The sequence below is a fragment of the Arthrobacter sp. NA-172 genome, assembly GCF_043952055.1.
Lineage (GTDB): Bacteria > Actinomycetota > Actinomycetes > Actinomycetales > Micrococcaceae > Arthrobacter.
Genome location: NZ_JBINOT010000001.1, coordinates 171,635 through 399,901 on the forward strand (window position 1 = coordinate 171,635; position 228,267 = coordinate 399,901).

Sequence of the window (228,267 nt, forward strand, 5' to 3'; positions counted from 1 at the left end):
CCACGGCTACGGCCGAGATTGCGGGTGCCACCGGCAGTCGTAGCAGCAATGTCAGGACCCTTGCTGAACCGGGCCCGCTTGCCTAGAACTCGGCAGTGCCGCGCAGCTGGCGGGGGCGGCCGTCCGGGTCCACGACAATGCGGCTGATCAGATCCGCCCAGAGACGTTGGAGAGGCGGCACGGGTTCTGGAGTGTGGTGTCGAACGTGTCCAGTGGGGCGGATCGAGCTTCGGCCTGTTTCGTGCCAGCGGTCGAGAGTGTCCGCGGCAGCGTTCCAAAGCTCGAGGCCAGCCGCCGGATCATGGAGCCGGGGGTCGTTCTGGTCCAGGCCCAGGTGTTCAGCCCAGAGTTGGAGCCGGAGTTCGCGGGCCAACGGCCCGAAAGTGTGACGGCCGGTATCTGTGCCGGCAGGTTCTTGGTTGGGGGCAGTCATGTCCAAAACGGCGCAGGTGAGCTCGCTGTCGGTGGTCCAGGACCGGCGGTTGAAGTTGTCTGAACCGCAGGTGAACCACGCGTCGTCGATGATGCAGATTTTGGCGTGGACGTAGATAGGCGTGCCGGAGCTGTTCTCCAAGTCGAACACGCCGACCCTGCCGGGCGCGGCCCGATGCAGCATTCTGATGGCACGCAGTTGCCCGATCCGGCTAGGCGGCCCCGCGAGAGGGCCATCGTCATCGGGGAAGCGCGGCACGACGACTATCACGTTCAAGTCGGGGTTTCGCTCGAGGGCCTCCGCGATTCCGGTTGCGACCTCCGTCGACCACAGGTACTGGTCCTCAATGTAGATCAGCGAGCGGGCGCGGGCGAAGGCCTTCGCATAGGCTCGGGCAACGCTGCGCTCTCCGTTGGGTGCGAACGGGAAGGGGCGACGTTTAATACCGTAGGTGCGGAGCAATTGCACTGCATGAGGGCCCGCCGGTGGTGGCGGTGGGGCAGCCGCTGGGAGCGGCTTGGGATGGCGGGGCATTCGGGCGAGGCGTTGCAGCAGCATCCGGTAGGGCGTGCGCAGGTCCAGAGGATGGGGGTCGTTCCACCGCTCAGCGAACACTGCTAGTAAATCGCCCACCACGGGCCCGCGCAGTTCGAGGGCGGCATCGTGCCACGGTGGCCGTTTCCCGTACCGGGAATCCATGGTAACTGCCTGCGGGTCTCCTGCGTGATCGGCCTCGTCCCGACGGCTGTGGGCAAGGTCGAGGCCGCCAACGAACGCAACGTCCCGGGACGGGTCGTCACGATGGCGGATGACGAAGAATTTCTGGTGATGGGAGCCGAACAACCGAACTCGCTGATCCAACAGCACCTCTCCGCCGGCGTCGTTGATCTGACGGCTGAGGAGTTCGTTCGATCGGCCGCTGATCGGGGCAGACACACGTTCGCCGTGGGATCTCCAGACCAGGCCCCGTACCTCCACTCCAGCGCGGGCCAACCCCGCGAGCAACTCGCCGATCGACGGTCCGTCCGCCAGCAACCGCTCGTCGGCGTCGCCCCGCCAGTCGGTGAACCACACACGGTCTCCCGGATGAAGGGCCGATAGCTCCTCATACAGCCGGGCGAAGTAGTTCGCTCCATGGATCAGGGGCAGAACGAGGTTGCCTTCTGACCACGACGGCGAGCCCGCACCGCCCGCTTGCACGTCCGTGGCCGGGTTCCCCCGTTCGGCGCCGCTCAGGAACCACGAACCAGCATTACCGTCCACTTGCCGCTCCTTTCGGGGCCCGAGGCCAGACCTCTAGTGGCCGGTCTCCAAAATAGCCTAAAACTGTGCTGACTATCTCACCGATCCGGCCAAAAGCGCCCGGCATGCGCGGATCGGCCGCCGCGGAGGTCAGGTCTGTTCGAGGAGTTGCTGGTAGACCGCGCGGGTCGTGGGGCTGGGGGAGACGCCGAGCTGTTCGCGAAGAAGCTCGGACAGCCGGCCGTAAACGGTCAGCGCCTCGGCCAGGTTGCCGTGGGCGGCGAGAGCCTGCATCAGATAGCGATGGCCGCTTTCGCGCAGAGGGTCGAGGGCGATGAGCCGGCGGCCGGCACGGATGGCTCCGGCGAGTTCGCCGCCGCCGATGCCGAGCTCCGCGGCGGCGTAGCACTCCAAGGCTCGCAGCCGGATCTCGGCGAGCTGGTTGCGGGTCTGGTCGATCCAATCAGCATCCTGGCCAGGGCAGGAATCCGCGTTCGGCGACGAACAAAGCGACCAGAACCGGCCCCCAGGCGCGGGACCAGTCCTGCTGAGCCACGGCGGACTCGGCGCGGTGAATTGCCTCCACGGAGGCTTCAAGGTCGATCCACGCGTCGGGGAGGTGAAGCTGGACGGTGACGCGCCCATCCACGGTGTCCGGGCCGAAGACGTGGCGAAGCTTAGAAATCAACGGGTTGAGGCGGGCGTTGATCCCGGCGGAATCGGGGGAGCGCCAGAGCGCCTCGGCAAGCTCGTCGCGAGGCACCTGGCGGTGGCGGTTGAGCACGAGGTAGGTGAACATCAGGCGCCCCTGACGTCCAGGCAGGGCCTGATCGAGCCTCAGTCCATTACGCTCTACGACTAGCGGCCCGCAAATTTGGAGACGCAGCGCTGACTGCGCAGTCATGACACCATGATCGCATGTGCCCTCATCATTTCCGGAGGGCCCCACCAGATTTGGGAGGTCGTTATGGCGAAGCTCATCCGATGCGAATGTGGGTTTGTGGTCCGCGGCGACACAGACGAGGAAGTGATCGGAGCGATCCGCGGCCACATCGCCAGCGACCACCCGGCACTCCTCCGGGCAGTCAGCCGCGAGGACCTGCTGGGGTGGATCCAAGTGGAATAGGGGGACGCACACACGTCCCGGACGCCAATGTTGCGCCAAGCTAAAGCCAACCCTGGCCCAACCTCCAGCGGGCAGACTGTGGACATGCTCATCGAACCCACCTGGCTGGCAGATCACCTTAACGATCCTGCGGTCCGCGTCGTCGAAGTGGACGTTTCCGCGGCCGCCTACAATCAATGGCACATCGACGGCGCCGCGCTATGGAACGTCTACGCCGACCTTAAAGACGAGCAGTATCGTCCGGTCGGCAGACAATCTATCGAGCGGCTGCTGGCGGCATCCGGCATCGGGCCGGCCACGACCGTCGTGTGCTACGGCTACGCTCCCGCGCTCGGATATTGGCTCCTCAAGCTGTACGGGCACGCCGACGTCGGCATCCTTAACTGCTCACGCGATGCCTGGCGCGCCGAAGGACATCCATACGGCACTGCGCCGGTCCGTCTGGAAGCGGCACCATACCAGCTTGCCGAACGGGACCAGCGGCTGTTCGCCGGCATGCCGGTGGTGCAGCAGGCCATCGGGCGCGCTGGAACAAAGATTCTGGATGTCCGCTCCGGGGCCGAGTACGCCGGGGAGCGCTTCTGGCCGTCGGGCGGAATGGTACCGGGAGGCCGCGCGGGCCACATCCCGACCGCCGTCCACCGGCCGTTCGGAGATCTCTACGACCAAAGAGGCGCATTCCGCCCGGTCGACGAGCTGCGCCGGGAGATGCCAGTGCGGGAGCTCGAGAATGAAGACGAGCTGATCACTTACTGCACCGTCGGGGGTCGCGCGGCCACCGCATGGTACGTGCTCACCGAAATTCTCGGACGCGAGCGTGTCCGGGTCTATGACGGATCCTGGGCCGAATGGGGCCTTCACCCCGACATGCCTGTCGAAACACTGCACATCACCGAACACATATGAGCGCTCAGCCGCGATTCCGGGCTAACGGATCTGACGCCGGTTGTTCCTCCCAGGAGTAGGGTTTGCCTTGGCCGACGAAGGGGTCAAGATGAGCTACAAATATCGAACTGTAAGAGTTCGCGGCACTGACTTGATTGGAACCATTGCGCGAAAACATGGGAGTGCGCCCGAGATCTACGAAACCTCGAAGGACGCGAACACTTCGGTGGTTCCGGTGTTTTTCCAGGCAACGGGCGAGATCCGATTCTTCGACAGGTCCATGCTGGAGGACGTCGTGACGCCAGCAAGTTAGTAACGGTGGCGAACCCCGGGCCGCTGACGGCCGTAGTACTCCGCCAGCCTCACCAGACCCTCGTCAAGCGAGACGGCAGGCGTCCAGTCGAGGAGTTCGCGGGTTTCGCGCTGGTCGAACCAGTGGGCGGTCGAAAGCTGCTCAGCCAGGACCTGGTCATCGGCGGTTCCCCTTCCCGGGCAGCCCAGGTCCAGACTTTCTCGACCACCGATCCTGCCGCCCGCGCAAATCTGCCCGGTACCGTCCACGACGGCGCGGGGACGCCGCCCGCGGCGCAGATGCCCGCCAGGAGCTCGCCGACCGGGCGAGGCTCGCCGTTTGTGATGACCAGCGCCCGGCCGTGAATGTATTCCATGCGATGTAGAGCGGCGACAATGGCCGAGGCTGCGTTGTCCACGTAAGTGGAGTCGATCAAGGCCGCCCCGGCGTCGAGCAGTGGCAGGCGGCCGCGGCCGGCACGTTCGAGCACCCGTTCCACCAGTTGCGTGTCGCCCGGACCCCACACAATGTGCGGGCGCACCGCCGCGACCCGGAATTCCGGCACGTCCGCGGCCAACGCCAGGAGCTCGGCCTCGGCCTTGGTGCGTGAGTAGTCGCCGTGCGCGCGGGCCGGGTCCGCCGGCTCGGCGCCCAGGCCGGCGGTGGCAGCCCCGGAGTTAGCCACGGATGGGGAGGAAACGAACGCCAGGTCCCGCACGCCGGCCTCGCGGGCCGCACGGAGCAGGCGGCGCGTGCCTTCAACATTCACCTGGTCGAAATCGGCGGCGCGGCCTGTGAACGAGACCTTCGCAGCCAGGTGGATGACCCCCTCGGCCCCGGCGACGGCGCGACGGATGGAGTCGTCATCGGTGACGGACCCGGAGAGGTCCACGGCGCCGGAGACGCCCGCGGGACGGCGCTGGAATGTGGTGACGGCGTGGCCCTGACGCACGAGCACCCGCGCCACTTCACGACCGAGCAGACCGCTCGCTCCGGTGACGAGAACCTTCACGGCTTACCCGGCCGGCCGCCCGCCAGCACCGCCGAAGCCCACCGGGACAAACGGGTCCTGTCAATTTTGGCGTTGTGGCGGATGTCGGTCGGCTGGGAAGGGACAACGAGCACGGCGGAGACGCTGACGCCGGCCAGACGGGCAGCGTCCCGGACGCGCCCTGCGAGCTGCGGTGAGGCGGGGCCGGCACGGCGGACGTGAGGTACAGTCTCGACCACGGCGACGACAGCCTGCGTCCCCGACGGACCGACCCCGACGACGGCCGCCAGTCCGACGTCGTCCAGGCGTTCGATGGCTTGCTCGGCGCCCACGGGCGTGACCACAGCACCCGGCGCCGTCACGACGTGTGCGAGGCGTCCCTCCACCCACAGCCGGCCGGCGGCGTCGAAATGCCCGACGTCGCCGGTGCGGTGCCATCCCGGTGTGCGGACGCTCTCCCGCAGGGTCAGCCAGAGCCTGTCGTAGGCCTCCTTCACATGCGGGGCGCACACGAGGATCTCGCCGGTCACTCCAGCCTCCGTGACGGGGTGGTTCCCAGGCGCGGTGCCGTCCGCAGCGAGCGGGATGACGGCCACGCGGGCGCCGTGGACCGGCCGGCCTACACACACGCCGTTGCCGGCCCCCGCCATGGTTGCGGTATCGGAAGCGGCGGCGCGGATCTGTTCAAGGCTGATGTCGGTCACGGGCAGCGCCTCGGTCATCCCGTACGGGGTGTGCAGCGAGGCCCGGGGCAGCAGCCGCTGCACCTCTTCGAGCAGGGATTCGGGGACGGGCGCGCCGGCGGAGAGCAGCAGGTCCACGCGCCCCAGGGCGTCGTGCCCGGCCCGGACCAAGTTGCCCTTAGTCGCAAGGACGTTGCGCAGCGCGGCAGGCGAGGCGAAGACCACCGTGGCGTCAATGGCCGCAGCGGCGTCAGCCAGCGCGCGGGCCGTCAGAGTGCGGGGCGCGGTGACGTCCATGGCTGGCGTCACCGAAACCGCTCCGAGCGCCGGCCCCAACAGGGCGAACGGCGCGAAGCCCGCCACAAGGCGGCTGCCCGGGTGGACTCCCAGCGTCGCTGCCACGGTATCTCGCATCGCGGCCAGCTGCCGGTGCGTGTAGAGCACGCCCTTGGCGGGGCCGGTGGACCCGGAAGTGAAGAGCACGGCGGCGGGGGCGTCCGGGGCTGGACCATCGATAGGACCTGGATCCTGAGACTGCGACGGCGGTTCGGAGCTGAGGCCGGCTCCGCAGCGGGCGAGGGCGGCGAGGGAGGTCTCGACGCCGAGGAGGCGACGGCGGCTGGATGGCAGCTCCCGCACGCTGATCCGCCGCCCCGGCCAGCCGAGCACCGAAGCAGCCGCAAGCGCCTTGTCGATTCCGATGAGGACATCCGGGGTGGCCCCCTTCACGGCGCGGCTCAGGCCGCGGGTGCCCAGGCCGGCATCGGCCACGACCACCACCGCGCCGAGCCGCAGGCAGGCGTAGAGGACCACGGTCAAATCCACACCCGGCGGAATCATCAGGCTCACCCGGCTGTGGTGCCCTACTCCGACCTCCTGCAGGCCGGCCGCTAGGTCTGCGATGTTCTGTTCGAGCTCCCGCCAGCTGAGCGAGCGGGCGACGCTGCCGTCCGCAGCCATTTCCGCGACGGCGGTGTCCCCGCCGTCGGGTCCTTCCGCGAGTTCGATGAGCGGCGCCCAAAGCGGCGGGATCCCGGTGCCGCGCTGCGGGCGCTCGGCGTCCTCCTTGGGCCCCGGATCGCCGGTCCGGGCGTCCATCCGCTGAAGGTCCGGTGCGCTCTCCCGGCCGAGATCGGCAAGCCACTCGAAGAGGGGGGCGGCGATGTCCCGGTCTTCGGCGAGCAGATGGCCGGCACCCTCGAAGCGGTGAACTTGCGCGTGCGGCAGCCGGCCGATGAGGTCCTTGAGGTAGCGGTCGGAAAAGATCGGGTCGCGCGGGCCCCAGAGCATCAGGGCTGGAACCCTCAGCCCGTGTAGCCCCTCGGCAACGTGGCTGAGCGCGGGGAAGCTCGGATGGGACGGGTCCGCAGGAATGTCCGCGACAAAGTTCCCCACGCCGGCCCGGCGGTCGGCGCCCCGGTAGGGGGCCATGAAGGCGGCGCGGACATCCGGTCCCAGCGGCGGGTGGGCCAGGGAATGCGTCACCCGCAGGAAGGCGTCCGACATCGTCGTTCCCCAGCGGTGCACAGCAGGGTGCAGGGCCAGCCGCAGCGACGCCGGGATGCGGGAGCCTGCGGGCTGGTGGACGGCGGTATTGGTCAGCACCACCCCGGCGAGCTGCTGCGGATGTTCCAAGGCCCAGCCGAGGCTGATCACGCCGCCCCAGTCGTGGCCGACGGTGACGACTTGCTCGCCGAGCGCGAGCGCAGCCGTGAGGTCGCCCAAATCGTTTATTCGATCCGCCAGGCGCCGGAACGTGCCGGAGCGCTCGGAGAAGCCCATATCCAACTGGTCCACCGCCACCACGCGCCACGGATGTGCTGGGTCGGATCCGGCGGCCAGCAGGGTGCGCCACAGGTAGGACCACGTCGGGTTGCCGTGCACGCACAGCAGGGTGCCGGCAGGAGTCAGGCCCTGGTGGGAGAGCTGGGCGCCGTTGTCGAGCAGGTGCCAGCGGCGCATCGTCCCGGGCTCATCCGCGGCGGACGTGGACGCCACGTCGATTTCCCGCGACCATTCGGGGTCGACGTCGGGCCAGTCGGCATTTACCATACGATTTCCACCATGGCGGTGTTCAGGCCGGACCCGACGCCCATGCACAATACGCGGTTGCCGGTTTCGAGGGTGTGCCCTTCGGCGGCGAGAGTCATCGGGAGGGAAGCCGGGCCCACGTTCCCCCAGCGCGGGAACGTGATCGGCACCTTGTCCGGATCCAGGTCTATGGCGTCAATGATGGCCTGCGTGTAGGCATTGCTCACCTGGTGCGTGACGTACCGGTCCATCGAGGCCCAGTCCCACTCTGGCTGGGCCTCTCGCCAGGCATCGACCACGAGCTGCAGGCCACCGTCGAGCAGGCCCTTGGTGTCAGTGGCCATGCCGTCGAGGCCGCCCACGCAGAGTTCATGGTGCTCGGTGCCCGCGCGCATCACGCCACCTATGATCCGATGGCCTCCAGGGTGCTGGTCCGCCGGACCCAGAACGGCCGCGGCGGCTCCGGAGCCCAAGGTGAGCGTGGCGAACTCGCGGTTGAAGTCCGCACGGGTCGTCTCGGGCCGCTGCAGCCGGGCCAGGGTAGCCTCCTGCGTGGCCTGGGCATCCTCACCGTTGACAATCACCGCGTATTTGATCTGGCCGGAGTCGATCATGTTCGCTGCCAGGGTTACGCCGTTGACGAATCCGAGGCACGCGTTGGCCACGTCGAAATTCATGGCCGACGACGGCATGCCAAGTCCGTGGTGGATCTTCACCGCGACCGACGGTTCGAGGCTGCGCCGCGTGACGGAGGTGTTGATCAGTAGGCCCACCTCGGACGCTTCGACGCCGGACTCGGCCAGGGCCTTCGCGCCAGCCTCGATGGCGGCGTCATCGAACGATGTTCCCGGGGCCCACCAGCCCCGGTGCGTGATGCCGGCGACCCGTTCGAGCAGCTTCGAGGGGAACTTCAGCCGCCGCAGTGTGCTAGCCAGCCTGCGGTCGAAATCCGCCGAACTGACAATCCTCGGAGCTTCGACGCTGCTCACCGAAAGCAAAGCGGTGTTGCGGTGTCGGAAGGTTGCATTCCCTATCAAATCAAGCCCCTGTTCGTTTCTGTCCTGTGCCCGGGCGGTTTCTCGCACCTTCGGCACAAGCCCAAGAGCTTAACTATGCCCGGTGCAGATCAGTTCCTGCATATTCCGCCAGCAGCGTCGGCGGAATAGTTCGCGCGTTTTGCCCGGAATTGACGCAGCGCCGCAGTCGATTGTAAGTAACCGGGGCTGTCACCAGGAACGTTGGCCGCATGTGTTCCGGCACGCGGCGGGAATTTTCGGTCGGGGCCGGCGTTAGGTCTGGGTATGAAAGCAATCGTGTACCGTGCCACCGGCGATCCGTCTGTTCTCGAGCTCGTCGACCGCGAGAGCCGCAGTCCGGGGCGCGGGGAGGTGCGCGTAAGGATCATGGTCTCCGCGGTGAATCCCACCGACTGGAAGTCGCGCCGCGGCGCCAAACCGGGCGAGCCCTTGCCCTTCGCGGAAGTCGTGCCGAACCAAGACGGGGCCGGAGTGGTCGACGCTGTCGGACCGGGCGTCGAGGGTCTCTACGTTGGTGACAGGGTTTGGCTGGCCCTGGCTGCCCACCAGCGAGCCGACGGCGGGACAGCCCAGGAGTTCGCCGTGCTGCCGGCCGAACGGGTCCTTCCGCTGCCCGAGAACGCCGGATTCGACCTCGGCGCAAGCCTGGGCGTTCCCGCGATCACCGCCCACCGGGCCCTGACTATCGCCGAGGACGGGCCCCGGAGGCTGCACCCGGGAGCCTTGGACGGCAAAGTGGTCCTCGTCGCTGGAGGGGCCGGCGCCGTGGGCCATGCGGCGATCCAGCTCGCCAAGTGGGCCGGTGCCGTTGTGATCACGACCGTGAGCGGACCGGCGAAGGCTGCACTAGTCACGGCCGCCGGCGCCGATCACGTCATCGATTACCGGCAAACCCACGCGGCCGCAGAGATCCGCCGGATCGCTCCCAACGGCGTCGACCAGATCGTGGAGGTGGCACCCGCGCAGAACGCGGAACTCGACCTAGCAGTGATTCGCAACCGCGGCTCGATCGCGGTCTACGCCAACAACGGCGGCGATCAGATGAACCTGGACGTGCGCAGACATTTCAGCCTCAACGTCCGGTACCAGTTCGTCCTGCTCTATACCGTTGGCATGGCGGCAGTGCAAGCCGCCGCCGAGGACATCAATGCGGCCATCGCCGACGACGCCCTTCCGGTGGGAAAGGCCGCAGGCCTGCCGCTGCATCGCTTTGAACTGGCCGATACGGCTGCGGCCCACGCAGCGGTAGAAGAGAGCATCGTCGGCAAGGTGCTGATCGATGTGTCAGCGGGATAGCCGATAACGCATCGAGTTCGGGTATCGCGGCCGGAAACTCGGTCCTGAAATCCTTGCTTCGTCTTGGCCGAGTCCTATCTGGGTCGGTATGCATCGGCACGGTGGTCGATGCGGTGGATGTAGACGGTGCGCGTTTCTGCGTCGAGGGTGAAAAACACCCGGTAATCACCGCGGCGCGCAGAACGCATTCCCCGTAGTTCGTTCACGAGAGGCTTGCTGAGCCGATGGGGGTTCTCGGCCAGGGCCCCGGTGATGAACTCGACAATGGCGGCGCCGATCTTGCCCGGCAACCGGTTGAAGCCGCCGAATAGCCGGACATTTAGCCGATAATTTATCCTTGCAGTCTTCCGGGCGCAGATTCTCACCGACCGGGCAATCTGAGAAATCCAAGGAGCTCTATGATGACCTCGGTTCCGTCGCCACAGAGAAAAGTCTCGCTCACCGCTGGCGTTCTGTATTTACTTACCTTTGTTTCGATTCCCACGCTCGCTCTGTACGGCCCCGTAAGAGGTGCGGACTACGTCCTCGGCTCAGGGCCGGACACCGCCGCCATCATCGGGGGCATCCTTGAGATCGTCGTCGCCCTAGCCGGGATCGCCACGGCCGTTGTCCTGTTCCCGCTGCTCAAGAAGCAGAATGAATCGTTCGCTCTGGGACTAGTCGCCGCCAGAATTCTGGAATCCGGCACGATCTTCGTCGGGGTGGCGTTCATCTTGTCGATCGTGAGCTTGCGGGAAAGCGGAATTGGAGCCGGGGCCCTGGTCGCCAGTCGTGAGCTCGCCGTACTTTACGACCGGATATTCCTCCTAGGACAAAGCTTCATCCCCGCTGTATGTGACGTTTTGCTGGGAGTCATGTTGTACAAGTCGCGCTTGATACCTCGGCCTCTTTCGCTGATCGGCATCGTCGGGGGACCGGTCCTGGTTGTCGGCTATCTGGCAATACTTTTCGGGGTGATCGATCAACACGGTGCGGCGGCAGGACTGGCCGCACTGCCGGTGGCTTTTTTTGAGTTTTCGCTTGGAGTGTGGCTCATCGTCAAAGGATTCGCCCCTGAGGCTCTTCTCGCACTTGAGTCGAAAAACTAGCTGCTCAGAACCCGGGCGGCAGCAGCCCTGTTGAAATCCGTGCCGCCGCGTCGAGGATTTCCTCCTCATCGGCGTCGAGGTCGCGCGCTGCGATGCCGAGCATGTTGATGGTCAGGAGAGCGAACCGGACGCGAAGCTGATCCTCGACGCTGGCCCCCGGTGGCGTAAGGATCGAGAAGAGCTCGACGACGGCGGCCGCCATCCCCTCGCTCTGCCCGGATTCTGACTTGAGTTCCCGGACAAGCCGGTAGTTGGAACCGAGGAATCGGAACATCCGGAGGCCTTGGGCGTGCACGATCTCGGTCCATCGGGTGATGACGGTCCTGCGCAGCTCCGGGCCGGACTCCTGCGTCCGCGCCCAGTCGACCAGATCCGTGATCTGCCCGCGCATTGTTTCCATCAGGGCCCGGAGGATGTCTTCCTTGCTCTTGAAGTGGTAGTAGAGGGCGGCCTTGGTAAAGCCGAGCTCCTCGGCTATCTGTCGCATCGACGTCGACTCATAGCCCTGCTCGGAAAACAGGCGCAAGGCAACCGCCTGGATGTTTTCCCGGGTCCCGCTCAGGGGCGGGACGGGAGTGCCATTTGCAAGTGTCATCGTTGAGTACTTCCTTCTTCGTGCGGCCATCTTGCCAACTAACCGGCCGGTAAGTACCATACTAACCGTGCGGTAAGTGAACCGCAAAAGAACTTCCTAAGGATGTCCCCTATGAAAGCTGACCAGGATCCGCTTCCCACGCGGCTTACGCCCCGGCAGATCGTCACCGCCATGAGCGGGCTGATTATTGCCATGCTGCTTGCCCAGTTGGACAACATGATTGTTGCCCCCGCTCTTCCGACGATCGTGGGGGAGCTGGGCGGCATGGACCATCTGGCTTGGGTCACCACCGGGTCTCCGGAGATCATCGGGCTGGGCGTGACGGCCGCCGTCGGGCTTGTCCTCTTCCTGGTCATCGAGAACAAGGCCGCCGAGCCGGTCATTCCGCTTCGCCTGTTCAGCAGCAGCAACTTCTCCCTGGCCAACGCGCTTGGCTTCATCGTGGGGTTCGCCATGTTCGGCGGCATCACTTTCCTTCCCCAGTTCCAGCAGTACGTCCAAGACCAGTCGGCCACCAGTAGCGGGCTCTTGCTGATGCCCATGATGATCGCGGCCATGATCGTCTCGCTGGGCGGCGGGCTTCTGGTCACCCGGACCGGGCACTACAAGTCACTCCCGATCGCAGGGTCCGCGCTCATGGCGGTAGGCCTGTTCCTGTTCTCGACCATGGGCTGGACACCCCGGCCTGGCAGTCGGGCGTATACATGGCGGTTCTCGGTGCGGGCATGGGCTGCATGATGCAGACCACCAACCTGATCGCCCAGAACAGCGTGGACATCAGGGATATCGGCGCGGCCACGGGCACCAGCACTTTCGCCCGGAACATGGGCGGATCGCTCGGGATCTCGGTTCTCGGGTCGATCTACGCCAGCCGCCTGGCCGACACCATGGGCAAGGCCGGCGGCGCCGGCAGCCTCCACCAGAGCGGTCAGATCACGCCTGCGGCCCTGCACTCATTGCCCGCGGCAATCCAGGCCCTGTTCAAAACGGCCGTCACCAGCGGCATCCAGAGCGTTTTCCTCTGGGCGTCGATTGTTGCCGCAGCGGGCTTCGTCCTTGCCCTGTTCATCAGACACGTCCCGCTGCGTGGCCACACAACCACCCCTACCGAGACTGTAGAAGCGACCGCGGAGGAACTCGCCTTCTGAGACCTCAGCATCCGAGGACGGCGTCTGGGGTCACGCTGAACATTCGGCTCTTGGATGTGACCGACCCAGCCGCCATCGAGCGGGAAATCGCCTACTGCATCGGCTCTAGCTGGTGACGGCGTTGGCCCTTGGTCAGGGCTGGATGTTTTCCAAGTCCGCGAGGAGGCTCGGGTGCGTCGGCTCCCAGCCAAGCATCTGACGTGTGTGGGCGCTTGAAGAAGGCTGATCGGCAGCGAAGATCGGGCCGAGCGTGCCAAAGGTTTCCTGTGCCACCGTCCGGACCGGTAGTTCGAGCCGCCGGCCGATGACTGTTGCGATGTCGCGTACAGCGTCGCCTTCGTCGGCTACGGCGTGCCATGAAGTTCCGGCGGGTGCCTGTTCCAGGGCCAGCCGGAAGAGGACCGCAGCGTCGAGCGCGTGTACGGCCGGCCATCGCTGGGCGCCGTCTCCTGGATAGCCGGACACTCCGGTACGGCGAGCGATAGCTGTCAGGATGCCGGCGAAACCGCCCCTGCCGTTGTTGTGGACCGTGCGTGGCATGCGAACGGCACTGCTGCGGACTCCGCGGGAGGCAAGATCCAGGACCGCCATGACGGTGCGTCCGCGACCGCCTACCATCCCATCGGTCGGTGGTGGGTCGCTCTCGGTGGAGGCGCGGGCTGCTACGTAAGGCGTACCCGAGGCCGTGACTAGCGGGCGGTCGCTGCCGAGAAGTTCCTCGCCCATAGTCGCGAGCGCGGCACTTTCTTCGCCAACCGCCCGGGCGAAAGCATCGGGGCTGCTGAAGTCGTTGGCGAAGGCCAAATGGATCACCCCGTCGGCCTGGGCGGCTCCGATGCGAAGCGCGTCCAGGTCCGCGAGGTCTCCCCGATGGGGTTCTGCGCCGGCCGACTCAACCGCGTGGGCGGATATATCTGATCGGGCGAGCGCGAGGACGGTGTGGCCGTTGCCAAGCAGCTCGGCGACGACGGCCGAGCCGATTAGGCCGGTGCCGCCGGTGACGAAGACGTGCATGGAACTCTCCTTAAGAGTGATGGGAGACTTGTCCCATCATGATACTCGATGACGGGACAAAAGTGCCATCATGTAGGATTGATTTATGGCTCGATGGGAACCAGGGGCACGCGAACGGCTCGTAGTTGCTGCCGTCGACCTGTTCACGGAGCAGGGGTACGACGACACCACGGTGGCGCAGATCGCAGAGCGCGCAGGTGTCACGAAGAGCACCTTTTTCCGGTACTTCCCCGATAAACGTGAACTCCTGGTGGCCGGGCAAGAAACGTTGAGCCGGCTGCTTGCCGAGGGGATTGCCGATGCGCCTGTCGACGCCAGCCCGCTCGAGGCGGTCGCTGCGGGCCTGGAGCGTGTGTCGGGCGCTATGGGCCCAATGAACCGCGACCTTGGCCCTCGCATGAAGGCCGCCGTAGCTGCCAGCGCCGAGCTCCAGGAGCGGGACGCCCTCAAGAGTGTTGGCCTCGCGGCCGCCATGACAGCCGCCCTGATCGCCCGCGGTGTGCCCGACCCGACGGCCCATCTCGCGGGCGAATTTGGTGTACTGGCATTCAAGCGGGGCTATGCCGAGTGGTCCGAAAGCGACCGGGGGGCCAAAGACAAGCTCGCGCAATACACTTTGGCGGCCTTGGACGAGCTGCGTGCAGCGAGCGCGTCGCTGGCATGACGATCTACCGGATGGATCACGCCGGCGTCGTAAGCGGTTGACGTCGGCACAGCAGGGCCGTCACGTTATCGTTGGTCCAACACAACTGATCTGGAGGGCGCATGCCGTACGTCGTTGACTTTAAGAATGTTTCTACTGTCGGTCTGGAATCATCTGCGGTCCCCGAAGCCCTCGCTGGGTTACGCGCCAACGAGGGCCGTTACTACAGCAACAAGTACGGCAACGTCTTCGCGGTGAGCCCTGCCAGTGAGGCTCCCGAGGTGGTCGACCGGGTGAGCCGCATCCTCAAGGAGGAGCGCGATATCGTCATAGGCTCCCGCCCGCTTGAAGCAACTGCCTTCGAAGTCGACGGTTTGCGGATGGATTACGTGTTCTACGAGTCGGAGCTGTCGATCAACGTCATGTACAGCATCGAGGACGGCGGGAAGCGAGCTGTCGGATTCAAATTGGCCGATGGCATGGAGATCCCGGAGGAACTGGCATCAAAATTCAAGTTCGCTCGCCAGAAATCAAAGCTGGCGGGGGTAATCCGCGGCTCCTACTTCGTCATTAAAGGCGAGTACTGAACAGCTGCAGTCCTACGCCCGGTGGCTCGTCGACCACCGAGAACGTGAACCTCAGAGGAGTCCGTCTACACGATCACCCGGAGACGCGTAGCGCGCGCCGGCCGAGAGCCCAGACGACCAGAGCGAGGACGATGGCGGCCGAGCCGATGATGATGACACCGGTCCAGCCGCCCGCGTGCCAGATGAGCGCTGTGGTCGCCGATGCGATGGCCCCGGCGATGAAGTTCGTAGTGATCAGGGCGGTGTTCATCCGGCCGCGGGCGGTCGCGGAAATGCTCAACAGCCGGGTTTGGCTGAGCACGTTGGTGGCCTGCACACCGATGTCGAACACTACGATCGCGATCAGCAACACGATGATGGAAGCTTGCCCGAGCCCGGCCAGGATGAGTCCGACCAGGACAAGCGCGAAGGCCGCCCCGCTGGCCGGTACGGACAGGCCGCGGTCGTGGAGCCGCCCGGCACGGCGCGCCAACAGCGCCCCGGCCAGCCCCGCGAGGCCGACGAGTCCGATCGCGCCGACCGAGTAGGAGAACGGCGGGGCGCTGAGCAGCAGGGTGAGCGCCGTCCAGAACATCGTGAACACGCCGAAGTTGAGGGCGCTCAGGATCAGGGTGATCGGGACTGCGCGGTGGACGCGGACCGAGCGGAACACCGAGAGGAGCAACCGTCCGTACGGCACCGCGACGCGGTCGTCCTGGCTGGGCAAGGCGCGCCACAGCAGCACCGCGAAAACCCACGCCGCGACCCCAGCGACGACGTAGATCGCACGCCATCCGAAGTATTGGGCAACGCCGCCACTGATGGTGCGGGAGAGCAGGATCCCGATCATGGCGCCGGAGGCGATGGTCCCCATCACATGACCGCGCTGGGCGGGTGCGGCGAGGTCGCCGGCGAGCGGGGTGAGCAGCTGCGCGCTGACCGAGGTGACGCCCGCCAGCGCCAAGGCCACCAGCAGCAGCGCGTGCCCGGGAGCCAGAGCAGAGCCGAGCAGGGCGACCCCCGCCAGGACGAGCATGGTCGGGATCAGCCGGCGGCGCTTCAGGACGTCGCCCAACGGCACCACCGCGAAGATGCCGACGGCGTACCCGACCTGGGTCACGGTGACGAACAGGCCGGCCTGCTCGTTCGGCACCCGCAGGTCGTGTGCGATGTCCTCTAGCAGCGGCTGTGCCAGGTACAGGTTCGCGACCGCGAACGCTGCTGCCACCGCGAAAAGGAACGTCGTGGCCGGACTGATGCCCGCATGGCGGACTATCGCGCCGTTGCCCAGGGCTGCAGGCTGCGGTTTGGCTTTCGGGGCAGACGATTCCATGAGGACTCCTTCGCAAATGGCAAGTCGACGAGTATCGACGACAGGAACCAGTCAACCGGCGCAGCCCGACTGTAACCAGTCATGCTCTTTACGTGTACTGCCAGTGCACCCCAGGCGCAGGAGGCGTCGGTGGATCAGGCTCGAGGCTGGGGACCAGACTCCGGCTGGGGTGTGAGGGCCAGGCCTGCCCAGTAGGCGCAGGCGCTCGTCGGTGGGGCTGCCAGGCGCGGCCGTGTAAGCGAACATGAACCACTCCGGGTCTGCGGGCAGATCCATCGCCTCGTACTGCAGTTCGAGATCGCCGACGACAGGGTGGTGGAGCCGCTTCACACCGGTGCGGTGGTGGCGCACGTTGTGCGCGGACCAGCGTCTCCGGAACGCGTCGCTGCGGGTCACCAGCTCACCGATCAGATCCGTCAGCTGCTTGTCGTGCGGGTTCTGGCCCGCGTACGTGCGGATCGTCGCCACGGTGTCATCGGCCCCCTGCTCCCAGTCCACGAAGAAGTTGTGCGAGGCAGGGTTGAGGAACCAGAACCGGGCGATGTTGCCCTGGTTCACCGGATCGTCTAGGACCGGTGCGTAGACGGCTCGCGCCAGCTGGTTCGAGGCGATAAAGTTCATCCGGCGGTCGCGCACCCAGACCGGCACCGTCACGGAGTCCAGAAACAGTTGCAGACTCGGCCGCACCGACGGCTCAGCAGTCCGGCGTCGGTTCCGAGGCCGCTCCGGTCCCGCTGCGCGCGCCAGGGCCTCCAGATGGTCTGTCTCCGCTTCGTCGAACCGTAGAGCACGCGCGACCGCGTCCAGGATCTCCGGGGACACCCCGGCCAGATCGCCGCGCTCTATCCGAGCGTAGTACTCGGCGCTCACTCCGGCCAGCATCGCGACCTCCTCGCGGCGCAGACCCGGTACCCTGCGGCGACCCCCGCCGATGATGCCGGCCTGATCGGGCATGATCCGGTCCCTGCGCGTGCGCAGGAATTCGTTGACCTCTGTGCGTTGATCCATGATTACCACGATACGGCCGGTCCTCTCGGCCAGGGAGGTACTGCCAATACGCGTAAGAGACGTGCTCGCTGGGGGAGGATCACCTGCTGTCCGTGTTTAACCGCCCTGCGGTTCCCGGTCACGGCTCCAGGCGTGCGCCAAAGCCGCCTTTACTTTCCGTCAGTTGTTGACGGCCGCGTAGAGGTTCAGGCTGCCGGAGAACACGATCCAAGACAGGTACGGCAGCATCAGCAGCCCGGCCGTCATGCTGATCGGGCCGAATCGCACCACAGTGGCTGCCACTGCCACGGCCAGAGCGGCGATAACGACTAGGCCCAGCCACAGTGCTGCCGAGCCCCAGATGGGGTACATGCCGAAAAACGTCGGTGCCCACGCGAGGTTCAGCAACATCTGAACGGCATAGGCGCTCATGGCGCCGCGGGTGGGGGCCGATCGCTGCCTCCACACAAGCCACGCTGCCACCGCCATCGCCGCATACAACGCGGTCCAGACTGACCCGAAGACCCAGCCCGGCGGTGTCCACGGCGCTTTGTAGGCCGCTGCGTACCACCCCGAGGCGTTACCGACAATTGCCAAGGACCCCAGCGCCGAGGCTGCGAAAGACACTGCAAGGAAACCGACGAGAGCGGCGGCCTCACCACCAAGTCCACGTTTGCCCGACACCAGGCCTCCACGGGAGTGTGTTACTTCGACGACGTGACCAACCCGGGGGCGGCCGAGCCGGTCTTCTGCTGCAATAACGGTCGATCCACCTCTACGAGAGTCCAATCCGCCAACCGCTCCTCAGAAAACCCGGCGTCCATGCACCCACACTACCGACTGGCACCTCATGAATCGTTGCATCGGGCTTTACTTCGCGGCTCCGGGCTGGACCGGCACGAAGTCGATGCCCGTCTGCACCTTCTTTTTCGGACCCCTGGAGAATCCTCTGGCATCGAGATGATTACCAGCCCGGTACGCGGCCAATGCGTCGTCGTAGATTTCATTGAGTCTCTGCCCGGTGAAGACTTCCTGGGTCCCGTCGGTGAAGGTAATGGTCACGGCGGCGCTCACGGGAAAATGCCTTTTCATCCGGATGAAGCCTTCGGAATCCTGTTGGAGAGATATCAAAGAGTGTCCACGCTTTCGGGTTTGGTTGTCTCCAGTCTGGCCTATGGTCGGGCATTTAGTTGCAGAGGCGAGGGACCGCGGCGCTCTTGGCAATGGAACTGAAAGCACCACTTCTTCACCGCACCGCGTGTCGGCGGGCAGAGGGAACGGCGGCGCCGTAGAGATAGAGCGATATGAAAATTACATTCCGCCGCCACCTCGCCGCCGCGTCCGTTGCCGTCTCCCTGCTCGCGGTGGTGACCGCCTGTTCGACGACGGCCCCACACTCCGCGTCGGGTGTGGTCCCTGCCAACATCGCACCCGCCCCAACGGCGGGAACTCAGGCCGGGGCCGTCAAAAAGGTCCACTCGCCCGGGATCGTCGCCATCGACGAACAACTGACCGCCAGCCAGTGCTCCGCCCGGGTGGTGGACGCTGCGCTTGGCCAGTATCTGCCGGACCCGGCCTGCACCCCTGGCGCCACGGACCCCTCTATCACCCAGGACAACATCGGCTCGACCATTTGCAAGAGCGGCTACACGGCCACGGTTCGCCCTCCAGCCTCGGCCACGGACAAGATCAAGCAGGAAAGCCTGCGCGAATACGGCCAGAACACAGTCCACACGACAGAATATGACCACCTGATCTCCCTCGAGCTCGGCGGCACCAACTCAGTGTCCAACCTGTGGCCGGAACCGAACCAGAACGGCGCCACAGGAACCACTAACCCGAAAGACGCCGTGGAAAACACCCTGCACAAAGCCGTCTGCGACCAGAAGGTGAAGCTGACCGACGCGCAGAACGCGATCGCCCACGATTGGGTCACCGCTTTGAAGGACCTCGGCCTGTAATCACGCCGGCGTCGGGAGTGACGCGGTAGAACGGGCGTCAAGCGTCCATCACCGGGTACGGGGGTGTCTGGCTGTCCTAGGACTGGCAGGGCCACGCGCCAAGGTTGGTCTCTGTTCTAGTGTCGAATCGACACCGCGAGTCCTAAACAGGCTTTCCCGGCGACGCCGGAGGGCCTCGATCAGGGCGTCAGGTGCGAAGCGCCAAGCTATTCGAGGGAGTATCGATGAGAATTGCAGTTACCGGTGGAAGCGGAAAGCTGGGCCGGCATGTAGTGCGCCGGCTCGCGGAGGATGGGCACCGGGTGCTGAACCTGGACCGTGCGGGCGAGAGGAGCCCGGGTCTGGCGATCGTGGATCTGCGTGATTACGGCCAGGTCGCGGACGTGTTCATGGGACTCGATGACAGGCATGACGGCTTCGATGCGGTGGTGCATCTGGGTGCCATCCCGGCGCCGGGCATCATTCCGGACGCCGCGACGTTTGAAAACAACATGCTCTCCACATACAACGTGTTCCAGGCGGCCCGCCGGGCCGGCATCAAGAAGGTTGTCTACGCCTCGAGTGAGACGGTGCTGGGCCTCCCGTTCGACGTCGACCCTCCCTATATCCCCGTGGATGAGGAATACCCGGCCCGGCCGGAAAGCACCTATTCGCTGGTGAAGCACCTGGAAGAGCAGATGGCGATCGAGTTGACGCGCTGGGACCCGGAATTGAGCATTGTGGGCCTCCGGTTCTCCAATGTCATGGACGTAGAGGATTACGATCGGTTTCCGTCCTTCGACTCCGATGCCATGCTGCGCAAGTGGAACCTGTGGGGGTATATCGATGGCCGCGACGGCGCGCAGGCCGTGGCGCGGGCCCTTGAAAACGGCAAGCCGGGGTTTGAGGCGTTCATCATCGCCAATGCTGACACTGTGATGAGCCGGTCCAGTGCCAGCCTGGCGGCGGAGGTGTTTCCCGACGTGAAGGTGATCAAGGAACTGGGGGAGCACGAGACCATGCTCTCCATCGACAAGGCGAGGCGGCTGTTGGGCTTCGAGCCGGAACACACCTGGCGAAGCTATGACTCGAAACGCGCTACACCCACCGAGGATTGAGGAACATCATGGAATATCGCACTTTGGGCAACAGCGGCGCCGTGGTATCGAACTACGCACTGGGAACCATGACGTTCGGGGCCGAGGCAACCGAGGAAACATCCCGCGCCATTCTGGACAGCTATATTGCAGCCGGAGGCAACTTCATCGACACTGCCGACGTCTATAGTGCCGGCGCGTCGGAGGAGATCATCGGGCGGTGGCTGGCCGAACGGCCAGATGCCCGGGACCGCGTGGTGCTGGCCACCAAGGGCCGATTCCCAATGGGAACGGCCCCGAACGACGTCGGCACATCCCGCCGCCACCTCAGCCGGGCGTTGGATGACTCGCTGCGCCGCCTCGGCGTCGAGCAGATCGACCTTTATCAAATGCACGCCTGGGACCCGATTACACCGCTGGAGGAGACTTTGCGTTTCCTGCACGACTCCGTCAGCAGTGGCAAGATCGCCTACTACGGCTTTTCCAACTTCCTGGGATGGCAGTTGACCAAGGCCGTCCACGTGGCCAAGGCCTTTGGCTGGAGTGCACCGGTGACCCTGCAACCCCAGTACAGCCTGCTGGTCCGCGAGATCGAATCGGAAATTGTTCCGGCTTCACTGGACGCGGGCATCGGGCTGCTGCCGTGGTCACCGTTGGGTGGCGGCTGGCTCTCGGGCAAGTACAAGCGGGATGAGCCGCCCACAGGTGCCACCCGCCTCGGGGAAAACCCGGAACGCGGCATGGAGGCGTGGCAGGCCCGCAACGATGACCCACGCACGTGGGACGTTATCGGGACTGTGGAGAAGATCGCCGCAGACCATGGCGTCAGTGCCTCCCAAGTGGCGTTGGCGTGGCTGGCGGACCGGCCTTCCGTGACCTCCGTGATCCTCGGCGCCCGTACCACTGAACAGCTGGCGGACAACTTGGCTGCGGCAGGCCTGGAGCTCAGCCCCGAGGAAACCGACCGGCTCACCCAGGCCAGCCAACCGCGCGTCGGCGTCTATCCGTACGGCCCCATGGCCCAGAACCAGCGCAGCCGGAAAATCGAGGGCGGCCGGTAGCACGTGCAGGACGTGTAGGACGCTCGACGGATAGTCGGGAACATCAAGCAAGTAGGGAGAGTGCTGGACAATCATGGAATTCAGATACTTGGGTAACAGTGGCTTCAAAGTCTCGGAAATTACGTTCGGCAACTGGCTGACCCACGGCTCGCAGGTGGAGAACGACGTCGCCGCCCAGTGCGTCCGCGCGGCGCTCGACGTCGGCATCAGTACTTTTGATACGGCAGACGTTTACGCAAACACCGCGGCCGAGACGGTCCTGGGCGAGGCGCTGAAAGGGGAGCGCCGCGAGTCTTTGGAGATCTTCACCAAGGTATTCGGCCCCACCGGCCCCAAAGGCAAGAACGATCTGGGGCTGTCCCGCAAGCACATCATGGAATCGATCAACGGCTCCCTGTCCAGGTTGCAGACCGACTACGTGGACCTTTACCAGGCCCACCGCTTCGACTTCGAAACGCCATTGGAAGAGACCATGCAGGCGTTCGCGGACATCGTCCGCCATGGCAAAGCGCTGTACATCGGTGTGAGCGAATGGACGGCCGAACAGCTCCGCGAAGGACATGCGCTATCCAAAGAATTGGGCTTCCAGCTGATTTCCAACCAGCCGCAGTACAACATGCTGTGGCGGGTCATCGAAGCGGAGGTGGTTCCGGCGTCGGAAGAGCTGGGCGTTTCCCAGATCGTCTGGTCTCCGATGGCGCAGGGTGTCCTTAGCGGAAAGTACTTGCCCGGTGAGCCGGCCCCTGATGGCAGCCGCGCCACGGATGCGAAAGGCGGGGCGAAAATGATTGAGCGGTGGATGCGCGATGACGTGCTCACCGGTGTCCAGAAACTCAAGCCAATCGCGGAGGAAGCCGGGCTGTCCATGCCGCAGCTCGCGGTCGCCTGGGTGCTGCAGAATCCAAACGTAGCTTCGGCCATTGTGGGTGCATCCCGTCCCGAACAGATCGCGGACAGTGCGGCGTCTGCCGGGGTGAAGCTTGAGGCGGACGTCATGGAGCAGATCGACGCCGCGATAGGTGCGTTAGCCGAGCGCGATCCTGCGAAGACGAAGGCTTCTTCCCCGGCAACTCGGGAAGCTTAAAGTCCTTAAAGGCGCGGCCAGTTCCGGGTGCAGCCCGGGACTCCGCCTCCCGCGCATCGAACGGGGAGGCGGAGGCCGGCCTTCAGGATGGCCCGGGTTGTCTTCATCCGGCGTTCCTTCGCGCTGCTGGGATGCGACTCCGTGATTGCCCATGTCAATGCGACGGCGAGAGCCTAGAGTTTGCCAAATATTGCTCTGAATTGTAAGCCGTGCCGGCTGGCAACTTACGGCAAGAGCCAGCAAGCTAGATACAGGGGGTAATGAGGGGCGTGAGCGAAACGCGCTCACGCCGCACGGAAAGGTCCCCAAAATTCCAACACCAAAACGGCGACTCGATCCCTTGATCCGCAGGTACTTCAAACCCGGCGAGCCCACCCTCGCCGATGCCAAAGGGCTGGGCGAGCTAAAGCCGGTCGAGCCGGCCGCTCGGCGGGCGGGTGTCCCGCTGCTTGGTGATGGCCAGGTCTACGTGATGAAGCGCGGAAGGGACTACCACACCAGGTGGTGCCAGGCTGTGGCCGACAAATGGGGCCAAGCCCCCAGGGGACTTCTCGTGACGATGCTGGCCGACATCGGGGGGCGAACCCAGTGCAAAGAATGCGCTCGGCCGTTGAAAGCAGCGACGACGTCGTCTGCGAGGGATGACCAAATGCAATCCGGACCCGGCCCGGAACCGCCGTTGCCTAATGCTGTCATCGCGCTGAAAGTCATGGGGGTCGCCCATGGAGTGCTCGTTCTGGCAGCGGGGCCGGAATATCGGGAACAGCTCAGGGCGACCGCAGTGGAGCCGGCGACACCCCTCTATGTAGACGGGCGACGCGACGGCATAGTCGCGCGGTTGGACGTTGGCCGCCCTGAACCGCTCCCTGGTCTGTCAGGCTGGACCCCCGTGCCACTTTCCGGAGTGGACCGTACCAAGTGCACTTGCGGCGCCCGCTGCAGCGGTCAGCGACTAAACCCTATGCGGTGGCGTACGTTGAACCGGCGCCGCCGGCTTAGTGCACGGCAGTGAGGTGGACAGGCCTTCCTGCCTCAGGTCTCCGCCGGTTTCTTCTTCTAAACATGCATGTACCTGTTACCTCATGTCAATACCTCCGGGAAGGGGCATTCGTCGCCTCAGTTGAATATCTCCGGTTGGGTCGGCGGTTCCAGTCCTCGTTGACGGGGGGTTTCACGGGTGCGGGCTGCTTGGCCGTGGCGAGGGTTTCGAGCCGGCCCGTGAGGGACAGGATCTGCCGGGACAGGGCGGCAGGTCTGATCTTCTTGTATTCGGTGTTCATGCGGAGCACGGCCATAGGTGAGACCCTGGGGTCGGCTTTCGTGCGTCTGTGCGGGGTTGCCGGAGCGTCGTGCTTCTTGGTGACCTTGGATCCGACGCGGATTTTGGCGATGAGCTTCTGCTGGGGCAGCAGGTAGTTGGTGAAGATCCGGTCCAGTTCCCAGACCTGGTTCAGCAGCTCCGGTTCCGCGGCGGTGTCGTAGCGGAGGTAGCCGACGAGTTCACGGACCCTGGCCCAGTTCTTCTGCTCCACGTGGGCCCCGTCGTTCTTGTTGCCGGACCGGGAGCGGGTGAAGGTGATGTGGTGTTCCAGGCAGAAATCGAACAGATGGTTGTTGATGAACTCGCTGCCGTTGTCCGAATCGATGCCGATCACGGGAAAGGGAAACACCGACAGGACGTGCTGCAGGGCAGCGAAGACGTGCTTCTGCGCCCGGTTGGGCACGGACCGGTTCACCGTCCAGCCCGTGGCGATGTCGGTGACGGTCAGCGTGAAGCAGAACTGCCCGGAGTTGTTGGACCCTTCATGGCCGACCAGGTCGATCTCCACGAACCCGGGCACGGCATCATCCCACTGCGCCCAGGTCCGGATCGGGATCTGGGATTTCAGCAAGGACCCGGGCTTGGTGTGGGAGCGCCCCCTGGGCAGCAGCTTGGCCCGTTCCCCGGCCAGCCGCCTGTCGATCGTTGCCGCGCTCATCCGCGCCAGCAGGGCCGCCTGCGGATCCGTGACCTGCAGCGCTCCCTCGTCCCGCAGCATCGGAACAAGTTCAGGCATCTCCGCCGCCAGCAGCCGTCCGGCCGGCGCCCGCAGCACCGCCCAGCACTGCACCAGACCTGGCTGCAGATCCGCCCCGTACACCGGAGCCCGGCCCGCCCGCACCGGACGCGGCCTGGGCGGATCAAGGGCATGCCGCAGCACCGCCCGCGCATAGTCCCGGTGCCAGCCCGTCAGCTCGACCAGCTCGTCCAGGATCCTGCCCTTCCGGAGCCGATCACCGGCCCGGCTGCTTCGTCACGGCCTTGCGTTCGGCCATCGTCAGTCCCATCCACCCTGCGTAACCCGCGACCGCCCGCCCGGCAACCCCGAACCGCCCGGCAACCCCGAACCAGCCGGAGAAATACTTATGAGGCAACGTATGCCCCTTCGCGGAGGTTTTTTACGAGTCAACTCGGGGCATTGCAAGTTGTCTATATGTTGCCTAGCGTGTGGTTTGTGGGCGGTCCGGCGCGGCCGTGAGGTGGTCTACCGCGTGGCCGACCAGCACGTCGCACATGTGGTCGCGGATGCTTTCGCCCATGTCCAGGAGGCGCCGGGAGCCGGTGCCGCAAGCGATACCAAAGGAGCCCATCACCATGTCTGATACTGACCTGCATGCAGAGCATTCCGTCGCCGAGCACACGGGCGCCCAACACACCCACGGCGCCGACTGCGGCCACGAGGCCATCCAGCACGGCGACCACACAGACTACGTCCACGACGGACACAACCACGCCGCGCACGGGGACCACTACGACGAACACTGACACTACAACGAATGCCGAATCCGTCCAGGGCGGGAGTCCGGACAACGCTGGAGGACCTTGCCGAGGGCCAGGACGCGAGGTGTCCTGGCCCTCGGCATGCTCCGCGCGCTAGTCGCTGTCCAGCTGGCATCACTCACGTGTTTCCCTTATTTGACGCAGGGGATGGAGCCGCCTTGAAGGGCACCGGTCGAGTCCGCGTAGGTGTTCGTCGTGGGGGTTGGGGCCGGGGCAGGGTTTCCGGCCGCAGGGGTTGATGCCGGGGCTGCCGGTGTTGCTGCGGGCGCCTGGGCTTCGGGAGCCGTGGCCTGGCTGCCCGGGTCCCCTGCTGCGGTGTTTGCTGCCGATGTGGGGGCGGCCTGTGTTGTTGGTGGCGCGGGCGTGAGGAGTTCCTTGACGGTGGCCTGGACCCTGGTCGATGTCGACGGTGTTGATGGAGGCGCCTTCCGGGGACCAACCGAATCCCGTGATGGGCAGGGTGGTGAACGCGATGTTCCCGCCGGTCAGGGAGGTGGCCTGCTGGGCAAGCTCGATGAGGTTCAATTCGGAGTCGACCACGATGTTTTTGCTGACCGCGTCCAGGACTCCCTGCATTTTTCCGATGTCGGTGAAGGTTCCGGCTTGTTTGAGCTGGTGGGAGACGGAGGCGATGAAGGCTTGTTGGCGGCGTTCGCGGTCCAGGTCAGAGAATTGGTAGTTCGGGTCGGTGGTGTCGCGGCGTTGCCGGACGAACGCCATGGCTTGTTTTCCATCGATCTGCTGCATCCCGGCTTTGAAGTCAGCTCCGGAGAAAGTGTCCTGAGTGGCCTTGTTGATACACACGGTGATGGGTGCGATGGCCTGTGCAGTCTGGTAGAACGCGGCCATGGTGACTTCGAGGAAGTGATCGATGTGGACGTTGTTGCCGAGGAACTGGGTGACGGTGGCGATTTCGGCCTTGCGGCCGGCGTCGCGGGCTGCCTGGTAGGTGGTGTCGTCGTCGGCCTTGCCGGCGTTGATCAGTGACGTCTTTGCGGCGTCGAATCCGTAGCCGTAGGCTTCTTTGATTTTGGCTTTGAACGGCCCGCTTCCGGGGACCCCGGTCACGTCGACGTAGTCGTCGCGAGGGATGGAGATGCCGGTGGCCTTGGATCCGTCCGCGGGGATGTGGATGAGCATCAGGACGTTGGAGTTATAGCCGCCGATGCTCGCATCCCCAGCGTGGAGCGCGTCGTACATTTCCGGCGGAAGCGGATGACCCTGCTCATCAACACGGGTGTCCAACCCCATGACCAGGATGTTCGTGTCACTGGGTCAACTTCGGGACATTCTGTCCGGCCAAGGCATCGGAACGGTGGAGATTGCCGTTGAAGTTCAGCGCCGTGATGCCCACAAAAGCAAGAGTTCCAACCACTAATGCGGCAACGGACAAGACCGCGATGAGGGTGATCCGCCGACGCCGGACCTTGCGTCGACGGTCCCGCTGCAGGAGCTGCTCGTACAGCGAGGAAGGTTGCCCGTTGTTGGTTTGGGTCATCAGTTTCTTCACATTCGGGAGGGACCGGGTGACGGCTGTCTTAGGTAGTGAAACACCGCCACCACCGGCGCCTGTTCTCTAACCATGATTGCATTCCCCGGCCCGCTAGGCGGAAGCCAGGGACTTCGTCAGGATTGTCGCGCCGACGCCGGCCAGCACGGTACCGGATCCGCCGGTGATGATCCGGTTCACCCTGGGGCGGGCCAGTGCCGTTGAAATCTTCTTGAGCGCATGTACCAGCACGACATACCAGATCAACGCGGTGAGGAGGAAGATCCCCGCCATCAACGCGTGCTGTCCCAAAGGGGGAAGCGGGGCGAGATTGAATTGAGGGAAAAGGGACAGATAGAAGACGGCCACCTTGGGGTTGAGCAGGTTGCTCACCATGCCCTGCACGAAGGGTGAGTCCGCGCGGAACCAGAACTTTGGTTCCGACGTCGTGGCTTGACTGCGGGGGCGGCCGAAGGCCTCCAGGAGGGCGCGGGTCCCCAGATAGAGCAGGTACGCAGCACCTGCGATCCTGATGGCGTTGCCGAGAATTTCCGACGCTCCCAAGAGCGCCGTGACTCCGAGCACGGCGAGTAGGGCCAGAATCGTGTTGCCGACCATGATTCCGATTGCTGTGGTTGCCGCTGATCCGGGTCCGCGCGGAGCGTTTTTTAGCACAAGGGCAAAATCAGGGCCGGGAACCAGGACCACGACGACGCAGGTCAGCGCAAAGGCCATCAGCTGTTCGACCATTAATGACTGCTTTCGGAGGATTGGATCTTCGGCCCGAACCAGCCAGCGGCCGGACACATGCCCGGACGCGAAGATACGTCCCTGGCCGTAGCTTAGGTTGACTGCCACCTGTTGCCTTGAAAAGTGTAGCCGCGTCCGGCGGGGGAGCGCGATCGACGACGGAGCCACCCGCGCCGGTGACACCGCGGAGGGTACCATGGGCGGCAGCCACAGCAGCGGCTACTGCCAGGTTGCAGGCGTCCGGCCGCTTTGCTTGGGTGCTGACTTAGCTCATCCGGCGGGTGTGTTCAGGGTCGGGAGCCATCCCAGGGCTTGCTCTTCGTCGGAGAAATAGCGGCTCGGGCACTTTGGCATCGGCAGCCCGCGCCGGCCGTGGGCTATCACCCGGTCCACCGGAGTGCTGCCAAGGACTGCGAAGGCTGTGATGGTGACCGCTTGGCTGAAGAACCGGAACGCGTCTCGTGTGATGTGTTCGACCCCGGTGATTCGCAGCAATACCGCAGTGCCCTTACCGCCCGTCAGGGTCAGCATTGCTCTCGGGCCAAGGTTCCGTCCTCTGCGCTGATCTGGCCGCCAGGACGCAAACTGATCAGGACGAACCCTTCGCTGGTGCGTTCCACTGAGACATTCGGCAGGTGATTGCCGGGGGACTCCGGGCTGCCATCCGGGTCGGCCGCACCGGGACCAGTGTTCACCATTGCAGGCGAGAGTAATTCGCCCTCGCCTTGTACCAGCGTTGTCATCAAATCCCCCAAGAATTGATTCGACTGCGACTCCATCGTCGCAACTTGGCCTCGCTTCCGCCAGAGTCCTCAAGGTCAGCGCATTCCCGAATAATCGGGGCGTCCGCGAACCTCTATAACCCATTTCTGTTGCTCAGCTATCCAAGTAGAAAACACTCTATTTAGGAAGCCTTTCGATTGTATACCGTGATCACCATCACATTCATCGCTGCCCGGGATCGGTACGTCGGAGGACTGGCCTTGGCAGTTGTGGCATGGCTGGGCTGGTTACCCCCACGAACGCCGTGCCGCCAGGACAATTGGGGTTCATAAATGAAAAACACGCTCGCACCGTTCGGAATCTTGTTTGCTCTCGTCATGGGATTGACTGGCTGCGGAGGTTCGGCAAATCCGGGAAACACCGCTGCTTCGTCGTCGACATCGACCCCTACACCTACGCCGAAGACGTACACGAATGAGGAACTCGCATCGCTTGTTGCGGGGTTGAAGGATGATCAAGGCAAGCCGTTGACTGTAGTTCCCGCTGCGCAGATCGATCAGGGCCTTATTGCGGCGAAGCAGATGCTCCAGTCCGCCGTCATCGCACCTCCAGCGTGCGCGGCTTTGGCCAACACCAACGCGCAGGTCCCTGACGGGGCGACCTATGCCGCGGGGCAGAGCGTCTCTGCCGTGGATAAGACCGTTACGGTGATTACCGCACTTGCGGTGAAGGACCCCGCGGTGCTTGCCACCCAGACCAAGAAATCGACCGATGCGTTGGCTCAGTGTTCGACGTTCACGATCGAGGCGGGAGGGCAGAAGATCAGTACCCAGACTCAGCCGTTGCCGGAAAAGACCAGCGGCGATCAGTCGATGGGGGCGTTGATCACCCAGGTCCTGCCGACGGGCCAGAAGGTGACCACACTGACTGTGACCGGGGTGAAAGGCAATCTCGGAGCGACCGCGATCAAGACCGGCACAGCAGTTACCACAGACTCGGCGGCTGAGCTGGTCAAACTCGTCAACGCCGTCCTTGGCTAGTATCTCTGTCCAGGCCCGGTGTGCTGTTCACGCGGACGACGGCGGATCTCATGATCGGCGACCACATCTGACCTCGGGCCGAGGTTCTTAGCCGGCCTCGCTCTGGATGCGGTCCTTCACGCTTTGGGGCATGGTCGAGCAGGCGTCATTGTCGGCGCGCTGGGCGGCATGGCTGTCGGCGGTATCCGTGATGCCCACGGTAGCCACCGCCGCCTGCCACCCGCCCAGGCCCGCGAGCTGCCGGGGGACCCAGACGTTCGCTGCGCCGTTCACCAGGTTCCACACAGCGGGGTGGACGCCTGCGCCCAGATAGATACCGCCGTTGGGGTCCCGCTTGACCAGGTCAGGAAGCGGAAGGACGCCCATCAGCTGCGCGGACTGGTAGTCCGACATGCTCCAGGGCGGTATACCGAAGTAGTACCAACTGGCGGCGCAGACGCCGTATAGATGGGGGCCGAATTGAGCGTAGTTGAGGTAAAGCTCCAACGTCCGCGAGGGGCTCAAGGTGTAGCTGAACTGGGTTGCCAGGACGGCCTCAATCCCTTTGCGGACAGCGCTTTGGTCGTCCCACAGGAAGATGTTCTTGACCAGTTGCTGAGGGATCGTGGAACCGCTCGGGTCCGGTTTTCCTTGGAAATAAGCTTGCGCCCTGGCCTGGAAATCTCCGAGATCGAAGGCGCCGCTGCGTGTGCCGAGCTGTTCGTCTTCATGGGCGATAGTCGCGGCAAGCAAGTGACGGCTCATGTGGTTGATGGAGACGAACTGGTAGACCACCGGCTCACCGCCTTCGAGCATGTATGCGGTGCGCGGCGGCGTTACGCCCATGCTGAACATGAACGCGATGATTTGGATCAGAACCAGCGGGGCGACTAAGGCCAGAAGGAGCTTGCGACGCCACTTGCGCTTGGGCCGCTTGGCGGGCTGGCTGTCTGCGGGGACCGGCGCTTGGGCCTGATCCGGCTCCGGGACCGGCAGCGGGGAGCTCGTGACTTTGGGCGGCGCTGACGTCGGCCGGCCCGTTGGGGGAATCGGTGGTGTTGGAGTACGCATCGGTTGCCTTCGCTTCTCGTCGCGCCCGGTCACCCCTTGAGGGGATGGAGGAATGGGACGAGATTCTACCGGGCCTCCCTGATTGCACCTTTCAGGGAGCCGAGCGGAGACTCCCGGCAAACCCCCGGACGCTCGCTTTCGAAGCGGCGGATTGCCGGCGGGTGGGCCACTACCATCCTGGCGTGAGATCGGGCAGAGTGGGATTCGGGGATCCCTGCCCACTTTTAAGGAGGACTTGTGAGCGCGCCACCCTCAGTTATTGTTTTTGACGTCAATGAAACCCTTTCGGACATGTCGCCGATGGGGGTTCGGTTTACCGAGGTCGGCGCTTCGGCTGGCTTGGCGAAACTCTGGTTCGCCACCCTTCTCAGGGACGGGTTCGCCCTCGCGGCGGCCGGAGGCAACGGAGTGTTTTCCGAAATTGGCGCCGAGGCGCTGCGCGGCCTGCTTTCCGGAACTGACCTCAACTTCGACCTCGGCCAGGCCGTGGAGCACATTATGGCCGGGATGGCCGCGCTGGAACTGCACTCCGACGTGCCCGACGGCGTCCGGGCACTTGGAGAAGCCGGGTACCGGCTGGTGACCCTGACGAATGGATCCACCGCGGTGGCCGAGAAGCTCTTCGGACCTGCCGGTATCCGTGGCAGCTTCGATGCCCTGCTTTCGGTCGAAGACGCCCCGGCTTGGAAGCCGGCACCGGCGGCCTACGCCTATGCGGCACAGGCTGTGGGTACCGACCCTTCGGAGATGTTGTTGGTTGCCGTGCACCCGTGGGACATCCACGGAGCGGCCAAAGCAGACCTCCAAACAGCCTGGATCAACCGCGCCGGCGCCCCTTATCCCGCCTACTTCAACCCGCCGGATTACACCGTCACAGCCCTGACTGAACTACCGGCCGCTCTGGGGGCCGAGAGCGGCGGGGGCCCGTCGAGGTAGCGCGCTACTGTAGCCACTCAATGGCGGCAGCGGCGGTCCATGCCTGGGCCAGGCTTCCCAGGGGTTCACCAGTGAAAGGTTCGTAGTATTCAGCGAACTGCAGGTCCGCTAGTTGGCACAGAGACGCCTCCCTCAGGTCGCTGTAGAGCTCCAGATGGCCGTCGCGTCGGCTTGCCCATCCGAACAGGAGGTTCAAGAAGGGCCAGACAGGTCCGCGCCAGTACGTGCGTGGCTTGAATGCCGGGCTATTCGGCGACGTCGAAGGAGGCAGTGCAAACGCCAGACCAGGATGACCCATCCAGTCCTTGCCCCGCAGCATTTTTCGCTGAACCTCCAGTAAGGCCCGGTCCCCGCCCGCAACCAGGGGAGCGAAGCCCGAAATCGTCTGGGTGGAAATCCATTCTGCTGCCCCGACGTCGTAGTCGCGGGCCAGACCGGTAGCAGGGTCTACCGTGGCTGCCACGCCGTTCCGGAACCGTGTGGCCATCTGGTGCAGTTCCGCTGCCTCGGGGTGCCGTCCGAGTTCCTCGCCGAGATCGGCCAGGACGTCGCTCGAGGCGGCCATGATGGCGGAAAAGAACACGTCCCGGACTCTGAAGTCCACCACTTGGGGTATCAGCCGGTCGTTGTAACCAACGGAATCCATCTGTTGGACCAGCCATAAGTACTTGGTGTACTCGGCGTTATCCGGTCTTTGGACGGCATCGGCAACATGGAGAGTGTCGCGACGGGTAAACGGTTCGACATGTCCAGGATGGATACTGCCGTATGGGCCGTCCCAGCGAGGGGAATTGTCGAAACCGGATTCCCACCCGTGGTGGATCTCGATCAGTCCGGTCCCCTCCGGGTCCCGGGCTTCAGCCAGCCACCGGTGCCATGCCAGCCAGCTGTCGAAGGATTCTTCCAAGAACGCCTCCGCAGCTTCCTGGTCGTTTCCTCCGTTTTCCCGGCCCCGGTCCACGATATGACGCAGCGCGATGGCATGGACGGGAGGCTGGCAAATGCCGCTGGTCCGCACCCCGGCCGGACGTGCGGTGACGGCGTCGGTGCCCCACCGGTCCGGTCCTGGAAAGTAGCCGGTTTCATCCTCGCTGAAGACGATGTGGGGAATCATTCCGGTTGACCACTGAGCGCCAAGCAGGGTGCGCAACTCTTGGATCGCACGGGATACGTTCACTCGCGCCAAGCCGATGGTGACAAATGCGGCATCCCAGCTCCACATATGCGGATACAGGTTTGGCGCCGCAGTTGTCATGGTCCCCAGGTCGTTCGTCCGCAGAACCTCTACGGCGGCACTGCGGATCAGTTCATCGGATGTCTCGCGCGTGCAGGTCATGGGGCCTCCGAAGCCGGCGATTCATTGTGCGAGTTGTGCAAGTTGTTTCTTATCAGTGTCCGGGTGCCTTCGCAGCTTTGGCGGCCGCCTTGGCAGCCTGCTTGCTGGCGCGCACTTTTCTCAGAGACTCCGGATCCACAATGTCGGCAACGGAAAGAAACGCGCCTTCCTGGCCGTAGGAGCCGGCAGCCTCTTGCCACCCTTGTGCCTTGAGGCCGCACTGCTTGCCGAGCAAGGCGAGGAAGATCTTTGCCTTTTGTTCCCCGAACCCCGGCAATTCTTTCAACCGGCGGAGCACTTCCTCGCCGTTCGGGCCATCCTGTGTCCAGATGGCAGTGGCGTCCCCGTTCCAATCGCGCTGGACGGTTTCGGCGAGGGCCTGAACGCGACCGGCCATGGAGCCGGGGAATCGATGCACAGCCGGGCGTTCTTTGAAGACCTCAACGAACCCTGCGGGATCGTATTCGGCGATCGCCGCAGGGTCCATGGAGCCGATGCGCGTCATGATCTTTTCGGGTCCGGCAAAAGCCGATTCCATGGTCACCTGTTGGTCAAGAAGCATGCCGGTTAGCAGAGCGAATGCATCATCGCCGAGCAGCTTATCTGCGGCGGGGTCGCCAGTAATATGGAGTTCCATGCGCCCATCCTCCCATCTGTTCTGATCCGCGTCATGAAGTCAGTCGACCGTTGTCACAACAAAGGATCACGGCGAGATCGACGGCGAGATCGACGGCGACATGGCGGTCCGCGTGGGGGACCCGCATCATCCAGCCTGCGGTGACGTCAATCGATGAGGATGCGGCCGTCCGCCCAGACGTGCGCCAAGGTCAGATCCAACTCGGTGGCTACCGGCCCGGGGCGGAAAAATGAGTTGTATGCTGCGTCAGGGTCAGCGGACTCCCGGGCCCAGCCGCTGATCAGCTCGTCGTAGGCATCGAGGATACGGGGATCATCGGCGCTGCAGCCCAAGTCGCTGGCTAGGGCGCCCAACAAGTCCTCCATCGTGTACTTCAGGTGATTTTCGATGTACTTCATGACGCCTCCCTTGCAACCAGGGCGCCGACTCATCCGCGGACGCCGATGATTCATGATGGCGCTGCGGACCCGCTGTGGGAAGGGGAACTGCCTGTGGTTTTACTGAGAGGTTTCCGCTCGCCCGTGAGGGGTTGAGGACAAGATTCATCCCTTATGCTCAGTTTGGTTTATTTGGACAGATACTCCGCGGGATCGGAGCGCTTTGGGGGTAAGCAAATGATTGAAAACCGTGATTCTTCACGCATAAGAAAGTACGTGCCAAACGGCTGGAAAGCCGCTGCACTCGCCGTTTTGCTATCGGCAGGCCTAACGGCGTGCACGTACGGAGCGCCGTCAGCGGAAACGGCCACGGCGAAGCCCACCGTGAAGCCGACGGCGGGGCCGACTGTTGCGGATTCGTTTGGCAATGTGGACTTCTACACCACCGTCTCCGGCGATTCTTTGGCGGGGGTGGCCGGCTCGTTCCATCTTTCCGAGAGAAAACTCGACGAATTCAACCTGCTCCAGCCAGGGGATCCGCTCCCGCCAGGCACGAAACTTCGCCTGATCCCCGCTCCGGGTCCGATGCTTGGTGCAAAAGGGACTGCCACCACCGATCCGAACGGCATTGCCACCAGCTATGTGATTGAGCCCAACGACACCCTTGGCGGTATCACCTACCGATTCGGCATCACCGAGGAGCAGTTGGCGGAAGCGAACAAGGTCCCCTACACGTACGAGAAAGGCAACACCTACTTTGTCCGCGCCGGGAACAATATCCGGCTGCAAAAGAATCCGGTGGATAGCAGGTCGGGTGCGGGAAAGACTGTCTACAATCCGTTCGGCCAGGGTGTCTTTTACACCACGGTGGACGGAGACTCGTTTGACAGCATCGGTTACAAATTTCGCTCCACTACTGCCCAACTGATGCTTTACAACCCGTCCCTTGTGGCAGACAAGCCGATCCCTGCAGGCTCCAAGCTGAGATTGATACCGGGCGATCTGAAGATCGAAGGCGCCCAGGGCACCTTCACCGCCGACGCCGACGGGATCCCTCTTACCTACACGACGGCGGCGGGGGACACCGAGCGCCAAGTCTCGTTCCGTTTCGGCGTGTCGGAGCAGGCGAATCTGGAATCGGCGAACCGACCCCTCACAGGCACCAACCGCGTTTGGTACGACTTCACCGACCTACCCTCCGGGGAGTTGACTCCGGGCCAGACCATCAGCCTCGCCTTGGACAAACCCATCCACAAATAGGTCCTTATAACGCCTGGAGGCGTTCATCGTAGAGGGTTGCGCTTCTACTACTTAGCGATACTATGTACTAGTAGTTAGTATCACTGAGTAGCTGGAGGGGGGTGTCTGATGGGCAAGCAAATGACGGAGATGCTCAAAGGAACGCTGGAGGGCATCGTTCTTGCCCTCTTGACCGGTAGACCCGCATACGGCTACGAGATCACCACCTTGCTTCGAGCGGAGGGCTTCTCCGATATTGCCGAGGGCACCGTGTACGCGCTGCTTGTCAGGATCGAACAGAAGGGCCTGGTCGACGTCGAGAAGCGTCCGTCCGAGAAGGGGCCGCCGCGCAAGGTGTACTCACTCAACGCCCAGGGCGAGCAATACCTGGAGGATTTCTGGACAACGTGGAGCTTTCTGGCCGAGCGGCTGGAACAACTCCGTCAAGGAGGGAATTAGACATGGCCGCAGGATGGATCGAACAGGTTACAGGGTCGCTCGAACAAAAGAAGCGGTACCGGCAGTACAAAGCACGCACGAAACAGCTACCCGCGAACTATCGCACAGCTATCGAAGCGCTGGACCGCTACCTGATGTACTTCGGGTCGATCACGAAAGGGGAGACCCTGGTGTCGATGCTGGACGATTTGGCGGATCTCTTCGAGCAGAGCGCTGCAAGCGGAACTCCGATCCGGGAAATCGTCGGGGAAGACCCCGTGGAGTTCGCTGAGACGTTCCTCCAGAACTACTCGGAGGGGCAGTGGATCAACAAGGAGCGGGAACGGCTGAACCACGCCATCGAGAACATCACGAAAGATGAGAAAACACCATGATCACGGTGCGCGGTTTGGAAAAGTCCTACAAGGACGTGCACGTACTTCGCGGCGTGGACTTTGAGGTGGAACCGGGCAGTATCTTCGCTCTTCTTGGCTCGAACGGAGCAGGAAAAACGACGATTGTCCGAATCCTCTCCACGCTTCTGAGACCCGACGCCGGCACCGCCACGGTCAATGGATTCGATGTGGCGGCTCAACCGCTCCGCGTTCGGGAATCCATTAGCCTGACAGGACAGTTCGCCGCCGTCGATGAGATTCTCACCGGCAGGGAGAACCTGGTGCTGGTTGCCAAGCTTCGGCACCTGAAGAGCACCGGCCAGGTGGCGGACGATCTCCTCGCCCGCTTCAACCTTGCCGATGCGGGTTCGCGAAAAGTGTCGACGTATTCAGGAGGGATGCGCCGCCGTCTTGACATCGCTATGAGCCTGATCGGGCAGCCGAAGGTGGTCTTCCTCGATGAGCCCACCACAGGCCTCGATCCCGAGGGGCGCATCGAAGTGTGGCAGGTGGTTCAGGAACTCGCCCAGCAGGGAACCACCGTCCTGCTCACCACGCAATATCTCGAAGAGGCCGAGCAACTCGCGGACCGGATCGCCATTCTTCATCAGGGACGCATTATCGCGAACGGCTCCCTCGCTGAGCTCAAGCAACTACTCCCGCCAGCCGAGGTCGAGTACGTCGAGAAGCAGCCGACCCTGGAGGAAATCTTCCTCGCACTGGTGGGGAACGACGGCAAGGTCGAGTCAAGTAAGGAACGGTCATGAGCACACACTTCTTCGCGGACACCGCCGTCTTGCTGGGCCGGTCCATGCGCCACATCATCCGCAGCGTGGACACGATCATCACTACCGCCATCACGCCGATCGCCCTCATGCTGCTGTTCGTCTATGTGTTCGGCGGTGCCATCAAGACGGGCACAGATAACTATGTCAATTACCTGCTGCCGGGAATCATGCTGATCGCGATCGCGTCAGGAATTGCCTACACCGCCGTTCGCTTGTTCTACGACATGCAGAGCGGTATCTTCGAGCGGTTCCAATCCATGCCGATCGCGCGATCATCCGTGCTGTGGGCACACGTCCTGACATCGCTGGTTGCCAATGGGATCTCGGTCCTGATTATTGTGCTGGTGGCCCTCCTCATGGGATTCCGGACCTCGGCAAGCCCGCTGGCGTGGCTAGCCGTTGCAGGAATCCTGACGCTGTTCACCTTGGCGCTCACCTGGATCGCAGTCATCGCTGGACTGTCGGCGAAATCCGTGGACGGAGCCGGCGGATTCTCCTACCCGCTGATCTTCCTGCCTTTCATCAGTTCGGCTTTCGTCCCCACAGCCACCATGCCGGGTCCCGTGCGCGCCTTCGCCGAAAGCCAGCCTGTCACGTCAATCGTCAACACCATCCAGAACCTGTTTGCGCAACGGCCGGTGGGCAGCGACATATGGACTGCCCTCGCATGGTGCCTCGGCATCCTCGTTCTCGCCTACGTCTTCGCCATGGCTGCATACCGGCGCAAGATCAGCTAGGCGGAAGTCTTGTCCCTGGGCCCGGTCCTCGGATTCGAGCACCGCCGCGAGGGCCGCCAAGGCAGGGATCGCGTGTTCGATTGCAACCTTGTAAGCCTCGGGCAGCTGTTCCAAGGCTTCCCGAAGCCGTCGATCGTTCGCGGCCTGCCAAGCCGCCAGTATGCCCGCCCCTGTCTCGGTCAGGCTGAGGTTCACAGCCCTGCGGTCACCCGGGCGGGCGGTTCTTTCCGCGAGTCCCGCGGTCACCATTTGCTGGACAAGGCTGCTGACTGTGTTGGTTGCAAGGCGTTGACGGGCCGCAAGCTCGCTGACCCCCAAGCCGGGTTCATCGGCCAGCCGCTGAAGGACCTCTACTTGGGCCATGGGAAGTGATTCCCAGGGGAAATCCTGCCGCACACTAGAACGCAGGACACGCCGCAGGCGACTGATCACGCCGGTGAGGGACCAGGCATCGGCACCGTCCACCACTCGGGGTTTTTCCGGGACTGATGGATGCGCCGGTGTCATGAAGTCAGATTACAACGGTATTCCCACTATAGAATAGTTCTGTGACAGAACTTAATGCGATGACTGCCGGTGATTCATTCATTCCGTCCCCGACGGTGAGCGCCTTTCATGTAGGCCCTCTGGCTGTCCATTTCTACGCGCTGTGTATCCTGGCCGGGATTGTGGTAGCCATTTGGCTTTCTTCCCGCCGCTGGATGGCCCGCGGCGGCCAAGCAGGACAGGTGCTGGACATCTGCCTGTGGGCGGTGCCGGCCGGGATCATCGGGGGCCGGATCTACCACGTCATCACCGATCCCGAGCTCTATTTCCTCCCCGGGAAGAATCCGTGGAATGCCTTTGCCATCTGGGACGGCGGGCGCTGGGAATCTGGGGTGCAGTTGGGCTGGGGATCGTAGGGGCTTGGATCGGCTGCCGCAGGGCGAAGACGTCCCTGGTTGCGTTCCTCGACACAGTGGCACCGGGTGTCCTTTCGGCCAGGCCTGGGCCGGTGGGGGAACTGGTTCAACAACGAGCTGTACGGAGACCCAACGACGTTGCCGTGGAAACTCCAGATCCATCAGATGGACCAGGCCGCGGGGGCCGCAGCCACGGACTCCTCAGGCGCCCCGGTTGTCCTGGGATATTTCCAGCCCACTTTCCTCTACGAATCCCTGTGGTGCGTGGCAGTTGCACTGCTGCTGTTGTATCTGGACCGGCGCTTCGCACTGGGGGCGGGGAGTGTGTTCGCCCTGTATGTGGCCGGCTACACCGCGGGGCGCTTCGCTTTTGAACTCATGCGCTCCGACTACGCCAACCTCATTCTGGGTCTCCGGGTGAACACGTGGGTTGCCGCGCTGATTTTCCTCGCGGGTGCCGTCGCGTTTGTCCTGCTGTTCCGCCGTGAACGCTCGACGGCGGTGAGCGGAGGCTCTGTCCATGCCTCTGGAGGAACGTCCTAATGCGCATGAAAGAAACCAAATTAACGTCGCGTGAAGGTTCGGGCAACAAGCACTCCCAAAGCGGATAATCGGCTCGAGCCGCCCTCGTGTCTTTGTACCGTGGACGCATGAAAACCTCCCTGAAGCATCGCGGCGCCCTGACTGGTGGCCTGGTTCTCGCTGTCTGTTCAGCGTTTCTCAGCCCTGTAGGTCCAAGCCAGGCAGCTGATGGCCAGAATCCAGACCAGAGCAGCGCCCAGGGCACGCATCTCAACCTTGGCGCTCCTGACCTTCCCGAGAAACGGACGGTGACTGTCTTGGCCCCCGGCGTCACCCTGACGCAGATCAGCCGCGGGGGAGCGGACAGCTCGCTGTTCTGGACCGCCGAGGTGGCCATCCCCTCAGACTCCCCGGATCCTGATGCGCCGGCTTCGGCGCTCTCAAGCCAGGCCACAGCGCAGCGCACTGCCGACAAACTCAAGGCGGCAGGAGTAGATGCCCGCGTCGAACACGTCCAGTCCCCGCAGTTGGCTGATGCCGGAGGCGACCTGGGATACCGGGTCCGTGCCGGCCACGTCGCCGTGAAGACCGACGGAGACGCCATCGTCGCGAAGATCAAGGCTGCAGGATTTGCCTCCTCGGTGATCTACACGGGCTGGGACGCCGATGCGGAAACCAGCACGACAACCCGCGGACCATGGAATCTCGAAGTCATCACCATCGACCCCAAGAACTACAAGGGCCAGCTCGCCTCCTCGTTCGGCCCGGACTTGGAGAAACGGGAGACCACCAGCCAACTCGCCTCGGCCGCCAACGCCATCGCTGCAGTCAACGCAGGCTTCTTCGTCTTCGACCCGGCGGCCGGGGCCGAAGGCGACCCTGCCGGCGTCGGGGTCTACGGCGGCAAAACCCTCAGTGAGCCTGTAGCCGACCGCCCGGCCCTCGTTATTGACGGCAAGAAGAACGCCACGAGCATCGAGCGCCTGACCTGGGGTGGAACACTTTCTTCAGCATCCGGTGAGGTGGCTCTGGACGGCATCGACCGGGTTCCGGGCCTGATCCGCAACTGTGGGGGAGCCAACGACCTGCCTACTTCGCTGCCGCTCCAGGATGTCACCTGCACGAACGCCAACGAGCTGGTCACGTTCACCCCGGAATTCGGGCCGTCCACACCTGCCGGCCCGGGTATCGAGGTGACCGTGGACAACCACGACACCGTCACATCGGTCGCCGAGTCCAGGGGCGTTGCTGTTCCTGCCGGTGGCCACACCATCCAGGGCCACCGGAACCGACGTTGCGCGGCTCCGCGCGCTCGCTCCGGTTGGCGCCAAACTGAAGATCGGCACCGGACTGCTGGGCGAGGACGGGAAAACCCTTCGCACGGACAAGGCCACCAGCGTGGTCAACGGGGGCCCGCTGCTCGTCAAGAACGGCAGCGAAGATGTCACCGTCAAGCACGACGGCATGGTCCACCCCAACGATGGAAACAGCTTCTACTACGGCTGGGTCCACAAGCGGAACCCACGGACCTTCGCCGGGACCGACGCCCAGGGCAGGACCCTTTTGGTCACCGCCGACGGACGCTCAACCGCATCGCTGGGGCTCAGCTTGAAGGAGGAGGCCGACGTCGCCATGTCACTCGGCATGGTCCAGGCCATGAACTTGGACGGCGGCGGCTCCACAACGGCCGTTGCCGGCGGGAAAGTCCTGAACAGCCCGTCGGGCGGCACCGAACGTGCCGTAGGCGACGCCCTCGTCCTGCTGCCGGCGCGCAAGGAAGGACAGTAACTAATTGGCGACAAGCCGCCGTCGCAGGGAGATGATTCCCAAGCCGAGCCCGGCGGCGGCTGTCAGCAGCAGCACTGTCAGGTCACGGCCCAGGTTGTCGGTCGACTGGTAGAAGATCGCCGCTTCCAGTGCGTTCACACCGTAGAAGGTCGGTGTGAAGTGCGCGATGTTCTGGATCCAATCCGGTAGGAACGCCGCAACGCTGATTCCTCCGCTGAGGAAGAACAGATAGATCGAAAGGTTGATTCCGGCCCCGGACACAGCTGAGAAACGCCGCAGCGCACCTCCCAGTGCCGTTCCGAGGCCGGCGGCGGCCAGTGCAATCAACCCGATCGCCGCGAGTGCCGGCAGCCAATACCAGCCAACCGGCCGAAGGACCCCAAAGGCAAACGACACCACAAGCACCACCGCCGCCACAAGCATGGTGGTGGCCCAGCACGCAGGATCTTGCCGGCGATCAGCGTCCCCCGGCCGATCGGGGAGAGCAGGAGGGCCTTGATGGTCAGGTCTTCGAACTCACGGGCCGCGGCCAGGCCGCCGTTGACGACACCCATGATGGTGAGCAGCAGCACCAGGATGGGCACTAGCTCAAACTGGACCAGGTCGACGTCGTGCGGCCTCAGATCCGATTCGGCGACGCCCACCGTGATGGGGGTGTCCGGCTGGCCCGCGTAAAAGTTCGTAATGGCGGCCGGCACCGATCGGCGGAGGTCGTTGGTGAAGTCCAGGTTCAGGTTGTTGATCTGGACGTTCACAGGATCGGGCCGCTGTGCCCGGTAGTCGTCGTCGAACGAAGCGGGAATGGTGATCACGGCCGCAACCTGGAGCGTGTCCAACAGGTGAGTGGCCTCAACCGGGGTTGTCCGTTGGACGCGGAATGCGCCCGAGTCTTCGAGGATCGAAACGAGCCGCTGCGCCTGTGGCCCCGTGTCCTCGACCACCAGCGCCACCGGGTTGCGGCCCACCGCGCCGGCCACCACGAAGATGATCAGCAGAAACGCCACCGGCGGCAATAGGCTGGCCACGATCGCCGACGGCGTCCGGAACCACGTCAGGATGTCTTTAGCCGCAATTGCGAGTACAGCGCGTCGCGCTCCCATCAGTGCCTCGCCCCCCGCCGGCCGAACACGAACGCGGCAAGCACTACCGCCACCACAGTGAAGGCGCCCAAAACGATCGCGTCGGCTGTGAGGCCCTGCGGCGCCGTCTGGTAACCGTGGAAGGCGTGCTGGAAAGCGGCGATGGCGTAGGTGAGTGGCGACACGGCGGCGATCGCGCCCGGAATGGCGCCCAGCCAGTTCGCCGGCCCGAACGGCCCGCTCAAAAAGAACAGGGGAAGAACTGCCGCGATGGCCAGCGGGATTGCCTGCTGCCGCCGCCGGACCAGCGTCCCGACGAGAACGCCGAGCGCGAGGAAGGCCGCCAATATCAGGAGTCCGAAGCCCAGGACTTCGAAGGGATGAAGGGGATGCACGCCGATAAATATGATCACGACGGCGAGTAGCAGGAGCGCGGACGCGGCCGCGAGGGCGGCGGCCCCCAGTACCTTGCCGACTCCGATGGTCAAGCGGCCCACCGGCGCCAATGCCAGTTCCTTGATGGTTCCGAGTTCGTAGTCCCGGGCAGTGTTGACGCTGCCCTGCAGGAGGGACGCGAGCATCAGCCCGGCCACCATGATGCTCACGGCAAGGTAGGGAATGTAGCCGGTGTCGGTGGCCTGGACGTCGGCCTCATGGGCGGTCACCACCACCTGTTCCGGGAAGGCGTTCGCGTAGAAGGACGTTATCGACAGCGGAATGGCCCGTCGAATGTCGTTGGTGAAGTCGACGTTCAGGTTGTTGACTTCCACGGGAACGTTGATCCGCGCTTTGGCGCCCAGGGCGGCGTCGAACTCTTGCGGCACGGTGACCACGGCAACAATGCTGCCGGACCGGATCTCACGCTCGGCATCGGCGGCGGTGGCCGTGTGAATAATAAACGACGACGAGTTGCCCATGGCCTGGACGAACTGTTGGGCGAGCGGTCCCCGGTCATTCATCACGACGGCGATCGGTGCCTGGCCGCCGCTGAGGGCGAAGAGAAGGAAGAGGAGCAGGAAGTTGATCGGGACGAGGACCCCGATGATTGCGAAGATCGGCTCGCGGAGGGTGAGCCGGATGTCCGCAGCGGCCACCGCCCGTACTACTCGCAGGTTGTGGCGAACGCTCATTCCCGGAGCTCCTTGCCTGTCAGGCCCAGGAAAACTTCGTCCAGGCTCGGTTCACGGCTCTGGATCTCTTCGAGGCTCGTGGATCCGACCACCTCAGTCACTACCTTGCCGGTGACGTCGGCCCCGCCTTCCACGGTGACCTTCAACGAACCGTCGGACGCGATGGCCGAGACCACGCCGGGGAGGGCACGGACTTTTCGGACGACCTCCTCGCCGGGTGCCGGACGCGTGCGCATTTCAAGCACCGTGTCACCGAAACTCCGGCGGAGGTTCGACGGCGAATCCAGGGCTACCAGCCGTCCCCGGTCGATGATGGCCAGCCGGTCGCAGAGGGCGTTCGCCTCCTCGAGGTAGTTGCTGGTGATCAGCACTGTGGTGCCGCGATCCTTGAGCTCGAGGATCCTGTCCCAGAGTGCGTGCCGGCTTTGCACATCTACCCCCAGGGTCGGCTCGTCGAAGTAAAGCAGCTCCGGTTCGTGGAGCATCGCCCGGACCAGGGCCAACCGTCGTTTCATGCCGCCGGAGAAGGTGGAGACGCGGCTCTTCCGGCGCTCCTCCAGCTGTGCCAGATCAAGCAGAGAAGTGATCTTCTGCTCGAGGCCGTGCCGTGGCACATCGAAGAGGTCTGCGTGAAAACGGAGGTTGGCCTCGGCCGTGAGCTCTTCGTACAGTGCGTTCTCCTGCGGCACTGTTCCGAGGGAGCGCCTGATCCTGCGCGGATCTGCCAGAACGTCGATGCCGAGGACCGTGATGGCGCCGGAGGTCGGGCGGCTCAGGCCGCTGATCATGTCGATGGTGGTTGTCTTGCCCGAGCCGTTGGGACCGAGAAGCCCAAAGATCTCCCCGCGCTCAACCTGCAGGCTGAGGCCGTCGACGGCGGTGAAGGAACCGAATTGCTTCGTGACGCCTGCGAGTTCAATGGCTGTTTCGGTCATGCCATGTCTTCCTTGGATATCCGGCGTTGACTCATGACAACTCGTATCGCTAAGCCCGGGCGCGCAGCTCGCGACGAAGGATCTTCCCGGAAGTCGACTTCGGGATCACGTCGACGAACTCGACGTACCGTATGCGCTTGAATGGCGCGACGTGCCCGGCGACGAACGCCATGACATCCTCGCCTCCGACCTCAACCCCGGCTTGCCGGACGATGAAGGCCTTCGGTACCTCTTCGCCGTCCTCCCTGTGGACACCGATCACCGCAGCGTCCGCGATTTGGGGGTTGGTGAGCAGGAGCGCTTCGAGTTCGGCGGGCGCGATCTGGTAACCCTTGTACTTGATGAGCTCCTTGAGCCGATCGACAATCGTCACGACGCCGTCGGCCGTGACCGTCGCAATGTCGCCCGTGCGGAGGAAACCGGCCGGGTCGAGGGTTGCGGCGGTCGCGTCGGGCCGGTTGAGGTAGCCCAGCATGACCTGTGGCCCGCGGATCAGGAGCTGGCCGGGCGCGCTCGGACCCTCGGCGGGAACTTCGATCTCCTCGTCCGTGGCGGGGTCAAGGAGCTTGCACTCGGTATTCGGCACCGTGTAACCGACCGAGGCGAGCGGGACGCGCTCGGCACCGTCGCGCGGGATCGCATGGGACACGGGGCTTAGCTCCGTCATGCCGTACCCCTGCAGCATCACGCATCCCAGCCTGCGTGCGACCGCGTGGCCAAGATCGCCGTCGAGCGGTGCCGCCCCGGAGAGCGTCGCGGTGACGGACGAGACGTCGTATTGGTCCACCAACGGATGCTTCGCGAGCGCGACGGCGATAGGTGGCGCGATGAAGAGGTACGTGCAGCGGTGGTCCTGGGTGATGCGGAGGAATTCGGCGAGGTCGAACTTGGGCATGGTGACGAGGCGGGCCCGTCGGCCAAGGGCGAGATTCAGCAGCACCGTCAGGCCGTAGATGTGGAAGAAGGGCAGGACGGCGAGCAGGACGTCGTCGGCCGTCACGCCGAAAAAGGCGCTGGACTGCGCGACGTTGGCAACCAGGTTGTACTGGCTCAGCATGACGCCTTTCGGAGTGCCGCTCGTCCCGGAGGAATAGGGGATGACGGCCGCGGCGTGCGGATCGATGCGGACGTCCGGAGCGCCGAGGCCCGCGCCGAGCGCCTCGGCGAGCGAGGGATGCCCGGCTGCCGTGGCCGCGTCGCCGCCGTCGAGCACCACAAGCCGCCCGGCCGGGATACCGGCCGCCAGCGGCTGCGGCCTGGGCCCGCTCGAGGAACGGCGAGATCGTGAAGAGCCAAGAGGCACCCGCATCGGTGAGCTGATTTCCGACTTCCTCGGCGGTATACAGCGCGTTGATTGTGGTGACGGCGGCGCCCGCGCGCAGGATCCCGTGGAAGACGACGGCGAACGCCGGGATGTTGGGGCAGAACAGGCCCGCGGTGGTCCCGGGTCCCGTCTCGTGGCCCGCGAGCCAGCCTGCGAGCGCGTCGATGCCCCTGACAAGCTCCCGGTACGTCGTCTGTTTGCCGGTGGTGCCGTCAACCAGGGCGACGCGATCCAGGTCCTCGGCGCTCAGCCCGCTGAACAGGTATTCGTAGAGAGTGACCTCGGGGATATCGACATCCGGGTAGGGGCTGGCAAACATGGCGGCTCCTTCGACGCACCGCGGCGGAACTCGCCGTCGTGCGTCCATTACACCCGGTGGACGGGGCCGGGACAAGGGCCGCCGCGATGGGGTTTTCCCGTTATTGTCCTGGCGTCACGGCCGGGCGCATTCATTGAGCCTGATTCTCAACATACTGGCACTGACGCGGGCAAGAGGCCCTAGGTCTGGCGCGCGCTCGCAGGCTAGCGTTCACTCAGCCGTGAACGGCAGACATGACCCGTTCGCCGTTGAAGTATTCGAGCTGCCAGCCGTCGACCGTATGGTGGTGGGCGAGGTTGAGCACCGCGTTGTCAATGCTCTCCAGGGTGCGGCCGATCGCGAGGCTGAGGCTCACGCGGATGAGCGTGCCGTGGGCTACCACCAGCGACTCGGCGGCCACGGAACTCCTCGGCCAGCGCTTCCAATGAGGCGAGCCCGCGGCGGGCTGCCTCGTCCTCGCCTTCAGCGCCGCGGAAACCACCGGGGATGCGCAGCGCGTCGAGTTCGGCGCCGGCTTGGAGCCCTTCCGCGGGGCCGAACCGTCGCTCGGTGAGCTCAGGCACGCGCCGGTCCACACGGAGACCCAGCCCGGCGGCAATCAGGTCCGCGGTTTCCGCCGCCCGGCTCAGCGGCGAGGACACCGATCGCGTCCCACTCGTGACCGGACAGGACGGCGACGGCGTCGCGCGCCTGGCCGCGGCCGACGTCGTTCAGTGGAATATCGGTGGATCCTTGCAACCGGCGCTGCGCGTTCCAGTCGGTCTGGCCATGGCGGACGAGGGCGAACGTCGTAAGGGTCATGCTTTCCATTCTGCCCGACAGGGTACTGGCGTCCGGAACTGCGGCCGCCGGCACCTCGCCACGCCGCAGCTTGTTACGGTGTGCCTGGTTACGGTGTGCCGCGCAAGGGCGCGGCGGCGAACTCGGCCATGCCGTGGTCGAATCCCATCGTAGGGGTCCAACCCAGTTCTTTCTTGATGCGTTCTGAGGAGGCGGTGATGTGCCGGACGTCGCCGAGCCTGGACTCACCGGTGATCACGGGTGGTGGACCGCCGCTGTGCTTGCTCAGGGCATACGCGATGTCGCCGATGGTGCGGATTTCGGCGGAACCGACGTTGTATGCACGGAAGAGCGGAGTGGGCTGGTTGAGCACGAACCTGATGGCGGCAAGGTTGGCCGCCGCGACGTCGCGGACGTGGATGAAGCTGCGACGCTGTGCGCCGTCCTCGAAAACCCGTGGCGCGTCGCCCCTCGCGATGGCTGAGCGAAAGATCGAAGCCACTCCGGCATAGGGCGTGTCCTTGGGCATTTCCGGGCCGTAGACGTTGTGGTACCGCAAGGCGACGGCGGCGCTGCCGGTCATCCGGGTCCAGATGGAGGCGAGGTGCTCCTGGTTGAGTTTCGACGCAGCGTAGATGTTGGGCGGGTCAGGAACGGCGTCTTCGGTGAGCAACGACGGGATCAGCACATTTCCGGTGACCGGGTGCCGCGGGTCGAACATGCCTAGCCGGAGATCTTCCGTGGTGCGGGGCCTGGGCCTGACCGCTTGGCCCGTGTCGGGGTCTGTGTAGGCACCTTCACCGTAAATGACCATGGAGGAAGCCAGTACCAGCCGGTGGATGCCCGCGCGTTCCATGGCAGCCAAGAGCACTGCGGTGCCGTAGGAATTGGTGTGGACGTAGTGCGGCGCGTCGGCGAAACTGACGCCAAGGCCCACTTTGGCACCTTGGTGGCTGACGACGTCGACTCCGTCCAGCGCGGCACTGATGGCAGTTTGGTCGCCCAGGTCGCCGGCGACGAAATCCACCCGCGGATCGATGCGTGGCTTGCCAGGGTGCAACCCTGGATTCCAGGGAGTCGATGACGCGCACCTCCCAGCCTTCCTGAAGGGCCGCATGGACGATGTGGGAGCCGATGAATCCGGCGCCTCCGGTCACCAGGAGTCTCATGCGCCCGAGTCCTTCCCATGGTTGACCGGTTGTCCCATGACGGCATCCACAGCGCTTTGGGGCATCGGCTGGTCCGGCCTGTAGCTTTCGCCGATGCTGGCAATGGTTTCTTCGAGGACGGAAAGAATCCCGGTTTGGGCCCTTTTGAGTCGTTCGAAGACCGCGACGGCGGTAACCGGTGCGGTGCCGTCGTGGCCGGTGTCCGAGTCGGTGATGTAGGCAAGGTTAGCGAAGCCCATGTTCAGTTCGGCGGCCAGCACGGGCTCCGGGTATTGGGTCATGCTGATGATGTCGGCACCCACGGCGGAGTACCACGCCGATTCGGCCCTGGTGGAGAAGCGTGGACCGTTGATGACAACCACCGTACCCGCGGGCGCGTAGACCAGCCCCTTGGCGGCGAGGGCCCGCTGCAGGATGGCACGCAGCCGTGGGCAGAACGGCTCCGCGGCGGGTAAGTGCTGGACGGCCGCTCCAGGACTGCTGTCCCCGTCGTAGAAAGTGTCAGCCCTGCCCCACGTGCGGTCGATGAACTGGTCGGTGACCACGAAGGTGCCCGGGGGGAAGCCCTCCCGGAGTCCGCCGACGGCCGAAGAAGAGAGGACGGCCTCGACGCCGAGGCTTTTCAAGGCCCAGAGGTTTGCCCGGTAGTTGATTCTGTGGGGCGGCACGGAGTGGGTGGTTCCGTGACGGGGAAGGAAGACCACCGGCCGGCCGGAGATCCTTGCCAAAGTGAGCGGACCGGACGGAGATCCGTAGGGGGTGTCGACCACAGTTTGCCCCAGTATCTCCGCGCCCGGCAAGCGGTAGGTGCCGGAGCCTCCGATGACTCCGATCCGCGCGTGCAAACCGCCCGCGGCCATCGAATGCCCGCTCACAACGCGCTCCTCGCTTCCATCTTTGCTTCGCTGCCCAGGACACTGAAGGCATGGGATTCGATGTTTCTTCGCCGCTGCAGCCGTTGGGCCGCGGCAATGGCCAGAAGCGCTACAAGCAGCGCGGCTTTGCCGGTTGTTGCGTTGTTTGGTCCGATTGGAGGGCCAAGGTAGATGACGTCCAACGCGATGATGACCATGATGTATTCCCACTTCCTGCTGAGGACGATGAACGGCAGCAGCATGAGCGCGTACCAAGGGTAGTTGGGGCTGACGAGCAGCAGTGTCAGCCCGATCATGAGCGTCTGGTTCTGCCACACCGTGGAGGGACTGCTGCGCCGATAAACGACGACGGCGATGGCTGCTAGCGCGGCCAGGCTGAGAAGCATCGGCCAGGGACCCGTGGAAACTATCTGCGCCAGCCCGAACCGGATGCCTCCGGCCTGGCTGTACCCCTCCTCCTTCAGGTACCCGGGGAGGAAGCCCAGGATGCCGGTTCCGGCCACCAGCACATAGGGCACGTACAAAGCAACGAAGGCCGCCACGGCGGTGAGGATGAACTTCGTCGGACGCCGGAAAAGGAGCGCAGGGGCGGCGATCGCTGGGATCAGCTTGGTGGCGACGGCGGCTCCAAAGAATATTCCTGAACTGATCGGCCTGCCCGAAACCGACGGCTTGCCCGAAACCAGCAGCATGCCCGCAGCCAGCAACAGGACGGTTCCGAGGATATCCACGTGGGCGTTGTTCACCGCCTCGAGCTGCACAAACGGACTCCACGCCCACACTGCGGCCAGATGCTGGGGCAGCCGGCGCCGCCGCAGCAGGACCATGAGGATCACGGTCACGGCCCCGCTCAGGAGGAAACCGGCAAGTTGGAAGGGCAGGTAGCCCACCGTGTCGGGGAGAAAGGACCGGACCAGGAAGAAGTAGTACTCCGCAGCCGGCGGGTAGATAGTAGGAGCTTGTGGCCGGTTGATGGCGGTACAGAGCGGCAAGCCGGACGGATAACCGGAGGCGGGAACGGCCTCCGTGGCAAACGCTGCCGGGGGACATACAGGATCTCCATGGGCCCCCGAGGTGCCGGCCGCGAACAACCAGGAGGGGCGGTGCCCGGAGAGTGCCTCGTTGACGGGCGCGAATGCGTACGGCGAGATACCGTTTTTCTGCACTATGCCGTCCCAGGCGTAGCGGGCGGAATCATTGCTGGTCCTCGGCGGCGCACTCATGGCCGCCGCTCCGAGAAGCAACGCCCCAGCCGCTATCAACGCTGTCGCCACACGCCTCGGCACACGGGACATGGCCGCGACTGCCGGAACCAGGACAAACCAGGACAGGCAGGTTCCGATCATCGGAGCGTTCGGCACCGGGTTCCCCGGCATGACCGTCCACAGTTGCACCAGTACAAGGAACAACAGGAGACCCGGCAGGATCACGAACGTCACCACGCGTGCACCGGGACTCCGGTGGCGGCGTGCTTCGTGGCTGTCCATGATTTCATCCTTCACCATCGAAGGCGGCCGGACCCGGGTTATGCCCGAACCGTCCCTATTTCGTAAGGACTGAGGCGCCTCTCCGGGAGCGGATTGGTGGTGTCATCGAAGTATGCAAAGGCTCACCATGTTGCTGGCCTCAAAGTTTGCTTCCCCCACACGGAGTACCCGCCTGACGGTCGTTCTGGGCCGATGGCTTGCCGTGAGTTTTACGGTGTGCTTCCTGACCGGTTTGTTCAGCCACGGACTGCAAGACCCGCCGTCGTGGATGCTGTTCCTGACCCGTCCCGTGTGGATCTACCAGTTCACCCAGGGCGTGCACGTCACGTCAGGCATCGCGTCCATACCGCTGCTGCTCGCCAAGCTGTGGTCCGTTTACCCGGAGTTGCTCAAGTGGCCCCCGGTCAAGTCCGTTCTGCACGGGGTGGAACGGGCGTCGATTGCCTTGTTTATCGCGTCGTCCCTCCTGGAGATCTTCACCGGTCTGATCAACACCTACAAGTGGTACCCGTGGCCCTTTCCTTTCAGGGAAACCCACTACTGGCTCGCTTGGGTCATTTGGGGATCCCTGCTGCTGCACATCGCCGTCAAACTCCCGGCGATCCGGACCCACTGGCGCTCGCGGCCCGCAGGCGGCGAAAAGCCGGCAACAACGGTACCCGGGCGCTGGTCACGGCGGGCTTTCCTTGGCGGCGTCGGAGCTGCAACGGGCGCGGTGGTGCTGACCACCGCCGGCCAATCGTCCCCTTGGTTGGATTGGTTCAACCTGTTCGCACCGCGAAAGATGGGCGCCGGACCGCAAAGCGTCCCTGTCAACCGGTCAGCGGCGGAAGCCAAGGTCACGGAACTGGCGCAGGCTGCGGACTGGTCACTGCTCGTCAGCCATGCCGGAGGGCAGCGCACCTTTACCCGGGCCGATCTTCAGGCCATGCCCCAATACGAGCACGAATTGCCCATCGCCTGCGTGGAAGGGTGGAGCCAGTCAGCCCAATGGCGGGGAGTCCGGATCAAGGACCTTGTGGCAGCCGCCGGTGGGCGTGCCGACGCAGACCTCCGCGTGACAAGCATGGAACCGGAGGGCCACTACCGGGTGATGACCATGCAGTCAGCCTATGTCCAAGATGAGATGACGTTGGTGGCGCTCGAACTCAACGGGCAGGTCCTCGATATTGACCACGGCTATCCGGCGAGGATCATCGCGCCCGGGCGGCCGGGTGTCTTGCAAACCAAATGGCTCAAAACCGTGGAGATCCTGTGAAAGCCCCCAGTTCGCTCAAAGCTACCCGCTTCCTTCTGGGCCTGGCCGGCGTTGCGGCTGCAGGCTACGGCCTGGCCGGACTGCCCACACAATTGGGTCCGGCACAGTTGATCGGTTTGCTGGTGTGGATGGCGTGTGCAGTCCTGTTGCACGACGGCATCGTGGTGCCGCTGTCTACTCTTGCCGGCTCGGGACTCCGGCGGTTCAGCTTCGGATTGCGGCCAGCTTCGGCGGCCGTGCTGCGGGGAGCACTCATGGTCGGGGCCGTGACATCCCTGGTGGTGGGCATCCTCCTGAAGGCACAAATGGTGGTGCATTCCGTCAGCGCCGTGGAGGGTGACTACGCTGCCCGGCTGATCTGGTTCTGGGCAGCTCTGGCCTCGGCGACGGCGGTCCTCATCTACCTGCTCGAAAGGGCCGGCAAGGTCAGCGGTTCAAGAAAGCAGAATACCCGGCCTTGAACCCTGAGCGTCGACCGCAAAGCCCAGCCTGTGCGCAGGGCCCGGCTCAGCAGTGCGGCGCGTCCGGCCCTGGCCCAGGGGAACGCTTCGCTTGCGTTCCCGTCCCGGTCTTCGAGAACAGCCTTGTAGCTCGAGTCAACGTCGCTGTCTTCAACTTCCACCAGCAGGGTTCCTGACGGCGCAACGAGTTCACGGCACCGGCGCAGCAACATGGTGACGCTACCTCCGATCCCGATATTGCCGTCAAGCAGGAGCAAAGTCTGCCATTGCCCGGGATAAGGGACAGCCCCGAAGACTGACTGCCTGAGCGCACTGACGCCGCGTCCTCGCGCCTGCCTGACCGCTTCTGCATTGATATCGATTCCCATGCACACCAGGCCCAAAACTCCGGCGGCAGCCAGCAAGCGTCCGGGTCCGCAGCCGATGTCCAAGACCGGACCGGCAAGCCCTTCGAGCAGCGCGCCTTCCTCCGCCGTGGCTTCTTCGCACCAACCGCCTACCTCGAAATCCACGGCACCAACGCGGTCTCCCGCGCTCGCTGGCCGAAGGGTGAGAAGTCCGCCACCGGCGCAGAGTGCCCGGGCGTACGGTTCGTGGCGGCCCACGCCGAATGAAGGTCCACCAAGGGACTCGATCCAGGAGGGGCGGCTCAGGTCCGGCAAGATCATGAGGGTCTCCCCACAGCGAATTCGACGGCGGATGCCTGCACCGCCGCCGCGAACTCCGTGCCAGGGAGGTCCGCGGCTATGTCCATGGCATCACCAAAGGAGTCCATGTCCCGTAGCCGGGGGAGAACACCGGTCCGTTGTCCCGCTGCGTGCAGGCGCCCGAGTTGCTTGGCTCCCGTGCTTCCGGTGGACATCTCGACGCCCCTTATCAACTCGCCGCGGGGCCGGAGCATCGCGAGTGCCCAGAATCCGCCGTCGTACGCCGGGCCAAACCACGCGCCGTGCCGGGGCGAATCCGTTGCCCAATCCAGGAAGAGGGGCTCGAGATGCTCCGTGGACAGTTGCGGCGTATCCATGCCGACCAGGAGCAGCGGCCCCCTGACAGAATCGAAGATTGCCGCGAGCCGTGTGTCCAAAGACCCGGGAACCTGTTCTTGGACCGTGAATCCAGCGGCATCACAGTCGCGGGGTTTACCGTCCATCACCAGCAGCCGTCGGCGAGCCGGAAAGCTCCTGACCGATTCCAACGTCATGCTCAAACTCAATTGCGCGAGAAGAGCCGCCCCGCCGGGAGTGAGCGGCGGGGTCAGCCGGGTCTTCACGCGCCCCGGCAAGCATTCTTTGGCCACGACGGCGATGGTCAGGTTCATCATTTCCTCCCAGAAGCAGCCCGGAGCTGCGCGGACATGTCGCGGACGGCCGTGACAGTGCCGCTCAGAGTGCCGGTCACCTTCGACTTCCCGGCTCTGGGGGAATACGGCACCGGAGATTCCGAGATCTTCCACCCGGCCTGGCTGGCTTTGAGAACCATCTCCAGGGGGTATCCGCTGCGCCGATCCTCGAGCCCGAGAGACAGTAGCGCCTCGCGGCGTGCCACGCGCATCGGACCAAGATCGGTCAGCGGTACGCCCGTCGTGCGTCGGAGGCGCCATGCCAGCACTTTGTTGGCCAACCGTGCATGGAGCGGCCACGCTCGGCGGCGCGGTCTGCGGCTGCCAAGAACCAGGTCAACAGAGCCAGCAGCCACCTGATCAACAAGGACCGGCAGCAGCGCGGGATCAAGGGACCCGTCGCAATCGCAGAAGGCCACGAACTCGGCCGTAGCGGCTATCAGGCCCGCATTCGCGGCAGAGCCGAACCCGCGGCGGGGCTCAACAACTACCAAGGCACCAAGCTCTGCGGCCAGCTGTGCCGATCCATCTGTGGACCCGTTGTCTACAACAATGGCGCGGTAGCCGGCGGGGATCCGGGACATCACCCACGGCAGCGCCTGGCGCTCGTCAAGGCACGGGAGGACCACATCCACACTGTTGCCGCGTACTTCGTTCATCCTCTAACGCTAGGGATCAGCGGCTGAAAGATCCGCCCGAATTCCTTACGGTATCGGGACACTGGGCCGCCAAGGGATGGCCGCCGGTGTCTCGCGGTTGCCGGTGGCATCGGCTGCCATTGTGAGGGCCAAACACGGGGCATACTCTGGGAGAAGTACCAGCGGATGGCACCACTTACGGTTTGAGAGGGCGTTGTATGGACGCCAATTCCATCACCGACACGTTCCACCGGCCCCTTCGGGATCTGCGGATCTCGGTCACGGATCGGTGCAACTTCCGCTGCGTCTACTGCATGCCCAAGGAGATTTTCGGCAGGGATTTCGTCTTCATGCCACGGGACCAGCTGCTGACATTCGAGGAGATCACCCGGCTGGCATCGATCGCCATGGCACATGGGGTCAGGAAGATCCGATTGACCGGCGGCGAACCGCTGTTGCGCAAGGACATTGAGGTATTGGTCCGCATGCTGGCGCAACTGCGTACTCCTGACGGCCTTGCGCCGGATCTTGCCATGACCACGAACGGCACGGTCCTGGCGCAGAAGGCGCAAGTCCTCAAGGATGCGGGGCTGACGAGGGTAACGGTGTCCCTCGACTCACTCCGCGAGGAGACCTTCCAGGCCATGAACGACGTCGGCTATCCAGTAGCGAAGGTCCTGCATGCCGCGGACGTGGCCCAGGCAGCCGGTCTGGGGCCCGTGAAGATCAACATGGTGGTCAAACGCGGCATCAATGAGCAGGACATCGTTCCCATGGCGGCCCATTTCAAGGGGTCCGGGTTGATCGTGCGGTTCATTGAGTACATGGACGTGGGGGCGTCAAATGGCTGGAAAATGGATGAGGTGGTGCCCTCCGCCGAGGTCGTGGCCCGCATCGGCGCTGTCTTTCCGCTGGAGCCGGTTGCGCCCAACTACGCCGGCGAGACGTCGGACCGCTGGCGCTACGCGGACGGCACCGGTGAAATCGGTGTGATTTCCAGCGTGACCCAGGCATTTTGCCGAGGGTGCACGCGGGCCCGCCTCTCTGCGGACGGCAAGCTGTTCACGTGCCTCTTTGCCACAGCCGGAACGGACCTGCGGGAACTCCTGAGGGGCGGCGCGTCCGACGTCGAGCTTTCCACCGCGCTGTCCGCCCTCTGGGGTGGACGCACGGACCGCTACTCGGAACTGCGCAGTTCCCAAACGAGCAACGACGCCCCCCACAAGATCGAGATGTCCTACATCGGCGGCTAGGGGACCGGACCGCTGCGCCGACGGTAGATGTGTTCTGCACGAATGACGGGGGCCACGTCTGCCAAAGCGGTCTGTTGTGCCCGCTGACGAAGAGGGTTACCGCTGCTCGAGGATCCTGTGGGCGGCGTCCTGGGCGGCCAAGGCGCGGTCATCGACGATCTGGCCGGGCAAGTGTCCGGCAGCGGCAATCGCTACGCGCAGCTCCGCGACGGTACGTGGCGTGCCGGCGTGCTGGTGTGCCATTGCATGGCAGTTGGCGCACAGCGGCACGAGGTCAGACACGGGATCAAGGCGGTAGCCGCTACCAAGCTGTGAAACCGGAACCACATGATGGACGTGGATGAAGTCTTTGCCGATGTCCCCGTACGTGACTTCGAAGGAAAAGCCGCATACGGCACAGGACGTCCCATGGAAGGCGAGGCAGATCCGGCGGGCTTCAGGATTTCGTTCGTAGCGGTTCACTTCAACTCGGCTGACGGCTTCATCGGGGTAGGTTCCGGGAACCGTCTGGAATGGATCGGAGGCCACGGGTCCGTGCTCGAACCACAAGCGGCGAAGCCCGGATTCTGCCCCTTGAGGGATGGACCGTCCAGAACCACGAATGCTCTTCCATGCCACGCCCGGCACTTCGTTGGCGAGAATCTTCGCCGGTATTTGGTCACCGAGGGGGAGTAGCGCATCGAAGGCGACGCTGACGTACCGCGTGCTGGCAGGAGTCGAAGAGCTGGGGTGGGCTTGCTTTTGCGGTTCAGGGCTTTCGGACATGACCACCCCGTGACCGAGAAGCCCGCCGCGGTGGTGGCTATGTCCTTGCAGGAGAAGCCATGAGTGGGTTCCCGGCTGGATGTTCCCGTGGGCGCCGACGCTCCACCGGGCCGGGAATTGCCCGGTTTCGGCGACCTGCTCAATCACGGCGTCGTAGTTCCAGCCGTTCCAAAGCCCTGGATTCCACACCAGAATGATGGCTGCCATGGCTCCTCCTCCCTGCGTGATCCCAGCCTAGGCCCTCCCGGAAACGCAAAGGAGTCCCAAGAGCGACGCTTCAGGCGAGCCGGGTGCGGACAACCTCACTGACGGCCTTCCCGTCGAAGCGGCCCGCAACCTTGGCCGTGACAGGCTTCATCACGGCGCCCATCTGCCTCATCGAGAGCTCCTGGCCCTCGGCCTTGAGGGAAGCAACGGCTTCGTCCACAATGGCTTCGACTTCTGCTTGGGTCAACATTGAGGGTAGGTATGCCTCGATGACTTCGGCTTCGGCGATTTCCGCGGCGGCGCGATCGGCCTCGCCTGCTTCCGTGTAGATGCGGGCTGTGTCCCTGCGTTTGGCAGCTTCCTTCTGCAGGAGGGCCGTCACCTGGGTGTCGTCCAGCTCAATGGGGGTCTTACCGGATTTCTCCCGCGTCTCGATCTCGCCCAGGACGTTGCGTACGGTAGTGAGCGCGGTCTTGTTGCGGTCCTTCATGTGGACCACGACGTCGGCATGCAGGCGTTCCTTCAGGGTGCTCATGGTGTTTCCCTCTCGTTGGTGTTTGGTCTCATTCTTCACGGTCTTGCCGGAGGGCGCAGAACAACCGCGAAACCGGCCCAATATTCGGTCTCCCGCAATCCCCCACGGGGGCCTGCAGCGACGTAGCATCGATGTAGGCAGCAGCCAGGAGAGTGGCGAAATGTTTGAGAGATTTACAGACCGTGCCCGTCGCGTTGTTGTGCTTGCCCAAGAAGAGGCACGCATGCTCAACCACAACTACATCGGTACCGAGCACATCCTCCTGGGCCTGATTCAGGAGGGTGAGGGCGTTGCGGCCAAGGCGCTTGAATCGTTGAGCATTTCGCTCGATGGCGTCCGCGAGCAGGTGCAGGAGATCATCGGCCAGGGCAGGCAGGCGCCGTCCGGTCACATCCCCTTCACGCCGCGCGCCAAGAAAGTGCTCGAACTCGCGCTCCGGGAGGCCCTGCAGCTCGGCCATAACTACATCGGCACAGAGCACATCTTGCTCGGGCTGATCCGTGAGGGTGAAGGCGTTGCCGCGCAGGTCCTGGTCAAGCTTGGCGCCGACCTCAGCCGCGTCCGCCAGCAGGTCATCCAATTGCTTTCCGGTAGCGAAGTCAAGGAGACCACCGGCTTGGGTCCTGGACAAGGGTCCGGACCGGGGCAGCCGGAGGTTGCGCCGGCAGGTTCGGTGGTGCTGGACCAGTTCGGGCGGAATCTGACTCAGGCTGCGCGTGAGAACAAGCTCGATCCGGTGATTGGCCGGGGACCGGAGATGGAACGGGTCATGCAGGTCCTCTCCCGCCGGACCAAGAACAACCCTGTGCTGGTGGGCGAGCCCGGCGTCGGCAAGACGGCCGTCGTCGAAGGCCTTGCCCAGGCGATTGTGCGGGGTTCGGTCCCGGAAACCTTGAAGGGCAAGCAGCTTTACACGCTCGATCTGGGCTCCGTGGTGGCCGGTTCCCGCTACCGTGGTGATTTCGAGGAGCGCCTGAAGAAGGTCCTCAAGGAAATCCGGACCCGCGGGGACATCATCCTCTTCATTGACGAGATCCACACCTTGGTGGGTGCCGGTGCTGCTGAGGGTGCCATCGATGCGGCGTCCATCCTCAAGCCATTGCTGGCAAGGGGAGAGCTGCAGACCATTGGGGCCACCACTTTGGATGAGTACCGGAAGCACATTGAGAAGGATGCCGCGTTGGAGCGCCGCTTCCAGCCGATCCAGGTCCAGGAACCCTCGGTGGCCCACACGATTGAGATCCTCAAGGGCCTGCGTGACCGTTATGAGGCACATCACCGCGTGACCATCACGGACGGTGCACTGGCCGCCGCTGCGAACCTCTCGGAGCGTTACGTTTCGGACCGCTTCCTGCCGGATAAGGCGATCGACCTGATCGACGAAGCCGGTGCCCGCCTGCGTATCCGCCGCATGACACCGCCGCCCGAGCTGAAGGCGATTGACGCGCGCATCGCCGAAGTGAAGATGGAGAAGGAATCCGCAATCGACGCCCAGGACTTCGAAGGTGCTGCGTCCCTGCGCGCCAAGGAGCAGAAGCTCGTTGCCGAGCGCAAGGAGAAAGAGCTCCGCTGGAAGTCGGGCGGATTCGGCGGCAGTTCCGAAGTCAACGAGGAACTGATCGCCGAGGTGTTGGCGAACTCCACGGGCATCCCGGTCTTCAAATTGACCGAGGAAGAATCCGGCCGTCTGCTGAAGATGGAGGAGGAACTGCACAAGCGGGTGATCGGACAGGACGAGGCCATCAGTTCCGTGTCCAGGGCGATCCGCCGTACCCGCGCAGGCCTGAAGGACCCCAAGCGTCCCGGCGGCTCGTTCATCTTCGCCGGCCCCACAGGCGTCGGAAAGTCCGAACTCGCCAAAGCCCTCGCAGAGTTCCTCTTCGCCGATGAAGAGGCCCTCATCACCCTGGACATGTCCGAATACTCGGAGAAACATTCGGTCTCGAGGTTGTTCGGTGCGCCTCCGGGCTACGTGGGCTATGACGAAGGCGGGCAGCTGACCGAAAAGGTCCGCCGTCGTCCGTTCTCCGTGGTGCTGTTCGACGAAGTGGAGAAGGCTCACGCAGACCTCTTCAACTCGCTGCTGCAGATTCTCGAGGACGGCCGTTTGACGGACAGCCATGGCCGGGTGGTCGACTTCAAGAACACCGTGATCATCATGACCACCAACCTGGGTACCCGCGATATCTCCAAGAGCGTCGCAACCGGTTTCCAGTCAGGCACGGACACCACCACCGGCTACAACCGGATGAAGGCACGCGTGACTGAGGAGCTCAAGCAGCAATTCCGGCCGGAATTCCTCAACCGGGTTGACGACGTCATCGTCTTCCCCCAGCTCAGCCAGGACGAGATCATCGAGATCGTTGATCTGATGATCGGCCGCCTGGAGCAGCACTTGGCGGACAGGGATATGGGCATCGAGCTCACCACGGACGCCAAGGTTCTCCTTGCCACGCGGGGCTACAACCCGGCCATGGGTGCCAGGCCGCTGCGCCGGACCATCCAGCGCGAGATCGAGGACCAGCTCTCTGAGAAGATCCTCTTCGGCGAACTCCACCCGGGGGACATCGTGGTGGTTGACGTGGATGGCGAAGGGGACGAAGCCAAGTTCACCTTTGCGGGCAATGCGAAACCACGCATCCCGGACGCCCTGCCTGCCGTGGGCTGACGCGGGTTGTTAGCAGGCCGTCTCGCTTGAGGATTTCGCGGCAAAAATCCCAAAACCACATTCATTGTCCTCGGGGTTGAATTAATCGACGATGGCCCCGAGGACGGCGCACGTTGGGACGTTATGCAGGCTTCGCGTTCGGTGAATTAAGACGACGGCGATGCCGGTGCTCTCAGCATGCAAGAGCCCGGCATCGCCGTCGTCGAGGGAAAGGAAGGTGGTCCGGCTACGGGGTGAGCATGACCTTGATGGCGCGCCGTTCATCCATGGCGCGGTAGGCCTCGGGTGCTTCCTCGAGAGGCATCACTGAGTCGAAGACCCGGCCCGGATTGATCGTGCCATCGAGCACGTCCGCGAGCAGTTCCGGGATGTAGGTGCGGGCCGGAGCCATTCCGCCACCAATGGAAATGTTCGTGTCGAACAGGTAGCGAAGCGGAGCTTCGGCGCCGCCGGTCGGTACACCAACAAAGCCCAGGGCGCCGCCGGGACGGACGCTGTGGAGTGCCTGTTCCATGGATTCTTTGGTTCCGACGCATTCCAGGACGGAATCCGCCAAGACTCCTCCCAGCAACTCGCGGACCTTGGCGACGCCGTCTTCGCCGCGTTCGGCAACGATGTCCGTGGCCCCGAACTCGCGGGCGATGGCCTGGCGGTCAGCGTGCCGGGACATGGCGATGATTCGATCGGCTCCGAGTCGCTTGGCCGCGAGCACCCCGCAGAGTCCGACTGCGCCGTCGCCGACTACGACGACGGTCCGGCCGGGGCCCACTTTGGCTGCCAGTGCGGCGTGGTGGCCAGTGGCCATGACATCAGACAGCGTAAGCAGACTGGCGCGGAGGGCGTCGTCGGGCTCTGTTACACCGGGAACCTTGACGAGGGTGGAGTCCGCGAGCGGCACCCGGACGGCCTGGCCCTGGCCGCCGTCTATCGCGTGTCCGCTGTCGTCCTTGCCGCCCCAGCCGGCCAGTCGGTCGCACGCCACCGTGACGCCGTCAAGGCACTTCGGGCACTCGCCGCAGCTGACCAGGAATGGCGCGATCACGAAGTCGCCGGCTGCCAGGGTGGTGACGTCGTCGCCGATGCTCTCAACGGTGCCGATGAATTCGTGGCCGATAGCGGAGGGCTGATGGGTGGGCTTGACGCCGCGGTAAGGCCACAGGTCCGAGCCGCAGACGCAAGCTGCGGTGACTTTGACGATGACGTCGGTGGGAAGTTGGACCGTGGGGTAGTTACGGTCTTCAACACGGATGTCGCCGGGGCCGTGGATGATGGTGGCGCGCATGGGGGCTCCTCAAATGGTGATTGTTGGGCTTCGATCGAGTCTATCCCCGAGGTGCGGGTGGGCGCGGCCAGCTGCCGGGAGCCGTTCCGAGGCGAGTAGCGGGGGTGGTCCTGCGACTTAATGCTAAGTACACTTAGCATATTAAGGGTCAGGGGTGGTCGCGAAAGGAGGCAACAATCATGGCAGGCTATCTGGAATTGATGGATGCCCCGGAGGGCGGCTATCGGGTAGGCACTGGTGGATTCCGAGGGTTCCCTTGTGGCGATGTCCGTGGCGTTTGCGGACGGAGTTGCCGCTGCAAGGTGTATTGCCAGCATCAGGGAGATCGCCGGTACGGCCATTGTCAGGGACCGCAGGCACGGGCACGACGAACTGGCCTCAGCCCGGAACCGCCGCGCGATGTCCCCGCCCAGGGACGTCGATGGAAGAGTCGACGGAAGATACGGTAGTTCGGCCGGCCGGTAGCTTCACATCAGCCACTGAACCGTGACATTCACCGACAACAAGGCTTTCGTCAGTGGCGCGATGACCGAATCGTCAGCCTGCATCCGGTGCAAGGTTTCGAGGAATTCGTCCATCTGAGCTGTGGTGAACCCGCCAGCCTGAAGTTGTTTGATCACGAGATCCGTATTCTGTTTCACGGTGTTGCTGAACCGCGGATTAACCTCCAGCGGCAGTGATTCTGGATCCATGCCTCCAACTCGCTTCCCCCATGCGCGAAGATGCTTGCCCGCATCAGAAGCATTGTTGCATTAAATATGCTATTTAATCGGCAGGGCGCACATGAGGATACTGACGGCCGGGCCAGCTCCTAGGGTGCACTGGCAGTACGTGTATCAACGGCACCTCCCCTTCCCGGAGAGAGTGCGGCAGGATTTTGAGCATCACCTGACGCCGTACGAAAGGAAAACCAGTGTCTACCTGGCTCATCACAGGCTGCTCCACGGGACTTGGCCACGCTCTCGCCCGAACCGTGCTCGCTCACGGACATAACGCCGTCGTGACTGCACGCAATGAAAGCACTATGCAGGACTTGGTTGCCGATTTCCCGGACACGGCGCTGGCCGTCGCCTTGGATGTCACGGACAGGAACTTATCCGGGAAGTGGTGCGGCAGGCCCAGGCGCGGTTCGGTGGCATCGATGTTCTCGTGAACAACGCCGGCTTCGGTTACCGCGCAGCGGTTGAGGAAGCCGACGACGCCGATATCCGCCTTTTGTTCGACACGAACTTTTCGGCGCCGTCGACATGATCAAGGCGATCCTTCCCGACATGCGGGCGAGGCGATCGGGGGCGATCCTGAACATATCCTCGATCGGCGCCCGCATTTCTCCGGCCGGATCCGGATATTACGCCGCGACGAAAGCGGCGCTGGAAGGCCTTTCAGGCTCGCTCCACAAGGAACTTCAGCCGCTCGGCATCAGCGTGACAGCCATCGAACCGGGTGCGTTTCGGACCGGCTTCGCCGGCCGCTCGCTCACCCAGTCCGCGACGGCGATCGAGGACTACGCGGAAACGGCAGGGAAACGCCGCAAAGAGAACGACACTGTGCACGGTACCCAGCCAGGGGACCCGGCTAAAGCAGCCGAAGCAATGCTGGCGATAGTCGAAAGCCCCAACCCGCCGTCGCTCCTTGTCCTCGGCAAGGATGCATTCAACGCATTTGCCGCCGTCGCAGAAGCGCAGCGAACCGAACTTGAGCAATGGCAGGCGCTTAGCGTCAGCACAGGCATCGAGGCCTGAGCAGGTTGAGCAGCTCCAAAAGCCCTATGCCTTGCGCATGCCGACTGGGTTCTGAGCGGTAATTAGAGCGAGGATTTTCCCTCTGCAGCCGGGCGCTTTGTGAAAGACTCTCACCATGGGGGATCAGAGGGACGACGACGCAGATAGTCCGGGACCGTTGGAAGGCGATTCGCCGAAACTTTCGAGAGTGCCTGAACGTATCCCGGTATGGAAACTTGAAGAAATGTTAGGCGGCCAGGCCCCGGCACCCGGGGCCTGGCGTGCCGCACCTACACCGCCGTCCCACAAGCCCAAGCGAGCGAAAGTCAGGTCCGTGCTGGCGGTGCTCGGGGCAGCTGTCTTTTTCGTCGGCTTCTATTTTCTGTCGCCATTCGTGCCCGGACTGAACGGGCATTCTTCGCTGCTGGGCGGGATTCCGGGTGCACCGGGGCCGGCTTTGGCCGCCGGGGGAGACCTCCTGCCCGGCGTCAATGCGCCTCAGGCAATGGATCATCCGGCCCCTGGAGTTGGCGAAGGCACAGGCCCTCTCGGTCAACCGGCCCCGTTGACGGCCACCAGCAGTTCCTATGCGTTCATGCAGACACGCGATGATGGCAAGCCTGTCACTTACGATCCGTGCCGGGCCATTCACTATGTCACTCGCCCGGACAATGCGCCTGCCGCCGGACCCCAGCTGATTGAGGCGGGTATCGCCGCGGTCTCCCGCGCTACCGGCCTGGTTTTCATCAATGACGGTTCCACCGATGAAGCGCCGTCAGCAAACCGGCAGCCCTTCCAAAAAGCCCGCTATGGTGATCGCTGGGCTCCGGTGCTTATCGCATGGGAGAGCAACGCGGAGCAGCCACGGTTTACCAACCCTGAGCTGGGGTCTTTTGTTGCCGGGTTGGGCGGAAGCGAAGCGGTCAGCGTGGGCAGTACGGGATTCACGTACGTCAGTGGCCAAGTTGAACTTAACGCCCCGGCCATGACAACACTTGTTGCCAAATCCGAGACAAGTCAGGCCCTGGCTATAGTCGAGCATGAACTCGGGCATGTTGTTGGCCTAGGGCATGTTGATGACCCCAGCCAGCTGATGAATCCCTCCGAGACTCAGGCGTGTTGCAGTACGGTGCCGGGGATCTCACCGGGCTCGCAGCCCTCGGCCGGGGCAGTTGCGAGCCTGAACTTTAGAGGAACCGGTGGAATGCTGGCCGCGCCCGGATCGCCGATAGCCGGACGCGCCGCAACACCATGGGCGGTGATGGAAAAGGCGGTCAACTGCCGCGGTCCCAGCTCAACTGGCTGACAGTTGTTGTCGTTTTGGGGGGGCTCACAACGACAACAACCGCGAGCCAGTTGAGCGGGCCGGCGGGTTAGCCGTTGATGATTTGCGGCACGCCCAGGGCCTTGAGGCCCTCGACGCCGAATTCCAGGCCGTAGCCCGATTGCTTCGCTCCACCGAAGGGGACCCGTGGGTCAACAGCGCCGTGCTTATTGATCCAGACGGTTCCGGCCTGGATGCGGGCGGCGACGTCGCGTGCGGCTGCCGGGTCGGAGGACCAGACCGAGGCGCCGAGTCCTACGTCGAGCGCGTTTGCCTTGGCGACGGCCTCGTCCACGGTGCTGTAGCGGATGATCGGCAGGGCCGGGCCGAATTGTTCTTCGGTGACCAGCGGGTTGCTGTTGTCGATGTCGGCCACGAGGGTGGTGGGGTAGAAGTTGCCGGGCTGGTCCGGGTCGGGGTTGCCGCCGAGCAGGATGCGGGCCCCGGAGTCGCGGGCGGCGTCGACGAGGCGGGCAACAATGCCGTACTGCTGCCGGTTCTGCAGCGGGCCCAGCACGTTGTTCTCGTCGAGCCCGTTGCCCATCGGCATCGCCGCAGCTACAGCGGCAAGCTCAGAACAGACGGCGTCGTAGATATCCTCGTGGACGTAGAGGCGTTTCAATGCAGCGCAGGTCTGGCCCGTGTTGATGAAGGCGCCCCAGAAGAGGCCTTCGGCGATCGCTTTGGGGTCGGCGTCGGGCAGGACAATGCCGGCGTCGTTGCCGCCGAGCTCCAGGGTGAGGCGCTTGACGGTATCAGCCGAAGAGCGAATGATCGCCTTGCCAGTGGCGGTGGATCCGGTGAACATGACCTTGCCGATCGCGGGGTGTTCGGCGAGGCGTGCGCCCACCTCGCGGCCGCCGGAGACGACCGTAACCAGCCCTTCCGGTAGTTCGTGGTTGATGACCTGAATCAGGGCGAGGACGGACAGGGGCGTGTATTCGGAAGGCTTGACCACCACTGCGTTGCCCATGCGCAGCGCGGGAGCGATCTGCCAGATGGTGATCATCATGGGCCAGTTCCACGGGCCGATCGCGCCAACGACGCCGATGGGCCGGTAGTGCAGTTCGGCGCGGGTTTCGCCGTCGTCCACCACCGTTTCGGTCTCGAGCGGGGTGCCGGCGGTAGCGCGAAGCCACGCGGCGCAGGCGCCCACTTCGAAGCGGGCGTTGGGGCCGTTCAGCGGCTTGCCCTGCTCGCGGGAGAGCAGGCGGGCGAGTTCTTCGGCGGAGCGTTCGACGGCGTCGGCGGCCTTGAGCAGCGCGGCGGACCGGGCGTCGTGGCCCAAGGCTGCCCACGCGGGCTGGGCGGCGACCGCCAATGCAACCGCGCGCTCGAGGTCTTCGACGGTGTGCACGGGCGCCTCGCCGACGGCTGCGCCAGTGGCGGGGTCGAAAATGGTCCGGGTTTCAACGGAGGCCGTGGTGATTGATGCCAGAAGGGCGTCGTAGGTTTCCAAGGGTTTACTCCACTCTGAGTTGGTAATGGTTTCGAAGGGCGGTGTTCTAAAGGACGGGCTATCAGACGGCCATCAGGATCATTGCGCTCAGGGCGCCCGCCGAAGAGATGGCCTCAAGCGATGCGGAAGCGCGACGACGGTGTCCGCGGTCTGTTCGTCGAAGCGTCTGGGCAGCCAGGGCGAGTGAGTAGGCGATGACCGCTGCCGCCAAGGCAATGGCCAGAACCGGGTTCGCTCCGCCAAGTCCCGAATGCGCGTGTGTTTGGTGTATTGAAGTGGATGGGGCGGAGGGAAGGGTGGTGACAAGGATGGCGAACATTGCCACCATGGACAGCGACCGGTGGATTTCCATGCCCCCGCGGCGATCCTTGGGCAGGAGCACCAACGGAACGGGTGAGGTCAGGAGCAAGAGCAGCCCCCAAACGACGCCTGGAACGAGGCCTGGTCCAACAGTGGAGTCCGCCATCGCCACCAGCATGAGTGCCATGGGACCCCACTGGCTGACGTTCCTGAACATGCCTCCGCGCATTGGCCCCAAGACCCCGAGACCGCAGCAGGCCAGCATGACTATCGAAAGGACGGTGTGCATGGTGTTCGCCGATCATCGTTCCGGGTGCTGGTCAGTCTTCTTCGTCGCCGAGGTGAACGGCGGTTCCTTCTTCGCCGTGCCCGATCCGCCGGTACACGGCCGGGTTGCTCCGGCGCAGACGGAATGCCCAGGCGATGCCCGCCAATCCGGGCACCACGATGGTGGCGGGCAGGATGAACGTCAGCGCGTTGGTGTCGTTCTGGCCGAGCAGGACGTTGAAGTTGATCACGATCAGAATGAAGATCACCGCGAGGAGCAGGAACCCTAGGCTAGGAGCGATGATGCGGGTCCAGATTCCGGTGTCGTGCTTGTTCCTGCGGAAGAAGCCGATGACAGCGAGGGAAACAACGGTCATCAGGAGCACCAGTCCCATGGCGCCGTCATTGGTCAGCCAAGTGAACATGGTGAGGACGGGGTAAAGATCGCCCAGCGCCGATCCGGTGCCCGCGATAGCGAAGGCCACAGTGACAATGACGGCGATGACCGTCTGGGCGAGCGATCCCGCGTAAGGAGCGCCGCTATGCCGCCGTACTGCCCCAAGCCTTCGGGGAAGCACCTGCTCGCGGCCGAGGGAGAAGAAGTACCGGGCAGCTGCGTTGTGGAAGCTGACCAGGGCTGCAAAGAGGCTGGTGACGAACAGCAGCCGCGCCATGTCGGCGAGAAGGACACCGGCATGGTCGCCCAGAAACCCGAACATCAGGTCCGGTCCTTGTTTTGCGGAGGCGTCAACCACCGCGGACGTTCCGGTCCCGACAGCCATGGCCCAGGAAGAAACAGCGTAGAACACGGCGATGATGGCCACCGCGGTATACGTTGCCCGGGCCACAGTGTTCTTGGGGTCCTTGCTTTCCTCACCGTAAATCGCGGCCGATTCGAATCCCATGAAGGCTGCAATGCCGAAGGAAAGGACGGCCCCCACGCCAGGCACGAAGAGACTCTCCGGGCTAAGCGGTGTCACACTGACCCCCTCGGGCGCAACGGCAAACGAGACGATGTCGTAAACAATCACTACCAGGAACTCGAGGCCAACGAGCACCCCGAGGACTTTCGCTGAAAGATCCACGCGGTTCACACCCAACAGCGCCACGATGGCGATGCAGGCCAGCACCGGAATCCACCAAGGGATAGTCAGTCCGAAGCGTTCATTGATCAGGCTTGAGACCGTGAAACCGAAGAGGCCGTAGATGCCGACTTGCATCAGGTTGTACGCCATCAGCGCCACCATGGAAACCCCGACGCCGACTGGCCGGGAGATGCCTTGCGCCACGTAGGAATAGAAAGCGCCCGCGTTGACCACGTACCTGCTCATTGCCGCGTAGCCCACCGCGAACACGGCGAGCGTGCCGCCGAGGAGCAGGAAGGACAGGGGTACGCCGGTAACTCCGGTGACGGCGAACGTCGTTGTCACACCCCCGGCAAGAACGGTAAGCGGTGCCGATGCGGCGATGATCATGAAGGCCACCGCCGGGACACCGAGTCGGCGCCGGTGATGATGCGGCTGGGCCGCCTCGGTGGTCTCTTTTCCAGTTGTTAAGCTCATTTCTTTGCCTCCATATGGCAGTGGCCGCCTTCAGCGGGCTTGGACGCCGGGACGTCGAGGACGGGGCTCCGGTCGAAGAAGCCCTCGGGGCGGAGCTTGAAGCCGACCGTGTCCACGGGCATGATCGGCCAGTCTTCAGGGCGGGGGAAGTGGGTCAGCCCGAAGGTGTGCCACACCACGATGTCCTGTCCGTCGATGTCGCGGTCATGAGCAACATAGGCCGGCAATCCGGCACCGCCGGAGTTCTGATTGACGAAATCACCGCTGGGGTAGCGCTCGTCCGCATTGTGGCGCGTGACCCATAGGTCCTTGGTCGCAAATGCGGCGCGTTGGGCGATGGATGATTCGGGGTCGGCCAGGAGCATCGGGTGCCCTTGGCCGTGGAGTTTGTAGGCCACGGGGTCACCGAGGCGGTTGAGTGATTCGGGATTCGAGATAACCCAGGCCCGCCCGGCTGCCATGTCGGACTCCCGCACGGCCTCCGATTCGCGTTTGAGGACGGTCCGACGGCGGGCGAAGGCGTTGCCGCGTTCGTTGCTTTCTCCCATGGGTACCCGGACGGCGTCTTCTTCCTCGACCCTGTTGGTCAAGCCGTCTATTGCGAAGTCCAGGCGGGCGCTGAAGAGATGCTGGTGGAAGGGAGCACCGAGGCCGGGGGCAATTTCCGAGGCGTAGGGGTAGTCCTTTCCTGGATGCGCGCTGGTGAAGACAACCCCGGTGGCTTTGGCTTCGAACTCGATGGTGCCGTCGAGGTAGAGGTACCAGTAGAAGCCGTAGTCGTAGTTGCCGATGGTGGTGAAGAAACTGATGACGAGCCGGCGGTTGCGGCGGGTGTAGTTGACCCCGCTCCACAAATCGCTGTGCTTGGCCAGGATGCTCCAGTCCTCTTCGTGCATGCAGATACCGTTGCGGATTTCGCGCGGTTGGCCGAACGCGTCGCTGACCACAGGACTGAGGTAGGTGATTTCGCCGAGGCAATCGCAGCCGAGCTCCAGCGAGTTGGCATATTGGCCTACCAGGTATTCGCCGGTGTCAAAGTAGTTCTGCCAGGAAGCGCACCGGCGAGGGATCGCCGTAAGGCACCACCATCTCGGCAATGGAAGCGCGCTTGAGAATGCTACGACGGCGATCGCCGTCGTCGAACGCCACATTGTTCAGGACCACGCCTTCCCGGACGTCGAATCCGATGTCGAGGCTCCATTTCTCCCACTCGACGTGGTTGCCGTCCTGGACCATAAAGCTGGGACCTTCGGGCTGGGTGATGTAAATCGGCTTCTGCGTGGTGCGCATCGGGCCCGTCAGCTCCGGGTCCGTGAAGTTTCCGTGCTCTTCGGGAACCGGAACCGGTCCGAAATCCAGGACCTGTTCTACCGTCTTGCTGACGACGTCGATGTAGGCAACCAACCCATCCACCGGGTGGGCCCAGGCGCTGTCCTCCGGGAAGTTCTGGACGAAAGCCAATCCGCGCAGGATCCGGCGGCCTTTCTCTTCCGGGTACTCGAAGACCCCGGCGGACAGGGGAGCGACCCTGACTTTGCTCACATCGAGGTTCCGATCTGCCAGGGCCTCGAGCCAGCGCTCGTCCAGGGAGAGGATTTCCTCGACAATCTCGAACTCCTCCTCGATGACCGGAAGTTCGCCGGTCACGGAGGTGTCCAGCTCTATTGCCGACACGACTCCTTGATGCGTCACGGAGACCACCACATCGTGGGCGGCCCCGGAGGACACATTGTGCAGGAACGCCCTGAACCTTCGGTCCACAGCCGCCGAATCGCGCGGGGGATCCAGCAGTCCGAGGTAGGCGACGCGGATGGATTCATCGAAGAGCCCGGCATCGGCGAGGATCGCCCTGACCGCCGTGATGTCTTCTGCACTGATCAAGCTGTACTGAGACGCTGTGTTTCGAGACGTTCCGGTATGTGCGGTCATTTCGGCGATTTCTGGGGAGGAAGTTGTGCTCATGAAAGGCCTTTGTGAGTGGCGATTTATTTTCTATGTGTGTAGAGAATAGCATCGTGTAATCTGAGTCACAACGGTTGTAGAAAAAAAGATTTGGGGAACACGTGCCGAAGATCGTAGACCACGAGAAGCGCCGGCTGGAGCTCGTCGAGGCGACGTGGCGGATCATCGCAACGAGGGGGATTGAGGGCGCTACGATGCGGGAGATTGCCCTGGAAGCGGGGTTCGCCAATGGGGCGCTGAAGCCCTATTTTCCGACGAAAGACGATCTCCTGACCTTCGCTTTCTCGCACGTCTTCAACCAGACGAATACCCGCATGAGCAGCTCTACTGCCAGCCGGCACGGCTTGTCGGCATTGCGGAGCTTTTGCCACGAAATCCTGCCGCTCGACGCCGACAGGCTCAACGAGGCGCGGATCGCCATCGCCTTCTGGCAGCGCGCGCTGACCGATCCCACGAAGGCCGCTCTCCATGATTCTTCGATGGAACAGTGGCGCGAGGTGTTGTTCGCCACGCTCCGTGAAGCCAGGGACCTCGGCGAACTGAAGGAAGGCCTCGACGACGACGACATTGTCGGCGGGATCATGACGTTCGCGCTTGGCGCCCAAATAACCGCCACGCTGACACCCGAACACCACTCGCCGGATCAGTTGCGGTCCCAGTTGGAGACCTATATTTCGCTCATTTCAAGCGAAAAGAACCCGTTCGAGTCCCGGGGTACCGCCTCGCGGGGTAGGGCGTCGCAAAATTCTCTTTCGTGAGCGCCGCAGTGCGGAAGCCGTAGTTTCCGCACGGCCACGGCTTAGTCCGTGGAGTCCCGGGTAAACGGCCAAGCCGGGTCCGCCTGGTGGCAACGCCGATAGACTGAAGAAGCGTCGAAAAGACGCAAAATTCGTTGTGGGAAAGGCAAGATCATGACCGACAGCAGCGGCGTCGAAGAACCCACTGAAGAGACAGGCGGCGGAGCTACCGAGGAAAAGGAACTCCGGGGCCGGTATGTCGAAGGCAACTATGGCACGACAGGAGCGGAGCCCGGGCGGCACTCGGAAGACGAAGAAGGACAATACACCGAAGGTGACTATGGCGCAGCCGGCGTTCAAGGCGGCCTACCCGAGCCCCTGGGCCAAAATGCCAACGAATCCGGGCGCTATGCGAGCGCCGACCTAGGCGAGGGAGGAACGGTCCCAGGCCGTACCGCGGAGTCCGAAATCGGCCAGTATGCCGAGGGTGACTACGGCGCAGACGGCGAAGTAGGCCCACTGCGGAAATCAGCGGACAGGACCGCGCCAAAGGACGGGCAAGACCACGCCTGACGGGAATTCGCCAAGCGAAGGTGTCGGCTTCCGTTCCCGACGCGGCCCGGTGCTCATTGCACTGATGCTATCGAGCGGCCTTGTCGCGATCGACGCCACCATCGTGGCAACAGCGGTGCCCTCGATCGTGCGTGAAATCGGAGGTTTCTCCTCGTTTCCTTGGCTCTTCTCGGCGTACTTGCTTGCGCAGGCCGTCTCTGTTCCGGTGTACGCGAAACTTTCCGACATGGCCGGCCGGAAGCCGATCATTCTCACCGGCATCAGTCTGTTCATGCTGGGGTCGATCCTCTGCGGGCTGGCGTGGAGCATGCCCGCGCTTATCGCATTCCGCGTCGTGCAGGGCTTGGGCGCCGGTGCCGTCCTGCCTGTTGCCATCACCATCGCGGGCGATATCTACTCGTTGGCTGAACGCGCGAAGGTGCAGGGCTACCTCGCCAGCGTGTGGGCGGTCTCATCAGTCGTGGGTCCTACGCTCGGCGGGGTGTTCTCTTCCCTTGGAATTTGGCGCGGAATCTTCCTCGTCAATATTCCGCTGTGCATCGTCGCCGCTTGGATGCTGGTTCAAAAGTTCCGTGAGAATATCGAGCGCGTCAAGCACCGGGTCGACTACCTTGGGGCCGCTCTTCTGACAGTATCTTTAACTCTGACCATCCTCGGAGCCCTGGAGGGCGGACAGGCATGGGCCTGGGACTCTCCGGTCAGCATCGCGGTGTTCACCGTCGGTTTAGCGTTGTTCGTTGTCTTCGTCGGGGTTGAACGGCGGGCAGCCGAACCTGTCCTTCCGCCATGGGTGGTCTCGAGGCGTCTCCTTGTCACGACCACGTTGATTTCATTCGGCTGCGGAGCGATCGTGCTCGGCCTGACCTCCTACGTGCCCACCTTCCTTCAGGGGGCGCTTTCGGTCCAGCCGGTTCTGGCGGGACTGGCCTTGGCGGCCCTGACAATTGGCTGGCCGATCAGCGCCTCGCAATCGGGCCGCTTGTACCTCCGGATCGGATTCAGGACAACAGCCTTGATCGGGGTCACCATCACCCTCGTCGGGTCAGTGATCCTCGCCGTCACGGCACACACACCTAACCTCGCGCTTGTCGCGGCCAGCTGCTTTGTTTCCGGGCTCGGACTCGGGCTTCTTGCGACCCCGAGCCTGATCGCGGCCCAGTCCAGCGTCGAATGGCACGAGCGCGGAGTAGTGACTGGCACCAACCTGTTTGCGCGGTCCATTGGAAGCTCCCTCGGAGTGGCAGTCTTCGGAGCCGTGGCAAACGCGATTTACGCGGGCAGCGCCTCCGGGGAGAAGAATTCGCAGACTATCGTGCCCGCCTCCTCGGCAGTATTTCTCGCCGTAGCCATCAGCGCTGCACTCACCGTCGCCGCCGTCCTCGCAATGCCGTCCAAAGGAGTGGAGCCAGATGCTCCACGGAGAAGAGACTCAGGCATGCGACTCCGACGAGTCCGGCAACGGGACGGGCAAAGACGGGGTTCTTAGACGGTGTCCAAGAGCGCTTCCACGGGACAGCAGATTGTCAGCTTTGGTGGAAATCCGGAGCCTTGGGCGCGTCGAGTGCTCCGGCCACTTTCTCTTCCAACGCTGCAATGGTGGCTTCGGGCAAGACAATCAACCCATCCAGTTCGCGACGGGCGCGCTTGTACGCCGTCTGCCGCTCCGCCGATGTCGCGGCGCTGTCCGAAGCGATCCGGAGCAGCTTCCTGGCTGTCTCCAGCCGTTGGCGCTCGGGCTCCGAGAAATTGCTGTCTTTAATGCGTTTGGCTTCCCGTTCTGCCACATCAAACGCCAGCTCGAAACTGCGCACGGCAGCGCGGTATTCGGCGAGCCGGGCCGCCGTCGTGATGTCACTCGGAGCGGCCGGACGTAAGCCGTCAGCTTCCTTCTTAGCCCGCAGGAACGCAACGGTGAGCGGCTCACGCACATCTGACATGACCGGGAAGTCGATAAGTTTTCCGACGTCAAGCTCGTAGCCCAACCATCGCCGATTCACGGCGTCGTGCGCCTCTTGGAGCCGGAGGACCTGGCTCTGGCTGGCTTGCTCTGCTTGCGCCGATTGGTTCCGGAGCCGGTAGATCTCTACCCGACGGCGGTGCCGCCGCTCGCTGGCCCGTGACCAGGACCGCATCCAACCCCCAGCCAAACCGCTCAAGGGAAAGACCAGCCACCAGTTGTGGCTGAGAAAATCGAAGAAGGGGTTCACCGCTTCATCGTCCCACCGGCCCGGACGCTCCTCAAGAGCCTGGACTGATAGTTGGGCCGCCGTCGTGGGCAGGGTCTCGATGGGCTCACCATCCGGCCGTGCCCTGGCCACCCTTGAACGGGCCAATGATTTGTTTGGTGATCCAACCGCCGTAAAAGTCACCAGTCCTGGGAGGTCACCTGCTCGCCGTCGACCTCGCAGGAGTCCATATGAAGCGGGTAGATGGCCACTCGGTTGATAAGCGCCTCGAAACCCCGGGTGGGTTCCGGGTAGGTCCACCCGGCACGGGGAACGACGAGCCCGCCGGCGAGGACGTCAAAGTAGTGCGCTTCTCCCTTGAACTCGCAGAAGCTGGTGCCGTGCACTGGGACGAGCGCACCGGCAGGGAATGCGTCCATTGGCAAGTAGTAGACAGGTGGATGACTCGTCTCCAAGACGCGCACTGCATCGGTGGTGTCGGCAATCACCTGCCCGCCAAGCCGCACGATGACCCGTTCCGATCGTTGCTCGACCCTTGGCGGCCGCGGGTAGTCCCACACCGATTCTTGACCGGGCAACGGTTTGATGGGCCGGGGCCGGCGGACGGAGCGGGAACGACTTTGAGCAGGAGTCATATCCCCATGCTGCCATCCTCCGCTGGGATGCCGCCGTGAACTCCAGGAGGTCCAGTCCGGGCTACCGCCTACCCATCGACAGGCTGAGGGGCCAGGAATAGCCTTAAGCCGTCCGATTTGACCAACAAGGATAACGGAGAGGTGTCCGCCATGGGAGCTACGGAAAACGCTGATTTGGTCCGGCGGGGGTACGAGGCCTTCAACGCAGGAGATCTGGCCACACTCGGCGAGCTATTCGCTGAGGACGCAGTCTGGTACGCGGCCGGTAGCGGCGTACTGTCAGGGACTAAACAAGGACGCGACGCGATCTTTGCCTACTTTGGCGAACTGGGTGGGCGCTCACAAGGTTCCTTCCAGGCAATCGTCGAAGACGTAGTCGGCGGAGAAGACCACACAGTGGGGATCCATCGAAGCCACGCCGAAAGCAATGGAAAGTCCTTGGACGTGGCCAGCACTATCGCCTTCGTGCTCCGCGACGGAAAGGTTGTCGAGGGCCGGGAGTACGCGGAAGATTCTGCCAAAGGAGACGAGTTCTGGGCTTAGGCTCCGGCACAGGTAAAGACTCCTTGACTTCCCGGGTGACGGGGTCTATTGCTAAGCATGTCCGGCACCCTTCCAGACCATCCAAGGAGTAGACATGGAAGCCACGCCATACGGAGTCGTGCATTTCTTCGCAGGAGGTACAAAAGACCAGTACGAGGCCTCGATTGCGGCGGTTCACCCCGGAGAGGGACTCTTGCCCGAAGGCCAAAAGTTCCACGCCGCCGGCGCTTCAGACGGAGGTTGGACCATCATGGCCGTCCATGAGTCGAAAGAGAGCTGGGAAAAATTCCGCGACGGCATTCTTGTGCCACGAATGCAAGCGGGAATCGAGGGAGGATTTACCTCGCCGCCGGAGGAGACCGTCGTCGATCTTTACAAGATCATGCCTTAGCAATTCGGGAGGCCGCCGCTAGGTCCGGCGGCCGGCCTCTTTAGTGATTTCGGCGAAGCGGAAGGAACAACAATGGCCGCCATAGTGAACTACTTCGAGGTTGGCTCGCCTGACCCGGATGCGGCGCGGAGGTTCTACGGCCCTCTCTTCGACTGGACCTTTGGTGAGTCCTCTCCTCCCGGCTACCAGATGGTGGAGGGAGACAAAGGTGGCGTATGGGATACCACCTCAATCGGCGGAGCATCCTGGGCAATCTTCTATGTGCAGGTAGACGATGTGAAGGCAGCGATCGCCAAGGCCGAGTCGCTGGGTGCGAGCGTAGCTCTTCCATTCGTTGACAATGGCTCGATCGAATTCGCGCATCTTCTGGACCCGGACGGAAACCGTTTCGGCGTGTGGCGTCCCAAACAGCAGGCCTGAAACACGGGGAGCACGCGCTTCTCCCAGACTCGATGAAAGGACAAAACTGCATTGGCACTAGATAGCTTGCCCGTACTCGACTTCTCACGCCTGGAAGCAGGACCCGGGGAGGCGTCCAGGTTCCGCGATGACCTGCGCGACGCCATGCATGAGGTCGGTTTCCTCTACTTGGCCGGGCATGGCATCCCGCAGGCGTTGACGGACTCCATGCTCGAGGTCTCGCGCCGTTTCTTCGATTTGCCCGAAGAGGAGAAGCTCGCTGTGGAGAACATCCATAGTCCGCAGTTTCGTGGCTACACGAGGGTCGGTGGCGAGCTCACGGACGGCGCGGTGGACTGGCGCGAGCAAATAGACATCGGCGTCGAGCGCGAATCCGTGAAACCGGGCCCGGGCGTCGCGGATTATTGGCGTTTGGAAGGTCCAAACCTGTGGCCGGCCGCGCTCCCGGAGATGCGTGAGATCGTCTCCGAGTGGACCGAGCGGCTGAGCAACATCTCCCTGACGCTGCTGCGCGCCCTCGCAGTTTCCCTCGGAGCGCCCGAGGACACTTTTGATGCGGCCTTCGCCGCACGCGCATTCCCCGTGCTCAAGATTGTGCGCTATCCGGGGGAGTCCAACCCGGAACCCAAGCAGGGGGTTGGTTCCCATCGCGACGGCGGAGTGCTCACGTTGCTGCTGGTGGAACCCGGCAAGGGTGGCCTTCAGGTCGAATACCAAGGTAAGTGGATCGACGCACCCCAGGTGCCGGGCACTTTCGTGGTCAACATCGGTGAGATGCTGGAACTGGCCACGAACGGCTATCTCAAGGCAACCCTGCACCGCGTGATTTCACCTCTTCGGGGCACAGACCGGATTTCCCTTCCCTTTTTCTACAATCCTGCCCTCGACGCGACCATGCCTCAGCTCGCCGTGAGCCCGGAGTTCCAAGCCAAGGCTCGCGGCTTGTCTGTTGATCCGACGAACAGCCCGATTCTGGAAACTTACGGAGACAACGCCCTCCGCTACAGGCTTCGGGCCCACCCGAACGTCGTCGAGGAGCACCACGCGGACCTCTTGCAGCGTTGAGGCACGGCGAAGTTGAGCGCGCCCAGCCAGAAAACCAGCCAGAAAACAGGGACGGATAATAGGAGCATGGACTTCGAATTGCTCACCATCCAGGACTGCCCAAACGGAACCGCAGCCCGGGAACTGTTTTCCCGGGCTGCGGCATTGGAAGGAACCGATCCGGCTTTGATTTCGATACGGGAGATCACCACCGACGAGGAAGCCTCGGCGTCCGGCTTCCACGGATCGCCGACCTTCACCATGGACGGTGCCGATCTCTTCCCCTCGACGGCCGAACCAGCGGTGACCTGCCGTGTCTACCGCACGGACGGGCGGCTCTCCGGGTTGCCCAGTTTGGAATCACTTCGGCAGGCGATCCAGTCCAGGCTGGCCGCCTAGCAGCCGCTCATGCGTGGACCGGCGCCCCCGCAATAACCGGATGGTCCCGCCCAAGATTCCCCAGCGCCGAGGCGCCTTGGGGAGAACCGATGTCTTTGAAGAATTCCACGTTGGCCCGGACGTAGTCGGCCCACTCATCCGGGACATCGTCGGAGTAGTAGATCGCCTCGACAGGGCAAACGGGATCGCAGGCGCCGCAGTCCACGCACTCGGAAGGGTGGATGTAGAGCGAGCGTTCGCCTTCGTAGATGCAGTCCACTGGGCATTCGTCGATGCACGCTTTGTCCTTGACGTCTACGCAGGGTTGCGCGATCACATAGGTCATGGCCCGCTACACACCGGTGTAGACGGTCTTGCCCCACGTGAAGAAGTCCAGCGCGGACTTTCCTTGTTCCCGGAAGGTGTTGGTGGAGGAGTCCTTGACGCCACCGAACGGGACATTCAAGTCCAGGCCCGCCGTGGGGCGGTTGACCTTGATCACGCCCGCCTGCGCGCGTGCGGCGAAGTCGGTGGCCCGGACCAGCGAATCGGTGCAGATACCTGCTGTGAGGCCGTAGCGGGAATCGTTGATGGCGGCCAGTCCAGCCTCGTAATCGGGAACCTGCAGGACAGCCACCACCGGACCGAAGATTTCCTCCGTCACGGCGGCGTCGTCAAACGGAAGATCCGTGAGTACAGCGGGAGGGAAAAGGAGCGCGCCGGAGGAATCACCGTCGTACTCTCCGTGCAAGAGGGTGGCGCCGCGTTCGACGGCGGTGCGCACCGCGGCCTGGTTCTGTTCGAACTGCTGGCTGCTCACCACTGCGCCCATCTTGGCGGCGTCGATTCCGTCACCGGCAGTGCACTGCGCGGCTTCCGCGAGGAGGGCCTCGAGGAAGGCGTCCCGGATACCGGGAGTGACATAGACTCGCGAGGTTGCCGTACAGGCCTGGCCCGTCAGCCCGAAAGCACCGGCTGCGACGACGGCCGCTGCTTTGCGCGGGTCGGCGTCGTCCAGGACCAGAACGCCGTTCTTGCCGCCCATTTCCAGCTGGACGCGGGCGCGCCGGGCATTCAGGATTTCCTGCAGTCCGAGCCCCACTTTGGTGGAACCGGTGAAGGACAGTCCGGCGATGCGGGGATCTCGGGCCAGGGCATCGCCAACCACGCGGCCCTTTCCGTGGACCACGTTGAACACTCCGGCGGGGAGTCCAGCGTCGTGCAGCGCCCGTGCAAGATGGGTGGCAGAGAGGGGAGTGAGTTCGGCCGGCTTGATGACAACTGCGTTGCCGCTGATGAGGGCGGGGGCGGCCTTCCACGCCGGAATAGCGATGGGGAAGTTCCAAGGAGTGATCAGCCCGACCACGCCCAGGGCCTCGCGGCGGGTGGTGATGGTGGTGTTCGGCAGGCCGCTGGGGAGCACCTCGCCGGTGGCGGCCCAGCCGAGTGAGCCGAAGAAACGCAGCACGTCCAAAGCGCGCTTGACCTCGCCCATGGCTTCAGCGAGGGTCTTGCCCTCCTCGCGGACCAGGTCTTCGGCGATGGCGCCTTGGCGCTCCGCGAGCAAGTTGCCCGCCGTGATCAGGATGGCGCCGCGGGCCGGTGCAGGCAGGGCAGCCCAAGCCGGCTGGGCGGCGACGGCGGCAGTAATGGCCGCGTCGACGTCGTCGGCGGTTCCGCTGGGGGAGAGTGCTGCGAGTTCGTCCGGGCGGGCCGGATTGATTCGCTGCGTTTCGGGCTCGCCGGACCATTCACCGTTGATGAAGTGCTGCACGATTGCTACGTCCGGGTGGGTGGAGAGGGCTGATTCGGTGGCGGTGGAAGTCATGGTATTCCTTTGGCTTGGGCAAATAAGGTTCATGAGGATGGCTGGAGGCCGGGGCTTAGAGGCTCCGGATCAGGCCGCCGTCGCACCGCAGCGCGACGCCGGTGATGTAGGAGGCCGGGGCGCTGCAGAGGAACGCTCCGGCGGCCCCGAATTCCTCGGGTTCGCCGTAGCGCCGGGCCGGGATGGTCTTGCGGGATTCGAGCTGGATTTCCTCGGGTGTAGTGCCGCGCCTTTTGGCTGCCGCCCTGTCCAGTTCGGCGACGCGGTCGGTGGCGATGCGTCCGGGCAGGATCATGTTGACAGTCACGGAGTCCAGCGCCACCTCGGCCGCAAGGGTCTTGAGGTACCCGGCCAGTGCCGCGCGGCCGGTGTTGGACACGGCGAGGTTGGGCAACGGCGCCACGACGCCGCTGGATCCGATGGCCAGGATCCGTCCCCATCGGCGCTCCCGCATCCCGGGCAGGACCTTCGAGACCAGTGCATGCTGCGGCTTCACCAACAGGTCGAACGCCGCAGCGATGTCCTCGGCGCCAAGGCTGGCCGCGGCACCCGGCTTGGGGCCGGGGCCGTTGAGCACCAGGATGTCAATGGGACCGAGCGCCTCGACTGCGCGATCGACGGCGGCAGCTACTCCGTCCGGAGAGCTCAGATCTGCTTCTATGGCTACCGCGCTGTGACCGTCAGCCTGTAGCTCGGCTGCGATCTTCTCGGCCCGTTCGCGGCGCCGGCCGGTAATGGCCACCCGGACGCCCTCGGCCGCGAGGCCGCGCGCGATCGCGAGTCCCAGTCCTCCGGTGGAGGCGGCGACGAAGGCGGTCTTCCCACTGATTCCGAGGTCCATCAGGGCCTCCCTGCTGTGTGAGTGGTTCGGGTGGGGGAAGCGTCCAGGGCACGGGCCGCTTCAGCCAGGTGGGTGAGCATGCCTTGCCGAAGGACCTCCGGGAACGGCGCAGCGGGCGGGCGGACACCGGATTCCTTGATGAGCCCCCGCTGGAGGAAACATTCTTTCCGTACAGCCAAGGCGATCCGCACCTGCTGTTCGAAATTGATGAGAGGAAGGTAGGGGAGCAGTTCGTCGCGCGCGGGGCCGTAACCTCCCGACTGCCATGCGCGAACGCAGGCAACCAGGGCCTCCGGGTAGGAGAAGCCCGTCATCGCACCGGCGGCACCGGCCACGAGTTCGTCCAGCAGGCCTTGCCCGCCAAGGCCGCCGAAAACCGAAACGTCGACGGCGGAAGCCAGTTGGGCGATGGACACGCTGGTCGGCGGGGCCTCGGCCTTCACCGCGACGACGAACTTGCACGCCTGAACAATGTAAATGAGCGCTTCCGTGCTGATGCTGACCCCGCTGGCCACGGGGTAATCCTGCAGGACTACCTTGGCGCCAGTGGATTGGTGGATGGCGTTCAGGTGCGCGATCACCACCTCCGCCCGGGCCGAATTGACCTGCACCATGGCTGCCGCGAGCCGGTCTCCTGCGATCGCCTGGGCTGCGCGGATTTCTTCGACTGCCGTGCCCGTGAAGAGCGAGGTCACACCCACCACGAGAGGTAGCTGCGTTTCCTCGACCACAACTTCCAGCACGAGGCTGCGTTCGGCAGCTGTCAGGGCAGCGGCCTCGCCGAAGACACCCAAGACCGTCAGCCCGGTGGCGCCAATGGATTCATAGTGCTCCGCCAACTGCGCCAGGCTGTCGGTGTCCAAGTCCAAAGTGCTTCCCTGGAATGGTGTCGCGACGACGCCCCACACTCCGGGGGCAAGGGATTCCCGCATCGGATTGTCCTTCCGTTGGTTCTGAAAATCGCTGTCTTGCATCTGCCACATCTAGCGGCCCGGCCAGACTGGCTGGCGCTTCTCTTGGAACGCGCGTACTCCCTCGGCTGAGTCTTCGCTGTCGAGCGCGTCCATGAGGGCCGGGAGCCTGAGGCCGCGGGCTTCCGCAGCAGTCAGATGGCTGGTCCGGGTGACCATTTGCTTGACGGCCCGGACTGAGCTGGGCGCGCAAGCGAGGATCTGATCCACCCAACGCTGAACGGCGGCGTCAAGCTCGTCAGCGGGAACCACCTCGTTGACCAGTCCCATGGACTGCATCTCCGCAGCCTCGGCCTTGCGGCCGGTGAGGAGCATGCCCATCGCTTGGGTATAGGGGACACGGCGAACCAGCTGGTGGATCCCGCCGTCGAGCGCCAGACGCCCAACCCGCGGTTCCGTCAAACCGAAGCGGGCCGTGTCTGCGGCCACCACGATGTCGGCGCCGAGCACGATCTCCATGCCGCCGCCGAGCGCGTAACCGTTGACCTTGGCGATCACCGGCACGTCAAGGCTGGTGCGCAGGCTCAGCCCGCCGAAACCGTTGGGGTCCAGCTCGGCCCAATATTGCAGGCCGGTCTTGTCCACGGCAGAGGCGGACATGTCCGCTCCGACGCAGAACGCGCGGGTGCCGGCACCTGTGATGACGACGGCGCGCACCCCCGGATCCGCTTCGATCTGGGCCCAGATCTCGTTGAGCCTGGCCTGGGCGGTTCCGTCGACGGCGTTGAGCACGTGCTGGCGGTCGATCACCACGGTGGCGAGGTGGTTCTCGATGGTCAGCGTGACCTCGTCCACGATTGTTTGTACTCTCGTTTCTTCTATCGAAGCTGTCACCGGAGGACCCCCAGCTGCTGCAGGCGCTCAATGGTCTCGGCATCGAAACCGTTCTCCAGCAGGACCTCGACGTTGTGTTCGCCCAGCCGCGGCGCCACGCGCCTAACGGTAGGCGGAGTGGCGGAGAGCCGGATGGGCGCGTTGAGCATTCTCACAGTGCCGACGCCGGGATGCTCGGCTTCCACGATCATGCCGTTGGCCTCCGTCTGCGCGTCGGCCAGTGCCTGTTCCAAAGTGTGTACGGGCGCGTTGAGCAGTCCCTGGCCTTCCAGCTGGTTGGTCCAATACTCAGTGGTGTTCGTGGAGATGCGCTCCCGGAAAATCGCCTGCAGAGCCGGCTTGTGCTTGAACTGCTGCTCCAGGGTGGCGAATTCGGGGCGTTGCGTGAGGTCCTCGTCCAGGCCCAGCGCTTCGGAGATCCGGGCGAGTGGGTCCGGAGTGAAGCCGCCCACCATGCAGACGGCGCCGTCGGTGGTTTCAAAGACGCCGCTCAGCGGCATGGCTCCCCAGTTGACCTCGTAGCCGCGGTTGAGCTGCATGCATGCCTCCTGCATCTGCAAGTGCAGCATGGAGTCGTACATGGTCACCTCAACTTTTTGCCCGACGCCGGATGCTTCCCTCGTGCGCAGCGCCAGCAGGATGCCCTGCATGAGGTGCATGCCGGTGATGTAGTCGCACAGCGTAGTGGGGTAGATGCCGGGCTTCACGTCGTCGGACTCGCGGCGCCACATCACGCCTGAGTAGGCCTGCGCGATCGCGTCCTGCCCGCCCTTGTGGGAGTACGGACCTACGGGGCCGAAGCCAGTGCCGGAAGCCCAGATGATGCCCGGATTCCCGGCCTTGAGTTCCTCGTAACCGAAACCCATCCGCTCCATGACGCCGGAGCGGAAATTGCTGACCACCACGTCCGCATCGGCCATGACGCGGCGGAGCACGTCGCGGCCTTCCTCGGTGCGGGTGTCCACGGAAACGCTGCGCTTATTCCGGTTGATGGACAGGAAGATCGGATTGTCTTGGCCGTCCTTGTCCGGGAACGAGTTGCGCGAGATATCCCCGGCGCCCGGGCGCTCCACCTTGATGATGTCAGCGCCGTAGTCGCCCAGCAGCTGCGTGCACGACGGTCCCATGAATACCTGGGTGAAGTCCACGATCTTGATGCCTTCGAGGGGGAGCGGCACCGATCCGGCGGTTGCCGTAGCAGTTTCGCTCAGGACGCTCTCATCGAGAATGGTGTCGGTGCTCATGCTCCCACCACGGCTTCACTGTCGACGGTAGCGTTCGACGACGGGACGTCGCCCGGGTCCGCACCATGCCGGCGCATGCCCTGCTGGATGTCCAGCGCCGAGACTTCGCGGACCAGCGTGCCGCTTTGGACGGCCAGTGCGGCGGCGACGCCGACTGCCTGGCCCATGGCCATGCAGGGCGGGATCTCGCGGGACATCTTCTGAGCTTCCGGAGTCGCGGAGTAGTGGCGACCGGCGACGAGCAGCTGGTCGACCTCCTTGGGAAGCAGCGAGCGGAAGGGATAGTAATAGTCCCGGCCGCGGGCCACGGAGTCTGCGAAGTGGCGGCGGGACGTGACGTCGTCCTTTGTCATGACGTATTCGCCTTCGAGCAGGCGGGTCTGCCGGACGCCCATCTGGGACGCGACGTCGAGCATGTAGCAGTTCTCAAAGCCCGGCAAGTGCGCGCGGACGTACTCCACGGCCTCGGTGATCCGGTCCCGTGCTGCGAATTCAGCGGCAGTCATGTCCGCCGGGTCCACGCCGTCGTATCCGGTCATGTGGGGAGCGTTGCACCAGACCACGCCGTCGATGGGCGTCTTGAGCCACCACAGTTCCCAGGGCGCCCCCGAGAAGACGCTTGATGGTGCGGTTGATGGCGCGGGCTTCCTTGGGATTGGCCTGTTCGAAGGCCTCCGCTGCTGCTGTGTCCACGTTGCCGAGGCGGAACACGAGGGTGGTGAGGTAGCTGTCCTTGACGTAGCTGGCGCCGGCACGGGAGGCGACGTCGATGTCACCGGTGGTGTCGATCACGACGTCGGCCATGAAGGCCTGGGTCCGGACTTGGTCTCGCAGATGACGCCCTTCATGACGCCGTTGTCCACGATCGGGCGGGAGAACCACGAGTGCAGGCGGAGGTTCACGCCGGCCTCACGGACGAGGTCGTTGGAGACTCGCTTCCAGCCGTCGGGGTCGAAGGCCGCGGCGTAGCAAACGGGCTTCGGGGTGGTGTGCGAGTGGAAGTCGAAGGTGCCGTAGCGGCCCCACTTGTTCCACAGTTCTTCGGAGGTCTTGCGGTCATCGGCCGGCGGGACAATCGCCAAGCCGAGCTTCTGCAGGCGCTCCACGTACTCGGAAACAATGCCGGTCACAGTGATTTCCTGGCCGTTGATCATGTCGTCGAGGACCAGCACCATGCCACCGGAGGCGAGGCCACCGAGGGACGAGTAGCGTTCCAGAAGGGTGACGGACGCGCCGGAGCGTGCCGCGGTGACGGCTGCGGCCACTCCAGCGGGTCCACCGCCGACCACGAGGACGTCGGAGCGGGAGATGACCGGTGCGGTGAGATCCGCCGTCGTAGTGCTGAGTTCCAGTGACGACGTGGTGGCAAAGGCATTCATGGTGGGGGATCCTTACTTCCCGGCGGGCACGCCAATGGAACGAGTGCCGGGGGTATAGATGAGGTGCTCAGGAGGAGTTCGCAGCGATGCAAGCGGCGAATTGACCCTGGCGGAGGGCATGACGCGGAGAGGCCTACTGGCCTTGTTGCGAATATTGGAGAAAGTTGCGTACAGACACGGAAGCATCAGTACGCGTACGGGCGACGGCAGCTAGGGCCGACTGATCACCACACGTGTGGTGCGTTCACCCAGATCGCTACGCATACCTCTTCGTAGCTGTTTTTGTACCAGTGAGGCGTATCCGATGAGAAAGTGATCGAATCGCCCGCCTCAAGCGTGTAGCACTCTCCGTCAAGAAAGATGTCTTTCCTCCCGGACAGGATGATGCCGAATTCCTCGCCACTGTGGCGGAAAGGAGTGGCGCTGGTGTCGTGGCCCGGCGGGCTAACGATCCATTGGGCCTCCAGCGCACCATTGAGATCCGGAGTGAGAAGCTCATAGACTGCTTCTCCTACGGACTTCTTGGTGACGCCTTTGAGGTTCCGTCGCTCGGACTTCCGGACAACAGGCGACCTGGTTCTTCCCTGGCCGATGAAGAACTTCCCCACTGGAATGTCCAGGCCGTGCGCCAGTTGAGCCAGGGTCGTGAACGACGGATTGGCCAGTCCACGCTCGATCTGGCTAACGATCGCCGGGCTAAGCCCGGTGATCTCCGAGAGTTTGGACAGGGTCATGCCCTTGTCCTTTCGCATAGTGCGGACCTTGTTGCCGACAGTCGCAAGAAGTGCGCTCGTGCCAGCGGGGGAAGATACCGCAATGCTCTCGTTGGTCATGATCCAGCTTTCTCTCGGTGAGCTGACTCACATAACTATAGTGAAAAATTTTAGCGAATCAATGGTTTGGTGAAAATAATCTGATCGCCGATGCCTTTGACCCCCCGGCCCGCAGTTTGGTGGGGCATGTGTGGGAGCGAGTCGGGGCGAACACGCCCCGCCCGACCCTTGGAAGTGGAGGTGAATATTTTTAAAAGCATTGACCTGGTGAATATCTTCAATATAGTTATGTGAGTCGCATCACTCGGGGGATTGCTGCACGATTCATAGACGTGGGCGCATCAACCTTCCCCCGGAAGAACCAGCCGGCCTCACGTCCATCTTCGTGTTCTCCGTAGTGATGCGTCGACATCCAAACAAGCCACGTGCCCCCAAGTCCATCGCAGCCTGTCCACGGAGAAAGCCTCGCTGCCACGCGGACAAGGGGGCCGGTCAACAGGGTCAGCTCCGTTGCCCGGCTGGATGTCACCGTTTGCATTCAAGCGCTACGAAGAGGCATGCGTAGCTATCTGGGCTGACTCCCCTCCCATGAGGTGAGCTGGTAAGGCCCTGCCGAACCAAGCCAAAATGATAGTTTCGATCACCTTCCACACCCCCGGGTGCCAAGGGTGATCCGTACCCTCACGCACCGCGAAGGTGCGGAGGAAGGAAAGAATCATGACTGACACTGTCGTCAAGAATGGCCCGGCGAGTGCCCGGAAATCCCGGCTCTCTCCTGAGATCCGCCGTGGGCTGCTGGGCCTCGGACTAGGGAACACCCTTGAGTGGTACGACTGGATGGTCTTCGGGCTGCTGTCGGCCTTCATCGGGCCGAAGTTCTTCCCCTCGCAGGATCCCACCGCGGCGACGCTTAACGCGCTGGCGGTCTTCGCCGTCGGCTTCGCGTTCCGCCCGCTTGGCGGCGTCCTGCTCGGTACTTTCGCCGACAGGATCGGCCGCCGGAAGGTGATGCTGTGGTCCATCATGATGATGGCAGTCACCACGCTGATTATTGCGCTGTGTCCGACGTACCAGCAGATCGGCGGCGCTGCCGGCACAATCCTCCTGGTTTGCCGCATCGTACAGGGCATCTCGACCGGTGTTGAAGCTCCGCTTTCCACCGCACACGCCGTCGAACTGGTTCCCGTGGGACGCGAAGGGTTCGTTGCAGGCATCATCTCCTTCTTCGTCAACTCGGGCATCCTCCTCGCCTCGCTGGTCAGCTACCTGTGCAGCCTGATGCTGAGCGGGGCCGTCATGGCCGACTGGGGTTGGCGCATTCCCTTTATCGTCGGTGCAGTCTTCGGATTCATCGTGGTCTACCTTCGCCGTACCCTTCCGGAAACCATGAAGCCGGAGGAGCTTGCGGAAACCTCCTCCAAATCAGTCTGGAGTGGAGTTGGCAAGCATTGGCTGAGCGTCCTCGCCATCACGTTCGTCGTTGGCGCAGCCCAGGCTTATAACTACGCCTGGAACACCGGACTTCCCACCGCTGCCCGCAGCAGTTTCAAGGAAGACGCAACCGCCGTCTTCGCCCTCACCACCATCCTGGGCGTGGTGCTGGTTGTCGGCAGCCTGGTGGTCGGCAGGCTCGCCGATGGCAAGTCGATTTCCAAGTGGTTCCTGATCACCCGCGCGCTTTCCATCCCTTCGGTGTTTCTGATGTTGATGTACGTCCGTCCCGGCATCGGCGGATTCGCCGCGGTCCTCCTCGGCGGCTCGGTGGTCCTGGTCCTGAACATGACCCTTTACAACGTCGTCACAAGCTCGCTGATGCCCAAATCCTGCCGCGGCGCCGGAACTTCTCTTGGTTACGGAATTGGCGTCGCCCTCTTCGGTGGCACGGCCTCTTACCTCCTGGTGTGGCTCCAGTCCATGAATGCATCGTGGATCTTCCCGGTTTACGTCGCCGTCCTGTCCTTGCTGAGCATTGTTTTCTACGTGTTGGCACGGCGGAAAAACGGCATCTTCATTGGGAACTAGGAGGGTTCATGGGCTTGGCTCACCAGAACCGCAGCCTTGGGGGTGCTTGTGATCTCCTATGAACTCAGTGAGTCCGATGTCGAGCTCTACAACGCAGCCCGGGAGATGCTCCTCGCGGCGCATCATGGTGAAAACCACCGTGTGGCCGCCGCCATGAGGGGCGCATCCGGGGTCATCTACCTGGGCCTCCACATCGGTTCAAAGCGGATCAACGTCTGCGCCGAGTCCAGTGCACTTGCCAACGCCCGGATGGCGCAGGAAGTGTCCATCCAAGCGGTGGTCGCCGTCAGCATGGACGAACACGGCGAACCCCAGGTCACCAACCCTTGTGGCCTTTGCCGGGAACTGCTCCGCAACTACGGGGCAGAGACTTCCGTTCTGGTAGATGCTGCTGGAGAGGTTGGAAGGGTGGCTCTCGAGGGGCTCTTGCCTTATCCATGGATGCGGGCAAGCGAAACTGAATGGACCACCCTGCCGCCGGACCTCGGCGCACGCGACCTGAGCGATCGACTACGGTGAGGACGCGTTAAGACAGCCGGCACAAAAGTGCGCCAAGCAACAAACTAGGGCAGCAGGCAAAAGGCCGGGACGTGAGTCCCGGCCTTTTGCTGTCGTTCGCCGCGTCACGGTTTCCGGCTGCGGTTCCAGAGGGTGGCGGTGGTGTAGAAGGCGGTCAGGCCGACGGCAAAGTACACGATCCAAAAGGGAAATGGGGTCCTCGTTTGGGGCGCTGCGAGGGTTTGCTGTTCCGGCGCGTCTTTGGGGAGCTCCGCGATCCGGGTGGCGTGGACGAGGAGCCGGTGGGAGTTCACTCCGATGGGTGTGCATGTGATCAGGGTGATGGTGTCCTGGCCGGGGGTGATTTTCAGGGAGGAGATGTCGTCCGGTTTGACGACTTCGATCTTGTCGACCTGGTAGAGGAAGGTCTGGTCCAGAACGTCGGTGGTGAAGATATCGCCGGTTTTGGCGTGGTGGAGTGGGTTGAAGAGTTCGGCGTTGGGGATTCCTGAGTGGGAGGTCAGTACGCTGTGTGTGCCCGGGCCTCCGACGGGCAGGGAGGAGCCGTAGAGGTGGCCGACTCCTTTGGCCAGGACGTCGTCGCTGGTTCCGTGGTAGGTCGGCAGGTCGATCTTGAGTGAGGGGTAGCGGAGTCTGCCGATCACGTCGTCGTTGGCGAGGTTCAGCTGGTTTTGGTAATCCTTCAGCTGCCCCTCCAAGGCTGTGGTGGGGGTTTGGGCAGAGTAGGGGTCGCGCAGTTGCCCAGGGGGGATACGGGAGTTGTAGTCCCTTGCCCGATCCAGGATTTTGGTCCGGGCCGAGGGTTCGAGTTGTTGGACGTCCTGGGCGTAGCCGGAGAGTTGGTTGTTGTGGTTGATGGAGCTGAACCAGTCCGCGGCCTGGGGGTAGAGGACCGGGCTCAGTCCCACGGCGGCGATGGCCATCATCGCGACCAGCCGGCCGCCTGCTAGGCCGGGCCGGATCTGGTTTCGTCCGGTCGCCGGTTTGCGGGGACTGCGGGTTTTGCGGGGCCGATGCCGGGGGCCGTCGGGGCCGGAACCCTCCAGAAATTCTTCGAGGGTTTCAGTCATGCGCTTACTCTCGTCCTTGAAGGTGGAACGGTGTGCCCTCTTGCTTGAACGCGGAACGGGTATGGGGCACCCCGCGAGGGATGCCCCATACCGTTCATCAACGGGTGCTAATCACTGGATGCTGATCAGGGGGCGGTGATGTTTTCCGCTTCGTGGCGCTTGCGTCGGCTGGTGACCATCAGGAGTCCTGCACCGGCGAGGACGAGGATGCCGCCTGCCGTGAGCGCGAGGGTTCCGGGGCCGCCGGTGAGCGGCAGCTGGAATCCGGCGTTGTGCGGGACGTTGGTGACGGTGACAGTAACGACGGCGGGGTCGGAACTGGTGACCGTGGTCTGGACCGGCTGGGCAAGCAGTTCATACCCGGCCGGGGCTTTGGTTTCCACGAGCCAGTACGCCTGGTAACCGGGCTGGCCCGGGCTCACGGCTGCGCCGTTGGCCCAGTTGGAGTAACGCAGCCCGGAGATCACCAGGTTGCCGGTGGCATCGGTGGTCCAGGAACTGGTACCCGCGATCGTGATCGCGTTGGTGCCGGCCAGGGCGTCAGCCTGGGTCGGGTAGACGGAGAACACGGCCCCTGCCAGGGCAGCGGAGGTCTTCGAGTCCTGCTTGTGCAGGACAATGTCGCCCCACTTGGTGATCACCGGGGGAGTCACGATCGGACCGCCGGGCTGCCCCGGGGTGATGGTGAAGCTGGCGGCGTTCGGGTAGACGGCAGCCGTGTTCGAGATCTGGCCCACCGCGTTGACGATGGCATTCACGGTCACCACAACCTTGGCTGTGGGGTTGGCGGCAAGGATGGCCCGGCCGCTGGCGGTGAAGTCGACCGTGAGCTTGTTCGTGGCCGCATCGAAGACGACGGTGTAGTCCGTGTTCAGCGTCAGGGCTGCACCGTTGGAAAGCGCCACGGTCGAGCTGGCGTAGCTCAGCTTGGTGTCGAGCTGATCAACGATCCGGTACCCGTCGATGGGGTTGACGTTGGGGATGTCACCGGTGATGGTCCACTGGACGTTGTCCCCGAGCTTGATCGCGGGGGCGTCCGTGACGGTCTTCGTCGCGCCGGTCACGGCGTTCTTCGGGTAGACGTTAACGCTGTACATCCAGTTGTTCTCGTTGACCGGGTCCGTCATGGGGAGCGTGACGAGGAACGGGGCTGCGGGGGTGACACCGGCCGGGTAGCCGGTCTCGGTGACGAGGTACAAGCCCAGGGGCAGGTTCGCCAGAGCGGCCGTTCCTGTCGCGTCCGTGGTCACGGCGGTACCGGCGGCAGCCTGCGCGGCGGCTTGTGCCGGGGTCAGGGCCGCCGCGGCAGTCCAGCCCGCATTGGTGGTGAGGTCAATGTTGTTGACCTTCTGAACCGAGAACGTGACTCCGGCCAGGGGTGTCAGCCCGGTGAGTTGGGCGGGGGTCAGGGCCGTTCCGTTGTTGGGCAGGCCCGTCGGCGTGGCCGGGGTCTGGTATTTGTGGATGGTCAGCGAAGCCGTCTTGGTCGCGTCGATGTTCGCGATGTTCGCCGCATGGGCACCTCCTGCCCCGAGGGCGAGCATGCTTGCCGAGGCGAGTACGGCCAGGGAGGCGAGTATGCCCCGTTTGAACTTCGATGATTTCATCGTTTTCCTTTCTTGTTGTCCCCAGAGAGATGCACGGAAGCGCTCAGCTATGTGGGTTGGTCGGTTTTTTCGCTCGCCGGTAGGCGAGCAGGGCCAGCGAAGCCATGAGGAGAAGAACCCCAAGAACAGGGATTCTCCAGAGACCGGTGGCGCCCGGTCCGCCGGCGGTGGGAAGCTTGAGGGCCGCGACGTCGGTGACAGTGATCGTCAATGCGTTCACGGTCACGGACGTTCCTGCGGTGGAAGGGTCCAGGGTGATGGTCCCGCCGGGGGCGAGGGCGAATTTCACCGGTGTTGCCAGGAGCGAGTAGCCGTTCGGTGCCTTGGTCTCCAGCAGCCAGTAGGTTCCCGGGGCCAGGTTCTGGACCTCGATGAGCCCGGGGGATCCGGTCACCGGGCTGCTCACACCGGTCACCGTGGTCCCCATTTGCCCGGCTGCGTCGTTGTGGATCTCGAAGGTCGAGCCGGTCAGCGGGGCGGTGGAACCCTGGGTTTGGCCCGGACCTGCTTTTTGCACGAACAAGTGCCCGGTGGTGGGGTTCGTGGTGATACAAGCAGGGTCCAGTGGTGCTGCGCTGCCGGTGACGCACCGTACCGGGGGAATGAGCCCGTTGCCGGTGGCCCCGTTCTTCAAGGTGACCAGCCACGCCGTGGGGTTGACCGTCACGGAGTAGCTCAGGACGGCGGTGCCGTTACCCGGAAGGGTGAACGAGGACGTGACCAGCGCGTTCCCCGCGCCCGGATCCGCCACGGCAACCGGGGACCAGCCGTTGATCGTGAGTTTCGCAGACCCGGCCGTGAATACGGCGTTGTTCAACACCTGGCTGAGGTCATCGGTGAGGATGACACCAGTGATGGCGTTGGGGGTGGAGTTGGTGGCGGTCACCGTGTAGGTGATGGTTCTGGCCGGGCCGGGATCGCCCGGGTTGATCGCGGTCCCGGACGCCGGGGACGCGGTCTTGGCCAGGGACCATGACCCGACGGGATTGACGGTGCAGGTGGTACTCCCGGCAGGGCAGGTGGTCGGCGGCGTCAGAACGGTCGAAGGCGTCAGGTAATTCTCGAGCGAAGCATCACCGAGGTTCCCGGCGCTGTTGACCGTCACCTGATAGGTCACGGTGCTTGTCGCCCCCGCGGCGACCGTGCCCGTGATCCCGAGGGTCGGCGGTGCCGCACTCGCATTGTTGGCCACCACCAGGGCAGTCCCGCTCGTGGTGGTTGACGAGGTGGAGCCGCCCACGAGGGTCGAGTCATCCAACACGTCCCCGAGCCAGTCGGTATAAGCCACGGGGGCCGGGGCGGTACCGGAAGTGTTGTCGAAGGTCAACGTGTACGTGAGCACCTGGCCCGGCTGGACCATGGTCCCGGCCACTGGATCCACACTCTTGGACACCACCAGGTTCGGTGATTTAGGTGTGTTGGTAAAGATGCAGGTGACGGCGGCGCCGACACCGTTGACCGGTGGGGGTTCAGTGAGGTTGAAGGAGGTACCTGATCCGGATGCCAGAACGGTACCGGTTTGATCCGTGCATTGGTAAGACGACTGATAGTTGTTCAGGTTTGTTCCTGAAACGCCAGCCTCGGACAGGGCGAGGGTGGCGCCGGAGCGTGCGATGACCGGGCCGGCCACTGCACCAGGAGCGGTTTGAAGACCGGTTGTCGAGCCGGACGTCGTCCCGGTGTTGCCGGTGGTGTTTGACCCTGTGATTGCCAGGTTGAACTGGTCCGTGCTGACCGAGCGGCCAACAATGTCCTTCTTCAGGGTGACTGATCCTGAAGAGCTGCAGGACGCATTATCAGACGTAGTGGTTGAGGGGGTCGGTCCGGTTTCAAGCAGGGCTCCTGTGACCGGATTGACCTGATAGAACGTCGTTTGAGTGTTGATATAGAGGTTTCCGTTGGAGCCGAAGGCGATACCGGTGGAGCCGGGAAGCGGCGCAGTTGGGAGAGTGGCTAGCGGCGAGTAGGTCAATGACGGAGACCCTGCGGTTGCCGGGATGGGCTCGTTGACCCGCACTAGGGTCTGGACAGTTCCGGCTGGATTGTCGTAGCTGGTGAACAGATTTCCGAGACCGTCGAAGACAAAGTCGGATACATTCAGAGTGCCCGCCGGGAACTGAACCGTTCCGACTTCCCCGACGACTGTGTTGGTTGTCGTGTTAAACGCGTAGATGTGCAGTATTCCCGTTGACTGGTCGATGGATCCGAAGTAATACCAGCCGTTGAGTGGATTGATGGCACCAGCAACCAGAAATCCGGCCGGATGAGGGCCCGCCGGGAATGTTGCGATGGTGCCGGTAACGGGATTGAACTTGGACAAAACCGTCGGCCCGGCGGTTTCATTGACCCAGTAGATGGCGCTGCCCCCGGCTGCGACAGCAAGGCCGTTCTGGAGTGGCTGGGCTTTGGTGAGAAGTTTGGGCGCTGAGCCGGCGAGCGAACCTCCCGGGCCAAGTTTCACTTGCCAGAGCCTGGCCGGAGAAGTCGAGGGTAAACACCGTATTCGTGCACATACCGCCGGGAGTCTGGACGTTCAGCGTCCCCTTCGTCGCCTGAAAGGGCACACCTGAGACGAAGGAATAGCTGCTCGTTCCGGGCGTCAAAATAGCCCCGGAAGGCGCGCTCGGGTCAACCGCAACAACGGGGTTGAACCTGAAGAAGCCCCCCGTGAGCCAACTCGAGACGCCCCCATTTGCCGAGCCAACCTGGCAGGACAGCGTCTTGTTTCCATTGCTCCGTACACAGTTGGTGGCGGTGACATTGTTGCCAAAGAACGTCACGCCGTCATTGGAGTACTGGACACCCACCGACGCTTGAACGGTGAAGGTGGCGTTCGAAGGGGCAGTGAATACCACGTCAAGATTCGTTGTGCTCGTCGGAACCATGCCGCCAACAGGGCCTCCTGTGTTCTGGATGGTGACCGGAACGGCGCCATTTGCTCCCGGAGCGAGAGTCACCATGGTGGGCGCGTCGGCTGAAATCAACTCAGTCCCGGCTGCTGTGGCCGGTGGGGCGGCACTAAGCCCGGTGACGATCAGGCCCGCCGTCGAGATAGCCAGGACAAGTAAGAACGAAAAGAGCTTCATCCCCTGCGATTTCATGGGCGGTTCCTTCGTGTTCCTTTGTCAGCCATGACGGCCTCCTGCATCCTCTGTTCGGTGTTGAGCCTTGACTCATCAAGGCGGCTACTCGCTTAGGAAGTAGATCGAAGCGCGCTTTCGTGTCGCGGAAACGAAAACTTTCACGAGAGCATGCTCGGCCGGGTCGCGTCAGGGCGTGCCAGAGGCGTGGATGATCCGGAAACGGGATGCGTTCGGTTCGAGAACTGCAGCGGGATGCCACGGCCTATACAAGGCCGTCATGGCGCCAAAGGTTACGAGGGCGCCCGTTCTATTTGGGGCTAGTCCGTTGCAGGAAGTAGGGCTTTGATGCGTTCGCTGGCACGCTGAACGGCGCCCGACAGCTCCTGGGGCGGTACAGGGCGCGAAAAGAGGTAGCCCTGGAGGGCGTCGCAACCGAGGTGCAGCAAGTGCCGTGCCTGTTCGGGGCTTTCCACGCCCTCCGCTGTGATGCGGTGTCCGAGGTGGTGGGCCATGGCGCTCATGGAGGTCAGGATCGGAAGGTCTTCCTCGCCGGTATGTATGACGGAGACGAAGGTCCGGTCGATTTTGAGGATGTCTACAGGTAGATCCTGGAGCCGTCCAAGAGATGAGTAACCTGTGCCGAAGTCGTCCAGGGCCACCCGGATTCCCTGCCTACGAAGCATTGCGAGCTGGCCGGTGATAGGGGAAGCCGGGTCGAGGAAGACGCTTTCGGTGACTTTCAGGATCAGCTGGGCACCATCGATTCCCGCGGCGGCCAGCGTTCCCAGGACGGCGTCGGCGTAGCCCTTTTCGCGTAGCTGCACGGCTGAGACATTCACGGCGACGGCGCGTTTGCTGTCCCCGGCAAGCCAGGACCTGAGCTGGGCGCAAGCCTGGGAGAGGACTTCCTGCCCTATTGCGTTGATCAGTCCTGAACGCTCTGCCGCTGGAATGAATTCCGACGGCGGGACGAGTCCGTCCGGTCGCTCCCAGCGAGCCAAGGCCTCCACCTGGGTCACCGTGGCCGACTTAGCGTCAACGACCGGCTGGTAGTGGACGGTAATTTCTCCGTATTCGACGGCAGTCCTCAAGCCGGTTTCCAGATCATTGCGGACCAGAAGGGCCGTCATCATGTCCGGATGGAAGCGCAGGAACCTGTTCTTCCCTGCAGCCTTGGCCGCATACATGGCGATGTCAGCTCGCCGCATCAGGTCCGGAGCGTGCAGTTCGGTATCAGCGCTAATCAAGCCGAGGCTGAGCCCGGGGCGAAGCTCATGGCCGTGCAGAGTAAAAGGGCCGTTCAGCTCGGACATGACTAAGCGGGCCACGCCGTCGGGATCGAATGTGCCGGTGAGCAGGATCACGAATTCGTCCCCGCCGAGCCTGGCAACGGTATCCTCCTCGCCTACGCAGCGCCGCAGGCGGCGGCCGATCTCGATGAGCATTTCGTCCCCGGCCTGATGCCCCAGGACGTCGTTGACTTCCTTGAAGTCATCCAGGTCGAGGAGCAGCACATGAATGCCGGAGAGGTCTCTCGAAGCCAATGCTTGCTCAAGGTGTTCACGGAACAATGCCCGGTTCGCCAAACCAGTGAGGGGATCCCGGAAGGCGAGGAGCTTTAGCTCTTCGGCCTTTCCTGGCAAGTTCCGCCAACGCCGTCCGGGCCTGGTCCTGTGCCTGTGTACGGGCTGTAGTGTCGCGGAAGCTCCAGACCCGCCCCACGATGGTTTCGGCGACCCTCTGGGGCCTTGAATACCGCTCAAAGGTCCGGCCGTCATGGAAATGCAGCAAGTCCAGGCTTTCGGCTCCCGGATCGGAATAGAGGTCCTGGACCTTCGCCACGAACGCGTCCGGGTCCGTGAGCTGGTCCAGGACGAATCCCATGATTTTCGCGTCGTCGTCGGAGTTCAGAATCTCCCTCGGGATTCCCCACATGGTCGCGAACCGCTCATTCGACCCGGCTATCCTCCCGTCGACGGTGACCACGAGAATACCGTCGGCCGTGGACTCGAGCGTGGCGTTGACCAGAGACAGGGCATCGCGTAGTGCGGCGTCGCTGCGTTTGCGCTCGCTCACGTCCCGGATCGATGCGACGATGCCGGTCGCGTCCGCAATCACTGGCGCGAGGTTGACCTCCATAGGGAATTCCGTGCCGTCGCGCCGCAGGCCGAAGAGATCAAGACCGGCCCCTACTTGCCCGGCCCACGCGTCGATGGCGAAAGGCTCCTGCGCGCCTTCACTGTGGCCTTGGAGCCGGCCTGGAAGCAATGTACGGTAATGCCGTCCTAGCAGCCACTCCCGCCGATAGCCAAAGAGCCGTTCGGCCGCAGCATTGAAAAAGCGGATGGCGCCGGATGAATCGATCATCAGTAGGGCATCCGGCGCACCTTCGATGAGATCACGGTAGGAGAGCACCTCGGTGCCGATCCTAGCTTCGTTCATCACTGTGGCCCGGAGATTTTCGGCCCAAATCCGCGATCAGGCCCATCCCGGCGTAAGCACGCACGTCGCGGATCCCCGGCGCAGCCGCGGGTTTGATATCAAACCCCTTGGAGACCGCCATCACCGTCCCGTCCGGTGTCCTAAGCCGGAACCTGTACCGTGCTTCGGCCTCGACAAAGAGTTCAAATATGCCTGCCATCGCTGACCTCCCCCAAGTCGAGGACGCTAGTCCTTTACGGACGCTACCGGGCGCTGCCGGGAAAAGTAAAGCACCCTTGGGTTTTCCGGGCCCGGCGCGGCCGCTGGTATCAAAGGCGGTGGTTGCCCGAAGGGTTACCAACGTGTAATTATGGCGATACAAAGCAAGCTTAGTAGTACCCGTCACCGCCGGGTCCGCGGTTCAGCAGGAGGTACAACAGTGAGAATCGGATCGTCCATCTTCCTTATCGCTCTAGGCGCCATTTTCGCCTTTGCAATCGCTGGCGACGTTGTGCCCTATTTCGACATCCACATGGTTGGCTACATCCTCATGGTGGTCGGCATTATCGGCCTGATCGTTTCGATCGTTATGTTCGGACCGCGCCGAACCCGTCGCGTCACCGAGAGCCGCACCATGGTGGACCCGGCCACGGGAGAACGCATCGTCACCAACGACAGCCGCGACACTGGCATCTAGCCACGCTGCAAAAACGGGGAGGGTCGGCGCTGCCGGCCCTCCCCGTTTTTAGTCGTCTTTACCCTTGCTGTTGCCCTTTTGGCGCCCCGGTGCCAGCGGCACCGGGGCCGGGGGAGCTGCTGGTGAAACGGCCGGTGCTTGCGTGGGTGGGGCCGGTGCCTGCGTGGTTGCGGCAGCGGTGGGCGTGGGCGCGGGAGTCGCGGCAGGCAGGTCGGCCCGGACCAGATCTATTGCATTCTGGATGTCCTGACGCCGGGCGGGTGAAACTTCGCCGCGCGCGGCGGCGTCGGCAAGGTCAGTGGAGAGGCGCTCCAGGGTCTTGGTGGCAGCGAGGAAGTCTTTGTCCGCTGCGGAACGGGCCAGCGCGTTGACCTGCAACTGAAGTTTCCCGGCAGCCCCGGGGTTCAAATCGCCTGTACTGCTCGCGCATCCGGAGAGGATTCCGGCCAGAATGGCGAGGGCCGCTGTGGTGTTTAGGAGCTTGGCTCGCGTCTGGTTCACGGTGTCACGCTCTTCCGTAGTTGTTCGAGATGTTGGCCCAACAGGCCTGGGACGCTCGGATCCGGTGACGGCGCCGCGGGTGCGGACTGCCCAAGGGCGCTCACACCAATGATGACCAGTACGGTGGTCAGCAGTACGGCACCGGCAGCCAACACCGCGCTTAGCCAGATTGGCCGCCGGCGTTTGGGGATCCGCGCGGGCGGTACGACGGCGGTGCCGCCTGGCTCGATCGCACCGGCCTTCGTCGCTGTCGAATCGAGTATGTCGACGGCCGGTTTGGCCGTACGCGGCGGGCGGTCGGGAACTCGGGGAAGCGCCTGGGTTGGGCCGTGGGCCGCCCCCGGGATCGCCGAAGGGGTGCCGGACTCGCTGGCAGCCCGGAGAGCTGCCTCAACGTCCCGGGAAGTTGGGCGTCCGGAAGGTTGAATCGATGTCATGGCGCTCAGGAGCTCAATCCACCGAGGGCCGAAGGCGGCTGGGACGCGGGGCGGGCGGTGTAGCCTGGCGACCGCTGATTCCACGCTTGTTCCCGGGTACTCAAGGGTTCCGGTCAGGCATTCGAGGAGGAGCAAGCCGAGTGAGTAGATATCGCTTTCCGGTCCCAGCGCAGAGCCGGTGGCCTGTTCCGGGCTGAGGTAAGCCGCGGTCCCGACCGTCATGCCAGTTGCGGTCAGGCGGGTGCTTTCGATGATGCGCGCAATTCCGAAATCCGTGAGCTTGGGCCGGACGCGGGGCCCCGTTGCGGTACCGGCCAAGAGAACGTTTGCTGGTTTGATATCCCGGTGGATGATGCCGCGCCCGTGGACATACTCCAAGGCCGAAGCCAGATCCGCTCCGATATGTGCCACCTGCTTGGGGTCGAGTGGTCCTTCCTGCAATCTGGCATGCAGGTCCGGTCCGTGGATCAACTCCATGGTGAGGAACGTCCGGGGGTGATCCGGGTCCCTGAGGTCCGTGCCGGCGTCCAAAAGGGTCACGAGTGACGGATGGTTGAAGGTGGCCAAGAGCCGCATTTCGGTTTCGTGCCGGGCGATCCCGTCCGGGCCTCCCAAGAGCGGAGTGAAGAGTTTCAGCGCGACATCGCGGCCTAGCCTCTCATCCCGGGCCCGGTACACGGACGCCGTCGCACCGCGGCCGATCAGCGTGCCCAGCCTGTAGCGCTCGGCCAAGAGGGTCCCTGGCTGTCCCGCGATAGAACCGTTCAACCCCGTGACAGGACCATCCAACACAGCCACCCCTCGCTTTCTTTGAACCAACCGATACCGGCAGGCCCGTACCGCCCGAACATCTTCGACAGGGATCCCGGACTGGCCGTGGACACATCTCCCCAGTGGGGTAATCGTACGGTGCATCATAAAAGTTACGTTTCCTCCGAAATCGCTTGCGCAAGGTGAATGGGAGATGAACAAACGCTCACGAAGCTGCTCCAGGGGCTGAAATCATCCGGGTTCTGTGCCTACGTTGGTTGTGGGCGCTCTGACATACGGAGCACGCGGTGAGGCAACCGCAACCCAGTCCGTGAAATATCCAATGAGCAATCAAGAAGAGAATTCCGGAGGTCTCCAATGCCTATTCTGACCAGTCTTGCCACAAGCAAAGCAGTGATCACCATGATCACCGCCGGCGCCATCGCCACAGGAGGCGGCGCCGCCGCCTTCACCAGCATCACCACCACTACCACCGAAGTGCCGGCACCAGCATCCACGGCCAGCCCATCGCCGTCGGCCCCTTCAGTTCTTCCGACCACGGCGGTCCCCGCTACCACGGCGGCCCCCACTGCCGCGGCTCCGGAGACGGAACCGTCGTCCCCGTCGCCGTCAGCTCCTGCAAAGGACGAACCGGCTGAGCAGATGCCGATCACTCCGGCTCCGAGCCCTTCGGCACCCACGCCAGCTCCGGCTTCACCTGCGCCAGCGCCCAAACCGTCATCTCCGGCGACTGACACGCCCGCAGTGAAGGCGCAAGATCATGACGATCAGGGAGCTAAGGAAGCCAGAGGCGAAGACGCCGGAGCCAAGAAGGCGGACCACGATTCGAAGGGCAACGGCCAGCAGCACAAGTCGGGCCATGGCAACTCGGACGGCAAGGGCTAAGACTCTTGCTTAGTACGCATTAAGCTTCAGGAACTAAATGCCTAAGGCGGGAGGGGTCCATTGACCCTCCCGCCTTAGGCATTTAAAAGACCGTCACTGGAAACCGTGTACGGGCCACTCCTGGCTGTGCAGGGCGGGCAAACGGTGGAAGAATTGTGCTTGGACCAAAACGACCGGCGGCGCATCTCGCCTGCTGAGACCCAGGTGAGTCCCCCAGTGCGCCGTCGGTCCCGAGCACTGTCGAATTCTTTACGCTGCACCAGTCCATCTAGGTGCGGCCGCAGCCCGTCGGAGTTCCCTCGCGCGGGTGCGGAATCCATCGCTCGCCCTGTGTCTGTCATCGCAAACCGGGGGCAAGACGTTTGGACGGGCCACGGGAGCCGGGTTCCGTACGCTCGCCGCAGGGCACAGGTCGGTGACCAACCCCATGCCTGCGCATTCACGCGCAGCGGCAATCCCGGCGACGGCGGCTGACTTGTCCTCGAACGCCGTCGAAATGGCAATGACGCTTCCGTCCGGCGATTTGAGCCTGAACCTGTAACGAGACTCTTCGTCAACAAATACTTCAAACGTGCCGGCCACAACTACCTCCCGGTCCGCGCGTCGGTTTTCGTGGCGACCGCACCACGGAACCGGACGGAATGCACCGCTGCATCCCTCACCCGCTGCTCTGGTTGAACGATCACCTGGATCGCATATCAAGTGATATTCAGTCTGTGGCAGCTCGGTTGGGACTCACAAGACCGGTCAGGTAAACCTTGTGTAAAACCTGGCCGATCCAGCAATTGCCACTGCAGCGTGCGGGTGTGTGGTGTTGCGACGTCAGTCCATGACCAGACCGCGGTCCGCGGCGACGATGTGGAGTGTGGGAGGAGGACCTGGTTCGGGAAGGGGAACTGGATCGGGGAACTCTGGGCCGGGCCCTGGTTGGGGCTCTGGACCGGGTGTCGGGACGGGTGTCGGGCCTGGCTCCGGCAGCGGCACCGGCTCCGGTGTGGGTGTCGGGCCCGGCTCACGGGTTGGATCGGGTGGGAATTCACTCATTGTCTGCACCTCGAATCGTGAATGCACTATGACCGTCTGACGTCAGGGCCGGCCGGTTCGCTGGCCGGCCCTGACGGCATCTCGGCCTATAAACCCGGCCGGGTCCCCGTATTGCGCCGCTCAGCGTCCCGCTCGTCTCCAGGAAGTGTGGCCGGCTCCTCGGCCGCGTAGTCGCCTTGGAGTTTTCTAACGGGGAGATCCGGGACCTCTTCCGTGCCGTAGTCGCCCTCGGTGTATTGGCCTACGCGCAGGTCATCCGCCGTCGTAGCCGAGGGTGCGGTCAGATCAGGATCGACGGGCGGTAGTTCCTCGGTGGCTTCGACGGCGGACGCCTCCCCGCTGGCATCGACGTCGCCGCTGTTCACGGAGCCGCGCCAAGCACCGGTTTCTTCACCCCGCGCCTCGATGAACTTCTTGAACTTTTCCAGGCCGGCAGACACCCGCAGATGGTCGATGCCGACGATCGAGCCAGCCTTTTCGGCGAAGCTTTCCGGCTCCCACTCGATCTCAACGTCAACGCGGGTGAGAACCGGGCCGAGGGGTTCGAAGCGCACCGAGCCTGCGTTCCGTGGACCGTCGATACTTGCCCAGCTGACCAGCGAATCCGGAACCTGCTCCAGAATTTGAGCGTTAAATTCGCGCTTGACGCCGCCGACGTTGGTGGAAAAGTGCAGCGCGGTTTCGTCGATCTGCTGGACCGCCTCTACGCCTTTCATGAACTCCGGGAACGTTTCGAACTGGGTCCATTGGTTGTAAGCCACGGATACGGGCACTTCCACGTCGATTGTCTGGTTAACGGTAGCCATGTTCATGCTCCTTTGGTTTGGTTCTTGCGTGGGTTCGAGGTTCTGCCGAAGTGTTCAGCCAGCGTCGTATCGTTCTTCGTCGTCATCCTTGGGGGACAAGTCCTCAGGCAATCCTGTGGCGTCGCCCTTCCGTTCGGAGGAAAACGGTTGGCCAGGCTCAGTAGTTTCGGTGTTTGAATCGTCCAGTTCGGCATCGGCTGAGGGGACTGCGACTGAACCGTCCCGGCCGGCTTGTGATTCCTCTGCCCCGGACATCGATCGGTGGTCTTCCTCGTGCGGCGTCGGATGCTGGTCGCCGGACCCCGCCGTCTCTTGTTCCGGTGTTGGAGTTCCGTAGCCCCCTGCTACCTCTCCGTCGGGTGAGTGCTGCTCGTCCATGTTGACCTTTCCGTTCTGGTTGAACCGTTGATGGATATCAGGGGATCCTCTCCTAGAGGCCCTTTCCCCCCGTGACCGGTAGAACAGCACCGGAAATGTAGGATGCCTCATCCGAGGCAAGAAGGACGTAAGCCGGAGCCAGTTCCGCTGGCTGCCCAGCCCGGCCGAGTGGTGTATCTTGCCCGAACTGTGGCAGTTTGTCCGGCCATTCCGTCGCGGGAATCAATGGTGTCCAAATGGGCCCTGGGGCCACGGCATTTACCCTGATCCCTTTGGGTCCCAGCTCCTGGGCGAGGGCTTTGGTGAAGGCCACCTGCGCCGCTTTGGTCATGGCGTAGTCGAGAAGTTGCGGTGAGGGGTTGAAGGCCTGGATGGAGGCCGTGACGATGATCGAGGCTCCGGCTTTCAGGTGGGGGACCGCCGCGCGGGCTGTCCACATCAGGGAGTACAAGTTGGTCTTGAAGACCCTGTCCATTTCCTCGGAAGGGAGAGTGTCAAGTCCTTCCCGGTTCTTTTGGTAGCCGGCATTCAGGACAAGGGTGTCCAGACGGCCGAATTCGTCCAACGCGCGTTCGACGATGGAATGGCTGAACTCTTCAGACCGGGCATCGCCCGGAAGGGGCAGGGCCCTGCTTCCCGCTTCCTGGATCCAGTCCGTGGTGCTCTTGGCATCTTCGGATTCTTCCGGCAAGTAGGAAAACGCGACGTCGGCGCCCTCCCTTGCGAAGGCAATGGCCACTGCGGCGCCGATCCCGGAGTCTCCTCCGGTGATCAGGGCGGCCTTGTTCTTCAGGCGCGAATGGCCCTTGTAGGAATACTCCCCGTGGTCCGGAGCCGGGTCCATGGGTCCGGTCAGTCCCGGCTGCTTCTGCTCCTGCTGGGAGAAAGGGCCGGAGTGATAGCCGGAGCGGGGATCCTGTGGCGCCGACGGCAGGGCACTTCGAAGTTTTTCCTCATCTGGTTGCTGTGATTCTGACTGGTACATGATCACCTTCTTCGTCGGATCTCGACTCTTACGTGAGCTTGCTGCCACATCGAAGTTAGTAGCCAAGACCGACTCTTGTCCATGGGTTTGGCCAACTTGATCAGTAAACTTACTAAATTCATCGATTAGGCCTAGACTAAGTCGATTTTCATCCAGGGATCAGGGTTCGCGGCTCCCGGAATTCTGGCCTGAATCCGGTGTCACTTCAGTGCGGTTGTGCCTTGGAGACCAGGACAGAAGCGGGTACAAAAACACCAGTACCGCGAGCGCCACAAGGATGCTGCCGCCGGCCACGGCACCTGCTACTTGCCCGAGAGTAACGCTGAAGATCAACCCGGCGCATCCGGCGATCAGCAGGGCAACACAGGCAAGCACGGTCTTGACGATCACGTCGCCCGCGGCCACAAGCCGGTTCTTGACGTGGCGCCGGAAGAGCCGCCGGTGGAGGCTGACCGGAACCAGCATTAGGCCGGTAGTCATGGTCGCTAGAACAACGAGCGCCAGGAACCACCACGTTTGGGGTTCGGTCAAGGTGCCAAATCGCTGCTGGAACGGAAGGGTCAGGAGAAAGCCTCCGATGATCTGGACACCTGTCTGGAGGACGCGCAATTCTTGGAGCAGTTCATTCCAATTGCGGTCCATCCGCTGATCCTCGGACTCATGCCTGGTGTCTGCCACAAAACCGGATGGTGAAGGATCGTCCTGGCTCATGACGGTCGCGGCAGTTCACAACCCGCCACGGGGTTCAGTCCCATGTAGTTCAGTGGACCGGCAACGATATTCAGGGAAATCGTTGCGAACTGGGAGCACTGCGCGGGAACTGCATTGAAGTAACCGCGCTGGCCAGCGGCTACCGCGCCTACCACGAGCCAGATCACCACGATCAGCCCGAGAAAAGACCCCAATCGCATCTGTCCTTCGACCAACCTCTCATCAATCCAGGATGTCCTAAGCTTACTTACAAAGTGGCTTCGACCATAGAGCCAAGGCGCCCGCCCCGGCGACTTTCGCCGTCGTCGTCGCCTCGCGTGCGTTCGCTGTCTGGTCCGGAAAGATCTCAGGTTTTTGGAGGCGTAGTGGGAACTCATGTTGGGACGTCGGGCTGGAGTTATGACCACTGGGACCACGTCCTTTACCCCGCTGGAACTGCCTCACGCAACAGGCTCGGCTACTACGTACAGAAGTTCAACACTGTTGAGCTCAACGCGAGTTTCTATCGTTGGCCACGTGACGCGTCGTTTGCCAGCTGGCGGCGCCGTCTACCGGAGGGATTCGTGTTCTCCGTTAAGGCTCCCCGTGGCCTGACCCACGGAAAGCGTCTTTACGCCCCTGAGGACTGGGTCGCCCGGATCAAATCAGCTTGGCACGAACTCGGAGGCAGTCGCGGAGTCCTGCTAGTCCAACTTCCTCCCAATATGGGGCGCGACGACGGCCGGTTGGCCTATTTCCTTGACCTGATCCCCGAGTGGATAAAAGTAGCGGTCGAATTCCGCGATGATAGTTGGCACGACGACGCCATCTACACCATGCTCGAGCAGCGCCTAACGGCATACTGCATCATGAGCGGAGCGCAGCTCCCTTGTGTACTTCGTGCCACAGCACCATTCGTCTACGTCAGGATGCACGGGCCGGACCACTACAACCTTTACGGTGGCTCTTATTCCGAGGGGGATTTGCGCTGGTGGGCCGAACGGATTATGGAATGGGAGCACATGGGCAAAGATGTCTTCGTCTACTTCAATAACGACGGCGGAGGGAACGCGGTCCGTAACGCGCAGACGCTCCGCACATTCCTCGGCCAAACTTAAACCCGGGTTCTGCGGATCTGGCTGCAGCACTTTGTTCGGGGTTATCGCAGTGGTGTTGTGAAAACAAGTACACGCCACTCGTGTCATCCGGGACGCAAGGATGTTGACTCAAGAAACCAACCTCCGCGGCCTGACCGAGGACGGCTTCTTGGTGGCCAACCGCAGTGTCGCCACCGGGGAGTGGAACTGGCACCGCCGCGCGGAGAAGCTAGTCAACGTTGAGGAAGGCTGGAAATGGACGGGCAACAATGGATCTGGATCGTCGTGGCGATTGTGGTTGTTGTGGTGGTGGTCGCCATCGTGCTGATGTTTGGACGCCGGGCCAAGGAAGAACGTAACCGCAAACATGCCGCGGAGCTCCGGGAACGCGCCCGAGCCGACGCACTGGGGGCACACGAGCGTAATGCCGAGGCGGCCCGTGCTCAGGCCGATGCCCACCGCGCCGAAAGCGAAGCGGAACGGCTGCACAACGAGGCCGCGGAAAAGCAAAAGGCTTCCGAGCGGGCAAACGAAGCTTCGCAGGAGAGGCTCCGCCGAGCCGAAGAGTTGGACCCGGATGCCGGAAATCGCTCCGACAGGCGAGAGGCCGACAGGCACGACGGCGATGGCGATGAGGAGGGGCGCCGGGGTACGAGGCCGTGAGTCAACAGCCGCTCCCGTTGCTTTAGGGTGCCGTCACACGCCACCCGAAGCGGGTGCGGTTTGAGGTTGCTCCGCCTGTTCTTGGGTTGCGGCCCAGCTCGCGAGCAATCGCAAGGCATCGGCGGAAGGGGAACCAGGTTCGGCAGGGTAGATGAACAAGGAGAGGCCTGGATCGGCGGACAGCTCCATTGCCTCGAAAAGCAGGCGGAGTTCGCCCACCACGGGGTGGTGGAAATGCTTGAAGCCGCTGTAGTGGCGGCGCACGTTATGGGCGGCCCAACGGGTGCGGAATTCATCGCTGCGGGTGGAGAGTTCTCCCACGAGGTCGCTCAGCCCGCGGTCGAACGGGTCACGGCCGGCCTCAGTTCGGAGGATGGCCACCATGTTGTTGGCCGCAAGCTCCCAGTCCGGGAAGAACCGCCGTGCCCGCTCCTCCTCAAGAAAAATAAACCTCGCATAGTTTGCTGGCCGCACATGGCTGACGTACATCTCGGAATGCAAAGCGCGGCCGAGCCTGTTCGCCGCGAGAATGTCCATGCGGGAATTGCGAACGAATGCTGGCGCATCTGTCATCGCATCTAGGGCAAACTGGACGCTCGGCCGAAGATCCTGCGGTGACGATCGACGTTGCCGCTTGCTGGTTCCGGCGGCGCGGGCCAGGTCGAACAAGTGGGCGCGTTCGGCGTCGTCAAGCTGCAGGGCCCTCGCCAATGCTTCCAGGATGCTTTCTGACACCCCCGCAAGGTTGCCGCGTTCCAGCCGCGTGTAGTACTCAACGCTCACACCAGCCAACGTTGCGACTTCGCCTCGGCGGAGCCCTGGCACCCGCCGATTCCCGCCCGACGTCGGCAATCCCGCCTTTTCAGGGGTGATCTTCGCGCGCCGGGAGGCAAGGAAATCGCGGGCATCGTGACGGTTATCCATGTGATCAACGATAGTTACGTTTCAGGCCCCTGAGGGAGTCCCTGCCAATACCTCTATCAGGTGGCCTCGCACCGGCACTACAGCCGGCCGGCCCGGCGTCGGGCTAGAAAATGAGGAAATCGCCCGCGTCGGCGTTCGCGGAGGGGTACACCACGGGTTCCCGACCCAACTCAAGCAGGACGTCATTGATGCTCATTTGTCCGTCCAATTGCACGGCCGGGACGAAGACGGTTTCGGATTCGACTTCAACGGTCATGGATCGATCTTATGTGCGACGAGGTGCGCAGCCGGGCGGAACACGCGGCCAATGGCGACCCAAGGCTCAGGGTTTCTGGGATGCAGCCGCGGAGGGGGAGAGGTCAGCCAGTGTGAGCGGATGCGACGGCGCCTCCGGGAAGGGATAGCTGGTTGCAACCTCCAAGCCGGGTCCGACGTGGACCAGCGCACCGGCGGCGAGCGGGTTCCATGCAGGGTTGTCATCCATTGGTTCAGTGGCGATCAGGACGTGGCCGGATCGGGATAGATCCTTGCTATGAGCCCGGATGCGGGAGCTCCGCGCGTCCAGGGGGGCTGCCTCCCCGGAGCGCGCGGGCGAGCGCTCCAGGAGGTGCAGTTCGTGGGTATCCGGATACCTGACTGCCCAGAGATCTGCCCCCGTGGTGAGAATGAGGTTCAAGCTGAACACCGGAAGCTCCTTAGCGATCCACCTGATGGCCTGGGTGATTCCTTTCCCGACGTCGCCGCCGGCACGTCGGGTCTCGGCGGTGATCAGGGCGAAGAGGCGCTCGCTATCGGTCTGGCCTTTCACCAGCTCCGCAATTCCGAACTCCGCTAGGCGCTGGTCCAGCCGTTCAAGGTCGCCGAAGGCACCATTGTGCGCGAACAGCCGTCCGTCCTGCTCGAACGGGTGGGTGTTGACCATGGTGTGTGCACCGGTGCTGGCATACCGTACGTGGGCAAGGAACGTGGTGCTCTTCAAATCCCGTGCCTCGCGCGCAAAAGCATGATCCTCCCACGCGGCAAGCGGCTGCTTGGCCACGTGGGGCTTGCCATCGGCGTCAAAAGTGCCGATCCCGGCGCCGTCAGGCTCCCGCCGGCTCTGGTCGGCGAGACTGTCCGGCGCATCCAAAAGCCAGAAGGTGGCCCGGACAGATTGCGAACCGGCATGTAAACCGAAGAGACGGCACATGGGCATTACTCCCTGCTATTGCTGCTGGCTAGTGGTGGAACGCCTGGGTTTGCCCGCCGGGCGGCATGGGTGCGGTGAGCCCGTCCAAGTAAGCAACTTCCTTCTTGAGGTCGATCAGGAAGCTGGAGGCGAGGTCCCGTGTGAAGCCGTTGCGGACAACGATTCTTTGGACGGTCACGTCGCTCAGTCCATCGGGCATCGGGTAGGCGGGGACAAGCCATCCGTTCATTCGGAGCCGCTCAGACAGATGGTGAAGATTCCACTTGTCGGTGTAGCCGTCGGTGAGCTGCCATGCAAAGACCGGGATGTCCGATCCGTCGCTCCACAAAGTGAACGACTCCATCTCGCCTATTTCACGTGACAGATACAGTGCGACATCCCGGGACGTGGCCTGAACCGACTTGTACCCCTCGAAACCCAGCCGGAGGAAGAGGTAGTACTGCAGGAGCACCTGAGCCCCGGGGCGCGAGAAGTTCAAAGCGAAACTCGGCATGTTCCCGCCGAGGTAGCTGACGTGGAAGATCAAGTCCTTGGGGAGCGCCTCCTCGTCACGCCAAATGACCCAACCCAGGCCCGGATAGACCAGCCCGTATTTGTGGCCCGACGTGTTGATCGAGGCAACCCGGGGCAAACGGAAGTCCCACACCGTGTCCGGCTGCAGGAACGGGGCAATCATCGCTCCGGAGGCGCCGTCGACGTGGATCGGAGTATCGAGGCCGCGCTGCGATTGGATGTCATCGAGCGCCGCTGAGATCTTCGCTACGGGTTCATAGGCGCCTGTGTAAGTCACGCCCATGATGGCGACGACGCCGATAGTGTTCTCGTCCACGTACTTGTCCAATTCGTACCCGTCGAGCACCTGGTGTTCCCTCGACACCGGAATGTAACGGGCTTCCACATCCCAGTAGTTGCAGAACTTCTCCCAGCACACCTGCACGGCCGAACTCAGGACCAGATTGGGCTTGTCGGTGGGCAAGCCCGCGGCTCGCCTCGAATGTTGCCAGCGACGCTTCAACGCCAGGCCGCCCAGCATGGACGCCTCGGAGGAACCTATGGTTGAGGTCCCCACGGATTTGGCGGGATCGGGCGCATTCCACAGATCAGCGAGCATGCGCCAGCAGCGGGTCTCGATCAGGGCGGTCTGCGGATATTCGTCCTTGTCGATCATGTTCTTGTCGAACGTCTCGGCGTAGAGTTTCGACGCTTCTGGTTCCATCCACGTGCCAACGAACGTGGCGAGATTCAGGCGGGAATTCCCGTCAAGCATGGCTTCGTCGTGGACCACCTGATATGCAGTCGAGGGGAGCGATTCGCCCTCCGGAAGGGTGAATCGCGGAAAAATACTCGATTCACCCGGCCGGCTGAAGACGGGGTTCAGCTCGACGGCCGTGTCGGGTTCGTGGGCAGATGTCCGGTATGACCTACTGATGGCTTGCTCCTTAGAATCGCCGCGGTGCCAGCCGTGGCAGTGCCACAGCCAGCCAGGCCCCACGCTACCGTGGGTGGCCGCGGAGCCCAAGCCCCGTGCTTCCGGATCCGTACAGTACTCCGTACAGTAGCGGTCGTCGCTGCGTGAGTCCTCGCGGCATGGTGCGCAAGTGGCTCCGGGTGCATAATCGCAGGGGACGGAGCTCTGTCACCGCGACCCTAGGAGACACCAATGTCGAATCAGGACATGCCCGAAGAAGCCCAGCCGGTGGAAATGCGAAGGGTCCCGCTTCCGGGATCAGAAAGGGCCCCCGCTCCGGGCGTCCGGGACGTTCTCGGTCCGGTTGATCCCTCCCGCCCTATTGAAGTGACGGTCATCCTTCGGCGCCAGGAAGAAATGGCCGAAGTTCCGTCTGCCGCCCTGTCCCGGGATGAATTGGCCTCGCGGTATGGCGCATCAGCCGCAGACCTCGAACTGGCAGTGCGCACTTTCGCCGGCTTGGGACTGGATGTTGTCGAGTCCGATGCGGCCAGCCGAAGGATCCGGCTGGCCGGGAGTGTCGGACAGTTGAGCAGCGTTTTCGGAACGTCCCTCGATGAGCTGACTAGCCATAGCCCTGACGGTGCCGCGGTGACGCACAGGCACCGCACCGGAGGCCTCCAGATACCTGCCGTCCTCGACGGCGTTGTTGTCGCGGTTCTTGGCCTTGACGACAGGCCCCAGGCCCGTGCCCAGTTCCGCGCCATTCCTCTCGCCTCGGCTGGCACTAGCTACACCCCGCCCCAGTTGGGAAAGATCTACAACTTTCCGGACGGAACCGACGGGGCGGGCCAATCGATTGCCATCCTCGAACTTGGCGGCGGATTCGGGCAGCAGGACCTCGACGCCTACTTCCAGGGCCTCGGCCTTCCCACTCCGGCCATCACCGCTGTAGGAGTCGACGGCGCGGCCAACCAGCCGGGGCAGGATCCGGCGGGTGCCGACGGCGAAGTCCTCCTCGACATTGAAGTAGTGGGCGCCTTGGCGCCAAAAGCAAACATCGTGGTCTATTTTGCGCCCAATACCGACGCCGGATTCCTTGACGCGATTGTCGCAGCCTCCCATGCGAGTCCGCCGCCAGCCGCGATCAGCATCAGCTGGGGCCAGAGCGAGGATGCGTGGACCGCCCAAGCCCGCACAGCCTTCGACCAGGCGATGGCAGACGCCGCGGCCCTTGGAGTGACGGTCACCGCGGCAGCCGGGGACAACGGCAGCGCCGACGGCGTGACGGACAGCAAGGACCATGCCGATTTCCCGGCGTCGAGCCCGCACGTGCTGGCCTGCGGCGGAACCCGACTTCAAGCGGACCCCGCGACCGGAATGATCAGTGCGGAAACCGTGTGGAACGACGGCCCGAACTCGGCAACCGGTGGTGGGTACAGCGACGTCTTTCCAGTACCTTCCTGGCAAACCGGAGTCACCGGACACGCCAGCCACAAACCCGCTCCCAGGACTGGCGGGACGCGGTGTGCCCGATGTTAGCGGGGTTGCGGACCCGCAGACCGGATACAAAGTCCGCGTCGACGGCAAGGACATGGTGATCGGCGGAACAAGCGCGGTGGCACCGCTCTGGGCGGCGCTGATCGCCCGCCTCGCCCAGGCCACCAATAAGCGCTTCGGGCTGATTCAGCCACTGCTCTACCAAAACGGCACCCAACCGGCGTCGGGCTTCCACGACATCACCACAGGCTCCAACGGAAGCTACCACGCCGGGACCGGTTGGGATCCGTGCACCGGCTTGGGCAGCCCCGACGGCAAGGCGCTCCTTGCGTTGTTGCAGGCCAAGCCCTAGCAGGCCAGGTACTGGCCAGGCCAGGTACTAGCAGGCCAGGTACCAACGACGGAATCCGCTCGACGGGTGTCCCTTTACTCCGCCGCGCCTGCTTTGGCGGCCCCCGCCGGAGCAGATACGATTGACGATGGCTGGCTGTGGTCCCCGTACGCCACAAGCTATGAAGCCATATCAATGAATAGGAGACACCCGTGTCAGATGCCCAGCAGATCACCCTCATCGTCGATGGCGAAGAGACCAAGGTGACGGAAGGGACCACCGGCGCGGAACTCTTTTTTGAGCGCCGCGATGTTGTAGTGGCCCGTGTCGACGGCGAACTCAAGGACCTCGACCAGTTGCTGCAAGAAGGCGCACAGGTTGAAGGAGTCACCATCGACTCGCCGGACGGCCTGAACGTCCTGCGCCACTCCACCGCACACGTCATGGCCCAGGCCGTGCAGCAGTTGCGTCCCGACGCCAAACTTGGCATCGGCCCGTACATCACCGACGGTTTCTACTTCGATTTCGACGTTGCCGAGCCTTTCACCCCAGAAGACTTGCGCCAGCTCGAAAAGATGATGCAAAAGATCATCAACCAGAACCAGAAGTTCGTGCGCCGCGTCGTCACCGAAGACGAAGCCCGCGAAGCCATGAAGAGCGAGCCCTACAAGCTCGAACTGCTGGGCAAGAAGAACGACGCCGCCGACGCGGGCGAGGGTGTCAACGTTGAAGTCGGTGCCGGGGACATCACCATCTACGACAATGTGGACCGCAAGAGCGGCGAGAGCGTCTGGTGCGATCTTTGCCGCGGCCCGCACCTGCCCAACACCAAATTGATCTCCAACGCCTTCGCACTGACCCGCTCCTCGGCTGCGTACTGGCTGGGCAACCAGAACAACCAGCAGCTCCAGCGCATTTACGGCACAGCCTGGCCTACCAAGGATGCCCTGAAGGCTTACCAGGAGCGCATTGCGGAGGCTGAGCGCCGCGATCACCGTAAGCTCGGCGCCGAGCTGGACCTTTTCTCCTTCCCGGACGAGCTTGGATCCGGCCTGCCGGTGTTTCACCCCAAGGGCGGGATCATCCGCAAGGCCATGGAGGACTACTCCCGCCAGCGGCACGTGGACGCCGGATACGAGTTCGTCTACACCCCGCACATCACCAAGGGCCACCTGTATGAGGTCTCGGGTCACCTGGACTGGTACAAAGAGGGCATGTTCCCGGCGATGCACATCGACGCGGAACTGAACGAGGACGGCACCGTGCGCAAGCCCGGCCAGGACTACTACCTGAAGCCGATGAACTGCCCCATGCACAACCTCATCTTCCGTTCGCGCGGACGCTCTTACCGAGAGCTTCCGCTGCGGCTCTTCGAATTCGGCTCGGTATACCGCTATGAGAAGTCCGGCGTTGTCCACGGCCTGACCCGCGTGCGCGGCATGACACAGGACGACGCCCACATCTACTGCACCCGCGAGCAGATGAAGGACGAGCTGACCACCACGTTGAACTTCGTCCTTGGCCTACTCAAGGACTACGGCCTGGACGATTTCTACCTGGAACTGTCCACGAAGAACGAAGAAAAGTTCGTGGGGGAGGACGCCGCCTGGGAGGAAGCCACCCGCACCTTGGCAGAAGTAGCCGAGGCCTCCGGGCTTGAGCTCGTCCCGGACCCGGGTGGAGCTGCGTTCTACGGCCCGAAGATCTCCGTGCAGGCAAAGGACGCGCTGGGACGCACCTGGCAGATGTCCACCATCCAGCTGGACTTCAACCTGCCTGAGCGTTTCGAGCTTGAGTTCCAGCGCCTGCCGACGGCACCCGACAGCGTCCGGTCATGATCCACCGTGCCCTGTTCGGTTCGGTGGAGCGTTTCATGGGCGTTCTCACGGAGCACTATGCAGGAGCCTTCCCGGCATGGCTGTCGCCCGTGCAGGTGGTGGGCATCCCGGTGGCGGAGGCGTTCAACGACTACATGTTCGACGTCGTTGGCCAGCTCAAAGCGGCCGGCATTCGTGCCGAGGTGGACATTTCCTCGGACCGCTTCCCGAAGAAGATCCGCACCGCGAGCAAGGACAAGATTCCGTTTGTCTTGATCGCCGGCGGAGACGACGCAGAGGCCGGAGCGGTGTCGTTCCGCTTCCGTGACGGCAGCCAGGACAACGGCGTGCCCGTTGCCGAGGCCGTCCGTAGGATAGTGGACGCCGTCAAGAACCGCGAGAGCTGACCCGGCCGGACGGCGCCGAGGGCGAAAAACAGTGCAGGAGAACACAGGCGTGACAGCTGACTACCCGGGTGATGCCGAAGTAACCGATGACTTCGGCCTGGCAGGTGTTCCTGACGCCTTCCAGCGCCTGTGGACCCCACACCGTCTGGCCTACATCAAGGGTGGGCAGAACCAGTTCAAAAACGAGGACGACTGCCCTTTTTGCGTAGCTCCAAGCCGTACGGATGAGGAATCCCTCATCGTGCGCCGCGGCAAGACCTGCTACGTGGTGCTCAATTTGTTCCCCTACAACCCCGGTCATTTGCTGGTGTGCCCGTACCGGCATGTTCCGGACTACACGGACATCACCGTGCAGGAAACAGCGGAGATGGCGGAGCTCACGCAGACCGCGATGCGGGTGTTGCGAAAGGTGGCCAACCCGAGCGGCTTCAACCTGGGCATGAACCAAGGCGTGGCCGGCGGGGCGGGAATCGCCGCACACCTGCATCAGCACGTGGTTCCGCGCTGGGGTGGGGACGGAAACTTCTTCCCGATCATCGCCCAGACGAAGGCCGTCACCCAGACGCTTGACGAGGTCCGCCAGCAAGTGGCCGACGCCTGGCCGGAGGAGTCGGATCTGTCCGGGGAGACGGATGCTTAGTCGACACGCCCGCGGGTTTTTCACCGGGTTGTTCTCGCCCGTGGCCCGGTTCCTGCTCAAAATGGGAGTCTCGCCCGACGCCGTTACCGCCGTCGGGACCGCCGGCGTAGTGCTTGGCGCCCTTATTCTCTACCCCTTGGGCCAGCTGTGGTGGGGTTCGTTCCTGATCGCGATCTTCGCTTTGTCTGACGTCGTGGATGGCATCATGGCGAGGGAACAGGGCCGCAGCGGCCCTTGGGGAAACTTCGCTGGACTCCACGCTCGACCGGCTGGCGGACGGCGCCATTTTCGCCGGCGTCGCCATCTGGTTTTTCACGGGCGGCGCGAACAGCGCGATTGCCATCGCGTCCCTGGCATGTCTGGTGCTCGGGATGGTGGTTTCGTATGCCCGCGCCAAGGCTGAATCACTGGGCTTCTACGCCAATGTGGGCATCGCAGAGCGCGCGGAGCGGCTGATCTCAGTTCTCCTCGTCACCGGGCTGACCGGACTCGGGTTGCCTCCCGTCGTCTTGCTTGTGACCCTTGTCGTGCTCGCCGCCGCCACTGGCGTCACGGTCGTCCAGAGGATGGCGGCCGTCCGCGAACAGGCGATGGCGGACGTCGACGGCGGGACCCCCGCCTAGCGGTGATTCGCCCGCGGGATTCGCCCGCAGCCGGCCCTGCTATTGCCCACGGCCTGCTATTGCATGACGGCCTGCTATTGCATGACGGCCTGCTATTGCACGACGGCGGTCGACCCCCTGTATCGGCGGCGGCCTGGGGGAGTGCGCGCGTGCAGGCGCGTTTCGTGTCTAGGCAGGTTCCGCGCCGGGGTAGGTTCTTTCCGGGCGGGTTTATGTCCGGGTGGGTCTGAAGTGGTGGTTGCGTCGGGGTATTTGGCCGGGGTCGAGGTGGGGCGGGGGATTGAACCATGCGGTGCCGGAGTCCATGGTGATGGTCCATTGTTCTTTGTGGATGACGTGGTGGTGGTGGCTGCATAGCAGTGTGCCGTTGTCGGTTCCGGTGGTGCCGCCGTCGGACCAGTAGGTGATGTGGTGGGCTTCGCACCACGGTGCGGGGATAGTGCAGTCGGGGAAGGTGCAGCCTTGGTCGCGGGCGATGATGGCTTTGCGGATGTGGGGCGGGAACACCCTCGTGGTGCGGCCGATGTCCAGGACGCGGCTGTCGCTGCCGAGCAGGACAGGGATGATGTCCGCGTCGCAGGCGATCTTGCGGATGACCGAGGGGTGGATCGGGCCTTGGAAGGTGGACGCGCCGGTGCTCAGGCGGGGGTTCGCGGCGGTGGCGCCGTGGTGTTGGACGCGGTCCAGCAGGTCTTGGTAGTCGATGGTGACCATGACCTGGGGCCGGAGGCCGCCGTTCGCCGGCAGCCCGCCGGCGGACAGTGCCGCACTGCAGGCCCCGATGAGTCCGTCAAGCAACTTCTGCGCCCGTGAGCGGCGATCCAGAGCCGGGTGGGCGACGGCGTCGTGCTCCGGAATCCCTGCGGGACCGCCGGTGGTTCGGGCTGGGTCCGCATCCTGTGTTCCGCCGGCGTTGGGTGTTCCGTCGGTGCCGGGGCGCAGGCGCGGGTTGGTGGCAGTGTTCATGACGGTGGCGAGGGTTTCGAATTGTTCTGCGGTGGCGAAGATTTCCAGGTGGTGCAGGCCGCGGCGGGGTTTGCGGATGAACGCTCCTTGGCGGTGGCGGAGTTCTTCCTCGCTGGGTTCGGAGCCGTCCTGGTCGATGGCGTCGACCCAGCGCTTGGCCATGCGGGAGAGGAAATCGGGATCGCTTTGTACGGCGGTTCGGGTGAGTGATTGCTCCATCTGGTGGGCGGTTTCCGCATCGGCGAGGTGTCGTATCTGGTCCAGGGCCATGCTGATCACCGTGGCCGAACGGGACGGTATGTTTGCCGTGGGAAGGGCCGCCGCGAGCAAGCTGTGCCGTGCGGGTACATCTTGCCCAGCGATCCCTGTCTGTGGGAGCACGCCGGCGGCCAGCCTGAGCCGGCGCTTGGCCTCGCCGATGCCGATCCGCAGCCTGGCCCGCAGGAATTCGGCGGCGTTCCGGTAACCGTCGTCGACCGCGTCCACTGCTGCTGCCGGAATTTCCGTGCTGGATGCGCTTGCCGCGTCTGTTGCGGCTGCCTGGGCTCGGTCCAGCCGGTCCTCCACCCCGGCGCCGAGGATGGCTGCCGTGCTGTTTGGGCTTCGCGGCGTGTCCGTTCCACGGCCTGGGCCGCGACGATCTGCAAAAACTCCACCGTCCGCGAGATCTCCTCGACCTTGCCGGCGAAATTCGCGGCATCAGGGAAAGCGAACAAGCGGGCGTCGGAGAGGGCAGTCGAGCGCAGCGCATCCATCGTCGCGATTGCCTGATCGAGGCCACCATGCGACGGCACAGAGTCGGCCGGGTTTTCGAGCCGGGAAGGGATTTGGAACTGGGCATGCCGGGCCGGGACAGGCTTCAGCCGGCGGGACAAGCGCCCCGGCGCCGCCGTTCCGCCGTCGGGCGGGGCTGTCCGACGTGCCACGAGTTGACCGATGCCTTCCATGACTCAACCCTGTCACGAGGCTCGGACATTATTAGCTCCCGCACTGCCCCTCGGCGCCGCGAAAAGCGAAACAAGGAAAACCTGTCTCAATTACTAGGTGTTGAGTTCTCAGTGAATCCGGATCGCCTCGGCGATCAATCTGATCCCGTCAATAGGCAACTGAACAATCGCGCCCGCGGGACTTGTGTCAGGCGGTGCGCGGCGCCCGCCGGTGCCGGCGGAACTGCGTGGCCGAGGCTGGTAATCAAGTACGACGGGCACAGTGCTGGGGACTAGTATTGAAGTTACTTGGTCAATGTGACCTGGAAATCCGGTGCGCGCTGTGTGTGGCCCTGTCCGCCTGCGCCCCGGCCAAGGTCTTCTATCTACCCATAGGGGTTTTTGTGTCTACACCTGATGTAAGCAACGAAGCCGGTTCGTCCGCAGCCAGCGTTACGGGCAGCAACCGCGTCAAGCGCGGCATGGCAGAGATGCTCAAGGGCGGCGTAATCATGGACGTCGTCAACGTCGAGCAGGCCCGCATCGCCGAAGATGCCGGCGCCGTGGCCGTCATGGCGCTCGAGCGTGTTCCCGCCGACATCCGCGCCCAGGGTGGCGTGTCCCGCATGTCGGACCCGGACATGATCGATGCGATCATCGCCGCCGTGTCCATCCCCGTCATGGCCAAGGCCCGCATCGGCCACTTCGTCGAAGCCCAGGTCCTGCAGTCCCTTGGTGTCGACTACATCGACGAGTCCGAGGTCCTGACCCCGGCCGACTACACCCACCACATCGACAAGTGGAACTTCACCGTTCCCTTCGTCTGCGGTGCCACCAACCTCGGCGAGGCGCTGCGCCGCATCAACGAGGGCGCGGCAATGATCCGCTCCAAGGGCGAGGCCGGCACCGGCGACGTCTCCAACGCAACCACCCACATGCGCCAGATCCGCGCCGAGATCCTGCGCCTGTCGACCCTTCCCGAGGACGAGCTCTACGTTGCCGCCAAGGAACTGCAGGCCCCGTACGAACTCGTCAAGGAAATCGCTGCCACCGGCAAGCTCCCCGTGGTCCTGTTCACCGCCGGCGGCATCGCCACCCCCGCCGACGCTGCCATGATGATGCAGCTCGGCGCGGACGGCGTGTTCGTTGGTTCCGGTATCTTCAAGTCCGGCAACCCGGCCCAGCGTGCCGCCGCCGTCGTGAAGGCCACCACGTTCTTCGATGACCCCGACGTCATCGCCAAGGTCTCCCGCGGCCTCGGCGAAGCCATGGTCGGCATCAACGTCGAAGAAATCCCCGAACCCCACCGCCTCGCAGAGCGCGGCTGGTAGTCCGAGCAGCTACCAGCAATACAAGGCCCCGCTGAATACTGAACTGCTCCCCGGAAGTTGGACTGAGAAATTCAGTTCCGACTCCCGGGGAGCAGTTTCATGCATGCACGTAGTTCGTTATCGGAGGATCAGCGCGAGGCCGCTGTAGCGTGGTTTGAGAAAGGCATCGCGGATAGTGCGGCGGCGAGGTTTCTGGGCGTGTCTCGCGGACCGGTCAAGCTTCTCTATCGGCGGTGGAAGATCCATGGTCGAGGAGCGCTGGTGGCCAAGCCGACGAGACAGGCGTACTCGTTCGAATTCAAGCTCGCATTGGTCGAACGGTTCGTCGCGGGCGAGACCGCCCCGGACCTCGCGGCGGAGGTGGGCTTGTCCTCTCCGGTGTTGCTGAAAACCTGGGCACGGGCGTATCGCCGCGAGGGCGCTGACGCATTGCGCCCGAAGCCCGCAGGCAGGCCCAAAGCACCGGATGCCCGGCCCTCCGCGGAACTGCCCGAACTGGAGCGGTTGCGCCGGGAGAACGAACGGTTGCGGGCGGAAGTGGCTTACCTGGGAAAATTGCGGGCCTTGAGGGCGCAGGAACGACGGTGAGAGTCCATGCCATCACCGCCCTCAAGGCCGACTTTCCCCTGCCTGTCTTGTTGCAGGTGGCCGGCCTTGCCCGGTCGACGTTCTTCTATCATCAGGCCCGCCTCCAGGCCCCTGACCCGCAGGAAGCACTGAAAGCCGCGGTGACGGAGATCTTCGAGAAGAACCATGGCCGGTACGGGCACCGCCGCATCCACACCGAGCTGACCAGGCAAGGGCGGACGGTCGCGAAGAAGACCGTGCTGAAGCTGATGCGTTCCCTGAAGCTGGTCTGCAAGGTCAGGGGAAAGAAGCGCTACAACTCCTATCAGGGCGGGCATGGCACGATTGCCCCGAACGTGCTGAACCGCGAGTTCGACGCAACAGCCCCGAACGAGAAGTGGGTCACGGATGTGACAGAGTTCCGCGTCGGTGACCGGAAGGTCTATCTTTCACCGGTCATGGACCTCTTCAACCGGCAGATCATCTCTTACGCGGCAGGCCCTTCCCCGAACCTGGACCTCACCAACACATCACTCCGCAAGGCGCTGGCAACCCTCGAGCGCGGGCAAAAACCACTCGTTCATTCGGACCAGGGTTTCCAGTACCAGCACGTCTCATGGCGGAATCTCCTACAGGGCGCCGACGCAACCCAGTCCATGTCACGCAAGGGCAACTGCTACGACAACGCCGTGATGGAGAACTTCTTCGGCCACCTCAAGGAAGAGCTTTTCCACCGAGTCCGGTTCATCAGCACCGACGCATTGGAAACAGCGCTAGACGAGTACATTCGCTGGTACAACACCGAAAGAATCTCGACAAAGCTAAAGGGCCTGAGCCCGGTGCAATACCGTGCTCAGGCCCTCGAAGCCTAGGCTCTTACTTATCCAGTCCAACTTTCAGGGACCAGTTCATACCCAGCGGGGCCTTGTATTTAATGGAGCTGAGCTCGAGGCGCTGTTAAGCTGCTGCTCCATAGCCAGCTGCTCGTCAGGAAGCAAAGGCCCAGACGTCAGGGGAGATGCTTCTTCCAGAACTCGTCTTCAGCCCAGTCTTTCGGCACACCCATTCCAATAAGATTCATCTTCGGGCGCGCGTTGAGTAAAGCGTGCAATCGTCTGGCCCAACTACTCCGCGGTGAGATCGTATCCAGCACCGACTGTAGGGAGAGCCAGGACTGGATATAGCCGCATCCTCGAACGATCGGGCAGCGCGTTTACCCTGGCCAGCAGGAGATGCCTCGTGAGGTCGGGATCATCGGATAGACGCCGAGCCCGACGTTCCTGGACGAGCGCATCCGCCCCATTGTCAGGGGCACCACGCAGTTGATCGTCACAAGTCTTGCGAACGATCTGCAACAGGCGCTGGTGCTTGCCCTGATTCTGGGTCAACGAGCCATCGGTGTACCAGTGTGCGTCCTGTGTCGATGTCGACATGTAGTCGGTGAGTGAAGCCCGAACAGCAACTTCCACGCGCTCCAAGGCGTCCATGACGAGCAGGCGCAGCGTTCGGTCGAAGGCGTAGAGATCGAGTAAATCATCGAACTGAGCGCCCGGACGAAAGGCATGGTCAGGGGTTCCCTGCTGGAACGGAATCGCGTAGGGCGAAAGGCGGTAATATCCGATGTTCCTCAGGTACCTGGTCGCCCTGTTTGCATCCGGAATGTCGAGTCCTCGGGTCGAGAGCTGTGCCACAAGGTCCGCGTGGCCCATCGGCGGCTTGCTGTAATGAAGAGTGCCGCGCGGCCTCGGTTGTTGGGGCATCAACACTCCTTCTGAAGTACATAAAAAAATCCCCCAAGTGCGCTTCCATGGAGAGGCGTGGGGGATGTAGTGAGTTCAGGCTAGCACAGATCTGACCGAGGCCGCCGCAAACAACCGTTCGCTTCGGACAATGACTCCATCGTCACAGATGTTCCGCTGCCTCGGCTTTGCGGCGACTTGGGTCGGGGCCCTTTTACGCACTCGGCCGGATCTGTGCCTGCCTCCCTTTGTGCTTAGTGCCCGACGGCGGCCGGTCACCTTCCCGCGACGGTGGCCGCCCGCCGTCCTGCGTGCCTACTCCAGCCCGCGGCGCTTGAGTAGCGGTTCGAGTTCAGCGTCGCGGCCCCGGAACGCACGGAAGGACTCCAGTGGATCCCGGCTGTTGCCCCGGGAGAGCAGCTCCGAGCGGAATCGTTCTCCGTTCCGGCGCAGCAGTCCGCCGTTTTCCGTGAACCAATCCACCGTTTCGGCGTCGAGCACTTCACTCCAGATGTAGGAGTAGTACCCGGCTGCGTAGTAATCCCCGGCGAAGATGTGCTGGAAGTAGCCGGTGCGGTACCGGGGCGGTATGAGGGAGTGCGCCACACCGGCCGCAGCCAGTGCCTTGGCTTCGAAGTCCTGGGCGTCCTGTGGAACGCCCTCTACGTCCAGCACGTGCCAGGCCAGGTCCAAAAGAGCGGCACCGAGGTATTCAGTGGTGGCGAAACCTTCGCCCCAGAGCTTGGACGCGTTGAGGCGGTCAATGATGTCCTGGGGGAGCGGTTCACCGGTGGCGTAGTGGCGCGCGTAGTTGCCGATAATATCGGGCCACAGGATCCACATCTCGTTGACCTGTGACGGATACTCCACAAAGTCCCGGGGGACCGAGGTTCCAGAGAACCGTGGATACGTGACGTTGGAGAAGAGACCGTGCAAGGCATGGCCGAACTCGTGGAAAGTGGTCCGGACCTCGTCCAGCGTCAGAAGCGTAGGCTCGCCGGCCGGCGGCTTCGAGATGTTCAGGGTATTGATCACCACGGACCTATCACCGAGAAGTGTCGATTGCTCGACGAGCGAGTTCATCCACGCGCCGCCGCGCTTCGAGTCCCGGGCGTAGTAGTCGCCCAGGAAAAGGCCAAGCTCTGAGCCGTCCTCGTTTCTCACTTCCCAGACGCGGACGTCGGGGTGGTACCCCTCAAGGTCATTCCTCTCGTGGAAGGTAATGCCGAAGAGGCCCGTGGCTGCGAAGAACACGCCGTCCACGAGTACCCGGTCCAATTCGAAATAGGGCCGTAGAAGCTGTTCGTCCACCTCGTACCGCTCCCGTCGGACCTTCGAGGAGTAGTACGCCCAGTCCCAGGCTTCCAACGGGTGCCCCGCGCTCTCCGCCAAGGCGCCCGCTTCAGCCTCGGCGTTGCGGATGGCGGCAGGCGCGAGCCGGTTGAGCATCGCCTCCACAGCGGCGAAATCGGGGGCGGTCTGGCGGTCCATGACGACTTCGGCGTAGTTGCCGAACCCGAGAAGTGTCGCCTTCTCGGCCCTCAATCGCGCCATCGCCTTCGCCAGTTCCAGGACGTCAAGTCTGCCCCCGTCGCTGCCCCTCGCTATGGACGCTTCATACAGGCGGCGGCGGAGTTCGCGGTTCTGCAACGAAGCCAATGCGGGCTGGTTGCTCGGCTGTATGAGGGTCAGGAGGTACTTTCCCTCGTGTCCGGCAGTGCGTGCTGCCTCGGCGGCGCTGGCGATGTCGTCCGCGGGGAGGCCCGCGAGTTCCGTGGCATCATCAACCAGGAGGGCGGCGTCTTTCATGGCCTCCTTGACGCGTTGCCCGTACTCGGTTCCCAAACTGGACAGCTCCGCATTGAGGCTCTTGAGCTTTTCCTGGTCAGCAGGGTCAAGCTGGATCCCCGACTGGCGGAATTCCAGGAGATACTCCTGCACCAAACGGATGGATTCGTCATCAAGTCCTGAAGTGTCTATGGCCGCGAATCGCTCATACAGTCCGCGGTCGAGGTAGACCGCGTCCTGATGGCTCGCGAAACGGGGAGACAACTCGGTTTCGAGTTCGCGGATGGTCTCCGAGGCATCGGCGGCAACCAGAGTGAAGAAGGAGGCCGCTGCCCGCTCCAGCAGTCGGCCCGAGCGTTCCATCGCAACCGCCGTGTTTTCGACGGTAGCAGGCTCCGGGTTATCCACGATGGATTGGATCTCGGCCAGATGCTCAGTGAGGCCCGCGTCCACGGCTTCGGCGTAGTGGTTGTCCTGGATCGTCGCGAAGGGCGGCAAACCGAAGGGAAGGGTACTCGGCTCGAAGAGAGGGTTCGTCATCAAGCAACCCTTTCATGCACGGCCCCTGCCCACAACGCTTTTCCTCGCGTTAGCGCGGACGCCTCGCCGCGTGTTCGCGCGCGAGGCGGGCGAAGCCGTCGTCGGGCATTCCCGGAACAAAGGTGCCGTACTTGCGTTCGACGGCGGTGCGGATCAGGAAGTCAGCAATGGCAGGATTCTTGGGAAGCAACGAACCATGGAGGTAACTGGCAACCACATTCCGGTGCCGGGCACCCTCGTGGCTGTCTTTGCTGTTGTTGCCGGCACCCTTGGAGACTGTGCCGAGGGGTTCGACGCCGGCGCCCAGGGTGGTCTGTCCGCTGTGGTTTTCGTAGCCCAGAACTTCGCCGAACTCGGGGGAGGTGAGCGTGACGTTGCCGATGAGCCGCTCATCGGTGCCGACTGTCTCCACGTCCAGGACGCCGATCCCGGGGATGACCGGGCCGGCCTTTGTCTTGAAGAACTTGCCGAAGAGTTGGTAGAGCCCGCAAATAACCAACATGGGCGTTCCGTCCTCGGCCATGCCGCGGAGCTGGTCGGCGCGTGCCCTGGAGATCGTCCTGGATGACTATCTGGCCGCTGTCCTGGCCGCCGCCGCCCACAATGAGGTCGACATCTTCGGGGAAGTCGTCGCCCACGTTGTATTCAAGGAGCTCAGGCGTGTAGCCGTGCCAGAGCAGGCGCTGCCGAAGGACAAGTGCGTTGCCCCAGTCCCCGTAGATGTTCATGTCACGGGGATACAGCTGGAGGACCCGGATGGTGCCCTTGCTGGCGTGAAGGGCGGTGGCTTCGGCCGGGGTCATGAGACCACCTCTACTGTGGTGATTTTGGAGAGTTCGCGCCGGATTGCCAGCATCGCGGTGTACGTGCAAAACACACGTTTCGGCTTGCCAGCCGAGCCACGGATGAATTCAGCCAGGGCCGCGGGGATGTCTGTATCCACCGATCCGACGCGGACCTCGTCGTACTGTAGGCGAAGGGCCATGTCGTAGGCGCGGACGCCTGTGAGGACTTCGACGCCGTCCTCCCTCAGGGATTCGAATTCGACGTCCCACAGCCAGGACATGTCGCGGCCGTCGGCGTAGTTGTCGTTGATGGCGATCATGGAGGCGTAACCCTTTGCCGGGAAGGACTTCAGGCCCAGCCGGAAACCGCTGGGATTCTTCACCAGCACCAACTCAAGCGGCTGGCCGTCCACGGTCAGGCTCTCGCCGCGGCCAAACGCCGGGGCCACCTCGGAGAGCGCCTTGACCAGCCTGACGGCGTCGCCGGGCTTCCCGCTTGCACCGGTGATGGTCCGCGCCAGCACCAACGCGGCAGCCGCGTTGAAGATGTTGTAGACGCCACGCAGCTTCATGTGCGTGGTGACGCGTTCGCCGTCGAACTCGAAATCGGCATCCTCGGCGCCGACCCGGCGGAGTACGACGTCGGCTGTTTCGACGGCGGAATCCTGACCTTGGGTGGCGGTTCCCGGAGCCGCGGTCCGCATGTCGTCGTCGTTCGGGAAGGTGCTCCGGAGCGATTCGTCCAATCCGAAGTAGAGCACCTCCGGGCCGCTGACGGCTGCCGCGATACGGGCGACCCGGGGATCCTCACGGTTCAGCACCACGGTGCCGGTGGTTCTTTCGGCGATGCGTTGAAGGAGCAGCGCCGTTGTGTCGATTTCGCCGAAACGGTCAAGCTGGTCGCGAAGGACGTTGAGGAGGAGGCAGTAGCGGGGCGGCACTTTATTCACGAAGTGGACGGCGTGCGCCTCGTCGAGTTCCAAGACCGCGACGTCGGCATCCAGCCGGCCGCGCCAGTCCACCTCGCCCAAGAGGGCCGCTGCCACGCCGCGCGTGAAGTTACTGCCCGTTCGGTTGGTGAACACCTTCAAGCCTTGGCTTTCCAGCAGTTCCACCACCATTTTGGTGGTGGTGGTCTTGCCGTTGGTTCCGCTCACCACAGCCACGCCATGGGGGAGCGAGGACAGCGTTCGCTGCATGAAGCCAGGGTCGATCTTCTCGACCACGAGGCCAGGCAGCGCCGAACCTCCGCCACGAAGCCGGGATGCAGCACGGACCAGCTTGCCGAGCGGAACGCTGAACGAAAACATGCTCTGTAATATATCCCAGTTGGTGCATGGACCACGTGCCGCGCGCCCCCAGTCGAATCGCTGAGGCAGGCCGGACATCGCCAGCGCATTATGATGGTCGAATGACCAATCCCCTTTCCGAGGCCTCATCGAGCGTGGGTTCCGGCCTGCGCATCGGCGTCCTCGCACTACAAGGCGACTTCCGGGAGCACATCCGCGCCGTCGAAGCGGCCGGTGCCACCGGCGTCGGCATCCGGCGCCCCGCAGAGCTCGACGATATTGACGGCCTCATCATCCCAGGCGGCGAGTCCACCACCATCGACAAGCTGGCACGCATCTTTGAACTTGCCGATCCCATCCGCAAACAGATCGCGTCCGGGCTGCCGGTTTATGGTTCCTGTGCAGGCATGATCCTGCTGGCAGACCACATCGCGGACCCTGCGACCGACCTCGCCGGGAATCCGCAGCAGACCTTCGGTGGACTCGACATCACGGTTCGTCGTAACGCCTTCGGGCGGCAGCGTGAGTCCTTTGAAACCGACCTTGACTTCAAGGGCCTTGACTTCAGCTCGGGCGAGTCCGGCGTTGATCCCGTCCACGCGGTGTTCATCCGCGGACCATGGGTGGAACGCGTCGGTCCCGGCGTCGAAATCCTTGCGCAGGTGGAGCCGGGCAAGGCCGCCCACACGGACACATTGCACGGGTTGGCTAGAATTGTTGCAGTGCGCTCGGGCCGGTTGCTGGCCACCTCCTTCCACCCGGAAGTGACTGGCGAGAAGCGCGTGCATGAATTGTTTATTCGAATGATCAGAGGGGAAGTTTAAGCATGTCAGGCCACTCCAAATGGGCGACGACCAAGCACAAGAAGGCCATCCTCGATAGCCGCCGTGCCAAGTCGTTCGCCAAACTGATCAAGAACATCGAAGTCGCCGCCCGGATGGGTGGACCGGACCTCGCCGGCAACCCCAGCCTTGAACTGGCCGTCACTAAAGCCAAGAAGACGTCTGTTCCCGCTGACAACATCGACCGCGCCATCAAGCGCGGCGCCGGCCTGACCGGTGAAGTGGTTGACTACACGGAAATCATGTACGAAGCCCGCGGCCCGCAGGGTTCTGCCCTTTTGATCGAGTGCCTCACGGACAACAAAAACCGGGCGGCCTCGGAAGTCCGGCTCGCGATCTCGCGCAACGGCGGCACCATTGCCGACCCCGGTTCCGTGAGCTACCTCTTCACCCGCAAGGGCGTCGTCAACCTGCCCAAGAACGGGCTCGGCGAGGACGACATCCTGATGGCCGTGCTTGACGCCGGCGCAGAAGAAGTCAAAGACAGCGGCGAAAACTGGGAAATCCACTCGGAGCCCACCGATCTGCAGGCAATCCGCGACGCCCTCAAGGAAGCCGGCATCGAATACGAGACGGACGAAGCGGAGTTCATCCCGTCCATGCAGGTGCCGCTGGACCTCGACGGCGCAAAGAAGTTCATGAAGCTTGTGGACGCCCTTGAGGAGCTTGACGACGTCCAGAACGTTTACACCAATGCGGACATGAGCGAGGAAGTCCAGGCCGCGCTCGAAGCCGAGTAGCCCTTTCTTCTTCAACAGACTTTGCATAGCCAAACAGCAACAGGGAGGCCCGGACTTGACTCTTCGCGTATTGGGAGTCGATCCGGGCCTCACCCGTTGCGGTATCGGCGTGGTCGACGTCGAACGGAACCGGCGCGCCACCATGGTGGCCGTTTGCGTCGTGGGAACCTCGCCGGAACAGTCACTGGACCAGCGGTTGCTGGTCATTGCCGACGCCATCGATGAATGGCTTGATCTCTATAAGCCCGACGTTCTCGCGGTAGAACGGGTCTTTTCGCAATTGAACGTCAGTACGGTCATGGGCGTGGCCCAGGCGTCCGGCGTTGTCATCGCAGCTGCCGCACGACGCGGCATCCCGGTGGCCCTCCATACGCCGTCGGAGGTTAAAGCTGCCGTCACAGGCAGTGGCACCTCCAACAAGGAAGCCGTGACCAAACTCATCACCAAAATCCTGCGTCTGGACTCCCCGCCCCGCCCTGCCGACGCCGCAGATGCGCTGGCCCTCGCGGTCACGCATGCGTGGCGGGCGGGCAGTGGCGCCGCCGTTGCCACCAGTGGACCTGGGAGCAGCTCATTGACCCCTGCGCAGCGGGCTTGGGCCGAAGCCGAAGCGAAAGCGCGCCGCGCCCGGTAATTGTGGGTGCCCCTTGCTAGGGTATTCGTAGATATGTTCGGATAGCCTGCGTCAAAGTTTGCGTGGGCAGTACTTCAGGAGCCGGGTCTTGATCAGTTTTCTCCGCGGAACCGTGGCACACGTCAGCCTGTCCACGGCCGTCATCGATCTTAACGGTGCCGGAATGAGCGTCTACGCCACGCCCCAGACACTCAGCCACCTGCACGTCGGCCAGGAAGCAAAACTGTTCACCTCGTTGATTGTCCGGGAAGACTCCCTCACGCTCTTTGGTTTCGCGGACGACGACGAACGCGAAGTTTTCGATATCCTGCTCAGCGTGAGCGGGGTGGGGCCACGGCTGGCCCTTGCAGTGTTGGCCGTCCACGAGCCCGAAGCGATCCGCATAGCCGCCCATTCCGGTGATGCAAAGGCGTTCACCAAGGTTCCTGGCATTGGGCCCAAGGTGGGCGGCAGGATCGTCACTGAAGCTTGCCGGCAAACTCGTACCGCATGGCACCGCGCCGGGGGCTGCCCCCGCCGTCGCAGCCGAAACTGTCTGGAAGCCGCAAGTAGTTGCGGCTATGACAAGCCTTGGCTGGTCCGAGAAGGACGCCACCGGCAGCATCGACAAGGCAATGGCGGATTCCCCGAACTTGCAGATGCCGGTAATGTCGCCCAGATCCTGCGCGCCACCCTGCGCTGGCTCGGTCAAGACGGGGCCCGCGCTGGAAACCGGGTAGGCAGCCGTGGCTGAGCAGTCCCTGGTGACGGGTGGAGAGGAACCCGAGGAACGGATCATCGAGGCCGCCCTGCGTCCGAAAAACCTCCACGACTTCGTTGGCCAGCACCGCGTCCGCAAACAACTCTCTTTGGTGCTCGAAGCGTCGCGAATGCGCGGCCGCAGCGCAGACCACGTCCTGCTCTCCGGGCCTCCGGGCTTGGGAAAAACCACCCTCTCCATGATCATTGCCGCGGAGATGAACGCTCCCTTGCGCATCAGCAGCGGTCCGGCCATCCAGCATGCAGGCGACCTGGCGGCCATCCTCTCGTCCCTCTCGGAAGGCGAAGTACTCTTCCTCGACGAAATCCACCGGATGTCCCGGCCCGCCGAGGAAATGCTCTACATGGCAATGGAAGATTTCCGCGTGGACATCGTGGTGGGCAAGGGGGCCGGGGCAACCGCGATTCCCCTGGAGCTGCCGCCTTTCACCTTGGTGGGCGCCACTACTCGTGCGGGGCTCCTGCCAGGACCGTTGCGTGACCGGTTCGGCTTTACCGGCCATCTGGAGTTCTATTCGGTAGAAGAGCTGGAGCTGGTTTTGCGTCGCTCGGCGGGACTTCTTGACCTCAAGGTCAACTCGGCCGGGTTCAGCGAGATCGCCGGCCGTTCCCGTGGAACACCGCGTATTGCCAACCGGCTGCTGCGCCGGGTCCGGGACTGGGCATTGGTCCACGGGATCGAGCAGATCGACTCCCGTGCGGCCTCTGCCGCTTTGGACATGTACGAGGTGGACCAGCGCGGACTGGACCGTCTGGACCGCTCGGTACTGGAAGCCCTCATCACCAAGTTCAATGGTGGGCCGGTGGGGCTTTCCACACTCGCGATCGCCGTCGGGGAAGAACCCGAGACGGTGGAGACCGTAGCCGAGCCGTACCTCGTGCGTGAAGGGCTTCTGGGGAGGACGCCGCGGGGGCGGATTGCCATGGCCTCTGCGTGGACGCATCTCGGTTATGCCGTGCCCGCAGGAGTGTTCGGGCAGGACCCTTTGGCGCTGTTCGAGGACGGCGAAATCGAAACTGAAACCATTGAAACCGGCCTTTAGCACGATCTATTCAGCTTAAGCCTTAGACTGGTATGACACTCGGCACGTTCGAGTCCTTGGTTCTGTGCCCGCCCGTCGGAGCATTGTGCGGCCAGGTGGGGGTTCGCTCCATCGCCGTCGGATCCACCGGGCAGACCTAGCCGTGAAACCAAAAACGTATGCAAAGAACGGAACTTCCCTGTGGATCCAATGACAATCCTGCTGTTTGCCATGCTTGCCGTCTTCATCTTCATGATGTTCCGACGCAACAAGAAGACGCAGCAACAGCAGGCAAAGCTCCAGTCCCAGTTCGCTCCTGGCGTTGACGTTATGACCAGCTTCGGGTTGTACGGCCGAATCGTCTCGATGGACGACGAGGAGAACAAGGTTGTTCCTGGAGCTGTCTCCCGGCAACCTCGCTACCGTGCACCGCCAGGCTGTCACCAAGATCGTCGAGCCCGCCGAGGAAGCTGCTGTTGACGTTCCGGACGACGCGTCTTCGCTGACCGTTGCCGACGCCGATGCGACGGTTTCGCCGGAGACCCCGGAGGAAACCCTCAAGCGCCTCAATGGCGAGGGCAAGAAGGACAGCTAGCCCGTACCCGCAACACCAGCGGGGATAGCTCTACGGCAATGAATCGCCGCCGGCCTGCGCTCACAAGTGCACGTCGGCGGCCGTTCCGTCATCAACAGGAAGATCGAACATGGCACGTACCGGCCACAAAAATGCAGCCCGCAGGGTGCTGATCTGGCTTGTCGCAATATTCGTAGTATTGACTGCAGTCCTTGGTGGCGGCGTCCTCTCCCATCAAGCAAGCTGGGCACCGAAGCTCGCGCTTGACCTCGAGGGCGGCACGCAGATGATCCTCGCGCCCAAGGTCGAAGGATCCTCTGGCATCAATGAGGAGCAGCTGAACCAAGCCGTGGCGATTATTCGCCAACGCGTGGACAGCTCCGGCGTTGCGGAGGCGGAAATCACCACCCAGTCCGGCCGTAACGTGGTGGTCAGCCTTCCCGGTACGCCAAGCTCGACAACCCGCGCCTTGATTCAGGCGTCGGCGGACATGAACTTCCGACCGGTTATTACCACCGGAGACCCCGCAGCCGTTCCCGTGGCCTCGCGGACCCCGGATGCCAGCCTGCCCAAGCCCACCGCCGCGCCAGCCAACGCCAGCGACAGCAACTGGGTCACGGCAGATGTCTACAAGGCCTTCGAGGCCTTGGACTGTGTCAATCCTTCCCAGGACAAGCAGCCTCGTTCGGATCCCGCCAAACCGCTGGTGACATGCGAGCCGGCCACGGCCACCACGCCCGCCGTCAAGTACATCCTCGGGCCGGTAGAAGTGAAGGGTCAGGACATCGTCTCGTCCTCCTTCGATCCCGTCCAGGGTGCCCAAGGCTCCGTGACGAATGCCTGGGGCGTGACCATCACGTTCGATGCCAACGCCACCAAGACCTTCAAGGACGTGACGCAGAGGCTCAACCAGTTCTACGTCGCATCCCAGGCGCAGGGGGGCAACGATCCCAAGGCACAGTTCGCCATCGTCCTTGACGACCAGGTGATCTCCGCGCCCCGATCCCTGGCGGTCATCACCGATGGCAAGCCGCAGATCACGGGCAACTTCACCCAGGCATCCGCACAGGCCCTGTCTGACCAGCTTCGATACGGCGCCCTGCCCATCAGCTTCGACATTCAGTCGGAAGAACAGATTTCCGCAACCCTTGGCGGTGAGCAACTTCAACTGGGCCTCCTGGCAGGTGTGATTGGCCTCCTGCTCGTGGTTGTCTATTCGCTCTTCCAGTACCGTGCCTTGGGCTTCGTCACCATCCTTTCGCTCGTGGTGGCTGGTGGACTCACCTACCTTGCCATCGCGATTTTGGGCTGGACCGAAAACTACCGCTTGTCCTGGCCGGTGTGGCCGGTCTCATCGTGGCCATCGGGCAGACAGCAGACTCCTTCATCGTGTACTTCGAGCGAATCCGTGACGAGTTGCGTGAGGGCAAAGGCCTGGCGTCCGCCGTCGAGAACGGCTGGAAGCGCGCCAAGCGGACGGTCCTTGCGTCCAAGGCCGTCAACCTTCTCGCTGCCTTGGTTCTGTACTTCGTTGCGGTTGGAAACGTCCGTGGGTTTGCCTTCACTCTTGGCCTCACCGCACTTGCGGACCTCCTGGTGGTGTTCATGTTCACCCATCCGACGCTTCAGCTGTTGGCCCGGACCAAGTTCTTCGGTGAAGGCCACCGGTTCTCCGGGTTGGATCCCGAGCGCCTGGGCGCAGTGCCGTTGTACCGCGGCGCCGGCAGGCTCCGCACACCAACGGAAAAGCCCGCCGTCGTACGCGCCCGCAACACTGGTGCTGCAGCGGAAGCCGAACGTCGCATGACTATTGCTGAACGCCGGCTTGCCGAAAGGCAAGCGCAGCTGACTGGTTCTTCCAACGGCACCAAGGAGGAGAAGTAATGTCCACGAGCTTCGCAAAGTTCGGCAACGAGCTCTACACCGGCAAGCGCTCCTACAACTTCGTCGCCAGCAAGAAGATCTGGTTCATCATTGCCGCAGTAGCGGTGGCAATCTCCATCCTCCTGCCGGTGGTCAAGGGCGGCTACAACCTCGGGATTGATTTCCGGGGCGGTTCCGAGTTCACGGTCTCCAACGTCAAGACCACTGATTCTTCCGTTGGTGAAAAGGCGGTCCACGACGTCGTTTCCGGTGCTGTCCCGCGCGTAGCGAACGTCGCCGGAAACACGATGAGGATCCAGACGGACAAACTGAGCGATGACCAGACCATCAAGATCAAAGCAGATCTCGCGAAGGCCTACGGCGTCACCGAGAACCAGGCTGCCCTCGACGTTCATCGGCCCCGACCTGGGCGAGGACGTGACCAAGCAGGCCCTGATCGGCCTCGCAGTGTTCGTGGGCTTGGCCGCTCTTTGATGGCTCTGTACTTCCGGACCCTGGAAGATGTCGGTTTCTGCCCTCGCCGGCATGTTGGTCACCATGTTCACGACGGCCGGCGTTTACTCGTTGAGCGATTTCGAAGTCACGCCGTCTGCCATCATCGGCTTCCTGACGGTTCTCAGCTATTCGCTCTACGACACCGTGGTGGTTTTCGACAAGATCCGTGAAAACACCGCTGACATCACCACCTCAAGTCGGCGCACTTTCGCCGAAGAGGTCAATCTTGCCGTCAATCAGACCCTGGTCCGCTCCATCAACACCATGATGGTAGCGGTGCTGCCGGTCGCCGCGATCCTCTTCATCGGTGCAGGACTGCTGGGTGCGGGAACGCTGCGCGACCTGTCCCTGGCACTGTTCGTGGGCATCCTGATCGGTACCGCGGCCACGATCTTCATCGCGGCTCCGCTCTACGCTTGGCTGCGCCAAGGTGAGCCGGAACTGCAGAAGCAGGCCAAGAAGGTGGCGAATCGGCGCGCTGCAGCCGCCAGTTCGGATCCGGAAACTGCCACCGTCTAGGCTGGTTTTCTCTTGAGGAGCCGGTCACCGCTTCAGGGCGGTGACCGGCTCTTTTGGTTTTCTGCTCCGTCATGTGGGTAGCGGTTCTCGGACGGGTCGCCCGCGGGAATAGACTGAGAGAATTAAAGTCAGTCGTGAGAGGTGCTTTTGTGGAGGAACGTACGACGTCGGCGCCGCCGACGGGCGGAGAGGACGGCCTGAGCCGCGTGTCGGGCACCACAACCGCAGCTACAGGCAGCACCTCGGGTGGTGTTCCCGTGGACAGCCCCGGTGTGCGCCCGACGTTCCCCGGAAGGCGCGAGCGGACGCGCTCCAGGCTTGCAAAACTGACAGGACGGGGCGCCAGCACCTATTCGCCCATTCTTGAACCGCTTTTGAGGACAGTCCGGGCAAACAACCCCAAAGAAGACCTTGATCTGATCCAGCGGGCTTTCAGCGTTGCCGAGCGCAGCCATCAAGGTCAGAAGCGCAAGAGCGGCGATCCGTACATCACCCACCCCGTGGCGGTGGCGACGATCCTCGCGGAACTCGGGCTGACCGGGACCACCCTCGCCGCCGCACTCCTTCACGACACTGTCGAAGACACCCCCTACACCCTCGCTGACCTCACCCGTGATTTCGGGCCTGAGGTCGCGATGCTCGTAGACGGTGTCACCAAGCTGGACAAGGTTCAGTTCGGCGAGGCTGCGCAGTCCGAGACAGTCCGCAAAATGGTTGTGGCCATGGCCAAAGACATCCGCGTCCTGATGATCAAGCTTGCGGACCGCCTTCATAATGCCCGCACCTGGCGATTTGTTTCCGCCGAATCATCCGCCCGGAAAGCGCGCGAAACGCTCGAGATCTTCGCGCCGCTGGCCCACCGCCTCGGTATGAACACCATCAAGTGGGAACTCGAGGATCTCTCCTTCGCGGCCCTGTACCCGAAAGTGTATGAAGAGATCGTCCGGATGGTGGGGGATCGCACTCCGGAGCGCGAGAAGAGCCTCAGCGTTATTCGCAACCAGATTGCCGAAGACCTCCGGGTAGCGAAGATCAAGGCCACCATCTCGGGCCGTCCCAAGCACTACTACTCGATCTACCAAAAGATGATTGTCCGGGACAAGGACTTCGACGACATCAATGACCTCATGGGCGTGCGTGTCCTGGTGGACTCCGTCCGTGATTGTTACGCGGCTCTTGGCACCTTTCATTCCCGCTGGAACCCCCTTCCGGGACGGTTCAAGGACTACATTGCGATGCCGAAGTTCAACATGTACCAGTCCTTGCACACCACGGTCATCGGCCCCGGCGGCAAGCCGGTGGAGATCCAGATCCGTACGCACGAGATGCATCGCCGTGCCGAGTACGGTGTCGCCGCGCACTGGAAGTACAAGGACCAGCCCAACCGCACCGCCGTTGGCCCTGGAAGCCCCAAAGACGGCGACATGGGCTGGTTGCGTTCACTGGTCGACTGGCAGCAGGAAACATCGGATCCGGGCGAGTTCCTGGACTCACTGCGCTTTGAGATCAACGCGCGTGAAGTGTTCGTGTTCACGCCCAAGGGCGAGGTCATGGCCCTCCCCGCAGGATCGACCCCGGTGGACTTCGCCTATGCGGTCCACACCGAGGTGGGCCACCGCACCATCGGCGCGCGGGTCAACGGCAAACTCGTGCCGCTCAACAGCGAACTCAATCACGGCGACTGGGTGGAGATCTTCACCTCCAAGGCCGAGGGCGCAGGGCCAAGCAGGACTGGCAGCACTTCGTCAAGAGCGCCCGGGCGCGTAACAAGATCCGGCAATGGTTCAGCAAGGAGCGCCGCGAAGAGGCCATCGAGCGCGGCAAGGACCAACTGACCCGGGCCATGCGCAAGCAGAACCTGCCCCTGCAGCGCCTCATGACGCATGACGCCCTCTCCACCGTGGCAGAGGAATTCCACTACGTCGACATCTCGGGCCTCTACGCCGGGGTGGGTGACGGGCACACTTCGTCCCAATCCGTCATGGAAAAGCTCATGGAGCACCTTGGTGGCCATGAAACGCCTGACGAGGACCTGGACGAGGTCAGCATCCCCTCGCAACTCCAGAAGACCCGGTACTCGGACTCCGGCGTCATTGTGCGCGGTGTCGGGGATGTCTGGGTGAAGTTGGCCCGTTGTTGTACACCGGTACCGCCTGATCCGATCCTTGGATTCGTGACCAGGGGCTCGGGTGTGTCGGTGCACCGCACCGACTGCACCAATGTCTCGGATCTCCGTGACCAGCCGGACCGCATCGTCGAGGTTGAATGGGCTCCGACGCAATCCAGCGTCTTCCTTGTAGAAATCCAAGTGGAAGCGCTGGATCGGAAGTCTCTGCTCTCGGATGTGACCCGGGTATTGTCCGAGAACCACGTCAACATCCTGGCCGCTTCCGTCCACACTTCGAGCGACCGTGTTGCTATTTCCCGCTTCGCTTTCGAAATGGGAGATCCGAAATACCTGCACCACGTACTCAGTGCCGTGCGCAGAATCGATGGCGTCTTCGACGTCTACAGGACCACGGGCAACCACCGGCGGAGCTGAGACGAAGGAACTCAAGCGGCCGCCTCAGGTGGATGTTCCCGTAACGATTGCGCCAACACAGCGAGTTTGTGCAGGGCGGCCTTCTTGTGGGGGACCCTCGGTGATGCTTCCACCGCCAAGGTCACAAGCCTCAGCCGCACGCCCAGCTCGTCTCGGGACAGCAGCTGTCTCAGGGCCGGCAGGGCCCTGTCCTCCTCGACATGCAAGGCCACATCCACGGCTGTCCTGAGCGGACTCGTTACGAGCAGGCCGCCGATGCTGACGACGTCCAATTGGCCCAAGCGGACTTCGTGCAAGATGCAGTCGCGGGCCGAGCGCAGGCTCGATATGCGGTGTTTGGCATCCACGAGGAGTGAAAGCCTTTCCGGGGCGTCCGCGCAACCATAGATCCAGGCTGCCGTCATCCGCCCGGCAATGATTTTCCGGCGGATATGGTCGGGAACCGCGAGGGCAGTTGCGCAAGCGCGGAGCCGGGGCGTGACAACCAGGGTCCGGAGGGGTGAAGCTCTCCCCGTAGAGCGGCCGCAATACGCCGTCGGCCGCCATTGATTGAAGCTCAGCCCAAGTGAACAGTTGGCTGGGCACATACAGTTCCTGGGCAGGGAAGTCCTGTTGTGCAGGGGGAGCTAATGCGGAGGCCATTGAGTAATCATTACGTGGCTCCTCCGACAAAAACAGGCCCTGTCCCGGCTATGTGGATAACCGGACAGGGCCTGTCAGTTCAGCTTGTCCTATGCGAGATCGCTGGCCGAGCGTTGGATCTGGTCGAGCCAGGCCTCGCGGGCCTCAAGGGCTTCGCGGGCGTTCTTGATGCGGCGCTGATCTCCGGCTTTCTCGGCCTTTTCAAGATCGGCCTTCAGCCCGGCAATTGCAGATTCCAGCTGTGACAAAGCACTGTTGGTACGCGCCTTGGTCTCCGGGTTGCTGCGGCGCCATTTGTCCTCTTCGGCTTCGTGGACGGCGTCCTCAACCTTGCGCAGGCCTGCTTCAATCCTGCCCATGTCGGCGCGGGGGACCTTGCCGGCTTCTTCCCAACGGTCGCGGATGGACTGCAAGGCCTTCTTGGCACCATTGAGGTCCGTGATGGGCAGAATTGCCTGAGCCTCGGTGATGAGATCTTCCTTGACCGCAAGGTTGGCTGTGTATTGCTGGTCGATCTCATCGTTGGCAGCCTGGCGGTGGCTGAAGAAGACGTCCTGGGCGGCGCGGAAACGCAGCCAGAGGGCGTCGTCGTCCTTGCGGCTGGCGCGAGGCGTAGCTTTCCACTGGTCCATGAGGCGGCGGTATTCGCCAGCCGCGAAGCCCCAGTCCGTGGAGCTGGAGAGGGCTTCGGCCTCGGTGATCAACTGCTCCTTGGCGACCTTTGCAGCCGAGTTGGTGCTGTCCAACTGCGAGAAGTACGCACGACGGTGGCGGTCAAAGACCGTACGGGCTGAGCGGAACCGCTTCCAGAGCGCGTCTTCGTTGCTGCGTCCAAGGCGGATGCCGTTCTTCTGGGCCGTCTTCCAGCTTTCGAACAAGTCGTTCATCCGCGCGCTGGATGTTTTCCACTGGACCTGGGACGGAGTCCTGGGACGCTATGGATTCGGCTTCGGCAACAATCGCCTCACGAGCGGCGAGCTCGGTGGCACGTGCGGCGTCGTGCGCGGCCTTCTCGGACTTCTCCAGTTCGGAAATCTGTCCGGCAAGTGCGTCCAAGCGGGCTTCCGCGGTGCGGATATCGCCCACCATGTTGCGCTCAGCCAACTGCTCGCGGAGGTGCTCCACGGTCTTTTGCATGTCGGTGGCGGGGGCCTTGGACTCCACACGGTGTTCCATCAGGACGATCTGGGCGACTACGTCCTCGTACTTCCGGGCGAAGTATGCCAGGGCCTCGTCAGTACTGACTCCCGGGTACTGACCCACGGGCTGCTCTTCGTCGTCGATCGTCAGGAAGACGTGGCCGTCGCCCTCGGCACGGCCCCACTTCGCCGCTTCAGCGAGCGAAACGGCCGTTGGCTGGGCCGCCGGTGCGGCCGGAATTACGCTTGCAGCGGCCTTGGGCCGGGCAGCGAAAGCCGCTGGAGAAGGTGCGGGCGAGGGGGCTGGCCGCGGGGCCGGAGAAGCAGGCTTGGGGGCGGACTCAGCCGCATCGTCTGCCGGGGCAGTGGGCTCGACGCCGGTCCCGGCCTCAGCCGATGCCTGAATCTCTTCTTCGTTGGCCACTACTGCAGTTTCGTCGGATTTCTGACTGTCTGTCACCGCTAAAAGTCTTTCGCTTGGAGGGATTACTGAGGTAATGCGCCGCGGACTACTGTCCGGGGCAGATTACTTCAGAGAGAACGAGTCTATCGTGACAGGTGCCACAGGGGCGCCGTCAGTGGCACTACTGCCGGGATTTATGCCGGCCTGGGCAATCTTCGTCACCACGTCCAGGCCGCTCGTCACCTTGCCGACGATCGTGTAGCCGCCAGCTGCGTCCGGCGGGATGACAGTGTCCTTGTACACAATGAAGAACTGGTGCCCGTTGCCGTAGGCGTTGTTGCCGGTCCGGGCAACGGCGATGGTTCCGGCCGGGTATTTGTTGTCGGCCGGCGTGTTCTCCAGTGGTCCCCAGTGGAAGTTCGGGTCGTCGGTGGTGTCAGTACCTTTGGCGCCGCACTGCAGCACCGAAAAGTTGTCAGCGGTGGTCAGCCGAGGGCATTTGAGCCCGCTGTAATAACTCGCGTCGGTGAGGGACTTGAAGACAGCTGTGGCCTGCGGAGCCTTGGTTCCATCCAGCTCGACGCCGACAGCCCCGCCGTTGAGGCTCAGCTGTCCGGTGAAGGTCTTGCCGGCGGCGGTGTCCGCTTTGGGGATGTTCGCACTGTTTGTGGCCGGGGCCGACGACGTGGCGGAAGGGGAGGCCGACGGTGAACTCAGCCCGGCCTGCGCCGCGGCGTAGTCCGACTCGCTCGGATTCGAGTTAAACACCGTGAGTTGAAGCACGACGGCGGCAATCAGTGCGGCGCCCCCCACGCTGACGGCGACCACATTGTCCCGGCGGCGCCGCTTACCCTGTGCATGCCGAAGCTCACGCTTGGCATCCATTTGCCTAATGCGCCGTTTGGCTTCACGGCTCTCCCGCGGCCTTGTAGACAAGAGTCCTCCTGGTTGTCTGGACAAGCTTCCATCGCAGCAAGCCCAACCGGCCTGCATTAGATGTGCAAGCGCCGAAAGCATAAACTGGCTGCCGCACATAGTTTATGCATGACTGACTGGACGCCCGCCCATCCTGAGCCGAATTGGCCCTGGTTCGTGGCGGCAGGTCCGTCCGCAATCTTGAGGAGAAATTTCCATCATGGCTCGTACCGCCTCCCTGTCCGGATTCCCCGAGTGGCTTCCCCAGGAGCGGTTGGTGGAACTGCATGTACTGGACACCTTGCGTAAAACCTTCGAGCTTCACGGTTTCTCCTCCATCGAGACGCGGGCTGTTGAGACGGTTGGCCAGCTCCTGCGGAAGGGCGAGATAGATAAAGAGGTGTACGGCCTCAGCCGCCTCCAAGAAGACGAGGACGCACCTGGTGGCGATAACGGACGGTCGGACAAAAGCGATCCCAACGCATTGGCACTCCACTTCGACCTCACCGTGCCGTTTGCCCGGTATGTCGTGGAAAACGCCGGCTACCTTGCCTTTCCGTTCCGCCGCTACCAGATCCAAAAGGTGTGGCGGGGGGAGCGACCCAGGAAGGTCGCGCAAGGGAGTTCACGCAGGCCGACATCGACGTGGTGGGCGACGGCGAGCTGCCGTTCCGCTACGACGTCGAGATCGCGCTGGTCATCGCCGAAGCGCTGAGCGCACTCCCGATTCCGGATTTCCGCCTGCGCATCAACAACCGCAAGCTGGCTGAGGGCTTCTACCGAGGTATCGGCCTCGAGGACACCGCCGGAGTACTTCGTAGCATCGACAAGCTCGAGAAGATCGGTGCCGCGAAGGTGGCCGAATTGCTCAAGAGCGAGCTAGGTGCCACGGATGAGCAGGCATCGCTGGCCTTGCAGCTCGCCAGCATTCGCACCGAAGACACTTCCTTTGTGGCGCAGGTCCGCGCCCTCGGCGTGACGGACGAGCTACTCGAAGAAGGCCTCAGTGAACTCGAACAAGTCATAGAGGCTGCCGTGCAGCGCGCGCCCGGCAAGGTGGTGGCCGATCTCAGCATCGCCCGCGGCTTGGACTACTACACCGGTACCGTCGTCGAAACCGTCTTGGTGGGACACGAGCAGCTCGGTTCCATCTGTTCCGGCGGCCGCTACGACGCCCTCGCCAGAAAGGGCAACCGCAAGTTCCCCGGCGTGGGCCTGTCGATTGGCGTGACGCGCCTCGTCTCCCGGATCCTGAGCCAGGAATTCGCGACCGCGACACGCTCGGTCCCCACCGCGGTGCTTGTGGCCCTGAACAACGACGGCAGCTGGTCTTCCGCCCAGGACATCGCAGCCCAGCTGCGGGCGCGGGGTATTGCCACCGAGGTCGCGGCCAAAGCCGAGAAGTTCGGCAAGCAGATCAAGTTCGCCGATCGTCGCGGCATTCCTTTTGTCTGGTTCACGGACGACGACGGCAAGCACCAAGTAAAGGACATCCGTACTGGAGAGCAGGTGGACGCGGATCCCGCCAATTGGGAACCGTCCGCCGACGATCTTCATGTGCGGATCACCACGCGCTAGGCGCCCGCTGCCGGCAATTCGCTCCGCGAAGGCCGGCAACCACAGGAGGGCTAAGCCTGGTGGCGGCGGCCCTCACCCATACGGGTAAACTCGAACGGGATCGTTCTGCAATGATCCGCTGAAAATCATGTTGAAAGGAATGCTGTGCTGCGCACACATGACCTCGGATCCTTGCGTTCCGAGCACATTGGACAGACCGTCACCTTGGCAGGCTGGGTAGGCCGCCGCCGCGATCACGGTGGCGTGGCCTTCGTCGATCTGCGTGACGCGTCCGGTGTCGCCCAAGTGGTTGTCCGCGAGGAAGAGGTCTTCCACGGCCTGCGCAACGAGTACGTGCTGCAGATTGTCGGCACCGTCAGCAAGCGTCCCGAAGGCAACGAGAATCCCGCCCTCGCCACCGGTGAGATCGAGGTCATCGCTGAGAAAGTGGTGATCCTCAACACCTCGGACCCGCTGCCGTTCCAGATCGACGAGCACGTGGAGGTCGGCGAGGAGGCGCGCCTCAAGCACCGTTACCTCGACTTGCGCCGTCCGGGCCCCGCCCGGAACCTGCGCCTGCGTTCCGAGGCGAACCGGGTTGCCCGTGACTTGCTTCACGAACAGGGTTACGTCGAGATCGAGACTCCCACACTGACCCGCTCGACGCCGGAAGGCGCCCGTGACTTCGTGGTTCCGGCCCGTTTGGCCCCCGGTTCCTGGTATGCGCTTCCGCAGTCGCCGCAGCTTTTCAAGCAACTGCTCCAGGTGGGCGGTTTCGAAAAGTACTACCAGATTGCCCGTTGTTACCGTGACGAAGACTTCCGTGCGGACCGCCAGCCTGAATTCACCCAGCTGGACATCGAAGCCAGCTTCGTCGACCAGGACGATGTCATTGAGCTCGGCGAGGGCATCGTCAAGGCACTGTGGCAGCTGATCGACGTCGAGATCCCGACGCCGATCCGACGCATGACTTACCACGAGGCAATGGCCAAGTATGGCTCCGACAAGCCGGACCTGCGCTTCGGCCTTGAGCTCACCGAATTGACGGAGTTCTTCAAGGACACGAACTTCGGTGTGTTCAAGGCGCCCTATGTTGGTGCCGTCGTCATGCCCGGCGGAGCCTCGCAGGCCCGCCGCGCGCTGGACGCCTGGCAGGAATGGGCCAAGCAGCGCGGCGCCAAGGGTCTCGCCTACGTGCTGTTCAAGGAAGACGGCGAGCTGACCGGCCCCGTTGCCAAGAACCTCACAGACACCGAGCGGGCCGGCCTGGCCGACGCCGTCGGCGCAAAGCCCGGCGACTGCATCTTCTTTGCCGCCGGCGAGAAGTCCCCGTCCCGCGCCCTGTTGGGTGCTGCCCGCGTCGAGATCGGCCACCGCACCGGCCTGATCGACCCCAAGGACTGGGCCTTCGTCTGGATCGTAGACGCGCCCATGTTCGAACCCGCAGCCGCAGCCGTTGCCTCCGGTGACGTCGCAGTGGGCGGCGGGCAGTGGACGGCCCTGCACCACGCCTTCACGTCGCCGAAGCCCGAGTTCATGGACTCGTTCGACAAGGACCCCGAAGCGGCACTGTCCTACGCCTACGACATTGTCTGCAACGGCAACGAAATCGGCGGTGGATCCATCCGTATCCACGAGAGCGATGTCCAGGAGCGCGTCTTCGAGCTCATGGGCCTTGACAAAGAAGACGCGCAGACCAAGTTCGGCTTCCTCCTCGAGGGATTCAAGTACGGTGCCCCTCCGCATGGCGGAATGGCCTTCGGCTGGGACCGCGTGGTTGCCCTCTTGGCCGGCGTCGATTCCATCCGCGACGTCATCGCCTTCCCGAAGTCCGGCGGCGGCTACGACCCCCTGACCGCTGCCCCTGCGCCCATCACGGCCCAGCAGCGCAAGGAAGCCGGAGTCGATTTCAAGCCGCAGTCCAAGCCTGAGGTCAAAGCCGAGTAAACAGCTGTCAATGCAGCCGAAGGCCCCTGCGTTGACGGGGGCCTTCGGCGTATCCGGACGGCGATTGAAAGTAAGGAGGACATATGGCTCAGGAAGTGGACCTCGCCTTGATGGAGGAGCTAATGGACCGTGATTGGCCGGCCCCGGACCGCGAAGACACCGGGGGATGGGTCATGCGGGCCGCCGGAGGCGTCACCCAGCGCGCGAACTCGGTCTGGCCCCGCGAACAGGCCGGGGACCATGAGTCGGCAGTTCGCGCAGCCGGTCTCTGGTACCGCTCACGGCGCCTGCCGCTGATCTTCCAGGTTTTCGACGACGAACGCAGCGCTAGCCTCAATGCTGTGCTCGATGAGCAGCGATTCACCCGGCAGTCCGAAACCCTGATCATGGTCCGCGCGGGTGGCGTTCTTCCCGGCACGCAATTCGACGCCGATGCCAGCGGCGTCGAAATTTCCGACGAACCGTCCGCTGAGTGGCTCCGGTTGTGGTGGTCCGTGGACGGGCGTGGCGGCGATGCCGAGCTGGCCATCGCGAGGAACATCCTGGCAGGCTGTCCCGCGCTCTACGCCCTCGCGAGGAACGACGACGGCGCCCCGGCCGCCGTCGGACGCCTCGCCCTACCTTCAGGGGAGCAAGTCCGGGGTGGTATCTACTGCATGGCTACCGCAGCCGAATCCCGCCGGAATGGCCACGGGCAGCGGGTGCTCGACGCACTGTTGTGTGCCGGCACACACCGCGAGGTAGTGCAGTTCTGGCTGCTGGTGTTGGCCTCGAATACCGGTGCGCAGGCGCTTTACGAAAGGGCCGGCTTCGCAGTGGAGGGTGGGTACCTTTACCGGCAGGCGCGGCCCCGGCGGGCGTTGTCAGGCTGTTAGTGGACTACAGCGGATCGGTGACCTGTATCCAGACGGAGCACGCGTCAGCCGCTGCACTGCGGAGGACGGTTGCGTTGGGGTCGGGGACTGTCAGGAACGGCAGCCGCGTCCGCGATGCGTACTCCTTCAACGCTGCTTCTTCCAGGACCGCCGCAGACAGTGCGGCGTCCCCGCCCAGGACAACGTATTCAATTCCGTGCCCGGTAAAGACCGTCGCGGCGTAACCGGCCACTGCCTCCGTCAGTGCATTCGCCTGGTTCTCGCGGCGCCGGGCAAACCGTTGCTGCGAAGATCCACCGGCCGCCGATCGCGACTGTACGTAACGCGACCCCGATTTGGAAGCAAATACTTTGCCCCCTCTGACGATCCCTACGGCGTAGCCGCCCCGGCGTACCAGGATGACCCCGAGCTGCCTCTCCTGTGCCGCGAGAGAGGCTAGTCGTTCAACCGACGTCGTCCCTCTGCCGGGCCTGCCATCCACGGGCCAGGGCGCCTTCAGCAGCGCGGTGGCGCCGTCAGCCGCCCGCAAAAGAGTGCCGCCGTCGTCGGGCTCCTCGAAAAGGTTGCCGTGGCTCGCGGCGAAGCGCCCAACCCAGCCAAGCAACCGCGGGCCGGGCATGAAGGCGCTCCTGCCTGCCGGGGGGTGTCGCTTTTCACCAGGGCAGGATTGCCGGGTCTCCACGTCAATGTCTCCTTCGTTGGAATCATGAGTAGCCTATCCATGTGGAAGATCTCTTTGGTGCCGGCACGGACAGCGACGACGACGGCGACGGCCAGACGGCCGATTTGTCCCGTTCCGTCCCCGGGCGTCCGGCGTCGCCGCGGGGTCCACTGGCAGTGCGTATGCGGCCCCGGACACTCGACGACGTGGTAGGTCAACAGCATTTGCTGGGGCAGGGATCGCCTTTGCGGCAGCTAGCCGCCGGGGCCGACGCCGCGGGACCTGCCGGTCCGAGTTCGGTCATCTTGTGGGGACCCCCAGGCACTGGCAAGACGACTCTCGCGCACGTCATCGCCCGGGGAACAGGCCGAAAGTTCGTTGAGTTGTCCGCCATTACTGCGGGCGTCAAGGATGTCCGCCTGGTCATGGAAAACGCTTTGACCGCCCGGGATCTCTACCGGACCACAACGGTTCTTTTCCTGGATGAGATCCACCGCTTCAACAAAGCCCAGCAGGATGCCCTGCTTCCCGGCGTCGAGAAGGGCTGGGTGGTCCTGGTCGCCGCCACCACGGAGAACCCTTCGTTCTCCGTGGTGTCGCCGCTGCTGTCACGGTCATTGTTGCTCACCCTGAAGCCGCTGACCGACGCCGATATCGAGGGGCTCCTGCAGCGGGCCGTTGCCGATGCGCGCGGCTTGGCAGGGGGTGTGGAGCTCACTCCGGAAGCCCTCGAGCATTTGGTCCGTTTGTCCGGGGGAGATGCCCGCCGCGCGCTCACCGCCCTTGAGGCTGCTGCCGGCGTCGCCTACGGAGACCGGAACAACGACGGCGGCGACGCTTCCGAAGAGCCCGGTCTCGCCGGTGACGGCGCCCCCGAGGCTCCGGTCGTCGTCGAGCTCCGCCACACGGAGCGTGCGTTGGACGTCGCTGCTGTCCGCTATGACCGGGCGGGCGACCAGCACTACGACGTCGCCAGTGCTTTCATCAAGTCGATCCGCGGCTCGGATGTCGATGCGGCCCTCCACTACCTGGCGCGCATGCTCGAAGCCGGCGAGGACCCTCGCTTCGTGGCGCGCCGGATCGTGATTTCCGCTGCAGAAGACATCGGGATGGCAGATCCCACGGCGCTGCAGACCGCCGTCGCCGCCGCCCAGGCAGTGCAGCTAATCGGCATGCCGGAGGGCCGGATTGTCCTGGCCGAAGCCGTAGTGCACCTGGCAACGGCGCCGAAGTCCAATGCAGCGTACATGGGCCTCAACAAAGCGGTTGCCGATGTCCGCGCGGGCCTCGGTAACGGGATCCCAGCCCACCTGAGGGACGCGCATTACCAAGGAGCGAAAGGGCTTGGTCACGGCCAAGGCTACAAGTACGCCCACGATGCCCCGCATGGTGTTGCCGCCCAGCAATATGCTCCGGATGACCTGGTGGGCAAGGACTATTACGAACCAACCGCAAACGGTGCCGAACGGGAGATTGCTCCCAGGCTTGAGCGGCTACGCAGGATCATCAGAGGCAAGTAGGCGTCATGGTAGGATTGACGTTTGTCTGGCAAGGCACGGACGCACAATCCTTCAGAATTCACGTTTTGAAGCTGTGCCCTGCGCCCAGTAGCAAAAGGCAGCGGTTGGCCGATGCTCTCCCTCATGGAGGCCAGTAACACTGACACACCGCAGATATTGGAAGGACACAAGTGGCTAACAACACTCGTGCTCGCCGTACCGCACGCCTTTCGCGTGCACTCGGCATCGCTCTGACTCCCAAGGCCGCCAAGTACATGGAGCGCCGTCCGTACGGCCCCGGTGAGCATGGCCGTGCCCGCAAGAAGCAGGACTCCGACTACGCCGTACGTTTGCGCGAAAAGCAGCGTCTGCGCGCCCAGTACGGCATCCGCGAAGCCCAGATGACCCGTGCATTCGAAGAAGCACGCCGCACCAAGGGCCTGACCGGTGAAAACCTGATCGAACTGCTCGAAATGCGTCTCGACGCCCTCGTGCTGCGTGCTGGCTTTGCCCGCACCATCGCCCAGGCCCGCCAGCTGGTTGTGCACCGGCACATTCTGGTTGACGGCATCCGCGTGGACCGCCCGTCGTTCCGCGTCGCAGAAGGTCAGCTCATCCACGTTCACAGCCGCAGCGAAGTCATGGCTCCGTTCCAGGTTGCAGCAGCCGGCGCACACGTCCTGACGGTCGTTCCGGCCTACCTGGACGTCAAGATTGACGCCCTGCAGGCTCGCCTGGTTCGCCGCCCGAAGCGCACTGAGATCCCCGTGACCTGCGAAGAGCAGCTCGTCGTCGAATTCTACGCTCGCTAAATTCCAGCGCGCATACAAAGAAGCCCGTGGCACGCGCCGCGGGCTTCTTTGTATGTAAGGTACTTGGGGAAGCCATGCCGGGCGCCGTTTGTGCGGAACCGCGCGCGGCGTCCGCCGCAACGCAACAATGCTAGGAGATGAGTGTCCATGACTGGTGGCGATATTGCAGGCCTGATCGCGGCCGGAGTCTTTGCGCTCCTGGTGCTGCTCCTGGCCGTGCCGATCCTCAAACTCGGGCGGGTCTTCGATGAAGTCCGCACCTCCATCCGCTCCTTGAGCGACGGAGCGACGCCTCTGATGGACGAGGTCACGGCGACCGTGTCCACAACAAACCAGCAGCTGAGGAAGGTGGATGGCATCACCTCCAATGTTTCCGACGCCTCCGCCAACATCTCAGCGTTGTCCTCGCTGGTGGCTGCAACGGTCGGTTCGCCGCTTATCAAGGTGGCAGCGTTCAGCTATGGCGTGCGCTCGGCTTTTGCCGCCCGCCGCAAACCGGGCAGTGGCCGCCGCAGCCGCTGAATCCGTTCGTAAGTCAGGAACACTGCAGTCAGGAATACTGTGAAAAGAATTGTCTGGATGGGGATCGGCGTCGCAATCGGAATCATCGCCCTCCGCAAGCTCACCGAAGCGAAGGCCAATATCGGCCCCGATGGCCTGAACCGTGCCGTAGGACGCTTGGCGGATGGAGTGTACGACTTCGCAGACGCAGTACGCGCCGGAATGAATGAACGCGAAGTGGATCTCCGGGCGGCGCTCGGCATCAACGAGCCCGACGCCGGCAACCGTTAGCTAGCGCGGTTCGCCCAAGCGGGCGTCAGCAGGGCAGAATTAGAAGCTGCGGCGATGGCAACTGCCAGAACCGCGCACAAACTCATGTGCAGTGAACTGAGAAGGGTAAGTAATCAGCTAATGAAGTCGCAGGAGATCACCAAACGCTGGGTGGACTTTTTTGTCAGCAAGGGCCATACCGCCGTGCCTTCGGCGTCGCTCGTGTCCAGCGACCCTTCCCTGCTCTTCACTGTGGCGGGCATGGTTCCCTTCATCCCTTACCTGACTGCCCGTGAGGAACCGCCGTTCGACCGTGCCACGAGCGTCCAGAAGTGCATCCGCACCGGCGACATCGAGGAAGTGGGCAAGACTGCCCGGCACGGCACGTTCTTCCAGATGTGCGGCAACTTCTCGTTTGGCGATTATTTCAAGGAAGACGCCATCAAGTTCGCCTTCGAACTGCTCTCGAAGAGCGTGGACGACGGCGGCTACGGACTGGACATTGAGCGTCTCTGGGTGACCGTCTACGAAGAAGACGACGAAGCCCAGGAGCTGTGGCTGAAGAACACCGGCATCCCGGCAGAGCGCATCCAGCGGATGGGCAAGTCGGACAACTACTGGTCCACCGGTCAGCCTGGTCCGGCCGGCCCTTGCTCGGAAATCTATTACGACCGTGGACCTGCCTACGGTGCCGAGGGTGGTCCCATCGCGGACGAAAACCGCTACGTCGAAATCTGGAACCTGGTATTCATGCAGTACCAGATCGAAAACGTGCGATCGAAGGTCGACTTCGACATCGTCGGCGAGCTGCCGAAGAAAAACATTGACACCGGCCTCGGCATGGAACGCCTTGCGATGATCCTGCAGGGCGTCGAGAACATGTACGAGACGGATCAGGTCCGCCCCGTCATCGACCGGGCCGCAGCACTGTCCGGCAAGGAGTACACGTCCGCCGAGTCCGCCGAGGACCCTCACCACACGGACGATGTCCGCATGCGCGTGGTCGCCGACCACATTCGTTCAGCCCTCATGCTGATCTCCGACGGCGTGTCCCCGTCCAACGAGGGCCGCGGCTACGTCCTGCGCCGGCTCATCCGCCGTGCCGTTCGCGCCATGCGCCTTCTCGGCGTCGAGGAAGCCTGCCTCCCGCAGCTTCTTCCTGCCTCCCGCGACGCCATGAAGGGCGTCTACCCTGTGGTGGAGACGGACTTCGACCGCATCAGCCGGATCGCCTACGCCGAAGAAAAGGCCTTCCTGCGCACCATCGCTTCCGGTACCGCGCGCCTCGAGGAAGCCGTGGTGCTCTCCAAGGCTGCCGGCAAGCCGCTCTCCGGCGAGGATGCCTTCGCCCTGCACGACACCTACGGGTTCCCGATCGATCTCACCCTCGAAATGGCCGAGGAAGCCGGTCTGAAGGTTGACGAGGCAGAGTTCCGTAGCCTCATGCTTGAACAGCGCCAGCGTGCCCAGGCGGATGCCAAGGCCAAGAAGGGTGGACACGCCGATGTCTCGGCGTTCCAGGAGCTCCTGGCCGAGGGCGAAACCGTCTTCACCGGCTACACCGAGCTGGAAGGCGAGGCCCGCGTGCGCGGCATCGTCAGCTCCGGCCGGCGGGTTGCCCACGCTTCCACGGGTGACGAGATAGAGCTTGTGCTCAATGAAACGCCGTTCTACGCAGAAGCCGGTGGCCAGTCGGCGGACAAGGGCCTCATCACTGGTGACGGCTTCGTCGTCGAGGTCCTCGACGTCCAGCGCCCCGTGAAGGGCCTGAGCGTCCACAAGGCGATCGTCCGCGAAGGCGAGATTGCCTCGGACGCCTTGGTGCGCGCCGCCGTCGACCGCGAACGCCGCCATGCCGCAGAACAGGCACACACGGGCACGCACATCGTGCACGCTGCCTTGCACCAGATCCTCGGCCCGGAAGCCACGCAGCGTGGGTCTTTCAACAAGGCCGGTTACTTGCGCTTTGACTTCGCGTGGGGCGAAGGACTGAGCACCGCCACGAGATCGGAGATCGAAGAGGTCTCCAACATCGCTATCCGCAACAACTTCCAGGTGGACACCAAGGTCATGGGGCTCGCGGAAGCGAAAGCCCTCGGCGCGATGGCCCTCTTCGGCGAAAACTACGGCAGCGAAGTCCGCGTTGTGGAGATCGACGGCGCGTGGTCCCGCGAACTTTGTGGTGGCACCCATGTGGCCAACACGTCCCTCATCGGGAGCCTGTCGTTGCTCGGCGAGCAGTCTGTCGGCTCGGGAAACCGCCGCGTGGAGGCCTTCGTGGGCCTTGACGCCTTCCGGCATCTCGCCGCTGAGCGTGCCTTGGTTACGGAGCTCACGGAGATGTTGAAGGTCCCGTCGGGCCAACTGGCAGACCGGATCTCCAGCACTTTGGCGAAGCTCAAGGCCACTGAGAAGGAGCTTGACCGCCTTCGCAAGGACCAGCTGACCGCAGCCGCAGCGAATCTCGTTGCCACGGCTCAGGACGCCGCAGGCGTCCGCGTGGTGGCGCACGACGCCGGCCAGGCCGGGGGAGCGGACGATCTCCGCAGCCTCGCTATGGACTTGCGCAACCGTCTTGGCTCCGATGCTTCCACGGTTGCCGTGGCCGGAGTCAGCAACGACCGCCCCGTCATCATTGTGGCTACCAACGAGGCCGCCCGTGAAGCAGGCGTCAAGGCCGGCGCCCTGGTCCGGGTGGCCGCGGGAATCCTCGGCGGCGGCGGCGGCGGCAAGGACGATGTCGCCCAGGGCGGCGGAACCGACGGCGCGAAGATCGCACCGGCCCTTGCGGCCGTTGTGGACGCGATCGCCAAGCGCTGATCTTGGAGGCCATTGCGAGCAACGACGACTACCCCCGGGGCATCAAACTGGGGGTAGACGTCGGGACCGTCCGTGTGGGAGTTGCCATCTGCGATCCGGACGGGATTCTGGCTACACCGTTCAAGACGGTGAGCCGGGATGCCAAGAGGAATTCCGACGTCGGGGTTATTGTCCGGCACGTAGCAGAGTTGGGCGCGGTCCAGATTTTCGTCGGGCTGCCGCGCACCATGAAGGGCGAGGAACGCGCGTCCGCGGTCATGGCGAGCGACTATGCTGTGTTGCTGGCGGACTACCTGCAGCGCGGCGGAATCGATGTGCCCGTCAGCCTGGTCGACGAGCGGCTGAGCACGGTGACGGCTCACCGCAATCTCCACGAAGCTGGCATGAGCAGCAAGGACCATCGTAAAGTGGTGGATCAGGTTGCCGCTGCCGGAATACTTCAGCACGCGATCGACATGCAAAAAGCCAGAGGAACAGATGTGGGCAGGCGCGTGCAGGCGTCAATGCCAACTCAAGATCTTGGCGGCGCCAGTGCGCAACAGCCAACCTCCGACATTGATCCACACTCTCCAACGAGGGGAAGACAATAGTGAGCCCGGTCAACAACGACCCCTCCAACGACGCGTCAGAGGACCACACCCGGGGTCTGACGCGCCGTGAAATCCGTGCCAGGGAACGTTACCTGGAGACGCAGAACCAAGAAATTCTGCCGCCACCCGTGCCGGTTCACGTCGAACCGGTGGCCGCGCCAAAGCCGCAGCCGGCATATGTTCCGTACGACGCTCCAGCAGCGCCGGCGCCTGAAGTGCGCGGCTCGGCAGCGGCCCCCGAAGCCCCGGCTCCTGCCGCGGAGCTCCCGGATAACAGCATTCACGCGGACGATCTGCACGAAGAAGAAGTGCAGCATCCCGGGCCGGCCCACCCTGAGACCGTTCATTTCGATGCGCTCCACCCTGATGCGGAGCACGTTGACGCGGTTCACGTTGACGCGGTCCACGATGACGCAGTCCTTCCGTACGACGCGGAGCACGGCGACGAGTTCCATGTATTGCATCCAGACGAGGCCTACGAGCACCACGATCTCCACTTTGGTGACGAGGTCCACGACGATCACGCCGCCCACGCCGTCTTGGCGGCAGAGATTCCTGTGCGAAAAGGTCCGTCGAAGAAGGTTCGCCGCCGCCGTAGGCTTGTGGCGCTCCTGCTTACTCTCGCGGTGTTTGTTGTAGCTGTGGCCGTTGGGGCTCAGTTCCTGAAGCCCTTGCTCGGCATGGACAAGGTCAGCGACTACCCGGGTCCGGGCACCGGCTCAGTCACGGTCACGGTTGCCCCCGGTTCCGGCCCCAAGTTGGTCGCGACCAATCTTCAGAACCAGCACGTCATCGCCAATGCCGATTCGTTCCTCGCCGCGTTCACGGCGGCCGGAGGCGAGCTTTCACCGGGTGATTTCACCTTCCGCACGGAAATGAACAACTCGGATGCCGTGAATGTGCTTCTTGGCAAGGATTCCTCCAAGGTCATGTATTTCGCGCTGAGTGCCGGATTGCGCATTGGGGACTCCCTCGATGCCATTTCCAAGGGTTCCGGTATTCCGCTGGCGGACCTGAAGGCCCTGAGTGACTCGCCCGCCCAGTTTGGCGTGCCGGCCCCTGCGAAGAACCTGGAAGGCTTCCTTGCCCCAGGGGAGTACCGTTTCCCCCTCGGTACGTCGGCCAAGGACATCCTCCAAAAGCTGGTCACGTCCACCACGGATGAGCTCAAGGCGCAGGGTGTCACGGATCCGGCCAAGCAGTACCAGACCATCACGATTGCCAGCATTGTGCAGGCTGAGGGTGGTCAGGCTGACTATGGCAATGTGGCCGGGGCCATTTTCAACAGGCTCAAGCCGGGCAACACGGAGACGAACGGCTTGATCCAGTCGGATGCCACGGTCACTTATGGCCTGGGCACCAAGACCTTCCACCTCACCGACGCCCAGAAGGCGGACAAGAGCAACCCGTACAACACGTACGCCAACGTGGGTCTGCCGGTCGGTCCCATCGGCTCGCCTGGCAAGACCGCGATTGACGCCGCCGCGAAGCCAACGGCCAACAACTACCTGTACTGGGTGACCATCAACCTCGATACCAAGGAGACCAAGTTCTCCAGCACGCTGGCGGAACACCTTAAGTACGTTGACCAATACAACGCATGGTGTGCAGCAAACGCCGGACGGTGCGTGTGAGTAGACGTGCTGCCGTTCTGGGGCATCCGATCAGTCATTCGAAGTCACCAGCACTGCACCGCGCCGCCTATGCCAAGCTTGGACTCGATATCGATTACTCCGTTATCGATGTGACGGTTGATCGTCTGCCCGCCTTCATGGCAAGCCTCGACGCCGGGGACAACTGGTGCGGCTTGTCCGTCACCATGCCCCTCAAGGCCGCCATGGTTGCGGAAGTGGACGAGGTCCGTGGGGCAGGCGCGCACCTTGGTGTCATCAACACGGTCGCGTTTGAAGCCACCGAACGCGGTGTGCGACGGGTTGGCCACAACACCGACGTGGCCGGCATCGTTCAAGCAGTTAGGAACGCGGGGGTGCGGGAGCAGCCGGTTTCCGCGATTCTTGGCGGCGGCGGAACCTCTGCCGCGGCCATCGCGGCGCTCCACGATCTGGGCGCGCGGCGCGTCGACGTCTACGTGCGCGACGTCGGGCGGGCGGCTGAGGCGAAAGCCGCTGCTGCCGCCGTCGGGCTTGCCATACAACTCCGCCCCATGGCCGAGGCGGCTGCGGGGATGGCCGGAGCTGATCTGGTGATCTCGACTCTGCCTCCCAGAGCCGCGGACGGCCTGGCCGGTGAGTTGGAATCTCTTCCCGCCGGCAGTACCGGTGTCCTCCTCGACGTCGCCTACGATCCTTGGCCCAGCCGCATTGCCGAGGCGTGGGTTTCGCGCGGCGGCGTGGTGGTTCACGGACTCGAAATGCTGCTTTACCAAGCTGTGGAGCAAATCCGTTTGTTTTCCGGCGCTGATGTCACGGCCGATGTCATAGATGTGATGTGTGACTCAGTCGGGCTTTCCCGGCGGGGCTACTAGGGGCCTTACATGGCAGGATTGGATATATGTTGCGTTGGTTGACTGCCGGTGAATCCCATGGCCCGGCCCTGCTTGGAATTGTTGAAGGCGTTCCCGCCGGTGTGGAACTCACCAGTGAGGAAATCCGTGACGCCTTGGCCCGCCGCCGTCTTGGCTACGGTCGCGGCGCCCGCATGAAGTTTGAGCAGGACGAGGTAAGCATCCTCGGTGGCGTCAGGCACGGCGTCACGCAAGGCGGCCCCGTCGCCATCCAGATCGGCAATACCGAGTGGCCCAAATGGGAGCAGATCATGTCTGCCGATCCCGTAGACCCCGCCGTCCTTGCCGACCAGGCCCGCAACGCTCCTTTGACCCGTCCGCGTCCTGGCCACGCGGATTTCACCGGCATGCAGAAGTACGGGTTCCCCGAAGCGCGCCCTGTTCTTGAGCGCGCCAGCGCCCGCGAAACTGCCACACGGGTTGCCCTGGGTACGGTTGCTTCGCAGTTCCTGAAGCAGCTTGGAATCGAACTCGTCAGCCACACAGTTTCCATCGCGAGCGTTACCGTTCCCGAGGGACGGCCGCTGCCCGTACCGTCGGACGTTCTGGCCCTGGACGCGGACCCCTTGCGCTGCTTCGACCGCGAAACTTCGGACGCCATGGTGGCCGAGGTTGACGCCGCGCATAAGGAAGGCGAAACCCTCGGAGGTGTTGTCGAGGTGTTGGCCTATGGTCTTCCCCCGGGACTCGGCAGCTACGTCCACTGGGACCGTCGCCTTGACTCCCGATTGGCTGCGGCATTGATGGGCATACAGGCCATCAAGGGCGTCGAAGTCGGCGATGGCTTCCTGACTGCTGCGCGCCGGGGCTCGGCAGCGCACGATGAAATCGTCAAGGATGAAACCGGCCGAATCGTGCGCACCACCAACCGGGCGGGCGGCATTGAGGGCGGCATGAGCATCGGCGAAGTCCTGCGCGTCCGCGCAGCAATGAAGCCCATCGCCACCGTACCGCGCGCGCTGAAGACCATCGACGTCAGCACCGGTGAACCTGCCAAAGCCCACCACCAGCGTTCGGACGTCTGCGCGGTCCCGGCGGCAGGCGTTGTGGCCGAGGCCATGGTGGCCCTTGTGCTGGCCGAAGCTGTCGCCGAGAAGTTTGGGGGCGACTCCGTCGCGGAAACCGCCCGGAACCTTCGGGGTTACCTGGACAGCATCCCGGCGACCCTGGACTCGGTCGGCCACTAGTGGTCCGCGGTACCTCGGGCGCCGGTCACGGGCCTGCAATCGCGCTGGTGGGTCCGATGGCGGTGGGTAAATCCGTCATCGGCCACCAGCTTGCCCATCAACTTGGCGTGCCTTTTGTGGACACGGACGCCGTCATTGTTGAGCATCACGGCACTATTGCCGATATTTTCGTCGGTCGTGGAGAGCATGCCTTCCGCGAGATCGAGGCCAGAACGGTGGCACGCGCCGTCGAGGCCGCGAACGCCAATGGTTCCGTTGTTTCACTCGGTGGTGGCGCGGTATTAGACTCCGGCACGCAACAGCTCTTGGCTGATTGCACCGTGGTCTACCTCGAATGCGATGCGGAGACGGTCGCTGAGCGGATTGCCCGCAACACCGGACGGCCGCTTTTGGCGGGGGATGCCATGGCCCGCTGGCAGGCCCTGTTTGCAGCCCGACGTCCTGTTTATGAACGCCTGGCAGACATTATCGTGGACGTCCGGTCTGGAACCGTGGCGGAAATCGCCCTCCATGTGGAGGAAAGACTGCGTGAATACGCGGCCTTGAAAGAGGAAGTGCAAAAGTGAGCAACGAAGCAACTGTCATCAAGGTCACTGGCCAGTCAGCCAACGAGAACTACGACGTCGTCGTCGGGCACGGTCTGCTGGAGACCCTCCCGGCGAAGCTGGGGGAGCGTGTCAGACGGGTCCTCGTGATCCACCCGCGCGCACTGCGGCTTACGGGCGACGCTGTCCGTGCGGAGCTTGAATCTGCCGGATTCACTGCACTTACGGCCGAAATTCCCGACGCGGAGGAAGGCAAGCACATCCAGGTTGCGGCCTTCTGTTGGCAGGTGCTCGGCCAGAACGACTTCACCCGCTCTGACGCCATCGTGGCGGTTGGCGGCGGAGCTGTCACGGACCTCGCCGGTTTCGTCGCCGCTACCTGGCTCCGTGGCGTCAAGGTCATCCACATGCCCACGAGCCTCCTCGGCATGGTGGATGCCTCGGTCGGTGGCAAGACGGGAATCAACACCGCAGAAGGAAAAAACCTCGTAGGTTCCTTCCACCCGCCCGCGGCTGTCCTGGCAGATCTGGACACGCTCCAGACCCTGCCCAAGAACGAATTGATCTCCGGCATGGCCGAGGTCATCAAGTGCGGTTTCATCGCCGATCCCGCCATCCTGGACCTCGTGGAAAACAAGCCGGAAGAAGTCACGGACCCCGGCTCGGCCGTGCTGCGCGAGCTGATCGAACGCGCCATTGCCGTCAAAGCCAAGGTGGTTTCGGAGGATCTCAAAGAATCCGGCTTGCGCGAAATCCTCAACTACGGGCACACTCTCGGCCACGCAATCGAACTCGTGGAACGCTACTCTTGGCGCCACGGGGCGGCCGTTTCGGTGGGCATGATGTTTGCTGCCGAGCTCGCTCGCAGCGTAGGCCGGCTTTCCGACGTCGACGCCGACAGGCACCGCACCATCCTTGAGGGACTCGGGCTGCCGATCACGTACCGTCGGGACCGCTGGCAGGGCCTCCTCGACGGTATGCGCCGCGACAAGAAATCCCGCGGTGACCTCTTGCGTTTTGTGGTGCTCGACGGCGTGGCCAAGCCTGGGATCCTCGACGTTCCGGACACTTCGTTGCTTTTCGCCGCTTACCAGGAGATCGCATCATGACCACTGAGACTTTCAGCAGCATCAGCGATTGGCCCACAGGCGGCTTTCCAGGAGTGCGCACCAATCCGGACACGCTCTTGCCCGCCATCGTCAACGAGGAAGCTATGCAGTCGGCATTGGCCCATTCCACGGATCCGGCCGACCGCATCATGGCACTCATGCTCGAGGGCCATCCCGGGGAGGCCGCGGAGTTGCTCGCAGAAGCCCGCTACAGCGATCCCGAGTCCTTCAAACTGCGGATCATCGAAGCCGAACTGCACCGCGCCACCAACCGCTTCGACCGCGCAATTGAGCTCTTCCGCCGGCTGCTCGGCGAAGTCCACGGAACCGTCAAGGAGCCGATTGTCCACCAGTATCTGGGTCGCGCCCATTTCGTGGCCGGGAACCCCGTGGCCGCCGCAGAGTCGTTCACCAAGGCACTGGACCTGCGCGTCGCCCTGGCTGCCGATGCTTCCCTGATCTACGCCTCCGCCGTCGCTTTGCAACGGGCCCGCAACGCCCTCGAACTCGCCTCCTGAAAAAGGGTCCGGCAGCCCCGGTTCATTTTGCCGGTAGAATGGACTTTGGATTTTTGATAAATACGCGCTGGCGGCCGTTGAGGCATGTCAGATTGGCATACCCGGCTGGAAGCTAGAAACCGTAGCTAGAACCAGTGAGAGAAACCAGAGGATACTAGTGGCAACCACAAATGACATCAAGAACGGAACCGTGCTGAAGCTCGAGGGCCAGCTCTGGAACATCATTGAGTTCCAGCACGTCAAGCCGGGCAAGGGCGGCGCGTTCGTGCGCACCAAGATGCGCAACGTCATGTCCGGCAAGGTGGTCGACAAGACTTTCAACGCCGGCCTCAAGATCGAAACTGCCACCGTTGACCGCCGTGACTACCAGTACCTGTACCAGTGATGGCGCGGACTTCGTGTTCATGGACACCCACGATTTCGACCAGATCACCGTTTCCGGTGCCACGGTGGGCGACGCCACCAACTTCATGCTGGAAAACCAGATGGTCAACATTGCGATCCACGAGGGCAACCCGCTCTACATCGAGCTGCCGCCGAGCGTTGTGCTTGAAATCACCTACACCGAGCCGGGCCTGCAGGGCGACCGCTCTTCTGCCGGAACCAAGCCCGCCACCCTCGAGACCGGCTACGAGATCCAGGGTACCGCTGTTCGTTGAGAACAACACCAAGGTCAAGGTAGACACCCGCGACGGCAGCTACCTGGGCCGGGTCAACGACTAATGAGCGCCCGTGGCAAGGCCCGTAACAGGGCCCTCGAAGTACTGTTCGAGGCGGAGCAGCGTTCCGCCTCCGCTTTCGAGGTCTTGAAGGCCCGGCGGGAAATGACCGATTTGGTGGTCAACCCGTACACCGTGGACATTGTCGAAGGCGTAGTGGCCATGCAGCCCACCATCGACGAATTCCTGCAGACCTATGCCCAAGGCTGGACCCTGGAGCGGATGCCGGCCGTTGACCGCATCATCCTGCGTATCGGGGCCTGGGAGCTCCTCTACAACGACGACGTGCCGGACGGTGTGGCGGTCAGCGAAGCAGTGGCGCTGGCCAAGGTCATGTCCACCGACGAATCGCCGGCGTTCATCAACGGCCTCCTCGGCCGTTTGCAGACGCTGAAGCCTTCCCTGCTCGCCTAGGCGACGCAGAAACCTATGAAGGGCCGGCGGACACAGGAAACTGTGGACGCCGGCCCTTCGTTTTTAGCCTCGTCGTGGTTCTTTTCCTGCGTCGTGGGGCTCATCTGCGGACCCTTTACGACGCGGTAATTCCCTGACGCACCCCCTCCCCTAGCGGCGCCCGAATCCGGAGCACCGTGGACTGTGAGCTAAAACGCACTGCCCGGGGCGATAGCTCGCCAGCCGGGTGTCGGCTCTGTGGTAATTTTGGAGAGCAAATGTTCCTTTTTTAATTCCGTCCCGTGAGGCGGGGAAAGGGGAGACGAGCGATGACTGAAGTCACTGCGCCGGTGCCATCCCGGGTTGTTCTCAACCAAGCGGACATCGACCGTGCGCTCACTCGTATCGCCCACGAGATCCTCGAGGCCAATAAGGGTTCCCAGCGACCTGGTTCTTCTCGGCATCCCACGACGCGGCTATCCGCTCGCCGTGCGGCTGGCAGAGAAGATCGCCGCAGCGGATCCTTCCGTGAATGCCTCGGCTATCGTCGGTCAGCTGGACGTCACCATGTTCCGTGATGATCTTTCCCACCAGCCGGCCATGGCCGCCTTATCCCACGAGGCTCCCGTTGTCCGGCATCGACAACAAGGTTGTTGTCCTGATCGATGATGTCCTGTACTCCGGCCGCACCATCCGGGCCGCTCTCGACGCGATCATCGACCTTGGCAGGCCCCGCATCGTTCGCCTCGCGGTCCTCGTGGACCGCGGCCACCGCGAATTGCCCATCCGCGCGGACCACGTAGGCAAGAACCTGCCCACGTCATCCTCGGAAAAAGTTCGGGTCCACCTTGAGGAACTTGATTCCGTGGACGGTCAGCCCATCAACGAAGTAGTGATCGAGGCCGGCGCATGAAGCACTTGCTTTCCACCGAGAATCTCAGCGCAGCGAACGCAATCCGTATCCTGAACACCGCCGAAGAGATGGCGGCAGTGGGGGACCGGGAGGTCAAGAAGCTGCCCGCCCTCCGCGGCCGCACTGTGGTTAACCTTTTCTTCGAGGACTCGACCCGCACTCGTATTTCCTTTGAGGCAGCGGCAAAGCGCCTCTCCGCCGACGTGATCAACTTTGCGGCGAAGGGCTCCTCGGTTTCCAAGGGCGAGTCCCTCAAAGACACCGCGCAGACACTCGCCGCCATGGGCGCCGATGCCGTGGTTATCCGCCACTGGGCTTCCGGCGCGCCGCACCGCCTGGCCGCGACCGACTGGATCGACGCGGCCGTCATCAATGCCGGAGACGGCACCCATGAACACCCGACGCAGGCTCTGTTGGACGCCTTTACGATGCGCCGTCATTGGGCCAAGCTGAGGGGCTCAGCGTCTGCTGGCGCGGACCTCACGGGCATGCGGGTGGCCATCGCCGGCGACGTCCTGCACTCCCGCGTCGCGCGTTCGAACGTCTGGCTGCTGCGCACGCTTGGTGCGGAAGTTACCCTGGTGGCGCCGCCCACCTTGCTGCCGATCGGCGTCGAACACTGGCCTTGCAAGGTCAGTTACAACCTCGACGAGACGCTTGAGGCCGGCGTCGATGCCATGATGATGCTGCGGGTTCAGGGTGAGCGCATGAATGCATCGTTCTTCCCTTCCACCCGCGAGTATTCGCGCCGCTGGGGCTTCGACGATGCCCGCCTGCGTGCCCTTGACGATCTGGGGCTCAAGGACACCATCATCATGCACCCCGGTCCCATGAACCGCGGCTTGGAGATTTCCTCCGCCGCCGCCGATTCCCCCCGCTCCACCGTGCTGGCCCAGGCCCGCAACGGTGTTTCGGTCCGGATGGCCGCGCTGTACCTGCTGCTCTCCGGGGACACCCGTGAAGCCGCCCCCACGCCGGGCGCTGCCCGTTCCGACAAGGAGAGCAACTAATGACCGAGACCGCAACAGGCACATATCTCATCCGCGGCGCGGCAATCCTCGGCGGTGCAGCAGAGGACCTGCTGATCCGCGACGGCGTGATCGCCGGACGTGGCACGGATCTGTCCGCAGACGGCGCCGTAGTGATCGAGGCCGCCGGCCTCGTGGCGCTCCCCGGAATGGTAGACATCCACACGCACTTGCGTGAACCGGGGCGCGAGGATGCCGAAACAGTTGAAACCGGGACCCGCGCCGCTGCCCTGGGTGGTTACACAGCGGTGCACGCCATGGCGAACAGCAACCCTGTGGCGGACACGGCCGGCGTCGTCGAACAGGTCCACAGCCTGGGCCGCGCTGCCGGCTGGGTGGACGTCCGTCCCGTCGGTGCGGTCACAGTTGGACTCGCCGGTGAGCAGCTCGCCGAACTTGGCGCCATGGCCGACTCCCGTGCCCAGGTCCGTGTCTTCTCCGACGACGGCATCTGCGTGCACGATCCGGTGCTGATGCGCCGGGCCCTGGAGTACGTCAAGGCGTTCGACGGCGTCGTTGCCCAGCACGCGCAGGAACCGCGCCTCACCGCCGGCGCCCAGATGAACGAGGGCACCGTCTCCGCCGTGCTCGGCCTTGCCGGCTGGCCTGCAGTGGCCGAGGAAAGCATCATTGCCCGTGATGTCCTGCTGGCCCAGCACGTCGGCTCCCGCCTGCACGTCTGCCACGTCTCCACCGCCGGATCAGTGGAGATCGTCCGCTGGGCCAAGGAACGTGGCATCAACGTCACCGCGGAGGTCACGCCCCACCACCTGTTGCTGACCGACGAGCTGGTCCGCAGCTACGATCCCGTCTACAAAGTCAACCCGCCCTTGCGCACCGACGCGGATGTCCAGGCGCTCCGGGCCGGACTCGCTGACGGCACCATCGACGTCGTGGGAACGGACCACGCCCCGCATCCAAGCGAGCACAAGGAATGCGAGTGGGCCCAGGCCGCCATGGGCATGACGGGACTGGAAACTGCGCTGTCAGTGGTCCAGAAAACCATGATCGAGACCGGACTCATGACGTGGGCGGACTTTGCCCGCGTTACCTCTACGGTCCCCGCGGCCATTGGCCGGGTGGCGGACCAAGGCCGTCCGCTCGAGGCAGGCGAGCCTGCCAACGTCATCCTTGTGGACCCGACCGCCCGGTGGACGGTGGATCCGCATAAGATGGCGACCATGGGCCGGAACTCACCCTTCGCGGGCAGGGAGTTGCCGGGCGCCGTCGTCGCCACCTTCTTCAAAGGGCACCCGACCGTGCTGGACGGCAAGCTCAACACGCCGTACCGCTACTCGGCGGACGCCGCCGGAGCAGGCAGCAACTGATGGACAAATTTGCTTCCTTCCTCCTCGTGGTGGTGCTTGCCGCCGTGGTCGCCGGACTCATAGCGCTGGGCTGGCGCAACAGGCTCAAGCGCCAGGCCGGCTTCGGGCAGCTTCCCGAAGTCCCCGGGCAGCTCAGCCCTGCACGCCTTGTGGCCGAAGGCCAGTATGTGGCCACGACGACGGCGGGCGACTGGCTCGACCGGGTCGCCGTCCATGGACTCGGTTTCCGCGGCAATGCGGAAATGAGCGTACATGCCGAAGGAGTTCTCTTCGACCGTCAGGGCGGTGCGCCCCTGTTCGTTCCCGCCGGAACCGTAACCGATTGCCACAGTGCCAGCGGAATGGCCGGCAAGTTCGTGGAAAAGGACGGGCTCGTGGTGGTGAGCTGGATGCTCGGCGAACATGAGCTCGACACCGGATTCAGGACGAGGCGCGCAGCCGACAAGCAACCCCTCCTCGAAGCACTTCAAGAATTGATCTCTGCAGCCCCCCAGGCAGATGCCGATAGTGGAAAGTAAAACAGTGACGGACGACAACACAGTGACCACAACCAATCCAGCGGAGTCCACCCCGGCCGTGCTGGTCCTCGAAGACGGCCGCACCTTCCGCGGCCGCAGCTACGGCGCCACCGGCGTTGCATTGGGCGAGGCGGTTTTCGCCACCGGCATGACCGGTTACCAGGAGACCATTACGGACCCCTCCTATGCCCGCCAATTGGTGGTCCAGACGGCGCCGCACATCGGCAACACCGGCGTGAACAAAGAAGACGCCGAGTCACGCCGCATCTGGGTAGCCGGTTACGTGGTCCGCGACGCGGCCCGTCGCCCCTCCAACTGGCGCGCAGAGCGCAGCCTGGACGAAGAGCTCGTCGAGCAGGGCATCGTCGGCATCCAGGCCGTGGATACCCGCGCCATCACCCGGCACCTGCGCGAACACAAGACCATGCGCGCAGGAATCTTCTCCGGCGAGGCCGCCAACGCCTCGGACAAAGAACTTCCTGGACACCGTCCTGGCCAGCGCCCCGATGGAGGGCGCCCGCTTGGCCGAAGAAGTGAGCATCGACGAAGCCTACGTGGTGGAACCCGCGGACCACGGTTGGGACGGCGAGGCGAAATTCAGCATTGCCGCGATCGACCTCGGCATCAAGGCCATGACCCCGGCCCGCTTCGCAGAGCGCGGCGTCCGCGTCCACGTGCTTCCTGCCACCGCAACGCTGGAAGACGTCAAGGCAGTCAACCCTGACGGCTTCTTCATGTCGAACGGTCCCGGCGACCCCGCCACCGCTGATATCCAGGTGAAACTGCTCCGCGCCGTGCTTGACGAGAAGCTGCCCTACTTCGGCATTTGCTTCGGCAACCAGATCCTCGGCCGGGCACTCGGCTTCGGCACCTACAAGCTCAAGTACGGCCACCGCGGCATCAACCAGCCCGTCATGGACCGCCGCACCGGCAAGGTCGAGATCACCTCGCAGAACCACGGCTTCGCCGTCGACGCTCCCATGGACGGCGCCACCATGGCGCCGGAAGAGCGCTTCGGCCGCGTGGAGGTCAGCCACGTGAGCCTCAACGACGACGTCGTCGAAGGGCTTGCCTGCCTCGACATTCCTGCCTTCTCGGTCCAGTACCACCCCGAAGCAGCAGCAGGACCGCACGACGCCGCCTACCTCTTCGACCGTTTCATCGACCTGATGGAAAGTACGAAGAATGGCCAGGACGCCGCCACTCAGACATCGAACTCCGCGAAGAACGAGGACACCAAGTAATGCCAAAGCGTACAGATCTCAAGAGCGTCCTTGTCATCGGTTCCGGCCCGATTGTGATCGGCCAGGCGGCCGAATTCGACTACTCCGGAACCCAGGCCCTGCGGGTACTCAAAGAGGAGGGCCTGCGCGTCATCCTCGTGAACTCCAACCCGGCCACCATCATGACGGACCCCGAGTTCGCCGATGCCACCTACGTCGAGCCCATCACGCCCGAGGTGGTCGAAAAGATCATCGCCAAGGAGCGCCCGGACGCCATTCTGCCTACCCTTGGCGGACAGACGGCCCTCAACACAGCCATCGCCTTGGACAAGAACGGTGTGCTCGAGAAGTACAACGTCGAACTCATCGGCGCCAACATCGCCGCGATCGAACTCGGCGAAGACCGCGAGAAGTTCAAGGGCGTCGTGGAACGCTGTGGCGCCGAGTCGGCCCGCAGCCACATCATCCACACCATGGATGAGGCACTGACCGCCGCTGTAGACCTCGGTTACCCCATGGTTGTCCGCCCGTCCTTCACCATGGGCGGCCTGGGCTCCGGTTTGGCCTATAACGAAGAAGACCTGCGGCGCATCGTGGGCCAGGGCCTGCAGTACAGCCCCACGTCCGAGGTCCTTCTCGAAGAGAGCATCCTCGGCTGGAAGGAGTACGAGCTCGAGATGATGCGCGATAAGAACGACAATGTCGTTGTTGTCTGTTCCATTGAGAACTTCGATCCCGTAGGTGTCCACACCGGCGACTCCATTACCGTGGCACCGGCTTTGACGCTGACGGACCGCGAATACCAGCGGCTGCGCGACATCTCCATCGCCGTCATCCGCGAAGTCGGCGTCGATACCGGTGGCTGCAACATCCAGTTCGCCATCGAACCTGACACGGGACGCGTCGTCGTCATCGAAATGAACCCGCGCGTCTCGCGGTCATCGGCGCTGGCCTCCAAAGCCACCGGTTTCGCGATCGCGAAGATCGCCACCAAGCTCTCCCTCGGCTACACCCTGGATGAGATCCCCAACGACATCACGCAGAAAACTCCGGCGAGTTTCGAGCCGACCCTCGACTACGTCGTCGTCAAGGTTCCGCGCTTCGCGTTCGAGAAGTTCCCGGCCGCTGACAACACGCTGACCACCACCATGAAGTCGGTCGGCGAAGCGATGGCTATGGGCCGCAACTTCACGGAAGCCCTGCAGAAGGCCCTCCGTTCCCTCGAGCAGAAGGGTTCGCAGCTGGACTTCAGCCACGTGCCCGAGTGGGAAATTCCGGACCTCATCGAAAAGGCCAAGCGCCCGACGACGGACCGCCTCTACCAGGTGCAGCGCGCCTTGCTCGGAGGTGCTTCGGTTGAGGACCTCTACGCTGCCACCAAGATCGACCCGTGGTTCCTCGACCAGCTGCAACTGCTCAACGAGACCTCCCAAGAGATCCGCAAGGCCGGCGCGCTCACCGAGGACATGTTTCGCCACGCGAAGCGCCACGGTTTCTCGGACGAGCAGATCGGTGCCCTGACCCACAACTCGGAGGCCGTTGTGCGCGGCGTTCGCCAAGCACTGGGCATCCGCCCCGTGTACAAGACCGTGGATACCTGCGCCGCGGAGTTCGCCGCCTACACCCCGTACCACTACTCCTCGTACGACGAAGAAGACGAGGTCGGCCTGCACTCCAAGCCGTCCGTCATCATCCTGGGTTCCGGTCCCAACCGCATCGGACAGGGCATCGAGTTCGACTACTCCTGCGTCCACGCCTCCATGGCGCTGCGCAAGGCCGGCTACGAGACCGTCATGGTCAACTGCAACCCGGAAACCGTGTCCACGGACTACGACGTGTCGACGCGCCTCTACTTCGAACCGCTGACCCTTGAGGACGTCCTCGAGGTCATCGCAGCCGAAGAGCGCACAGGCGGCGTCATGGGTGTGTTCGTGCAGCTCGGCGGCCAGACCCCGCTCAAGCTCGCACAGCAGCTCGCCGACGCCGGTGTTCCGATCCTTGGCACATCACCGGAAGCCATCGACCTCGCCGAGCACCGCGGCATGTTCTCCCGTGTGCTTGACCGGGCCGGGCTGATCGCCCCGAAGAACGGCACCGCGGTCTCCTTTGAGGACGCCAAGAAGATTGCCGACGAAATCGGCTACCCGGTCCTCGTCCGCCCGTCGTATGTACTGGGCGGCCGCGGTATGGAAATCGTCTACGACGAGGCCAACCTTTCGCGCTACATCGCGAACGCCACTGAGATCACTCCGGACCATCCGGTGCTGATCGACCGCTTCCTGGAGGACGCCGTCGAAATCGACGTCGACGCACTCTTCGACGGGACGGACATGTACCTCGGCGGAATCATGGAGCACATCGAGGAAGCCGGTATCCACTCCGGTGACTCTGCATGCGTCCTGCCTCCGATCACCCTTGGCAACAACGTGATCGAACGCGTCCGCACGGCTACACGGGCCATCGCGGAGGGCGTCGGCGTCCGGGGCCTCATCAACATCCAGTTCGCTCTGGCCTCCGATGTGCTTTACGTGCTCGAAGCCAACCCGCGTGCTTCCCGCACCGTACCGTTCGTCTCTAAGGCAACGGGCGTACAAATGGCCAAGGCGGCGGCCCTGATCGGCATGGGCGTCACTATCAACCAGCTGCGCAGCGCCTACAAGATGCTGCCGGAAACTGGCGACGGTTCAACCCTGCCGCTCGACGCGCCTGTCGCGGTGAAGGAAGCCGTGCTGCCGTTCAGCCGTTTCCGGACTCCGGAAGGCAAGGTAGTGGACTCGCTGCTCGGCCCGGAAATGCGTTCCACCGGTGAGGTCATGGGCATCGACAAGCACTTCGACACCGCTTTCGCCAAGAGCCAGGCCGCGGCCAACAACGCGCTGCCCACCGAAGGCAAGATCTTCGTTTCTGTCGCCAACCGCGACAAGCGTTCGGTGATCATGGGCGTCAAGCGCCTGTCCGATCTCGGTTTCGAGATTGTCTCCACGGGTGGCACGGCGGATGTCCTGCGCCGCAACGGCATCCAGGCCTCCCCGGTGCGCAAGGTCGCCGAAGGCAGCAGCGCCGAAGGCGAAGGCACCATCGCAGACCTCATCATTGCCGGCGAGATCGACATGGTCTTCAACACCCCCTCGGGTGGCGAAGCCCGCAGCGATGGCTACGAACTGCGCGCCGCCGCGACGTCCATCGGCATCCCGTGTATCACCACTGTGGCCGAGTTCAACGCCGCTGTGCAGGCCATCGAGGCACTGCGTACTTACGAGTGGTCGGTGACGAGCTTGCAGGAGCACGCCGCGGCGCTGCTCGCTTCCCAGGCCGCTGCAGCCGAGGCCGTCAATGCCTGAGTCCACCGCAGCCGGGCGGGCTGTTCTTAGCTCGGGGCCCCGACAGCCGTTCGGCTCCCGCCTGGCCGCCGCGATGACTGCCCGCGGCCCCTTGTGCGTCGGCATTGACCCGCACCCGGGGCTGCTGGCGGACTGGGGAGTGAACGACGACGTCGCAGGGCTGGAGCGCTTTTCACTCACCGTCGTGGAAGCCGTGGCAACCCTCGCTGCCGCGGTGAAGCCTCAGGTGGCGCTGTACGAGCGGCACGGCTCAGCAGGCATTGCGGTGCTGGAACGGACCCTTGCAGCGGCATCCGCGGCCGGCGTGCTGAGCATCGCCGACGCCAAGCGCGGAGACATCGGCTCCACGATGGCCGCGTACGCCGATGCCTGGCTGCGGGATGGGTCCGCCCTGGCTGCGGATTCGGTCACGCTGAGCCCGTACCTCGGCTTCGAGTCGCTGCGGCCCGCGCTGGACCTTGCGGCCGAGTATGGCCGCGGTGTTTTCGTGCTCGCCCTGACGTCCAACCCGGAGGGGAAGTCCGTGCAGCACGTTGGCGGTTCTGAGTCCGTGGCCCGTCGGATCATCGAGGCCGCGGCTGATGAAAACCGCCGCTATACCAACGCCATGGGTTCCGCAGGCATGGGTTCTGTGGGTCTGGTGGTGGGTGCCACCATCGGGGAGGCCTTGGTTGAACTCGGCGTGGACCTGGCTGCAGTTCGTGGACCGATCCTCGCTCCCGGTCTGGGGGCCCAGGGAGCTACTCCGGCTGATCTGCGTGCTACCTTCGGCGATGCATATCCGGCGGTCCTGGCGACGTCCAGCCGCGGAATCCTTGCCGGTGGTCCAACGATTGCCGGACTGCGTTCGGCTACCGAGGCCGCCCGGGATGGCTTGCTGGAAGGCTGAGCAAAATGTTCGTTGGTCCAGCGCATTGCGCTCGGTACTGACCACGCGGTAGCTTCAGGATCAGCTCAAACCGCTTCGCGCTTGATGCCGGCCAAAGGGGGATGTATCAGTGACGTTGAAGGCTTTGTCTCCAGAGGAACGTTCCAATGCCTTGGAAAAGGCCGCCAAAGCCCGGGCAAGGCGGGCTCTGGCGAAGGAACAGCTCAGGACCGGTGAACTCAGCATCGCCCAGTTGATCAAGTCGGCACAGACTGACGAGGCCATCGCCCGCATGCGGGTACTGGAACTCCTCGAGGCCGTCCCGGGTATTGGTCCGGTCCGGGCCACGGGCATCATGGCGGAGATCGGAATCGCCCCTTCCCGCAGGCTCCGAGGCCTGGGAATCCACCAGTCCCGGTCGCTGATAGATTTTATGGAAGACAAATACAGCGTCTAAGCATGTATTTAAAGCGCTTGAAGCCCCTCCACGAAGGACGATGTGAGCAAGAATCCGGGACTAACCGTCCTCGCAGGCCCCACTGCCGTTGGCAAGGGAACCGTATCCACGTATATCCGAGACAATTACCCCGAGGTCTGGCTTTCAGTGTCAGCCACCACCCGGGCGCCGCGCCCCGGTGAGACTGACGGAGTTCACTACTTCTTCAAATCCGCCGAGGAGTTCGACGCGCTTGTCGACGATGGCCAATTGCTGGAGTGGGCCGTTGTGCATGGCAAGAACCGCTACGGAACCCTGCGCAGCACGGTGGACGCGGCTATCGCCGAAGGCAAGTCGGTGCTCTTGGAGATCGATTTGCAGGGCGCCCGCCAGGTCAAAGCGGCAGTCCCGGATGCCAACTTCGTGTTCCTGGCTCCGCCCAGCTGGGACGAAATGGTCCGCCGCTTGGTCGGACGCGGCACCGAAACCCCGGAGGAACAGCAGCGGCGGCTGGAAACCGCTAAACTGGAACTTGCCGCTGAACCGGAGTTTGACCACACTGTCATCAATGACGACGTACGCCGGGCAGCGGACGAGCTTGTTTCACTCATGGGGCTTACCCCGCATCAGCGCTAAGCGCTAGCACTTGTCAGCCCGTTAGAATTTGGAGAATTCGTGTCCACGAACCTTGAAGGCATCATCAACCCGCCGATCGACGAGCTGCTTGCTGCTGCCGATTCGAAGTACGGCCTGGTGATCTTCGGCGCCAAGCGTGCGCGCCAGATCAACGCCTACTACGCACAGCTGCACGAGGGCCTCTTCGAGTACGTTGGCCCGCTGGTCGACACGAAGCTGAACGAAAAGTCGCTTTCCATCGCCCTGCGCGAGATCAACGAAGGCCTGCTGGTTTCCACCCCGATCGAGCCCGCAGAGTAAACAGACTGCCTGTTGACGGAGGTCACGTGCGCATAGTCCTCGGAGTCGGGGGAGGGATCGCAGCCTACAAGGTTGCATCCCTCCTCCGGCTTTTTACTGAAGCCGGACACAACGTCACGGTCATTCCCACGGAGGCTGCCAGCCGATTCGTCGGTGTGGCTACGTGGGAGGCGCTGTCCGGCAACCCGGTGAGCAACAACGTCTTTGACGACGTAGAGAAGGTCAACCACGTACGGCTCGGTCACGAGGCCGATCTCATGGTGGTTGCCCCGGCCACTGCCGACCTGCTGGCCAAGGCCGCGGCAGGCCTGGCGGGGGATCTCCTCACCAACACGCTTCTGATGGCTCATGGCCCGGTGCTGTTTGCTCCCGCCATGCACACCGAAATGTGGCAGAACCAAGCAACCCAGGCCAATGTGGAGACCCTGCGCAGCCGCGGCATGACGGTCCTCGAACCCGCCGTCGGGCGGCTCACGGGTGCTGATTCCGGGCCGGGCAGGCTCCCCGAGCCCGAAGCCATCTTCACCGCCGCCATGGCGCTTGTTGACGCCTCGATGCCTTCCACCCGGATTGTTGGCCCCAAACCATTGGCCGGGCGGACGGTCACCATTTCCGCGGGCGGCACCCGTGAAGCGTTGGATCCTGTCCGTTTCCTGGGAAACAGGTCCTCGGGCAAGCAGGGCGTTGCACTGGCTGCAGCCGCCCTTGAGGCAGGCGCGCGCGTCAAGTTCCTTGCTGCCCACATGGACGTCCAACCCCCCGCGGGCGTTGAACTGATCCAAGTGGAATCCGCCCTGGAACTCCGGGCAGCAGCGCTGGAAGCCGCCGTCGGCTCCGACGTCGTGATCATGGCCGCGGCGGTGGCGGATTTCCGTCCCGCCGAAGTTTCAGACACGAAGATCAAGAAGGTCAACGGCAACGACGCTCCTGTGGTGCATCTGGTGCAGAACCCCGACATCCTTCATGAGTTGGTAGAGCGCCGCAACGCCGAGGCCACCACACAGTTGATCATTGGATTCGCAGCCGAAACCGGCGACGCTGACGGCAATGTCCTGGAGCACGCCACCGCCAAGCTCAAACGCAAAGGCTGTGACCTTTTGGTAGTCAATCAGGTTGGCGTCGGGCAGGTCTTCGGCCAAGACCAGAATTCTGTGATCATTCTCTCCGGCCACGGTGCGGCGCCACAGTCCGCGGCAGGCTCTAAATCGGACGTTGCGGCTGCCGTTATTGACCGGATCAGTACCGAACTGAGCCGAGTACACCCGGCCACCTAGGCCTGGAGGAGGCTCATTCCCTAGCTGGTCCAATCCTTAGCATTGGGACACACGGCGGAAGCCGTCTGCCCTCAACCGAGTAAGGTAGTCGAGTGACTTTACCGCTGCACCATGAATCCCACGGAACTCCGTCCAAGCTCCGGCTCTTCACCTCAGAGTCGGTGACCGAAGGGCACCCGGACAAGATCTGCGACCAGATCAGTGACGCTATCCTTGACGCGCTCCTGGCGGCGGACCCGGAGTCGCGCGTGGCTGTCGAAACCATGGCTACTACCGGTCTTGTGCATGTGGCCGGTGAAGTCACCACGGATGCTTACGTAGAAATCCCGCAGATCGTCCGCGAGACCATCCTTGGAATCGGCTATGACTCGTCCGCCAACGGCTTCGACGGCGCGCGTTGTGGCGTGTCTGTATCGATTGGCCAGCAGTCCAACGACATCGCCGGTGGCGTCTTCAATTCCCTCGAAGCCCGCGAAGGCCGGCAGGAGGACGACTACGACCTCCAGGGTGCCGGGACCAGGGCATCATGTTCGGCTATGCGAGCGACGAAACGCCGTCCTATATGCCCACCCCCATCTGGCTCGCCCACCGCCTTTCCGAGCGGCTCACCGAAGTCCGTAAGAGCGGCGAACTGGCCTACCTTCGCCCTGACGGCAAGACCCAGGTGACAGTTGGATACGACGGCGACCGTCCCGTTTCGGTCGAAACCGTGGTTATTTCCAGCCAGCACGCCGAAGGAACCAGCCTCGATCGCCTGCGTGCCGATCTCGCCTCGCATGTGATCGATCCCGTCCTGGCCGTGGCCAACCTGGATATCTCCCACGTGGCGAACATCCTGAACCCGGCCGGCGCCTTCGTCATCGGCGGACCGGTCGGCGATGCCGGACTGACCGGCCGCAAGATCATTGTTGACACCTACGGGGGCTTTGCCCGCCACGGCGGTGGTGCGTTCTCGGGCAAGGATCCATCGAAGGTGGACCGTTCAGCGGCGTACGCCATGCGCTGGGTGGCCAAGAACGTTGTGGCCGCGGGCCTGGCCAAGCGCGCCGAGATCCAGATCGCCTACGCGATCGGCCAGGCGCGGCCTGTCGGTACGTACGTCGAGACCTTCGGCACCGAGACGGTGGACCCGGCCAAGATCAGCGAAGCGATTGCGGAGATCTTCGACCTGCGCCCCCGTGCCATCATTGACGCCCTTGACCTCAAGCGCCCCATCTATGCCAAGACGGCGGCCCACGGCCACTTCGGCCGCGACGAACCCGACTTCACGTGGGAGCGTCTGGACCGGGTTGACGAACTGAAGGAATTCTTCAACGCCTGAGCCGGCCTTTGTCCGCCCATGACTGATCCTCTTCAAGCAAGCGGTCGGGCAGAGACTTATATTGTCGGCGGTGTGTGCTTGGCTTGATCTACCAGCAAGGCATCCAGCACTTCAGGGAGGGGATAGGCATGGGCGACGATTCACTGCTTCCCTTTGCCGTCCCGTTGCCTTCTGCGGTACATCAGCCTTCCCTCGCGCATCAGCCTTCCTTGTTGCAGGGTTTCCCCGCGCGCGGGAGCGACGCCGGCGGGCCAGCCTTGGCCGCAAACAGTCCCGTTGCGCGGATCCTTGTTGAGTCCCCGCTACCGCATTTGGACAGGTCTTTTGATTACAGTGTCCCGGCCGAATTGGCGGACACCGCGTTGGCGGGTGTGCGGGTCAAGGTGCGCTTCAACGGCCAAGAGCTCAGCGGCTTCGTGCTGGAGCGCGTGGAATCCTCGGATGCCGGGCACGCGCTGACGCCTCTCCTCAAAGTGGTTTCGCCCGTTCCAGTGCTGACGCCCGCTTTGGTGGAGCTTGCCTCCAGCGTCGCGGCCCGCTACTCCGGAACGATGAGCGATGTTCTCCGCACTGCCATCCCGCCGCGGGTCGCGCGCCTCGAAAAGCGGCTGCTCGCCGGTGAGTCCCTTCTGGAGGAGCCCGCCGAACCAGGTGATGCGGCTGCTCCCCAGGCGGCCCGCGCGGACTCTGTGCCAGTTGCGTGGGCTTCCTACGCCAATGGTGCGCCGTACCTGCAGCACTTGGCCGCGGGTGGTTCACCGCGGGCGGTTCTCACGGCCGTGCAGGGTTTTGGAACCGCTGGTTGGCCGGAGCTGGTGGCATCGGCAGTGGCGGCGGTCCGTTCCTCGGGACGGGGCGCCGTGGTGGTGGTGCCTGACTACCGCGACCTCGACCGAATGGAGGCTGCCCTCCTTGCTCTCCTGCCGGCCGGGGACGTCGCGCGGCTCACCGCCGACGACGGCCAGACGCCGCGATACCGGAGCTACCTCCGGCTGCTCACCGGCGAGGCAAAAGTGGCAGTCGGCACGCGGTCCGCTGCCTATGCCCCCGTGCAAGATCTCGGCCTCGCGGTGTGTTGGGACGACGGCGACGATCTCCACATCGACCAGCGGGCCCCCTACGCACACACCCGGGAAATCCTGCTCCTGCGCTCTGAACGGGAGTCTGCCGCGTGCCTCATGGCCGCGCACAGCAGGAGCACCGAACTGCAGCGGCTCGTCGAAAGTGGTTGGGCCGTGCCCGTGGAGGCGGCCCGGACGACTGTCCGATCCAGCACACCGCGGGTGCTCAACACTGCGGACAGCTTCGAACAGGAACGTGACCCCCTCGCGAGGATCGCGCGCCTCCCCGGCGCCGCCTGCGGGCAGCAAAAGACGGCCTCGAACGCGGGCCTGTCCTTGTACAGGTGGCCCGGTCCGGTTACGCACCTTCCCTCGTCTGCGAAGATTGCCGCGAGCCTGCCAGATGTAACACCTGCCAAGGTCCTCTGGCAATCGCCGGGCAGGCTGCCTTGCCGCAGTGCCGCTGGTGTTCTACTCCGGCCCCGGAGTGGCGTTGCCGCCACTGTAGCGGCGGCCGGCTTCGCCGGGGAGCTGCCGGCGTGCTCCGGACCGCGGAAGAATTGGGCCGGGCCTTCCCGGGCAAGGCCGTCGTGACCTCCTCGGGGGACCAAGTGAAGGCTACTGTGTCAGGTGCACACGCACTGGTGGTAGCTACCGTGGGGGCTGAACCCGTGGCAGCTGGCGGCTACGCCGCGGCCCTGCTCCTGGATGGTAATTCGCTCCTGCGCAGGGAGAACCTGCGCGCCGGTGAGGACACGGTGCGTCGGTGGTTCAACGCCGCGGCGCTCGTGCGCCCCGCAGGCGAGGGCGGACTCGTGGTTGTCACCGCGGACGACACCGCAGCCACCGGCGCCCTCTTGCGTTGGGATCCGGCAGGGTATGCCTCCCGCGAGCTGGCCCTGCGGCAGGAGCTCCAACTACCGCCGGCGGTACGGATTGCCTCTGTGACAGGCAAGCGTGCCGACGTCGTGCACTTCACCGAAAGCCTGGCAGCAAACATCCAGCTAAGGACCGCGGGTCCTGCACCCGTTTCCCTCGCTACGTCTGTGGTGCGCTCCGCGGCGCAGGACAGCGACGCGGATGTCCGCACCCTGTTCTTCATCCCGTATGCACGGGCAGCCGAAGCGACGCGGGCCATGCGTGCAGTCAAAGCGGCCAGCGCGGCGAAGCGCACCTCGGGGCCCGTGCAATTAAGGCTCGACGGCGTCGATGTCCTCTAGCGCTGCTTACGGTGACGTATCGCGACGGCCTCTTCGGCCGCGGCCAGCAGTTGACGGGCCGACTCGTCCCAATTGAAGTCGGCTGCGCGCTCAACCGAACGGCGTGAGCGCGCCTGCCACAACTCCTCGTCTTCAAGCGCCTTGACGGCCGCAGCCAATTCTGCGGGAGACTCCGGGTGCACATAGCTGACGGCGTCTGCTCCCACCTCCCGGAAGATGGGAATATCGCTCGCGATCACGGGCGTGCCAAGTGCCATCGCTTCAACGAGTGGCAACCCATAGCCCTCTGCCTTGGACAAGCTGATCAGGGCAGTGGCACGCATCAACAGCGACTCGTATTCGGCATCCGTGACGCCATTGTGGAACTCTACCCGCGCACCGGGCGGCACTAGGGGCTGCAGCTCGGCACGGCGCTGGGGCGTGATCCTGCTGAGCAGGTGCAGCGTGAATCCAGGCAACTCGGCCATGCCCGAGATCATGGTCTCCACGTTTTTGTACGGCATGAACGAGCCCATGTAGAGGAGGGATTTCTCCGCACCAGCCTCCGGATCCCTCGGCACTTGACCAGGCTGCGGTGCGTTTCCCACGATCCGCACCGGGCGCCGGGTCAGATTGAACTTTGCCATGAGCGACTCGGTGGTGTGGCTGATGGTCGCAACGACGTCGGCCCGGTTCAGAAGCAGCCGTTGCGGCCAGTACGCCTTGTGATAGAGCCGCCACAGCAGCCGTACGGGTGCTGGCAGGAAGCCCGGAGGAGCCGGGTGCTGGTAGTAGATCAGGTCGTGAAGGGTCAGGACCAGCCCGTAGTTGCGTCCCCACGTGCCCATGGTCTGCATGGGACAAACCACCACATCCGCCCCCAGCTTGTTGACTTCCCGCGCCACGAACAGTTCGCGCGGGGACAGCGGGCTGCTGATATGCACGTAAGGGACGTCCGGGAGAAGCGCCAGCTGGCGTTTGTCGCTGATCAGCATGGTGACATCCGCGATCTTGGACGTCGCCGCTATGAGGCTCGAACCATAGCGGCTGATGCCGTCGTGGTGGTCCGTGCGGGTAAAGCGGGCGTCGATGACGATTTTCACGCGGGGTGTTCCTCCAGGAAGCTGCGGATGGCGGCGGCGGCCGGCGCCGGGGTTTCGTAATGGATCAAGTGCCCGACGTCGGGAATCACTACCAGCGCGCCGTCAGGAAGCAAGTCCATCAGTTTGTGCTGGTCACGAAGCAGGGCGATCTCGTCCCTTTCGCCGGCTATCAGCAACACGGGCAGATCCAGTTGGCCGGCTACCTCGGCCACATGGCTGGAGACCGAAGCGCGGAACGATTCCAGAAGGCTGGCCCGGTCGGCGAACGCGGAGAAGTACGCATCGTGTTGCCCGTGGACAAATGCCCGGAGTTCCCTGTCCCGTGTCTTGGCCATCGTGGCACTCATGATGCGAACGATCAGCCGGCTGCGCAAGACGGCGAGGCCGAGCCTTCGCGGGAGCTTGGCGGAGATCTGGTAGTACAGGACGGCCAGCTTGGTCATGAGGCCCTTGGGTCCCTCGAGCGCTGGTGCAGCGATGGGGTTGACCAGGATCAGCGGACGAATGGCACCCGGGTTCGCGGCGGCGAAGTGGCTCGCGACAATGGATCCGAAGGAATGTCCCAGGAGCACCGTGTCTGGACCGAGGTCCAAGGCAGCCATGAAACCCGTGATGAACTTTCCGTAGCGTTCCACGGTGTGCGGGTCTCCGGCGAACGGCTCCGAACTGCCGAAGCCGGGAAGGTCCGGCATGATGATCCGCATCTCCGGCAGGTGGTCTACTACCCGTAGCAAGCCGTGGTGGTCCCCGCGGAAGCCGTGGATGACCAGTATGGTCCGCGTGGCCGCCGTCGTGGTGACTGGTTCGTAGCACCAATAGGCTACGTTGCCGCCGTCGAGGTCTATGTCGGAGGCACTGGTCCGGGAGGCCAATGCCTTGCTGAAGAATTCCCGTGGGGAGGCGGGTTGGGGTTCGGGGGAGTGGTTGGTGTCCACTTGTTCCATTCGGCAGGTCCTAGTTGACGTTGTCCGGGTGTGATCCGGTGCGGTGGTGGCGTTCGAGGGCGGTCAAGCCATCCATGTCGTCGGCGTCAAGCTCGAACCCGAAGACATCGAAATTTTCCTGGATGCGAGCAGAGGTACTGGCTTTGGGAATCACGATATTCCCCAGCTGGAGATGCCAGCGGATGATGACTTGTGCGGGCGTCTTGCCGTATTTGTCCGCGAGCGCCCGGATTGCCGGATCCTCAAGTACTTGCCCGCGCCCCAACGGGCTCCACGCCACGGTGCGGATGCGCAGCTGCTCGTGCAGGGTCCGGAGCCGGTCCTGCTGCAGCCAGGGGTGCAGTTCAATCTGGTTCACGGCCGGGACCACTTCGGCCTTTTCCATGAGTATTTCGAGGTGCGCGGGCTGGAAGTTGGAAACGCCGATTGCCCGTACACGTCCTTCGCGGTAAAGGGTTTCCATGGCCCGGTAGCTTTTCCTGGAACAACCCGCGGCCCGCGCAGGGCCAGTGGATCAGGTACAGATCGACGTAGTCCAGGCCCAGATTGGCCATGGAGCTATCGAATGCCCGGAGCGTGGAGTCGTAGCCTTGGTCCTCGTTCCAGAGCTTCGTGGTGACAAAGACGTCCTCGCGGGAGAGGGTGTGCGTGCCTTCTCCGGATCCTCCGGTGGTGGCGTCCAGGCCGGAGGGGGGTATCACTGCGCTTCCGATGCCCCGGCCCACGCCGGTTTCATTGCCGTACATCGCCGCGGTATCGAAGTGCCTGTAGCCCGCGCCGAGCGCTGTGGCTACCAAAGATGTCGCATCCGCCGGGGGCACCTTGTAGAGCCCGAACCCCAACTGGTCAATCAAGACGCCGTTGTTGAGATTGAGCCGAGGCGAGGGTTTCATAGCCACGACTCTACCTACCTCGATGCCGGGAATGATTCACGATCCATCAATTATTCAGGATGCACTGCCGAAACTGACCAAACGCTTCGCGGTGGCCTCGTCCACGATGAGATCTGTTGCCAAACCCGCCCTGAGCGCTCCGCGGAGGCCGTTGATCTTGGATGCGCCCGACACCACGCAGATACGACGCCGCACCTGCCTCAGCTGGGCGTGGCTCGGGCCGGTGGAGCGCTCGTTGAGGGTGATCCCGTCTGATGAGCCGTCGCCGCGGAAGAAGACAGTGGCGACGTCGCCCACGACGTCCGAGCTTGCCAGCAGATTGAGGTCGGCCTCATCGAGGTATCCGCCTGCGTAAACGTGGCTCGGATAGTCGGAGTGCACTGAGCCTACGCCGAAGATTGCGATGCTCATCCTGGCTTGGAGACCAAGGACGCGTTGGACGCTGCGCTCATTCCACATGGCCGTTTTGGTGGAAGCGTGGTCGAAGAAAGCCGGTACCGGGAACTGCTCCACCCGTGCGCCATAGGCGATGCCGAAGCGACGCATGATGTCGCTGGCGTAGGTGATACCTGTGGTTTGCATGTTGCCCGCGCCGTTCAGTTGAACGATGGTGCTGTCGTGGGTGATCTTGCGCGTCAGATGCCTGCTGACCGCACTGATGGTTGCACCCCAAGCGACGCCGATGATGGCATTTGAGTCGACCAGGGGGCCTATGGTCCGGGCGGCCTGCATCGCCACCCGGTCAAGTGTTTCCGCCTCATTCAGGGTGTCCAGGACTGGTACCACATGGACATCCACGCCATAGCGGCCGCGGATCATTCGCTCCAATTCCGGGGCTGAATCCAGGGGACTGCGGATCTGTATTTGGACCAGTCCCGAGTCGCGTGCCGAGGACAGCAACCGGGAGACCGTTGAACGCGACGTCCGCAACTCGCGGGCGATGGCGTCCATTGTGAGGTCTTGGAGGTAGTACATCTGCGCTGCCCGGAGCGCCTCCGAATGTCGTGATCGTGGCATCTCAGTTCCCTTCTGCACGTTTGTGCAAATAGCTTGATTTCATTTTCCACTCTTTCAAAGAATAGTTGTGCAAGGTGCGTCAGCAAGTGACGCAGCGCACTTATCGAAACCCCAAGGGAGCAGTTTTGGGAGACAAGAGCATTTCCGGTTCTACCGGGGTATCACCACGTCAAGCCTCGGTTTCTGCCCTTCGTGAACGGCCGAAGGCGCAGGTGCTGATCATTGGTGGCGGCATCAACGGCGTCGGAACGTTCCGCGATCTTGCGCTGCAGGGCGTGGACGTCGCACTGGTGGAGCGCGGAGACTACTGCCAGGGCGCCAGCGGAGCCTCGTCGCACATGATCCACGGCGGCATCCGCTACCTCGAGAACGGTGAATTCCGTCTCGTGCGCGAATCTGTAGTGGAACGCAACCGGCTCTTGAAGATCGCTCCCCACTATGTGAAACCGCTGCAGACCACCATCCCCATCTTCAGCACATTCTCCGGAATACTTTCAGCTCCGCTCCGCTTCCTCACGCACAAGCAGGGCAAGCCGAAGGAGCGCGGCGCGTTCCTCATCAAGCTCGGGCTGAGCTTGTACGACTTCTTCTCCCGCGACGGCGGCAGCGTGCCCCGTCACCAGTTCCGTGGCCGTGAAACTGCGCTGGAAGAGCTCCCGCGCCTGGATCCCGCCATCAAATACACAGCCACCTACTTCGACGCCTCCGTGCACAATCCGGAGCGCCTGACGCTCGACGTACTCCAGGACGGTGAAAAGGCGGGCGTCGGAAGCAGCCTGCCGGGCGGCAGCGCACGCGCCAGCAACTACGTCTCCTTGGTTTCCACGGATTCCGCAGCTGGCGTCGACGCAGGCGCACCTGGTTGCGTCCTCTTGCGGGATGAACTCACCGGCGAAGAGTTCAGTTTCCAGGCCGATGTCATCGTCAACACCACGGGCGCCTGGGTAGACCTCACCAACGAGGCCCTGGGAGCCGCAAGCCGCTTCATGGGAGGGACCAAAGGCTCCCACATTGTGCTCGACCACCCGGAACTGCTTGAAGCTTGTAGCGGCCGGGAGATTTTCTTCGAGCATACGGACGGCCGGATCGTCCTGATCTATCCCATGGGTGACCGTGTCCTGGTGGGTACCACCGACGTCGACGCCGACATGGCGAAGGACGCCGTGTGCACCGAAGCGGAAATCGACTACTTCTTTGACCTCGTGGGGCATGTCTTCCCGTCAATCACGGTGGACCGCAAGCACATCGTCTACAGCTTCGCCGGCGTCCGCCCCCTGCCGCGGCATGACGACACCCAGCCGGGATTCGTGTCTCGCGACTACCGCATCGAACGGCGTGAGCCCGCAGCTGCCGGCGACTCGGCCACGCACGGCGGGAAGGCCGGCGTCGTACTCTCATTGATCGGCGGAAAGTGGACCACCTTCCGCGCCCTGGCCGAACACCTGAGTAACGACGTCCTGCGTGAGCTGGGCATGGAACGGAAGGTCTCGACGGCGAAGCTCGCCATCGGCGGCGGCTCCGGCTTCCCGAAGAGCGAAGACGCAATCCAGGACTGGGTCAAAAGGCACCTGGCTCCCGGTCTCGACGCCGATCGGGTCAGTGGACTGCTGACCCGCTATGGCACCCGCGCCGAGGATGTCATCGCCTACCTCAACGCAGGCGAGGATCAAAAACTGCGCTCGACGAACGAGCTCAGCGTCCGGGAACTGGAGTTTATGGCGGCCAACGAGCAAATCGGCCACCTCGTGGATGTCCTCATCCGACGTACCTCGCTCGCCTTCCGCGGGCTGGTCACAGGGGAATTGCTCAATGAGATCGCTGAAGTCCTCGGCGGGCAGCTTGGGTGGGATTCCGCAAAGCGCGAGTCGGAAATCCACCACGCACAGGAGGTGCTTCTGCGTTTTCACGGCGTGACTGTTCACAGTCTCGTCGCATGAAAGTAATGTACGTCACATCAGCTTGACAGTCCCGGCCGAGAGGCCGGAACACAAGGGTTGCGGAGTTCCGGTGGATAGCGGAGCGCCGCAACCGGGACGGCGCCCATGGACGCCGTCCCAACGGCCCCATCAAATCTGCGGGGCTGACAACAGAAGAATATGAGGAGTCAAAGATGTCTCTAGGAATTGTTTTCCTTTCCGAAGTGTTCGGAACCGGCATGCTTACCCTGCTTGGTTGTGGCGTTGTGGCCAACGTCGCACTCAAGGGCACAAAGGGTAACAACGGCGGGTTCCTGATGGTGAATTTTGGCTGGGGCATTGCCGTGTTTGCCGGCGTCTACGTGGCCGCTATGTCCGGCGCCCACCTGAACCCGGCAGTAACGCTTGGCTTGCTGGTTGACGGCAAAGCCGAATTCGCCCCAGGGGTAGCCGTGAGCGCGGCATCCACATTTACCTACTTCGGTGGAGAACTGCTTGGCGCTTTCCTTGGCGCCGTCTTTGCTTGGCTCGCCCACAAGCAGCATTTCGATGCCGAGCCTCTCGCGGCCAGCAAGCTCGCCGTGTTTTCGACGGGGCCGGCTATCCGCTCGTACCCCTGGAACGTCGTCACGGAAGTCATCGCCACCTTTGTACTGGTCTTCGTGATCCTGACTTTCGGCGGCACGCCTTCGGGCCTCGGACCGCTGGCGGTGGCTTTGCTCGTCGTCGGTATCGGCGCTTCCCTTGGCGGCCCCACCGGCTATGCCATCAACCCTGCCCGTGACCTTGGTCCGCGCATCGCCCACGCCATTCTGCCCATCAAGGGCAAAGGCTCCAGTGATTGGGCCTACGCCTGGGTTCCCGTGGTCGGCCCGCTCCTGGGCGGAACCATCGCGGGCCTCGTGGCCCACTCAGTTCCGATCATGGCAACCATCGCCAAGTAGTTCAACGCTCCGACACATAGCTCGCATCCGCACATAAGCAATCAGACAAGGACGTCACACAATGTCGCAATACGTCATCGCCATTGACCAGGGAACCACCAGCTCGCGTGCCATCGTGTTCGACCACTCGGGCAACATCGTCTCCACGGGCCAGATGGAGCACGAGCAAATCTTCCCCCAGGCCGGCTGGGTGGAGCACAACCCGGTGGAGATCTGGAACAACGTCAGGGAGGTCGTCGGTTCTGCGTTGTCCAAGGCCAACCTGACCCGGCACGACATCGCTGCCGTCGGCATCACCAACCAGCGCGAAACCGCCGTCGTGTGGGACAAGAACACGGGCGAGCCCATCTACAACGCGATCGTCTGGCAGGACACGCGCACACAGTCCATCGTCGATGAACTGGGCCAGGACGGCGGACCCGAGCGCTTCAAGCAGAAGGTCGGCCTGCCCTTGGCCACCTATTTCTCCGGCACCAAGATCAAGTGGATCCTGGACAACGTCGAAGGTGCGCGGGCCAAGGCTGAAGCCGGGGACCTCATCTTCGGCAACACTGACGCATGGGTCCTGTGGAACCTGACCGGCGGCGTCGACGGCGGCGTGCACGTCACGGATGTCACCAACGCCTCCCGCACCATGTTCATGGACCTGGAGACGCTGCAGTGGGACCAAGAGATCCTGGACGTCTTCGGCGTGCCGGCCTCGATGATGCCCGCCATCAAGTCCTCCTCCGAGGTCTACGGCACGGTGCACACCTCGCAGCTGCTGCGCGAAGTGCCCGTTGCAGGCATCTTGGGCGACCAGCAGGCAGCGACTTTCGGCCAGGCGGCGTTCCAGCCGGGAGAAGCCAAGAACACCTACGGCACAGGCTGCTTCCTGATCTTCAACACGGGCGAGGAGATCGTCCACTCGAAGAACGGCCTGCTGACCACGCTTGGTTACAAGCTGGGCGACGCCAAACCGCACTACGCGCTGGAAGGTTCCATCGCTGTCACCGGTTCTCTGATCCAGTGGCTCCGTGACAACATCGGAATGATCAGCTCCGCGCCCGAGGTGGAGACGCTGGCTGCCGGCGTCGAGGACAACGGCGGCGTCTACATCGTGCCCGCGTTCTCCGGCCTGTTCGCCCCGTACTGGCGCGCAGACGCCCGCGGAGCCATCGTGGGCCTGACCCGTTTCGCCAACAAGGGCCACATCGCCCGCGCAGCGCTGGAGGCCACGGCGTTCCAGACCCGCGAAGTGCTCGACGCCGTCAACGCGGACTCGGGCGTTCCGCTGACCGAGTTGAAGGTCGACGGCGGCATGGTCGCAAATGAGGCGCTCATGCAGTTCCAAGCGGACATCCTGGGCGTCCCCGTGGTCCGTCCTAAGGTCGTGGAAACCACCGCGCTGGGCGCTGCCTACGCGGCTGGCCTCGCCGTCGGCTTCTGGAAGGACCTTGGCGAACTCAGCGCCAACTGGAACGAGGACAAGCGCTGGGAGCCACAGCTTCCGGCCGAAGAGCAGGAGCGGCAGATGCGCCTGTGGAAGAAGGCCGTCACGAAGTCCATGGACTGGGTTGATGCGGACGTGAAGTAAGCCCAAGTTTGCCCTGAAAAGGGCCGGCTGGGTTAGGGGCCGCCACACCTGTTTCGAGGGAGGCGGCCTCTGCCCCGCCCGTCCCCAGCAGCTCCCAACGCTCGCAAGCTCGCGTCGGGGCCCTCGCTGCTGTGGGCCCATCGCGGTGCCCACCACACCCGGGCGAGGGGCCGCCTCCCTCGAACCGCGCGCAACTCACCGCGGGGAGTCCCCGGCTCCTTTTCTTTGCGTCCAACTGCTTTCGGCCGGCTGTCCAGTGTTACTTGGTGCGCTAGAGTAGGTTTTATGCGTGCGATCCTTCTGCTTAGCTAGCCGCCCGGTTTATGTCGATATTTGAACGTGGTTCGATATCGCGAACCGAGCGGCCGCCCCTCCTTGCCGAGGGGCTTTTGTGTGTCCGGGACCTTCCGGGGCCTGGAGCAGGAGGCAAAACCGTCATGGAGAACAGAAGAGGGCAGCAGTGAGCGTTCAGCCGGAGACCGAAACCGGAGCACAGTCAGCAGTGGCAGGCGAGACGCCCGAGGAGGGTGTCTACAGCTTCGCCTCGATGGAGGCCAAGTGGCCGGAAATCTGGGATGACCTCAAGGTCTTCACGCCTGTCGACGACGGATCCCGCGAGCGGCGCTACGTGCTGGATATGTTCCCCTACCCGTCCGGCGACCTCCACATGGGCCACGCCGAGGCTTTCGCCATGGGCGACGTCGTGGCGCGGTACCTGCGCCAGAAGGGGTTCGATGTCCTGCACCCCATCGGCTGGGACTCGTTCGGCTTGCCTGCCGAGAACGCCGCCATCAAGCGCAACGCCCACCCCAGCGAGTGGACTTATGCGAACATCGACACTCAGGCCGCGTCGTTCAAGCGCTATGCGATCTCTGCCGACTGGTCCCGCCGCCTGCACACTTCGGACCCCGAGTACTACCGATGGACGCAGTGGCTGTTCAAGCGCTTCTACGAGCGTGGACTGGCCTACCGCAAGGATTCCCCGGTCAACTGGTGCCCAAAGGACCTGACCGTCCTGGCGAACGAGCAAGTGGTCAACGGCGCTTGCGAACGCTGTGGCACCCTCGTCACCAAGAAGTCCCTGAACCAGTGGTACTTCAAGATCACCAATTACGCTGACCGACTGCTGGATGACATGTCCGAGCTGCAGGGCCACTGGCCGGAGCGCGTGCTGGCGATGCAGCGCAACTGGATCGGCCGCTCCGAGGGCGCGCACGTACGGTTCCGTATCGAGGCCACGGACGGCCGGGCAGAGCGCGAAGTCACTGTCTTCACCACCCGCCCGGACACCCTGTATGGGGCAACATTCTTCGTGGTTGCCGCGGACGCGCACCTGGCCTTGGACCTGGTCACGCCAGAACACCACGATTCGCTCATGGCCTACCGCGAAAGGGTCAAGGCCCTGTCCGACATCGAGCGCCAGTCCACCGAACGCGAGAAGACCGGTGTGTTCACCGGCCGCTACGCAGTCAATCCGCTCAACGGCGAAAAGCTGCCTGTGTGGGCCGCTGACTACGTACTTGCCGATTACGGCACGGGCGCCATCATGGCCGTTCCTGCACATGACCAGCGCGACCTCGACTTCGCCCGCGCGTTTGATCTGCCGGTGCGTCCCGTTCTGAACACCGGCGGGGAAGACCCTGTGGAAACAGGCGTTGCGACCGCTGGCGAGGGCACCTTGATGAACTCGGGGGAGCTGGATGGACTGTCCAAGGCCGAGGCGATCCCAACAGCCATCGAGATCCTGGAGAAACTGGGTACAGGGGAGAAGTTCGTCAACTTCCGCCTGCGCGACTGGCTCCTGAGCCGCCAGCGTTTCTGGGGTACGCCGATTCCCATCATTCACTGCGGCGAATGCGGCGAGGTGCCGGTACCTGATGACCAGTTGCCGGTTACGTTGCCTGAGGGTCTGCGCGGCGAGGCGCTGTCGCCGAGGGGCACCTCTCCGCTCGCTGCAGCGGCAGAGTGGGTCAACGTCGAGTGCCCGAACTGCGGACGCGCTGCCCAGCGCGACACAGACACGATGGACACGTTCGTGGACTCGTCCTGGTACTTCCTGCGCTTCGTCTCGCCCCACTACACCGAGGGCCCGTTTGATCCGGCCAAGATCAACGACTGGATGCCTGTAGGCCAGTATGTGGGCGGCGTTGAACACGCGATTCTTCACCTGCTCTACGCTCGCTTCTTCACCAAGGTCATCCACGATATGGGCCTGCTCGAGGCGGACGAGCCGTTCAGTGCCTTGCTCAACCAGGGACAAGTCCTCAATGGTGGCAAGGCCATGAGCAAGTCCCTCGGCAACGGTGTGGACCTTGGCGAGCAGCTGGACAAGTACGGCGTGGACGCCGTCCGGTTGACCATGGTCTTTGCGTCTCCGCCCGAGGACGACGTCGACTGGGCGGATGTTTCGCCGTCGGGATCCGCGAAGTTCCTCGCCAGGGCCTGGCGCCTTGGCCAGGACGTCACCAGCGAGCCCGGCGTCGACGTCTCTACCGGTGACCGTGCCCTGCGCACCGTCACACACAAGACCATCGCCGACGCCGCAGAGCTGTTGGACAACAACAAGTTCAACGTTGTGGTGGCCAAACTGATGGAACTGGTCAACGCGACCCGCAAGACCATTGATTCCGGTGCCGGCGGCGCAGATCCAGCCGTCCGTGAGGCAGTTGAGGCCGTAGCGGTCATCCTGAGCCTCTTCGCTCCGTACACGGCCGAGGATCTGTGGAACGTCCTCGGCCATCCGGCTTCCGTCGCAAACGCTGGTTGGCCTGCCCACGATCCTGCGCTTCTTGTCCAGGACACTGTGACGGCAGTCGTACAGGTCCAGGGCAAGGTCCGCGACCGCTTGGAGGTCTCACCGGACATCACGGAGGACGCGTTGCGCGAGCTCGCCCTGACCAGCGACAACGTGCAACGGGCACTCGATGGCCGCGGCATCCGCACGGTGATTGTGCGCGCACCTAAACTGGTCAACATCGTCCCGGCATAGCCGGGATCCTGGCCGCCGGTGTTTGCCGGCGGCCGGCCACCAGCCAGGAGGCACCGTTGACTGACCGCGAACCACCAGCATGGTTGTGGCTCAAGGAACGGTTGTCCCGCCTGCGCCAGTCCACGACGCCGGGCCGCGCCGGGGCTGAACTGCCGCCCGCGGTGGTGCGCACCGCCGTCGTCACTGACTCGGCGGCCGCACTTCCGGTCGAGTGGGTCAAGGCGTTCATTGCGGACGGGCGACTTGCTGTCGTACCGATGCCCGTCATGGTGGGTGAGGAAATCTATGGCGAGGGTGAAGACGACATTACCCAGACGCTCGCCTTGGCCTTGGCCGCCGGATCGTCGGTGAAGACTTCCCGACCGTCACCCGGCCAGTTTGAACAGGCCTATCTAGCTGCCCAGGAACGCGGCTTCGAAGCCGTCGTCTCCATCCATATTTCCGCCGGACTATCCGGCACCGCCGATGCCGCACGGCTGGCGGCGCACCGCGTTTCAATCCCCGTCGAGGTCCTTGACTCCCGCACTGTTGGAATGGCGCAGGGCATGGGTGTCCAAAGTGCGCTCGTCGCAGCAGCAGATGGTCAAACGGCTGCTGAAGTCCGCCGTTTTGCTGAGGAACGGTTGAGCCGCACCAAGGTCTACTTCTATGTGCCAAGCCTCGAACAGCTCCGGCGCGGCGGCCGAATCGGCACCGCCGCGTCCTGGCTCGGGGCCATGCTGTCCATCAAGCCGATCCTCGCGGTCGACGACGGCAAGATCGTACCGCTCGAGAGGGTGCGCTCGGCTGCCAAGGCCGTCGCCCGGCTTGAAGAAATCGTTGCGGCCGATGTTGCGGCCAGAGCGGTAGGACAGGCGCGGCTAGCCGTGCATCACTTCGGGAACCTCGCGGAAGCCGAACTACTCGCGTCGCGGCTGGGCGCGAACTGCCCGGAGTGCCCGCCGGCGCAAATCAGCGCGCTCCCTGCCGTGCTTGCCGCCCACGCAGGTCTCGGCGTTTTGGCCGTGGTTGTCGGGGAGAGCAGTACGCCTGGGTCCGGGGTCAACCCGGCTTCCCGAGCTGGTGCTGCTAGCGCAGGTGATTCACGCGGACGTAGCCCTGTCCGTGCCGACGACAGCCCCCTTTAAACCTCCTGCGGGCAGACTAATCCTCCACAAGGCCGCCTGTTGAAGGCGTTTTCCACATACTGTCGATGCCGTCTGCTGCGGCGGGTTGGGCGGTCCTAGGCTCGAAAGTATGCCACGCAGGAACGGTGCCGCCTCAGTCAACGACGCCGCGAATGCAGCACGCCAGCGTTTTGTAGATCGCCTTGCGCCGCCTTTAGACGACTCTGGCACGGGCGCGGAGATGGATGAGGCCGATTCGGATGAGGCCGGTTCGGATGAGGCCGTGTCGCACGGAGCTGCTCAGCGTGGAACTGTCTTGGGACCTACCGCGCAGGGCGGGGTAGATCGGGGTCAGAACAACAACCCCGAGCCCTTGCTGCCTTTGCTTAAGGGCGCGGCTGGCGCGCCCGGCTCCGCCGACTCCGACGTGGAGTCAGGCCTTTTCAGCGAGTCAGGGGTTCACACCCGGCTTCGCTGGCGCACGCCTTGGCGGGTGGCGGTCTTGCTGACGGTTCCGTGCCTGCTGTTGTTGTTGTGGTTCGGTTGGCAGTCGTGGACGGCTCAGCCCACTGTCGAGCCCTTGGTGCGCAGTTCCTCGGCCAGAGGAACGGTGAGCGACAGTCCTAGCAACGACGGCGCGGGCCAGGGGAGCGGCATCGACGGCTCCGGGAGTAACGGAGGCGGAGTGGGCCAGCTGACGGTCCATGTCGCCGGTGCCGTGAAGAATCCCGGGATCGTCCGATTACCCGCGGGAGCGCGGGTGGTTGACGCGATCGCCGCCGCTGGCGGTGCAGAGCCCGGCGCCCAGCTGGACAGCCTCAACCTTGCCGCCGTGGTGGAAGACGCCGCGAAGATCCACGTTCCGCGGATAGGGGAGGCGGTTCCCGGACCCGACGGCGGAGTTTCCGGCGGCGGGGCAGCTGCCCGCGGCGGCAAGCCCGCCGGTGGCAAGGTCAATCTCAATACTGCGACCGCGGAGGAACTTGATGCCCTGCCCAAAGTTGGTCCAGTCCTGGCCAAACGCATCGTGGAGTGGCGGCAGCAGCACGGTCCGTTTGCGGCAGTGGAGGACCTCGACGCCGTGGACGGCGTCGGTCCGAAGATGATGGAAGCGTTGCTGTCCCTGGTGACGGTCTGACATGGCCGGGCTTGGCGCGTGGAAGGACGTCGTGCACAAAAGACCTGTTCGGATGATCCGTGATCGCGCATGAACGGAGGTCGAACGGTAACCGCCCCAGGAGCGGTGACTTCGGAGCGCAGGAACGCCCAGCAGGGGAGCAGCCGCATAGATCTCCGGCTGGTCCCGTCTGCCATCGTCACATGGGCCGTTTCGGTTTCCGCGGCTTATCTGCCGTGGTCCTGGACCGTGGGCATCTGCACGGGTCTGTGTCTTGCTTCAGGCCTCATGCTCACTGTCTGGCGTCGGCTCGCCCCGGACCGTCGACTTTCCCGACAGAGACGGCTAACCCTGCAGCGTCAACCAGCACCTCGGGGTCAACGAGCAACTCGGGGGCAACCAGCACGTCGGGAGCAATCAAACCATCAGCCGCACCCAGGACATAGATACGTGAACGCACGGGAGAGCGCCGTCGTGCGTTCGCGTCTGAGAACCCTTCCCGCCACTTTGGCTGTTGCCTGCTTGTTTGGGGCAGCTGCCGCGGCCCATGCCGCAACGGATGCCGGGCCGCGCCAGGACGGCCCGGTAGCTGAGGCAGCAGAGTCGCGCGATCCGGTTGTCATCCATGTGCTGGTTGTCGGAGATCCGCGCGAACTGGGCGCCGATTCACTCGGATCCGGGAGGTGGGCTGTTCCCGCCGAAGTGATCGATTTTGCCTCCGACGGCCTCCTGATCCGTTCCCGCTCAAGAATTCTGCTGACCGGAGGAGAAGGCTGGGAGCACGTTGTACCGGGGCAGGAAGTCAGAACTGCGGGAAAGCTGAAGCCACCCAAAGCAGGGCAGGCCGAGGCCGCCGTTCTCGCAGCCGCGACTCCTCCGATGCCGCCTGACGCGCGGCGCACATCGGAAGTCGGGAACAGCCCGAGGACGGGAATCGACGTCCCCGCAGGTCCGGCCGGGCTGAAGAGGGAATTCAGCAACGCAGCCAAATGGTTGCAGGGCGACGCAGCCGGCCTCCTGCCTGGAATGGTCACGGGAGACACCACGGGCCTGGACGAAAGCCTGGAAGCAGTCATGAAGACCACCGGGACCACTCACCTCACGGCCGTCAGCGGCGCAAATTGCAGCCTCATTCTTGGCGGACTGGTGCTTCTTGCCAGGACTTTGAGGCTAGCCAGGGGAGTCGCCGCAATCGCAGCCCTCCTTGGCTTGGCAGCTTTCGTCATGATGGTGGGACCGGATGCGAGTGTCTTGAGGGCGGCAGTCATGGGTGCAATCGGCCTCGTGGCCCTCAGCGCGGGACGGCGCGGCCGGAGCCCTGGGCTTTCTGTGCCTCGCCGTGATTGTCTTGCTGATCATCGATCCGTCACTCGGTGTGAGCATCGGCTTTCTCTTGTCCGTCCTCGCCACCCTCGGAATAGTCCTCTTGGCAAGGCCCATGGCATCGTGGGCGCCAGCATGGGTGCCTTCGTGGCTTGCTACGGCGATTGCCGTTCCATTGTCAGCCCAGCTCTTGTGCAGCCCCGTCATCGTTGCCCTGCAACCCCAATTCTCCAGTTACTCATTGCTGACGAACGTTGCTGTAGCCCCGTTCGTCGCGCCGGTGACGATCCTCGGGACCCTTGCGGTTCCCTTCGTTTCACCGTTTCCTTGGTTGGCAGCGTTCCCCATAGCGGTTGCCGGGGCAAGCGCAGGAATGGTGGCCGCAATCGCGAGATTTTTCGCGGGGCTTCCAGGATCGGCCTTGCCTTGGCCTGAAGGCCCTATGGGAGTTGCCACCATGCTTCTCTGGTCGGTCGTGACCATTCTCTTGGTGTGGCTTGTCTTCCATCCAACGTGGGCGGGTTGCGCCGGGCTGGCTTTGCACCGTCGCTTGGTGCTCTTCATCGGAACTGCCGAGTCAGCGGTCCATCGGCGATGGACCAACTGTCATACCCCGGGCTTGGGGATAGAGAACAGGCGACCTTCGGGTTTGACGGTCACCACCCGGGACGCCGGACGTGGGAGACTGGGACTCTGCAAAAACCCTTCTGGAAGGAAGCAACGTTGGCTGCTGCCCAGGTGACCAAGGCCAAAAGCTCCGCGGTAAACACCGTCAGCTGGCGGGACGTCGTCCCATCCGCCGTAGTGCTTATTACGGGCCCGGAGGAGTACCTCGGAATCCGCGCCATGGATAGGATCCGTTCCCAGGTCCGGGCCGTTGCGCCAGACGTCGAGATCAGCAAGCTCAGCGCCGCCAGCTACGAGTCCGGTTCCCTCGCGATGACTGTCACGCCGTCGTTGTTCGACGAGTCCAAGCTCATCGAGATCGAGGGCCTGGAGTCCATGAACGATGCGTTCCTTGCCGATACTTTGGCCTACCTCGCAAAGCCGGAGAACGACGTCGTTCTGGTCCTTCGTCACGGCGGCGGGGTGCGGGGCAAGAAGCTCCTGGATGCCATCAAGTCTTCCGGATGGCCCGTGGTGGACTGCCAGCCCTTGAAAAAGGATGCCGAGAAGACTGCGTTCGTGGTCACGGAATTCAAGGCAGGCGGCCGCCGTATAGAAGGCGAGGCTGTTCAAGCGCTCGTCAACGCGGTGGGTGCCAGCCTGTCGGAACTCGCGGCAGCGTGCAATCAACTCATCGCTGATGCAACGACCGCAGTAGACGCAGCCACGGTGGAGCGCTATTACGGTGGTCGGGTGGAAGCCACTGCATTCAAGGTTGCGGACGCCGCCATGGCCGGCAACGGACCGCTGGCCCTGTCCAGTCTCCGGCATGCCCTCGCCACCGGGGTCGACCCTGTTCCGTTGGTCGCCGCGCTGGCCTCGAAGCTCCGCACCCTTGCCAAGGTCGCAGGTGCACAGGGCTCGTCAGCCCAGATCGCCAAACAGCTCGGAATGCAGCCTTGGCTGGTGGAACAAGCGCAACGCGACGTGCGGCGTTGGACTCCTGAAGGCCTGATCCGCTCCATCCAGGTCACGGCTGAGGCAGATGCCCAGGTCAAAGGCCTGTCGCGGGACCCGGTATACGCCGTGGAGCACGCCGTCACGGTCATCGCCACCTCGGCCCGCGGCCGCTGAACCGGACAATCCAAACGTCCGAGTTGCAGGAAAGACTCTAAGCCCGACCCGGCCCCGGCCCTCTCACGACCCCCAATTTTCTTGGCGATGCGCATAATTACTGACGCGCCCGGAATTCCCCGTGCGCCAGTCGTTTCCCCGTGCGCCAGTCGTTTTCCCGTGCGCCAGTCGTTTTCCGTGGCGCAGGATCGGACCCGCGTCGCCAGTCCACCCCCGGTGCGCCAGTCCGCCCCCGGTGCGCCAGTCCACCCCCGCGTCGCCAGCCCACCCCCGTGGCGCAGGATCGGACCCGCGTCGCCAGTCCACCCCCGCATTAAAACCCTGAGGCCGGCACCCATCGGGTGCCGGCCTCACGTTCAGCTCAGTCGAACTGGATAAACCTTAGAGTGCGTTGACCTTTTTGGAGATCGCCGACTTGCGGTTTGCGGCGTTGTTCTTGTGAATAACGCCCTTGCTGACAGCCTTGTCCAGCTTGCGGCCGGCAGCAACAAGAGCCTTTGCAGCAGCTTCCTTGTCCGTGGACTCAACGGCGGTGGCAACGGCGCGGATGGCCGTCTTCAGCTCAGACTTGACAGCGTTGTTACGCAGGCGAGCCTTCTCGTTGGTGAGGATGCGCTTCTTCTGGGACTTGATATTAGCCACGTGTGTGAACTCTCTTTTTAATGCGGAAATGGTCTAGAGGGTTTCAGGTTGGCCATCGACTGAGCGGCGTGGGGATGCCTATGGCAGCCAACCATGAGTGGCCGTCGACCTGCACGGACACACAGCCATAAATATTATCAGACTTGGCCCTTTTTCGGGGATTCGCCGTTTATGCCGAATTGTGTCGGCCATTCACCCGCTGCACCACGAGCTGGAAAGTACGTCGATCCAGCACTGCACCCTCGCGTCGCACGTCGGCCGGATTGATGCGCACCACGCGGTCCACCTTGACCTCGCTGGGCCGGCCCTGCGCGTCCCAAGCTCCGGTTCCGATGTCGATGTAGTCGTCCGAGTGGAGGCCGTTATCGTGGTCTTTGCTCGTCAGCATGAGCCCCAGCAGCCACCCGCCGTCGCGCCCTATCAGAAGAACCGGCCGGTCCTTGCCTTGCGAATGGTCCTCTTCATAGGGCACCCAGGACCAAACAATCTCCCCGGGATCCGCTTTGCCGTCCGGATTGGGGGAGTACCGCGGAGACACAGGACCGCGGAAGTCGCCCGGATACGGCCGGGAAAGCTGCCCGACGCCGGCGCTTGGGTTCCGGGTCCGGCCAGACCGGGTATCTGCGGGAGATCCGATGATTCGGCGAAGGTATTCCCAGGAGCCTTTGATGAGCCTGCCGAGCAAGTGTCTGTCTGATGCCATGCCACCACCGTACTTTCCATCTGCGGGGAGTGCCGTCATTCGGTGTGTCCGGAGCACTACACACTGCGCCCGATCACCATGCAGGCCGCCCACGAGAGGAATGCACAAGCGGTGTCTGGTTCATGGGAGACTATAGGTTCAGATATGCGGCATCGGCCGGAACGGTTCAGACCAGTCCGGGACGGGGCCGTGTGAGTATCGACAGTAAGGATCCTGCGTGTCTCCCATGGCCCGCACCGCACCGGTGCCCGCCGCGACAGATCCGGCCATCATCCGGAACTTCTGCATCATCGCGCACATTGACCACGGTAAATCCACCTTGGCTGACCGCATGTTGCAGTACACCGGCGTCGTTAAGTCCCGCGACATGAAAGCCCAGTATCTGGACCGCATGGATATTGAACGCGAGCGTGGCATCACCATCAAGTCCCAGGCTGTACGCATGCCCTGGGAACTTGACGGCACCAGCTACGCCCTGAACATGATCGATACCCCAGGCCACGTTGACTTCACGTATGAGGTCTCCCGATCCCTCGCAGCTTGTGAAGGCGCAATTCTCCTGGTGGATGCGGCACAGGGCATCGAAGCGCAGACTCTCGCCAACCTCTACCTGGCGATGGAGAACAACCTCACCATCATCCCGGTCCTCAACAAGATCGATCTTCCGGCTGCGCAGCCCGAAAAGTACGCGGCGGAACTCGCCAACCTGATCGGCGGCGACCCGGAGGAGGTTTTGCGCGTGTCCGGCAAGACCGGGATGGGCGTGGAGGCCCTGCTGGACAAGATCGTCCGCGACCTTCCGGCTCCTGTCGGCGACCCCAACGCTCCCGCCCGCGCCATGATCTTCGACTCTGTGTATGACACATACCGCGGCGTGGTCACCTATGTCCGCGTGGTGGATGGCATGTTGCACCCGCGCGAGCGAATCCAGATGATGTCCACCCGCGCAACCCACGAGCTCCTGGAGATCGGCGTCAGCGCCCCGGAGCCCACTCCTTCCAAGGGACTGGGCGTGGGCGAGGTCGGCTATTTGATCACTGGTGTGAAAGACGTCCGCCAGTCGAAGGTCGGCGACACTGTCACCAACCTGGCCAAGCCTGCTTCGGAATCACTTGCCGGCTACGCCGATGCCAAGCCGATGGTCTTCTCCGGCCTGTATCCCTTGGACGGCACGGACTACCCGGTGCTCCGCGATGCGCTGGAGAAGCTGATGCTCAACGACGCGGCGCTGGTCTATGAACCGGAAACGTCTGCCGCCCTTGGCTTCGGCTTCCGTGTGGGCTTCCTGGGCCTCCTGCACTTGGAAATCACCCGTGAGCGCCTTGAGCGCGAATACAACCTAGACCTCATCTCCACCGCTCCCAACGTGGAGTACGAGGTCACGCTGGAAGATAAGCGAGTCATCCACGTGACCAACCCCAGCGAATACCCCACGGGCAAGATCGGCGAGGTGCGTGAACCCATGGTTTCCGCCACCATCCGTGGCTCCCAATGAGTTTGTTGGCGCCATCATGGAGCTGTGCCAGAGCCGGCGCGGCGTGATGGGTGGCATGGACTACCTCTCCGAGGACCGGGTGGAAATCCGGTATCGCCTGCCATTGGCCGAGATCGTCTTCGATTTCTTCGACATCCTGAAGTCCAAGACCCGTGGCTACGGATCACTGGACTGGAAGGCCGACGGCGAGCAGGTTGCTGACTTGGTCAAGGTTGACATCATGCTCCAGGGTGAGCAGGTTGACGCTTTCAGTGCCATCACACACCGTGACAAGGCATACGCCTACGGCGTCATGATGACCGGCAAGCTGCGCGAACTTATTCCGCGCCAGCAGTTCGAGGTGCCCATCCAGGCTGCCATCGGCTCGCGCATCATTGCCCGTGAGAGCATCCGCGCGATCCGCAAGGACGTTCTTGCCAAGTGCTACGGCGGTGACATCACCCGTAAGCGCAAACTTCTGGAAAAGCAGAAGGAAGGCAAGAAGCGCATGAAGATGGTGGGGCGCGTCGAAGTTCCGCAGGAAGCGTTCATCGCAGCCCTGACCACGGACGAATCCAAGGACAAGGCCAAGAAGTAATGGGCCTGCTCGCCCAAACCCTAAGTGCCCACGGCGCGTCGGCGCGGGTGCCTGGGGGATCTCGTGCCTAGCGTGCTTCCGCTCGGCGACCCGGCACCTGCGGACGGCCTGTTGCCGCCGCAGGTGCTCGACGGCGTCGAGTCGCGCAAATTTGGACTGTATGTGCACATACCCTTCTGCGCCGTGCGCTGCGGGTACTGCGATTTCAATACGTACACGGCCACCGAACTCGGCGGCGGTGCTTCCCAGGACGCCTACGCGTCTACTGCTATTTCGGAAGTGGAGTTCGCCGTCGGGGCCATGGAAGCCTCCGGGCTGCCGAAGCGTCCGCTCAGTACGGTGTTTTTCGGAGGCGGCACACCGACGTTGCTGCCCGCGGAGGACCTTGCGCGCATCCTGACTGCCGCCGTCGGGCACTGGGGCCTTGAGGCCGGCGCGGAAGTCACTACCGAAGCGAACCCGGATTCCGTGACGCCGGAGTCCCTCCAGCTGCTCGCCGACGCCGGCTTTACGCGGATTTCCTTCGGCATGCAGTCGGCTGTCCCTCACGTGCTCAAGGTCCTGGACCGCACCCACACGCCAAGCCGTGTCCCGCAAGTGGTCCAATGGGCGCGCGACGCCGGCCTCGCCGTGAGCCTCGACCTCATCTACGGCACTCCCGGAGAGTCCATGGCTGATTGGCAGACCTCCCTTGAGACTGCGCTTTCCTACGATCCGGACCACATCAGTGCCTATGCGCTGATCGTGGAAGAAGGCACCAAGCTGGCGGCCCAGATTCGGCGCGGAGAAGTTCCCGGAATCGACGACGACGATCACGCTGCCAAGTACGAGCTCGCCGATCAGCTCATTAGCGCAGCGGGGCTGGAGTGGTACGAGGTCAGCAACTGGTCACGAACCCCCGATCAAGCCTGCAAACACAACCTTGCCTACTGGCGGGGAGACGATTGGTGGGGGATCGGACCAGGCGCGCACTCCCACATGGGCGGAGTCCGCTGGTGGAACGTAAAGCACCCCACCGCCTATGCCAAGCGGCTCGGCGACGGTGTTTCTCCCGCCGCCGGACGGGAAACCCTCGACGCCGGAACCCGGGAAGTTGAACGCATCATGCTGGAGGCGCGCCTCGGCACCGGACTTGAGGTCGGCGCGCTCGACAAGGTGGGCCGCCACGCAGTGGCAGGTCTCATTGCGGACGGTCTGGTGGAGCCTGCAGCGGCCTTCCAAGGACGGCTGGTTCTGACCCTCAAGGGCCGTTTGCTGGCTGACGCCGTGGTCCGCCGCATTCTGCCCGACTAGGGTCCAAGCCTCTCGAAGGGCAACGTCAGGCGACGGGGCCTGAGGCCCCGCGCCCTCGCTATTTGATCCAGCGCAAGTTGAAGCGGTAGCGGTGCGGTTGCCCGTGGTTGACGCGGATACCCGCAGAGACGGAGAAGCACGTGACCGCCACCCAGATTGCCGTTGCCAGCGACCGGCGAACAGATTCCCCACCGCAGGCAGCAATACCAGCACATTCGCGAGTACCGCAGCAATCGTCGGGGGCAGGGTGAAGTTCAGGGCTTCCCTGGATTCCTGCGCCGTGAACGGGCCACGTTCGCGGAAGATCAGGTAGATCAGAAGCGAAGGCACGCAGCCAAGAATTCCGCCGAAATGCGCCAAAGTCGCCCATTGCCGGTCTTCCGTTGCCGTCAAGGGCATCGCATTGGCAGGAACGCCGTGGTACTGGGACTGGCCCGAGGAGCCATCCCGTTCGTCAGGAGCGTTGTCTGCCACTGTATCTTCCTTCGAGTGTCTATCGGTTCGGTGTTGCTGTCTCAGAATACTTGCTCGGCAGAAGATCGGCAGACCAAGCACCCTGCCTGCGGTAGGGATTCGTCACGGCACGGTCAGGAAATCAATGACTTCTTCCACTCGTCCGAGCAAGGATGGATCCAAATCCGCATAGCTGCGAACGGCGCCAAGAAGCTTCTGCCAGCCCAGCCCAATGTCCTCTGCAGTCTCGTGCGGCCAACCGAACGACTTCAGGATGCCGGTTTTCCAATCGGTGCCACGGGCGATGGTGGGCCACTGCTCGATCCCCAGGACCTTCGGGCGGATCGCCTGCCAGACGTCCACGTAGGGATGGCCCACGATCAGGACGTTCCCGGCCGCGCCGGGAAGCGTCATGGCGTCAGCGGCAATCCGTGATTCTTTTGAGTCCGGTACCAAGTGGTCAACGAGAATTCCGAGCCTGCGGCCCGGCCCGGGGGAGAACTCGGCAATTGCCGCTTTGAGATCGTCCACGCCATGCAGGGGTTCGACGACGATGCCCTCCACCCGGAGGTCGTCTCCCCAGACCTTCTCCACGAGTTCGGCGTCGTGCTTTCCTTCCACCCAGATCCGGCTTGCCTTCGCGACCTGGGCACGCTGCCCGGTGACCCGGACGGATCCCGACGCCGTCCGGCCGGCTTGCGCAGCGCCCGCGCCACCCGTCGTGCCCGCCGCACGAGGTGCAGGCGGAAGGAGCTTCACAGGTTGGCCATCCAGCAGGAATCCAAAGCCAAGCCGGAAGGACTTACTCTTTCCTCGCCGGTCCTCGAGCACCACAATGTGCATGCCTCCGGACTTTTCGACCCTGGTCACGGCGCCGACCCAACCGGACTGGACATCTTCCAGGACCATTCCGCGCTCCACGGGCACCTCGGGTAGCTGCCGTTTGGCGGGCGAGGAAAGGTCTTGGGGGCCCCAATTGTCGTAAGACACAGTCTTCACTCCACTTTGCGCTAGGGGGATGGATGACGGTCCTGGGCATTCCGCCGGACCGCGCGGGAATCATGTTCGCCGCGAGCGGTACCAATGCTAACAACGAGGTGGCTCATACTAGACTTGTTGGCACTTGGGCATGTTGAGTGCTAACTATTGAAAACTATGTAGTTAGGCCTAGGTCGTTGAACATCGGGCTGTTGAAGGGAGGTGGGCAGTGAGCGAGCCACGCAAGCTTGAAGTGTTGCGGGCCATCGTGGAGGACTATGTTCACTCCCGCGAACCCGTCGGCTCCAAAGCCCTTGTCGAGCGGCACCACTTGGGGGTGTCCAGCGCCACTATCCGCAACGACATGGCGCTTCTGGAAGAAGAAGGCCTCATCGTCGCCCCGCACACCAGTGCCGGCCGCATCCCCACGGACAAGGGATATCGCCTGTTCGTTGACCGTATTTCCGAGGTGAAGCCGCTTTCTGCTGCTGAGCGCCGGGCCATTCACTCCCTCCTTGAAGGACCGGACGACGTCGAGGACATCCTCGAGCGCACAGTGCGGCTCTTGTCCCAGCTCACCAACCAAGTCGCTGTGGTCCAGTACCCGCACGTGAGCCGCGCCCGCGTGCGGCACATTGAGTTTGTCCTTTTGGCACCGCGTCAGGTCTTGGTGGTATTGATCGCCGATACCGGCAAGGTGGAGCAAGGTGTGGTGCATGCGGGGGCGGATGCCACCGACGAGGAGCTCATGGCCTTGCGCGCCCGTTTCCTCACAAGCATTGCCGCCTCGCAGCTTGACCTCATGCCGCAAGTCCTCCCTTCAGTCGTTGCCCTGTGCCCGCCGGCGCTTCGGAACCTCGCAGGCGTCCTTGCGCACGGCTTGGAGCGGCTAGCCGACAGGACCAGGGACGAGCGCATGGTCATGGCAGGCACAGCCAACCTCGCCCGCTCCAATGTGGATTTCCCGCTCAGCATCGGCCCGGTTCTCGAAGCGCTTGAAGAGCAAGTGGTCATGTTGCGCCTGCTCTCGGACATGGCGGAGGACCCCCGGGGAGTCACCGTGAGCATCGGCCGCGAGAATCCCTACGACGGGCTCTCGGAAGCATCCGTGGTCGCCACCGGTTATGGTCCCGGCAGCAACGCCAAGATCGGCATTCTTGGTCCCACGCGGATGGACTATCCGAACACCATGGCGGCCGTCCGGGCCGTCGCACGCTACCTTTCCCGCATTCTGGGCGGATGACAGCCACGGCTGGAAACCCGTCTCGCAAGAAACGCAGTTTAACCGTAAAACAAGGAAGAGATACCGACTTTGAGCAGTCACTATGACGTTCTGGGCGTCTCGTCGGAAGCAACCGGCGAGGAGATCAAGAAGGCCTACCGCAAGCTCGCCCGCAAGCTGCACCCCGATGTGAACCCCGGAGAAGGCGCCGCGGAAGAGTTCAAAGCCGTGACCCACGCCTACGAGGTCCTCTCTGATCCCCAGAAGCGACGTATTTACGACGCCACGGGCAATGAGAACGGTACCGACAACGGCTTCGGCGGAGGCTACGCAGGCCAGGGGTTTGCCTTCCAGGACATTTTCGACACCTTCTTCGGCGGAGGCAGCGGCGGCATGCATGGCCCCGCATCACGCATGCGCCGCGGCCAGGACGCCCTGATCAGCGTCCGCATCGATTTGCGCGATGCCGTTTTCGGCGTCAACAAGAAGCTGGAAGTGGACACCGCGGTCACCTGCCCGACGTGCGAAGGAACGTGCTGCCGCGCGGGCACCCACCCGGAGCGCTGCGACATCTGCGGCGGCTCGGGCCAGGTCCAGCGCGCAGTCCGCTCCATTCTTGGCCAGGTCATGACGGCAGCTCCATGTGGATCCTGCGAGGGTTTCGGTTCGGTCATCAAAGATCCTTGCAATGAATGCAACGGCCAGGGGCGTATCCGCAGCCGCCGCTCGCTGACCGTCAAGGTGCCCGGGGGCGTGGCCACTGGCACACGGATACAGTTGTCGTCCCAGGGCGAGGCAGGTCCCGCCGGCGGCCCTCCCGGCGACCTCTACGTGGAGATCCGGGTCAACAACGATTCGACCTACCTTCGTGAAGGCGACGACCTTCATGCAACACTGAGCGTTCCCATGACAGCCGCGGCACTTGGTACCGAACTGCAGCTCGAGACCTTTGACGGATCCCAGGAGATCGACGTCAAGGCCGGTACCCAGTCCGGCGAAGTCATCACCTTGCGTGGGTTGGGCGTCACCCATCTCCGCGGATATGGGCGTGGAGACCTCAAGGTGCACTTGCATGTTGAGACCCCCGGCAAGATCGACGCCGCACAGGAGGAATTGCTCCGCCAGCTGGCCAAATTGCGCGGCGAGCAGTTCACCGAGGGCAAACTCGTAGCCAGCGGTGGCATGTTCGCGAAGCTGCGGGACAAGCTCGGTAACCTGTAGCGGTGAGTAACCCCGTATTCTTCACGGCCCCAGGCACGCTCGACGGACTGGGGCCGGGTGACACGTTCGTGCTCGACGGCGCGGAGGCCAGGCACGCTGTCACAGTCAAGCGCCTCGAGCCGGGCGAAGCAGTGGACATTGCCGACGGCGCCGGAAAGCGGCTCACGGGAACTGTGACCGGATCCGGACAGGGAACCCTGACAGTTCTTACCGCCCAGATCATGGAGGAGCACCAGCCCGCTGTGCGGCTCGTCCTGGTCCAGGCCCTCGCCAAGGGGGACCGGGACGAGCTTGCCGTCGAGACGGCAACGGAACTCGGCATCGACGCCGTCGTGCCCTGGCAAGCGGAACGATCCATCGTCCGCTGGAAAGGCGAGCGGGCAGCCAAAGCCCATGCGAAGTGGCGATCGGTGGCCACAGCTGCCGCCAAACAGGCCAGGCGCGCGTGGATTCCCGAAGTTCGTGCCGCCGTCGACGGTTCCGGCCTCGCGGCGGCAATTGCCGCGGCCGATCTTGCGATCATCCTGCACGAGGACGCAAAGCGCCCGCTGCGGGATGTGCTTGAGAATTGGCAGCATCAACTCTCCGCCGAGGACTCCAGAGCGGAAGGCGAAGTCCTGCTCATTGTGGGTCCGGAAGGCGGCATTTCGCCGCGCGAAGTCACCAAACTCAGCGATGCCGGAGCCGTCACCGCCCTCTTGGGGCACCACGTGCTTCGCTCATCGACGGCGGGACCGGCCGCTGTGGTGCTGGCCAGCGACATTTTGGGCCGCTGGTAGGAAAATCGCCGGACGGACCCGGCTAGCGGACGTTGAAAGAGCGCGTGTCCGTGGCGATGTCGTTGCCGTTGGGTCCCACTTGCGAAACCCGCAATTCGTAGCGGCCAGCCCCAAGCCCTACCGTGAGGTTGAAGGCCCCGCCTTGGTCTGGAACCGTTGAAGCAGTGGTCTGGCCTGTCAGGTAGGACGTCTTATCGCCGTTTGAGTTCTCCCGAAGGATCTGCCAATGCAGTTTCTTCGAGGGGTCCGTGCTTCGCCCGTTGAACTTGATGGGGCCGGCGGGCAGGGCGACATCCTCTTGAGGGTCAATGATCCAGACGGGTGCCACCATGGCAGCGTCGCGGACCATGGGATCGCCTAGTTTGACCTGTCCGAACGCCTTGTAGCCCGTGTGTCCGTCCACCAGGATGGTCACCATGATCTGCTGTCCGGAGTCAATCAGGCCAGAACTCGCGGCAGCCGCGGTTGCTGTGTAAACAAGTTGCTGGACCGCTCGCTGGGCCATTCCGCCGTCGAGGTTTGAATTGAACGCGTCCCGGGAAATATCAACCGTGACCGTATTTTTGCCGGTAATCGTGGTGGCCAGGCTGTTCGGGTTTTGCCACGGTGTGAAGAAATCGTGATCCAGCGGCTTCTGGGACATCATGATCCGCAGGGCCGTGGTGATGGGGTTCTCGTTGCCGGAATTGTCGCGGAATTCGCGGTACAGAAAAATGTCCGTATCGCTTCGGCCGATCCAGTACACCGGGATCTTGTTCGAGGCCTGTGTTGTTTCAAGCGGAGCATTGCTGGCCGGAGCGGCCTGCAATGCGGCGGTGGGCGTGGGGACCGGCGTGGTTGTTGATCCCTGTCCGGAATAGTCAGCGACACAGCCCGTAAGCAGTAAGGCAGCCGTCAGCGCGGTCACAAGCATGGCGGAGCGTTTCCGCTTGCTGGTGCCGTGTGGAATGCCGGCTGGCCTGGTGATAGTCGGATCCTGTTCGTCTTCGCCGCCGGGGCGCGTGTGAATAGCGTGCCCGATGGCCGGGCACGGGGCATTTTTGCCCATAAATCAGCTTGTCATAGTCTTCCCGGCCCCTGTCGGGGTTTCGATGCTCCGGCCGCCAACTGCAATGCGATTGATACGAGGTCGATGCGGAGTTGATATCAAACGCGGCCGCAATCGGCTTCCATGAGTCTGTTCGCACGCGGTCCGGAACCACCCTGGAGACTGGCTGGCGTAGGATTGGAAGCAATCCGAGGCCCGCGATCCTGCGCCCATCCAGCGAACGGACGTCGGAGCAAATCGATGGACATGACCAACCCGGAGGAGCACAGGCCGAGAGGCCAGCACTATGACTGAATCACTGAACGGGCGGCCCAGGGCCGGCAGCGTTGACACAGGTCCGGCCGAGTTTCCACACTCTGTTCCGGGCGCACGGACCGAAGTTGTCGTCTTCGAGAACTCTGATCAGATGGTTCAGACCCTTGGCAGCCATGACGAGGCGCTGCGGTATATCGAAGCCCAGTTCCCCGGCGTCGACTTCCACGTCCGTGGCAACGAGCTCTCGTTCAGCGGACCGTCCAACGACGTTCCGAGGATCATGCGACTCTTGGAAGAGGTGCGCGGCTTGGTCGGCAAGGGGACGGTTATCACGCCGGACGTGCTCCAACAGCTCGTTTCTTTGCTGCGCAGCCAGTCCTTGCAAAACCCCGTGGAAATCCTGACCCACAACATTCTTTCCAGCCGCGGCCGCACCATTCGCCCGAAAACGCTGAACCAGAAGAACTACGTTGATGCCATTGACGACAACACGGTGATCTTCGGGATTGGCCCGGCAGGTACAGGCAAAACGTACCTCGCGATGGCCAAAGCCGTTCAGGCATTGCAGCTCAAGGAAGTCAGCCGGATCATCCTCACCAGGCCCGCCGTCGAGGCCGGGGAGCGCCTCGGTTTCCTGCCTGGAACGTTGAGCGACAAAATCGATCCGTATCTTCGTCCCTTGTATGACGCCTTGCACGACATGATGGATCCGGAGTCCATCCCGCGCCTCATGGCCGCGGGGACCATCGAGGTAGCTCCCCTTGCGTATATGCGCGGACGCACGCTCAACGATGCGTTCATCATCCTTGATGAGGCTCAGAACACCACGGCGGAACAGATGAAGATGTTCCTGACCCGGCTGGGATTCGGTTCGAAAATGGTTGTCACGGGGGATATCACCCAGGTGGACCTGCCCTTTGGCGCAACCTCAGGGCTGCGTATCGTCCAGGAGATTCTCAGCGGGATCGACGACGTGAACTTTACGATGTTGGACGCATCCGACGTCGTCAGGCACCGGCTGGTCGCCGACATTGTGTCCGCCTACAGCACATGGGATGAAAAGCATCGGGTTCGTGCGGAGAACGCACCCGCGCACGACAAACGGGGAGAACGCAGATGAGCATCGAAGTCAACAACGAGTCCGGCATCCAGGTGGACGAGGCGCAATTGGTGACGCTTTCGCGATTCATCTTTGAGCGGCTCTACATCCATCCCCAGGCCGAACTTTCCGTCCTCCTGCCGATGAACCGGCCATGGAAAAACTTCACATCGAGCTCATGGACGAACCGGGCGCCACCGACGTGCTGTCCGTTCCCATGGATGAGCTGACTCCGGGAACACCGGGCAAGCCGACACCGCAGGGAATGCTGGGGGACATCGCCATCTGCCCGCAGGTGGCCGAAGTCCAGGCACGCAACGCCGGGCACACCACGCAGGATGAAATGCTCCTGCTGTGCACGCACGGAATCCTTCACCTGCTCGGCTTCGACCACGCCGAGCCCGAGGAAAAAGCAGAGATGTTCGGCCTGCAGCGTGAGCTGCTGTCCGCGTTCCTTGGCAAGGACGCCCCCATGGAGACCATGCAGTGACCTCACTCATCCTGGTCGGGATGGCGTTGGTGTTCCTCAGTTTCGTCGCCCTGCTGACCGCGGCTGAAGCTGCCTTCACCTTCCTGCCGCGGCACGACGCGGAGCAAGCCATCGGCAGGAGCCGGGGAAATTCGCTTCGCAGTATTCTCGCCCAGCCCCTCGCGCACATCCGGGCGCTGCGGTTCTGGCGGGTCTGGTTCGAGATGGCGGCGGCGGTGGCCGTCGCCGTCGTCATGCACAGCCTCCTCGAGAACGTCTGGCTTGCCGGTCTGGCGGCAACGGGCATCATGGCGGTGATTGGTTTCGTTTTGGTGGGTGTCTCGCCGCGCCAACTTGGTCGCGCCCACTCCGGCGCCGTGGTTCGCTACTCGGCCCCGCTCATCAGGTTCCTGTGCTGGATCCTCGGTCCTATTCCCGGCTGGCTCGTGGCGATCGGCAGCACGGTGGCACCCGGTGCGCCGAGCGGCGATGAGGCTTTCTTCAGCGAGGAAGAATTCCGTGAACTCGTCGACAGGGCCACGGAATCGGACATGATCGAGGACAGCGAGGCCGAACTCATCCAGTCGGTCTTCGACTTCGGTGACACCCTGGTCCGCTCGGTGATGGTCCCGCGAACCGACATTGTGAGCATCGAGTCCGGGTCCAGCCTGGATCAGGCCATGGCCCTGTTCCTGCACTCCGGCTACTCAAGGATTCCCGTTATCGGCGAGAACGCGGACCAGATTCGCGGCATTCTCTACTTGAAGGACGTTGCTGCCGCATTGCACCGGCCTGAGCAGCCTGCGGTACGCCAGGACGTGGATTCCATTGCCCGCGAGGCCCGGTTCGTTCCGGAGTCCAAGCCTGTCAGCGATCTCCTCAGCGAGCTTCAGCAGGAGTCCACCCACGTGGCAATTGTCATCGACGAGTACGGCGGCACGGCAGGACTGGTGACGCTGGAAGACCTCATCGAAGAAATCGTGGGTGAAATCGTGGACGAGTACGATTCCACCGGCGCCGAGGTCACTGACCTCGGTGACGGAACGTACCGTGTCAGTTCCCGGATGAGCATTGACGATCTCGGCGAACTCTTCGACATTGACCTCGACGACGACGAGGTGGACACCGTCGGTGGCCTCCTGGCAAAGGCCCTGGGCAAAGTGCCGATTGTGGGCAGCGCGGTAGTAGTGGACGGGATCTCTTTGAAAGCCGATAGGCTGGAAGGCCGGCGAAACCGGGTCAGCCATATCATTGCGGCAGCCATTCCAAAAGAAGACACTGACCTTGAAGACCTTCTCGACGAAGCCGATACAACGCAACAGGGAGTTCCACGTGAGCAAGCACAATAAGAAGTTCGACGCCGATCAGGACTTCGGCGGCTTCCACGCGGGATTCTCGGTTCTTGTCGGGCGCCCGAATGCCGGCAAGTCGACCCTCACGAACGCGTTGGTTGGCCAGAAGGTGGCCATCACCTCAGCAAAGCCGCAGACCACCAGGCATACCATCCGCGGCATCGTCCATCGCGAAGACGCCCAGCTCATCCTCGTGGACACACCCGGTTTGCACCGTCCCCGCACCCTGCTCGGCAAGCGGCTCAACGATCTCGTGGCGGACACACTCTCAGAAGTGGACGCCATTGGTTTTTGCTTGCCCGCCAACGAGAAAATCGGCCCAGGCGACAAGTACATCGCAGCCCAGCTGGCTGCCGTCGGACGCAAGCCCATCATCGCGCTTGTCACCAAGACCGATCTCGTGGACCGTCAGGCCCTGACCGAGCAGCTCCTCGCGGTGGCAGCGCTGGGCCGCGAGGTGCTCGGCGAACAAGGCTGGGCGGACATCGTTCCGGTCTCCGCAGCGGACGGCTTCCAGGTCGATACCGTTGCTGACGTCCTCATTGGGCACATGCCCTCCTCGCCTCCGCTTTACCCTGACGGCGAACTCACGGACGAACCCGAGGCAGTCATGGTTGCCGAACTCATCCGGGAGGCAGCCCTCGAAGGAGTTCGGGATGAGCTCCCGCACTCCTTGGCCGTGGTCGTCGAAGAAATCGTGCCGCGCGAAGGCCGCTCGGAGGACAACCCCCTCCTTGATGTGCGGGTCAATCTCTACGTTGAGCGCCCATCCCAGAAAGCCATCATCATCGGAAAGGCTGGAAGCCGTCTGCGGGAAGTCGGAACCAACGCCCGCAAAGGCATCGAGGCGCTTTTGGGAACCAGCGATTTACCTCGACCTGCACGTCAAGGTGGCCAAGGACTGGCAACGCGATCCAAAACAACTCGTGAAGCTGGGGTTCTAGTCGCTGGGGTTTCTCCCAGTTTCGGCCCATAAGATGGTCCGAATCCCATTTTCCGAGGAAAGGTTGAGCGAGCAGTGCGACGTCGCGATGCACGCGTCCAGGAGCCCGGCGCCATTGGTGGACGCGGTACTGCACGCCACGGGGAAGGCCCCGGCACCCCCCGCCACATGAATGCTCTGAAGGGGCTCCCGCTCTGGCTGAAGATCACAGCTGTGACCGTTTCTGTGTTGTTGGTCGGCGGTATCGCGTTTGCCGCGTACTGGGTTATCCGCTTGCAGTCGAACATCACCACGGCACCTTTGACGGCGGGCGCTCCACGGACCGAAGCTGCGGTCAACGATGCCACCGACCGTTTGCAGATCCTCATCCTCGGCTCCGACACGCGGGATGGGAAAAACTCGCAATACGGTTCCACCCAGGACTCCACGGGCTACGGCCAGTCGGATGTCATGATGTTGCTGGACATTTCCGCGGACAACAAGAGGGTGAGCCTCACCAGTTTCCCCAGGGATCTCCTGGTGAACGTGCCGAAATGCACTGATCCCAAAACCAACACCACATATCAACCCCATACCAACGTCATGATCAACTCGGCCATGGCAGAAGCGGGTATCGGTTGCGCGGTGGACACCGTGAATCAGCTCACGGGCCTCCAGATCGACCACTTCATGATGGCTGATTTCAACGCCGTCAAGGAACTATCCCAGGCTGTGGGTGGCGTCGAAGTATGCGTGAGCGACCCGGTTTACGACCCCGATTCCGGGCTCCGGCTCCCCAAAGGAACGTCGAATATCCAAGGAGAGCAGGCATTGGCCTTCCTGAGGACCCGCCATGGTTTTGGCGACGGGAGCGACCTTGGACGCATCCAGGCGCAGCAGGGCTTCCTTTCCTCGCTGACACGCAAGATCAAGTCCGATGGCACGCTCAGCAATCCGCAGAGCCTGCTTTCCATTGCCGACGTCGTGACCAAGAATCTCACCGTGGACAGCGGCTTGGCGTCGGTCCCGTCGCTCCTGACCATCGGAAGCCGGCTCAAGGATGTGGACTTGTCCAATGTAGCGTTCGTCTCGGTTCCCACCCAGCCGGCCGCCGTCGATCCCAACAGGCTTGAATTGGTTCAGCCGCAGGCCGAACAACTGTTCTCCGCAATGCGGGCGAACCTGAACCTGACCAACCCAGGGGCAACGGCCACGCCGTCTGCCAGCGCTTCGGCGGCGCCATCAACAAGCCCTTCACCTGCCGCCCCAAGCGCCCCTGCTGCGCCGGCCTATAACAAGGCCCTTCAGCCCGTGACTGTTGCCGACGGTTCTGGCGTGACATCCCGAGCCCAGGAAGCTCGCTACCGCATTGATCGGCGGCGGTTTCACGAAGGCAGGGCACTTCCTTGCCGCGCCCGTGGCCAAGACAGTTGTCTACTACGGGACCGGCTATGCCGACGTCGCCCCGGACGTCGCGAATCTCCTGGGATCCCCGCCTCGCAAATCGAACTGTCGCCCGGTGTTGTCGGAGTCCAGGTGTACGTGGGCAGCGACTTCGCGTCCGGGGCCAAATACGGCGTCGCTTCGGTTCCGCCCGACGTCGTCAAACAGACGGCGGCAGGCGCCGTGAAGTGCCAAACGGTCAATCCTGTCAACATCACGCGCTAGCAACTACCACCAGTAAACTCAGCGAAGGAGCGGTGGCCGCATGCCCACCGCTCCTTCTGGTTGTAGTGCCGGGTGTCTTGTTATGTGGCTCTACCAGATGCTGACGCGGTCTTCCGGAGACAACCACATTCCGTCTCCGGCTTCAACGGCAAACGCGTCATGGAAGGAGTCGAGGTTCTTGGCGACGGCATTCGTGCGGAACTCATTGGGGGAGTGCGGGTCCGTGGCGAGGCGCCGGATGGCTTCCTCGGAACGTATGACCTGACGCCAGCCTGCTGCCCAGGACATGAAGAAGCGTTGCTGGCCGGACAGGCCCTCCAAAACGGGCGGTTCCGCACCGTCCAGGCTCAGGAGGTAAGCCTTGTAGGCAATCGTCAAGCCACCCAGGCCGCCGATGTTTTCCCCCAAGGTGAGTTTCCCGTTGACCTTGTGCTCGGGAGCAGCCAGCGGAGCGAGCGCGTCGAATTGTGCGACCAGCTTGGCGGTCAATCCTTCGAAGGCCGTGCGGTCATCCTCGCTCCACCAATTCCGTAGTGTGCCGCTACCGTCAAACTGAGAGCCTTGATCGTCGAAGCCGTGGCCGATCTCGTGGCCGATGATGGCACCGATGCCGCCGTAGTTGACGGCGTCGTCGGCCTCAGCCGTAAAGAACGGTGGCTGCAGGATCGCTGCCGGGAAAACTATCTCGTTCAGCAACGGGTGATAGTACGCGTTGACGGTCTGCGGGGTCATAAGCCACTTGTTCAGATCCACCGGCTTGCCGATTTCATCGAGGTGGCGGTCGACGTCGGCGTCGTGCGCGCGTTCGACATTCCCCAACAGATCGGTAGGGTCGATAACGACTGCGGAATAATCAATCCACTCGTCCGGGAAACCAATCTTGGGCCGGAACGCCCCGAGCTTCTTCAGCGCTTCCGCCTTGGTCTCCTCGCCCATCCAGGCGAGATCAGTAATGCTCTGACGATAAGCCTCGATCAGGTTGGCAACCAGGGTCTGCATTCTGGCCTTGTAGCCCTCGGGGAAGTGGCGCTCCACATAGATCTGACCGACAGCCTCACCGAGGGCGGCTTCGACGACGGCGACGCCCCGCTTCCAGCGGACCTTGTTTTGCGGCGTACCGCTCAAGGTTGTGCCGTAGAAGTCGAAGTTTGCGTCGACGAAAGCCGAGGACAAATAAGGGGCGGCCGCATTCAGCACGCGCAGGGCAAGCCACTCCTGCCACGTGGCAAGGGGTTCGGATTCCACCAAGGCGGCAGCGCCGGCAAAGAAGTCAGGGGTGCTGACCACCAGTTCGGTGTATTTGTCCCCTTCGATCCGGGCTGAATCGAACCACGCATCCAAGTAGGGGAAGAGCTCACGTCCTTCGTCCGCAGTTTTCAGGTTGTACGTCTTCTGGGGATTGCGAAGGGTGACGTTGTCCCAGTGGTGGGCGGCGAGGGCCTTTTCAAGCGTGACGACGCGCCTGGCCGCTGCATCGGCGTCGGGGACACCTGCCAGGCCGAACAGGCCGGCGACGTATTTGACGTACGCGGTCACGATCGGCTCGAACTTTTCATCCCGGTAGTAGGACTCATCCGGAAGGCCCAGGCCGCCTTGGCCGATGTACAGCAGGACTCTGTCCGGATTGCCGGCGTCTGGCGCGGGGTAGATGGAGAAGAGGCCGGAAACATCGGAACGGAAAAGCCGACCCGTCAGTGCCACGACTTCAGCTGGCGAAGCAGTGGCGAAGACTTCACCGATCCGGGCGCGGACGGGATCCATTCCCTTGGCCTCGGCAGCGTCCTGGTCCATGAAGCTGTTGTACAGCTCGCCCACTTTGCGTTCGATCCCGCTGGCTTCCTCGCCCTTTGCGGCGGCTTCTTCGATGATCGCTTTGACCGCCAGTTCGGCCCCATCGCGTAGCGCAGTGAATGTTCCTTCGAGCGGGCGATCATCCGGGATGACCGTGGCCTTCAGCCATGCACCGTTCACGTGCTGGTAGAGGTCGTCCTGTGGCCTGACGCTTTCATCGATATTGGACAGTGTGATCCCCGACTGTGGCATAGGAACTCCTTCGGACGACGCAGTGCATTCGGTTCGCCACCGTTCGCGCGTCTGCATAGTGGACGTTGCTTCTGGTATTTCATTGTCATCATACGCACCCGTGTTACTGTGAAATGGTGCGTGCAGGAATGCTTCTCCTTAGCTGCCGCGGCGGGGCCTCGTAGGCGATCATTCGCTAGGCCAACCCTCGCTGCGGAGTTAGCTATGCCCGGCCAATCTTCCATCAAAGATTAAGAGAAAAGGCCCCAAGTCATGCGCAACGCACAAAAGCCCTCCGGAATGCCCATTCATCGGTACCTGCCTTTCCAGGACCAGATCAATGTCGAGCTGCCGGACCGCACCTGGCCTGACAAGGTCATCACGAAGGCTCCGCGCTGGTGCGCCGTGGACTTGCGTGACGGCAACCAAGCCCTGATCGACCCCATGAGCCCGGCCCGCAAGCTGAAGATGTTCCAGCTCCTGGTCAACATGGGCTACAAGGAAATCGAAGTCGGCTTCCCGTCTGCTTCCCAGACAGACTTCGATTTCGTGCGCCAGCTCATCGAAGGCGGCCACATTCCGGATGACGTTTCCATCCAGGTCCCTGACCCAAGCGCGCGAACACTTGATCGAGCGTACGTATGAGTCCCTGGAGGTGCGAAACAGGCCATCGTCCACCTCTACAACTCCACCTCGGTGCTCCAGCGTCGCGTCGTCTTCAACCAGTGACGAGGACGGCATCCTCGATATCGCCCTCCAAGGTGCCCGTTTGTGCAAGAAGTACGAAGAAACCCTCGAGGACACCCACATCACCTACGAGTACTCGCCGGAATCCTTTACCGGAACCGAGCTGGAGTACGCTGCGCGCGTCTGCAATGCAATTGCCGATGTTTTCGAGGCCTCAGCGGACAAGCAGGTCATCATCAACCTGCCAGCCACCGTGGAAATGGCCACGCCCAATGTCTATGCCGACTCGATCGAATGGATGCACCGGAATCTCCATCCCCGTGACGGCATCATCATCTCCCTGCACCCGCACAACGATCGAGGCACCGGCGTAGCCGCGGCAGAGCTGGGCTACCTCGCCGGCGCCGACCGCATCGAAGGCTGCTTGTTCGGCAACGGCGAGCGGACCGGCAACGTGGACCTCGTCACCCTTGGCCTGAACATGTTCGTGCAGGGCGTCGATCCGATGATTGACTTCTCGGACATCGACGAGGTCCGCAGGACTGTTGAGTATTGCAACCAGCTGCCTGTGCCCGAGCGTTCCCCGTACGGTGGCGACCTGGCTTTTCACGGCATTTTCGGGCTCGCACCAGGACGCCATCAAGAAGGGTTTCGAAGCCCTCGAAAAGGATGCGGCCGCCGCGGGCCAGGCCGTCGACGACTTCACGTGGCAGGTTCCGTACCTGCCGATCGACCCCAAGGACCTGGGCCGCAGTTACGAGGCAGTCATCCGCGTCAACTCCCAGTCCGGCAAGGGCGGCGTGGCGTACCTGCTCAAGAACGAACACAGCCTGGATCTGCCTCGCCGGGCCCAGATCGAATTCTCCGGCGTGATCCAGCACCGTACCGATACTGTGGGTGGCGAAGTCAGTGGACCCCAGTTGTGGGCGATGTTCCAAGACGAGTACTTGCCGGCCAGCACCTCCGACGGCCAGTGGGGACGGTATTCGCTGGGTTCCATCCGCACCGAAACCGATGAATCCGGAGACCTTACCCTCCATGCAGCCCTGCGCGTAGACGGCACAATTGTTCAGCGTACCGGCACAGGCAACGGCCCCATCGCGGCCATACTGGACATCTTGCGTCAAGACGGCGTGGACGTCCGCGTCCTGGACTACACCGAACATGCTCTCTCCGAAGGTGGGAGCGCCACCGCGGCGGCATATGTCGAATGCGCCGTGGGCGAGCGGGTCTTGTGGGGCGTAGGCATCGATCCCAACACGAGCACTGCTGCCCTCAAGGCAGTCATCTCTGCAGTCAACCGCGCCATCAGGGCCGTTCGGGCATAGCCTTTGCCGTGCGGTGTCCGTCAACACGGCGCCGCACGGCTCCACCGGCCCCAAGTACGTCCGGTGTGGTGGGAAGATTAACTGTGGCCAATCCTTCGTTTGCAGCGCGGTCCTATCGGGACGATGCCGTAGTGCTGCGCACCCACAAACTGGGGGAAGCGGACCGCATCATCACTTTGCTGACGAAGCACCATGGCCAGGTCAGGGCCGTGGCCAAAGGCGTGCGGCGGACCAGCAGCCGGTTCGGCGCCCGGCTTGAGCCCTTCATGGTGGCAGACCTGCAACTGGTTTCCGGCCGGACCCTGGACATCGTCACCCAGGCTGTCGCCAAGGGAGCCTACGGCAGCTCCATCGCGGCCGACTACTCCCGGTACACCGTGGCTGCCGCCATGACGGAAACGGCAGAAAAGCTCACAGACGCCGACGCCGATTCGGGCACTGCCCAGTACAACTTGCTAGTCGGGGCCCTTGCCGCGTTGAGCCGTTCCGACCACCCGCCGGAACTCATTCTGGACTCCTATCTCCTGCGGGCCTTGGCCACCGGCGGTTGGGCGCCCAGTTTCACGGATTGTGCCCGCTGCGGAGCGGCCGGGCCACACACTGCTTTTGCGGCCCCCTTGGGCGGAATGATCTGCAATTACTGCCGTCCGCCGGGTTCCCCCGCGCCCGCCGCCGAGACCGTGGTGCTGTTGGGCGCGCTGCTGACGGGGGATTGGGCCACGGCGGATGTGTCCGAGTCCTTGCATCGCCGTGAGGCCGCCGGATTGGTAGCGAGTTATCTGCAATGGCACCTTGAACGAGCATTGAAGTCCCTCAAACATGTGGAGCGAAGCTGAAAGTGGCACTGGGAAAAAAGAAGACGGCAACGGCACGGACCACCCCGGTGGTGGCCCCCTACCACCATCCCTCGGGCGCCAGTGCTCTCCGGCTATCCCTGCAGCACTAGTACCGCGGCATGTGGCCATCGTCATGGACGGCAACGGCCGCTGGGCGAACCAGCGTGGCCTTCCGCGCATCGAGGGACACAAGGCCGGCGAGCCTGCACTGTTGGACGTCATGGCCGGTGCGATCGAGCTCGGCATCAAATACGTGAGTGTCTACGCATTCTCCACCGAAAACTGGCGTCGTTCTCCCGAAGAAGTTCGCTTCCTCATGGGATTTAACAAGGATGTGCTACGTAGGCAGCGCAACCAGCTAGACGAATGGGGAGTGCGGATACGCTGGGCCGGACGGCGGCCCAGACTGTGGGGTTCAGTTATCAAGGAACTTGAGGATGCCGAGGAGTACACCCGCGGCAACGACACGTGCACTTTGACCATGTGTGTTAACTACGGTGGGCGCGCCGAAATCGCCGACGCCGTTGCGGCGATTGCCCGGGATGTTGCCGATGGCCTCTTGCAACCCAGCTCGGTGAGCGAGAAAACCATCCAGAAGTACCTGGATGAACCGGACCTTCCGGATGTGGACCTGTTCCTTCGCAGCTCCGGCGAGCAGAGGCTTTCGAACTTCCTGTTGTGGCAATCTGCCTACGCGGAGTTCGTGTTCCTGGACACGCTGTGGCCCGACGTCGATCGCAGGACTTTGTGGGACGCCGTCGAGATCTATGCCAAACGGGACCGCCGCTACGGCGGCGCAGTGGACGCCGCTACGCCTCGCTGACCGCATGCATTTCAACCAGCACAGGTGTGCTGGAAGGACGCAGTCAGTCCGGATAGGAAGCCAGCCAGATAGCGACATCCCGGTAGGCCTGCTGGCGGACTGTGCGTCGGGATAAGAAGACGTCGTGGAGGGCGCCGGGATAGCGGAATACCGCTGTCCGGCGGCCGAGGCCCAGCGCTCGGCGGGCTGTTTGCTCGACGTCAATCACCGCGTCGACGCGCATGAGTTCCGCGCTCCAGTCAGCCTGGATGCGGGTGCGGCCCGAGAGCAGCACCAGCACCGGAGCGTCGATATTGAGTTTACGTTCGACGGCGGCGTGCCCGGCCAAGACTGCCTTCGTCCATCCCGCGCGAATCGGGAAAGAAGCCTTGGGCCGCCACTCGGGATCCAGGTCCATTCCCCGTGGGCCAGGTTGCTCACGCTTTCCCAGTAGGCCGGCATCTCGGGGAATCGGAACGGCCGTTTGGGGTCGGTGCGCGCAAACGGCTCCACCACGTGCATCGCGATGCTGCGGATCAGGCTGCTGCCTTGGAGTTCCAGCCATGGCGAGTTCAACGTCAAAGTAGCGATGCGTCCGGGGTTCCGGTCCGCCCAGAGTGCTGCAACGAGGCCTCCCAAAGAGTGCGCCAGCAGATGAACCGTGGGCGGCTCCGCGCTGCCGGTTCGTTCGGCGATATCCTGCCGGATGGAAAGCAGTGCGGCGTCAAGGTCTTCGTCGTAGACGGACAGGTCCGTGGTGTACCCGGGAGTCTGGCCGGGGCGCAGGCTCCGCCCGAACTTACGCATGTCAAGGGCGTAGAAGTGGAACCCGGAAGCTGCGAGGAATTCGGCCAGTTCCGTCTGCATAAAGTAATCGGCCCAGCCGTGCAGGTACAGCACCCCTCTCGGTGGACCCTCGGTGACGGGAACATCGCGCCGGCGTCGGCGCCTGGTGAAGGCAGTCAACGAATCCAGGAGGCCGTGGGGTACCGGCAGCGCGGCCTCGGGCCGGACGTGCCGTATCAGGGTGGCGCAAACCGGTCCCTCTTCATCCGGTGAGAGCTCCAGTTCCAAGACCTCGAAAGCGGTGCCCAGATAGTCCTGTTGCCAGACGGGCAAACCTATTTGGGTGGTCATGGTGTTTCCCCTGTTTGTCCAGGTGCTCCCTGCCCGTTGAATGATCCGGACCCGGTTCGTTGGAAATGTAGCCGCGAACCCAACGGGCCAGCCTGGCATAGGCATCGGCACGCACCGGGCCGGCCGACAGGAAGACATCGTGGAGGCCGCCATCCACCCGTTCCAGCGTCACGGTGCGGCCCAGGGTCATGGCGCGCAGGGCCATGGTGTTGACGTCCAGGACCCGCGTCCGAGTGGCGCATGGATTCCTGCCAGATCATGCCGTTGGCGCTCGCTCCGGAGATCAGCACCAGGATGGGGATGTCGATTCTCAGCCCCCGGGCTACTTGAGTGTGGCCACTCAGGACCGCGCTGAGCCAACCGGCCCGCATGGGAAAGGCCAACGGCGGGCGGTATTTGTCGTCGAGCAGCCATTCCCCTTCTGCCGAGCTGCTGATGCTGCGGTAATAGAAGCCGCGTTCGGGCAAGCGCAGGATGGTGGTGGGCCGGAACCGCGCGAGCGGCTTCACCATGGTCTGGGCTGCGCGGCGCACCACGGAGCTTCCGTGCATTTCGAGCCACGGACTGTTGAGGACCAAATATTGGACGGAACCGGGGTGCCTGCTGACCCACAAGGCCGCGACGAGGCCTCCCGTGGAATGCCCCATGAGTGTCAGCGGGCGGGGCTCATCGTCCCAGGATTCGTGGGACCGGATCATGTCGATGGCTTTGCCGATCTCGGCGTCGTAGTGATCCAGATGTTCCACATACCCACCCGGAGTTTCCGCCTGCAGGCTGCGGCCATGGTTGTGCATGTCGAGCGCGTAGAAATGGAATCCTAATCCGGTCCAAAATTCCGCCAGGGCAACATTGAAAAAGTAGTCGCTCCAGCCATGCAGGAAAAGGACAGACCCGTTGGCCGCCGGCGTTTCACTTTCCGGGCCTTCGGCACCCTGGTGGGGGACATGGCGGACCAGGGTTGCCCGCCGGACCACACCATCGGGTCCTTCTGCCTCGAATGCGCAACTTTCGAAGTCCGCGCCGAGAATGTCGGTCTGCCACTCCATGTGAACAGCTTAGACACTCGCCGCGGCATCGCGCCCGGCTGCTCGTCCGGAGAACAGACAGCCGCCAAGGAACGTCCCCTCCAGCGCCCGGTACCCATGGATTCCACCGCCGCCGAAGCCAGCCGCTTCGCCGGCGGCGTACAAGCCCGGAATTGGTACCCCGGAGCTGCCAAGAACCCGCGAGCGGAGGTCCGTCAGCAGGCCACCTAGGCTCTTGCGCGTGAGCACGGAGAGCCGAACGGCCACGAGAGGGCCGTACTTCGGGTCGGTGAGGCGGTGGGGTGGAGCCACCCGCATGATCTTGTCGGTTGCAAAGCGTCGGGCCGCGCGGATTGCCGCGAGCTGCGGGTCCTTGCCCAGCCCGCTGGCCACCTGCAGGTCCCGGTCACGGATGAGCGAGCCGAGCCGGGCGGGATCTATCAGCGGGGAACCCGTCAGCGTGTTCATTTTCGCGGCCAGCTCGGTGACTGTTGTGGCCTGCAGGAAGTCCACGCCGCGGTCCAGGAAGACCTGCAACGGAGAATCGCTGCCGGGCTTGAGGCGGGATGCCAGGAGCCGGATGTCCTTGCCGGTGAGATCCGGGTTCTGCTCTGACCCTGACAGGGCAAATTCCTTGAGGGCGATCGTGCGGTTGCATATGAACCAAGAGTGCCCGTGTCCGCCCGCCAGGATGTGCCTGAGTGAACCCAGCGAATCGAACCCTGGAAAGAGTGGAGCAGGCAGCTGGCGCCCTTCAGCGTCAATCCAAAGTGACGACGGCCCGGGCAGGATGCGGATGCCATGCAAGGGCCACACGGGAGAGTGGTTGTGGATGCCTTCGGGGTAGTGCCACATCCGGTCGCCGTTGATGAGTTCCCCGCCGGCAGCGGCGGCGGAGGTGAGGAAGTCGCCGTCGACGGACGCGGGAACGCCGCTCAGTAATTGTCCGGGCGCCGAACTGCCGGGCCACTGCCTCCTCACGGAGGCATGGTTACCGCCGATTCCGCCCGTCGTCACGATCACCGCGCCCGAGGTTGCCTCGAAGCCCCCGACGACGGTCCTTGAGGACGCTTCGCCGCGTCCCACGCCGGACTCCTCAAGAATCTCGCCGCTGACCCCGGTGACCCGGCCCGCCGTCGTCGTCAGTTCCTTGGCGCGATGCCGGAAGTGAAGTGACACCCTGCCCCGAGCGACGCCTTCGCTCACCTTCGCCAGGAACGGTTCCACGATTCCCGGGCCCGTGCCCCACGTGACATGGAACCGCGGGACCGAATTTCCATGGCCTTGTGGTCCATAGCCTCCGCGTTCAGCCCACTGCACCAAAGGGAACATCCGCACGCCCAAGGCCCTGAGCCACGCACGCTTCTCTCCGGACGCGAAGTCTACGTACGCCTCCGCCCAAAGCCGGGCCCAGGAATCCTCCGCGCGGTCGAAGGCGGCGGATGCCATCCAGTCGTTCAGGGCAAGTTCCGCACTGTCCCTGACGCCCAACCGCCGTTGCTCGGGGGAGTTGACCAGGAACAGTCCACCGAAGGACCAATATGCTTGGCCACCCAAGGAGGCGGCCGGTTCCTGGTCCAGGTACGGCAACCCGTTTTCCCTCAGCGTAGGCCTGGGCCGCGGCGACCAGCCCTGACAGTCCGGCACCAATGACGATGACGTCGGCTTCGATGGTTGCCTTGGAGTGAATTCCATCACGTGGATTGCTCGGCATTCGTACATGCTACCGCCCGGTAACCGCGTTGGTTTGGTGCACGCCCCGTAAACCGGAAAACTAGGAGCATGCGCGTTTACCCCACTTTCTTCAAGTTGGCTTTCTCTTGGATGGATGCCGAAAAAGCCCACAGGATCGGCTTCCAGGCAATCCGCTTTGCACACCGTTCGGGAGCGGGGCGTGTTCTGGCCAAAATGACGGCGCCGCACCCCTCCCTGCGCACGGAGGCTTTCGGCTTGACCTTCCCGTCACCGTTTGGCCTTGCTGCGGGTTTCGACAAGGAGGGCCACGGTATCGAGGCCCTTGCTGAACTGGGCTTCGGCCATGTCGAAGTTGGAACCATCACCGGGCAGGCCCAGCCGGGCAACGAGAAGCCGAGGCTTTTCCGCCTCGTCGAGGACAAGGCCGTCATCAACCGGATGGGCTTCAATAACGACGGCGCAGCGGCCGTTGCCCCGAGGCTCAAGGCTGCGCGCGCCTCACTGCAGCGAACACACCACGGCGTCCGCCCGGTGATCGGCGTCAATATCGGCAAGACCAAGGTGGTTGAACTGGATGACGCCGTCGAGGACTACTTGGTGAGCGCCCGAAGCCTTGCCCCCGCCGCCGACTACCTCGTGGTGAACGTCAGTTCTCCGAACACTTCCTGGACTGCGCCTGCTCCAGAACGTCGAGACACTTCGCCCGCTTCTGCGCGCTGTTGGAGACGCCGCGGATGAGTCTGCCGGGCGTCACGTGCCCCTTCTGGTCAAAATCGCACCGGATTTGAGCGACGAGGACATCGACGACGTCGCCCGCCTCGCCTTGGACCTTAAGCTCGACGGGATCATTGCGACGAACACCACCATCGGGCGGGAAGGCCTCGTTTCCGGGTCCGGAAAAGTGGAGGCATGCGGGGCCGGCGGACTCTCGGGTGCCCCGCTCAAGGAACGTTCACTCGAGGTCCTGCGCCGGCTCAAGGCCGCTGTGGGGGAGGGCCTGGTGCTCATTGCGGTAGGCGGAGTACAGTCCGCGGGCGATGTCCAGGAACGGCTCGACGCCGGAGCAACCCTCGTGCAGGGATACACCGCGTTCCTTTATGAAGGCCCGTTCTGGGCTGCCGGAATCAATAGGGCACTTGCCCGGCGCATCCGCTAGCAGTCCTCCAGGGGATAGCCCCCTGAGGCAGATACCGGCAAAGAAAGACCCTGGAACAGAAGTTCCAGGGTCTTTCTCTCTATCGGAGCCTTTGGCGTCGTTGCAATCGGCCTTAGGAGGGGTATTGGCCGCGCTGTACCAGCGGCTTGGGCAAACGCAAACGGCGGAATTGCAGGGACCGCATGCTGCCATACCAGACGGTGCCTCGCTCGACGTCGCCGAATTTCTGCCCCAAACCCTTGCGCAGCTTGCGGGAAAGGATGAAAACGTCCGCAAAGACGGCCAGGAACATGACCCAGAAACCGATCAAGATGTAGCTGAGCGCGTCGCTCCCCGAAGGAATGACAAACGAGATCACCACGAACAGCAGCGCACCGAACATGAGGTACTCACCCAAGCTGAAACGGGCATCGACGAAGTCGCGGGCATAGCGCTTCTGGGGTCCCTTGTCCCGCACCGGCAGGTACTTTTCATCCCCGGTATCCAGAGCCTGGCGCATTTTCTGGCGCTGGTCCTGGACCGCAACGCGCTCGGCTTCTTTTGAGGCCTTACGGTCCGTAGGAACCAGCGGGCGCTTACGGGCCATTTCCTGTTCCCTGCGCTTGGGCGTGGGTGCGCCCTTGCCAGCACCTGTGCCTTTCGCAGCGGCATCGGCAGAAAGCTGGTCTATTGAGTCTTGAGCGCTCGGCTCATCCTTTTTACGTCCAAACACCACTACAGAATACCCCGCAGGAGCTGCCCCAAAAGGCGACGTGGTGCGCCGCCCCTTGAATGCCTCCGCCACGCCGTCCCGCCGGTTCCCCGGCATCACTCCCGGCGGTAGTGTTTTGGCCATGACTTCAATGAATGCGGAGATCCCGCAGACCTCTTCCGGCGGCTCTGGCACGATCAACGTCGATGCGCTCAAGTCCTCCGTCGATGCATCCTTTGACGAGACGATGTCCCGTTTGAAAGCCTTGGTCGCCATCCCCGGGATCGCCTGGCCCAGCTTTGACCCCGCCGAACTGGAGCGGAGTGCGGAGGCCGTAGCAGCGCTGGTTCGTGAATCAGGGTTCGTCGACGTCCAGATCCTGCGCTGCGACAAGACAGATGGCACACCAGGCGGTCCAGCCATCGTTGCCCGCCGCGTTGCCGCACCGGGCAAACCAACAATCCTGCTTTACGCGCACCATGATGTGCAGCCGCCAGGTGACTTGAGCCTGTGGGACACGGAACCGTTCGCGGCCGAGGAACGTGATGGCCGTCTTTACGGGCGGGGCGCGGCCGATGACAAAGCAGGAATCATGGCCCACCTGGCCGCCTATGCGGCGGCTACCCAGGTTTTGGGCGACGATTTTGGCTTGGGCGTCACGTTGTTCTTCGAAGGTGAGGAAGAAGCGGGCTCGCCAACCTTCCGCACTTTCCTCGAAACTTACCGCGACTTGCTCGAAGCGGACGTCATCGTCGTCGCGGATTCGAGCAACTGGAAAGTCGGCGTGCCAGCCTTGACAACCAGCCTCCGGGGCCTGGTGGACGGCACCTTCGAAGTCCGTGTCCTGGAGCACGCCGTGCACTCCGGGATGTTCGGCGGCCCGGTATTGGATGCTCCCACCCTTTTGTCCCGCCTGATCGCCACGCTTCACGACGACGCCGGCAACGTCGCCATCGAGGGATTGGTTGCCAAGGATGAGGTGGTAGAGGATCTCGACGAAGAGCAGTACCGCGCCGATGCTTCCGTGCTCGACGGCGTGCAGCTGGCTGGCAGCGGCACCATCGCCTCGCGGCTCTGGACCAAGCCCGCCTTGTCCATCATCGGCATCGACGCGCCCGCCGTCGACGTTGCATCCAACACTCTCCTCCCCACAGCACGGGCGAAATTCAGCCTGCGCTTGGCACCCGGCCAGGATCCGGATGCCGCGATGGACGCGGTGGGAAGGCACCTCACGGCGAATGCGCCTTTCGGAGCAAAGGTGACCTTCGTGCCGGGGGAGCGGGGCAATGCTTTCTCCACCGAAACCGGATCAGCTGCGGCCCGGATCGCTCTGTGGGCACTGGGTGAGGCCTGGGGTGTGCAGGCTGTGGAAATGGGCATCGGCGGGTCCATACCGTTTATTGCGGATCTCACCGAGATCTACCCCGATGTCCAGATTTTGGTGACCGGTGTCGAGGACCCCGATTCCCGGGCCCACAGCGCCAACGAATCACTGCACATCGGCGACTTCCGCAACGCGGTACTGGCTGAAGCACTGATGTTGGCCCGCCTCAACACCAAGGGTCTCTGACAGTCCACGGCACGCAGGGGCGGGCATGTGGACCGCGGCGAACGGAATTGCTGCAGGGAACACGGTAACGGTCGCAGTGGTTACGTTAGAAAGTTATAGCTATACGCCGGCTCGTCGTAGCATGTAGCTATAACCCGCACGTATTTGGGTAAGGGCAGGCAGCGCGAAGGCGCAGCCGCCAAGAGCGTCATAAGAAGGTAGGCCAATGAGCACTGCAACCAACGAAAACAGCACCGGAACGCAGCTTGCAGGCGGCGAGCTTCCCGAGCACGAGGTCAAATTGACCGATGTCGCCGCAGGCAAGGTCCGGAGCCTCCTCGAACAAGAAGGTCGTACCGACTTGCGGCTCCGCGTCGCTGTTCAGCCGGGCGGCTGCTCGGGCCTGATCTACCAGCTGTACTTCGACGAACGTCTGCTCGACGGCGACGCCGTCCGCGACTACGACGGCGTCGAGGTTGTTGTCGACAAGATGAGCGTGCCTTACCTGAGCGGTGCCAGCATCGACTTTGAGGACACGATCTCGAAGCAGGGCTTCACGATCGACAACCCCAACGCCGGCGGGTCCTGCGCCTGCGGCGATTCGTTCCACTAATCGGGGCATTCGCCGACTGTTGGCCCAGCTCAGGAGCGGGTTAATTCCCGGGCCGACGCACTGGGCCAGCATGTCGGCGAAAACCGCCCGGTAGCGGTAAGCTCTACACCGGGTAGTAAAACTTTAGTGTGCCCGGTGGGCTTTTGCTCCGCCGGGCGCAGCAACAAGAGGAAGGGCCGTCTGTGAGTTCGCAGAACCGAACCGGCAGCCGACGCATAAAGATCACCTCGATCACTGGCTTGGCACTAGCCGGCGCGTTGGTTTTGACCGGATGTTCGCCAGAGGTAGAGAAGGGTTGGTTGCCCACGGATCGTGGGACCACCAGCAACACCGGCCGGATCATGGACCTCTGGGTCAACTCATGGATCGCCGCCCTCGTCGTCGGCATCATTACTTGGGGCCTGTTGGTCTGGTGCATCATCGCCTACCGCCGGCGCAAGGGCACTACGGGCTTCCCGAAGCAGCTCAGCTACAACCTCCCGCTGGAGGTCTTTTATTTGACGATTCCGCTGTTCATGGTCTTGGTGTTCTTCTACTTCACCGATCAGGATCAGCAGGCCATTGATAACCGCTCCCAGCCGGCGGACGTCACCATCGACGTACGTGGCAAGCAGTGGGCGTGGGACTTCAACTACGTGAAGGGCTCGGTTATCACTGACGACCTTCACGAGGCAGGCGTCCAGGCGCACCTCACGGGTAACAACGTGGACAAGGACAAGCTCCCCACTCTGTACCTGCCGGTCAACAAGTCAGTTGACCTCGAGCTGAACTCGCGCGACGTCATCCACTCTTTCTGGGTTCCAGCCTTCCTGCAGAAGCGCGACATGATCCCCGGCAAGACCAACTACATCAGGTTGACCCCCACCAAGGAAGGCACCTACGACGGCAAGTGCGCCGAACTTTGCGGTGAGTACCACTCCGAGATGCTGTTCCGCGTCAAGGTCGTTTCCGAGGCTGAATTCCAGGCACACATGGACCAGCTTCGCCAGAGCGGAAACACCGGACTTCTCGACTCGAAGTACGACCGCAACCCTAACCTGAACGTAAAGAATTAAGGGACGCGACGTGGCTACTTACACTCAATCCGCCGGAGTCCTTGAGTCTCCCGTAGTACCGAAGTCCAAGGGACGCATCGTCGTCAACTGGATCACTTCCACCGACCACAAGACCATCGGGTACATGTACCTGATCGCGTCCTTCGTGTTCTTCTGCCTGGGCGGCGTCATGGCGCTGCTCATCCGCGCAGAACTGTTCGAACCCGGCATGCAGATCCTGCAGACCAAGGAACAGTACAACCAGCTCTTCACGATGCATGGCACCGTCATGCTCCTGATGTTCGCAACGCCGCTCTTTGCCGGCTTCGCCAACGTCATCATGCCGTTGCAGATCGGCGCCCCTGACGTCGCCTTCCCGCGACTGAACGCTCTGGCCTTCTGGTTCTTCCTCTTTGGCTCCACCATCGCCGTGTCCGGCTTCATCACCCCACAGGGTGCAGCCTCCTTCGGTTGGTTCGCCTATGCGCCCTTGTCGAACACGACGTTCACACCTGGTGTCGGTGGTGACCTCTGGGTCTTTGGCCTCGCCCTGTCCGGTTTCGGAACGATCCTTGGTGCGGTCAACTTCATCACCACGATCATCTGCATGCGCGCTCCTGGCATGACCATGTGGCGCATGCCGATCTTCACCTGGAACACGCTCGTTACGGCCATCCTGGTCCTCATGGCCTTCCCGCCTCTGGCTGCTGCGCTCTTCGCCCTGGGCGCGGACCGTCGCTTCGGAGCGCATATCTTTGACCCCGAGAACGGCGGAGCGGTCCTCTGGCAGCACCTGTTCTGGTTCTTCGGGCACCCCGAGGTGTACATCATCGCGTTGCCGTTCTTCGGCATCGTCTCCGAGATCTTCCCGGTATTCAGCCGTAAACCGATCTTTGGTTACAAGGGCCTCGTCTACGCGACCATCGCTATTGCCGCCCTCTCGGTGACGGTATGGGCGCACCACATGTACGTCACCGGCTCAGTCCTTCTTCCGTTCTTCTCGTTCATGACGATGTTGATCGCGGTGCCTACGGGTGTGAAGTTCTTCAACTGGATCGGAACGCTCTGGCAGGGTTCCATCACGTTTGAGACCCCCATGCTGTGGAGCATCGGCTTCCTGGTCACCTTCCTCTTCGGTGGCCTGACCGGCATCATCCTGGCCTCGCCGCCGCTTGACTTCCACGTTTCGGACTCCTACTTCGTGGTGGCTCACTTCCACTATGTTGTCTTCGGTACCGTCGTGTTCGCCATGTTTGCGGGGTTCTACTTCTGGTGGCCCAAGTGGACTGGCAAGATGCTCAACGAACGCCTCGGCAAGATCCACTTCTGGCTCCTGTTCCTTGGCTTCCACGGCACCTTCCTCATCCAGCACTGGCTCGGCGTTGAGGGTATGCCCCGCCGGTACGCGGACTACATGCCGCAGGACGGCTTTACCTGGATGAACCAGTTCTCGACCATTTCTTCCTTCGTGCTTGGCGCCTCGCTTCTGCCGTTCTTCTGGAACGTCTACATCACGTGGCGCAGCGACAAGAAGGTTGAAGTTGATGATCCCTGGGGCTTCGGCGCCTCCCTCGAGTGGGCAACTTCCTGCCCGCCGCCGCGTCACAACTTCACGTCGCTTCCCCGCATCCGCTCCGAGCGTCCTGCCCTGGACCTGCACCACCCGGAGCTGGCACAGCACTACACTGCCCAGACGCCTGAGCCGGCAGCAGTTCTGCTCGGCAACGCTGATCAGAAGGACGCCAAGTGAAAATCGAATCATGGATTTTTGGAGCCGGGACATTCTTCTTCGTCCCAGTCGCTATTGTCTACGGTTTCCTGACCCACTGGTCTGAGTGGGTTGGCGCCCTGGGTATTCTCCTGGTCGGCGGCCTGGCCGGCATGATCGGCGGTTACCTGGGTTTTACGGGCAAGCGTGTCGGCATGCGTCCCGAGGACCGTCCTGACGCCGAGATTCATGAAGGTGCCGGAGAGCAGGGACACTTCAGCCCTTGGAGCTGGTGGCCGCTGGTTCTTGGACTTGCTTGCGCCGGCGGGTTCCTTGGCCTCGCTGTCGGTTTCTGGATCACGTTCGTTGCCGCTGGCTTGGCTGTAGTAGCCCTGGTCGGTTGGGTCTTCGAATACAGCCGTGGAGACCACGCGCACTAGAAATACTTGAAGAACGACGTCGGGCCCCACCATTTGGTGGGGCCCGACGTCGTTTTCTTCTTCCGGTCATGCCACCAGCAAGACCGTCCGGTCAACGCATGCTGAGCGGACCGCTTGCTTTACCTGTTTCAACGCCCTTCTACGGCCCCCAGAACGGCCGAGAGAGCTGCCAAGGCATCGTCCACCTCGTCCAGCGTCCGGCCTGCTGTAAGAGCCTCTCCAGAGACGGAGAGAACCACCTCACAGCCGTGGCCGAAGTCTTCTGTCATGACCTCAAGCAAGGACCGTGCGTCGACGGTTTGACAGCCGGGCTTACGGATAGTCACGGGAAGGCCCGTGGCTGTCACGGCGCGGACGAACACAGCAGCTGCCCTCGCGTGGAGGCCGATCTCTGCGGCGACAATGGCTTTGTGCTCGGGCAACCCGGCTCCTTTGATTCGGACGGCCAGATGCCGACTGCAATTTTGATCCATACAAGCGTAGCCCCGCCAAACGGCCGACGCGTGCGCCCAGGCCGGCTGGTCTAGACCTGAGGCCGGATTCACCTACTCTTGGTATATGGAAGATTTCTTGGCCGAAGACCGTCATGCCTGCTGAAGCTGCACGCATAGCGGGGGAGATCGATCGCAAGAGCGGGACCCTTATTTACGTACAACTGCGTGAAATCCTGCGCAGCTACATTTCCGAGTCCTGCAAGCCCGGCGCCGCCTTGCCGTCCGAACGCGACCTGTCCGACCGTTTCGGACTTGCCAGGATGACCGTGCGGCAGGCCATTGACGCACTTGTTGGCGAAGAGGTCATCGAACGGGTTGTCGGCCTTGGAACCTTTGTCCGTAAACCAAAGCTGGACCTTCAGGTGAAGCTCACGTCTTATAGCGAGGAAATGCAGCGCCGCGGCATGGTTCCGGCTGCGAAGGTTTTGAGCTTTGAGCAGATTTCCGCGAGTGCCTTCCTGGCGCGGGAACTCCAATTGGAGGAGGGCACGCCCCTCGTCCGCTTCAGGCGTCTCCTGCTCGCCGATAACGAGCCGATGAGCGTGGACGAAAACTTCATACCCGCCCACCGTGTTCCAGGGCTTCTGGACGATGCGCCTCCCACCTCGCTGTACAACGTACTGAGTGAAAAATACGGCCTCGTCATGGAGTGGGGCGAGGACATGATCGAGGCAACCGCTGCATCGCCCTCCACCGCGCGGCTGCTTAATGTCGACGTCGGCACTCCGCTACTCAAGATTCAGCGCCACGCCTTCGTTGCCCGCGCCATGGTGGACTACTCCGTGTCCTATTACAGGGCCGATCGCTACAAGTTGTGGGTTCCGCTGCAGCGCCCGGGCGTCCGCTCCACTCGAAGCCAATCCACGGGGTACCGCAACCACTAGCACAAGCACAAGGCCGTAGCGTCAAGCAGGGAAGTACCGGCTGTGGCCTGATCGCAGCAGACTACGCCCGCCGAACAGATCTGCAGGAGACAACTGAAGCCCCCGTCCGAGGTGAACTGGTCCCTGAAAGTTGGACTGGATAAGTAAGAGCCTAGGCTTCGAGGGCCTGAGCACGGTATTGCACCGGGCTCAGGCCCTTTAGCTTTGTCGAGATTCTTTCGGTGTTGTACCAGCGAATGTACTCGTCTAGCGCTGTTTCCAATGCGTCGGTGCTGATGAACCGGACTCGGTGGAAAAGCTCTTCCTTGAGGTGGCCGAAGAAGTTCTCCATCACGGCGTTGTCGTAGCAGTTGCCCTTGCGTGACATGGACTGGGTTGCGTCGGCGCCCTGTAGGAGATTCCGCCATGAGACGTGCTGGTACTGGAAACCCTGGTCCGAATGAACGAGTGGTTTTTGCCCGCGCTCGAGGGTTGCCAGCGCCTTGCGGAGTGATGTGTTGGTGAGGTCCAGGGTTCGGGGAAGGGCCTGCCGCGTAAGAGATGATCTGCCGGTTGAAGAGGTCCATGACCGGTGAAAGATAGACCTTCCGGTCACCGACGCGGAACTCTGTCACATCCGTGACCCACTTCTCGTTCGGGGCTGTTGCGTCGAACTCGCGGTTCAGCACGTTCGGGGCAATCGTGCCATGCCCGCCCTGATAGGAGTTGTAGCGCTTCTTTCCCCTGACCTTGCAGACCAGCTTCAGGGAACGCATCAGCTTCAGCACGGTCTTCTTCGCGACCGTCCGCCCTTGCCTGGTCAGCTCGGTGTGGATGCGGCGGTGCCCGTACCGGCCATGGTTCTTCTCGAAGATCTCCGTCACCGCGGCTTTCAGTGCTTCCTGCGGGTCAGGGGCCTGGAGGCGGGCCTGATGATAGAAGAACGTCGACCGGGCAAGGCCGGCCACCTGCAACAAGACAGGCAGGGGAAAGTCGGCCTTGAGGGCGGTGATGGCATGGACTCTCACCGTCGTTCCTGCGCCCTCAAGGCCCGCAATTTTCCCAGGTAAGCCACTTCCGCCCGCAACCGTTCGTTCTCCCGGCGCAACCGCTCCAGTTCGGGCAGTTCCGCGGAGGGCCGGGCATCCGGTGCTTTGGGCCTGCCTGCGGGCTTCGGGCGCAATGCGTCAGCGCCCTCGCGGCGATACGCCCGTGCCCAGGTTTTCAGCAACACCGGAGAGGACAAGCCCACCTCCGCCGCGAGGTCCGGGGCGGTCTCGCCCGCGACGAACCGTTCGACCAATGCGAGCTTGAATTCGAACGAGTACGCCTGTCTCGTCGGCTTGGCCACCAGCGCTCCTCGACCATGGATCTTCCACCGCCGATAGAGAAGCTTGACCGGTCCGCGAGACACGCCCAGAAACCTCGCCGCCGCACTATCCGCGATGCCTTTCTCAAACCACGCTACAGCGGCCTCGCGCTGATCCTCCGATAACGAACTACGTGCATGCATGAAACTGCTCCCCGGGAGTCGGAACTGAATTTCTCAGTCCAACTTCCGGGGAGCAGTTCAAGGTGGACGGGGGCTTCAGGGTTGCTGTCAGAGAGCTAGTGGCTCAAGCTCTTGTTCTCTTCAGCGGATTCGATGGCCTCGTGGTGGCCGTGCGCGTGGGCTGCTTCAAGCTCAGCCGGAGTCGCAGGAGCAACACGGTCTTCGAAGAACCACTTGGAGAGAGCCGCGCGGCGCTTTTCCTTCGGCGTGACCACACCGTTCTCATTGGGCTCGGCCGGCAGCGGGACCGGGGACTCGAAGCCAACGAGCTTGTAGTGCTTGTAATCGTCAAGCGGTGCGTGGACCTCGATGAACTCACCGTGCGGCAACCGGACGATGCGACCCGTTTCGCGGCCGTGCAAGGCGATCTCACGGTCCTTACGCTGAAGTGCGAGTGCCACACGCTTGGTGACCATGAACGCAATGATCGGGCCAATGAAGAAGAGCGTGCGCAACCAGTAGGTAACGTCGTTCAGTGCAACATGGAAGTGCGTTGCAATGAGGTCCGAGCCAGCAGCTGCCCACATGACGCAGTACCAGGTGAAGCCGGCGACGCCGATGGCCGTGCGGGTGGGAGCGTTGCGCGGACGGTCCAGAACGTGGTGCTCACGGTTGTCCTTGGTAATCCAGCGTTCGATCCACGGGTACATGAACAGCACGGTGAAGATGATGCCTGCAGGAACCAACGCGGGAAGCAGCACATTCAGCGTGAGCACATGGCCGAAGATGATGTATTCGAAGTGGAAATCATTGACAACGCCGGGCATCAGTCGCAGGGCACCGTCGACGAAGCCGATGTACCAGTCAGGCTGGGTACCTGCCGACACGGGGGAGGGGTCGTACGGCCCGTAGTTCCAGATCGGGTTGATGGTGAACATCGCAGCCATGAGCGCGACGACGCCGAACACGATGAAGAAGAAGCCGCCGGCCTTTGCAGCGTAAACCGGTCCGAGAGGGTAACCGACGACGTTGCCGTCGTTGCGGCCCGGGCCGGGGTACTGCGTGTGCTTGTGCACAACCACCATGAAGAGGTGGATGACGATCATCAGCAAAATCATGGCCGGCACGAGCAGAATGTGCAGCACGTACAGGCGGCCGATGATGGCTGTACCCGGGAACTCGCCTCCGAAGAGGAAGAACGAGATGTACGTTCCGATCACCGGGATGGACTTGATGACACCGTCGATGATTCGCAGGCCGTTACCGGAAAGCAGGTCATCGGGAAGCGAATATCCGGTGAAGCCTTCAGCCATGGCCAGGATGAGCAGGACGCCGCCCACCACCCAGTTCATTTCACGCGGCTTGCGGAAAGCGCCCGTGAAGAAAACGCGCAGCATGTGCACACCAAGCGATGCCACGAACAGCAAAGCCGCCCAGTGGTGCACCTGGCGGAAGAACAAGCCGCCGCGAATGTCGAAGGAAATGTTCAGCGACGAGTTGTACGCGACGGACATTTCGACATTCGTGAGCGGGGTGTATGACCCGTGGTAGTGAGTCTCCGCCATGGACGGGTCAAAGAAGAAGGTCAGGAAGGTACCCGACATCAGGAGGATGACGAAGGAATACAGCGCCACCTCACCGAACATGAAGGACCAGTGGTCGGGAAAGACCTTCCGGCCGAATTCACGCAGGATTCCGGATCCGCCGACGCGCTCGTCAACGAAGTCCGTGATACGGCCAACTTTGGTCTTCGGTACGAAGGGGACTTCAGCTGTTGATGAGGCGCTCATGCTCGTCACGCTCCCAGTAACTCGGTCCTACAGGTTCTTTGAAGTCGCTCGTGGCTACGAGGTAGCCCTCAGCGTCTACCGCGATGGGCAGCTGGGGGAGCGGACGGCTGGCCGGCCCGAAGATAACCTTGCATTCCTTGGTGAGGTCGAAGGTCGACTGGTGGCACGGACACAGCAAGTGGTGCGTCTGCTGCTCGTACAGAGCAACGGGGCAACCAACGTGGGTGCAGATCTTGGAGTATGCAACGATTCCGTTGTAGCTCCAGGTTTCCCGGCCCTTGGAAATCGTGAGGTCATCCGGGTTAAGGCGCATCAACAAAACGACGGCCTTGGCCTTCGCGTTGAGCTTGCCTTCCTGGAGTTCATTGAGGCCCTCGGGGATCACGTGGAAAGCAGAACCGATAGTTACGTCCGACGCCTTGATCGGAGTTCCGTCAGGGTCACGGGTGAGGCGCTTGAGCTTGCCGTCCTGGGGTGCCCACATGGTGTGAGCGAGCGTGTTATCGGGACGGGGTCCAAGGTCACCGAATACGGCCAAGGCCGGGAGCGGGGCCAGTGCCACAGCACCCAGGAGGGTGTTGCGGATCAGCGGGCGACGCTTGATGCCGGTTTCCTCGACGATGTCCTCGACGATTCGTACAGCGGCCTGGCGGTCTTCCTCGGTGCGGATGGCGTGACGCTCTTCCGACACTTCGTGGTCCGGCATGAGGGCCTTGGCCCAGTGCACGATGCCAGTACCGATGCCCAGCATCGCGAACGCGGTACCGAGTCCAAGCAGGAGGTTCTGCGTGCGGATCGTTGCGATCGATCCATCGGTGTGCAGGTCGATGGCAAAGTACGACACCAGGAAACACCAGGGTACCGATCACGGATACGCCAAACAGAATGGCTACCTGCCGTTCGGCTCGCTTCGCGGCTCTCGGGTCCGTGTCAGCCAGGCGCAAACGGTGCGGAGGAAGTCCAGCGATCCTGGAACTTCTCCACAACATTCTGACCAGCCGTAGCTACGGTGCCCGAGTGGTTCGGACTGCCGTCACTATGGTTGCCCATAATTCGCCTCATCCTTCTCTCGTTGTCCCGGCCGGAACCGGGTTAATGTTCAATTCAAAACTGCTGCGGGGACAGCAGAAGCTTTTAGTGCGTCTGACCTACGAGGTACGCGAGGTCAGCCAAATGGTGAAGGCGATGATGACACCGAGGCCTGCAACCCACACAAAGAGACCTTCGGAAACCGGACCCAGCCCTCCGAGGTCGGCGCCACCAGGCGAGCCGTTGGCTTCGATCTGCTTCAGGAAGGTGATGATGTCTCGCTTGCCCTGAGGAGAGATGTTGGCGTCGTTGAAAACGGGCATGTTCTGTGGACCGGTAGCCATGGCTTCATAGATGTGCTGTCCCGAGACGCCAGCCAGAGCCGGAGCAAACTTTCCACGGGTCAAAGCGCCACCGGCAGCGGCGGCGTTGTGGCACATCGCGCAGTTCACGCGGAAGAGTTCGCCACCTTTGGCGGCATCTCCCTTTTGGTCGAGCAGTGATGCATCGGGAATGGCCGGGCCTGCGCCGAGCGAAGCGACGTAAGCCGCCAGCTGCTGCGTCTGCTGGTCATTGAACTGCCTCGGCTTTTCCTGCGCCTGGGGTCCGTTCATCTGCATGGGCATGCGGCCGGTGCCAACCTGGAAGTCAACTGCAGCAGCACCTACGCCGACCAGCGAAGGGCCGTCCTTGGATCCGCTGGCGCCCATGCCGTGGCACGTGGCGCAGTTGGCGGCGAAGAGCTTGCCGCCCTCTTGAGCATCGCTTGCGCTAAAGGTGGTGGTGTCCGCCTTCGCCTGGTTGACCGTTGTGGCAACGGCGTAAAGCCCACCAGTGACGAGGAGTCCCAGCAGCAGCAGCGCAATGGCTGCCAATGGATGACGTCGCTTCTGCGAGAGTGCCTTCACGTGGTGGTTCCTTTTTTCGATCCTGCGTCGGCTCCGTGAGCCGCTTCTTGAAAATTCATCCTCTTGCTGAGCAAGAGTCAATGCTGGGTTACTTCAGGACGTAGATGACCAGGAAGAGGCCGATCCACACAACGTCCACGAAGTGCCAGTAATACGAGGTGACGATTGCCGAAGTCGCTTCGAAGTGTCCGAACTTCTTGGCAGCGTAAGCGCGGCCAATGATGAACAGGAACGCAATGAGTCCGCCAATGACGTGAAGGCCGTGGAAGCCGGTTGTCATGTAGAACGCGGAACCGTAGGCATTAGCCGAGAGGGTCACGTGCTCGGAGACAAGCATCGCGTACTCGGTGGTCTGACCGGCAACGAAGAAGGAGCCCATGATGAACGTCAGGATGAACCATTCGGTCATGCCCCAGCGGGTGAACTGCAGCAGGCCGCCTCGACGGCGCGGCTCAAGTCGCTCGGCGGCGAAGACGCCCATCTGGCAAGTGAAGGAGCTCGACACAAGGACGATGGTGTTTACGAGCGCAAACGGGAAGTTGAGCTTGCCGGTTTCCTCGGCCCACAAAGCGCCTGAAGTAGAGCGCAGAGTGAAGTACATGGCGAAGAGACCGGCGAAGAACATCAACTCACTGGAAAGCCACACAACGGTTCCAACGGAAACCAGATTGGGGCGATTCAGCGTCGGGTGCGCCGGGGTACTGGGGGCATGGGTCGCAGATGTCACATGGACATTATGTCTGTAAAAGTCCTGACTTCCCAATACGAACCGCCTTTTGGGGAGACTTTTTCTACAAACACGCGAATTCGCGCGGAAAAGTTCCCGACGTCCTTAGCATTGGTCACGGAGCCGCGTGGATCGCTAGCATCAAGAGGTGACTTCACTGGCATCCGCACAGCAGGCAAGCAACTCGTGGCCCGGACTCATCTCCGCTTTGATCAAGGGGCATGACCTCTCAGTGGAAAACACTGCATGGGCCATGAACACCATCATGTCCGGGGAAGCCGCTGCCTCGCAGATTGCCGGCTTCCTCGTCGCGCTGCGCGCCAAAGGCGAGACGGTCGAAGAAGTCACCGGACTGGTGGAAGCTATGCTGTCCAACGCCAAGCCCGTCAGCATTCCGGGCGAAAAGCTGGACATCGTCGGCACCGGCGGCGATCAGCTGAATACAGTGAATATCTCGACGATGGCTGCCCTCATTGCTGCGGGCGCGGGAGCACGAGTGGTCAAGCACGGGAACCGGGCGGCCTCGTCGTCGTCGGGCTCGGCGGATGTCTTGGAAGCGCTTGGCGTCAGGCTTGACCTGCCCATCGAGCGAGTTGCACGCAACGCCGAAGAGGCGGGAATCACTTTCTGCTTCGCCCAGGTATTCCACCCGTCCTTTCGGCATACCGGCGTGGTCCGGGCCGAACTCGGCATCCCCACGGCATTCAACTTCCTGGGGCCGATGACCAACCCGGCACATGTCCAGGCATCAGCCGTGGGTGTGGCCAACGCCTCCATGGCGCCCCTGATCGCGGGGGTTCTGGCGCGCCGGGGAAGCCGGGGGCTCGTATTCCGTGGGGAAGACGGACTCGATGAGCTGACAACTACCGGCCCATCCACGGTGTGGGAGATCAGGGACGGTCACGTCGTGGAACAGCGGTTCTCGCCGGCCGAGCTTGGAATCGCTGCGGCGACCGTCGCCGAACTCCGGGGTGGCAACGCGGAGGCGAATGCCGCCGTCGTGCGTGAAGTATTGGACGGGAAGCCGGGCGCAGTGCGCGATGCGGTTTTGCTCAATGCTGCCGCTGGTCTGGTGGCCTTCGATACCTCAGCTGACGGACCGTTCCTGGACCGTATGCGGTCAGCCTGGGTGCGGGCCGCTGAATCCGTTGACTCCGGAGCTGCTGCCCGGGTCCTGGACACGTGGGTTGGACTCACTCGGAACTGAGCCCAAGAACTGAGCGGAGCAGTTAAGGATTACTGCTCGAAGCCCATTTACTGTTCGAAGCCCAGGGTAAACGCGGCATCCAGATCGTGCTGGGAGTACGCGCGGAAAGCGATGTGCGTAGTGGTGTGCACAACTGCAGGAACCTTGGAGAGCTTGTCGGCGATGACGTCCGCGAGTTCCTCGTGCTTCGCCACGCGTGCCACCGCAATAAGGTCCCACTCACCCGTGACGGAGTAGACCTCGCTGATCCCTTGGATGGCGGAGATCTCCTCGGCCGTCTCCGGGATGCGTGAAGCGTCAGTCTTGATCAGGACAAAAGCGGTGATCACTGGGGGCGGCCTTTCCGAAGTGCAGCAGTTGACGTTGCAAGCCTAGTGCATCCGCTGGCGCTCAAGGCTGGTGGCTGCGCCGACGAACTCGGGTCACAAGTGCGATGACGGCGCGGTAGCCAAGCAGCAGTATGGCAAGGCTGATCAGAGCAACGATGATGAATGCGAGCACCACGGTCTGGCCTGTAGCGGCACGCAAAAGCATGCCAACAGCCACGGTTCCTATCCAAACAGCGACGCCGGCCGGCCAGGTCTTGAAGGGCGCCCGCCAGGCTCTGGTCAACACCCAGGCGATAGCAGCGCCGGCTAGAAACGGCAACGCCGTGGAAAATACTCCTGTCACCACCTCGCCGCGCTGATGCGCGTCGCGCCCGATGGCCGCGAAAACCAGAATGAGAATTGCATCGGCCAAAGCGGCGATGACGGCAGAGCGGGCCAAGGAGATTTTTGCAGCGGGCATGGATATGACACTATCCCGCCTGAATCCCGGATCTCGAACCGGGGCTCCATGGCAGCCAGCCGCCGGGCCATTGCCTGCCGGGCATTGTGTCCTACCTGGGCGGGGACTAGCCTTCATGCCGAAAGCCAATCCACAGAGCTGAAGGACATTCACGATGCAAAAAATCTCCACGTGCTTGTGGTTTGATTCGCAAGCAGAAGAAGCGGCCCAGTTCTACACATCTCTCTTCCCCCATTCTTCCATCGGCAAGGTCTTGCGCAGCGGGGACGCGGGCCCCGGGCCGGCCGGCGACGTCGTGACCGTCGATTTCCAGATCGAAGGCCGCGAGTTCCTGGCCCTCAACGGGGGCCCGATGTTCAATTTCACCGAGGCAGTTTCCCTGGTGGTCAATTGCAACTCACAGGACGAGGTGGACCGTTATTGGGACGCGCTGACGGCTGGCGGCGAAGAGAGCCA

Annotated in this window: 196 protein-coding genes and 40 pseudogenes (1 of these 236 running past the window's edge); 125 read left to right on the forward strand and 111 right to left on the reverse strand. The window is 63.3% G+C overall.

Annotated features, from left to right (window positions below; all coding sequences use genetic code 11):
* Positions 1-82: 82 nt before the first annotated feature.
* The 3 genes from ACF0H6_RS00870 to ACF0H6_RS00880 all read right to left on the reverse strand — a co-directional run bounded on the left by ACF0H6_RS00870 (position 83) and on the right by ACF0H6_RS00880 (position 2,474).
* A complete protein-coding gene (locus ACF0H6_RS00870; RefSeq protein ID WP_395248079.1) occupies positions 83-1,696 on the reverse strand; it encodes a phospholipase D family protein in 1,614 nt (537 codons plus the stop codon).
* A 129-nt stretch (positions 1,697-1,825) separates the two neighbouring features.
* Positions 1,826-2,089 carry a BTAD domain-containing putative transcriptional regulator gene (locus ACF0H6_RS00875; RefSeq protein WP_395248080.1) on the reverse strand — a complete coding sequence of 88 codons (264 nt, stop codon included), beginning with the start codon at positions 2,087-2,089 and terminating at the stop codon, positions 1,826-1,828.
* A 49-nt stretch (positions 2,090-2,138) separates the two neighbouring features.
* A complete protein-coding gene (locus tag ACF0H6_RS00880; RefSeq protein WP_395248081.1) occupies positions 2,139-2,474 on the reverse strand; it encodes a hypothetical protein in 336 nt (111 codons plus the stop codon).
* Between the two features lie 168 nt (positions 2,475-2,642).
* On the opposite strand from ACF0H6_RS00880, the gene ACF0H6_RS00885 reads away from it, so the two are divergent.
* From ACF0H6_RS00885 to ACF0H6_RS00895, 3 genes are all read left to right on the forward strand, one after another.
* A complete protein-coding gene (locus ACF0H6_RS00885) occupies positions 2,643-2,801 on the forward strand; it encodes a DUF1059 domain-containing protein (RefSeq protein ID WP_155854336.1) in 159 nt (52 codons plus the stop codon).
* Positions 2,802-2,885: 84 nt separating this feature from the next.
* Positions 2,886-3,707 carry a sulfurtransferase gene (locus ACF0H6_RS00890; RefSeq protein ID WP_395248082.1) on the forward strand — a complete coding sequence of 274 codons (822 nt, stop codon included), beginning with the start codon at positions 2,886-2,888 and terminating at the stop codon, positions 3,705-3,707.
* A gap of 88 nt (positions 3,708-3,795) precedes the next feature.
* Positions 3,796-3,999, forward strand: a complete 204-nt coding sequence (locus ACF0H6_RS00895) for a hypothetical protein (protein WP_091562058.1) — start codon at positions 3,796-3,798, stop codon at positions 3,997-3,999.
* Here ACF0H6_RS00895 and ACF0H6_RS00900 read toward each other — a convergent pair.
* The 3 genes and pseudogenes from ACF0H6_RS00900 to ACF0H6_RS00910 form a co-directional block, all read right to left on the reverse strand.
* Positions 3,996-4,990, reverse strand: a pseudogene (locus ACF0H6_RS00900) (NAD-dependent epimerase/dehydratase family protein). The gene ACF0H6_RS00895 and the pseudogene ACF0H6_RS00900 overlap by 4 nt on opposite strands.
* The gene (locus ACF0H6_RS00905) at positions 4,987-7,704 is read right to left on the reverse strand and encodes an alpha/beta fold hydrolase (protein WP_395248083.1); all 2,718 of its coding nucleotides are present in this window, start codon (positions 7,702-7,704) and stop codon (positions 4,987-4,989) included. Before ACF0H6_RS00905 ends, ACF0H6_RS00900 begins: the two are co-directional and overlap by 4 nt.
* Positions 7,698-8,720: a 3-oxoacyl-ACP synthase III gene (locus ACF0H6_RS00910; RefSeq protein WP_395248084.1), complete on the reverse strand. Its 1,023-nt coding sequence runs from the start codon at positions 8,718-8,720 to the stop codon at positions 7,698-7,700. Before ACF0H6_RS00910 ends, ACF0H6_RS00905 begins: the two co-directional genes overlap by 7 nt.
* A gap of 264 nt (positions 8,721-8,984) precedes the next feature.
* On the opposite strand from ACF0H6_RS00910, the gene ACF0H6_RS00915 reads away from it, so the two are divergent.
* Positions 8,985-10,016: an NADPH:quinone reductase gene (locus ACF0H6_RS00915; protein WP_395248085.1), complete on the forward strand. Its 1,032-nt coding sequence runs from the start codon at positions 8,985-8,987 to the stop codon at positions 10,014-10,016.
* A gap of 74 nt (positions 10,017-10,090) precedes the next feature.
* Here ACF0H6_RS00915 and ACF0H6_RS00920 read toward each other — a convergent pair whose 3' ends face one another.
* Entirely contained in the window at positions 10,091-10,306 is a 216-nt protein-coding gene (locus ACF0H6_RS00920) for a type II toxin-antitoxin system RelE/ParE family toxin (RefSeq protein WP_395248086.1), read from the reverse strand.
* A gap of 108 nt (positions 10,307-10,414) precedes the next feature.
* Between ACF0H6_RS00920 and ACF0H6_RS00925 the strand changes: the two genes are divergently transcribed.
* A complete protein-coding gene (locus ACF0H6_RS00925; RefSeq protein ID WP_395248087.1) occupies positions 10,415-11,104 on the forward strand; it encodes a DUF4386 domain-containing protein in 690 nt (229 codons plus the stop codon).
* Between the two features lie 4 nt (positions 11,105-11,108).
* On the opposite strand, the gene ACF0H6_RS00930 is transcribed toward ACF0H6_RS00925, so the two are convergent.
* Positions 11,109-11,699, reverse strand: a complete 591-nt coding sequence (locus tag ACF0H6_RS00930; protein ID WP_395248088.1) for a TetR/AcrR family transcriptional regulator — start codon at positions 11,697-11,699, stop codon at positions 11,109-11,111.
* A 111-nt stretch (positions 11,700-11,810) separates the two neighbouring features.
* Here ACF0H6_RS00930 and ACF0H6_RS00935 point away from each other — a divergent pair, with 111 nt between their 5' ends.
* Together ACF0H6_RS00935 and ACF0H6_RS00940 are read left to right on the forward strand one after the other, a co-directional pair.
* Positions 11,811-12,437, forward strand: coding sequence for a hypothetical protein (locus ACF0H6_RS00935; RefSeq protein ID WP_395248089.1), 627 nt, complete (start codon positions 11,811-11,813; stop codon positions 12,435-12,437).
* Positions 12,404-12,847: a hypothetical protein gene (locus tag ACF0H6_RS00940; RefSeq protein WP_395248090.1), complete on the forward strand. Its 444-nt coding sequence runs from the start codon at positions 12,404-12,406 to the stop codon at positions 12,845-12,847. The genes ACF0H6_RS00935 and ACF0H6_RS00940 overlap by 34 nt, the downstream gene beginning before the upstream one ends.
* A 132-nt stretch (positions 12,848-12,979) precedes the next feature.
* Here the strand turns inward: ACF0H6_RS00940 and ACF0H6_RS00945 are convergent, their stop codons facing one another.
* Positions 12,980-13,861, reverse strand: coding sequence for an SDR family oxidoreductase (locus ACF0H6_RS00945; protein ID WP_395248091.1), 882 nt, complete (start codon positions 13,859-13,861; stop codon positions 12,980-12,982).
* Positions 13,862-13,946: 85 nt separating this feature from the next.
* On the opposite strand from ACF0H6_RS00945, the gene ACF0H6_RS00950 reads away from it, so the two are divergent.
* Positions 13,947-14,525, forward strand: coding sequence for a TetR/AcrR family transcriptional regulator (locus ACF0H6_RS00950; protein WP_395248092.1), 579 nt, complete (start codon positions 13,947-13,949; stop codon positions 14,523-14,525).
* A gap of 101 nt (positions 14,526-14,626) precedes the next feature.
* A complete protein-coding gene (locus tag ACF0H6_RS00955) occupies positions 14,627-15,091 on the forward strand; it encodes a phage tail protein (protein WP_395248093.1) in 465 nt (154 codons plus the stop codon).
* Between the two features lie 73 nt (positions 15,092-15,164).
* On the opposite strand, the gene ACF0H6_RS00960 is transcribed toward ACF0H6_RS00955, so the two are convergent.
* From ACF0H6_RS00960 to ACF0H6_RS00975, 4 genes are all read right to left on the reverse strand, one after another.
* The gene (locus ACF0H6_RS00960; protein ID WP_395248094.1) at positions 15,165-16,403 is read right to left on the reverse strand and encodes an MFS transporter; all 1,239 of its coding nucleotides are present in this window, start codon (positions 16,401-16,403) and stop codon (positions 15,165-15,167) included.
* Between the two features lie 51 nt (positions 16,404-16,454).
* Positions 16,455-17,411, reverse strand: a complete 957-nt coding sequence (locus ACF0H6_RS00965; RefSeq protein ID WP_395248095.1) for a helix-turn-helix domain-containing protein — start codon at positions 17,409-17,411, stop codon at positions 16,455-16,457.
* A gap of 159 nt (positions 17,412-17,570) precedes the next feature.
* Positions 17,571-18,074 (reverse strand): TspO/MBR family protein, encoded by a 504-nt coding sequence (locus ACF0H6_RS00970; RefSeq protein ID WP_395248096.1) that lies wholly within the window; start codon positions 18,072-18,074, stop codon positions 17,571-17,573.
* Between the two features lie 186 nt (positions 18,075-18,260).
* The gene (locus ACF0H6_RS00975) at positions 18,261-18,521 is read right to left on the reverse strand and encodes a hypothetical protein (protein WP_395248097.1); all 261 of its coding nucleotides are present in this window, start codon (positions 18,519-18,521) and stop codon (positions 18,261-18,263) included.
* A gap of 173 nt (positions 18,522-18,694) precedes the next feature.
* On the opposite strand from ACF0H6_RS00975, the gene ACF0H6_RS00980 reads away from it, so the two are divergent.
* The 4 genes from ACF0H6_RS00980 (at position 18,695) to ACF0H6_RS00995 (ending at position 22,572) form a co-directional block, all read left to right on the forward strand.
* Positions 18,695-19,351 carry a hypothetical protein gene (locus tag ACF0H6_RS00980; protein WP_395248098.1) on the forward strand — a complete coding sequence of 219 codons (657 nt, stop codon included), beginning with the start codon at positions 18,695-18,697 and terminating at the stop codon, positions 19,349-19,351.
* A 224-nt stretch (positions 19,352-19,575) separates the two neighbouring features.
* Positions 19,576-20,448: an NAD-dependent epimerase/dehydratase family protein gene (locus ACF0H6_RS00985; RefSeq protein ID WP_395248099.1), complete on the forward strand. Its 873-nt coding sequence runs from the start codon at positions 19,576-19,578 to the stop codon at positions 20,446-20,448.
* Positions 20,449-20,456: 8 nt separating this feature from the next.
* Complete coding sequence (locus tag ACF0H6_RS00990; RefSeq protein ID WP_395248100.1) at positions 20,457-21,488, forward strand: aldo/keto reductase; 1,032 nt, start codon at positions 20,457-20,459, stop codon at positions 21,486-21,488.
* A gap of 73 nt (positions 21,489-21,561) precedes the next feature.
* Entirely contained in the window at positions 21,562-22,572 is a 1,011-nt protein-coding gene (locus ACF0H6_RS00995) for an aldo/keto reductase family protein (protein WP_395248101.1), read from the forward strand.
* A 1,085-nt stretch (positions 22,573-23,657) separates the two neighbouring features.
* Here ACF0H6_RS00995 and ACF0H6_RS01000 read toward each other — a convergent pair.
* From ACF0H6_RS01000 to ACF0H6_RS01010, 3 genes are all read right to left on the reverse strand, one after another.
* The gene (locus ACF0H6_RS01000) at positions 23,658-24,683 is read right to left on the reverse strand and encodes a transposase family protein (protein WP_395248102.1); all 1,026 of its coding nucleotides are present in this window, start codon (positions 24,681-24,683) and stop codon (positions 23,658-23,660) included.
* 163 nt (positions 24,684-24,846) lie between these two features.
* Positions 24,847-24,987 (reverse strand): hypothetical protein, encoded by a 141-nt coding sequence (locus tag ACF0H6_RS01005; RefSeq protein ID WP_395248103.1) that lies wholly within the window; start codon positions 24,985-24,987, stop codon positions 24,847-24,849.
* 66 nt (positions 24,988-25,053) lie between these two features.
* Positions 25,054-25,209 carry a hypothetical protein gene (locus tag ACF0H6_RS01010; RefSeq protein ID WP_395248104.1) on the reverse strand — a complete coding sequence of 52 codons (156 nt, stop codon included), beginning with the start codon at positions 25,207-25,209 and terminating at the stop codon, positions 25,054-25,056.
* Between ACF0H6_RS01010 and ACF0H6_RS01015 the strand changes: the two genes are divergently transcribed.
* On the forward strand, positions 25,208-25,378 hold the full coding sequence (locus ACF0H6_RS01015; RefSeq protein WP_395248105.1) for a zinc transporter permease: 171 nt from the start codon (positions 25,208-25,210) through the stop codon (positions 25,376-25,378). The genes ACF0H6_RS01010 and ACF0H6_RS01015 overlap by 2 nt on opposite strands.
* Positions 25,379-25,507: 129 nt before the next feature.
* On the opposite strand, the gene ACF0H6_RS01020 is transcribed toward ACF0H6_RS01015, so the two are convergent.
* The 5 genes from ACF0H6_RS01020 to ACF0H6_RS01040 form a co-directional block, all read right to left on the reverse strand.
* The gene (locus ACF0H6_RS01020) at positions 25,508-26,644 is read right to left on the reverse strand and encodes an LCP family protein (protein ID WP_395248106.1); all 1,137 of its coding nucleotides are present in this window, start codon (positions 26,642-26,644) and stop codon (positions 25,508-25,510) included.
* A gap of 16 nt (positions 26,645-26,660) precedes the next feature.
* A complete protein-coding gene (locus ACF0H6_RS01025; protein WP_395248107.1) occupies positions 26,661-26,891 on the reverse strand; it encodes a hypothetical protein in 231 nt (76 codons plus the stop codon).
* A 105-nt stretch (positions 26,892-26,996) separates the two neighbouring features.
* Positions 26,997-27,632 carry a LysE family translocator gene (locus tag ACF0H6_RS01030; protein WP_395248108.1) on the reverse strand — a complete coding sequence of 212 codons (636 nt, stop codon included), beginning with the start codon at positions 27,630-27,632 and terminating at the stop codon, positions 26,997-26,999.
* Positions 27,633-27,902: 270 nt separating this feature from the next.
* A complete protein-coding gene (locus ACF0H6_RS01035) occupies positions 27,903-28,163 on the reverse strand; it encodes a hypothetical protein (RefSeq protein WP_395248109.1) in 261 nt (86 codons plus the stop codon).
* A complete protein-coding gene (locus ACF0H6_RS01040) occupies positions 28,157-28,375 on the reverse strand; it encodes a hypothetical protein (RefSeq protein ID WP_395248110.1) in 219 nt (72 codons plus the stop codon). The genes ACF0H6_RS01035 and ACF0H6_RS01040 overlap by 7 nt, the downstream gene beginning before the upstream one ends.
* Positions 28,376-28,687: 312 nt before the next feature.
* Here ACF0H6_RS01040 and ACF0H6_RS01045 point away from each other — a divergent pair, with 312 nt between their 5' ends.
* Positions 28,688-29,395 (forward strand): hypothetical protein, encoded by a 708-nt coding sequence (locus ACF0H6_RS01045; protein ID WP_395248111.1) that lies wholly within the window; start codon positions 28,688-28,690, stop codon positions 29,393-29,395.
* Positions 29,396-29,482: 87 nt separating this feature from the next.
* Here ACF0H6_RS01045 and ACF0H6_RS01050 read toward each other — a convergent pair whose 3' ends face one another.
* The gene (locus ACF0H6_RS01050; RefSeq protein WP_395248112.1) at positions 29,483-30,445 is read right to left on the reverse strand and encodes a biosynthetic peptidoglycan transglycosylase; all 963 of its coding nucleotides are present in this window, start codon (positions 30,443-30,445) and stop codon (positions 29,483-29,485) included.
* Between the two features lie 237 nt (positions 30,446-30,682).
* On the opposite strand from ACF0H6_RS01050, the gene ACF0H6_RS01055 reads away from it, so the two are divergent.
* Complete coding sequence (locus ACF0H6_RS01055; protein WP_395248113.1) at positions 30,683-31,381, forward strand: haloacid dehalogenase type II; 699 nt, start codon at positions 30,683-30,685, stop codon at positions 31,379-31,381.
* Between the two features lie 4 nt (positions 31,382-31,385).
* On the opposite strand, the gene ACF0H6_RS01060 is transcribed toward ACF0H6_RS01055, so the two are convergent.
* From ACF0H6_RS01060 to ACF0H6_RS01070, 3 genes are all read right to left on the reverse strand, one after another.
* Positions 31,386-32,717 (reverse strand): MGH1-like glycoside hydrolase domain-containing protein, encoded by a 1,332-nt coding sequence (locus ACF0H6_RS01060; RefSeq protein WP_395248114.1) that lies wholly within the window; start codon positions 32,715-32,717, stop codon positions 31,386-31,388.
* 52 nt (positions 32,718-32,769) lie between these two features.
* Positions 32,770-33,354, reverse strand: coding sequence for an HhH-GPD-type base excision DNA repair protein (locus ACF0H6_RS01065; RefSeq protein ID WP_395248115.1), 585 nt, complete (start codon positions 33,352-33,354; stop codon positions 32,770-32,772).
* Positions 33,355-33,500: 146 nt separating this feature from the next.
* A complete protein-coding gene (locus ACF0H6_RS01070; RefSeq protein WP_395248116.1) occupies positions 33,501-33,752 on the reverse strand; it encodes a hypothetical protein in 252 nt (83 codons plus the stop codon).
* A gap of 255 nt (positions 33,753-34,007) precedes the next feature.
* On the opposite strand from ACF0H6_RS01070, the gene ACF0H6_RS01075 reads away from it, so the two are divergent.
* From ACF0H6_RS01075 to ACF0H6_RS01100, 6 genes are all read left to right on the forward strand, one after another.
* Positions 34,008-34,991, forward strand: coding sequence for a LysM peptidoglycan-binding domain-containing protein (locus tag ACF0H6_RS01075; protein WP_395248117.1), 984 nt, complete (start codon positions 34,008-34,010; stop codon positions 34,989-34,991).
* A 108-nt stretch (positions 34,992-35,099) separates the two neighbouring features.
* Entirely contained in the window at positions 35,100-35,429 is a 330-nt protein-coding gene (locus tag ACF0H6_RS01080; RefSeq protein ID WP_395248118.1) for a PadR family transcriptional regulator, read from the forward strand.
* 2 nt (positions 35,430-35,431) lie between these two features.
* Positions 35,432-35,803, forward strand: coding sequence for a DUF1048 domain-containing protein (locus tag ACF0H6_RS01085; RefSeq protein WP_395248119.1), 372 nt, complete (start codon positions 35,432-35,434; stop codon positions 35,801-35,803).
* Positions 35,800-36,570: an ABC transporter ATP-binding protein gene (locus ACF0H6_RS01090; RefSeq protein ID WP_395248120.1), complete on the forward strand. Its 771-nt coding sequence runs from the start codon at positions 35,800-35,802 to the stop codon at positions 36,568-36,570. The genes ACF0H6_RS01085 and ACF0H6_RS01090 overlap by 4 nt, the downstream gene beginning before the upstream one ends.
* Complete coding sequence (locus tag ACF0H6_RS01095) at positions 36,567-37,328, forward strand: ABC transporter permease (protein WP_395248121.1); 762 nt, start codon at positions 36,567-36,569, stop codon at positions 37,326-37,328. Before ACF0H6_RS01090 ends, ACF0H6_RS01095 begins: the two co-directional genes overlap by 4 nt.
* A gap of 9 nt (positions 37,329-37,337) precedes the next feature.
* Positions 37,338-37,700, forward strand: a complete 363-nt coding sequence (locus ACF0H6_RS01100; protein WP_395249950.1) for a hypothetical protein — start codon at positions 37,338-37,340, stop codon at positions 37,698-37,700.
* On the opposite strand, the pseudogene ACF0H6_RS01105 reads toward ACF0H6_RS01100, so the two are convergent.
* A pseudogene (locus ACF0H6_RS01105) lies at positions 37,581-37,835 on the reverse strand (hypothetical protein); the annotation flags it as partial. The gene ACF0H6_RS01100 and the pseudogene ACF0H6_RS01105 overlap by 120 nt on opposite strands.
* 59 nt (positions 37,836-37,894) lie before the next feature.
* Here ACF0H6_RS01105 and lgt point away from each other — a divergent pair.
* From lgt to ACF0H6_RS01120, 3 genes and pseudogenes are all read left to right on the forward strand, one after another.
* A pseudogene (lgt, locus tag ACF0H6_RS01110) lies at positions 37,895-38,773 on the forward strand (prolipoprotein diacylglyceryl transferase).
* A gap of 107 nt (positions 38,774-38,880) precedes the next feature.
* A pseudogene (locus ACF0H6_RS01115) lies at positions 38,881-39,339 on the forward strand (SPOR domain-containing protein); the annotation flags it as partial.
* 811 nt (positions 39,340-40,150) lie between these two features.
* Complete coding sequence (locus ACF0H6_RS01120) at positions 40,151-40,540, forward strand: phosphodiester glycosidase family protein (RefSeq protein ID WP_395249844.1); 390 nt, start codon at positions 40,151-40,153, stop codon at positions 40,538-40,540.
* Here ACF0H6_RS01120 and ACF0H6_RS01125 read toward each other — a convergent pair whose 3' ends face one another.
* The 11 genes and pseudogenes from ACF0H6_RS01125 to ACF0H6_RS01175 all read right to left on the reverse strand — a co-directional run bounded on the left by ACF0H6_RS01125 (position 40,541) and on the right by ACF0H6_RS01175 (position 49,638).
* On the reverse strand, positions 40,541-40,963 hold the full coding sequence (locus tag ACF0H6_RS01125) for an ABC transporter permease (protein ID WP_395248122.1): 423 nt from the start codon (positions 40,961-40,963) through the stop codon (positions 40,541-40,543).
* Positions 40,864-41,640 carry an ABC transporter permease gene (locus ACF0H6_RS01130; RefSeq protein ID WP_395248123.1) on the reverse strand — a complete coding sequence of 259 codons (777 nt, stop codon included), beginning with the start codon at positions 41,638-41,640 and terminating at the stop codon, positions 40,864-40,866. The genes ACF0H6_RS01125 and ACF0H6_RS01130 overlap by 100 nt, the downstream gene beginning before the upstream one ends.
* Complete coding sequence (locus ACF0H6_RS01135; RefSeq protein ID WP_395248124.1) at positions 41,640-42,749, reverse strand: ABC transporter permease; 1,110 nt, start codon at positions 42,747-42,749, stop codon at positions 41,640-41,642. Before ACF0H6_RS01135 ends, ACF0H6_RS01130 begins: the two co-directional genes overlap by 1 nt.
* Positions 42,746-43,684, reverse strand: a complete 939-nt coding sequence (locus tag ACF0H6_RS01140) for an ATP-binding cassette domain-containing protein (protein ID WP_395248125.1) — start codon at positions 43,682-43,684, stop codon at positions 42,746-42,748. The genes ACF0H6_RS01135 and ACF0H6_RS01140 overlap by 4 nt, the downstream gene beginning before the upstream one ends.
* A 49-nt stretch (positions 43,685-43,733) precedes the next feature.
* Complete coding sequence (locus ACF0H6_RS01145; protein ID WP_395248126.1) at positions 43,734-44,900, reverse strand: AMP-binding protein; 1,167 nt, start codon at positions 44,898-44,900, stop codon at positions 43,734-43,736.
* A gap of 109 nt (positions 44,901-45,009) precedes the next feature.
* A pseudogene (locus ACF0H6_RS01150) lies at positions 45,010-45,375 on the reverse strand (AMP-binding protein); the annotation flags it as partial.
* A gap of 166 nt (positions 45,376-45,541) precedes the next feature.
* Positions 45,542-46,128 (reverse strand): annotated as a pseudogene (locus tag ACF0H6_RS01155) (histidine phosphatase family protein).
* Between the two features lie 88 nt (positions 46,129-46,216).
* Positions 46,217-47,167 carry an NAD-dependent epimerase/dehydratase family protein gene (locus ACF0H6_RS01160; protein WP_395248127.1) on the reverse strand — a complete coding sequence of 317 codons (951 nt, stop codon included), beginning with the start codon at positions 47,165-47,167 and terminating at the stop codon, positions 46,217-46,219.
* A 34-nt stretch (positions 47,168-47,201) separates the two neighbouring features.
* Positions 47,202-47,276, reverse strand: a pseudogene (locus tag ACF0H6_RS01165) (NAD-dependent epimerase/dehydratase family protein); the annotation flags it as partial.
* Positions 47,273-48,151: an S-methyl-5'-thioinosine phosphorylase gene (locus ACF0H6_RS01170; protein ID WP_395248128.1), complete on the reverse strand. Its 879-nt coding sequence runs from the start codon at positions 48,149-48,151 to the stop codon at positions 47,273-47,275. The gene ACF0H6_RS01170 and the pseudogene ACF0H6_RS01165, both read right to left, overlap by 4 nt.
* Positions 48,148-49,638, reverse strand: coding sequence for a glycosyltransferase 87 family protein (locus ACF0H6_RS01175; protein WP_395248129.1), 1,491 nt, complete (start codon positions 49,636-49,638; stop codon positions 48,148-48,150). The genes ACF0H6_RS01170 and ACF0H6_RS01175 overlap by 4 nt, the downstream gene beginning before the upstream one ends.
* A 202-nt stretch (positions 49,639-49,840) precedes the next feature.
* Between ACF0H6_RS01175 and ACF0H6_RS01180 the strand changes: the two genes are divergently transcribed.
* Both ACF0H6_RS01180 and ACF0H6_RS01185 read left to right on the forward strand, forming a co-directional pair.
* Positions 49,841-50,896 (forward strand): molybdopterin-dependent oxidoreductase, encoded by a 1,056-nt coding sequence (locus tag ACF0H6_RS01180; RefSeq protein ID WP_395248130.1) that lies wholly within the window; start codon positions 49,841-49,843, stop codon positions 50,894-50,896.
* The gene (locus ACF0H6_RS01185; protein WP_395248131.1) at positions 50,893-51,357 is read left to right on the forward strand and encodes a hypothetical protein; all 465 of its coding nucleotides are present in this window, start codon (positions 50,893-50,895) and stop codon (positions 51,355-51,357) included. The genes ACF0H6_RS01180 and ACF0H6_RS01185 overlap by 4 nt, the downstream gene beginning before the upstream one ends.
* On the opposite strand, the gene ACF0H6_RS01190 is transcribed toward ACF0H6_RS01185, so the two are convergent.
* From ACF0H6_RS01190 to ACF0H6_RS01200, 3 genes are read right to left on the reverse strand one after another with little or no spacing between them, the layout of a single operon-like run.
* Entirely contained in the window at positions 51,297-52,025 is a 729-nt protein-coding gene (locus tag ACF0H6_RS01190) for a methyltransferase domain-containing protein (RefSeq protein WP_395248132.1), read from the reverse strand. The genes ACF0H6_RS01185 and ACF0H6_RS01190 overlap by 61 nt on opposite strands.
* Positions 52,022-52,678, reverse strand: a complete 657-nt coding sequence (locus tag ACF0H6_RS01195) for a DUF2064 domain-containing protein (protein ID WP_395248133.1) — start codon at positions 52,676-52,678, stop codon at positions 52,022-52,024. Before ACF0H6_RS01195 ends, ACF0H6_RS01190 begins: the two co-directional genes overlap by 4 nt.
* Positions 52,675-53,355 (reverse strand): glycosyltransferase family 2 protein, encoded by a 681-nt coding sequence (locus ACF0H6_RS01200; RefSeq protein ID WP_395248134.1) that lies wholly within the window; start codon positions 53,353-53,355, stop codon positions 52,675-52,677. The genes ACF0H6_RS01195 and ACF0H6_RS01200 overlap by 4 nt, the downstream gene beginning before the upstream one ends.
* A 197-nt stretch (positions 53,356-53,552) precedes the next feature.
* Between ACF0H6_RS01200 and moaA the strand changes: the two genes are divergently transcribed.
* Positions 53,553-54,587 (forward strand): GTP 3',8-cyclase MoaA, encoded by a 1,035-nt coding sequence (gene moaA, locus ACF0H6_RS01205; protein WP_395248135.1) that lies wholly within the window; start codon positions 53,553-53,555, stop codon positions 54,585-54,587.
* A 96-nt stretch (positions 54,588-54,683) separates the two neighbouring features.
* Here the strand turns inward: moaA and ACF0H6_RS01210 are convergent, their stop codons facing one another.
* Together ACF0H6_RS01210 and ACF0H6_RS01215 are read right to left on the reverse strand one after the other, a co-directional pair.
* Entirely contained in the window at positions 54,684-55,559 is an 876-nt protein-coding gene (locus ACF0H6_RS01210) for an HNH endonuclease (protein ID WP_395248136.1), read from the reverse strand.
* A gap of 70 nt (positions 55,560-55,629) precedes the next feature.
* Positions 55,630-56,094: a GatB/YqeY domain-containing protein gene (locus tag ACF0H6_RS01215; protein WP_395248137.1), complete on the reverse strand. Its 465-nt coding sequence runs from the start codon at positions 56,092-56,094 to the stop codon at positions 55,630-55,632.
* A gap of 160 nt (positions 56,095-56,254) precedes the next feature.
* On the opposite strand from ACF0H6_RS01215, the gene ACF0H6_RS01220 reads away from it, so the two are divergent.
* Positions 56,255-58,762, forward strand: coding sequence for an ATP-dependent Clp protease ATP-binding subunit (locus tag ACF0H6_RS01220; RefSeq protein WP_395248138.1), 2,508 nt, complete (start codon positions 56,255-56,257; stop codon positions 58,760-58,762).
* Positions 58,763-58,988: 226 nt separating this feature from the next.
* Here the strand turns inward: ACF0H6_RS01220 and ACF0H6_RS01225 are convergent, their stop codons facing one another.
* Positions 58,989-60,044, reverse strand: a complete 1,056-nt coding sequence (locus ACF0H6_RS01225; RefSeq protein WP_395248139.1) for a zinc-dependent alcohol dehydrogenase family protein — start codon at positions 60,042-60,044, stop codon at positions 58,989-58,991.
* Between the two features lie 467 nt (positions 60,045-60,511).
* Positions 60,512-60,736, reverse strand: coding sequence for a hypothetical protein (locus ACF0H6_RS01230; protein WP_395248140.1), 225 nt, complete (start codon positions 60,734-60,736; stop codon positions 60,512-60,514).
* A 221-nt stretch (positions 60,737-60,957) separates the two neighbouring features.
* Here ACF0H6_RS01230 and ACF0H6_RS01235 point away from each other — a divergent pair.
* Both ACF0H6_RS01235 and ACF0H6_RS01240 read left to right on the forward strand, forming a co-directional pair.
* A pseudogene (locus ACF0H6_RS01235) lies at positions 60,958-61,786 on the forward strand (oxidoreductase).
* Positions 61,787-61,973: 187 nt separating this feature from the next.
* Complete coding sequence (locus ACF0H6_RS01240) at positions 61,974-63,071, forward strand: matrixin family metalloprotease (protein ID WP_395248141.1); 1,098 nt, start codon at positions 61,974-61,976, stop codon at positions 63,069-63,071.
* A 67-nt stretch (positions 63,072-63,138) separates the two neighbouring features.
* On the opposite strand, the gene ACF0H6_RS01245 is transcribed toward ACF0H6_RS01240, so the two are convergent.
* The 4 genes and pseudogenes from ACF0H6_RS01245 to ACF0H6_RS01260 form a co-directional block, all read right to left on the reverse strand.
* Complete coding sequence (locus ACF0H6_RS01245) at positions 63,139-64,548, reverse strand: aldehyde dehydrogenase family protein (protein ID WP_395248142.1); 1,410 nt, start codon at positions 64,546-64,548, stop codon at positions 63,139-63,141.
* Positions 64,549-64,609: 61 nt separating this feature from the next.
* Positions 64,610-65,137, reverse strand: coding sequence for a hypothetical protein (locus ACF0H6_RS01250; RefSeq protein ID WP_395248143.1), 528 nt, complete (start codon positions 65,135-65,137; stop codon positions 64,610-64,612).
* Between the two features lie 31 nt (positions 65,138-65,168).
* Positions 65,169-66,677, reverse strand: a complete 1,509-nt coding sequence (locus tag ACF0H6_RS01255) for an APC family permease (protein ID WP_395248144.1) — start codon at positions 66,675-66,677, stop codon at positions 65,169-65,171.
* A pseudogene (locus ACF0H6_RS01260) lies at positions 66,674-68,606 on the reverse strand (primary-amine oxidase). The gene ACF0H6_RS01255 and the pseudogene ACF0H6_RS01260 overlap by 4 nt, the downstream one beginning before the upstream one ends.
* A gap of 134 nt (positions 68,607-68,740) precedes the next feature.
* On the opposite strand from ACF0H6_RS01260, the gene ACF0H6_RS01265 reads away from it, so the two are divergent.
* The 3 genes from ACF0H6_RS01265 to ACF0H6_RS01275 all read left to right on the forward strand — a co-directional run bounded on the left by ACF0H6_RS01265 (position 68,741) and on the right by ACF0H6_RS01275 (position 71,435).
* Positions 68,741-69,397 carry a TetR/AcrR family transcriptional regulator gene (locus ACF0H6_RS01265; RefSeq protein WP_395248145.1) on the forward strand — a complete coding sequence of 219 codons (657 nt, stop codon included), beginning with the start codon at positions 68,741-68,743 and terminating at the stop codon, positions 69,395-69,397.
* A 153-nt stretch (positions 69,398-69,550) separates the two neighbouring features.
* Positions 69,551-69,949 (forward strand): hypothetical protein, encoded by a 399-nt coding sequence (locus ACF0H6_RS01270; RefSeq protein WP_395248146.1) that lies wholly within the window; start codon positions 69,551-69,553, stop codon positions 69,947-69,949.
* Between the two features lie 64 nt (positions 69,950-70,013).
* The gene (locus ACF0H6_RS01275; protein ID WP_395248147.1) at positions 70,014-71,435 is read left to right on the forward strand and encodes an MFS transporter; all 1,422 of its coding nucleotides are present in this window, start codon (positions 70,014-70,016) and stop codon (positions 71,433-71,435) included.
* Positions 71,436-71,472: 37 nt separating this feature from the next.
* Here the strand turns inward: ACF0H6_RS01275 and ACF0H6_RS01280 are convergent, their stop codons facing one another.
* Both ACF0H6_RS01280 and ACF0H6_RS01285 read right to left on the reverse strand, forming a co-directional pair.
* Positions 71,473-72,156: a hypothetical protein gene (locus tag ACF0H6_RS01280; RefSeq protein WP_395249845.1), complete on the reverse strand. Its 684-nt coding sequence runs from the start codon at positions 72,154-72,156 to the stop codon at positions 71,473-71,475.
* Positions 72,157-72,241: 85 nt separating this feature from the next.
* Positions 72,242-72,770 (reverse strand): annotated as a pseudogene (locus tag ACF0H6_RS01285) (DUF427 domain-containing protein).
* 150 nt (positions 72,771-72,920) lie between these two features.
* Here ACF0H6_RS01285 and ACF0H6_RS01290 point away from each other — a divergent pair.
* From ACF0H6_RS01290 to ACF0H6_RS01310, 5 genes are all read left to right on the forward strand, one after another.
* Positions 72,921-73,313: a nuclear transport factor 2 family protein gene (locus ACF0H6_RS01290; RefSeq protein ID WP_395248148.1), complete on the forward strand. Its 393-nt coding sequence runs from the start codon at positions 72,921-72,923 to the stop codon at positions 73,311-73,313.
* A gap of 94 nt (positions 73,314-73,407) precedes the next feature.
* Positions 73,408-73,704, forward strand: coding sequence for a hypothetical protein (locus tag ACF0H6_RS01295; protein WP_395248149.1), 297 nt, complete (start codon positions 73,408-73,410; stop codon positions 73,702-73,704).
* Between the two features lie 72 nt (positions 73,705-73,776).
* On the forward strand, positions 73,777-74,124 hold the full coding sequence (locus ACF0H6_RS01300) for a VOC family protein (protein ID WP_395248150.1): 348 nt from the start codon (positions 73,777-73,779) through the stop codon (positions 74,122-74,124).
* Positions 74,125-74,175: 51 nt separating this feature from the next.
* On the forward strand, positions 74,176-75,189 hold the full coding sequence (locus tag ACF0H6_RS01305) for an isopenicillin N synthase family dioxygenase (RefSeq protein WP_395248151.1): 1,014 nt from the start codon (positions 74,176-74,178) through the stop codon (positions 75,187-75,189).
* A gap of 66 nt (positions 75,190-75,255) precedes the next feature.
* Positions 75,256-75,567 carry a hypothetical protein gene (locus ACF0H6_RS01310; RefSeq protein WP_395248152.1) on the forward strand — a complete coding sequence of 104 codons (312 nt, stop codon included), beginning with the start codon at positions 75,256-75,258 and terminating at the stop codon, positions 75,565-75,567.
* A gap of 7 nt (positions 75,568-75,574) precedes the next feature.
* Here ACF0H6_RS01310 and fdxA read toward each other — a convergent pair whose 3' ends face one another.
* From fdxA to ACF0H6_RS01350, 8 genes and pseudogenes are all read right to left on the reverse strand, one after another.
* Entirely contained in the window at positions 75,575-75,892 is a 318-nt protein-coding gene (fdxA, locus tag ACF0H6_RS01315) for a ferredoxin (RefSeq protein WP_395248153.1), read from the reverse strand.
* A gap of 6 nt (positions 75,893-75,898) precedes the next feature.
* Positions 75,899-77,374, reverse strand: coding sequence for an aldehyde dehydrogenase family protein (locus ACF0H6_RS01320; protein WP_395248154.1), 1,476 nt, complete (start codon positions 77,372-77,374; stop codon positions 75,899-75,901).
* Between the two features lie 55 nt (positions 77,375-77,429).
* Positions 77,430-78,215 carry an SDR family oxidoreductase gene (locus ACF0H6_RS01325; protein WP_395248155.1) on the reverse strand — a complete coding sequence of 262 codons (786 nt, stop codon included), beginning with the start codon at positions 78,213-78,215 and terminating at the stop codon, positions 77,430-77,432.
* Positions 78,215-79,147 (reverse strand): dihydrodipicolinate synthase family protein, encoded by a 933-nt coding sequence (locus tag ACF0H6_RS01330; RefSeq protein WP_395248156.1) that lies wholly within the window; start codon positions 79,145-79,147, stop codon positions 78,215-78,217. The genes ACF0H6_RS01325 and ACF0H6_RS01330 overlap by 1 nt, the downstream gene beginning before the upstream one ends.
* 51 nt (positions 79,148-79,198) lie before the next feature.
* Positions 79,199-79,981: an enoyl-CoA hydratase-related protein gene (locus tag ACF0H6_RS01335; RefSeq protein WP_395248157.1), complete on the reverse strand. Its 783-nt coding sequence runs from the start codon at positions 79,979-79,981 to the stop codon at positions 79,199-79,201.
* A 35-nt stretch (positions 79,982-80,016) separates the two neighbouring features.
* A complete protein-coding gene (locus tag ACF0H6_RS01340) occupies positions 80,017-81,264 on the reverse strand; it encodes a CaiB/BaiF CoA transferase family protein (protein WP_395248158.1) in 1,248 nt (415 codons plus the stop codon).
* A pseudogene (locus ACF0H6_RS01345) lies at positions 81,261-82,643 on the reverse strand (FAD-dependent oxidoreductase). The gene ACF0H6_RS01340 and the pseudogene ACF0H6_RS01345 overlap by 4 nt, the downstream one beginning before the upstream one ends.
* Before the next feature lie 224 nt (positions 82,644-82,867).
* Positions 82,868-83,476, reverse strand: a complete 609-nt coding sequence (locus ACF0H6_RS01350; RefSeq protein WP_395248159.1) for a helix-turn-helix domain-containing protein — start codon at positions 83,474-83,476, stop codon at positions 82,868-82,870.
* A 657-nt stretch (positions 83,477-84,133) separates the two neighbouring features.
* Here ACF0H6_RS01350 and ACF0H6_RS01355 point away from each other — a divergent pair.
* Together ACF0H6_RS01355 and ACF0H6_RS01360 are read left to right on the forward strand one after the other, a co-directional pair.
* A complete protein-coding gene (locus ACF0H6_RS01355; RefSeq protein WP_395248160.1) occupies positions 84,134-85,438 on the forward strand; it encodes an MFS transporter in 1,305 nt (434 codons plus the stop codon).
* Between the two features lie 42 nt (positions 85,439-85,480).
* Positions 85,481-85,957 carry a hypothetical protein gene (locus ACF0H6_RS01360; protein WP_395249846.1) on the forward strand — a complete coding sequence of 159 codons (477 nt, stop codon included), beginning with the start codon at positions 85,481-85,483 and terminating at the stop codon, positions 85,955-85,957.
* 104 nt (positions 85,958-86,061) lie between these two features.
* On the opposite strand, the gene ACF0H6_RS01365 is transcribed toward ACF0H6_RS01360, so the two are convergent.
* The 6 genes from ACF0H6_RS01365 to ACF0H6_RS01390 form a co-directional block, all read right to left on the reverse strand.
* On the reverse strand, positions 86,062-87,027 hold the full coding sequence (locus ACF0H6_RS01365; protein WP_395248161.1) for a class C sortase: 966 nt from the start codon (positions 87,025-87,027) through the stop codon (positions 86,062-86,064).
* A gap of 125 nt (positions 87,028-87,152) precedes the next feature.
* Positions 87,153-88,634: a SpaH/EbpB family LPXTG-anchored major pilin gene (locus tag ACF0H6_RS01370; protein ID WP_395248162.1), complete on the reverse strand. Its 1,482-nt coding sequence runs from the start codon at positions 88,632-88,634 to the stop codon at positions 87,153-87,155.
* Positions 88,635-88,677: 43 nt separating this feature from the next.
* Entirely contained in the window at positions 88,678-91,095 is a 2,418-nt protein-coding gene (locus ACF0H6_RS01375) for a SpaA isopeptide-forming pilin-related protein (protein ID WP_395248163.1), read from the reverse strand.
* A 939-nt stretch (positions 91,096-92,034) separates the two neighbouring features.
* The gene (locus ACF0H6_RS01380; RefSeq protein WP_395248164.1) at positions 92,035-93,360 is read right to left on the reverse strand and encodes a putative bifunctional diguanylate cyclase/phosphodiesterase; all 1,326 of its coding nucleotides are present in this window, start codon (positions 93,358-93,360) and stop codon (positions 92,035-92,037) included.
* Entirely contained in the window at positions 93,278-94,159 is an 882-nt protein-coding gene (locus ACF0H6_RS01385) for a PAS domain-containing protein (RefSeq protein ID WP_395248165.1), read from the reverse strand. Before ACF0H6_RS01385 ends, ACF0H6_RS01380 begins: the two co-directional genes overlap by 83 nt.
* Complete coding sequence (locus tag ACF0H6_RS01390; protein ID WP_395248166.1) at positions 94,146-94,358, reverse strand: YegP family protein; 213 nt, start codon at positions 94,356-94,358, stop codon at positions 94,146-94,148. Before ACF0H6_RS01390 ends, ACF0H6_RS01385 begins: the two co-directional genes overlap by 14 nt.
* Before the next feature lie 219 nt (positions 94,359-94,577).
* Between ACF0H6_RS01390 and ACF0H6_RS01395 the strand changes: the two genes are divergently transcribed.
* Entirely contained in the window at positions 94,578-94,835 is a 258-nt protein-coding gene (locus tag ACF0H6_RS01395; RefSeq protein WP_395248167.1) for a DUF6458 family protein, read from the forward strand.
* 48 nt (positions 94,836-94,883) lie between these two features.
* Here ACF0H6_RS01395 and ACF0H6_RS01400 read toward each other — a convergent pair whose 3' ends face one another.
* Positions 94,884-95,336 carry a hypothetical protein gene (locus tag ACF0H6_RS01400; protein WP_395248168.1) on the reverse strand — a complete coding sequence of 151 codons (453 nt, stop codon included), beginning with the start codon at positions 95,334-95,336 and terminating at the stop codon, positions 94,884-94,886.
* Positions 95,333-96,571: a protein kinase gene (locus ACF0H6_RS01405; protein WP_395248169.1), complete on the reverse strand. Its 1,239-nt coding sequence runs from the start codon at positions 96,569-96,571 to the stop codon at positions 95,333-95,335. Before ACF0H6_RS01405 ends, ACF0H6_RS01400 begins: the two co-directional genes overlap by 4 nt.
* Positions 96,572-96,901: 330 nt before the next feature.
* On the opposite strand from ACF0H6_RS01405, the gene ACF0H6_RS01410 reads away from it, so the two are divergent.
* Positions 96,902-97,429, forward strand: coding sequence for a hypothetical protein (locus ACF0H6_RS01410; RefSeq protein WP_395248170.1), 528 nt, complete (start codon positions 96,902-96,904; stop codon positions 97,427-97,429).
* Positions 97,430-97,678: 249 nt separating this feature from the next.
* On the opposite strand, the gene ACF0H6_RS01415 is transcribed toward ACF0H6_RS01410, so the two are convergent.
* The 6 genes from ACF0H6_RS01415 to ACF0H6_RS01440 form a co-directional block, all read right to left on the reverse strand.
* Positions 97,679-98,011 (reverse strand): YegP family protein, encoded by a 333-nt coding sequence (locus ACF0H6_RS01415; RefSeq protein ID WP_395248171.1) that lies wholly within the window; start codon positions 98,009-98,011, stop codon positions 97,679-97,681.
* Positions 98,012-98,559: 548 nt separating this feature from the next.
* Positions 98,560-99,279, reverse strand: a complete 720-nt coding sequence (locus tag ACF0H6_RS01420; RefSeq protein ID WP_395248172.1) for an SRPBCC family protein — start codon at positions 99,277-99,279, stop codon at positions 98,560-98,562.
* Between the two features lie 54 nt (positions 99,280-99,333).
* Positions 99,334-99,657, reverse strand: coding sequence for a hypothetical protein (locus ACF0H6_RS01425; protein WP_395248173.1), 324 nt, complete (start codon positions 99,655-99,657; stop codon positions 99,334-99,336).
* Positions 99,658-99,709: 52 nt separating this feature from the next.
* Entirely contained in the window at positions 99,710-100,642 is a 933-nt protein-coding gene (locus tag ACF0H6_RS01430) for an SDR family oxidoreductase (protein ID WP_395248174.1), read from the reverse strand.
* Positions 100,643-100,801: 159 nt separating this feature from the next.
* The gene (locus tag ACF0H6_RS01435) at positions 100,802-101,353 is read right to left on the reverse strand and encodes a DUF6328 family protein (protein ID WP_395248175.1); all 552 of its coding nucleotides are present in this window, start codon (positions 101,351-101,353) and stop codon (positions 100,802-100,804) included.
* On the reverse strand, positions 101,350-101,547 hold the full coding sequence (locus ACF0H6_RS01440) for a hypothetical protein (RefSeq protein ID WP_395248176.1): 198 nt from the start codon (positions 101,545-101,547) through the stop codon (positions 101,350-101,352). The genes ACF0H6_RS01435 and ACF0H6_RS01440 overlap by 4 nt, the downstream gene beginning before the upstream one ends.
* Positions 101,548-101,718: 171 nt before the next feature.
* Between ACF0H6_RS01440 and ACF0H6_RS01445 the strand changes: the two genes are divergently transcribed.
* A complete protein-coding gene (locus tag ACF0H6_RS01445) occupies positions 101,719-102,450 on the forward strand; it encodes a DUF72 domain-containing protein (RefSeq protein ID WP_395248177.1) in 732 nt (243 codons plus the stop codon).
* Between the two features lie 234 nt (positions 102,451-102,684).
* On the forward strand, positions 102,685-103,092 hold the full coding sequence (locus ACF0H6_RS01450) for a hypothetical protein (RefSeq protein ID WP_395248178.1): 408 nt from the start codon (positions 102,685-102,687) through the stop codon (positions 103,090-103,092).
* 33 nt (positions 103,093-103,125) lie between these two features.
* Here the strand turns inward: ACF0H6_RS01450 and ACF0H6_RS01455 are convergent, their stop codons facing one another.
* From ACF0H6_RS01455 to ACF0H6_RS01470, 4 genes are all read right to left on the reverse strand, one after another.
* Complete coding sequence (locus ACF0H6_RS01455) at positions 103,126-104,016, reverse strand: helix-turn-helix transcriptional regulator (protein WP_395248179.1); 891 nt, start codon at positions 104,014-104,016, stop codon at positions 103,126-103,128.
* 103 nt (positions 104,017-104,119) lie between these two features.
* Positions 104,120-104,272, reverse strand: coding sequence for a hypothetical protein (locus tag ACF0H6_RS01460; RefSeq protein ID WP_395248180.1), 153 nt, complete (start codon positions 104,270-104,272; stop codon positions 104,120-104,122).
* Between the two features lie 66 nt (positions 104,273-104,338).
* Complete coding sequence (locus ACF0H6_RS01465) at positions 104,339-105,205, reverse strand: class II glutamine amidotransferase (protein WP_395248181.1); 867 nt, start codon at positions 105,203-105,205, stop codon at positions 104,339-104,341.
* A gap of 28 nt (positions 105,206-105,233) precedes the next feature.
* Positions 105,234-106,634, reverse strand: coding sequence for a glutamate decarboxylase (locus ACF0H6_RS01470; RefSeq protein ID WP_395249847.1), 1,401 nt, complete (start codon positions 106,632-106,634; stop codon positions 105,234-105,236).
* Positions 106,635-106,865: 231 nt separating this feature from the next.
* Between ACF0H6_RS01470 and ACF0H6_RS01475 the strand changes: the two genes are divergently transcribed.
* From ACF0H6_RS01475 to pgsA, 5 genes and pseudogenes are all read left to right on the forward strand, one after another.
* A complete protein-coding gene (locus ACF0H6_RS01475) occupies positions 106,866-108,155 on the forward strand; it encodes a protease pro-enzyme activation domain-containing protein (RefSeq protein WP_395248182.1) in 1,290 nt (429 codons plus the stop codon).
* Positions 108,142-108,465, forward strand: a complete 324-nt coding sequence (locus ACF0H6_RS01480) for a hypothetical protein (protein WP_395248183.1) — start codon at positions 108,142-108,144, stop codon at positions 108,463-108,465. The genes ACF0H6_RS01475 and ACF0H6_RS01480 overlap by 14 nt, the downstream gene beginning before the upstream one ends.
* Positions 108,466-108,656: 191 nt before the next feature.
* A pseudogene (thrS, locus tag ACF0H6_RS01485) lies at positions 108,657-110,662 on the forward strand (threonine--tRNA ligase); the annotation flags it as partial.
* Positions 110,663-110,699: 37 nt separating this feature from the next.
* The gene (locus ACF0H6_RS01490) at positions 110,700-111,308 is read left to right on the forward strand and encodes an HIT family protein (protein WP_395248184.1); all 609 of its coding nucleotides are present in this window, start codon (positions 110,700-110,702) and stop codon (positions 111,306-111,308) included.
* Positions 111,301-111,931 (forward strand): annotated as a pseudogene (gene pgsA, locus ACF0H6_RS01495) (phosphatidylinositol phosphate synthase). The gene ACF0H6_RS01490 and the pseudogene pgsA overlap by 8 nt, the downstream one beginning before the upstream one ends.
* A 210-nt stretch (positions 111,932-112,141) precedes the next feature.
* Here the strand turns inward: pgsA and ACF0H6_RS01500 are convergent.
* Positions 112,142-113,464: a DUF222 domain-containing protein gene (locus ACF0H6_RS01500; protein ID WP_395248185.1), complete on the reverse strand. Its 1,323-nt coding sequence runs from the start codon at positions 113,462-113,464 to the stop codon at positions 112,142-112,144.
* A gap of 763 nt (positions 113,465-114,227) precedes the next feature.
* On the opposite strand from ACF0H6_RS01500, the gene pdxS reads away from it, so the two are divergent.
* From pdxS to ACF0H6_RS01515, 3 genes are all read left to right on the forward strand, one after another.
* Positions 114,228-115,154: a pyridoxal 5'-phosphate synthase lyase subunit PdxS gene (gene pdxS, locus ACF0H6_RS01505; RefSeq protein WP_272909577.1), complete on the forward strand. Its 927-nt coding sequence runs from the start codon at positions 114,228-114,230 to the stop codon at positions 115,152-115,154.
* A gap of 99 nt (positions 115,155-115,253) precedes the next feature.
* Positions 115,254-115,742 (forward strand): helix-turn-helix domain-containing protein, encoded by a 489-nt coding sequence (locus ACF0H6_RS01510; RefSeq protein ID WP_395248186.1) that lies wholly within the window; start codon positions 115,254-115,256, stop codon positions 115,740-115,742.
* The gene (locus tag ACF0H6_RS01515; protein ID WP_395248187.1) at positions 115,739-116,593 is read left to right on the forward strand and encodes an IS3 family transposase; all 855 of its coding nucleotides are present in this window, start codon (positions 115,739-115,741) and stop codon (positions 116,591-116,593) included. The genes ACF0H6_RS01510 and ACF0H6_RS01515 overlap by 4 nt, the downstream gene beginning before the upstream one ends.
* 252 nt (positions 116,594-116,845) lie before the next feature.
* Here the strand turns inward: ACF0H6_RS01515 and ACF0H6_RS01520 are convergent, their stop codons facing one another.
* The 4 genes and pseudogenes from ACF0H6_RS01520 to ACF0H6_RS01535 all read right to left on the reverse strand — a co-directional run bounded on the left by ACF0H6_RS01520 (position 116,846) and on the right by ACF0H6_RS01535 (position 121,883).
* Positions 116,846-117,481, reverse strand: a complete 636-nt coding sequence (locus ACF0H6_RS01520; RefSeq protein ID WP_395248188.1) for an Abi family protein — start codon at positions 117,479-117,481, stop codon at positions 116,846-116,848.
* Positions 117,482-117,775: 294 nt separating this feature from the next.
* The gene (locus ACF0H6_RS01525) at positions 117,776-119,788 is read right to left on the reverse strand and encodes a M3 family metallopeptidase (protein ID WP_395248189.1); all 2,013 of its coding nucleotides are present in this window, start codon (positions 119,786-119,788) and stop codon (positions 117,776-117,778) included.
* A gap of 49 nt (positions 119,789-119,837) precedes the next feature.
* A pseudogene (locus tag ACF0H6_RS01530) lies at positions 119,838-120,591 on the reverse strand (type 1 glutamine amidotransferase).
* Positions 120,588-121,883: a MurT ligase domain-containing protein gene (locus ACF0H6_RS01535; protein WP_395248190.1), complete on the reverse strand. Its 1,296-nt coding sequence runs from the start codon at positions 121,881-121,883 to the stop codon at positions 120,588-120,590. Before ACF0H6_RS01535 ends, ACF0H6_RS01530 begins: the two are co-directional and overlap by 4 nt.
* A 101-nt stretch (positions 121,884-121,984) precedes the next feature.
* On the opposite strand from ACF0H6_RS01535, the gene pdxT reads away from it, so the two are divergent.
* The 9 genes and pseudogenes from pdxT to ACF0H6_RS01580 all read left to right on the forward strand — a co-directional run bounded on the left by pdxT (position 121,985) and on the right by ACF0H6_RS01580 (position 131,873).
* Positions 121,985-122,686: a pyridoxal 5'-phosphate synthase glutaminase subunit PdxT gene (gene pdxT, locus ACF0H6_RS01540; protein ID WP_395248191.1), complete on the forward strand. Its 702-nt coding sequence runs from the start codon at positions 121,985-121,987 to the stop codon at positions 122,684-122,686.
* Between the two features lie 2 nt (positions 122,687-122,688).
* On the forward strand, positions 122,689-123,444 hold the full coding sequence (locus tag ACF0H6_RS01545) for a YebC/PmpR family DNA-binding transcriptional regulator (protein WP_395248192.1): 756 nt from the start codon (positions 122,689-122,691) through the stop codon (positions 123,442-123,444).
* A 55-nt stretch (positions 123,445-123,499) separates the two neighbouring features.
* Positions 123,500-124,078, forward strand: coding sequence for a crossover junction endodeoxyribonuclease RuvC (gene ruvC, locus ACF0H6_RS01550; RefSeq protein WP_395248193.1), 579 nt, complete (start codon positions 123,500-123,502; stop codon positions 124,076-124,078).
* Positions 124,079-124,166: 88 nt separating this feature from the next.
* Positions 124,167-124,811: pseudogene (gene ruvA, locus ACF0H6_RS01555) on the forward strand (Holliday junction branch migration protein RuvA).
* Entirely contained in the window at positions 124,804-125,880 is a 1,077-nt protein-coding gene (gene ruvB, locus ACF0H6_RS01560; protein ID WP_395248194.1) for a Holliday junction branch migration DNA helicase RuvB, read from the forward strand. Before ruvA ends, ruvB begins: the two are co-directional and overlap by 8 nt.
* A 189-nt stretch (positions 125,881-126,069) precedes the next feature.
* Positions 126,070-126,454, forward strand: a pseudogene (gene yajC / locus ACF0H6_RS01565) (preprotein translocase subunit YajC).
* A gap of 109 nt (positions 126,455-126,563) precedes the next feature.
* A pseudogene (gene secD, locus ACF0H6_RS01570) lies at positions 126,564-128,317 on the forward strand (protein translocase subunit SecD).
* Positions 128,317-129,331: pseudogene (gene secF / locus ACF0H6_RS01575) on the forward strand (protein translocase subunit SecF). The pseudogenes secD and secF overlap by 1 nt, the downstream one beginning before the upstream one ends.
* 149 nt (positions 129,332-129,480) lie before the next feature.
* Positions 129,481-131,873: pseudogene (locus tag ACF0H6_RS01580) on the forward strand (RelA/SpoT family protein).
* An 11-nt stretch (positions 131,874-131,884) separates the two neighbouring features.
* On the opposite strand, the gene ACF0H6_RS01585 reads toward ACF0H6_RS01580, so the two are convergent.
* From ACF0H6_RS01585 to ACF0H6_RS01595, 3 genes and pseudogenes are all read right to left on the reverse strand, one after another.
* On the reverse strand, positions 131,885-132,277 hold the full coding sequence (locus tag ACF0H6_RS01585) for a hypothetical protein (RefSeq protein WP_395248195.1): 393 nt from the start codon (positions 132,275-132,277) through the stop codon (positions 131,885-131,887).
* A gap of 327 nt (positions 132,278-132,604) precedes the next feature.
* A pseudogene (locus tag ACF0H6_RS01590) lies at positions 132,605-134,114 on the reverse strand (DUF349 domain-containing protein).
* A gap of 66 nt (positions 134,115-134,180) precedes the next feature.
* Positions 134,181-134,942 carry a peptidylprolyl isomerase gene (locus tag ACF0H6_RS01595; protein ID WP_395249848.1) on the reverse strand — a complete coding sequence of 254 codons (762 nt, stop codon included), beginning with the start codon at positions 134,940-134,942 and terminating at the stop codon, positions 134,181-134,183.
* A 250-nt stretch (positions 134,943-135,192) separates the two neighbouring features.
* On the opposite strand from ACF0H6_RS01595, the pseudogene hisS reads away from it, so the two are divergent.
* The 3 genes and pseudogenes from hisS to ACF0H6_RS01610 all read left to right on the forward strand — a co-directional run bounded on the left by hisS (position 135,193) and on the right by ACF0H6_RS01610 (position 139,351).
* Positions 135,193-136,550 (forward strand): annotated as a pseudogene (gene hisS, locus ACF0H6_RS01600) (histidine--tRNA ligase).
* Positions 136,551-136,694: 144 nt separating this feature from the next.
* Positions 136,695-138,476, forward strand: coding sequence for an aspartate--tRNA ligase (aspS, locus tag ACF0H6_RS01605; protein ID WP_395248196.1), 1,782 nt, complete (start codon positions 136,695-136,697; stop codon positions 138,474-138,476).
* Positions 138,477-138,559: 83 nt separating this feature from the next.
* Positions 138,560-139,351 carry a GNAT family N-acetyltransferase gene (locus tag ACF0H6_RS01610; protein WP_395248197.1) on the forward strand — a complete coding sequence of 264 codons (792 nt, stop codon included), beginning with the start codon at positions 138,560-138,562 and terminating at the stop codon, positions 139,349-139,351.
* A 4-nt stretch (positions 139,352-139,355) separates the two neighbouring features.
* Here the strand turns inward: ACF0H6_RS01610 and ACF0H6_RS01615 are convergent, their stop codons facing one another.
* Positions 139,356-139,970: an acVLRF1 family peptidyl-tRNA hydrolase gene (locus tag ACF0H6_RS01615; protein WP_395248198.1), complete on the reverse strand. Its 615-nt coding sequence runs from the start codon at positions 139,968-139,970 to the stop codon at positions 139,356-139,358.
* 104 nt (positions 139,971-140,074) lie between these two features.
* Between ACF0H6_RS01615 and ACF0H6_RS01620 the strand changes: the two genes are divergently transcribed.
* The 27 genes and pseudogenes from ACF0H6_RS01620 to ACF0H6_RS01750 all read left to right on the forward strand — a co-directional run bounded on the left by ACF0H6_RS01620 (position 140,075) and on the right by ACF0H6_RS01750 (position 168,966).
* A complete protein-coding gene (locus ACF0H6_RS01620; protein ID WP_395248199.1) occupies positions 140,075-141,532 on the forward strand; it encodes a replication-associated recombination protein A in 1,458 nt (485 codons plus the stop codon).
* 170 nt (positions 141,533-141,702) lie between these two features.
* Positions 141,703-142,323: a 30S ribosomal protein S4 gene (rpsD, locus tag ACF0H6_RS01625; protein WP_395248200.1), complete on the forward strand. Its 621-nt coding sequence runs from the start codon at positions 141,703-141,705 to the stop codon at positions 142,321-142,323.
* Between the two features lie 147 nt (positions 142,324-142,470).
* Positions 142,471-142,845, forward strand: a complete 375-nt coding sequence (locus ACF0H6_RS01630; protein ID WP_395248201.1) for a DUF948 domain-containing protein — start codon at positions 142,471-142,473, stop codon at positions 142,843-142,845.
* A 39-nt stretch (positions 142,846-142,884) separates the two neighbouring features.
* Positions 142,885-143,115, forward strand: a complete 231-nt coding sequence (locus tag ACF0H6_RS01635; RefSeq protein WP_395248202.1) for a DUF6167 family protein — start codon at positions 142,885-142,887, stop codon at positions 143,113-143,115.
* A 120-nt stretch (positions 143,116-143,235) separates the two neighbouring features.
* On the forward strand, positions 143,236-145,914 hold the full coding sequence (gene alaS / locus ACF0H6_RS01640; RefSeq protein ID WP_395248203.1) for an alanine--tRNA ligase: 2,679 nt from the start codon (positions 143,236-143,238) through the stop codon (positions 145,912-145,914).
* Positions 145,915-145,916: 2 nt separating this feature from the next.
* Positions 145,917-146,504 carry a Holliday junction resolvase RuvX gene (gene ruvX / locus ACF0H6_RS01645; protein WP_395248204.1) on the forward strand — a complete coding sequence of 196 codons (588 nt, stop codon included), beginning with the start codon at positions 145,917-145,919 and terminating at the stop codon, positions 146,502-146,504.
* Complete coding sequence (mltG, locus tag ACF0H6_RS01650) at positions 146,504-148,138, forward strand: endolytic transglycosylase MltG (protein ID WP_395248205.1); 1,635 nt, start codon at positions 146,504-146,506, stop codon at positions 148,136-148,138. Before ruvX ends, mltG begins: the two co-directional genes overlap by 1 nt.
* Positions 148,135-148,989, forward strand: coding sequence for a shikimate dehydrogenase (locus ACF0H6_RS01655; RefSeq protein ID WP_395248206.1), 855 nt, complete (start codon positions 148,135-148,137; stop codon positions 148,987-148,989). Before mltG ends, ACF0H6_RS01655 begins: the two co-directional genes overlap by 4 nt.
* Positions 148,990-149,015: 26 nt before the next feature.
* Positions 149,016-150,215 (forward strand): chorismate synthase, encoded by a 1,200-nt coding sequence (gene aroC / locus ACF0H6_RS01660; RefSeq protein ID WP_395248207.1) that lies wholly within the window; start codon positions 149,016-149,018, stop codon positions 150,213-150,215.
* Positions 150,215-150,781, forward strand: coding sequence for a shikimate kinase (locus tag ACF0H6_RS01665; RefSeq protein WP_395248208.1), 567 nt, complete (start codon positions 150,215-150,217; stop codon positions 150,779-150,781). The genes aroC and ACF0H6_RS01665 overlap by 1 nt, the downstream gene beginning before the upstream one ends.
* Positions 150,778-151,869 carry a 3-dehydroquinate synthase gene (aroB, locus tag ACF0H6_RS01670; RefSeq protein WP_395248209.1) on the forward strand — a complete coding sequence of 364 codons (1,092 nt, stop codon included), beginning with the start codon at positions 150,778-150,780 and terminating at the stop codon, positions 151,867-151,869. Before ACF0H6_RS01665 ends, aroB begins: the two co-directional genes overlap by 4 nt.
* Positions 151,866-152,387, forward strand: a complete 522-nt coding sequence (locus tag ACF0H6_RS01675; protein ID WP_395248210.1) for a tetratricopeptide repeat protein — start codon at positions 151,866-151,868, stop codon at positions 152,385-152,387. Before aroB ends, ACF0H6_RS01675 begins: the two co-directional genes overlap by 4 nt.
* 157 nt (positions 152,388-152,544) lie before the next feature.
* Positions 152,545-153,110: pseudogene (gene efp, locus ACF0H6_RS01680) on the forward strand (elongation factor P).
* Positions 153,110-153,520, forward strand: a complete 411-nt coding sequence (nusB, locus tag ACF0H6_RS01685; protein ID WP_059389192.1) for a transcription antitermination factor NusB — start codon at positions 153,110-153,112, stop codon at positions 153,518-153,520. The pseudogene efp and the gene nusB overlap by 1 nt, the downstream one beginning before the upstream one ends.
* A 308-nt stretch (positions 153,521-153,828) precedes the next feature.
* A pseudogene (gene pyrR, locus ACF0H6_RS01690) lies at positions 153,829-154,412 on the forward strand (bifunctional pyr operon transcriptional regulator/uracil phosphoribosyltransferase PyrR).
* Positions 154,409-155,422: an aspartate carbamoyltransferase catalytic subunit gene (locus tag ACF0H6_RS01695; RefSeq protein ID WP_395248211.1), complete on the forward strand. Its 1,014-nt coding sequence runs from the start codon at positions 154,409-154,411 to the stop codon at positions 155,420-155,422. Before pyrR ends, ACF0H6_RS01695 begins: the two are co-directional and overlap by 4 nt.
* The gene (locus tag ACF0H6_RS01700; RefSeq protein ID WP_395248212.1) at positions 155,422-156,768 is read left to right on the forward strand and encodes a dihydroorotase; all 1,347 of its coding nucleotides are present in this window, start codon (positions 155,422-155,424) and stop codon (positions 156,766-156,768) included. The genes ACF0H6_RS01695 and ACF0H6_RS01700 overlap by 1 nt, the downstream gene beginning before the upstream one ends.
* On the forward strand, positions 156,768-157,286 hold the full coding sequence (locus ACF0H6_RS01705) for a hypothetical protein (protein WP_395248213.1): 519 nt from the start codon (positions 156,768-156,770) through the stop codon (positions 157,284-157,286). The genes ACF0H6_RS01700 and ACF0H6_RS01705 overlap by 1 nt, the downstream gene beginning before the upstream one ends.
* Positions 157,267-158,530: pseudogene (carA, locus tag ACF0H6_RS01710) on the forward strand (glutamine-hydrolyzing carbamoyl-phosphate synthase small subunit). Before ACF0H6_RS01705 ends, carA begins: the two are co-directional and overlap by 20 nt.
* Positions 158,530-161,850, forward strand: a complete 3,321-nt coding sequence (carB, locus tag ACF0H6_RS01715; RefSeq protein WP_395248214.1) for a carbamoyl-phosphate synthase large subunit — start codon at positions 158,530-158,532, stop codon at positions 161,848-161,850. Before carA ends, carB begins: the two are co-directional and overlap by 1 nt.
* Positions 161,843-162,739 (forward strand): orotidine-5'-phosphate decarboxylase, encoded by an 897-nt coding sequence (gene pyrF, locus ACF0H6_RS01720; protein WP_395248215.1) that lies wholly within the window; start codon positions 161,843-161,845, stop codon positions 162,737-162,739. The genes carB and pyrF overlap by 8 nt, the downstream gene beginning before the upstream one ends.
* 109 nt (positions 162,740-162,848) lie before the next feature.
* On the forward strand, positions 162,849-163,175 hold the full coding sequence (gene mihF / locus ACF0H6_RS01725; protein WP_395248216.1) for an integration host factor, actinobacterial type: 327 nt from the start codon (positions 162,849-162,851) through the stop codon (positions 163,173-163,175).
* Between the two features lie 42 nt (positions 163,176-163,217).
* Positions 163,218-163,790 carry a guanylate kinase gene (gene gmk / locus ACF0H6_RS01730; protein WP_395248217.1) on the forward strand — a complete coding sequence of 191 codons (573 nt, stop codon included), beginning with the start codon at positions 163,218-163,220 and terminating at the stop codon, positions 163,788-163,790.
* Between the two features lie 39 nt (positions 163,791-163,829).
* Positions 163,830-164,090 carry a DNA-directed RNA polymerase subunit omega gene (gene rpoZ, locus ACF0H6_RS01735; protein WP_028267125.1) on the forward strand — a complete coding sequence of 87 codons (261 nt, stop codon included), beginning with the start codon at positions 163,830-163,832 and terminating at the stop codon, positions 164,088-164,090.
* A 26-nt stretch (positions 164,091-164,116) separates the two neighbouring features.
* Entirely contained in the window at positions 164,117-165,364 is a 1,248-nt protein-coding gene (gene coaBC, locus ACF0H6_RS01740) for a bifunctional phosphopantothenoylcysteine decarboxylase/phosphopantothenate--cysteine ligase CoaBC (protein ID WP_395248218.1), read from the forward strand.
* Positions 165,365-165,456: 92 nt separating this feature from the next.
* Positions 165,457-166,685: pseudogene (gene metK, locus ACF0H6_RS01745) on the forward strand (methionine adenosyltransferase).
* A 128-nt stretch (positions 166,686-166,813) separates the two neighbouring features.
* Positions 166,814-168,966, forward strand: a pseudogene (locus ACF0H6_RS01750) (primosomal protein N').
* On the opposite strand, the gene ACF0H6_RS01755 reads toward ACF0H6_RS01750, so the two are convergent.
* The 4 genes and pseudogenes from ACF0H6_RS01755 to ACF0H6_RS01770 all read right to left on the reverse strand — a co-directional run bounded on the left by ACF0H6_RS01755 (position 168,963) and on the right by ACF0H6_RS01770 (position 172,902).
* Complete coding sequence (locus tag ACF0H6_RS01755) at positions 168,963-170,048, reverse strand: glycosyltransferase family 4 protein (RefSeq protein WP_395248219.1); 1,086 nt, start codon at positions 170,046-170,048, stop codon at positions 168,963-168,965. The pseudogene ACF0H6_RS01750 and the gene ACF0H6_RS01755 sit on opposite strands and share 4 nt — an antisense overlap.
* Positions 170,045-170,992, reverse strand: coding sequence for an alpha/beta fold hydrolase (locus ACF0H6_RS01760; protein ID WP_395248220.1), 948 nt, complete (start codon positions 170,990-170,992; stop codon positions 170,045-170,047). The genes ACF0H6_RS01755 and ACF0H6_RS01760 overlap by 4 nt, the downstream gene beginning before the upstream one ends.
* Before the next feature lie 10 nt (positions 170,993-171,002).
* Positions 171,003-171,885, reverse strand: a pseudogene (locus tag ACF0H6_RS01765) (aldo/keto reductase).
* 54 nt (positions 171,886-171,939) lie between these two features.
* Positions 171,940-172,902 (reverse strand): sugar-binding transcriptional regulator, encoded by a 963-nt coding sequence (locus tag ACF0H6_RS01770; protein ID WP_395248221.1) that lies wholly within the window; start codon positions 172,900-172,902, stop codon positions 171,940-171,942.
* 125 nt (positions 172,903-173,027) lie between these two features.
* Between ACF0H6_RS01770 and ACF0H6_RS01775 the strand changes: the two genes are divergently transcribed.
* The 6 genes from ACF0H6_RS01775 (at position 173,028) to ACF0H6_RS01800 (ending at position 182,571) form a co-directional block, all read left to right on the forward strand.
* Positions 173,028-174,839, forward strand: coding sequence for a glycerol-3-phosphate dehydrogenase/oxidase (locus ACF0H6_RS01775; protein ID WP_395249849.1), 1,812 nt, complete (start codon positions 173,028-173,030; stop codon positions 174,837-174,839).
* Between the two features lie 173 nt (positions 174,840-175,012).
* Positions 175,013-175,762 (forward strand): MIP/aquaporin family protein, encoded by a 750-nt coding sequence (locus ACF0H6_RS01780; RefSeq protein WP_395248222.1) that lies wholly within the window; start codon positions 175,013-175,015, stop codon positions 175,760-175,762.
* Positions 175,763-175,823: 61 nt separating this feature from the next.
* Positions 175,824-177,338, forward strand: coding sequence for a glycerol kinase GlpK (gene glpK, locus ACF0H6_RS01785; protein ID WP_395248223.1), 1,515 nt, complete (start codon positions 175,824-175,826; stop codon positions 177,336-177,338).
* 460 nt (positions 177,339-177,798) lie between these two features.
* Positions 177,799-180,327 carry a leucine--tRNA ligase gene (leuS, locus tag ACF0H6_RS01790; protein WP_395248224.1) on the forward strand — a complete coding sequence of 843 codons (2,529 nt, stop codon included), beginning with the start codon at positions 177,799-177,801 and terminating at the stop codon, positions 180,325-180,327.
* A gap of 56 nt (positions 180,328-180,383) precedes the next feature.
* On the forward strand, positions 180,384-181,454 hold the full coding sequence (locus tag ACF0H6_RS01795; protein ID WP_395248225.1) for a DegV family protein: 1,071 nt from the start codon (positions 180,384-180,386) through the stop codon (positions 181,452-181,454).
* A gap of 109 nt (positions 181,455-181,563) precedes the next feature.
* Complete coding sequence (locus tag ACF0H6_RS01800) at positions 181,564-182,571, forward strand: helix-hairpin-helix domain-containing protein (RefSeq protein WP_395248226.1); 1,008 nt, start codon at positions 181,564-181,566, stop codon at positions 182,569-182,571.
* Between the two features lie 271 nt (positions 182,572-182,842).
* On the opposite strand, the gene ACF0H6_RS01805 is transcribed toward ACF0H6_RS01800, so the two are convergent.
* Positions 182,843-183,010 carry a hypothetical protein gene (locus ACF0H6_RS01805; protein ID WP_395248227.1) on the reverse strand — a complete coding sequence of 56 codons (168 nt, stop codon included), beginning with the start codon at positions 183,008-183,010 and terminating at the stop codon, positions 182,843-182,845.
* Between the two features lie 614 nt (positions 183,011-183,624).
* Between ACF0H6_RS01805 and ACF0H6_RS01810 the strand changes: the two are divergent.
* The 3 genes and pseudogenes from ACF0H6_RS01810 to holA form a co-directional block, all read left to right on the forward strand.
* Positions 183,625-183,798: pseudogene (locus ACF0H6_RS01810) on the forward strand (ComEC/Rec2 family competence protein); the annotation flags it as partial.
* A gap of 91 nt (positions 183,799-183,889) precedes the next feature.
* Positions 183,890-184,615: a ComEC/Rec2 family competence protein gene (locus ACF0H6_RS01815; protein WP_395249850.1), complete on the forward strand. Its 726-nt coding sequence runs from the start codon at positions 183,890-183,892 to the stop codon at positions 184,613-184,615.
* Positions 184,597-185,613, forward strand: a complete 1,017-nt coding sequence (gene holA, locus ACF0H6_RS01820; protein WP_395248228.1) for a DNA polymerase III subunit delta — start codon at positions 184,597-184,599, stop codon at positions 185,611-185,613. The genes ACF0H6_RS01815 and holA overlap by 19 nt, the downstream gene beginning before the upstream one ends.
* A 381-nt stretch (positions 185,614-185,994) precedes the next feature.
* Here the strand turns inward: holA and rpsT are convergent, their stop codons facing one another.
* Positions 185,995-186,255 carry a 30S ribosomal protein S20 gene (gene rpsT, locus ACF0H6_RS01825; RefSeq protein WP_395248229.1) on the reverse strand — a complete coding sequence of 87 codons (261 nt, stop codon included), beginning with the start codon at positions 186,253-186,255 and terminating at the stop codon, positions 185,995-185,997.
* Between the two features lie 169 nt (positions 186,256-186,424).
* Positions 186,425-186,958 (reverse strand): type II toxin-antitoxin system PemK/MazF family toxin, encoded by a 534-nt coding sequence (locus ACF0H6_RS01830; RefSeq protein ID WP_395248230.1) that lies wholly within the window; start codon positions 186,956-186,958, stop codon positions 186,425-186,427.
* Between the two features lie 217 nt (positions 186,959-187,175).
* Between ACF0H6_RS01830 and lepA the strand changes: the two are divergent.
* Together lepA and hemW are read left to right on the forward strand one after the other, a co-directional pair.
* A pseudogene (gene lepA, locus ACF0H6_RS01835) lies at positions 187,176-189,030 on the forward strand (translation elongation factor 4).
* A gap of 63 nt (positions 189,031-189,093) precedes the next feature.
* The gene (gene hemW / locus ACF0H6_RS01840; protein ID WP_395248231.1) at positions 189,094-190,323 is read left to right on the forward strand and encodes a radical SAM family heme chaperone HemW; all 1,230 of its coding nucleotides are present in this window, start codon (positions 189,094-189,096) and stop codon (positions 190,321-190,323) included.
* 58 nt (positions 190,324-190,381) lie between these two features.
* Here the strand turns inward: hemW and ACF0H6_RS01845 are convergent.
* Both ACF0H6_RS01845 and ACF0H6_RS01850 read right to left on the reverse strand, forming a co-directional pair.
* Positions 190,382-190,797, reverse strand: a pseudogene (locus ACF0H6_RS01845) (DUF4870 domain-containing protein).
* A gap of 102 nt (positions 190,798-190,899) precedes the next feature.
* Positions 190,900-191,766, reverse strand: a complete 867-nt coding sequence (locus ACF0H6_RS01850; protein ID WP_395248232.1) for a DUF3097 domain-containing protein — start codon at positions 191,764-191,766, stop codon at positions 190,900-190,902.
* A 217-nt stretch (positions 191,767-191,983) separates the two neighbouring features.
* On the opposite strand from ACF0H6_RS01850, the gene hrcA reads away from it, so the two are divergent.
* The 3 genes from hrcA to ACF0H6_RS01865 all read left to right on the forward strand — a co-directional run bounded on the left by hrcA (position 191,984) and on the right by ACF0H6_RS01865 (position 194,976).
* Positions 191,984-192,997 (forward strand): heat-inducible transcriptional repressor HrcA, encoded by a 1,014-nt coding sequence (hrcA, locus tag ACF0H6_RS01855; RefSeq protein WP_395248233.1) that lies wholly within the window; start codon positions 191,984-191,986, stop codon positions 192,995-192,997.
* Positions 192,998-193,066: 69 nt separating this feature from the next.
* On the forward strand, positions 193,067-194,197 hold the full coding sequence (gene dnaJ, locus ACF0H6_RS01860; RefSeq protein ID WP_395248234.1) for a molecular chaperone DnaJ: 1,131 nt from the start codon (positions 193,067-193,069) through the stop codon (positions 194,195-194,197).
* Between the two features lie 2 nt (positions 194,198-194,199).
* Positions 194,200-194,976: a 16S rRNA (uracil(1498)-N(3))-methyltransferase gene (locus ACF0H6_RS01865; protein ID WP_395248235.1), complete on the forward strand. Its 777-nt coding sequence runs from the start codon at positions 194,200-194,202 to the stop codon at positions 194,974-194,976.
* Between the two features lie 22 nt (positions 194,977-194,998).
* On the opposite strand, the gene ACF0H6_RS01870 is transcribed toward ACF0H6_RS01865, so the two are convergent.
* Positions 194,999-195,889 carry a GerMN domain-containing protein gene (locus ACF0H6_RS01870; protein ID WP_395249851.1) on the reverse strand — a complete coding sequence of 297 codons (891 nt, stop codon included), beginning with the start codon at positions 195,887-195,889 and terminating at the stop codon, positions 194,999-195,001.
* 421 nt (positions 195,890-196,310) lie between these two features.
* Between ACF0H6_RS01870 and ACF0H6_RS01875 the strand changes: the two genes are divergently transcribed.
* The 5 genes and pseudogenes from ACF0H6_RS01875 to ACF0H6_RS01895 all read left to right on the forward strand — a co-directional run bounded on the left by ACF0H6_RS01875 (position 196,311) and on the right by ACF0H6_RS01895 (position 201,789).
* Entirely contained in the window at positions 196,311-197,399 is a 1,089-nt protein-coding gene (locus ACF0H6_RS01875; protein WP_395248236.1) for a PhoH family protein, read from the forward strand.
* Positions 197,396-197,868, forward strand: a pseudogene (ybeY, locus tag ACF0H6_RS01880) (rRNA maturation RNase YbeY). Before ACF0H6_RS01875 ends, ybeY begins: the two are co-directional and overlap by 4 nt.
* Positions 197,865-199,196 carry a hemolysin family protein gene (locus ACF0H6_RS01885; protein ID WP_395248237.1) on the forward strand — a complete coding sequence of 444 codons (1,332 nt, stop codon included), beginning with the start codon at positions 197,865-197,867 and terminating at the stop codon, positions 199,194-199,196. Before ybeY ends, ACF0H6_RS01885 begins: the two are co-directional and overlap by 4 nt.
* Positions 199,180-200,143 (forward strand): annotated as a pseudogene (gene era / locus ACF0H6_RS01890) (GTPase Era). Before ACF0H6_RS01885 ends, era begins: the two are co-directional and overlap by 17 nt.
* A gap of 74 nt (positions 200,144-200,217) precedes the next feature.
* Positions 200,218-201,789, forward strand: a pseudogene (locus ACF0H6_RS01895) (LCP family protein).
* 90 nt (positions 201,790-201,879) lie between these two features.
* Here the strand turns inward: ACF0H6_RS01895 and ACF0H6_RS01900 are convergent.
* Complete coding sequence (locus ACF0H6_RS01900) at positions 201,880-203,832, reverse strand: M13 family metallopeptidase (protein ID WP_395248238.1); 1,953 nt, start codon at positions 203,830-203,832, stop codon at positions 201,880-201,882.
* A 252-nt stretch (positions 203,833-204,084) separates the two neighbouring features.
* Here ACF0H6_RS01900 and ACF0H6_RS01905 point away from each other — a divergent pair, with 252 nt between their 5' ends.
* From ACF0H6_RS01905 to ACF0H6_RS01925, 5 genes and pseudogenes are all read left to right on the forward strand, one after another.
* A complete protein-coding gene (locus ACF0H6_RS01905) occupies positions 204,085-204,456 on the forward strand; it encodes a hypothetical protein (protein WP_395248239.1) in 372 nt (123 codons plus the stop codon).
* Positions 204,395-204,985: pseudogene (locus tag ACF0H6_RS01910) on the forward strand (2-isopropylmalate synthase); the annotation flags it as partial. The gene ACF0H6_RS01905 and the pseudogene ACF0H6_RS01910, both read left to right, overlap by 62 nt.
* 103 nt (positions 204,986-205,088) lie before the next feature.
* Positions 205,089-205,826: an alpha-isopropylmalate synthase regulatory domain-containing protein gene (locus tag ACF0H6_RS01915; RefSeq protein WP_395248240.1), complete on the forward strand. Its 738-nt coding sequence runs from the start codon at positions 205,089-205,091 to the stop codon at positions 205,824-205,826.
* 83 nt (positions 205,827-205,909) lie between these two features.
* A complete protein-coding gene (recO, locus tag ACF0H6_RS01920; RefSeq protein WP_395248241.1) occupies positions 205,910-206,662 on the forward strand; it encodes a DNA repair protein RecO in 753 nt (250 codons plus the stop codon).
* Between the two features lie 2 nt (positions 206,663-206,664).
* A pseudogene (locus tag ACF0H6_RS01925) lies at positions 206,665-207,485 on the forward strand (isoprenyl transferase).
* A 43-nt stretch (positions 207,486-207,528) separates the two neighbouring features.
* Here the strand turns inward: ACF0H6_RS01925 and ACF0H6_RS01930 are convergent.
* The 4 genes and pseudogenes from ACF0H6_RS01930 to ACF0H6_RS01945 all read right to left on the reverse strand — a co-directional run bounded on the left by ACF0H6_RS01930 (position 207,529) and on the right by ACF0H6_RS01945 (position 211,340).
* A complete protein-coding gene (locus tag ACF0H6_RS01930; protein WP_395248242.1) occupies positions 207,529-207,708 on the reverse strand; it encodes a hypothetical protein in 180 nt (59 codons plus the stop codon).
* Positions 207,690-208,601 (reverse strand): alpha/beta hydrolase, encoded by a 912-nt coding sequence (locus ACF0H6_RS01935; protein WP_395248243.1) that lies wholly within the window; start codon positions 208,599-208,601, stop codon positions 207,690-207,692. Before ACF0H6_RS01935 ends, ACF0H6_RS01930 begins: the two co-directional genes overlap by 19 nt.
* 52 nt (positions 208,602-208,653) lie before the next feature.
* Positions 208,654-209,647, reverse strand: a pseudogene (locus ACF0H6_RS01940) (alpha/beta hydrolase); the annotation flags it as partial.
* Between the two features lie 9 nt (positions 209,648-209,656).
* Positions 209,657-211,340 (reverse strand): annotated as a pseudogene (locus tag ACF0H6_RS01945) (FAD-binding dehydrogenase).
* 68 nt (positions 211,341-211,408) lie between these two features.
* On the opposite strand from ACF0H6_RS01945, the pseudogene ACF0H6_RS01950 reads away from it, so the two are divergent.
* Positions 211,409-212,477 (forward strand): annotated as a pseudogene (locus tag ACF0H6_RS01950) (quinone-dependent dihydroorotate dehydrogenase).
* Between the two features lie 112 nt (positions 212,478-212,589).
* Here the strand turns inward: ACF0H6_RS01950 and ACF0H6_RS01955 are convergent.
* Positions 212,590-213,189 carry a DUF3043 domain-containing protein gene (locus tag ACF0H6_RS01955; protein WP_395248244.1) on the reverse strand — a complete coding sequence of 200 codons (600 nt, stop codon included), beginning with the start codon at positions 213,187-213,189 and terminating at the stop codon, positions 212,590-212,592.
* A gap of 121 nt (positions 213,190-213,310) precedes the next feature.
* On the opposite strand from ACF0H6_RS01955, the gene ACF0H6_RS01960 reads away from it, so the two are divergent.
* From ACF0H6_RS01960 to ACF0H6_RS01980, 5 genes are all read left to right on the forward strand, one after another.
* Positions 213,311-214,738: a dipeptidase gene (locus tag ACF0H6_RS01960; protein ID WP_395248245.1), complete on the forward strand. Its 1,428-nt coding sequence runs from the start codon at positions 213,311-213,313 to the stop codon at positions 214,736-214,738.
* A 205-nt stretch (positions 214,739-214,943) separates the two neighbouring features.
* Positions 214,944-215,330: a HesB/IscA family protein gene (locus ACF0H6_RS01965; protein ID WP_395248246.1), complete on the forward strand. Its 387-nt coding sequence runs from the start codon at positions 214,944-214,946 to the stop codon at positions 215,328-215,330.
* A gap of 182 nt (positions 215,331-215,512) precedes the next feature.
* Positions 215,513-216,385 carry a cytochrome c oxidase subunit II gene (gene coxB / locus ACF0H6_RS01970; RefSeq protein WP_395248247.1) on the forward strand — a complete coding sequence of 291 codons (873 nt, stop codon included), beginning with the start codon at positions 215,513-215,515 and terminating at the stop codon, positions 216,383-216,385.
* A 10-nt stretch (positions 216,386-216,395) separates the two neighbouring features.
* Positions 216,396-218,114, forward strand: a complete 1,719-nt coding sequence (ctaD, locus tag ACF0H6_RS01975) for a cytochrome c oxidase subunit I (RefSeq protein ID WP_395248248.1) — start codon at positions 216,396-216,398, stop codon at positions 218,112-218,114.
* A complete protein-coding gene (locus tag ACF0H6_RS01980) occupies positions 218,111-218,512 on the forward strand; it encodes a cytochrome c oxidase subunit 4 (RefSeq protein ID WP_395248249.1) in 402 nt (133 codons plus the stop codon). Before ctaD ends, ACF0H6_RS01980 begins: the two co-directional genes overlap by 4 nt.
* A 128-nt stretch (positions 218,513-218,640) precedes the next feature.
* Here ACF0H6_RS01980 and ACF0H6_RS01985 read toward each other — a convergent pair whose 3' ends face one another.
* Complete coding sequence (locus ACF0H6_RS01985) at positions 218,641-218,934, reverse strand: HPr family phosphocarrier protein (protein ID WP_395248250.1); 294 nt, start codon at positions 218,932-218,934, stop codon at positions 218,641-218,643.
* 164 nt (positions 218,935-219,098) lie between these two features.
* Between ACF0H6_RS01985 and ACF0H6_RS01990 the strand changes: the two genes are divergently transcribed.
* Positions 219,099-219,890, forward strand: coding sequence for a GntR family transcriptional regulator (locus tag ACF0H6_RS01990; protein WP_395248251.1), 792 nt, complete (start codon positions 219,099-219,101; stop codon positions 219,888-219,890).
* Positions 219,891-220,041: 151 nt separating this feature from the next.
* Here ACF0H6_RS01990 and ACF0H6_RS01995 read toward each other — a convergent pair whose 3' ends face one another.
* The 7 genes and pseudogenes from ACF0H6_RS01995 to ACF0H6_RS02025 all read right to left on the reverse strand — a co-directional run bounded on the left by ACF0H6_RS01995 (position 220,042) and on the right by ACF0H6_RS02025 (position 225,815).
* A complete protein-coding gene (locus ACF0H6_RS01995) occupies positions 220,042-220,257 on the reverse strand; it encodes a transposase (RefSeq protein ID WP_395248252.1) in 216 nt (71 codons plus the stop codon).
* A gap of 208 nt (positions 220,258-220,465) precedes the next feature.
* Positions 220,466-220,897 (reverse strand): annotated as a pseudogene (locus ACF0H6_RS02000) (IS3 family transposase); the annotation flags it as partial.
* Complete coding sequence (locus ACF0H6_RS02005; RefSeq protein ID WP_395248186.1) at positions 220,894-221,382, reverse strand: helix-turn-helix domain-containing protein; 489 nt, start codon at positions 221,380-221,382, stop codon at positions 220,894-220,896. The gene ACF0H6_RS02005 and the pseudogene ACF0H6_RS02000, both read right to left, overlap by 4 nt.
* Positions 221,383-221,477: 95 nt before the next feature.
* Entirely contained in the window at positions 221,478-223,151 is a 1,674-nt protein-coding gene (locus ACF0H6_RS02010; protein WP_395248253.1) for a cytochrome bc complex cytochrome b subunit, read from the reverse strand.
* A pseudogene (locus ACF0H6_RS02015) lies at positions 223,129-224,201 on the reverse strand (Rieske 2Fe-2S domain-containing protein). Before ACF0H6_RS02015 ends, ACF0H6_RS02010 begins: the two are co-directional and overlap by 23 nt.
* 98 nt (positions 224,202-224,299) lie before the next feature.
* On the reverse strand, positions 224,300-225,088 hold the full coding sequence (locus ACF0H6_RS02020; protein WP_395248254.1) for a c-type cytochrome: 789 nt from the start codon (positions 225,086-225,088) through the stop codon (positions 224,300-224,302).
* A gap of 88 nt (positions 225,089-225,176) precedes the next feature.
* The gene (locus ACF0H6_RS02025; protein ID WP_081736831.1) at positions 225,177-225,815 is read right to left on the reverse strand and encodes a heme-copper oxidase subunit III; all 639 of its coding nucleotides are present in this window, start codon (positions 225,813-225,815) and stop codon (positions 225,177-225,179) included.
* Positions 225,816-225,963: 148 nt separating this feature from the next.
* Between ACF0H6_RS02025 and trpD the strand changes: the two genes are divergently transcribed.
* Positions 225,964-227,022 (forward strand): anthranilate phosphoribosyltransferase, encoded by a 1,059-nt coding sequence (gene trpD / locus ACF0H6_RS02030; protein ID WP_395248255.1) that lies wholly within the window; start codon positions 225,964-225,966, stop codon positions 227,020-227,022.
* Positions 227,023-227,069: 47 nt separating this feature from the next.
* Here the strand turns inward: trpD and ACF0H6_RS02035 are convergent, their stop codons facing one another.
* On the reverse strand, positions 227,070-227,351 hold the full coding sequence (locus ACF0H6_RS02035) for an Lrp/AsnC family transcriptional regulator (RefSeq protein ID WP_395248256.1): 282 nt from the start codon (positions 227,349-227,351) through the stop codon (positions 227,070-227,072).
* A gap of 61 nt (positions 227,352-227,412) precedes the next feature.
* Positions 227,413-227,811 carry a DUF3054 domain-containing protein gene (locus tag ACF0H6_RS02040; protein WP_395248257.1) on the reverse strand — a complete coding sequence of 133 codons (399 nt, stop codon included), beginning with the start codon at positions 227,809-227,811 and terminating at the stop codon, positions 227,413-227,415.
* A 154-nt stretch (positions 227,812-227,965) separates the two neighbouring features.
* On the opposite strand from ACF0H6_RS02040, the gene ACF0H6_RS02045 reads away from it, so the two are divergent.
* Positions 227,966-228,267, forward strand: partial view of a VOC family protein gene (locus ACF0H6_RS02045; RefSeq protein WP_395248258.1) — the 5' portion only. 172 nt of this gene lie beyond the right edge of the window; the window shows 302 of its 474 coding nt (coding positions 1-302); its start codon is at positions 227,966-227,968; its stop codon lies off the right edge, out of view.

What these genes read in the sequence shown, in the direction of transcription:
- ACF0H6_RS01930 (WP_395248242.1), bottom strand. Translation starts at nt 207,708, where the DNA reads ATGCGCGTCGACGCGGTGATTGACGTCGAGCAAACAGCCCGCCGAGCG.
- ACF0H6_RS01520 (WP_395248188.1), bottom strand. Translation starts at nt 117,481, where the DNA reads ATGCCCCAACAACCGAGGCCGCGCGGCACTCTTCATTACAGCAAGCCG.
- ACF0H6_RS01330 (WP_395248156.1), bottom strand. Translation starts at nt 79,147, where the DNA reads ATGCGGGAATCCCTTGCCCCCGGAGTGTGGGGCGTCGTCGCGACACCA.
- ACF0H6_RS01320 (WP_395248154.1), bottom strand. Translation starts at nt 77,374, where the DNA reads ATGACTTCCACCGCCACCGAATCAGCCCTCTCCACCCACCCGGACGTA.
- ACF0H6_RS01780 (WP_395248222.1), top strand. Translation starts at nt 175,013, where the DNA reads ATGTCTCTAGGAATTGTTTTCCTTTCCGAAGTGTTCGGAACCGGCATG.
- ACF0H6_RS01080 (WP_395248118.1), top strand. Translation starts at nt 35,100, where the DNA reads ATGGGCAAGCAAATGACGGAGATGCTCAAAGGAACGCTGGAGGGCATC.
- glpK (WP_395248223.1), top strand. Translation starts at nt 175,824, where the DNA reads ATGTCGCAATACGTCATCGCCATTGACCAGGGAACCACCAGCTCGCGT.
- ACF0H6_RS01510 (WP_395248186.1), top strand. Translation starts at nt 115,254, where the DNA reads ATGCATGCACGTAGTTCGTTATCGGAGGATCAGCGCGAGGCCGCTGTA.
- ACF0H6_RS01830 (WP_395248230.1), bottom strand. Translation starts at nt 186,958, where the DNA reads ATGGCATCAGACAGACACTTGCTCGGCAGGCTCATCAAAGGCTCCTGG.
- ACF0H6_RS01960 (WP_395248245.1), top strand. Translation starts at nt 213,311, where the DNA reads ATGACTTCAATGAATGCGGAGATCCCGCAGACCTCTTCCGGCGGCTCT.
- ACF0H6_RS01595 (WP_395249848.1), bottom strand. Translation starts at nt 134,942, where the DNA reads ATGGATGCCAAGCGTGAGCTTCGGCATGCACAGGGTAAGCGGCGCCGC.
- ACF0H6_RS01535 (WP_395248190.1), bottom strand. Translation starts at nt 121,883, where the DNA reads ATGTTTTCGTTCAGCGTTCCGCTCGGCAAGCTGGTCCGTGCTGCATCC.
- ACF0H6_RS01210 (WP_395248136.1), bottom strand. Translation starts at nt 55,559, where the DNA reads ATGGCAGCCATCATTCTGGTGTGGAATCCAGGGCTTTGGAACGGCTGG.
- ACF0H6_RS01050 (WP_395248112.1), bottom strand. Translation starts at nt 30,445, where the DNA reads ATGCGTACTCCAACACCACCGATTCCCCCAACGGGCCGGCCGACGTCA.
- ACF0H6_RS00960 (WP_395248094.1), bottom strand. Translation starts at nt 16,403, where the DNA reads ATGGAATCGTCTGCCCCGAAAGCCAAACCGCAGCCTGCAGCCCTGGGC.
- ACF0H6_RS01340 (WP_395248158.1), bottom strand. Translation starts at nt 81,264, where the DNA reads ATGAGCACCGACACCATTCTCGATGAGAGCGTCCTGAGCGAAACTGCT.
- ACF0H6_RS01090 (WP_395248120.1), top strand. Translation starts at nt 35,800, where the DNA reads ATGATCACGGTGCGCGGTTTGGAAAAGTCCTACAAGGACGTGCACGTA.
- ACF0H6_RS01700 (WP_395248212.1), top strand. Translation starts at nt 155,422, where the DNA reads ATGACCGAGACCGCAACAGGCACATATCTCATCCGCGGCGCGGCAATC.
- moaA (WP_395248135.1), top strand. Translation starts at nt 53,553, where the DNA reads ATGGACGCCAATTCCATCACCGACACGTTCCACCGGCCCCTTCGGGAT.
- ACF0H6_RS01040 (WP_395248110.1), bottom strand. Translation starts at nt 28,375, where the DNA reads ATGACAACGCTGGTACAAGGCGAGGGCGAATTACTCTCGCCTGCAATG.
- ACF0H6_RS01900 (WP_395248238.1), bottom strand. Translation starts at nt 203,832, where the DNA reads ATGCCACAGTCGGGGATCACACTGTCCAATATCGATGAAAGCGTCAGG.
- ACF0H6_RS00880 (WP_395248081.1), bottom strand. Translation starts at nt 2,474, where the DNA reads ATGTTCACCTACCTCGTGCTCAACCGCCACCGCCAGGTGCCTCGCGAC.
- ACF0H6_RS01025 (WP_395248107.1), bottom strand. Translation starts at nt 26,891, where the DNA reads ATGACCCAAACCAACAACGGGCAACCTTCCTCGCTGTACGAGCAGCTC.
- ACF0H6_RS01435 (WP_395248175.1), bottom strand. Translation starts at nt 101,353, where the DNA reads ATGAGCCAGGACGATCCTTCACCATCCGGTTTTGTGGCAGACACCAGG.
- ACF0H6_RS01300 (WP_395248150.1), top strand. Translation starts at nt 73,777, where the DNA reads ATGGCCGCCATAGTGAACTACTTCGAGGTTGGCTCGCCTGACCCGGAT.
- ACF0H6_RS01125 (WP_395248122.1), bottom strand. Translation starts at nt 40,963, where the DNA reads ATGCTTGTGGCGGCGGTGGTGCTTGTGGTGTCGTTTGCCTTTGGGGTC.
- ACF0H6_RS01045 (WP_395248111.1), top strand. Translation starts at nt 28,688, where the DNA reads ATGAAAAACACGCTCGCACCGTTCGGAATCTTGTTTGCTCTCGTCATG.
- ACF0H6_RS01130 (WP_395248123.1), bottom strand. Translation starts at nt 41,640, where the DNA reads ATGGGAGCGCGACGCGCTGTACTCGCAATTGCGGCTAAAGACATCCTG.
- ACF0H6_RS01355 (WP_395248160.1), top strand. Translation starts at nt 84,134, where the DNA reads ATGACTGACACTGTCGTCAAGAATGGCCCGGCGAGTGCCCGGAAATCC.
- ACF0H6_RS00955 (WP_395248093.1), top strand. Translation starts at nt 14,627, where the DNA reads ATGCCGTACGTCGTTGACTTTAAGAATGTTTCTACTGTCGGTCTGGAA.
- ACF0H6_RS01310 (WP_395248152.1), top strand. Translation starts at nt 75,256, where the DNA reads ATGGACTTCGAATTGCTCACCATCCAGGACTGCCCAAACGGAACCGCA.
- ACF0H6_RS01370 (WP_395248162.1), bottom strand. Translation starts at nt 88,634, where the DNA reads ATGAAATCATCGAAGTTCAAACGGGGCATACTCGCCTCCCTGGCCGTA.
- ACF0H6_RS01200 (WP_395248134.1), bottom strand. Translation starts at nt 53,355, where the DNA reads ATGAACGAAGTACGCGGCAACAGTGTGGATGTGGTCCTCCCGTGCCTT.
- ACF0H6_RS00935 (WP_395248089.1), top strand. Translation starts at nt 11,811, where the DNA reads ATGAAAGCTGACCAGGATCCGCTTCCCACGCGGCTTACGCCCCGGCAG.
- ACF0H6_RS00985 (WP_395248099.1), top strand. Translation starts at nt 19,576, where the DNA reads ATGAGAATTGCAGTTACCGGTGGAAGCGGAAAGCTGGGCCGGCATGTA.
- ACF0H6_RS01770 (WP_395248221.1), bottom strand. Translation starts at nt 172,902, where the DNA reads ATGCCACGATCACGACATTCGGAGGCGCTCCGGGCAGCGCAGATGTAC.
- ACF0H6_RS01070 (WP_395248116.1), bottom strand. Translation starts at nt 33,752, where the DNA reads ATGAAGTACATCGAAAATCACCTGAAGTACACGATGGAGGACTTGTTG.
- ACF0H6_RS01230 (WP_395248140.1), bottom strand. Translation starts at nt 60,736, where the DNA reads ATGGATCCAGAATCACTGCCGCTGGAGGTTAATCCGCGGTTCAGCAAC.
- ACF0H6_RS01215 (WP_395248137.1), bottom strand. Translation starts at nt 56,094, where the DNA reads ATGAGCACCCTGAAGGAACGCCTGCATGCCGACGTCGTGGTCCACATG.
- ACF0H6_RS00895 (WP_091562058.1), top strand. Translation starts at nt 3,796, where the DNA reads ATGAGCTACAAATATCGAACTGTAAGAGTTCGCGGCACTGACTTGATT.
- ACF0H6_RS01010 (WP_395248104.1), bottom strand. Translation starts at nt 25,209, where the DNA reads ATGGTGATGGGCTCCTTTGGTATCGCTTGCGGCACCGGCTCCCGGCGC.
- ACF0H6_RS01135 (WP_395248124.1), bottom strand. Translation starts at nt 42,749, where the DNA reads ATGAGCGTTCGCCACAACCTGCGAGTAGTACGGGCGGTGGCCGCTGCG.
- ACF0H6_RS01695 (WP_395248211.1), top strand. Translation starts at nt 154,409, where the DNA reads ATGAAGCACTTGCTTTCCACCGAGAATCTCAGCGCAGCGAACGCAATC.
- ACF0H6_RS00890 (WP_395248082.1), top strand. Translation starts at nt 2,886, where the DNA reads ATGCTCATCGAACCCACCTGGCTGGCAGATCACCTTAACGATCCTGCG.
- ACF0H6_RS01270 (WP_395248146.1), top strand. Translation starts at nt 69,551, where the DNA reads ATGACCGACAGCAGCGGCGTCGAAGAACCCACTGAAGAGACAGGCGGC.
- ACF0H6_RS01525 (WP_395248189.1), bottom strand. Translation starts at nt 119,788, where the DNA reads ATGACGAACCCTCTCTTCGAGCCGAGTACCCTTCCCTTCGGTTTGCCG.
- ACF0H6_RS01465 (WP_395248181.1), bottom strand. Translation starts at nt 105,205, where the DNA reads ATGTGCCGTCTCTTCGGTTTACATGCCGGTTCGCAATCTGTCCGGGCC.
- pdxT (WP_395248191.1), top strand. Translation starts at nt 121,985, where the DNA reads ATGACCAATCCCCTTTCCGAGGCCTCATCGAGCGTGGGTTCCGGCCTG.
- ACF0H6_RS00965 (WP_395248095.1), bottom strand. Translation starts at nt 17,411, where the DNA reads ATGGATCAACGCACAGAGGTCAACGAATTCCTGCGCACGCGCAGGGAC.
- aroC (WP_395248207.1), top strand. Translation starts at nt 149,016, where the DNA reads ATGTTGCGTTGGTTGACTGCCGGTGAATCCCATGGCCCGGCCCTGCTT.
- fdxA (WP_395248153.1), bottom strand. Translation starts at nt 75,892, where the DNA reads ATGACCTATGTGATCGCGCAACCCTGCGTAGACGTCAAGGACAAAGCG.
- ACF0H6_RS01385 (WP_395248165.1), bottom strand. Translation starts at nt 94,159, where the DNA reads ATGAACGAAGCTAGGATCGGCACCGAGGTGCTCTCCTACCGTGATCTC.
- ACF0H6_RS01585 (WP_395248195.1), bottom strand. Translation starts at nt 132,277, where the DNA reads ATGACGGCAGCCTGGATCTATGGTTGCGCGGACGCCCCGGAAAGGCTT.
- ACF0H6_RS01225 (WP_395248139.1), bottom strand. Translation starts at nt 60,044, where the DNA reads ATGCGCGCCACCATCATCCACGGCCCCGGCGACATCCGTGTTGAAGAC.
- ACF0H6_RS00995 (WP_395248101.1), top strand. Translation starts at nt 21,562, where the DNA reads ATGGAATTCAGATACTTGGGTAACAGTGGCTTCAAAGTCTCGGAAATT.
- ACF0H6_RS01875 (WP_395248236.1), top strand. Translation starts at nt 196,311, where the DNA reads ATGACTGAATCACTGAACGGGCGGCCCAGGGCCGGCAGCGTTGACACA.
- ACF0H6_RS02040 (WP_395248257.1), bottom strand. Translation starts at nt 227,811, where the DNA reads ATGCCCGCTGCAAAAATCTCCTTGGCCCGCTCTGCCGTCATCGCCGCT.
- ACF0H6_RS01065 (WP_395248115.1), bottom strand. Translation starts at nt 33,354, where the DNA reads ATGGAACTCCATATTACTGGCGACCCCGCCGCAGATAAGCTGCTCGGC.
- ACF0H6_RS01095 (WP_395248121.1), top strand. Translation starts at nt 36,567, where the DNA reads ATGAGCACACACTTCTTCGCGGACACCGCCGTCTTGCTGGGCCGGTCC.
- ACF0H6_RS00925 (WP_395248087.1), top strand. Translation starts at nt 10,415, where the DNA reads ATGATGACCTCGGTTCCGTCGCCACAGAGAAAAGTCTCGCTCACCGCT.
- ACF0H6_RS01610 (WP_395248197.1), top strand. Translation starts at nt 138,560, where the DNA reads ATGGCTCAGGAAGTGGACCTCGCCTTGATGGAGGAGCTAATGGACCGT.
- ACF0H6_RS01020 (WP_395248106.1), bottom strand. Translation starts at nt 26,644, where the DNA reads ATGGGGTTGGACACCCGTGTTGATGAGCAGGGTCATCCGCTTCCGCCG.
- ACF0H6_RS01015 (WP_395248105.1), top strand. Translation starts at nt 25,208, where the DNA reads ATGTCTGATACTGACCTGCATGCAGAGCATTCCGTCGCCGAGCACACG.
- ACF0H6_RS00915 (WP_395248085.1), top strand. Translation starts at nt 8,985, where the DNA reads ATGAAAGCAATCGTGTACCGTGCCACCGGCGATCCGTCTGTTCTCGAG.
- ACF0H6_RS01995 (WP_395248252.1), bottom strand. Translation starts at nt 220,257, where the DNA reads ATGTCACGCAAGGGCAACTGCTACGACAACGCCGTGATGGAGAACTTC.
- ACF0H6_RS01545 (WP_395248192.1), top strand. Translation starts at nt 122,689, where the DNA reads ATGTCAGGCCACTCCAAATGGGCGACGACCAAGCACAAGAAGGCCATC.
- ACF0H6_RS01410 (WP_395248170.1), top strand. Translation starts at nt 96,902, where the DNA reads ATGCCTATTCTGACCAGTCTTGCCACAAGCAAAGCAGTGATCACCATG.
- ACF0H6_RS01220 (WP_395248138.1), top strand. Translation starts at nt 56,255, where the DNA reads ATGTTTGAGAGATTTACAGACCGTGCCCGTCGCGTTGTTGTGCTTGCC.
- ACF0H6_RS01085 (WP_395248119.1), top strand. Translation starts at nt 35,432, where the DNA reads ATGGCCGCAGGATGGATCGAACAGGTTACAGGGTCGCTCGAACAAAAG.
- ACF0H6_RS01760 (WP_395248220.1), bottom strand. Translation starts at nt 170,992, where the DNA reads ATGGAACAAGTGGACACCAACCACTCCCCCGAACCCCAACCCGCCTCC.
- ACF0H6_RS00940 (WP_395248090.1), top strand. Translation starts at nt 12,404, where the DNA reads ATGGCGGTTCTCGGTGCGGGCATGGGCTGCATGATGCAGACCACCAAC.
- ACF0H6_RS01420 (WP_395248172.1), bottom strand. Translation starts at nt 99,279, where the DNA reads ATGGCTACCGTTAACCAGACAATCGACGTGGAAGTGCCCGTATCCGTG.
- ACF0H6_RS01475 (WP_395248182.1), top strand. Translation starts at nt 106,866, where the DNA reads ATGTCGAATCAGGACATGCCCGAAGAAGCCCAGCCGGTGGAAATGCGA.
- ACF0H6_RS01140 (WP_395248125.1), bottom strand. Translation starts at nt 43,684, where the DNA reads ATGACCGAAACAGCCATTGAACTCGCAGGCGTCACGAAGCAATTCGGT.
- ACF0H6_RS00990 (WP_395248100.1), top strand. Translation starts at nt 20,457, where the DNA reads ATGGAATATCGCACTTTGGGCAACAGCGGCGCCGTGGTATCGAACTAC.
- ACF0H6_RS01425 (WP_395248173.1), bottom strand. Translation starts at nt 99,657, where the DNA reads ATGGACGAGCAGCACTCACCCGACGGAGAGGTAGCAGGGGGCTACGGA.
- carB (WP_395248214.1), top strand. Translation starts at nt 158,530, where the DNA reads ATGCCAAAGCGTACAGATCTCAAGAGCGTCCTTGTCATCGGTTCCGGC.
- ACF0H6_RS01175 (WP_395248129.1), bottom strand. Translation starts at nt 49,638, where the DNA reads ATGGACAGCCACGAAGCACGCCGCCACCGGAGTCCCGGTGCACGCGTG.
- ACF0H6_RS01255 (WP_395248144.1), bottom strand. Translation starts at nt 66,677, where the DNA reads ATGAGCTTAACAACTGGAAAAGAGACCACCGAGGCGGCCCAGCCGCAT.
- ACF0H6_RS01965 (WP_395248246.1), top strand. Translation starts at nt 214,944, where the DNA reads ATGAGCACTGCAACCAACGAAAACAGCACCGGAACGCAGCTTGCAGGC.
- ACF0H6_RS01060 (WP_395248114.1), bottom strand. Translation starts at nt 32,717, where the DNA reads ATGACCTGCACGCGCGAGACATCCGATGAACTGATCCGCAGTGCCGCC.
- ACF0H6_RS01800 (WP_395248226.1), top strand. Translation starts at nt 181,564, where the DNA reads ATGCCACGCAGGAACGGTGCCGCCTCAGTCAACGACGCCGCGAATGCA.
- ACF0H6_RS01630 (WP_395248201.1), top strand. Translation starts at nt 142,471, where the DNA reads ATGACTGGTGGCGATATTGCAGGCCTGATCGCGGCCGGAGTCTTTGCG.
- ACF0H6_RS01195 (WP_395248133.1), bottom strand. Translation starts at nt 52,678, where the DNA reads ATGATGAACCTGACCATCGCCGTCGTGGCCAAAGAATGCTTGCCGGGG.
- ACF0H6_RS00950 (WP_395248092.1), top strand. Translation starts at nt 13,947, where the DNA reads ATGGCTCGATGGGAACCAGGGGCACGCGAACGGCTCGTAGTTGCTGCC.
- ACF0H6_RS00905 (WP_395248083.1), bottom strand. Translation starts at nt 7,704, where the DNA reads ATGGTAAATGCCGACTGGCCCGACGTCGACCCCGAATGGTCGCGGGAA.
- ACF0H6_RS01460 (WP_395248180.1), bottom strand. Translation starts at nt 104,272, where the DNA reads ATGACCGTTGAAGTCGAATCCGAAACCGTCTTCGTCCCGGCCGTGCAA.
- alaS (WP_395248203.1), top strand. Translation starts at nt 143,236, where the DNA reads ATGAAGTCGCAGGAGATCACCAAACGCTGGGTGGACTTTTTTGTCAGC.
- ACF0H6_RS01450 (WP_395248178.1), top strand. Translation starts at nt 102,685, where the DNA reads ATGGACGGGCAACAATGGATCTGGATCGTCGTGGCGATTGTGGTTGTT.
- ACF0H6_RS01250 (WP_395248143.1), bottom strand. Translation starts at nt 65,137, where the DNA reads ATGCACACCGTCCTTTCGATAGTCATGCTGGCCTGCTGCGGTCTCGGG.
- ACF0H6_RS01905 (WP_395248239.1), top strand. Translation starts at nt 204,085, where the DNA reads ATGCGCAACGCACAAAAGCCCTCCGGAATGCCCATTCATCGGTACCTG.
- ACF0H6_RS01870 (WP_395249851.1), bottom strand. Translation starts at nt 195,889, where the DNA reads ATGCTTGTGACCGCGCTGACGGCTGCCTTACTGCTTACGGGCTGTGTC.
- ACF0H6_RS02010 (WP_395248253.1), bottom strand. Translation starts at nt 223,151, where the DNA reads ATGAGCGCCTCATCAACAGCTGAAGTCCCCTTCGTACCGAAGACCAAA.
- ACF0H6_RS01030 (WP_395248108.1), bottom strand. Translation starts at nt 27,632, where the DNA reads ATGGTCGAACAGCTGATGGCCTTTGCGCTGACCTGCGTCGTCGTGGTC.
- ACF0H6_RS01295 (WP_395248149.1), top strand. Translation starts at nt 73,408, where the DNA reads ATGGAAGCCACGCCATACGGAGTCGTGCATTTCTTCGCAGGAGGTACA.
- ACF0H6_RS01615 (WP_395248198.1), bottom strand. Translation starts at nt 139,970, where the DNA reads ATGCCCGGCCCGCGGTTGCTTGGCTGGGTTGGGCGCTTCGCCGCGAGC.
- nusB (WP_059389192.1), top strand. Translation starts at nt 153,110, where the DNA reads ATGAGCGCCCGTGGCAAGGCCCGTAACAGGGCCCTCGAAGTACTGTTC.
- ACF0H6_RS01350 (WP_395248159.1), bottom strand. Translation starts at nt 83,476, where the DNA reads ATGACCAACGAGAGCATTGCGGTATCTTCCCCCGCTGGCACGAGCGCA.
- ACF0H6_RS01675 (WP_395248210.1), top strand. Translation starts at nt 151,866, where the DNA reads ATGACCACTGAGACTTTCAGCAGCATCAGCGATTGGCCCACAGGCGGC.
- ACF0H6_RS01990 (WP_395248251.1), top strand. Translation starts at nt 219,099, where the DNA reads ATGCCTGCTGAAGCTGCACGCATAGCGGGGGAGATCGATCGCAAGAGC.
- ACF0H6_RS00885 (WP_155854336.1), top strand. Translation starts at nt 2,643, where the DNA reads ATGGCGAAGCTCATCCGATGCGAATGTGGGTTTGTGGTCCGCGGCGAC.
- ACF0H6_RS01455 (WP_395248179.1), bottom strand. Translation starts at nt 104,016, where the DNA reads ATGGATAACCGTCACGATGCCCGCGATTTCCTTGCCTCCCGGCGCGCG.
- ACF0H6_RS01290 (WP_395248148.1), top strand. Translation starts at nt 72,921, where the DNA reads ATGGGAGCTACGGAAAACGCTGATTTGGTCCGGCGGGGGTACGAGGCC.
- ACF0H6_RS01190 (WP_395248132.1), bottom strand. Translation starts at nt 52,025, where the DNA reads ATGATCTTGCCGGACCTGAGCCGCCCCTCCTGGATCGAGTCCCTTGGT.
- ACF0H6_RS01275 (WP_395248147.1), top strand. Translation starts at nt 70,014, where the DNA reads ATGCTATCGAGCGGCCTTGTCGCGATCGACGCCACCATCGTGGCAACA.
- ACF0H6_RS00945 (WP_395248091.1), bottom strand. Translation starts at nt 13,861, where the DNA reads ATGCACGTCTTCGTCACCGGCGGCACCGGCCTAATCGGCTCGGCCGTC.
- ACF0H6_RS01365 (WP_395248161.1), bottom strand. Translation starts at nt 87,027, where the DNA reads ATGACTGAAACCCTCGAAGAATTTCTGGAGGGTTCCGGCCCCGACGGC.
- ACF0H6_RS02005 (WP_395248186.1), bottom strand. Translation starts at nt 221,382, where the DNA reads ATGCATGCACGTAGTTCGTTATCGGAGGATCAGCGCGAGGCCGCTGTA.
- ACF0H6_RS01430 (WP_395248174.1), bottom strand. Translation starts at nt 100,642, where the DNA reads ATGTACCAGTCAGAATCACAGCAACCAGATGAGGAAAAACTTCGAAGT.
- ACF0H6_RS01325 (WP_395248155.1), bottom strand. Translation starts at nt 78,215, where the DNA reads ATGGACCTCGGAATCAGTGGGAAGACCGCCTTCGTCGCCGCCTCCACC.
- ACF0H6_RS01035 (WP_395248109.1), bottom strand. Translation starts at nt 28,163, where the DNA reads ATGCTGACCCTGACGGGCGGTAAGGGCACTGCGGTATTGCTGCGAATC.
- pyrF (WP_395248215.1), top strand. Translation starts at nt 161,843, where the DNA reads ATGCCTGAGTCCACCGCAGCCGGGCGGGCTGTTCTTAGCTCGGGGCCC.
- ACF0H6_RS01390 (WP_395248166.1), bottom strand. Translation starts at nt 94,358, where the DNA reads ATGGCAGGCATATTTGAACTCTTTGTCGAGGCCGAAGCACGGTACAGG.
- ACF0H6_RS01705 (WP_395248213.1), top strand. Translation starts at nt 156,768, where the DNA reads ATGGACAAATTTGCTTCCTTCCTCCTCGTGGTGGTGCTTGCCGCCGTG.
- ACF0H6_RS00980 (WP_395248098.1), top strand. Translation starts at nt 18,695, where the DNA reads ATGAAAATTACATTCCGCCGCCACCTCGCCGCCGCGTCCGTTGCCGTC.
- ACF0H6_RS00930 (WP_395248088.1), bottom strand. Translation starts at nt 11,699, where the DNA reads ATGACACTTGCAAATGGCACTCCCGTCCCGCCCCTGAGCGGGACCCGG.
- ACF0H6_RS01935 (WP_395248243.1), bottom strand. Translation starts at nt 208,601, where the DNA reads ATGACCACCCAAATAGGTTTGCCCGTCTGGCAACAGGACTATCTGGGC.